Below are 227,546 nucleotides of genomic sequence, written 5' to 3'. Positions count from 1 at the left end.
TCGGCCTGCATGCCCAGCGAGCCAATCGCATCGCGAATCGGATCGACCGACGGCAAGTCGTGCCAAACGCCGAGCACACGGTTGATCAGGTTGAATTCCAGTTTCTGCACGCCAGCCAGCTTGCCGAGCTTGTTCTGGATCAGTGTCTGTTCGGTCGGGCAGTCCATGGCTTCGATACGAAAGCTGCTCAAGCGGCTACTCGATGACTCCGAATCCTCTAGCGTGACCACTGAAGGCAATGCCTTGCTGGAGCAACAGCCTTTGGCGGGCTCCGCATGCTCGTGCTGGTCATTGCGCAGCGCAGGATCGTGCGCGCCATGGCTGTGTTCGTCATGATCGTGCCCGGAATGGTCATGCGTTCCGTGATCGTGTGGCTTGGACGTTTTGATAATGGGGCCCATCGTTGTGCTCCTGGGTTCTGCCTGTTGCCAAGTGAACACCCTGTAGCCACTATAGGGTCAAGTCCTTAAACGAGGTCCATGCGATGAAGATCGGCGAACTGGCAAAACTGACCGACACTCAGGTCGAAACCGTGCGTTATTACGAACGCGAAAACCTGCTGCCAGCCCCGGCGCGCAGTGATGGCAATTACCGGCTCTACACGCAGGCACACGTTGAGCGGCTGTCTTTCATCCGTAATTGCCGCAGCCTCGACATGACGCTGGAAGAGATTCGCAGCCTGCTGAGGCTGCGCGACAGCCCGCAGGATCAGTGCGAAAGCGTCAACGCCCTGATCGACGAACACATCGAGCACGTCAACGCCCGCGTGGCCAGCCTGCAAGCGCTTCAACAACAGTTACTGGACCTGCGACAGCGCTGCGGCAGTGGTGCAGCGGACCATTGCGCGATTCTCGAACGGCTCGAAGTGACCGGTGCCGTGGCATCGCCCGAAGGCGAGCCGTCACATGTAGGGCGCAGCCACAGCCACTGATGGGCGCAGCCTTGTCGATTGATGGTATACAGGAGCGGTAACAGCGTGCGCTCAGGGCTTGGGCACGTCTTCGATACTCTGTTCGGACTCTGGCGCAGAAGGCTCGGCAGGCAGCTCCGGTGTCAGGTCGAGAAGATCTGGGCCGTCATCTTCGATATCTTCGCCGCCCTCTTCAGGGGCGACTTCAGGCTCGACCACCAAGGGTGCGAGCAGACTGGGGTCGGTGACGCCAGTCAGTTTTTTGCGCAGGCGTTGCAGATCACCCACACTCAACTTCAACAGCTTGGCCGACTTGGTCTTGATCAGCGCCGTTACGCTGTCTTCTTCGCCCAATTTGGCCATCTGACCTGCCAGATTCATCGCCAGCACTTCGCGGGTATAGATGCCGGTGTTGTACTGGTAGACCGCAGCAATCAGCTCTCGTAATTCGAGCGGCAGACGCCACCGTGTACGCAGTGCAGAGCCAAAGGCAGCGGAATACTGCTCCAGCGATTGAGCGATGGCCTCTTCGGTCAGTTCACCACCCGCCAACAACCACTCCTGCAGGCAACCCAACACCGCTAGATCACCCAACGACTGCAGCAGCCCGGCGCAGAAACAGCGCTCGACATCCAGCTCGAGCATACCGGCGAGGATTCGGGCGTAATCGGCAGTTCGCTGCGACAGGGTCCAGAATTGGGCAGCCTTGGCCAGCAACGCATCGCTGGTCAACACGGCCATACGCTTTTTCGCCAGACCCGTGGCGATATTGCCTGCCTGCACCGGCCCCAGAATCGCCAAAGCGCCCGCCAGAGTCTGCACCGGTTTGCCCAAGTGCTGGGCAGCGCTGTTGGCGCCCGCAATCAAAACCGCCGTGATATGCGGATCGTTGCGCAGTTCCTGTTCCAGCAACGTGATATCCAGGCCCGAGGCGGTCTGGCTGAGCTTGAGCGCGGTCTCGACATCGACAAACAGCGGAGCGCCATCGGCAGTCTCGCGACGCTTGTCGAGAAACTTGGGCAACGTCAGGCCCGGCGTAAGCGCCGGGACGTCGCCCGGTGTCGACGCACGACGCCCCAACAGCAGGCCTTCCAGGCGCTGGCGCAAACCTTCAGTGTTCAAGGGTTTGGTCAGGTAGGCCGTTGGCGCGAGCGGCAACACTTCGCGAACACTGGCTGCATCGCTACGGTTGCTGATCAATATGAAGGGTATGGGCGGTTGGCGACGCAGGCTGCGTACGCCACGCAGCAGGCTCAGGCCATCGATAGCGGGCAATTCTCTTGCCGCTATGACCAGGTCCGGCAATTGCTTCTTCATCCATTCGACTGCCTGACGGCCGTCGGTGCACATCTCCAGTTCGACATCCGCACGCACACTCAGGACCAGATCGCTGAGTGTTTCGCGAACCCACGGATCAGACTCAGCAATCAAGACGCGAGGAACCGCGGGTAAAACGACAGCTGTCATCAGCACTCTCCGACATCGATGCCCCCACCTTAGCCAATGCATTCGTCGGTATATAGCCAAAACATGCAAATACCCCCTTCCAGACGAAAAAAAACCCGCCGAAACGGGTTTTTTCTGTCTGTTTGGTCACAAATTAATCAATCTGCGACCTGGCCATTTTTCAGGCGATTTCAGCGAAACACTCTTCGAGAATGGCCAGACCTTTGGTCAGCAACTCATCTTCTGCAGTCAGCGGGACCAGCACGCGCAACACGTTGCCGTACGTGCCGCAAGACAGCAGGATCAAGCCCTTGTCGCGTGCCTTGGCCACGATCTGAGCGACGGCAGCGGCGTTCGGCTTGTGCGAGTCGCCTTCTTCGAACAGCTCCAGAGCGATCATCGCACCAAGGGCACGCACTTCACCGATCACCGGGTGCTTGGCCTGAATCGCCTTCAAACCTGTGACCAGGCGCTCGCCGACCGACTTGCAGCGCTCTAGCAGGTTCTCTTCTTCGAAGATATCCAGAACCGCCAGTGCCGCCGCGCACGCCACCGGGCTACCGGCATACGTGCCGCCCAGACCACCCGGAGCGATGGCGTCCATGTACTCAGCCTTGCCGCAGACGCCCGCCAGCGGGAAACCGCCCGCGATGGACTTGGCAAATGTGGTCAGGTCAGCTGCAACGCCCATCTGCTCCATCGCAAAGAAAGTGCCGGTACGGCCAGCGCCGGTCTGCACTTCGTCCGCGATCAGCAGAATGCCGTGCTTGTCGCACAGCTCGCGCAGACGCTGCATGAACGCCTTCGGTGCCACATAGAAACCGCCCTCGCCCTGCACCGGCTCGATGATGATCGCGGCGATGTCCTTGGGCTCGGCGTCGTTCTTGAAGATGCGCTCGATGCTGGCGATGGAATCGTCAACGCTCACGCCATGCAGCTCGCACGGATACAGCGCGCGGAAGATGCCGCCCGGCATCAGGCCCATGCCTGCGGAGTACGGCACGACCTTGCCGGTAAGGCCCAAGGTCATCATGGTACGACCGTGGTAAGCGCCGGTGAACGCGATAACGCCCGCACGGCCGGTAGCAGCGCGCGCAACCTTGACGGCGTTTTCGACCGCTTCGGAACCGGTGGTCACCAGCAGGGTTTTCTTGTCGAAATCGCCCGGCACCTTGGCGTTGATTTTCTCGCACAGCTCAACGTAAGGCTCGTACGCCAGCACCTGGAAGCAGGTGTGGGTCAGCTTGGTCAGTTGCTCTTGCACGGCTGCGACGATTTTCGGGTGCAAGTGACCGGTGTTGAGTACCGCGATACCGCCAGCGAAGTCGATGAATTCACGGCCTTCCACGTCGGTAACGGTCGCGTTCTTCGCCGAAGCGGCAAAGATCGGGTGGATCTGACCAACGCCACGTGGGACGGCAGCATGGCGGCGTTGCATCAAGGAGTCGTTTGTCTTGCTCATGTATTCCTCATTCGCCGCTCATCGGTCGGCGTGGTTCAAGGATCAAGCGGCCTGGGTCAACTGCGTCAGCATACGATGATCGACTGCACAGCCTTCAAGCCACCAAGAAGTCTCGGTTACAACAAAAGCCGGTGACGCGTCGCTCTCGCGCGCCACCGGCTGCAATACCCATGTGTCGTCCGAACGGGTCAGACCGACAAGCAGAGGTATTTGATTTCCAGATAATCTTCGATGCCGTACTTGGAGCCTTCACGGCCCAGGCCCGACGACTTGATGCCACCAAACGGCGCCAGTTCGTTGGAGATCAGGCCGGTGTTGATACCCACCATGCCGTATTCCAGCGCTTCGGCCACACGGAAGACGCGGCTCATGTTCTGAGCATAGAAGTAGGATGCCAGACCGAACTCGGTATCGTTGGCCAGTGCGATCACTTCGGCTTCGTCCTTGAAGCGGAACAGCGGTGCCAGAGGACCAAAGGTTTCTTCGCGGGCCACTGCCGCATCCTTCGAAACGTTGACCAGAATGGTCGGCTCGAAGAACGAGCCCTCCAGGCTGTTGCCGCCTGTCAGCACGGTTGCGCCCTTGCTGACCGCGTCGGCGATGTGTTCCTTGACCTTGGCCACGGCCTTGTCGTCGATCAGCGGGCCAGTGGTGATGCCTTCTTCCAGACCATTACCGATCTTCAGCTTGCTGACCGCCACCTTGAGCTTCTCGGCGAACGCGTCGTACACCGCGTCCTGCACATAGATGCGGTTGGCACAAACACAGGTCTGACCGTTGTTGCGGTACTTGGAGATGATCGCGCCTTCCACAGCCTTGTCGAGGTCAGCGTCGTCGAACACGATGAAGGGTGCGTTGCCGCCGAGCTCCAGCGAAACTTTCTTGATGTCTTTGGCGCACTCGGCCATCAACTGACGACCGATTTCGGTCGAGCCGGTGAAGGACAGTTTGCGCACGATCGGGTTACCAGTCAGCTCGCTGCCGATATCACCCGCGCTGCCGGTGACGACGCTGAACACACCCGCCGGGATGCCCGCACGCTCGGCCAGCTCAGCCAGCGCCAGTGCCGAGTACGGCGTCTGCGAGGCCGGTTTGAGCACCATGGTGCAGCCCGCAGCCAGCGCAGGGCCGGCTTTACGAGTGATCATCGCCGCAGGGAAGTTCCACGGGGTAATGGCGGCGGTCACGCCAATCGGCTGCTTGAGCACGATCAGGCGCTTGTCCGGTTGGTGGCCCGGAATCACATCGCCGTAGACGCGCTTGGCTTCTTCAGCGAACCACTCAATAAAGGAAGCTGCGTAAGCAATCTCACCCTTGGCCTCGGCCAACGGCTTGCCCTGCTCCAGCGTCATCAGCAGACCCAGGTCGTCCTGGTTCTCGATCATCAGCTCGTACCAGCGACGCAGCTTGTTGCCACGCTCCTTGGCGGTCAGCGCACGCCAGGCCGGCAGCGCCTTGTCAGCCGCTTCAATCGCACGACGCGTCTCGGCCGCACCCATCTTTGGCACAGTACCGAGGATTTCATTGGTAGCAGGGTTGTTGACCTTGATCGACTGACCACCGTCCGCATCCAGCCACTGGCCGTTGATATAGGCTTGCTGGCGGAACAGTTTGGAATCTTTGAGCTGCATGTCGGCCTCCTAAACAGCACCGCACAAGGGCGGAGCGAACAATTGAATATCGATGCACCCCGTTTGGAAGCCATCGCCAGGAAAACATTCCATCCATCGATCCCGACAATGCGCCCTTATAAAGGCGGAGAACCGAGCACGAGCGTTTGAAATCTCAAACGAATCCTAGGCACTAAGGGGTTAAAGGACAATAGCCTGTTCGAAAAAAAGAACGGCATGGCGCTGACGGACAAGATTTGAACCGAGGCTGGCGCGATCAGACAACCCCGCCGTGTGAAATCGACAACAGCGCTCACCAGCATGGACGCCCGACCCTCAGATGCGTATCATGGCGCCCGCGTTGCACCAGTAGCTCAGCTGGATAGAGTACTGCCCTCCGAAGGCAGGGGTCGTGGGTTCGAATCCCGCCTGGTGCACCATATATCAGTCTAGACCTGTCTCAGACAGTCTACGAAATACCCTAAGAAGCCCGCCCTGTGCGGGTTTCCTTGTTTCTTACTGTCCATATCTGTTTACCCCTATATCTTCCAGCCGTCTATGCCCCCGCCTATGCTTTCAAATTCCTATAACTGAAGGCATACAAGCGGTGAAGCGCACTGAAATCAAACGCCGCCCGTTGGCACACACCACGCTGGCAGGTCTGGAGCCATAGCCCGCAACGTACCGGGAGCAGGACGGTAACGGCTTGTACTTCCGAGTGAAACCTAACGGGCAAAAGTCTTGGGAGTTGCGTTACAAGAAACCGGACGGAATTTGTCTTGGCTAGGTTTGGGTGCATACCGACCGTGAGCTACGTGACGGCCCAAGAGGCTCGGCGAGATATCAGTCATTACCTGATGCATCGTTACAACTGGATTCGGCCACACCAGTTCAATGATGGATTGTCGCCAGCTCAGTACGAGAAAAACCTTAACATCGTGTCCGGGATCAGTTGACCACTACAACCACCACTGGTGCTCAAGCCAGAAAAGTACTGGAAGCGCTGTACAGGCGCGCCGAAAAGTTGAAGAGGGCACTCCAGCTTGGCATATGCTATCCCGTTCGCACTACCCGCCAATTACTGGATCAAGAATGACCAACCTTCTGTTCATTTGCAGCCGTAATCAATGGCGAAGTCCCACTGCGGAAAGCCTTTGGCGCCGCCGAGCGGGCTTCGAAACCCGCTCGGCAGGCACCAGCCCGAATGCACGCAGGCCGGTCGGCCCGTCGGATATACGCTGGGCTGATGTAATATTCGTCATGGAGCGTAAGCACCAGCAGCGTCTCCAGGCGGAGTATTCACGTTTGCTTGAACACAAGCGGCTGCACGTCCTGGATATTCCCGACGACTACCGCTACATGGATTCTGAACTGATCTCCATTCTGAAAGACACAGTGACGCCCCACCTCAAGGGCTAGCCTCAACACCCATGGAATGCCTCCTTGAGCACGGCCACAGGCATACTTGGGTGGCAGCGCAGTCGATGATAATGTCGCGCAACCCCAAGGAAGGATGTAATGGAAGTTAGCAAAACGCAGTTCGTTCTCCATAGCCTCATGCGCCTTCTGCAGATGTTTTTGGGGCTGGCGGGCTGGATGGGCGCGGGATTGATTTTGGGGTTGCACCTGCGCTCCGATTTACAACCGTTTTCGTCAATGATATTGGCGTCGGGGTTAGGTGTCATAGCCATAGTGGTGCATGAAGGCGGTCATTACATTGGCGCCAGGCTGCACCGCATGCCGGTCTTGATGATGCGCTTTGCCGCTGTCGAGGTTCAGGTGCGACGCCGGGATTGGAAGATTCGCTGGTCGCCACAGCTCAAGGGTCGTCGATTGGGCGGTTACGTAATGGCGGCGGTCAACCGGCAGCTTCCCCTGCGCAAGCAGATGCTGTGGCTGGTACTGATGGGGCCCTTGGCCAACTTGCTCACAGGCCTGATATCAGGGGGATTCGGCTGGCTCACCCAAGGGCTGATGTCAGCGTTCTTCCTCGCGTTTGCCGTGCTTAACCTGAGCATGGCATTTGCCAATCTGGTGCCGACCTCCCGCATTCTGCCTAGCGACGGTTCACTTCTCATTGCCTGGTGGCTTCATCGCGATGACCTGCGAGCAGAACTGGCTCCGATGCGCGTGATGGCGATGTCAGTTGCAGGAGTGCCCTGTGAGCAAGTGCCAGATGCCGATATCGCACAGTTGTCCCAAGGAGCGATGCCTCAACCGTTGATTGCCATAAGCTATCGGCTTAGCGCCTTGCTAAACCAAGGTAACTTCAAGGCGGCAATACAACTGGAGCGGGATCTGGAGGCGTTGTTGCAGGAGCATGCGCAGGCACTCGATGGTATGGGCACACAGATCACTCTATTGCGCGTTGAGTTCGCTTTCGTCCGGGCGTATCTGAATCAGGACGCAAAGCATTTGTGGGACGACTGGGCGAATAGCGATCTTGACTGGTATTGCCCTTGGCTGCGCCCACGCTGTTCGGCCCTGCGAGTGTTTTTGAATGGAGACCTGAACCTGGCTGAACATTATGTACAGCAGACACTGGCTGCTGCGAGTAACAGCGTGGTCGCTTCGACATACCGCAGCGAGGCACTTCTGGCGAACAGCATGCGAGCATTATCTGCAGTGGTACATAGCAAGGATCTCAAACTTGAGCTCGTACCATAAACACCTGGTAGGTTCGCCAGCATTGATACTTACAAGCTTTCACGAAGACTTTGTGGTGTTTGCAGACGCTTTTAGAGCCATACCGCGCTCAACAATTCGTCACCAGCGATCCCCTATTTATCAAAAACCCAATCTCGGTAAACCACTTTTTTGCAATGCATTTGACCGGTCGCTTGGAAGGACGATACTTGCTAGCGCGATGCAGCGAATGCTGCCCCAAAAGCTGGAATAAATCTGTGCACAAAGCCGTCCCAATCCCATTGAATTTCAGATCGGGCGAAAGGCAGATACTTGTTTCTACCATCGCGGCATAGGCTTTCTCAGTTTACTGATTATAGCGATTCAGCAGCCCACCCTAGATGAGGCCCATGATCGCCGCAGCGCGTTTTCCGCTTCGTAGCCCCTGCCGAATAGCCAGCTCCCGCGCCCAATCGCACGCGATCGACTCTGATTGCTGTGCCTACGCAAGCGCCAGTAACTGCCCGTCGGCGGGAATCAGCAATCGACTGACAGTACCTGCCTCAGCGGCTGCGCTCGCCAGCCCCACCCGGGTGACGGGACAGTGATTGATCGCTTCCAGATGGTTCGCAATGACAGTCCCGGCGCACAGGCGAGTGAATTCGAGCACATCGTTTACTCCCATGATGACGTCGCCACCCATGTCGAAGCGCGCCCCGCCAGCAGGAACCACGCTCACCTGCGGCTGATGTTTAAGCACGAAGTCACGTATGGCAGAGGTCAGAATTGTATCGCCGGACAGGTACAGACTCGGCTCACCAGGCAGCTCAATTAGATAGCCGACACCGTGTTCCATTAGTCGGCCAATCACTCCCTCACCATGTGTGCAGCGCACCGTGCGGATTGCTCCGCCCAGGAAAGGCTTCGGTTCCTGATGCCCCTCCGGTAAGGGCTGCACGTTCAAGCCGAGCCTGGCCAAGTGGGACGCATCATGTTGTGTACAGATAACTGGAATCTGCCGCTTTCTCAACCAACGCGTAGCCGCTCTGTCCAAGTGGTCGAAGTGGCCTTTTTGGCAATGAGTGATTAAACAATGGGTGACAGACTCCAGCACTTCGCGAGTTCCTATTGGCAGCTCGACGGTCGGATTTCTCTGCCTGCCCGTAAAGATCCTCAGCGAGGGCAAAGCTCCTTTGCTAGCTAGCATCGGGTCAACCAGCACACGGTATTCGCCGAACTCGAGAATGATCGTAGCATTGCGGATCTGCCGAATTTTCATCATGAACCTCCTCAGGTGATGGCCTATGGTGCCGAGATGAGGCATGGCCCATAATGGCAGGACATGACATAAAGAATTCATTTCCAGCCATGCCTGTCAAACTACGAATTGGTCTCCTGCTCTTCCCAGGCTGCATGCCCGCAGGTCTTCTAGCCTTCGTGGATATGCTCCACGCAGCGAACCGACGAACCGGAACCTCGCTATTCGAAACGTACTTCATCGCCGAGCAGAGCGGCTCGGTGAGTTGCGCTCATGACCTAGTGCTGACCGCCAACCACTGCATAACAGAGCTGGCACTGGATGCAGTGCTGATTCCCGGCTTCTGGGCAGAGTCAACACAGCAAGTGGAAGCGACCCTGGATAGTAATGCCTCGCTTTTGGCTATCCTGGCAAAGCTTGGCAAGCGCTGTCGTGTGTGGAGCTATTGCACTGGAGTCTGCCTGGCTGCCGCAAGTGGCCGCCTCGATGGACAGCCCGCGACAGCAACTTGGTGGCTAGCGGATGCTTTGCTTCAGCGCTATCCCAAGGTGCGCTGGCAGTACGAGCAGAACTGTGTGTTTACTGAGCGCACGGGCACTGCCAGTGGCGTAAACGGCTACTTGCCACTTGCTCAAGCGCTGATCGAGCGGTACTTGAGTGCAACGATCCTCCACGACCTCAACCGGCTAATGGTGCTTGCGCGTCCAACCCTGTCGCACGATGCCTTTCAGGCCCTCAGCCTGATCGAGCAGCCCAATCCACTGCTGCGCAGACTGCATACACTAGTGCAAGGATTGTCAGCTGAACGGATCACCGTCCGTGCCCTCGCGGATGAACTGGGAATGACCGAGCGAACACTGGCTCGCAGAGTCAGAGATCAAACAGGCACCTCAGTGGCTACATATGCGCGTCGCGTCAAGTTGAGCCAGGTTAGCGAACGCCTGACCTTAACCTCTGCCCCCATCAAAACTATTAGTGATGAGCTCGGCTTCAGCAGTGATTCAAACCTTCGAAGAATGTTCAAGGAGCTGACCGAGTTAACCCCTGCTCAGTATCGACAGCGGTTTGCTCGTTTCTAAAGCAATAACAATTGAGTTAGATAGCACTGATCGGAGTCCGCTATGGGTCGGTAACGGAAGTTCGACGTTCCGCATTTGCGAAAATGCTACGTGGATCTGGGCGGCTACAAGGCCACGCTTGAGCTGGGCGTAACCTCAATGGCCGGCGCCTCAGCCCCCTGTTGGCTGGCGTGGCGAATTGCCGAGAATGTACATTGCTCATAGATTGACGGCTGTCAGCGAATGATCGGATAGCCGGATGGCGCCGATATTGAAAAACGTTTCATACCGACGCCCGCACCCTTTCCACTGCCCAGACAACCCAGCGAACAGGGATCATCTGATCAGCCCAACAGATAAGCCGGATCGACGTCTGGCGCGACACCAACGAGCGCTACCTCGGTTTGAGCAAAAATCACGTTCCGTTCGTAAAAGCTCTCTCTCCAGTCACCGACCATGGCGACCTGAAACGAATAGCCTTGGCGTCTGCTTCCGAATTTGTCAGATACGTGCGGTTCAGTTTCTGGTTGTAGGCCCGCGCAATCGTGTGGCCGGTGCCATCTCCGAAACAGGTGTAGCCGAAGGCGGACACGTCGATCCTGTCGTCAACCGTGAAGCCTTCTATGAAGTCGGAAAAGCTCGTAGCGGAACCCGTCTGCGTTCAGGCGGATAACGGAATGGTTATGTTCATAGCCGTAGCTTTCATCGCCTGGCGCGCCGGGATAGCCCCAAGACAAGTAGTTGCTATAACCTCCAACCAGTATCTTGCCGTCCGGTTGCATAACGATGCTCTGGTTAGCTTCAGGTTGACCGGAAAGATCTGCGTGAACAGTGCCTGGGCCTGTTCTGACGATATGGGAAGCGGGTGTTGAACCCTCATGACTTATTCCCTTGAGTAATGCTGGAGCCGTTACTTCAGTAAAGTCCACACCGCCCTGCTGCTCTCACGGCGGACACTAGACGAGCGGCACTTTATTGAATTTTCGCTTGGACGACCTACGAAGTGGCTCATTATTTTCACTTTTAGCCATTTGCTAAGACTTTTGCCTTGATGCCTTTTAAAATCTTCCATGCTTCCCAAAAAAGATCTCTCCGGACCAGGTCCACACCAACAAAACGACTCATCGCCGAAATAGCGCTGAACTTGTACCCGGGTACATTCATCTTATAAGTACACAGCCATACATCAGGGAAACACCATGTCCAAACTCTCAGAATATCGTCAGCTGGAAAAGCACCTCGCCGAGCAGCTCAAAGCCCTGGAAACGATGAAGGGTGATGAGGGGCTGAAGAAAGAAATCGAATTCGAGACGAAGCTACGCAAGCTTCTTGAGCATTATGGTTTCAGCCTGAAGCACATCGTCAACATTCTGGACCCACAGACCTCAGCCCGACGCCAGGTGGCTGATAAGCCTGTGAGTACACGTAAACCACGTGATCTCAAGGTGTACAAAAACCCGCATACCGGTGAAGTCATCGAGACCAAAGGTGGCAATCACAAAGCCCTGAAGGAGTGGAAAGCAGAACACGGTGGCGACGTGGTTGAGAGTTGGTTGAACAAGTAACGCCGTTTCCCGTGATAAGAGCCCAGATGGGCTCTTTTTTGTTGGCAGCCTGCGTGGGGCTCATCAACCTCAGTGCCGGCTCAGCGCTCTCTGACAAGGCCTGGCAACATTCAACAGTTGGTCTGTCCAAGTGCGGACTGCAACTGCGTAGTAAGCATCAACCCCACCTATAACCGAAACGACTGTTGCATCGCACGCGCCAGCAGCTCCACGGCTTCATCCCCATGAGACGCAGCGCTGCGCACGAAGACGATGTCGTGGTCTGGAATGACTGGCAGCCCTTCGAGGATTTGCATGCGCTCGGTGACTTTGCCACGGTCGATCAGGCTGACGGCCAGCCCCGCCTCTACGCACGCTTTGACGGCTTGATTGGAAGCACTTTCAAGCACGATCCGCGAATGGCGGCCCGATGCTTTGAGCGATTCAATCATGGCCTCGCGGTAAGGGCACTGCAGGGCGTGAACGGCCAGTGGCAGCGGGTCATTGAGCCCCATGGCGGCGCTCGTGGGTCCGACCCAGACCGGCGTGGTCGAAGTCAGCAATTGGGTGTTGGGCCCCAACTCTCCCTTGGGCTGCGCTACTACTGCCGTCTGCAACTTGCCACGCTGGACCAGTTCTTTGAGTTCGACGCTCGGCCCGGTCTTGAGCTCCAGCACCACGTTCGGCCAGGCAGCGGTGAACGTTGGCAGGATGTCGCGGATGACGTGCCCTGCGTATTCGTCAGGAACCCCCAACGTGATGCGCCCGGCGAGGTGGGTGCCGTGCAGATCGGCCAGCGCCTGATCGTGGGTGCGCAACAGCTCGGCGGTCGAGACCAACAGGCGCTTGCCCAGGACGGTGAGAGAGATGGACTGGTTATCTCGATTCAACAGCCGACCGCCCGCCACCGCTTCAAGGCGCTGGATGTGAACGCTCACCGCAGCCGGGCTTTTATGCAACTGCTCGGCTGCCGCGCTGAATTTCCCGATACGCACCACGGCATGGAAGGTACGCAACAGGTCGATGTCGAGAATCGCGGGCATGATTCAATCCTGATGAACAACTGCTGCACAATATTTTGATTTATTAGACTACGCCACATCCGTAGCCTTTGGGAATGAGCCAGCCAATCCCGAACCGACACAACCAAACGACGCGCCGCAACTGGCGTCACACCCTGCCGCTGCCCTTGCTGGAGGCGGGCCTTTTGCTGGCATGGAGTTCAGGTTTTATTGGTGCGCGGTTTTCCATCGACTACGCCCCGGCATTGTTGGTGGTGTTCTGGCGCTGCGTGGTGGTTTCCCTTCTGCTGTTGCCTTTCGTGTACAAACCGTTGCTCAGGACGCCGTTTTCCGTGCTGCTGAAAAACGCGGGAATCGGGCTGCTCGCCATGGCGGGCTACCTGATCGGGGTGACGCGCGGCATTGAGCTTGGTGTCCCGGCCGGGCTCGCCGCGTTATGCGCAGACCTGCTGCCGCTGGGGATGGCACTGATCGCTGCGCTGGTCCTTGGCGAGCGATTGTCCCGGCAAGTGTGGCTGGGGCTGATCATCGGGCTGGCCGGGGTGCTATGGGTGACGGATGGCGCACTCGTGCTGGGCCAAGCGCCGCTGTGGGCCTACGGCTTGCCGGTGGCGGGCATGCTGTCACTGGCCGTCGCGACGTTGTGGCAGAAACGAGCCAGCACCTCTCAGTCGATGGGGCTGCTGCCCAACCTCTGGCTGCAATGTTTCGTATCCAGCTTTGCCATCGCCGCCATCGAAGGCAGTCAAAGCAGTCTGGCGCCAGTCGCCACGGCAGGTTTCGCCATAAGCGTCTTGTGGACCGTGGTGCTGTCGACGCTGGGCGGCTATGGGCTGTACTGGATCTGCCTGCGCCGCAGTACCGCAACCCGGGTTGCCAGCGTGCTGTACCTCAGCCCGCCGATTACCCTGCTGTGGGCATGGGCGATGTTCGATGAACCGCTGTCCTGGCAAATGGGGGGCGGTATGGCGATTTCTGCGATGGGCATATGGCTGGTGGTGCGCGCCGAGGCCCGGCAAGCGGAAGCAGCCTCACGCGACTCGGTTTCTGAGGCGCACCCGCTCAGATCGCCCGGCCATCAAGATGTCGCTCTTCCCGCCAGCGACCTGGGAACAGAAAAATGATCCGCCAGCGGCGTCAGGGAGTGATCATCTGCAACCGTGCCGACGTAGCGTCTACAGGTCGCGTGCAATCAGAATGGCTATTGATAAGTGTCTACATCCTCAGCCGGATAAAACTCGCCCTCCCGTCCCATCTTTTCCAGCCGCTCGCGCACCGTGACTTCTACGCTTGCCACCGCAGCCTGATCGTCTGGGTTGACCAACTGCAAGCACAGGCGATGCGCATTCTGATCGTGGGTGCCCTCGCTGAGCATGTCGTGGGTGACGACCTGCTCGCCACGCCACAGGCATAGCTGGGTGTGCGTGCCGCCGAGCCATATCTCGGTGATTGATTCAAGATCAGTGGTAGCCAGTTGGTCCACGGTAATCGTCTTGTCCATTACGCTGTCCTTTCAAGTGAGTCGATAAGGGTCAGACGTACAGGCGCAGCGGGACGTTCCCCGCTTCGTCTGCTCAGGCGCGCCAACGGTGTTGTGTTGATGCCTCAGAATCCAGGCACCTCAACACCTTCGTTATCTGTACCACTGTCAGGTTTACCGGCATGACAGGTGCGTTCGAGTCCGCACAGCAGACCAACCCTGAAGGTCAAAGCACCTTGAATCGACCGACCAGCCCTTGCTGATGCTCGGCCAGTCGAGCCAGTTCACGGCTGGTCACAGCTGTCTGCTCGGCACCGGCGCTGACCTGGATAACCAGTGCGTTGATGTCGTTGACGTTACGGTGAATCTCCTCGGCGACCAGGCTCTGCTCTTCAGCCGCTGAAGCAACCTGAATGTTGCGGTCGCTGATTGTCGCGATGCCTTCGGCGATTTCTTCCAGCAGCTCACCCGCTCGGACGACATTGCTCGCGCCCGCCTGGGCCTTGCCGAGAGTTTCCTGCATGGAAGAGGCGGCGCGGTCAGAGCCCGATTGCAGATTGGCAATCATCTTCTGGATGCTGACGGTGGAGTCCTGCGTCTTTTTCGCAAGATTTCGCACTTCGTCAGCAACTACTGCGAAACCACGGCCCTGCTCGCCTGCGCGAGCGGCTTCGATGGCTGCGTTCAGCGCCAGCAGGTTGGTCTGGTCGGCAACGCCGCGGATCACATCCAGAACCGAAGAGATGGAATCACTTTCGCCTTTCAATTCGTCAAGTATCCGCGCGGTCTGTTCGGCCTGGACTTCAAGCCCTTGAATCAGGCTGATGGTGTTCTCGATTTCGGCCTTGCCCTGCACGGTGCTGGCATTGACCCGCTGCGACATTTCGGCGGCGTCGGTGGTGCTGCGCGCGACGTCCTTGACCGTGGCGCTCATCTCGCTGATGGCGGTGACAACCTGATCGGTCCCCTGGCGCTGCTGCGCTACGTTGTTGCTGGTCTGTAGCGCCACGGCAGAAGACTGCTCGGCGGCGGTCGCGACCTGCGCCGTGGCGCTGCCGATCTCGCGGATCACCTCACTGATCTGCAGCGCCATGTTGTCCAGATTGCGCGAGATTTCGCCGAACTCGTCTTTGCCGGTGTAGGTGGTTCTGGCGGTGAGGTCACGGGTGGAGAGCGACACAAGGGTGCGGTTCACGTCGACCACGGCGATCTTGATATTACGAATGATCACTGACGCCAGCCAGAGCACAGCAATCAGCATCAGCACAACGGTGGTGATCGCCACATAGAGACTGCGCTGGGCATCGTCGCGCTCGACATTGGCCAGGCTCACGACCGTCTGACCCAATTCCGCCTCGACCTGAGCCATCAAGTCTATTCGGCTGGTGGAAAGGTTGAACCAGTCTTCAGGCTTGATATTGAGCGGATCGCCAAGTGGCGTGTTGAAACCGAGTTGTTGCAGGCGAGCCACTTCCAGTGATCCTGGTTGTTGCAGAACGGCGTCCAGCTTGTTTTTGAACGCCACAGGCGCCCAGCGCTGAAACGCTTCGAAGTACCCGGAGAACTCACCCATATTGCGACTGAAACGTGACAGCAACGGCGCATCGAAACGGTTCTGGTTGAAAGCCAGGCCCAGCAAGACTCGCTCGCGACCGGCGCGCTCCTTCATGTCGACGAACTGGTTGAGCGAACTCAGGGCACGCAGGATCGTCGGGTCATCAATGCTGGTTTCAAGCGAATAGGTGTAGCCGATCATGACCTTGATGAGATCAGTGAAACGGGTACCGGACTCGGTATTGTTGATCGCCAGCGAATCCACCTTCTGGCGAAGCTCAATGAGATCACTCAAGGCGCGAAGCACCTTGTCTGGCGGCGGGATATCTTCATTCGATTGCGCACGCATCTCGCTGACGGCTTTGTCGGTTTCCTGGCGAAAAGTCTTGAGCTTGTCCTGCATGGACTTGCCATTACTGCCCAGGAACACACCGCTGGCGCCGCGCTCGCGCTGGATGGTGGTCACCACATCGCTCAGTTTCTGTGCAGCGCTGGTGGCGGTCACTGCGCGGTTCATTGCGCCTAGCGTCCCGCTTTTGTCAGCGACAAAAATCCCCGCGAAGGCCAGAAAGCCCAGCAGGGGAAACATTAAAATAAGCAGTAATTTCGTACTCAAAGGGGCATTTCTAAGCATTGCAGACCTCATGACTTACAGACGTTTAGTTAGAGCTACCTCAGGCGAACGTTCTATAAGTCGACGTCTACAAAAGCCAAAGATGATCAGTACGGGCCTACCTTAGCCAGCGATTCCCTGATGCTGTTTCGGCCGCAAACCGGCAAGCTTTAAAGTGGGTCCTATTCAAAGAAAGATGATTGGCATCAAGTCAGTCAAATGCATGGAGTCATTAGCCTACTGGAATCGGTTTCATTCACTTACTTATTTGAAATTGCTTGAACCCTGCAGCGGAGGGCAATTTTGCAGGCTTACCCGATTCAGCCTTGATTTTCGGGCGTCACAGCCCAAACGCAGGACGCCGTGCCGCTCTTTCTGGATGGTTCTTTATACAGTTGCGGAAATAAACCCTGCGCAAAGAGGATCCAATTTTCGAGACATTTATAATCTACTTATTGTCATAAAAAATCGACGAACTCGCTTGATAGTGGATCCGCCAAGTTGCAGGCAGACGCCGATAATTCGGTGAGGCCGCTTTTAACGCCAAGTCGAGACGGCAACATCAACAAGTGGTCAATTGCGGTTAACTGTTTGAGTCGAACACTCTTTTGGATGGATACATTCGCCAGTTTGAGGAGCTTGGTAACATGACGACGTACACATTCCCTCTCATGCTGCTAAAAACTTCCCCCAGCGGCGTGTTTCGCTGTAAAGGCACAGGCTTGCCCTAACGTAGAAAGGGCGCAGGCGCACCCTCCATTCAGCCGTCTGGACACTCTACCTGACCCTGACAACCACCTTCCCTTTGGCCCTGCCCTGCGACAAATACGACAGCGCCGCTTGCGCCTGCTCGAAGGGGAATACCCTGTCAATCACGGGCGTTACATGCCCGGCCTCGAGCAGTTCGCTGATCTGGGTGAGCTGGCTGCCGTCGGGACGCAAGAAATGGAAGGCGTAGCTGACGCCGCGCTTTTTACCCAGGCCTTTGATCTTGCGACTCATGAGCCTGAAGATGAATTGCAGAATGACATTCAGCTTTCGGTCTTTGCCGAAGTTTTCGTCAAGCGGGCCCACCAGCGAGACGATCTTGCCGCCCGGCTTGAGGATCTGCAGCGACTCCTCAATGGAGTCGCCACGCACAGTGCCAAGTACGGCGTCGTAGCCGCTCAGTACGTTCTGGAACTTTGCCTGCGTGTAGTCAATGACGTTTTCCGCACCGAGGTTGCGCACCCACTCCACGTTGGATGTGCTGGTGGTGGTCGCTACTTTTGCGCCCATGTGCCTGGCCAGTTGAATGGCAAAGCTGCCAATGCCACCCGACCCTGCGGGAATGAAGATTTTCTGGCCAGCCGAGAGGTTCATACGCTCTTTGAGGGCCTGCCATGAGGTCAGGCCGACCATCGGGATAGACGCCGCCTGCACGAAGCTGAGGCTGGCGGGCTTGAACGCTGCAGCGCTCTGCGGCACCACCGCATACTCCGCAAGGGTGCCTGTACCGTGGTCGAATACGCTGGCGAAGATTTCGTCACCCACCTTGAATCGTGTCACTGCGCGGCCTGTCTTGACGACAATTCCTGCCACATCACTGCCCAACGTGGCAGGCAATGTGAAGCGCAGCACCGCTTTGAATGTTCCGGCAACGATCATGTTGTCCACTGGGTTCAGACCCGCTGCATACACTTCAACCAGCAAGTCGTCTGGCCCGATTGGGGGTTGAGGTATTTCAGAGAACTCGATTCCGGGCGTCTTGCCGTAGCGCTTGAAGGTCAGGGCTTTCATCTGTCGTTTCACCATTGTGAGCTGCGGGCTGCGGGCTGTCATTGAGCACGGCCACAATGATGATGATCGAACTCTTAATCGTCAAGCTTATTGATGTTGATCAACATCAATGTAAGACTCATCGCCAATCGTGACCTCACCTCGCGTTTCAGGCATGGGTCTCGCCCGATGCGCCAGAAGGCCCACAGCGCCTTGACCGCGCAGCCTTTCTATCTACGGAGTGTCTACAGCATGACCATGAAGTACACGACTTTCGGCGACACCGGGTTGCGTGTGTCGCAACTGGCTCTGGGCACCGGCAACTTCGGTACAGGCTGGGGTTACGGTGCAGAACCGGAGGTGGCGGGATCAATCTTCAATACGTACGTCGAGGCAGGTGGCAATTTCATCGACACGGCCGATGTCTACCAATTTGGTCAGTCGGAAGAAATCGTCGGCAATCTGCTGCATGGGCGACGCGAAGATTTTGTTCTGGCCACCAAGTTTTCCAATGGCGCGGCGCCGGACGCCAATCGGCTGGTCACTGGTAACAGTCGCAAGGCAATGGTAGCGTCGGTCGAGGCCAGCCTCAAACGCCTCAAAACTGACAGGATCGATATTTATTGGGTGCATCACCCGGATAACGTCACCCCCGCTGAAGAGCTTGTTCGGGGTCTGGATGATCTGGCCCGCGCGGGGAAAATCCTCTACGCAGGCCTCTCGAACTTCGCAGCCTGGCGCCTTGCCAGGATCGCGACAGTTGCCGAGCTCACACGTGCAGTACCCATCGCCGCCGCGCAATTCGAACACAGCCTGGTTCATCGTGAAGCAGAAGCCGACCTGTTTCCGGCGTCCCACGCGCTCGGCCTGGGTATCGTGACCTGGTCACCGTTGGGGGGCGGGATGCTTACCGGTAAATACCGCAGCGGTGAGCAAGGCCGCTCCGAAGGCTTCGGTGGACGAGTGTTCCAAGCGGAAAACTCCAGCCAGCGCACCGCAATCCTCGATACCGTCATCGCGATTGCCGATGAGCTGGGAGCCACCGCCAGTCAGGTGGCCATCGCATGGGCAGGCACGCACGGCGCGAACCCGATCATAGGCCCACGAAATGTCGCACAGCTGACCGACAACCTCGGTGCCATAAGCATTGACCTATCGCAAGAGCAACTGATGCGGCTCGACGCTGTGAGCCAACTGGAAGCACTTCCGCGGACAAGGGTTTCGATACCCTGGGAGCGCGAAGGAGCAACACGGATAGTCGCGTGACCGTAAACAGTTCAGTCCCATGAGCCTGTAACGGCGTCAGGGCATAGGCTGGAGACACCAGCGCATGCCCTGCATCGACTGAATACGCTCACTTCACCCCGGCGAAACGCCACCGCCTTCATCTGCCACGATATCCGGATCATCGGAATACACTTCCGGCTCGTCGTCTTCGTACGCTTCTTCATGCTCGGTGCGCTCATGCACCTCGTCGCCCTTCTCCGAACCTGCGCCAGGCGTGTTCGAATTCATCACCAGAACCGGGTCCGCCTCGCGGTCGTACTGGCCCAGTGCAGGGCTGGTTGGGTCTTCTTTGGGAACGTTGTTCGCCACCCGGGAATCAGCTGTCATGTCGCCCACCTTTTGAGAATGCTAAAGAAAGTGGACGCGATTGGCCGCCAGGGGTTCGATCGGATTGACCGACGCGGCCTGGGCTGGCTGATAAAAAAGACATACAGCGGGCCCACCAGGCCAGTGAGCATATTGCGCTGAGCGGGGCGTGGTTCGAGCAAGATCTGACTTCACTGAAGCCATGGAAGACGAGATCTTCGCTGCCCCGCAACAGCCCTGCACTCAGGAACTGCTGCGCTCGTCCGGGCTGGTATTTGGTTGAGTCTATTTGTGAAAGGTCTGGCCAAGCGCTTCCAGGCGCATCGCCAGCGGCGGCAGTTGTTGGCTGCTGGAGGCAAGAATCCCGATGTTGGCAGCCGTGTGCTCGGCGATGCTTTGCACCGAGCGCAACTGATCGGCGATCTCGCGACTGGCAGTGGACTGCTGGTCCGTGGTTGCGGCAATCAAGCCGTTCAACTGCGTGATATGCCCGATGCCGTCACCTACCGCACGCAGGGATTGCGACGCTCGCTGGCTGTTTTCCACGCAACGGCCAACGCCCTGACGACTGTCCTGCATGGCGGTGGCGGCCTGACGACTGCCTTTTTGCAGCTCTTCGATGATGGTCTGGATTTCCTTGGTGGACGCCGCCGTGCGCTGGGCCAGATTGCGCACTTCGTCAGCCACGACTGCAAAGCCACGCCCCTGCTCACCCGCCCTCGCGGCTTCGATGGCAGCGTTGAGCGCCAGCAGATTGGTCTGCTCGGCAATGCTGCCGATCACATCCAGCACCTTGCCGATCTGCTCGGACTGGTTGGCGAGCGCCTGCACGGTTTCATCAGTGGTGTTGATGCGCGCAGCCAATTGGGTGATTTCACTCTGCGCCCGGTCAACGCTTTCCCGCCCATGAGCGACCTGCTCACTGGCATCGCCCGCGCGCTGCACGGCCTGCGTAACGTGGCCGGAGATATCGTTCATGGCGTCGCCCATGCGCTGCATCGCGCCCGTCATGCGAGCGATCTCGTTCAGTTGATGCTGCGCGCCGGTTTCCAGCGTGCCGCTGGCTTTGGCCAGGTCATGACCCAACTCGCCAAGGCCCTGGGTGTCGCGCACCACACCGTCCACCAGCCCGGTTATCTGCACCATGAACAGTTCGAAGCGCTGGGTCAGGGGCACATGCTTGCCGGAACCCTCATGAGCCTGGCTGTCGGCGCTGAACTGAGTGGTGGTCGCCAGCATCTTGTCGAGCATGTCCTGGTTTTCGACCGCTTCGGCCTGATTCTGTACAGCCAGGTAAATCAGGATGGCGGTTTCGACCACCACGTAAACCGCGTGTATGAAGACCATGCTCCAGCCACTGCCATGGTGCATGACGTAGACGGGAAAGCCCGAATGCTGCAGAACATGAAACAGGACGTGATGCACCGCAATGGTCGCTGCAGCCACCAGAATCGGCAGCCAGTCACGGTAGAAGGTCAGCACCGCGAGAAACACGAAGATGCCGAAATGTATTTCGATCAGGCCGTGCGCCTGATTGATGTGCAGCGCAGCCATGACCATCAGTTCGACGCCGACCAGGCAGCGCATCAATCGGGTGCCGCCGATCACGCGGTACAGCGCCGTCAGCACCAGTGCAGTGCCGCCACCGATCAAAATCGCCTGGGTAAATGTATCGAACCAGAACGCCAGCCCGAGCGAGTACACAAACAGCAGCCAGACAAGGCCGAGCATGATGCGGTCGGCCTTGCGGTAATGCTCGATGAAACGGGAAGCGGTGATCATCTGACACATCCTTTTGAAAATCCACAATGACGGGTAACACCCATCGCTTTTCAAATTTGGACGAGCAAAAGTCCGGCCAAAGTGCTGGCCAAATAGTAGCGCCTTGTCAGAAAGCAGGTCATCACTTGTTTTCAACCCGATGCCGAAAAATCAGGTTCATTGAACGCCACACCCGCGCGGCGCGCGCATAACTGAAAAGGGCGATACATCGTGGATGTACCGCCCTTCAATTGTTACTGCTTTGCCGTCAGACAGCCGGAGCCCGGCGTGGGTCCGGTTGCTTGTAGGTGTCGGCTGCGCTTTCTTCGATGGCTTGCTGAATGGCGCGCTTGCGGCGGTCTTCGGCGCGACGGCTGAAGAACCAGACCAGGAAGGTCGCCATCGACACCGCCAGCAGAATCAGGCTGGCGACCGCGTTGATCTCAGGCTTCACGCCCAGACGCACGGCCGAGAACACTTCCATCGGCAAGGTGGTCGAGCCGGGCCCGGACACGAAGCTGGCGAGCACCAGATCGTCCAGCGACAGGGCAAACGACATCATGCCGCCCGCCGCGAGCGATGGCGCAATCATCGGAATGGTGATCAGAAAGAACACCTTCCAGGGACGCGCACCCAGATCCATCGCAGCCTCTTCAATCGACAGGTCCAGCTCACGCAGACGCGCCGACACCACAACTGCCACGTAGGCGGCACAGAACGTGGTGTGCGCGATCCAGATGGTCACGATACCGCGCTCCTGTGGCCAACCGATCAATTGCGCCATGGCCACGAACAGCAGCAACAGCGACAGACCGGTGATCACTTCCGGCATCACCAACGGTGCCGTAACCAGCCCGCCAAAGAAGGTGCGGCCCTTGAAGCGCGGAATGCGGGTCAGCACAAACGCCGCCATGGTGCCCAGCGCGACCGCTGCAACCGCCGTGTAGCAGGCGATTTCCAGCGAGCGCATGACCGAGCCCATCAGTTGGGTGTTGTCCAGCAGGCCGACGTACCACTTCACCGACCAGCCGCCCCAGACTGTGACCAGCTGCGAGGCGTTGAACGAGTAGATGACCAGAATCACCATCGGCGCGTAGATGAACAGCAGACCGATGACCAGCATCAGGTTGGAGAATCGAAAGCGGTTCATGCTTTGCCCTCCAGCTCTTTGGCCTGGCTGCGGTTGAACAGAATGATGGGCACGATGAGCACCAGCAGCATGATGACCGCCAGCGCCGAAGCCACGGGCCAGTCACGGTTGTTGAAAAATTCCTGCCACAGCACACGGCCGATCATCAGGGTTTCCGGGCCACCCAGCAGTTCAGGGATGACGAACTCGCCCACTACGGGGATGAAGACCAGCATGCAGCCTGCAATCACACCGTTCTTGGACAGCGGCACGGTGATTTTCCAGAAGCTGTTGAAGGTGCTGGAGCCCAGGTCAGACGCGGCCTCCAGCAGGCTGGTGTCGTGCTTCACGAGGTTGGCGTACAGCGGCAGGATCATGAACGGCAGGTAGGAATAAACCACGCCGATATAAACCGCCAGGTTGGTGTTGAGGATCTGCAGCGGCTCGTTGATCAGCCCCAGCCACATCAGGAAAGCGTTGAGCAGACCGTTGTTGCTGAGAATACCCATCCAGGCATACACACGGATCAGGATCGCCGTCCAGGTCGGCATCATGATCAGCAGCAACAGCACTGTCTGAATGTCCTTGCGGGCATTGGCAATGGCGTAAGCCATCGGGTAGCCAATCAGCAGGCACAGCAAAGTGCTGATGAACGCCATTTTCAGCGAACCCAGGTACGCCGATATGTACAGATCATCGCCGCTCAGCAAGACGTAGTTGGCCAGGTTAAGCACCAACTGCAGTTTCTGTTCGGCGTAGCTGAAAATCTCGGTGTACGGCGGGATCGCGACGTCAGCCTCGGCGAAGCTGATCTTGAGAACGATCAGAAACGGCAGAGCGAAGAACAGGAACAGCCAGATGAACGGCACCCCGATGACCATCTGCCGGCCATTGGGTTTGATGCGCTCGAAGGCGCGCTTGATCTTGCGGATTTTCATGATCGCAGTACCACGCCGCTGTCGTCTTCCCACCAGACATAGACTTCATCGCCCCAGGTGGGACGTGCGCCCTGGCGCTCGGCGTTGGCGACAAACGACTGCACCTTCTTGCCGCCTGGCAGTTCGACGTGGAACACCGAATGGCCGCCCAGATAGGCAATATCGTGGACCTTGCCGCGCGACCAGTTGTATTCGAAGCTCGGCTGCTCAGTGGTAATCAGCAGCTTTTCCGGGCGCAGCGCGTAGGTGATGCGCTTGTCTTCCACCGAGGTGCTGACACCGTGACCGACGTAGATATTGCGCTCAAGCTCTGGACTGCGGATCAGCGCGTGGCCTTCCATGTCCTCGATCACTTCGCCATCGAACAGATTGACGCTGCCGATGAACTCGCAGACCAGTCGGCTGGTTGGCGTTTCGTAGATATCGATCGGGCTGCCGATCTGGGCGATCCAGCCCAGGTGCATGATCGCGATCCGCTCGGCCATGGTCATGGCTTCTTCCTGGTCGTGCGTCACCATTACGCAGGTCACGCCAACACGCTCGATGATCTCGACCAGCTCCAGTTGCATTTGCGAACGCAGCTTCTTGTCCAGCGCACCCATCGGCTCATCGAGCAGCAACAGCTTGGGCTTCTTGGCCAGCGAGCGGGCCAGGGCCACACGCTGACGCTGACCGCCAGAAAGCTGATGCGGCTTGCGCTTGGCGTACTGGGTCATCTGCACCAGCTTGAGCATCTCGGCCACTCGCGCATCGATTTCCGATTTGCTGAGTTTGTCCTGCTTGAGGCCGAAGGCGATGTTGTCTGCCACGGTCATGTGCGGGAACAGCGCGTAGGACTGGAACATCATGTTGATCGGACGTTCGTACGGCGGCATGTCGGTGATATCGACGCCGTCGAGGAAGATACGCCCTTCGGTAGGACGCTCGAAGCCGGCCAGCATGCGCAGCAGCGTTGATTTGCCGGAGCCCGAACCGCCGAGCAGGGCAAAGATTTCGCCCTTGTTGATTTGCAGGGACACATCATCCACAGCAATCGTCTCGTCGAACTTTTTCGTGACCCTGTCGATCTTGACCAGCACCTCTTTGGGTTGCTGACCGCCTTCTAGGGCTTTCTTGTAGGCGCCGGAGGCAACTGCCATGGATGAAACTCCCAACAGGTAGGCAACCCGACCAAGGCGGCCGGGTGCTGAATTTTTATTTGCCCGACTTGACTTTGGTCCAGCTGCGGGTCATCAAACGTTGCACTTTGGGTGGCAACTCACTGTTCACGTACAACCGGTCCAGTACTTCCTGCGATGGGTAAACCGCTTCATCGGTACGGATCTCCTGATCCATAAACTCGCCCGAGGCCGGATTAGGGTTGGCGTAGCCGACCTCATCGCTGACCTTGGCGATCACTTTGGGATCGAGCAGATAGTTGATGAACGCACTGGCTGCCTTGACGTTTTTCGAGTCAGCCGGGATCGCCAGCATGTCGAACCACAAGTTGCCGCCTTCCTTGGGAACCGTGTAGGCGATCTTCACGCCTTTGCCCGCTTCCTGAGCGCGGGATTTGGCTTGAAAAACATCGCCCGAGAAACCGGCAGCAACGCAAATGTTGCCGTTGGCCAGATCGGTGATGTATTTGGAGGAGTGGAAGTAGGTCACGTAAGGGCGAATCTTCATCAGCTTCGCTTCGGCCTTCTTGTAGTCCTCTTCCTTGGTGCTGTTGGGGTCGAGGCCCATGTAATTGAGCACCGCCGGGAGCATTTCGTCAGCCGAATCAAGGAAAGCGACGCCACAGCTGGAGAGCTTCTTGATGTTCTCGGGCTCGAACAGCATCGACCAGGAGTCGATCTTGTCGACACCCAGCGCTGCCTTGACCTTTTCCACGTTGTAACCAATGCCGTTGGTGCCCCACAGATAAGGCACGGCGTACTGGTTACCCGGGTCGTTCTTTTCCAGGCGCTTGAGCAACGCCGGGTCGAGGTTCTTGTAGTTGGGCAGCAGCGACTTGTCGAGCTTCTGGAATGCGCCCGCCTTGATCTGCTTGCCGAGGAAATGGTTGGACGGCACGACCACATCGTAGCCGGTGCGTCCGGCCAGCAATTTGGCTTCCAGGGTTTCGTTGGAATCGAACACGTCATACATCGGCTTGATGCCGGTGGTGGTTTCGAAGTCCGCCAGGGTGGTCTTGCCGATGTAGTCGGACCAGTTATAAATATGCACGGTGGATTCGGCATGTGCACTGATCGCCAGTGTCAGTCCGGCACTCGCCAGCACAGCTTTGGAAAAAATAGAAATAGACAAAGAATGAGTCCTTTTAACAGAGAGGCCTGATAACCGGAGGACGTCCGGATATCAAAACCGGCGCGCAACTTACCGTCTATGAGCCCAACCAGCAAAGTTTTCGGCAATATTCCTGTCTGTCGGAAACTGCGCGGCCAGGGGCTACGCAGCTTCCACAGGTTTTATGACACGCTTATTTACCGGATTTGATCTTGGTCCAGCTGCGGGTCATGATTCGTTGCGTGGCCGCCGGCAAGTCCGCAATGGCGTACAGTTTTGCCTGTACATCGGCTGGCGGGTAAACGCCCGGGTCACTGGTGATTTCCTTGTCGACCAATGCGGTCGCCGCCGCGTTGCCGTTCGGGAAGCGCACTGCGTTGGTGATTTCAGCCATGATTTCCGGCTTCATCAGGAAGGTCATGAACTTGTAGGCGCCGTCGACGTTTTCGGCATCCTTGGGAATGGCGACCATGTCGTAGAAGCTGCCAGCACCTTCCTTCGGAATGTTGTAGCTGACTTTGACTTTGCCGCCTGCTTCAGCAGCGCGCGACTTGGCCTGGTAGATGTCACCCGAGTAACCGACCGCTACGCAGATGTTGCCGTTGGCCAGGTCAGAGATGTACTTGGACGAGTGGAAGTAGCCAATCGACGGACGAATCTTCATGAACAGTGCTTCGGCCTCAGCCAGCTGCTTCTTGTCCTGAGAGTCGGTCGGGTAGCCCAGGTAATGCAGGGCAATCGGCAACATTTCGGTTGGCGAATCGAGGAAGCTGATGCCACAGGATTTCAGCTTCGCCGCGTTCTCGGGCTTGAACAGCAAGTCCCACGAATTGACCGGTGCGTCTGCACCCAATGCCGCCTTGACCTTGTCCGGGTTGATACCGATACCGATCGAACCCCACATGTACGGGAAGGCGTGCTTGTTGTCCGGGTCGCTGACCGACACGGCCTTGAGCAGCGATTCGTTCAGGTTCTTCCAGTTGGGCAGCTTCGACTTGTCCAGCTCCTGATAAACGCCCGCCTTGATCTGCTTGGCCAGGAAGTTGTTGGACGGCACGACGATGTCATAACCGGATTTACCGGCCAGCAATTTGGCTTCAAGCGTCTCGTTGCTGTCGAAAACGTCGTAGACCACCTTGATGCCGGACTCTTTCTCGAATTTGGCAACGGTGTCCGGCGCGATGTAATCGGACCAGTTGTAGACGTGCAGCACTTTGTCATCGGCCTGAGCAGCGGTGGCCACAACGCCCATCATGGACAGGGCGAGAAGGGTCTTGCCAAATTTTTTCATGCGTAGCTCCAAGGGTTATTATCACTGACTGTCAGTTAGCGGCTTGTAGCCATTAGTCTGGCAAGTTCCCGGGCAGGCTTTCAAGCCAACTCGTGTCAAACAACGCACAACATCCCGAATTCACGCCGCTACCTGTCCAGCCGGTGGGCAGCGCGCTTAATGGTCCTGCAATGCAGCCAGTGTCAGATCGAGACACTTGCGAGCCTTTTCCACCAACTCGTCGATCTGCGCAAAGCTGATGACCAGCGGCGGCGCGATGATCATGGTGTCACCTACGGCCCGCATGATCAGGCCATTGTCGAAGCAGAAGGTTCGACAGATCATGCCCGCGCCCTTGTCGGTATAGCGCGCACGCGTGGTCTTGTCTTTCACCAGTTCGATGGCACCCAGCAGCCCGACCCCGCGAACCTCGCCCACCAACGGGTGATCGCTCAGCTCACGCAAACGCTTTTGCAAATATGGTGCCGTTTCAGACTTGACCCGTTCGACGATGCCTTCTTCACGCAGGATGCGGATGTTCTCCAGCGCAACAGCTGCAGCAACCGGGTGGCCCGAATACGTGAAGCCGTGGTTGAAATCGCCGCCTTCGTTGAGTACTGCAACAATCTCGTCGCGTACAACCAGGCCGCCCATGGGCACGTAACCAGAGGTCAGCCCCTTGGCAATGGTCATCATGTCGGGCTTCAAACCATAGAAGTCGCTACCGAACCACTCACTGGTACGGCCGAAACCGCAGATCACTTCATCGGCCACGAACAGGATGTCGTAGCGCGCGAGGATCTCCTTGATCTTCGGCCAGTACGTGTCCGGCGGCACAATCACACCGCCGGCACCCTGGATCGGCTCGGCAATGAACGCGCCGACGTTTTCGACACCCAGCTCGAGAATCTTTTTCTCCAACTGCTCGGCAGCCCAGACACCGAATTCGTCAGGGCTCATGTCACCGCCTTCGCCAAACCAGTATGGCTGCGCAATGTGCGCGATACCCGGGATCGGCAAGTCGCCCTGCTCGTGCATATAGGTCATGCCGCCCAGGCTGGCGCCGGCCACCGTAGAGCCGTGATAACCATTGATGCGACTGATGATGGTCTTCTTGCCGGGTTTGCCCTTCAGCGCCCAGTAATGACGAACCATGCGCAGCATCGTGTCGTTGCCTTCAGAACCGGAGCCGGTAAAGAACACATGGTTCATGCCTGGCGGCGTGATGTCGGAAATGGCCTTGGCCAGTTCCAGTACCGGCGGGTGTGCGGTCTGGAAAAACAGGTTGTAGTACGGCAGTTCACGCATCTGTTTGCTGGCGGCATCGGCCAGCTCTTCGCGACCGTAGCCGATGGCTACACACCAGAGGCCCGACATGCCGTCGAGAATCTTGTTGCCTTCGCTGTCCCACAGATAAACGCCTTCGGCGCGAGTGATGATGCGCGGGCCTTTCTCTTTGAGTTGTTTGTAGTCGCTGAACGGTGCCAGGTGATGCTCGCTGCTCAGGGCTTGCCATTCGAGGGTTTGCGGGTTGTTGTTGGCACTCATGCAGCACACTTCCTTTAATCAGGTCAGTTGTCAGGACGCCACCGTCTCTGCAGTGGCGCCCTCCTGGATCAGACGGCGAAGAGCAGGAACTCACGTTCCCAGGAGCTGATCACTCGCTTGAAGTTTTCATGCTCGGCGCGCTTGACGGCGACATAACCGATGATGAATTTCTTGCCCAGGTACTTCTCGATGGTCTTGCTGTTTTCCATCCGCTCCAACGCATCTTCGATGGTCAGCGGCAGGCGCAGGTTGCGACGCTCGTAGCCACGACCGACTACGGGCGCACTCGGGTTGATGCCTTCGACCATGCCAATGAAGCCACACAGCAGACTGGCGGCAATTGCCAGATACGGGTTGGCGTCGGCGCCCGGCAGACGGTTCTCGACACGGCGGTTCTGCGGCCCGGCATCCGGCACACGCAGTCCGACGGTGCGGTTCTCCTCGCCCCACTCCACGTTCACCGGCGCGGAGGTGTCCGGCAGGAAGCGGCGGAAGGAGTTCACGTTGGGCGCAAACAGCGGCAGCAGCTCAGGGATGAACTTTTGCAGCCCGCCGACGTGGTTGAGGAACAGCTCGCTCATGGTCCCGTCTTCGTTGGAGAAGATGTTCAGGCCGGTCTTGATGTCGATGATGCTCTGGTGCAGGTGCATCGCACTGCCCGGCTCACCGGTCATCGGCTTGGCCATGAATGTAGCAGCAACGTCATGTTTGAGCGCGGCTTCGCGCATGGTGCGCTTGAACACCAGAATCTGGTCGGCCAGCGACAGTGCATCGCCGTGACGGAAGTTGATTTCCATCTGGGCCGTGCCGTCTTCATGGATCAGCGTGTCGAGGTCGAGGTTCTGCAGTTCGCACCAGTCGTAGACATCTTCGAACAGCGGGTCGAATTCGTTGGCGGCTTCTATAGAGAAGGACTGCCGACCGGTCTCAGGGCGGCCTGAGCGACCCACAGGCGGTTGCAACGGATAATCCGGGTCGTCGCTGCGCTTGGTGAGATAAAACTCCATCTCCGGCGCGACAATCGGCTGCCAGCCTTGATCGGCGTACAGCTTGAGGACTTTCTTCAATACGTTGCGCGGCGACAGCTCAATGGGGTTGCCCTGCTTGTCGTAGGTATCGTGGATCACCTGCGCAGTGGGCTCAATGGCCCAGGGCACCAGATACACCGCGTTCTGGTCGGGACGGCAGATCATGTCGATGTCTGCGGGATCGAGCAGCTCGTAGTAGATTTCGTCTTCTACATAGTCGCCGGTCACCGTTTGCAACAAAACACTTTCGGGCAGACGCATGCCCTTTTCAGCGATGAATTTGTTGGTCGGCGAGATCTTGCCGCGGGTGATCCCGGTGAGGTCGGACATCATGCATTCGACTTCGGTGATCTTGTGTTCTTTCAACCAATCGGTGAGCTGGTCGAGGTTGGTACTCATAAATACCTCAGGGTTTGGATGTCCTGATCGCAATCAGGCGTTTTTTCGACGCATCGGCGTCATGGTGTACAACTCGTTTCAGCAGGCGCCAATAAGGGGTAAGGTGACACACGAGGACCCGAAATCCAGGCAGCCGTCGTCACACTGGCGAGCCCGCTATAGTGGTAGTGTCCATCATTGAGAGTGAAGCAGGTCTGGTTCCAGGGCGGCGAGAATGTCGTCGGAATCAGCAGCAAGGCACCACGAGCACTGATATCACAGGCATGATGACTGTATTGCCGATTGAAACCCGTCGTGTCGCGCAAGGAAAGGCAACGCATTGAACCCTCGGTATTATTGGTCTATGGGTTGCAATCGAGCTTAGCCTTGTTCATTTTTTTATACAACAGCCCGTTAAAAATAAGAGACAGCCCACTCTAGCTAATATTTAACAACGGGCACAAACTGGCCATAACGCCCTAAATAGTCGCAAAAAAGACTGTTTTGCGCCCTTTCAGGGCACAACAAAGCTCTATTGACTTCATCATGGCTTTCGGATTGACTGAGACCCGCAATCATTGATGATTGATATTTTTAACAACAAAGGTGTTGCATCATGTCGGTACCCCCGCGTGCCGTTCAGCTTAATGAAGCGAACGCGTTCCTTAAGGAACATCCTGAGGTTCTGTACGTTGACCTTCTGATTGCAGATATGAATGGTGTGGTGCGTGGTAAACGCATCGAGCGCACCAGCCTCCATAAGGTTTACGAGAAAGGCATCAACCTGCCGGCCTCTCTATTTGCTCTGGATATCAATGGCTCTACGGTGGAAAGCACCGGCCTGGGCCTGGACATCGGTGATGCTGACCGAATCTGTTATCCCATCCCCGACACCCTGTGCAATGAGCCTTGGCAAAAGCGCCCTACCGCGCAACTGCTGATGACCATGCATGAACTGGAAGGCGATCCCTTCTTCGCCGACCCGCGCGAAGTGCTTCGCCAGGTGGTCGCCAAGTTCGATGAAATGGGCCTGACTATCTGTGCAGCCTTCGAGCTTGAGTTCTACCTGATCGATCAGGAGAACGTGAACGGCCGCCCGCAACCGCCACGCTCGCCGATCTCCGGCAAGCGCCCGCACTCGACACAGGTTTACCTGATCGACGACCTCGACGAATACGTCGACTGCCTCCAGGACATTCTGGAAGGTGCAAAAGAGCAAGGCATCCCTGCCGACGCCATCGTCAAGGAAAGTGCTCCGGCGCAGTTTGAAGTGAACCTGCACCACGTGGCCGACCCGATCAAGGCATGCGACTACGCGGTACTGCTCAAGCGCCTGATCAAGAACATCGCCTACGACCACGAAATGGACACGACCTTCATGGCCAAGCCCTATCCGGGTCAGGCTGGCAATGGTCTGCATGTCCACATCTCGATCCTTGATCGCGATGGCAAGAACATCTTCACCAGCGAGGATCCCGAGCAGAACGCCGCATTACGTCATGCGATCGGCGGTGTGCTCGAGACCCTGCCGGCGCAGATGGCGTTCCTGTGCCCGAACGTCAACTCGTACCGCCGGTTCGGTGCTCAGTTCTACGTACCCAACTCGCCGACCTGGGGCCTGGACAACCGCACGGTTGCCATCCGCGTCCCTACGGGCTCTGCAGACGCCGTACGCATCGAACACCGGGTTGCCGGTGCCGATGCCAACCCGTATCTGCTGATGGCTTCTGTGCTGGCGGGCGTGCATCACGGCCTGACCAACAAGATCGAGCCTGGCGCACCGGTGGAAGGCAACTCGTACGAACAGCATGAGCAAAGCCTGCCGAACAACCTGCGCGATGCACTGCGCGAGCTGGACGACAGTGCAGTGATGGCCAAGTACATCGACCCGAAATACATCGATATCTTCGTGGCCTGTAAAGAGAGTGAGCTGGAGGAGTTCGAACACTCCATCTCCGACCTTGAGTACAACTGGTACCTGCACACGGTCTGATCGGACCGGGCAACAAAAAACGCCGCAGGCCTTGAGCTTTGCGGCGTTTTTCGTTGTATCTCTCGCTGTACTTCGCGGCGTTGTCTTGCGGCCTTACAGACCGCCGACGTGGAACGCTTTCACTTCCAGGTATTCGTCCAGACCGTAGCTGGAGCCTTCACGGCCAAGACCGGACTGCTTGATGCCGCCAAACGGCGCGACTTCCATGGAAATGATCCCGGTGTTCAACCCCACCATGCCGAATTCCAGCGCCTCACCGAAACGCCACGAGCGACGCAAGTCCTGGGTGAAGTAATAGGCACCCAGGCCGTAAGGCGTCGCATTGGCCAGCGCCAGTGCCTGGGCTTCGTCAGTGAAACGCATCAGCGGCGCAACGGGGCCAAAGGTCTCTTCGCTGGCCAGCAACATCCCGGCATGAGTATCGCCAAGTACCGTCGGCTGGACGAACTGGGTGTCACCTTCTGGCATGCTGCCGTAAAGCAGTCTGGCGCCCTGGCTCAAGGCATCGCCGATGTGCCGGGCGACTTTGCTGACGGCTGCCGGGTTGATCAGCGGGCCAATGGTCACGCCGTCCTCCATGCCATTGCCGACTTTGAGCTTGGCCACTTCTTCCACCAGCCGTGCGGCGAAGCGGTCGTAGATGCCGTCCTGCACCAGAATGCGGTTGGCGCACACGCAAGTCTGCCCGGCGTTGCGAAATTTGCTGAGCATGATGCCTGCGACAGCCTGCTCCAGGTCCGCGTCATCGAACACGATAAAGGGTGCGTTACCACCCAGCTCCAGGCTCAGACGCTTGATGTGCTCGGCACTCTGGCGCATCAGCAGACGCCCCACGGCGGTCGAACCGGTGAACGAAATCTTGCGCACGACCGGGTTGCCGGTCAGCTCTTCGCCGATACCGGTCGGCATGCCCGTGATGACGTTGAAGACGCCAGCCGGGATCCCGACGCGCTCGGCCAGCACGGCCAACGCCAGGGCCGACAGGGGCGTGAGGTCAGAAGGTTTGACGATGATCGGGCAACCCGCCGCCAGCGCCGGAGCGCATTTGCGAGTGATCATGGCATTGGGGAAATTCCACGGCGTAATGGCCGCGCAGACACCGACTGGTTGCTTGATTGTCATCAGGCGACGGTCAGCGCTCGGCGTCGGAATGGTTTCACCGTACGAGCGACGCGCCTCTTCGGCGAACCATTTGACGAAGCTTGCGCCGTAGCGAATCTCGCCACGCGATTCGTTCAGTGGCTTGCCCTGCTCAAGGGTCATGATCAATGCGAGGTCTTCGACGTTGTCGAGCATCGCCTGATGCCAGCGCTCCAGCAAGGCCGCGCGTTCGGCAGCAGGGCGTGCGCGCCAGGCGGGCCAGGCGCGATCTGCAGCCTCAATGGCACGTCGGGTTTCAACGCCTTGCAAGGCCGGCACCTGCGCCAGGACTTCGCCGGTGGCCGGGTCGGTCACTGTCAGCGTCGCACCGTCGTCGGCACTGATCCATTGCCCATCGACGTAGGCACGTTCTACCAGCAGGCTGGGGTCTTTCAACTGATTCTTGAACATGGTCGAGTCCTGTTCCGGGATGACTGCCAGTCTAAGCAGCCACCACAGTCCAGGATGCTGAAAGCAGGATGTCGGCAGCGTCCGATGCTGAAATTCGCGCCCGGACGGCAGCGTCTACTGCTTCAGCGAACCCAGCAGACTCTGCAGAAAACGCTCACCGGCGTTCATCTGGCTTTCTTCGATAAACTCGTCCGGCTTGTGCGCCTGCTCGATGGAACCCGGCCCGCAGACCACCACCGGCACGTTGAGCCGCCCGGCGAAGAGACCGCCTTCGGTGCCATACGACACCTTGATGTGCTGGGTGCCCGGTTCGGCAAAGGCGTGCAGCATGCGCACCGCCTCGACCGTGGGATGGGTCTCCAGCGCCGGGTACTCGTTCATGATTTCGATCTCGATGGCCGCGACGCCCGACAACTGCCGGGCTTCGCGCACCAGCACCTCGGCGCGCTCGCGCAGTTGGGCGAGCAATTGATCGGGATCATCGCCCGGCAGGTTGCGGTACTCGAATTCCATGGTGCACAGGTTAGGCACGATATTCAGCGCCTTGCCGCCGTCGATACGGCCGATGTGCAGGGTGCTGTAAGGAATGTCGTAGCCCTCGTCACGCGGGCCCTGTTGCTCGATCTGCACCTGACTCTTGCGCAGTTCAGCAATGAAATCGCTGGCCAAATGAATGGCATTGACCGCGCGCGGTGCCAGTGAAGAATGCGCTTCCTGCCCACGGCAGAATGTGCGGTAGGAGCTCTTGCCTTTGTGGCCGACGGCAAACTGCATCAGGGTCGGCTCGCCCACCACGCACAGGAACGGTCGCGTCGGCGCCAGGTGCAGAACATCCAGCAAGCGCCGCACACCCACGCAGCCAATCTCTTCGTCATGTGACAAGGCCAGTTGCAGCGGGCGGATGAGGCTCATGTCTGCTGCGTCGAGCATGGCGTCGATCGCCAGCGCGATAAAACCTTTCATGTCACACGTACCGCGCCCATAGATACGTCCGTCGCGCAGCGTGGCCTCGAACGGCGGCAGGGTCCATGCCTGCCCGGCAGCAGGCACCACGTCGGTGTGCCCGGAGAGCAGCACACCCGGCTGATCACGCGGGCCAGTGCTGGCAAACAGATTGGCCTTCTTGCCCGTCTCGTCCTTGACGATCAGCGACTCGATGCCTTTGCTCGCCAACAGGTCGCGAACGTACTCGATCAGGGCCATGTTCGACTCCGACGAAACGGTGTTGAAGGCGATCAGACGTTTGAGAATTTCCAGTGCGCGGGGTGTCATGAGGCTTTACTCGCGTGTTCGGTGACAATGGCAAAACGGCGAATGTCGAAATCGCTGATTGAGGTGCTGGTACTGCCGGTGCTGATCAACTCAGCCATCACGTCGCCCACGCCAGGGCCAAGCTGAAAGCCGTGGCCGCAGAAGCCGAACGCATAGAACAGCCCGTCGACCTTGCCGCTGGAGCCGATCACGGGCAGCGAATCCGGCGTGTAGCTTTCGATACCGCTCCACACGCGGATGATATTCAAGTTGCCGATGCCGGGCAGCAGACGACGCATCTGCTGTATTTGATTGATGGTGCTGTGCGGGTCGACGTGGGCACGGCGGTTGATCATGTCGGGCTTGGTACGAACGCCTCCGCCAATCACGATGTTGCCGCGAGCGATCTGCCGGAAATAGATCACCTCGTGAGGGATTTTGGTGTACACCCCGATCACCGTCGGCAACGCATACGGTACGGGTTCGGTCACCGACATTTGCGGGCCAAACGTGTCGAGTGGCACCGGTTCACCAAACTGCGCCGACAGCTTTTGCGCCCACGCACCGGCGGTGATCAATAATTGATCAGCCGTGAAAATACGCCCATCGGTGGTGGTGACTTCAAATACATTGCCGACTTTTTCGACATTGGCGACTTCGGTACGCTCTTCAACCCGAGCACCGGCACGAATGGCCGCGCGTGCGAAGGCCGGGGCCGCCAGGCGTGGATTGGCATGACCGTCGTGGGGCGCATAGGAGCCGCCCTTCACGTCGGCACCCAAAAACGGGAAGCGTTGGTGCAGCTCTTTGCCTGCGTAGACTTTCAGGTCCAGTTCGCGGGCCTCGGGTGCCGCTGCATAGGCTTCAAGGTCAGGGATTTCATCTTCGCGATAACACACGCGCATGTGGCCGCTGGGCAGAAACTCCAGATCCTCGCCAATCAGCTCAGGCAAGCGCTTCCACAGCGCCCACGAGCGGTTGGACAGCTCCAGCTGGCCCAAGTGACGCCCTTGGCGACGCACGTTGCCGAAGTTCACGCCACTGGCGTACTGACCCACCACGTCGCGTTCCAGCAGCGTCACCGAGCGTCCACGCTGGCGCAGAAAGAACGCCGATGCCGAGCCCATGAACCCGCCACCGACAATCAGCACATCGACTTTCGGCTGCCTCATGACACCACCTCGTCTGTGTACATCGACAACGGTTTGACCGGGGCCTGGCCGCGTTGGCGGCCGACCTTTTCAACCGGCACACCTGACTCTGCAGCGATCACTTCAGCACCCGCCTGCGAACAGTAACGACCCTGGCAGCGACCCATGCCGACGCGACTGAACGCCTTGGCACGGTTGACTTCGCAGGCGCCTTTTTCACGCACCACGCCGCGCAACTCGCCCGCGCTGATCATCTCGCAGCGGCACACAATCGCGTCGTCCGGCAAAGCGGCTGCCTGCGCGGCGGGCCAAGGGAATGCCTCGGCCAGACCAACGCGGAAGCGGTCCATGACCACCAGACTCTTGCGCACATCATCCACCAACTGGCGGCTGACAGGTTTGCCAAGGTCTTCCAGCAATGCCAGCGCGGCCAGTCGGCCTGCCTGCTCAGCGGCATCGGCACCGCGAATCTTTGCCCCGTCGCCGGCCGCATAAACGCCTTTGACCGAAGTCCGACCTTCTTCATCGACGGCCAGCACCCATTGGCCCGACACCTCATCGAAACGCAGACCGCAACCGGCCAGATCAGCCAGCTGGGTTTCTGGCCGCAGGTGATACCCGAGCGCCAACGCATCACACGGCACCGTCAACGTGTTGCCATTGGCCAGTTGCACGCGCACCGCGCTCACACCTTCCTGCTCATCACCGAGAATTTCTTCGGGTTTCACGCCCAAGTGCACCGGCACCTTGGCGCGGTACAGCTGAGCCAGCAGTTTCATGCCGTTGAACAACAGGCCCGGACGCGCCAACAGGTTGGGCATCGCGCCAATACGCTTGCTGAACGGTGACGTGTCGAGCACTGCCGCCACATCGGCACCGGCTTTGACGTACTGGCTGGCAACCAGATACAGCAGCGGGCCGCTGCCCATGAACACCACGCGGCTACCGATGGAAACCGACTGCGACTTGAGCGCAATCTGCGAACCGCCCAGGCTATACGTACCCGCCAACTGCCAGCCCTTTATGGGCATCAGGCGGTCGGTCGCGCCGGCACACAGCATCAGCGCGTCGTAATCCACGACCGTATGCAGACCCTGGTTGACGCAGCACAACTGGCCTGCTGTGAGGTTCCACGCCAACGTATCAGGCCGGTAGTCGATCTGGCTACGCAGCCGGTCAAAACTTTCGTGAAGGTCGCGGGCCTTGGCTGCCTCGGTTCCATACAACGCAGAATAGTCGCGCTTGAAACCTTCTGGCTGACGGCGGTAGATCTGTCCGCCATCACGGCGGTTTTCATCGATCAGAATCGGTTTGATGCCTGCAGCCAGCAGCGTTTCGGCGCAGCGAGTGCCTGCTGGACCGGCGCCCACGATGACCACTCGAGGGCTGTCTGACTGACTGACAGTTAACCGTGAAGAAGTGGCCATTTCGCCTCCGGCTGTGTGGTGACGATGTCCAGCCCGTTGCGGACTTCGTTGGAGCAGGCACGCAGGCGCTCACCGCTGCGGGTCCAGACCCAGCAGTCCTGGCAGGCACCCATCAGGCAGAAACCGGCACGGCGCCCCGAATCGAACTCGGACTGGCGCAAGGCAGCTTTTCGGGTCAGCAGCGCCACCATCAGGGTGTCGCCCTGCAAGGCTTCAACGGGGGCACCGTCGACGATCAGGTTGACGACCGGACGATCACGCTCGCCCAGCCTTACAAAACGGCCGCTCATGCGTAGGCTCCCACGGTCATCGAGTTCAGGGTTTTCTGACGGGCCTGCAATTCATCGCTGTCACGGTGGCAAAGAATTTCGCTGCCGCCTGCAATGACGCGGCGAGTCGGTGCGGTCTTGTTGCACAGGCCTTCGACGCGAGCCGGGCAGCGGTTGAGAAAGGTGCACAGCTCAGGCGAGCGCGAAGGTGCCGTGATCGGTGGCAGCTTGCCGGTGTTGTTGACGGCACAGGTTTCCAGCCAACCCTGACGCAGTTCCGGCACCGAGTTCACCAACAGGTCGGTGTACGGGTGGAAAGGCGCCTGATTGAACGCGTCGCGGCTGCCCTCTTCGACCTTGTGACCGCTGTACATCACGACGATGTCGTCGCACAGCGCTCGCACGGTGGAGATGTCATGGCTGATGAAAAGATAGGAAACACCCAGCTTGCGGCGCAGATCACCCAACAGTTCAAGGATGCACGCCCCGACCACCGTATCCAGCGCCGAGGTCACTTCATCACAAAGGATCAGATCCGGCTTGGCCGCCAGCGCACGGGCCAGGTTGACACGTTGCTTCTAGCCGCCCGACAGCTCGCTGGGCCGACGCTCGGCCAGCTCCAGCGGCAGACGCACCAGGTCCATCAGTTCATGGATACGATCCAGCAAGGCTCTGCCTTTGAGGCCGAAATACATTTTCAGTGGCCGAGCCAGAATCGCCATGACGCTGTGCATCGGGTTGAGTGCCGTGTCGGCATTCTGGAACACCATCTGGATGCGCCTGAACTGGTCTGGCGTGCGGCCCGCCAAGGTGCCGGACAGCTCGTCACCGTCGAACGTCAGGTTGCCTTTGGCCGGGTCCAGCAGACCTGCCACCACGCGGGCCAGGGTTGATTTGCCCGAGCCTGACTCTCCGATCACGCCGATGGCCTGGCCGCGGCGTATGGTCAGGTCGATGTCTTCCAGTACCCGAATCATCGGCAGGCCTTGCAGGTCCTTCTTGCCGTAGCCTGCGGTCAGGCCTTTGATGGTCAGCAGCGTGCTGTCCTTGACCATGTCGCTGGCCGGGGACATTTTTGAATCAGGACGTGCGGCGGCCAGCAGCGTGCGGGTGTATTCCTCCTGCGCACCGTCCAGCAGTGACTGGGTGCTGCTCTGCTCGATGATCTTGCCGCCATTGAGCACGACGATCTGGTCCGCCATCTGCGCAACCACCGCCAGGTCGTGGGAAACGTAAACCGCTGTTGCGCCGCGATCGCTCACCACACGCTTGAATGCGCGCAGCACGTCGATCTGCGTAGTGACGTCGAGGGCAGTGGTCGGCTCGTCGAGGATCACCAGCAAGGGGTCGCTGATCAGCGCCATCGCTGCCATGACCCGCTGCAACTGACCGCCCGACACCTGGTGCGGATAGCGCTGGCCGATGCTGTCCGGGTTGGGCAAGGCCAGGTCCCGGAACAGCTCGACTGCCTTGGCCTCCAGCTCCGAGCGGCTGCCCAGCCCGTGAATCAGGGCACCCTCGATCACTTGATCGATCAATTTCTTCGCCGGGTTGAACGCCGCAGCCGCGCTTTGTGCAATGTAGGAAACGCGATTGCCGCGCAGGCCCTGCAGCTGTTCTTCCGGCAGGCTGAGCATATCGTGCTCACCTATCTGAACCACGCCACCGGCCAGCTTGCAGCCACGCCGGGCGTAGCCCAGCAGCGCCAGCGCAATGGTGGTCTTGCCGGAACCTGATTCACCGATCAGCGCCAGCACTTCGCCTTTTTCCAGAGAAAAGCTGACTCCTTTGACGATCTCCAGATCGCCGTGCTCGGTCTCGGCAACGACGCGCAAGTCTTGCACACGAATCAATTGGCTCATCTCAACGCCCTCCCGCACGGCGGCCACGGCGCGAGGCCAGCCGGTCGATAAACAGATTGACGCCGATGGTCAACGAGCCGATAGCCAGCGCCGGAATCACGATGGCTGCCGCGCCCTGATTGAGCCCGCCAATGTTTTCGCGCACCAGCGAACCCAGGTCTGCGTCTGGCGGCTGCACGCCCAGGCCCAGAAAGCTCATGCCGCTGAGCAACAACACAATGAAGCCGAAGCGCAGACCCAGGTCAGTCAGGACCGGGTTGAGCATGTTCGGCAGGATTTCCTTGCACGCTATGTAGATCCGGCCTTCGCCACGGGTACGCGCAACCTGTACGTATTCCAGTGCTTCAATGTTCACAGCCAGGCTGCGCGCGATGCGGAATGCACCGGGCGTATAGCTCAGCACTGCCGTGCACACCAGCAGCACTTCGGAGGAGCCGAATGCAGACACCATGATCAACGCGAGCATTTTGCTGGGGATCGAAATGAACGCATCCATCAGGCGACTGATGATTTCATCCAGCCATTTGGGCGCGACAACCGACAACAGCGCGCAGAGTGTGCCCAGTCCACTGGCCAATACCGCAGACACCAGCGCGAGCCCCACGGTAAAGCGTGCACCGATCAGCACCCGACTGAGCATGTCGCGGCCCAGATAATCGGTGCCGAACGGGTAAACCGCGCTGATGGTGTCAAACACGTTGTCAGACACCACCTCACCCACCGGATGCGGCGCAATCCATGAGCCGAACAACGCGACCATCAGCCAGAGGAAGCAGATCGATGCACCCACCAGACCCAGCCACGGCGTTTTACGAGGCAGCTTGGCAGGCGGGATGACAGGCGCGGGCGCTATCGAATTCTCAATCGAAGGGTTCATTGGGTTCTCAGCCTCGGATTGGAAAGAATTGCACACAGGTCAGCCATCAGCACCAACCCAAGGTACGCGGAGCAGAACAGCATGGTGCAGCCCTGAACCAGCGCCATGTCGCGGTTGGTCACGGCATCGACCATGAGACTGGCGATGCCGGGATAGTTGAAGATGGTTTCAACGATGACCACACCGCCCAGCAGATAGGAAAGACTCAAGGCAACGGCGTTGACGATGGGGCCGACTGCATTCGGTAGCGCGTGGCGCAACACGATACGCACCGGGCTGACGCCCTTGAGGCGAGCCATTTCGACATAAGCGCTGTCGAGCTGATCGATCACGGCCGCGCGAGTCATGCGTGCCATCTGGGCGACGATGACGCAGCTCAGGGTCATCACGGGCAAGGCGTAGGTGCGCATGAACTGCCATGGTGAGCTTGCATCGCCGCCATAGGACAACGCCGACAACCAGCCCAGTTTGACGGCGAAGATCAGTACCGCGAGCGTCGCCACCAGAAATTCGGGCACTGCCACCAGCGCCAGGGTAATCAGGCTGAGTGCACCGTCGATGCGCCCGCCACGAAACATTGCCGAACCAATACCCAGCGTCAGTGCAACGGGCACCGACACCAGCGCGGTGGTCGCCGCCAGCATCAGGGTATTGGGGAAGCGACCAGCAATCAGATCGGAAACCGGCATCGCGTTGGATACCGACTCACCGAAATTGCCACCGATCAGGTTCATCAACCAATGCAGATAACGCACCACCCCTGGCTGGTCCAGACCCAGCTTGATGCGCAATGCCGCGACCTGTTCAGGGGTCGCGAATTGCCCAAGTGCCTGTTGCGCCGCGTCTCCCGGCAGCACCGCCGTGATGGCGAAAACCACCATGGAAACGATCAACAACGTCACGATCGCTGCGCCGAAGCGCTGAACGATCAACCAGAGTGTGTTGCTATTCATCTGCATCCTCCCGCTTGGTTTACAACCGCATTACGCGTCCAGCCAGACCTGCTCACTGAACATGTAGCCCATGAAGCCGCCCAGCGGGTTGCTGGAGTAGCCCTGGATACGCTTGTCCACACCGTCAATGTTGCTGATGAACACCGGGATGCCAATGCCGCAGTTCTGGCTGACCAGGGTCTGCATGTCGCCATACATCCTGGCGCGCTTGTCGTCGTCGGTTTCGCCGCGAGCCAGCATCAGCAGTTGGTCGAACTGATCGTTCTTCCAGCCCGACTCGTTCCAGGGTGCGGTCGACTGGAAGAACTGCGAGAAGATCACGTCGGCATTCGGGCGCGGGTTGATGTTGCCGAAGCTCAGCGGATGCTTCATCCAGTGGTTGGACCAGTAGCCATCGCTTGGCAGGCGGTTGACGTTGAGGGTCAGCCCGGCCTGTTTGGCAGACTGCTGCAGCAGCACGGCGATGTCGACCGAACCGGTGGCGGCGGGCGAAGCGGCGACTGCCATGGTGATCTTTTCCATCCCTGCCTTCTTGAGCAGGAACTTGGCCTTTTCAGGGTCATAGGCACGTTGCGGCAGGTCGGCATTGAAGTAGCGAGAACCAGGAGAAATCGGGTGGTCATTGCCCACACGGGCATAACCACGGAATACGGCCGATTTTATCTGTTCACGGTCCAGCAGGCACTTCATGGCCTCAGTGAATTCCGGGCTCTTGCCAGGCATCTGGTCCTGACGAATGATCAGGTCAGTGTAGTTGCCCGACGGAGCATCTATCACCCGGTGCCCTTTACTGGCCGCGACGCGAGTGGTCGAGCGCGGATTAATCGCGTTGACCATGTGCACCTCGCCTGACAACAGGGCGTTGACCCGCGACGGCTCATCGGCGATGGCGATGAATTCGATCTCGTCCAGATACGGCAGGCCCGGCTTCCAGTAGTTCGGGTTGCGCGCACTGATCGAGCGTACGCCCGGGGTGAATTCCTTGACCGTGAACGGACCGGTGCCGATGCCTTTGCTGAAGTCGGTGGTGCCTTCGGGCACGATCAGCAGGTGCGAAACCGCCAGAATCGAAGGCAGCTCGGCATTTGGAGCGCTCAGGGTAATCTGCACTTCGAGCGGACCGGTGGCCTTGATCTCCGCGAACTGAGTCATCAGTGGCAGGACTTTCGAGCCGGTGGCCGGGTCCTTGTGACGCGACAGCGAGAACACTACGTCAGCAGCGGAAAGCGCTTTGCCATTGTGGAAGGTCACGCCGTTGCGCAACGTGACAGTCCATACGGTGGCGTCGCTGCTTTCGATCTTCTCCGCCAGTTCCATGTGCGGAACCAGGCGGTTGTCGAAACGCGTCAGGCCGTTGTAGAACATGAAATGGCGAACGTAATCGGTAAATAGGGCACCACGGGCCGGGTCAAGAGTATCGCTAGTGGAGGTTGAGATACCCGCCACACGGATACGACCACCGGGTTTGCCTTTGACAGGGGCCGCAGCGTCATCGGCAAATACCTTGCCCGCTGCGCCGAACAGGCTGGTGGAGCCGGCAGCGACTACGCCAGCGACACCCAGCATCCGCAGCGCATCGCGGCGCGACAGACCACGATTGAGTCCCTCAAAAACCCGCAGGCTGTCTTCGCCTGTGATCAACTGGGAATCGGTTTTCTTATCAGCCATATCAGTTCTACCTGTCGAAAAGGGGGAAATCCCGAATTGCTCCCGGTTATCCGGAGCGTCCTTCAAACACACACGACGACGGTTAAACACATACTCAATGACGACTGTCCTGGTAGCGGTAGTAAGCGCCAACCAGAGGCAGGAACCAAGGCTTGCCGAAATGGCCGGGGATGGCTGGCCAGTTCAGGTTTCTCCAGGGATTCGCCTGCGCCTTGCCTTCCATGACCTGCGCCATGACTTGCCCCATATGCACCGACATCTGCACACCATGGCCGCTGTAGCCCATGGAGTAGAAGACACCGTCATGCTCGCCTGCACGCGGCAGACGGTCGGACGTCATGTCCACCAGGCCACCCCAGCAGTAATCGACCTTCACGTGGGCCAGTTGCGGAAACATCTGGACCATGGCCGCCTGCAGCACCTTGCCACTCTTGGCATCGGAGCTGCTGTTGGACATCGCGAAGCGTGCCCGTCCGCCGAACAGCAACCGGTTGTCCGGCGTCAGCCGGAAGTAGTTGCCGATCAAGCGACTGGTCACGTAAGCACGCTGATTGGGGAACAACTGATCGATCAGCGCTTGCGGCAACACCTCGGTCGCGATCACGAAGCTGCCGACCGGGACGATGCGTCGGCTATACCAGCCCAGGCCGCCGTGCTGACACGCACCCGTTGCCAGAAAAACCTGACCTGCCTGAATGGAACCCTTCGAGGTATTGACCAGAAAGCCGTTGCGGTTAGCTTTCCAGTCCTTGACCGTGGCGTCTTCATACACCTTGGCACCGTGGCGTACGGCGGCTTCAGCCAGGCCGACGCCAAAGCGTCCGACATGAATCTGCACACCGTTGCGCTGCAGCAAACCGCCGTGAAACTCGTTCGAACCGATTTCGGCGCGTACATCCTGCGCCGAAAGCAGTTCGACGTCGGCATCGACCTCACGCCGGATCAGCTCGCAGGTGCGGGCGATGCCTTCGTAATGGCCTGGCTTGGCTGCCAGCTTGAGCTTGCCATTGCGTTTCATGTCACAGGCAATGCTTTCCTGCTCGATCACGCTGACAACGCTCTGCACAGCGCTTTCGTAAGCCTTGTAATATTCGCGGGCCTGTTCGGCTCCAAGGCTGGCGCTCAACGACGCATAGTCCTGAGCAACACCAGTATTGCACTGCCCGCCATTGCGGCCGGACGCTTCACCGATCACTCGGCCTGCATCAACGACCACCACACTGGCACCTTTCAAAGCCAGGGCACGCGCTGCCGACAGGCCAGTGAAACCACCGCCCACCACGACCACATCGGCCTGCCCCTCGACCGCGCCAGCTTGCGCGCCGGTAAAGTCTGGAGCCGTATCGAGCCAGTAAGACTCACTGCGCATTCTGTTCCCCTTGTCACTCATGGAAGAGCACCTTGAAAAATGCCGGTGTTACCGAGTCGATCCGCTTACAGACCGACCAGACCCGCCAGACCGCCGATGTCCGGGATCTGGTGGTAGCTGTAGGACGCATGAGCTGGCTGCTCATGGCCGCGCGCTACGAATGCCTTGTTCTTGATCTTCATATCGTGGGCCGAGAACAGGTCGTAACGGAAGCTGGACGACACATGCAAGATGTCCTCCGGACCGCAGCCGAGGTTGTCGAGCATGAACTCGAAAGCTGCCAGGCGGGGCTTGTAGACCTTGGCCTGATCCGCGGTGAACACCTTGTGGAACGGCGCGCCCAGCTTTTCGACGTTGGACATGATCTGACTGTCGCTGGCGTTGGAGAAAATCACCAACGGGATCTTGTCGGCAATTTTCGACAGACCGGCCGGGACGTCAGCGTGCGGACCCCAGGTAGGAACGGCGTCGTAATAAAGCTGACCTTCTTCACGGTACTCAACGTTCCAGCGCTTGCAGGTACGTGACAGAGCAACCTTCAGGATTTCGTCGTAAGGCATCCAGTCACCCATGACCTGGTCCAGACGATACGCCGAGAAGTCCTTCACGAACTGGTCCATCTGCTCGGCGGGAACCCGATCTGCGAAGAGCTCGCGGGTCATGGTGCCCATATGAAAATTGGTCAACGTGCCGTAGCAGTCGAACGTAATGAATTTTGGTCGAAGAAAGCTCATTGTGTGCGGTCCTGAAAGTTCGTTGGGGTCATGGCATGACGAGCAGATTGCCCTGTTGTCAGGGCCGCGATGCACGCTGCAGCACACCGTCATTACAACACCGTGAAATCAGCAGATGGCGTTAAAAGCGATGGCAACTTGATAGAAACCACCGTTTTGAGGTGCGCGCTCAGCAGACTTTGCGGGGCGCTCCAGCCTTGGGCAGAGCCCGGTTTCCGGTGCCTTTTTGACCCTTTTGAGGGCGTTCAGGCTCAAGAACAGGGGTTTGCACCGCAGAACCTGCGCTTTTCGATAACTCTGCAAGGCATGTGCACTGGGCACCGTATGCGGCACGATCCACGGCCTGACAGACACGCCATTTGTTGCAGCTATATAAGGCTGGCCAACGGCAGAAAACCCTCAAGCATTTGCTGCCGGTGTATCGCGCGATTTAAGCAGTAACTGTGGTCTGGCAAGCTGCCTTTTGAGGAATCTGCCGAATGCTTGAAACCCTCTTGTCACCCCTGCCAACAGATGGGATACAGCAAGCCTGCCGCATCCTTTTTATCGCCTGAACATCCTTTATGGAGGGAGACACCTCATGCTCGCTCAACAGCGCGTGGACCTTGAATACCGCCCCATGACCGAGGCCGATGTCGGCAACGCCCATGAGCTTTCCGTCGCCTTGAAGTGGCCGCACAGATTCGAAGACTGGGCCATGCTGCAACGCGTCGCCCAGGGTTTCGTCGCCCTGCACAACGGCCGCCTGGTCGGCAGCGCCTTTGCTTGCCATCAGGGCGAGTTCTCCACGATTGGTCTGGTAATCGTCAGTGATGATTATCAAGGCAAGGGCATTGGCCGCAAGTTGATGGAGATGGCCGTGGGTTGCATACCGCCGCGTACCGCAGTCCTCAACGCCACCGTGGCAGGCGCCCCGCTATACGCCAAGATGGGCTTCGTCAGCTTCGGCGCAGTCTCGCAATTCCAGGGCCAGGCACAACAGCCAGCACCGACTGACCTGAAAGCAGGTGAAACCTGCCGCGCATTGAGCGAAGCGGATCACGCCCGCGTTGTGGAACTGGCCAGTGCGGGCACGGGCATGGACCGCAGCGTCACGCTGGGCGATGTGCTCAACGACATCGAACACGCGGTCGGTATCGAGCGCGACGGCACGCTTCGGGCGTTTGCCACGCTGCGTGCATTTGGCCGCGGCCTGAGCATCGGACCGGTTGTCGCCGAGAACGAAGATCAAGCAAAACACATGATCGAACAGTTACTGGCCAAAGTGCCTTACGCCTTTGTGCGCATCGACATCCCGAGCGACTGTAATCTGGCTGATTGGCTGGAAGACGCTGGCCTGAAACGCGTCGATACGGTCACGTCCATGAGCATGGGCAAGATCCCTACACCTTCCCAGGGCGTGCGTCAGTTCGCACTGATTACCCAGGCCATCGGCTGATCGCCCAGAGACCCACACCATGACTCATCCATCTGTCCTGCTGCTGGCCAGTGCTGATAACAGCCCGGTCGCTACCGAGTTCACCACTGGCCCTGTCGACGCCAACGACCCTTTCAGCGAAGGCCGCCGCACGGCCTTCATCGACGATCAGGGCATCGCCGCCGGTGTCGTTCATTTCGGGGCCACGCTGTCGGTAGACGCGTATCCCTACACTGAGATGCTGGTCGTGCATCGCGGCAGCGTCACCCTACGTTCAGGTGAAGAGAGCTTCACTTTCGGTACTGGCGACAGCGCCGTGATCGGCCGTGGCACTCAGGTCCATATCGACGCCCAGCCTGACAGCCTCTGGGCGTTCTGCGTGGCCACGCAGGCCACCGGGCCGGACAAGCCGGGCGTCACACCGCTCGACCGCCTCGCCACGCTCACGCCGTCATCGCCGCCGGACCCGGCGATCATGATCAGCGCGCTGCCACAGTGCCGCAGCAACAATATCTTCGAGGACACGGCCAGCAGCTTGCGCATCGGCGTCTGGGATTCGACCCCTTATGAGCGCATCTCACGTCCGCACAGGATTCACGAGCTCATGAACCTGATCGAAGGCAGCGTGACGCTGGATGTCGAAGGCGGCACCGCTGTCGTCGTCCAGCCGGGCGACACCGTCTTCGTGGCGCAGGGCGCGCCTTGCAAATGGACCAGCACCCACTACGTGCGCAAGTTCTACGCAGTGACCTGATGCCAGAGCCGCGCTCTTCAATCCCCTTGAAGGGCGCGGCAGTTGCCGACTACTTTCGGCCGCGCAGTTAATCGGTTTGTCTGCTGTCAGGCAAGTATAAAATCTTTATTTCAGCCCTGCTTAATCAATACATTGATAAGTGCTTGCCTTGCTTTGAATTTCTGATAAAACAGAGCCACGACCAAAAACAGTAACGACTTTTATCCACTAATGATTCACGCTTCCTACAGCGTGAATTTAATTTTCCTACACACTCAAACCGGACATTCGCTATCTGACCTGCGCGAGCCTTTCGCGAACTTGAATACCCCCTCCTTTTATCTTTAACGGGACGATATACATCGGCCGCGGATAACCGTTGCTGAAATTCGTCTTCAGCTTGATTGATTAAAAAAACATGAAGTTAATCGTTTAATCCAAGGAGCTTTATCCATGAAATCTTCCAAACTTTTGTCAGCAACTATTGCTGCCGCTACTCTTTGCGTCTCCGCCGCAGCCTACGCAGGCCCACCGGTTGCGGTAACGTTTAAAAACCTCAGCGGCGAAGCCGCGGAGTACATAGCGGTTACCCGAAATGAAATGTCTACGCAGATGAATGCGAAAACCCCGATTGCACTTGAGGTCAAAGCGGGTGGTACAAACACGTATACCGTGCAAAGTACGATCTCTCCTGATACAAGTTACGCCAGTGTCCGCTACGTGATCGGTTCCAAAGTCTGTGTATTCTCGACGACCTTTATCAAAAGTTCCGGTGCAGGTGGAGTGAGGGTACCTAAATGGACCCGGACAGCGACGCCTGGCGGTGGGGCCATTTGTACGGCAACTTCCAGAGTGAGCAACCTGTCCACTTCTGCTTGGGCGGCAGAATTCACCATGAAGTAAGCGCAACAATGCGTACGCATCAAACGTTGATGTGTACGCACATGAACCCGGTTCAAGCTTGGTCAGAACAGGCCGATACAATGTGGAAGTTAACGCCATGGACCCGGCGCACACTGCGAGGACGCAGGCATGCTTGATACCCCTATACTCTCAAACGTCAGCACCTATCCCTTAGCCAGTGCTACTGTAGAAAAGGCTTCTGCAGTCAACATAGCTACCGCCCCTGAAAGTGCTCTTATCACCACCGCACACTTGGACAGGGCCACACTCTCCACCGTGGCGCGCCAAATCAGTGATAGTGTCGTACGCGCAGAAATCCGTGACACGCGTCTCAGCTTCAAAGAGCTGGGCGCCTTGGCAAAAGACATCATCGACAAGATTGCGGGCCCCCACTATTACGCCAACCGTGCGAAGAACGATGCGGAGATTCCGGATACGGATGATCCTGTGCGTCTGGAGCGGGCGAGACAGGCCACTCGGTTTGAACATGGAGCAGGACACAATCCATTCGCCGGCCTGTCTCAGGATCAACTGAGGTTGATCATGTACGACGAAGGAGGCGCTTTTACGATCAATGAAAGAAGCGCAGCCTTTTCAGAAAACCACGCACAACAGGAAATCTGGAACAAAGCCATCAGCAAACGGTACATAGATGAATACAACGAAACGGGCAAAAGCACCCAGACGCTACTCATGATTCTGGCTCATTACAACGAGCTGCCACCGATAGAAAAAGCCCGGTATCCGGCAAACTATGTTGCCAATTTGACTTCAGGTGACAACTCAGCCCTTCAGATCTTCAATAGTCGGAGTAACCGGAATAACCCCGACATCTCGTCAGGAGGCATCGGCACGCAGCATGACGGACAGACCTGACCGATACGAAAACCTGAGTGCTGACGAGGACGATGTATCGTTTCGTGTCGGACGACGCAAGCCACGGCTGATCTCTACGCTTCAGCGTAATCTACTGGTTACTCTGGTGCTGATGGGGCTGGGGGGCTACGGCGTGTTTCATTACACCCATACGCCCGAACGAATCGTCGCCGACACGCCAACGCCTCATGCGCCGTCAGCGCTACCCGTGGCGGCCGAACAACTGGCACCCGCTGAAACGCTGCCGCGACCTCAGCCGCTTGCCGATTGCCTGGGCCCTGACAGACTGATCGATGACGCGGTCATCGCCTGCCGGTTTGGGCAACGCCCGCAAGTGGCTCATGATCCAGATGCACAAGGCATGGTCTCGGCCCAGTACCTGGGCCAGTATCAGGCTGATCGGCGCACTTCTGCGCAACGGGCCGTGAAACAGTCGGCGCCTGATTCAGCTGTCGTGTGGCAATGGGATAGAAAGCGTACTTACGTGGCCGCCTGGACCGTTACCGACAATCGCATCGATGGCAGCAGTGTCTGCGGCAATCTGCGCAGGGGTTCGATTGACTATCGGGAGTGCCGCAAAGGCGCCAAGGTGTATTTCAAAGAGCAGTGCAGAACCAGGTCTGACTCGGTTGCGCGTCAGCGCTACTGCAGTGCTGCGAACGGGTTCAGTCCGCTGGGCTGAACCCGCATTTGGCGAAATCAGGCTGTCAGGCTCAGCCTGTAGAACTTGCTGTCCACTGCCATGAGCGGAAAGCTTTCAGGCAGGTTTTCCTTGGCCACTTCGCTGAAGCCGTGCTTCTCATAAAAGCGATGCGCGGCGAGGAATTTGTCAGTGGTGCCCAGCAAGACATCACTGATGCCTTTGGCTATGGCGTCTTCGATCAGGCGATTCAGCAGTTTTGCCGCCACTCCGTGCTCCCGCCCCCTGAACGGCGCAGCAACGAACATCTTGCGCAGCGCGGCCTGGCCCGCCCCGATGTCCTTGAGCCCGACAGTGCCGATGACCCTGTCGCCAAGGCTGGCTACCCAGAAATCACCCATCCCGCTTTGGTAAAACAACGGAATCGCTTTCAGGTCCGGCTGGTCCGCCGCCGTTATGGCGATCCCGAACTCCTCACTCTGGATTGGCAGAATGACGTCCAGCACACCCTGCTGGTCATTCGGCTCAAAGCGTCTTATCTGAATCCCGGTCTCATTCACCGCACCGCTCCTTGTCATCATTTGATACAGGAAACAGTATCGCGGACAAGCAAACGCCCCGACAAGTCGAGGCGTTTGCTGAAGCATTTTCAAGCGCTGCGCCAGGACGCAGCCTCAAAGATGTTTAATTACAACTTCGGGCCGGCAGCCTTGATGGCCTCGCTCACTTCGAACTTCTTGAAGTTCTCGATGAACAGACTTGCCAATGCTTTGGCAGCTTCATCGTAAGCGGCCTTGTCAGCCCAGGTGTTGCGTGGGTTGAGCAGGTTGGTGTCAACGCCTGGTACCGACTTCGGTACGTCGAGGTTGATGGTATCCAGGTGCTCGGTTTCAGCACCGATCAACGCGCCGCTCTGAATGGCTGCAATAACGCCACGAGTGGTCGGGATGTTGAAGCGCTTGCCAACGCCATAGCCGCCACCGGTCCAGCCAGTATTGACCAGGTAGACCTTGGAGCCGAAGCCACGGATGCGCTTGATCAGCAGGTCCGCGTAAACGCCAGCCGGACGTGGGAAGAACGGCGCGCCGAAGCAGGTGGAGAAGGTGGACTTGATACCCGAACCCGAGCCCATCTCAGTCGAACCGACCAGCGCGGTGTAACCCGACAGGAAGTGGTATGCAGCCTGCTCTTCACTGAGGATCGACACAGGCGGCAGAACGCCGGTCAGGTCGCAGGTCAGGAAAATCACGGCATTTGGCTCGCCGCCGAGGTTTTTCTCGGCACGTTTTTCGATCAGCTCACGCGGGTAGGCCGCACGGCTGTTCTGGGTCAGGCTGCTGTCTGCGTAATCAGCTTTCTTGTTGGCGTCCAGAACGACGTTTTCCAGAACGGCGCCGTGCTGAATGGCTTTCCAGATCACCGGCTCGTTCTTCTCGGACAAGTCGATGCACTTCGCGTAGCAGCCGCCTTCGATGTTGAAGACAACATTTTCGCCCCAGCCGTGCTCGTCGTCGCCGATCAGGTAACGGCTCTCGTCGGCTGACAGGGTGGTCTTGCCGGTGCCGGACAGGCCGAAGAACAACGTCACGTCGCCCTCTTCACCCATGTTGGCCGCGCAGTGCATCGGCAGAACGTCAACTGCTGGCAGCAGGAAGTTCTGAACCGAGAACATGGCCTTCTTCATTTCGCCGGCATAACGCATGCCTGCGATCAGCACCTTGCGGGCTTCGAAGTTGATGATGACGGTGCCGTCGGAGTTGGTGCCGTCACGCTCCGGGTCGCAAACGAACCAGGGGGCGTTCTGGATTTCCCACTCATCCTTGCCTGCCGGGTTGTACTGTTCAGGGTTGATGAACAGGCAACGACCGAACAGGTTGTGCCAGGCAGTCTCGGTGGTCATCTTGACCGGCAGGTAGTGCGCCGGATCTGAGCCTACATGAACGTGGGAAACGAAGCGCTCGCGCTCGGCCAGGTAAGCGCCGACACGGTTCCACAAGGCGTCGAATTTCTCGGACGGAAACTTGCGGTTGATCGGACCCCAGGCGATTGCATCCTGAGTGCCAGGCTCTTCAACGATGAAACGATCGACCGGCGAACGGCCAGTACGATGGCCTGTCTGCACAACCAGTGCGCCAGTGTCGGAAAGTTCGCCTTCGTTACGGGCAAGGGCTTCCTTGACCAGTTCGTCGGTGCTCAGATCGGTGTACACAGCGTTGTTGGTTTGCGTCATGAGGTTCCCCGTCGGCCGGTGGCCGAGTGCTCCAAACGGTTTTGTAGTAAAAAAACAACCACTACTACAGCGTAAAAGTGGGCCGGATTATGCCAGAAATGCCCAGAAATGGTAGGACCCTCCTGTCAGAACAGCATTACAGGGGCCCACACCGTGTTCTGGGGCTGTTTCTGTCCCGATTAATGACGCGTGTCAGATGGCGAATCGACACCGCCGCCAGCAAACAGCTGGGCGACGTCAGTGGCATCGAACAGGTAACGCTCGTTGCAGAACTGGCAATCGATCTCGATTGTGCCGTTATGCTCGATCACCAGTTGCTGCGCGTCCTCCAGCCCAAGACTGACCAGCGCGTTGGCAGAGCGTTCACGTGAGCAACTGCAGCGGAAGCAGATGGGCTGTACGTCAAACAGACGCACAGGGTCTTCGTGATACAGGCGATGCAGGATGGTTGCATTGTCAAGGCTGAGCATTTCCTCAGCGGAGAGCGTGCTGGCCAAGGTCACCACATGCTCCCAACTGGCGTCGCGCTCTTCGGGATCCGGGATCTGCGCCGCTGGCAGCTGTTGCAACAGCAGGCCACGGGCGCGCTGACCATCGGCCTTGAGCCAAAAGCGTGTGCCCAACTGCTCGGACATCACGAAATAGCTCGACAGGCTTTCGGAAAGATCGACGCCGTCCAGCGCCACGATGCCCTGATAACGCTTGCCCTGGCGCGGATCAATGGTCAGCGTCAGCGAACCTTCGGGCATCAGGTCTTGCAGGCCCGCATCAGGCGTGATCAGCGACTCTTCGTAGCGGGCAATGCCGCGAAGTTCGCGTTCGCTGGAGCACTCGACCATCAATAGCGGTACTGCACCACTGGAGCGCGCCTGAAGAATCAGCAAGCCTTCGAACTTGAGGGTGCCCACCAGCAGAGCCGCGGCCGCCATCAGCTCGCCGAGCAACTGAGCGACAGGTTCAGGGTAGGTATGTTTGGCAAGCACTTCGGCATAGCTGCGCTCAAGTACTACCAGCTCTCCGCGAACGTCGCTTTCATCGAACATGAAGCGCTGGGTGAAATCGTTTTCTGATAAATCATGCATAAGAAGAGGGTATCTGAAGTGATGACAATGGATGGCGGCGGCGCATACAGCGCCGCCCGAAGCTGGAACAGGGTGAGTGCCATGTCGTTTGACAGGCATTTTAGGAGCTATCCCGCACTCTTCCAAGCCGGGCGGCGTTTCGCCTTGCTCAGGACAACGGCGACAAGTTGTCTTGCAGGCGCATCATTCGCTGTGCTGACCGCCGCGAAAATCGAATAATTGGCGGCGTTGTTTCTTGGTCGGACGTCCATCTGTGGTGACGCCGAGGTTGCCTGCCTTGCGCTGAGCAGCCGCATTTTCACGCTTGACGATGCTTTCCGGCGTTTCACGGTAAAGGGTCTGCGCCTCTGGCGCACCGCGCCGAACTATCGACAACGCCTCGACCACAACAGTACGTTCGTCGAACCCCATGCGAATCTGAAACTCATCGCCGACACGCGGTTCCTTGCCGGGCTTGCAACGTTCGCCGCGGCAGTGCACCTTGCCACTTTCTATTGCCGCCTTGGCCAAAGCGCGCGTCTTGAAAAAGCGTGCAGCCCAAAGCCATTTGTCCAAACGGACCTTGTCGTCTTCCTCTGGCTTTTGAGCCATATGAATTCCTCATTAGTGTGACAGTCAGAACTTTACTAGGCTCGACGCGAAAAGCGACTGCCCCCGGTCGCCAATTTTTGCCTGCCTCCACAAACATGAAGTAACCGATCCGTGCTTGTCAAAATCAGCCATCACCCGTTTAAAAGCTCTCACCTCATATGGAGTGCGATGTGACAGAATTTCCAGCTTCATTAACCGCACCCAGAAAAGGGTGCGAGGGTTGTGTCGGCAGTCCGCCGCTCAGCTTCTCGTTCGACTACGCGTACCAGCCTATCGTCAATCTGCGCGACCAGACGGTTTTCGCTCACGAAGCGCTCGTGCGCGGCCCGAACGGTGAAGGCGCCCATTCCGTGCTCAGCCAGGTCACCGACCATAACCGTTACCGCTTCGATCAGGCGTGCCGTACCACGGCCATTGCCGGTGCTGCGCGGCTGGGCATGAACGAACGCTTATCCATCAATTTTTTACCCAACGCCGTTTATCGCCCCGAGCTGTGTATCCGCAGCACGCTGGAGGCTGCCAAAGAGCATAACTTTCCGATTGATCGATTGATTTTCGAGACCATAGAAAGCGAACATGTCGATAACCACGGGCATTTGAGCAATATCCTGCGTGAATACCGTGAGTTCGGCTTCATGACCGCCATCGATGACTTCGGGGCGGGCTATTCGGGCCTGAGCCTGCTGGCCGACTTCCAACCCGACCTGATAAAACTCGACATGAATCTTATCCGTGATATCCATCGTGATCGCGCGCGTCAGGCTATTGTTCGTGCTGTTGTCACAATGTGTTCGGACTTGGAGATTAAAGTCATCGCTGAAGGCATAGAACACAGCGAGGAACGTGATTTTCTCGCCGATTGCGGCATTTTCCTGATGCAGGGCTACTGGTTCGCCAAGCCTGCATTCAAGGCCTTGGCTCAGGTCAGCCCTGACGCCTGGCAGTAGTCCTTAGAAGTACGGAATCGCATTGAAGACATTCGATCATCTGACAGTTATCGGCCTGCGCGAGTGGGTGGCGCTGCCCGACTTGGGGGTGGCAGGCCTACGGGCAAAGATCGACACCGGTGCGAGCACGTCCAGCCTGCACGCCACCGAGATCGAGCCTTTTGAACGAGACGGCCAGAAGTGGGTCCGTTTCAACGCACACCTGGGGACTGTAGTCCAACTGCGGCATCGTCGATGCGAGGCACAACTGGTAGCGATGAAGACCATCAAAAGCTCCAACGGACAGGCACAGGTGCGCTACGTTATTCGCACCACGCTGGCCCTGGGTGATCGTATCTGGCCAGTCGAGTTCACGCTGGCCTGCCGCAAATCGATGCGTTATCGGTTGCTGCTGGGTTCAAACGCCTTGATTGACGGCCAATTGGTGGTTAATCCGGGCATAACTTATGTACAAGACAAGCCGGTGTTCCCGGCCTCTACTTCCTCAGGTGCTGCATGAAGATCGCTGTGCTCTCGCGTAATCCGCGTTTGTATTCCACCCGTCGTCTGGTCGAAGCTGGTATCGAGCGTGGCCATGAGATGGTGGTGATCGACACCCTGCGCGCCTATATGAACATCGCAAGTCATAAGCCGCAGATCCATTATCGCGGCAAGCCGCTGGAAGGCTTCGATGCGGTGATCCCTCGCATCGGTGCTTCAGTGACGTTCTATGGCTGTGCGGTGTTGCGCCAGTTTGAAATGATGGGCGTATTTCCGCTCAACGAATCTGTTGCCATTGCGCGCTCGCGGGACAAGCTGCGCTCGCTGCAGTTGCTGTCGCGACGCGGGATAGGGCTGCCGGTCACGGGCTTTGCCCACTCGCCGGACGACATCCCTGACCTGATCCAGATGGTCAATGGCGCACCGCTGGTCATCAAGGTGCTGGAAGGTACTCAGGGGATCGGGGTGGTGCTGTGCGAGACCGCCACGGCGGCCGAGTCAGTGATTGAAGCCTTTATGGGCCTTAAGCAGGACATCATGGTTCAGGAGTACATCAAAGAGGCCGGAGGCGCTGATATTCGCTGTTTCGTGGTCGGCGACAAGGTCATCGCATCCATGAAGCGTCAGGCCAAGCCGGGCGAGTTCCGCTCCAACCTGCACCGGGGCGGCAGTGCGAGCCTGATCAAGATCACCCCGGAGGAACGCATGACCGCGTTGCGTGCAGCCAAGGTCATGGGGCTGAGCGTGGCCGGTGTAGACATCCTGCGCTCCAACCATGGTCCACTGGTGATGGAGGTCAACTCGTCGCCAGGCCTGGAAGGTATCGAAGTCACCACCAGCAAAGACGTCGCTGGCATGATCATCGAATACCTCGAAAAAAACAGCGGCCCGCACATGACTCGCACCAAAGGCAAAGGCTGACATCCACAAGAGCCGGCTTACTGACGAAGAGGCCGGCATATCCGCTGTAAATACGCTTCCTGAAGACAAGCTTCGCCAGCAAGGCAGCATGCAGTTGCTCGCAGTTGCCCCTCAGGAAGCACCGCTACACCGCGTCCCTCGGCAGCATCAGCCCCAACGGCAAGCGCACTCGCGCCTCCAGACCACCACCCGAACGATTCCTCAGCTCCACATTACCGCCGTGCATGGCGGCGATGCGTTTGACGATGGCCAGCCCCAGACCAGTCCCCTTGCCGCTACGGGCACGATCCCCACGAATGAACGGGTTGAAGATGGTGTCCAGCTCCGAAGGATCGATACCGGCGCCACGGTCCAGCACACTCAACACCACATAGGGCGCGTTCCGGTCGCCCGATACGTAAGCTGCCACTTCGACGCCGTTGCCCGCGTGATGCTTTGCATTGCCGATCAGGTTGGTCAAAAGACGCTTCATCGAAACCCGTCGCAACGGAAACGGCGGGATAGGTTCCAGACACAACCGGATCGTGTCTTCAGCGCTGTTGAAGGGCTCGACGACGTCACGTACCAGATCGCCGAGGTCCACTTCTTCTATCTCTTCATCACGACCGTCACGGATGAACGCCAGGAACTGGTCGAGAATCGCATCCATGTCCTCGATGTCACGCACCATACCTTCGGTGAATTCGTTGTCGCTCATCAGCTCCAGTGACAGCCGCAAACGCGTCAGCGGCGTTCGCAGATCGTGTGACACGCCCGCCAGCATCAATTCGCGCTCCTGACCCGCTTGTTCCACGTCTTCGGCCATCTGGTTGAAGGCCCGGTACACCTCGGTCATCTCGCTGGGTGTATCACTGACCGGCAGACGCACACTGCGCCCCTGCCCCAACTGGCGCGCAGCGAACACCAGGCGCTTGAGCGGCTGGTTCAACTGACGCACGAAGATCCAGGCGGAAGCAGTGGACAGCAAGCCGATAGCCAGGAACCAGCCGAGCACACTCCAGATTTTCTGGCCCCGCAGTGGGTGCGGGTAGAGCGGCACTTTCAGCCAGCCGTCGCCCAGGCTTGGCGCACGCACCCACAAGGCAGGCGGTGCATGAACACGCAGGCGCACCTCCGTGTCGGCACCCAGTTCGGCCTGCATCTGACGCTGATAAATTTCGCTGTAGGGCCAATGCTGTTCGCCCTCCGGCACACCGCCGCCAACTACCCGGATCAGACCCGCAGCTTCGGCAATGGCTTCGCGATCATTCTCATCGGCGGCCCAATAAGCACGCAGGGTCAGGGCAACCCCATGGCTGTACTGCCTGTCGACCAGTACGTCTTCGTTCATCAACAGGTAAACCAGCGTCAGAGCCTTGGAAAACAGCACGACGATGAGCACCAGCCAAAGGGTGCGGGAGAAAAAACTTTGCGGAAACCAGAGCGGAGTCTTCATAACTGCAGCCATATACTATGCAGGGCGAGCCAGGCTCGCAAGATTGCCGAACGCAGGCCGGAGCCAAGGGGCGAACGCAAAAAACCGGTACGTCGATAGCCTTCAGGAAGGTTATCGACGTACCGGGAGGAATTACTGTGTTCTGTTCTGACAGGCGATCTGTCAGCGGCTTCCTGCACCATCAGGAACGAACACATAGCCTACGCCCCAGACAGTCTGGATATAGCGGGGTTTGGACGGGTCCGGTTCGATCAGGCGACGCAGACGGGAAATCTGTACGTCGATGGATCGTTCCAGCGCATCCCATTCCCGACCACGGGCCAGATTCATCAGCTTGTCGCGGGTCAGTGGCTCACGCGCATGCATGACCAGCGCCTTGAGCACTGCGAATTCGCCAGTGGTCAGCATGTGCACTTCGTCGCCGCGCTTGAGTTCGCGGGTCGCCAGAGAAAGCACGTAATCCCCGAAACTCACTGACTCATCTTCGCTGCCAGGCGCGCCCGGCACCGGAGCGGCCTGACGACGCAACACCGCCTTGACGCGGGCCATCAGCTCGTCCGGGTTGAACGGCTTGGCAAGATAGTCGTCAGCGCCCAGTTCAAGGCCCTTGATGCGGCTCAGCTCATCACCCTTGGCGGTGAGCATGATGATCGGCACCTGATTGTTGGCGGCGCGCAGACGTCGGCATGCGGAAAGGCCGTCTTCCCCAGGCAGCATCAAGTCCAGTACCACAAGGTTGAATACCTCGCGGGACAACAGTCGGTCCATTTGCTCCACGTTCGCCACGGCACGGGCACGGTAGCCTTTGCTGGTGAAGAAACGTTCCAGGAGGCTGCTCAGTCCCGGATCGTCATCAACGATCAGAATTTTTTCGCCTTCAGCATTTTGTGCAGTGCTGCTCATCGGATGCTCCTTTGATCTCGGGGCGCATTATGGCGTAGCTGCGGTGATGCGCACCGTGTGCATTGTTAGCAGATTTTACTGGGGGCCACACCGCGTGTATTCGAAGCCAATTCAAGCGTACCTGACGGTCAATCCCCTAATCGGGTTCCGCTGGGTATAATGCGCCGCCCCCAAAGTCAGGCAACGCATGACTTATGGCAGTTCGCCAGCCCAGAAAATAAACATTGCGAACCGGGATCAGGCAAGGCAAGCGCCTATAGCCCAGTTTTTTGCTCACAACTCCAGGTGGTCTTATGGACAGCATCAACAGCCGCATCGCCGAAGAACTCGGCGTACGCCCACAACAGGTCGCAGCGGCCGTCGCACTACTGGATGAAGGCTCGACAGTGCCTTTCATTTCCCGTTATCGCAAGGAAGTGACCGGTAGCCTCGATGACACGCAACTGCGCCATCTGGAAGAGCGCCTGCGCTACCTGCGCGAACTGGACGATCGCCGTGTCAGCATTCTTGCCAGCATCGAAGAGCAAGGCAAGCTGACCCCGGAACTGGCCCGCGATATCAAACTGGCCGATACCAAGACCCGTCTTGAAGACCTTTACCTGCCCTATAAGCAGAAGCGCCGTACCAAAGGCCAGATCGCCCTTGAAGCTGGCCTTGGCGAACTGGCTGATGGTCTTTTCAACGACCCGGGCCTGAGCCCTGAAGCCGAAGCGGCACGCTTTGTCGATGCTGAAAAAGGTGTGGCTGACGTCAAGGCGGCGCTGGAAGGCGCCAAGTACATTCTGATGGAGCGTTTTGCCGAAGACGCGTCCCTGCTGGACAAGCTGCGTGGTTTCCTCAAGCAGGAGGCAGTGATCAGCGCACGCGTCGTCCCCGGCAAGGAAGAGGAAGGCGCCAAGTTTCGCGACTATTTCGAACACGACGAGCCGCTCAAGAGCATGCCGTCACACCGCGCACTGGCCATTTTCCGCGGCCGTAACGAAGGTTTCCTCAGTTCGGCCCTGAAAGTCGGCGAAGAACTGCCGGGCAGCATGCATCCGTGCGAGCTGATGATCGGCGAGCGCTTCGGCATCCAGAACCAGAGCCGCCCTGCCGACAAATGGCTGGCCGAAGTGGTGCGCTGGACCTGGAAGGTCAAGCTCTACAGCCACCTCGAAACCGATCTGCTGGGTGAGCTGCGCGATGGCGCAGAAACCGAAGCCATCAATGTGTTCGCCCACAACCTGCACGACCTGCTGCTGGCCGCACCGGCTGGACAGCGCGCAACACTGGGTCTGGACCCTGGCTTGCGCACCGGCTGCAAGGTCGCTGTGGTCGACGCTACTGGCAAACTGCTCGACTACGCGACTGTTTACCCACACGTACCCAAGAACCAGTGGGACCAGACCATCGCCGTGCTGGCTGCGTTGTGCGCCAAGCACTCGGTCGACCTGATCGCCATCGGTAACGGCACGGCCAGCCGTGAGACCGACAAACTGGCGGCTGAGCTGATCAAAAAATATCCAGGTCTGAAAATGACCAAGGTCATGGTTTCCGAGGCGGGCGCTTCGGTGTACTCGGCTTCCGAATTGGCGGCCAAGGAATTCCCGGATCTGGACGTCTCGATCCGTGGTGCGGTGTCCATTGCCCGTCGCTTGCAGGACCCGCTGGCCGAACTGGTAAAAATCGATCCGAAATCCATCGGTGTCGGTCAGTACCAGCATGACGTGTCGCAGCTGAAGCTGGCGCGCGGCCTGGACGCGGTGGTCGAAGACTGTGTGAACGCCGTGGGCGTCGACGTCAACACCGCCTCGGTCGCTCTGCTGGCGCGTATTTCCGGCCTGAACACCACACTGGCCCAGAATATCGTGGCTCATCGCGACGAAAACGGTGCCTTCAAGACCCGTGCATCGCTGAAGAAAGTCAGCCGTCTGGGCGAAAAAACCTTCGAACAGGCCGCAGGTTTCCTGCGTGTCATGAATGGCGACAACCCGCTGGACTCCTCAGCCGTTCACCCGGAAGCCTACCCGCTGGTGCAGCGCATTGCGGCGGAAACCGACCGTGATATCCGTTCGCTGATCGGTGACGCCAGCTTTCTCAAGCGTCTGGACCCGAAAAAATTCACTGACGAAACCTTTGGTTTGCCGACCGTGACCGACATTCTGCAGGAGCTTGAAAAACCGGGCCGCGATCCGCGTCCAGAATTCAAGACCGCTGAATTCCAGGACGGCGTCGAAGACCTCAAGGACCTGCAACTGGGGATGATCCTCGAAGGCGTCGTGACCAACGTCACCAACTTCGGTGCGTTCGTCGACATCGGCGTGCATCAGGACGGTCTGGTGCACATTTCGGCACTGTCCGAGAAGTTCATCAAGGACCCGCGTGAAGCCGTGAAAGCAGGCGATGTGGTGAAAGTGAAAGTCATGGAAGTCGACATTCCGCGCAAGCGCGTGGGCCTGTCGATGCGCATGAGTGACACGCCCGGAGAGAAAATCGACGGCGCTCGCGGTGCACGTCCAGGTTCGGCACCGCGCCAGCAGAACAGTGCCCCGCGCAAGGAAACCACTGCGCCAGCCCCGGCCAACAACGCCATGGCTTCGCTGTTCGCCAATGCCAAACAACTGAAGAAGCGCTGATGGATATTCCTGACGACCTGATCCACAGTGCCTATTTCAAGATGCTGGGCTGCGAGCTGCGTCGCCTGGACACGGGCGTTGCCGAAGTTGCATTGCCGCTGGAGGCGCATTTGCGCAACCGCGGCAACGTGATGCATGGCGGGGCAATATTCAGTCTGGTCGATATCAGCATGGGGCTGGCCTGTTCCAGCTCCCACGGCTTTGATCAGCGCAGCGTCACCATCGAGTGCAAAATCAACTATGTGCGCGGTGTTTCCGAAGGCGAAGTGTTGTGCATCGCCAAGGTGCTGCACGCAGGACGCAGAACACTGGTCGTCGAGGCGGAAGTCGTTCAGGGCGACAAGCTCGTCGCCAAGGCTCAGGGCACTTTCGCCGTCCTCTAGACGGCGGCGAGCGTGAACAAGAGCAATCGCTGTGAACGGAACCTAGCTGTACGGGCCTGATTTGGGTTAATTTCGGCACCATTAGCGTGGTGCCGAGTCCATTTGGGTGGTACGACGAAGAGCAGTGATCGTGAACCGGCGTTAAAGACCCCAACCAGGCGACAACGCCAGTTCCTTTCTTCACCCTTGTAGACCGTCATGTCCACCCCCATATCGGGGCGACCGATGCGTGAAGGATTCCACCTTGAGCGAACTTTTAAACCGTCGTCTGGCTTTGCTGGGCGAGCGCAACAACCTCTCTCTGCTGGAGCAGTGCCTGCACGGTATCGAGCGCGAATGCCTGCGCGTCACCGAGCAGGCGCAACTGGCACAGACCCCTCATCCCTACGCTCTCGGCGCAGCGCTGACCAATGGCCTGATCACCACCGATTATTCCGAATCGCTGCTGGAGTTCATCACTCCGGCATTGAAGGACCCTGCCGAGACCCTCGACAGCCTCGACAGGATTCACCGCTTTGCCTACAGCAAACTGGACGGCGAACTGCTGTGGAGCCCGTCGATGCCTTGCCCGCTGCCGGACGAAGAACATATTCCGATCGCGTATTACGGCACCTCGAACATCGGCAAACTCAAGTACGTGTACCGCAAGGGTCTGGCGCTGCGCTACGGCAAGACCATGCAGTGCATTGCCGGCATTCACTACAACTTCTCGTTGCCTGAGGATGCCTGGGCCCTTCTCAAGCAGACCGAGGATTTTGCCGGTGATGCACGGGATTACCAGTCGCACTCCTACATCGCGCTGATCCGCAACTTCCGCCGCTACAGCTGGCTGCTGATGTACCTGTTTGGTGCCTCGCCAGCACTGGATGCGGGCTTCCTGCGAGGTCGTGCGCACACGCTCGAACAGTTTGATGCCGACACGCTGTATCTGCCCTACGCCACAAGCCTGCGCATGAGCGACCTGGGCTACCAGAGCAATGCCCAGGCCGATCTGACGCCGTGCTACAACGACCTGATCAGTTACACCGACAGCCTGCGCAAGGCGGTGGCGACGCCGTACGCGCCTTACGTCAACGTCGGCACGCATGACCAGAATGGTGAGTGGGTGCAGCTCAACACCAACGTGCTGCAGATCGAAAACGAGTACTACTCCAATATTCGTCCCAAGCGCGTTACCTACACCGGCGAGCGGCCTATTCAGGCACTGATGTCGCGCGGCGTGCAGTACGTTGAAGTCCGCTGTCTGGACATCAACCCGTTCCTGCCGACCGGCATCAGCCTGGAGCAGTCGCGCTTCATCGACGCCTTCGTGCTGTATTGCGCGCTGGAAGAAAGCCAGCAACTGGCCGGACACGAGTGCTCCAATGCAGGCTCGAATTTCCTGACCGTGGTCAAGGAAGGACGTCGTCCAGGGCTGGATCTGCTGCGCAACGACGCGCCGATTTCCCTCAAGGCCTGGGCAACCGAGCTGCTGGAAAAGATCGCACCCATTGCGCGATTGCTTGATCAGGCCCAAGGCATCGACGAACACGTCAAATCGATTGCCGCGCAACAGGCCAAGGTCGACGATACGTCGCTGACGCCGTCTGCGCAGGTATTGGCCAGCATGAACGAACACGGCGAAGGCTTTACTGCATTCTCTTTGCGCCAGAGCCATGTGCATGCCGAGTATTTCCGCAGCAACCCGCTGAGCGCTGCCGATCAGGCGCATTTCGAAGAACTGGCGAAAAACTCGATCGCAGAACAGGCCGAGCTGGAAGCTACCGAGGAAATAGTCGACTTCGATACGTTTGTCGGGTCGTATCAGGCCAGCATTCTGTCGATCAGTAACTGATCAGCATGCCTGGCGTAGACGTTCAACTCCTGTCGCTGAACGTCCCTCTCTGAGCACCCCTGAACGGGAGCGAGCACGCTTGCTCCCGCGGGGTCACCCCTTACGCAGATCAGATCGACTTTTCGAAAATCTTCGAATTGCGCTGGTAGTTATATAACGACGCGCGCGCGCTCGGCAGCCGGTCTACGCTGCTCGGCTCGAAACCGCGCTCGCGGAACCAGTGCGCGGTGCGTGTGGTGAGGACGAACAGGGTCTTGAGGCCCAGCGCCCGGGCACGGTTTTCAATGCGCTCCAACAGCTCGTCACCTCGTCCGCCATGGCGATATTCTGGATTGACCGCCAGACACGCCAGCTCACCGGCCTGTGAATCCGCTATCGGGTACAGGGCGGCGCAGGCAATGATCAGGCCTTCACGCTCGACCACGCTGAACTGAGTGATTTCGCGCTCCAGCACCTCGCGGGAACGACGCACCAGAATGCCTTGCTCTTCGAGCGGCGTGATCAGGTCCATCAGGCCGCCCACATCTTCGATGGCTGCTTCACGGACCAGCTCGAATTGCTCTTGCGCCACCAGCGTACCGCCGCCGTCACGGGTGAACAGCTCGGTCAGCAGCGCGCCATCTTCGGCGTAGCTGACGATATGGCTGCGGCCCACACCACCACGGCAGGCCTCGGCGGCCGCGTCCAGCAGTTCCGCCTGATAGTTGCTGCCCAGTCGCTGCAAGTGCGCTGGCACCTGCTGCGGACGCAACTCACGCACCAGTCGGCCCTGCTCGTCCAGCAAGCCGGTCTCAGCGCCGAACAGCAGCAGTTTGTCTGCGGCCAGATCGATGGCGGCACGGGTCGCCACGTCTTCACACGCCAGGTTGAAAATCTCGCCGGTCGGCGAATAACCCAACGGCGACAGCAGCACGATATGCCGCTCGTCCAGCAAGCGGTTGATACCCTTGCGGTCGACCCGCCGCACTTCGCCGGTGTGCTGATAATCAACGCCTTCAAGCACGCCGATAGGGCGGGCGGTCACCACGTTGCCGCTGGTCACGCGCAGACGCGAGCCCTGCATGGGCGATGCCGCCATGTCCATCGACAGCCGCGCTTCGATGGCGATGCGCAACTGGCCAACAGCGTCGATCACGCACTCGAGGGTTTCGGTGTCAGTGATACGCATGTCGCGATGGAAGCGCGGAGTGATGCCACGCTGCACCAGACGGCTTTCGATCTGCGGGCGCGAACCGTGGACCAGCACCAGCCGAACACCAAGACTGTGCAGCAGCACCAGGTCGTGGACGATATTGCCGAAGTTGGGGTGCGCAACGCCGTCACCAGGCAGCATGACCACGAAGGTGCAGTCACGGTGGGCATTGATATAAGGAGACGCATGGCGAAGCCAGTTGACGTATTCGGGCATGACAACAAGAGCCTGTAGAAAAAATGGACGAAGGACAGAAACACGCACGACCTTGTGGTGGTTATCGTCGTAACAGGCTTGGCAACACGCGCAATCTCCTTGTATTCGGGATGTTCTCGTCCTGACTCACTGCGGTGTCAGGCAATAATGTTCGATCAGTTGGCGTAACAGACGCACTGTAGGGTCAAGACGTGACATTTCGAGGTATTCCCCCGGCTGATGCGCGCAGGCAATGTCGCCTGGGCCCAGCACCAGCGTCTCGCAGCCAAGGCGCTGAAGATAAGGCGCTTCGGTACCAAATGCTACTGCCGCCGCCGTATGACCGGTCAGACGCTCTGCAACCCGCACAAGTTCAGCGTCGGCGCTCTGTTCGAACGGGGCGCACTCGGGGAACAGCGGTGCGTAATCGATCTGCACCTGATGCAGTTCGGCCAGCGGCTGCAGCTTCTGGCGGATGGCTGAGCGCAGCACGTCCGGGTCCATGCCAGGCAGAGGCCGCAGGTCGAACTCCAGTGAGCACTGGCCGCAGATCCGGTTGGGGTTGTCACCACCATGAATGCACCCCAGGTTCAGCGTCGGCTGTGGCACGGTGAATTGCGGGTTGCGGTACTCCAACTGCCATTGCTTGCGCAGGCCCTTGAGCTCGCTGATCGCATCATGCATCGCTTCCAGCGCGCTATGGCCCAGGCTTGGGTCGGAAGAATGGCCGCTGCGCCCGAGAATATCGATGCGCTCCATCATCACGCCTTTGTGCATGCGAATCGGCTTGAGCCCGGTCGGCTCGCCGATTACCGCAGCACGGCCCAACGGCCGACCTGCTTCTGCCAGCGCACGGGCGCCCGCCATCGAGCTTTCTTCATCGCAGGTGGCGAGGATCAGCAGCGGTTGCTTGAACGGCTGCCCGATCAGCCCGCGTACCGCTTCGATGATCAACGCAAAGAATCCTTTCATGTCGCAGCTGCCCAGCCCGACCCACCGGCCGTCGACTTCAGTCAGTTTCAGAGGGTCGGTTTTCCACAGCGCTTCATCGAAGGGCACCGTGTCGCTGTGACCCGCCAGCACCAGCCCGCCGGGACCTGTGCCAAACGTCGCCAGCAAATTGAACTTGCCGGGCGATATTTGCTGGATATCACAGGCAAAGCCCAGATCGCCGAGCCAAGTCGCCAAAAGGTCGATGACTGGACGATTGGTCTGATCAAGGGAAGGTTGGGTGCAGCTTACCGACGGCGCAGCGATCAAGGCTGCAAACTGGTCTTTCATGGACGGCAAGGGCATGGACGCTTCCTGTAATAGGCTCGATACACGACCCATCATAGGGCCATAGCGACTCAGGAATAAACCGTTACGGGCCATGTCCTGTACACTGCCGACCTCAGCAGCCGTTCAATCATTGGCTGCGCTCCCGTTATCAGTAACAGCGTTTGGATTCCCCCGGCCATGCAAAAAGAAACAGAAATCAAACTCCGCGTCAGCCGCGAGACCCTCGCTGCACTGCGCGAACACCCTTTGCTGAAGAAGCGCAACAAGAGTGGCTGGGAGCGCCTTGAGCTGTCGAACCAGTACTTCGATACCCCTGAGCGGGAACTGGCCTACGCCAAGGTTGCCCTGCGCATCCGCCGCGACGGTGACCAGATCATCCAGACCCTGAAAACCCGCGGCCAAAGCGTGGCCGGTCTGTCCGAGCGCAACGAGTACAACTGGGACTTGCCCAAGGCCAAGCTGGACTTAAAGAAGCTCGAAGGCGATTGCTGGCCCGAGCAACTGGCCGAGCTGGACAAGAAAACCATCAAGCCGCTGTTCACCACCGATTTCGTCCGCGAAAAGGCCGAAATCGCCTGGGGCCGTGGCAAGACCAAGGTCGTGATCGAAGCCGCACTGGACCTGGGCCACGTCGTGGTCGGCAAGCAGAAAGAAGAAATCTGCGAGCTCGAGCTGGAATTGCGCGAAGGCGACCCGGCTGCGCTGCTGGAACTGGCCGCTGAACTGGCCGCAACCCTGCCGTTGATGCCCTGCGATATCAGCAAGGCGGAGCGCGGCTACCGCCTGTTCGATGCCAACAGCTACTCGCTGAGCCTGAGCGCGCCCGAACTGACCGGAGAGACACCGCTGGACGACGCCTACTCGGCGCTGGCCTGGCACCTGTTGGGCAGCAGCCAGCGTCTGGCCGAGCAATACCGTTTCAACGGTCACTGGCGCCTGCTGCAGGATTGGGTCGAAATGCTCGCCGAGCTGCGCGCACTGACCAGCAGCCTGGGGCAAGCTGCACCGCGCTCGTCTACTGCACAGTTGCGTACCGCTCTGGATGCTTTACTGGAAGACTGGCGTCCGCTGGTTCAGGCCGGCCAGGAAGATGCTGATGTCCGTGGCGCGGCCCATGAACAGTTCCTTGAAGAGCTGCTGGACACGCGCTGGGGCGAGTTCTCGCTGAACACCTCGCGCTGGCTGCTGGCGCGCAGTTGGACCGCAGAGCGCAACACCCGTGGCAATCGTCAGGGCGCAGCCCTGCTGGCGAGCTGGCTGCCACGTCTGCTGGCCGAAGAAGCGACAGCCCTGCAACTTGGCCGCTATCAGCAGCAGCCCGAAGACCTTGCCGAGCAATTGCCACGCATCGAGCGTATCCAGGCCTGGCTGCATTGGGCACGCGGCGCGCTGGACCTGCCGGAACTGGATCGCCTGTATGGCGAGCTGAGGAAGCTGGAAGAACTGGCCCACCTGGACATCAGCGACGAAGTGCTGGATGCCCGGGTGCAGCAGGCGCTGACCGTGTTTCAGAGCCGCGCCTGGAAAACCCTGCTGCGTCTGTAAACCGTCAGGTCATTACATCAGGTAATAAAAAGCGCCCCAGAGGCTGGAGATCAATCCAGCGTCTGGGGCGCAGTTCGTTATCGGTATCGGTGTCGCCAGCAGCGTCAGGACCTGGCAGGCGTCAGAACGATACTCGCCTTTTCGTTACGCTCGATCTGGCGGCGCAGCTCCAGCTCGAAATCCGGATTGATCTTCACCACACGCTTGGTTAACAACGTCGCCAGCCACGGATAATCATCGGTGCGCGGAACCGACAGCAGCACTTCACAGTTGAATGCGACAGTATCAGCGGCGATGTCGTCCAGTTGCTTACGCAGCTTGGGCATGTCGCCGATTTTCAACTCGATAGTGGTGCTCGGCGCGGACGGATCGACAAGCTTGGCCACACGGCGCGCCTCGGCTTCACGCAGCTCGGCTTCGGCCTTTTCAAGCTCTGCCTTGCGTGCGTGGGCTATTGCACCGTTTACGCCACTGGTCAGCGCGGGCGCCTTGGGCATCAACGCGCGGGCACGGGTCAGTGCCGTGGCCGCCGCGTTCATGTCGCCTTTTTGCAGGCCAATCTGGCTGCGGCTCAGGTAAGCCTCTGCCAGTCGACGCTGGAAAGACTCCAGACGAATGTCGGTCGGCGCTGCCGCTTGCAGCGTGGCCAACTGATCTTCGGCTGTGGCCAGTTCGTTGCTGTTGATGCTTTGATCAAGCTGGGCGAATCCGCTTGGCTGGACTTCGGCCGCGGGCGCTTCAACAGTCGGCGCACTCTGGCAGGCACCCAACAGGATGGAACATGCGACAAGTAGCAGATAGCGTGGGGCGAACGGCTTCATTCCTGCGATTCTCTAGTTTGCGCAAAAAACGAGCAAGTCTACACCGCTCGCCTGGGGAGAACAAAGCTGAGCAAGAACAGCGCCGCAGCGGATACCACTATAGACGGTCCTGCCGGGGTGTCCTTGAACCATGATAACGATAGCCCAATACACACGGCAGTCACGCCCAGCAGGCTCGCGCCCAGTGCCATTTGCTCAGGCGAGCGGGCGTGACGCTGTGCCGCAGCTGCCGGGATGATCAACAGCGAGGTAATCAGCAGAACACCCACGATTTTCATCGCCACGGCGATGACCACGGCGATCAGCAGCATCAATGCCATGCGCAACGCAGCGACTGGCAGCCCTTCGACTTTGGCCAGCTCTTCATGCACCGTCACGGCCAGCAGAGGGCGCCACAGGGCAACGATCAGCACCAGCACCAGCGCGCTGCCGCCCAGAATCCAGGCAAGGTCCGTGGGGCTGATCGCCAACAGGTCACCGAACAGATAAGCCATCAGATCGATACGCACTTCATGCATGAAGCTGAGCACTACCAGCCCGAGCGATAGCGTACTGGGCGCGAGAATCCCCAGCAGGGTGTCGGAGGCCAGCGGCTGACGCTGTTGCAGCGTGACCAGCAGAACGGCGAGCAGTAGACACCCGAAGGTCACTGCAATGGTCGGGCTGATGTCCAGCAAAAAGCCCAGCGCAACGCCGAGTAGTGCCGCGTGAGAAAGCGTGTCGCCAAAATAAGCCATGCGCCGCCAGACCACGAAGGACCCCAGCGGACCGGCCACTACGGCCAGGGCAACGCCTGCGAGCAAGGCATACAGTAGAAAATCAGCCATGCTTGCAGCTGTCTCCGTGAACATGAGTGTGAGTGTGAGTGTGAGGCGTGGCCGACGGTGCGTCAGTCACCACTTCGCCATGCAGATCGTGGGCGTGATCATGATGGTGGTGATAAATCGCCAGGCTCTGCGCGTTCTTGCCAAAAAGTTCGACAAACGCTGGATCATGACTGACCTGTTCCGGATGCCCGGAGCAGCAGACGTGGCGATTGAGGCACACCACCTGATCAGTGGTGCTCATCACCAGATGCAGGTCATGCGACACCATCAACACACCGCAGTGGTGGCGGTCGCGCAAACGTGTGATCAAGCTGTACAGCTCGGCCTGTCCTGCGACATCCACGCCCTGCACCGGCTCGTCGAGCACCAGCAGTTCAGGTTCACGCAACAAGGCACGCGCCAACAGGACGCGTTGCATCTCGCCACCGGAAATACCTTGCAGGGGGCTGTCGATGACTTTCTCGGCGCCCACTTCTTCCAGCGCAGCCTGCGCTGCAACACGATCAACACCGGGAACCAGACGCAGAAAGCGCAAAACCGACAGTGGCAAGGTCTGATCGACATGCAGCTTTTGCGGCATGTAGCCGACCCGCAGCTTCGGTTTGCGCCAGACCGTGCCGGAATCAGGCTTGAGCAGCCCGAGCACCGCACGCACCAGCGTCGTCTTGCCCGCACCATTAGGGCCGATCAGGGTCACGATCTCGCCAGGCTGGACGCTGAGATGAATGTTGTCGAGTACGTTTTGCCCGGACAAGGTGACGGCAACCTGCTCCAGGCGGATCAGCGCATTACTCATCAGGCCGCCTTGCAGCCAGCACACACGCCAACGATCTCGACGGTCTGGCCCTCGACGGTAAAGCCGACTTCCACGGCCGCGTTGACCACTGCGTTACTGATAGCAGGGTGTTGCAGTTCAATGGCCGCATGACATTCGCGGCAAATCAGGAACTGCCCCTGATGCGCGTGGGTCGGGTGGTTGCAGCCCGTGAAGGCGTTGAGCGAAGCGATCCGGTGCACGAGGCCGTTTTCCAGAAGAAAGTCCAGCGCACGGTAAACGGTAGGCGGGGCAGCGCGGCGCCCGTCCTCCTCACTCAGCACCGCAAGGATGTCGTAGGCACCCAGCGGTTTGTGACTTTGCCAGACCAGTTCCAGCACGCGACGGCGCAATGCCGTCAGACGCAAGCCCTGCTTCGCGCACAAGGCATCAGCCTCGGCGAGCGCAGAATGGACGCAATGAGAGTGGTCATGGGGGCGACTGGCCAGTGGTGTATTGGGCATGAGCAGCGACGATATTGGCTGGAGACGTTATTATGTTACCTGTTCCTGCCAGACATGAGTGATTTGCGTGCGCCGTCTTCTTAACCTTTTTATCGTAATGTGTGCCAGTTTGCTGGCAGTCTCGCCGGTTCAGGCCGAGGTCAAAGTGCTTGCCAGCATCAAACCGTTGCAGCTGATTGCCGCGGCGGTACAGGATGGCGTCGGCACTCCAGAGGTGCTGTTGCCGCCCGGCGCGTCGCCGCACAATTATGCGCTGCGCCCGTCCGACGTACGGCGCGTCAGGGACGTCGATTTGCTCTACTGGATCGGCCCGGACATGGAAACCTTCCTGCCCCGCGTCCTTCAGGCCCGTAAATTACCAGCGGTAGCGGTGCAGACGTTGCCAGGCATGCACTTGCGTCACTTTGCGGCAGACAACGCCTCGCACGACGATGATCATGACCACGAGCACGAATCCGACGAGCACGATCATGATCACAGACCCGGCAGTCTGGATTCCCATCTGTGGCTGTCGACCGTCAATGCCCGGGTCATCGCACGGAAAATGGCGACCGACCTGAGCGCCGCCGATCCGGCCAATGCGGCTCGCTACCAGAGCAACACCGACGCTTTCGTCAAACGCCTCGACGTGCTGGATACGCGCATCAAGGACCGGCTGAGTGCGGTGGCCAACAAGCCTTACTTCGTGTTCCACGAAGCCTTTGATTACTTCGAGGAAGCTTACGGGCTCAAGCACACCGGCGTGTTCGCCATCGCGGCCGAAATTCAGCCAGGTGCCCAGCACGTGGCGGCGATGCGTGAGCGATTGAAAGCGGCGGGCAAGACCTGTGTATTCAGCGAACCACCATTACGACCGCGCCTGGCCGAAACCCTGAGCGCAGGGCTGCCGGTCAAGCTGGCGGAGCTGGATGCGCTGGGCGGCTACACCCCAGCCACTGCGCAGGGTTACGAGCAGGTCCTGCAGAAACTGGCGGATGACCTGACCAGTTGCCTGTCCAGTCTCTGATCAAGGCGAGCGCAGGTTTCTCGGCCCGCGCCGAGCGCACGGGCTGGGCCGTTCATCGATTCAGAGTGCAAACGGCAGCGGGACATGGATTTCCTGACGCTGCGCCAGACGCTGTTCAAACTCCACCGGATCGTGGATCAACACGTCCTGACCGGCGAAGGTTTCCGCTGCAATCAGACGTGACAGCCAGAAACGCACGCAGCCAATGCGCAACAGCGTCGCCCAGAGCTTTGACTCCGCCGCATTGAATGGGCGCAGGCCCGCATAGGCGCCCAGCAAGGCACGCGCGCGAACCGGGTCAATCTGGCCATCGGGGCGCGAACACCAGTCGTTGAGCGCAATCGCCAGGTCATAGAGCATCGGGCCCGAGCAGGCATTGTAGAAATCGATCAGCCCGGTCAGGTGCGTGCCTTCGAACAGCACGTTGTCGCGAAACAGGTCCGCATGCAGGTTGGCGCGTGGCAGCGCCATGATCTGCGGCTTGAGGTCTTCGATTTCCTGTAGAGACTTTTCAAGCAGCGCGCGCTGCTCATCGCCCAGATGCGAAAGAAAGTTGCGACCCTCACTCAGCATCCAGTCCAGGCCACGGTCGGTCTTGCGTTCCAGCACATGATCACGAGTCGCCAGATGCAGATTCGCCAACAACTCGCCGATCTGCACGCAGTGCTGGGTGTTCGGCTCGCTGATGTGCTTGCCCGGCAAGCGTGGCTGCAACAGCGCCGGTTTGCCCGCCAGTTCGCGAAGCGCCTGGCCGTCAGTGGTGCGCAGGGCGTACGGCACTGGAAGATCGGCGTCGTGCAGCACGTCGAGCAGCTCGATGAAAAACGGCATTTCCTGCACCGGGCCACGTTCGACCAGGGTCAGGACGAACTCGCCCTTTTCCAGACTGACGAAATAGTTGGTGTTTTCACTACCAGCGGCAATGCCCTGAAAGTCACGCAAGCGGCCGAGCCCGTAAGGGGCGAGAAATGTTTCCAGCTCGGGCCGAGCCAGTGGGGTAAAGACGGACATATCAGGGCTGCCAACAAATTAAGGTGAATGTAGGTGTTACCAGCTGAATATTTCCCATTGGGGAATCAGCATGTCCGGTTGATCCGAACGGATGAAATTGGGGCTGGTACCATCGGCGCGCACCAGGAAATAGGGCTTGCCATGTTTCGGCGTGATCTTCACGGCATACAGGAAGCCGTTCTGTCGGTATTCCTGAATGACCTTGTCCCCGTCGGTGCGGATAGTAACGTCCGGCGCTGCCGAGGGTGGATCTTCTGCTGCGAACGCGATCAGCGGGCACAGTGCCAATAGGCCGGTCAGGAACAGTCGATTTGCCGTACGCATGATAACCTTGTCCCTTTGTCGTCAATGGTCCTCGCATTCTAGCGCCGACCCCGCCGAAAAGGTTGATTCTGCTCATGACCCAAGCGCCCCTCGTCCTGGTGGACGGTTCTTCTTACCTCTATCGTGCGTTTCATGCACTGCCGCCACTTGCCACGTCCAAGGGCCTGCCGACAGGCGCCGTGAAGGGCGTGCTCAACATGCTCAAAAGCCTGCGCCGCCAATATCCGGAAAGCCCGTTCGCAGTGGTGTTCGATGCCAAGGGCGGCACGTTCCGGGACGCGCTGTACACCGAGTACAAAGCCAATCGCCCGAGCATGCCGGATGACCTGCGTGTGCAGGTCGATCTGCTCCATGCGTGCGTAAAGGGTCTGGGCTACCCGCTGCTGTGCGTAGAAGGCGTGGAAGCGGACGATGTGATCGGCACGCTGGCACGCAGCAGCGCTGCGGCGGACCGCCCGGTGATCATTTCCACGGGCGACAAGGACATGGCGCAACTGGTCGACGGTCACATTACGCTGGTCAACACCATGACCGGCAGTGTGCTGGACGTGGCTGGCGTGAAAGAGAAGTTCGGCGTCGGTCCTGAGCACATCATCGACTACCTGGCACTGATGGGCGACAAGGTCGACAACATTCCGGGCGTACCAGGCGTGGGCGAAAAAACTGCGGTCGGCCTGCTGGTTGGTGTCGGCGGCGGCCTGAAAGAGCTTTATGACAACCTGGAAGCGGTGGCCACCCTGCCGATTCGCGGTGCCAAGACCCTGGCGGTCAAGCTCGAAGAGCACCGCGCCATGGCGTTTCTTTCCTACGAACTGGCCACCATCAAGATCGACGTGCCGCTGGACATCGAACTCGACCAGTTGCATTGCGGCGAGCCGGACCGTGACACGCTGATGGACCTGTACGCCGAGCTGGAATTCAAGAGCTGGATCGAAGACCTGCAACGCGACGCCAAGCGCGCCGGACAGGAACTGGTGGTCGAAGAGCCCGTGGTCATGAAAGAGGCCGCCTACGAAGTCATTCTCGATCAGGCCCAGTTCGACGCCTGGCTGAAGAAGCTCGATGCCGCGCCCCTGTTCGCATTTGTCGCCCAGAGCAACGGCACTGACGCGCAACGTGCGCAGCTGGTCGGCCTGTCGTTTGCCATCCAGACGCACGAAGCGGCGTATATTCCGCTGACCCACTCCTACATGGGTGTGCCACAGCAACTCGATCGCGATACCGTGCTCAAGGCACTCAAGCCGTTGCTGGAAAACCCTGAGAAGATCAAGGTCGGTCAGCACGCGAAATTCGCCATCAACCTGCTCGCCAACTGCGCCATTGGCGGCGATCAGAGCCAAGGCATCGATCTGCAAGGCGTCCGGTTCGACACCATTCTGGAGTCCTACGTACTGGACTCCACCGCCACCCGCCACGACCGCGACAGCCTGGTAGCAAAATACCTGACCCACACGCCGATCAATTTCCAGGACATCGCCGGCAAAGGCGCCAAACAGCTGACCTTTGATCAAATCGCGCTGGAGCAGGCCGGTCTTTACGCCGCCGAAGAAGCGGACCTGACGCTGCGCCTGCACGAAGTCTTCGACGCGCGACTGGCGGCCATTCCGACCTTGCAGCCGGTACTCAACGACATTGAAATGCCGCTCGTGCCAGTGCTCGCGCGTATCGAGCGTCAGGGCGCCTTGGTCGATGCCAATCTGCTGGGCATCCAGAGTGTTGAACTGGGCGACAAGATGACGGCGCTCGAGCGCGAAGCGTTCGCCATCGCTGGCGAAGAGTTCAACCTCGGTTCGCCAAAGCAGCTGGGCGTGATTCTGTATGAAAAGCTCGGCATGCCGATTCTGAGCAAAACCGCGACCGGCCAGCCGTCCACCGCCGAAGCGGTGCTCGCCGAACTGGCCGAGCAGGACTTCCCGCTGCCCAAAGTATTGATGCAGTACCGCTCGATGAGCAAGCTCAAGAGTACCTACACCGATCGCCTGCCCGAGCAGATCAACCCACGCACCGGGCGCATCCACACGTCTTACCATCAGGCTGTGGCGGTCACTGGACGCTTGTCCTCCAGCGACCCTAACCTGCAGAACATTCCGATTCGTACCGCCGAAGGTCGACGTATTCGTCAGGCGTTCGTGGCGCCCAAGGGCTACAAGCTGCTTGCGGCCGACTATTCGCAGATCGAACTGCGGATCATGGCGCATCTGGCGCAGGACGAAGGGCTGCTGCACGCCTTCCGCAACGACCTGGACGTGCACCGGGCGACCGCTGCCGAGGTATTCGGTGTCGAGCTGGAAGGCGTCACCACCGACATGCGCCGCAACGCCAAGGCGATCAACTTCGGCCTGATCTACGGCATGAGCGCATTTGGTCTGGCCAAACAGATCGGCGTGGACCGCAAGCAGTCACAGGCTTACGTGGACCGTTACTTCGCACGCTACCCCGGCGTACTCGCCTACATGGAGCGCACCCGCGCTCAGGCGGCTGAGCAAGGCTTTGTCGAGACCATTTTCGGCCGCCGCCTCTACCTGCCCGACATCAACGCCAAGAACCCCTCACTGCGCAAAGGCGCCGAACGCATGGCGATCAACGCGCCGATGCAAGGGACCGCCGCCGACATCATCAAAAAAGCCATGGTTGCGGTGAACGGCTGGCTGGGTGAGTCGGGTCTGGACGCCCGCGTGATCCTTCAGGTGCACGATGAACTGGTACTGGAAGTCCGCGAAGATCTGGTCGACCAGATCAGCGAGCAGATCCGTCCACACATGAGCGGCGCAGCCGAGCTGGCGGTACCGTTACTGGTGGAAGTCGGCGTCGGCAACAACTGGGACGAGGCACATTGAGTGCTTTTTGGGCGAACCGGTAATACGGTTCGCCAAAAGCTGTAGGAAAGATGAACTTTTCTTCATTGCTGGAACTTAACCGCTCAGACAGGAGTCAGATTTCCCGATTGGTCGAGAAGCCAGTCAGCTCTTGTTGTGTTAAGTGTTGGCAGATTATCCGGACCCCACCCTAAGGTCTGGACCTTGAGCCCCGGAACTTCCCCCTCCCCATATGAAGTCCGGGGTTTTTTTTGCCTGCGATTTACCCCGCGGGTTATTCGGCAGGTGCTTTGTCTTCCAGCTCCATCCAGCCAGCCAGCACGGTATAGGCGTCTTCGAGCCCCATGCGCTTGGGCGCGGAGAACAGCTGAATGGTGACCGCTTCGCCCCAACCCTTGCGGATCTCCGCCTGAACCTTGAGCAGCGTGTTCTTGGCGGCGCCATAGGTCAGCTTGTCGGCCTTGGTCAGCAGGATATGCATCGGCATGCCGCTTGCCACAGCCCAATCCAGCATGAGCAGGTCGAAGTCCGTCATCGGGTGACGGATGTCCATCATCAGAATCAGACCCTTCAGGCTTTCCCGGCTGCCCAGATAGGCTTCCAGGTGGCGCTGCCAGTGCTGCTTGAGCGGGATCGGCACTTTGGCGTAGCCATAACCCGGCAGGTCGACCAAACGACGCTCTTCGTCCAGACCGAAGAAGTTCAGCAACTGGGTGCGCCCCGGAGTCTTGGAGGTTCGCGCCAGGCTGGCGTGGGTCAGAGTGTTCAGCGCGCTGGACTTGCCAGCGTTCGAGCGACCGGCGAAAGCGACTTCAAAACCCTCGTCATCGGGGCATTGGTCGACCTTGGCGGCGCTGAGCATGAACGTGGCCTGTTGGCACAGACCGAGGATGGGGTTCTTGAGTTGCATGTGATTTCCGGTGAGGGCTCTGCCTGCAAGGCGTGCGGCAAGAGGTGTCGTTTCCGTTTGAGTAGCGCAAGTATATAATGCCGCAACTTTTGTGTGTGCTTTCGCCTCCCAAAGGGAGCAGGCACAGCAAAGCGAGAATCAATGTGCGCATTAGAACGCAGTCCGCTTTCAACCTGAAAAGTTTTTTGCTGACTCATCAGACTTTGACTCGACGCGTTGCCGCCAAGAGAGCCATGCTGAACACTGAAAGCCACAGCCGCAGCCAGCCTCGGTGTGTATGAACAGACGCATGCCCTGCCCAGGATGTCCCCATGAACACACGACTGCCGAGCCTGCTGCTGGCGCTGATTGTCTGCACCGCCAGCCAGGCGGCTGACAAAGCAGGCAACACAGCTGCTGGTCAGACAAAGACAGCGGTATGCGGCGCCTGCCACGGCCCAGATGGCAACAGCGTGGTACCCGCCTTTCCAAAGCTGGCCGGTCAGGGCGAACGTTATCTGCTCAAACAGCTGCGCGAGATAAAGGACGGCAAGCGCGTCGTCCCCGAGATGGCCGGGCAGCTCGACCACTTCAATGACGAGGACCTTGCAGATATTGCGGCCTTTTATGCTGCCCAGAAAGGCAGCGTCGGCACTGTGTCCGCTGACCTGGCCGCCCAGGGTGAAGCGCTGTTTCGCGGCGGCAGGCTGGAGCAGGGACTGCCCGCTTGCATCGGGTGTCACTCACCCAATGGCAGCGGTAATGCCCAGGCAGGGTTTCCGCATCTGAGTGGCCAGCATGCCGAGTACACGCGCAAACAACTGACCGCATTTGCTGAAGGCGAACGCGTCAATGATGGCGATACTCTGGTCATGCGGTCGATTGCAGCCAGGCTCAGCAAAAAGGATATCGAGGCTCTGGCCCAGTATATTCAGGGGCTTCGCTGACCCTCGCCCGTAAAGGCCAGTCGTGTAGCCATACATTTACAGCTGACGTGTTCACAGGCTGCGCAAAAAGGACAAAGGCGACGGCGCTTTTTTCGGGTCGCGGGCGTTACACTAACGAACTCGAGCTTTCGCGATTGGTCGAAAACCACGTCGCTTGAAGGCGATTCAATCTGCCCAGGAGTAATGCATGCGTAATCTGATCATCAGCGCCGCACTGGTTGCCGCCAGTCTGTTCGGTATGTCCGCCCAAGCTGCCGAGCCGGTTCAGGCTGGCAAGCAATATGTCGAACTGAGCAGCGCTGTGCCTGTTGCAGTACCAGGCAAGATCGAAGTGGTCGAATTGTTCTGGTATGGCTGCCCGCATTGCTACGCCTTCGAACCCACCATCAACCCATGGATTGAAAAGCTTCCAGCCGACGTCAACTTCGTACGCATACCTGCCATGTTCGGCGGCCCTTGGGACGCTCATGGCCAGCTGTTCATCACGCTGGACACCATGGGTGTAGAGCACAAGGTTCACGCAGCAGTCTTTGAAGCGATCCAGAAAGGCGGCAAGCGTCTGACCGACAAGAATGACATGGCCGACTTCCTGGCCACTCAGGGCGTCAACAAGGACGACTTCCTCAAGACCTTTGACTCGTTCGCCGTGAAAGGCAAGATCGCGCAGTACAAGGAGCTGGCCAAGAAGTATGAAGTCACTGGCGTACCGACCATGATCGTCAACGGCAAGTACCGCTTTGACCTCGGCTCAGCCGGTGGCCCTGAAGCCACGCTGCAAGTGGCCGATCAGCTGATCGCCAAAGAGCGAGCGGCTGCCAAAGCCGCCAAGTAAGCGCCTGTCATGCGCCGCTGGGGCAAGGGCATAGAGCGCGTCGTTGGCCTGCACGATCCGCGGGTCAACGAGCATCATCTGACGCAAAACGGTTTGCCGGACGACGGTCGCCTGCGATTGCTCAGTTTCAATATTCAGGTCGGTATCAGTACAGAGCGTTACCGGCACTACCTGACGCGCAGCTGGCAGCATTTGCTGCCGCACGTCGGGCGAGCGGGCAATCTGCAGAAGATCGGCGACCTGCTCAACGACTTCGATCTGGTAGCTCTGCAGGAAGTCGACGGCGGCAGCATGCGCTCCGGCTTCGTCAATCAGGTCGAGCACCTGGCGCATCTGGGTGCTTTCCCGTACTGGTATCAGCAACTCAATCGCAACCTGGGACGCTTTGCCCAGCACAGCAACGGCGTGCTGAGTCGCTTGCGGCCTACCAAGATCGAAGACCACCCGTTGCCCGGGCCTGCCGGACGCGGAGCGATTCTGGTTCGCTTCGGTGAAGGCGAAGATGCGCTGGTTGTGGTCATGATGCACCTGGCGTTGGGCACGCGTACCCGAACGCGGCAGTTGGCTTACATCCGCGAATTGATCGGCGGCTATCGTCATCAGGTGCTGATGGGCGACATGAACACCCACGCCAATGATCTGCTGGAACATTCGCCGCTGCGGGATCTGGGCCTTCTGGCTCCGCAAATCGAAGCGACGTTCCCCAGCTGGCGGCCGCAACGCTGTCTTGATCATATTCTGCTCAGCCCGACCCTGACGCTGGAACGCGTTCAGGTGCTGGCTCAACCCATTTCCGATCACCTGCCGGTTGCTGTCGAGATTCGCCTGCCCGATTCGCTGCGCGGTGACTCGCTGCCTGTGCCCACTGGTGGAAACCTTGCATGAGCGACGACGCCGAGCGCTGGAGAGAGAAATACCTCAAAGGCATCGAGCAGCAGGATAAGCTCGAAAAGCGCTGGGATGCGCGGCTCGACTTGTTGCGGCGCGGGCTGGTACGCAGCAGTCTGGCTGCCGAGGGCTCGGACAGCGCCGTCGATGCATGCATGAAGGAAATGCGCGAGATCGTGCGCAGGGACGACATGGACGCCGGGTTGGCAGCTTTGATTCCCAAGCTTGAAAAAGCGGTGCTGGATTCCGAGCATCGCCGTGAATTGCGCGTAGGCCAGATTGGCACAGCGCTGGCGGCACTGGTTGCGCAATTGCAGGCATTGCCTTTGCCGCGCGAGGTGCGCAAACCGCTCAAACGCTTTGCCAAGGAGCTGGAAGAGCGCGCTTCCCAGGCACGCGAGCTGCCCTTGTTGCTGAGCGAGCTGAGCGGCCTGCAGGGCAAGGCGCTGACCATGCTGGAGCCTTCCGACGACTCGCCGCGGCCCGGCCTGCTGCAACGCCTGTTCGGCACACGCGATGAGCACAGCGCAGAGCACCCGCATGATGCGACGCAGGCAGACACCGGTGCTCACGCGCCGGATGATGCAGTCGAACGGCCTGCAGAGAATCCTGTGGAACAGGTCGTTGATCACGCACCTCAACAACTTTCGGAACCGCCATTGCAAAAGCCGCTGGCCGAAGCCGAAACGACGCCGACCGCGCACATAACACCTCTTGTGATACCGGCTGACGCTGTCGTGCTTGAACCCGTCGTGATGAGCACCGCTGCCAACGAGCCCTTGATCGCGGCAGCACACACCAGCCCGGAGCTTCAAGTTGCATTGCCGGAGTCCTCGCCACGGCGGCTGGACGCGCATGACACCGTGCAACTGGCGCACGCCCTGACCATGCCTGAGGCAGAGCAGCCTCGACCGCTGTTCATTGCCATGGACATCGAGACGCTGGTCACGCCAACGCCTACAGTGCCCTATCAGGAGCGTCCGGCGGTTGTGAGCCTGATCACCGAGCCGGAACAGGATCAGGACGTTGAAAGCGTCGATGGCGAGGAAGCATTCGCCCTGCCCTCCGCGCCTGAACCCAGCTACAGCTCGGTGGCGACGCATATCGAGGAAACGCTTCTGGGGCTGCTCGCCGATCTGACACTGTCCGAACATTACCGGCCGCAGGTCGAGGCCATGCAGCTGCGCCTGAAACATGGCCTCAACTGGTACGAACTGCTGCCGATCCTCGACGATCTGGCCGTGCTGATGCTGGCGATCAACAACGGCGGCCAGCAGGAATTCAGCACCTACCTCAAACAGCTCAACGAACGACTCGAATCCTTTCAGAGCCATTTGCAGGCAGCCAGTGAAGACCACGCCGAGAATCGCTCCACTGCGCGCGATCTGAGCGAGCAATTGCGCGAGCAGGTCGGTGGGTTGCAGAGCAGTGTGCAGGATGCCTCCGACCTGCCCAGCCTGAAACAGGTGCTGGATAATCGCCTGGAAGGCTTGCTCAGCACCATGGACAACTATCAGAACAAGCGCGATGAACGCGAGCAGGAAGTCGCCTCCCGCTTGCAGAGCCTGGCGGCACGCGTAGCGAGCATGGAGCAGGAAGCGCTGGGGTTCCGGACCAATCTGGAAGAGCAGCGTCAGAAAGCCCTGATCGATCCATTGACCACGCTGCCCAATCGCGCGGCATGGAGCGAGCGACTGGAATACGAAATGGTCCAGTGGCAGGAGAAGAAGAACACCCTGCTGGTGGGCATACTGGACCTCGATCATTTCAAGCGCATCAACGACGGTTATGGGCACCTGGCGGGCGACAAGGTGTTGAAGATCGTGGCCAGCGTCCTGAAAAAACGTCTGCGCCCAACCGACTTCCTGGCCCGTTTTGGTGGAGAAGAGTTCGTGGTGTTGCTGCCAGCGACCGCTGTCACGACAGGCCTGACGTTTCTGGACCAGCTTCGCGAAGCAGTGGAGCAGTGTCCTTTCCACTTCAAAGGTGAGCGGGTCACGATTACGGTTTCGATGGGCGTGACGGCATTTCGCACAGGGGAACGCAGCGATGTCGCGATCAAGCGAGCCGATCAGGCGCTGTACCGAGCCAAGGAAAACGGGCGGAACCGGATCGAGCAGGGCTGACAGAAACATCTGGACCAGAAGAGAGAGGTGGGTGCCGAAGCTATTTGGCCGCACTTTGTTATGATGTTGCATTTCCCGCGTACGTAGCCCGATCATCATGAAGCTGTATTTCTCCCTGTTTCTCCTGCTTGTCCTGACGGCGTGCTCTCGTGGCCCCAAGCTGGATACCCATCATCCTTCGGTCAACTTCGACGAACGCATTCAATACGTCATACTGCACTACACCTCGACGTCTCTGGAGGAGTCGCTGGCACTGCTGACGCACGGCGAGGTCAGCAGCCACTACCTGATCGGCGACGACAACCCGGCCACCATCTACAAGCTGGTCGATGAAAACGCCCGGGCATGGCATGCAGGCGAGAGCGAGTGGGAAGGTCGTACCTGGCTTAACTCCAGCTCCATCGGCATCGAGATCGTCAACGCAGGCTATCGTGATACGCCGACCGGACGCGTCTGGTATCCGTACACCGAAGCCCAGTACCAATCGATAGCGGCCCTGCTCAAGGACATCGTCACACGCCACAAGATCGAACCCCGCCATATCATCGGACACAGCGACATCGCCCCCCTGCGCAAACTCGATCCGGGCCCGCTGTTCCCATGGAAACGTCTGGCTGCCGAAGGGCTGGGGGTCTGGCCCGATGAACGGCTGGTAGCTTTGCACCAGGCGTCACTGCTGGAAAACCCACCGAGCATCATCTGGTTTCAGCAGCAATTGGCTCGCCTGGGTTACACAACACCGCAGACCGGTATGATGGATGCGGAAACACGCCAGGTGTTGGCGGCTTTCCAGATGCATTTCCGGCCCGAGCGGTTCGATGGGGAGCCAGATGCGCAGAGCGCGGCGATCCTGCAGGTGCTGAACGGCTCGAACTGACGGACACGCGGCGTGGCTTTCCGCAGGCCGGTTTGCGCGCTTGTTGCTATACCTGAGGGTATTCAAACGGATACCTTCAGATGCTCATCACGGCAACGCGCGTGCGCGCATTCCTTTCCCACCCCTGGGCCCTTGCGCTGCTGGCGTTCTGGCTGAGTGCTGCAGTACTGTCTGGCGCCAGTTTCGCCCTGGCCTTACAGCAGACGTGGCAAAGCGAACGCCTTCAAATGAATGCCCAGGGCGAGCGCTTCCTTGTCCGGCTTGAGCAGATGTTCAGCCAGTTGCGGGCAGGCCTGGATCAACTCGAACAACAACCCTTGCGGCGCTGCAGCCCGGAAATGGTATCGCGTTTGCGCGCGATCATTTCCGGTAACCGTTTCATCTACGAAGCTGCCTACGTCAGCGAAACAGGTCGGTGTTCAAGCCGGGACCGGGAAAAGACATGGGGCGAGGCCCGCCAGCCCGATATCCGCGGCCCGACCTACGATTACTGGCTGAACACCTCAGCCCAGCCAGACGATAATCTGGCAGCGCTGGTGCTGGGCCGTGGTGATTTTCGGGTATCGACCTCACGCGGCCATCTGACCGATGTCGTCGATCTGCCACCAGGCGGCAGCCTTTTAGTGGTGCTGGAGGATGGCAGCAGAGCACTATCGGTTCTCGGCCCGGCACAGAACTGGCCCGCGCCGGCCGGCATGTCAGCCAGCCAGGAGCGGCTGACCACCACATCGGATCGCCTGATCTACATCATGCCGACACAAAGCCCCGACTATCAGCTGGTATTGGTGGCCCCGCGAAGCGCTATGCCCAAAATCGCCAGCGCCTGGTGGTTGCTGGCGCCGGTCAGCCTGTTCGTTTCGCTGTGCACAGGCGCCCTGACCTTCACGCTTTTGCACCGCAGCAGATCGTTGAGCGCAGAGCTGACACGTGCGCTGCACCGAGGCGAAATGAGGGTCCTTTATCAACCGATCTTCAACATCGATACCCGGCTGTGTGTCGGAGCCGAAGCCTTGGTGCGCTGGCGCAGACAGGACGGCACCCTGACCAGCCCCGAGCTGTTCATACCACTGGCCGAAAACACCGGACAGATCCGCCAGATCACCGACTTCGTACTTCAGCGTCTGCTGGATGAGCTGGGACCCTTGCTGCGTTCCAATCCGCATTTGTACGTCTCGGTCAATCTGGCCGCCTGTGACGTGATGTCTGCGCGCATCGGGCGCGTATCAGCCCGATTGCTGAAGCAGCACAAGGTGGCTGCCAGTCAGATAGCGTTCGAGGTCACCGAGCGAGGCCTGGTCGATGTGATGGCAGCACGCAATCACCTGCAAACATTGCGAGATATGGGTCATCAAATATTGATCGACGATTTTGGCACGGGTTATTGCAGCCTGGCCTACTTGCAAACGTTACCCGTGGATTGCCTGAAGATAGACAAGGCCTTTGTCGATGCCTTGGGCTACGACGCCGCCAGCAGTGGCGTGGCCCCGCACATCATTCGCATGGCGCATGCGCTGCATCTGAAGGTGATTGCCGAGGGCATCGAATTGGAATCCCAGGCAGCCCTGCTCAAGAGCGAGGGCGTGATGTATGGCCAGGGCTGGCTGTTCGCGCGCCCGCTGACGGCCAAGCGCTTTTCAGAGCTGATTACCGGCGGGCGCCGCCACGTCGTGCGGCGCAAGGACGACGTGGCCTGAAACCGACCTTTTAACACTCAGAATGGCAACGCCATATAGAACTGAGTTCCCTGGCCAGGCCTTGAATACACCCCCATGCGCCCGCCATGCAGCTGGACAATCTCCTTGCACAACGCCAACCCGAGGCCTGCGCCGCCCTTCTTGCGCCCGACCTGAACAAACGGCTCGAAGATCCTGCCCTGCTGCCCGTAGGCAATGCCCTCACCATTATCTTCAACACTGATGATCGCCCGCTCGCCATGCCGTTTCGCCTGCAAGCGAATCAGACCGCTCTCTGGTGTATGGCGCAGCGCGTTGTCCAGCAGGTTGTCGAGCACCCGTTCCAACTGCGCCTGATCGGCATGCAGGCGCGGCAGCGGCTCCTGAATGTCCAGAATCAGAGCAATACCCTGCTCCTGAGCCTGAGCATCGAACCTCGCCTTGGCCTCTTCCAGCAGCGTTTCTATGGAGCAAGGTGCCAACTTGAGCTTTTGCAGACCGTTCTGATAACGAGAGAAATTCAGCAGGTCATTGATCAGTTGCATCAGGCGCTGCATTTCTTCGGTGACCGTATTGAGCAGGTCGGCTTCGCGCGTCTCAGGTGCGAAGTGCAGTCGCTCCTGCAACAGACCGAATGCCATGTGCATACCCGTAACCGGCGTGCGCAATTCGTGCGAAGCACGCAGTACAAATTCACTGCGCACCCGTTCGAATGCGCGCTGCTCGGTCACGTCGTGCAGCACCATCACAGCACCCAGAATGTGCCCCTTGGTGTGGCTTACCGGGGTCATGCTGTAGGTGAGCAAGCGTGATTCGTTGTCGATCTCGATAGACAGGTCTTCTGGCGCGCGCTCCAGACTTCCACCGCGCAGGATCAGATGCAGCTGCTCGTCAAGCTCTGGAAGCCCGAGCGCTTCGCCGAGGGTCTGACCAAGGCGACTTTCATCCCAACCGAGCTGACGCTGGGCCACCGGGTTCAAGTGCTCCAGACGCCCTTGTCTGTCGATCATCAGCAAGCCGTCATCAATGCTGTCGAGCACCGCTTGCAGACGTTGCTGGCCAGCCAGCAACTCATCGATGTTGGTGGCCTGATGCTGCCGTAGCGCTTCGGCCATGATGCCAAAACGTCGCGTCAGAAGATTCATTTCGGCAGCCGAAGAAATCGGCAGCGTGACTTCGTAATTACCCTGCCCGATGCGATCGGCAGCCTTGGCCAGAGCCTCGATGGGTGCGCCGAAACGACGGGCAATACCATGGGCTGTCACGAAACCGATGCCCAATACCGCCAGCCCGACAAGGCCCAGCAGACCGGCGATCCACAGCGCACGCTCCCGGGAATTGATCTCGGCGGCGCTGATGTTCTCCAGCGCTCTGCGGTGCACGTCCAGCAAGCCGTTTCGCAGGGTATCGAAAGCGCTGCTCAGCTCCTGGTTGCCACGAATGCCTCGCTCGTCATCGCCAAGCCGCTTCCACGTGTCGATGAACCGCTGGTAGTCGTCTTTGGTTCGCTCGAAACCGTTGCGCACATTCTGCTGATTGTCCTCGAGGGTCCCCTGATCAAGCAGCTCCTGAAACTGAACCTGAGCCCTGTCGAGCGCGCTCTGGTTGTGCTCGGAGCCGGTCATCAATACCAATTGATCGCCAAGGTTCTGACGAAGCTTCAGCCCCAGATCCAGAATGGAGAAGTTGTGTTGGATCAATGACTCCTGGGTTCTGGCCATCTGCATCACGCTGACGAGCCCCAGCAGCAGCCCGAGCAGCGCCACAGTGATAAGCGCTGAGATACTCAGAAAAAGGCGAGTGCGCAGCTTCATGGCCAGTTTCATGTGAGGTTATTCATAGGTTGTACTGTTTACGTTTTCGATACAGCGTCGAAGCGTCGATACCCAGAGTCTTCGCTGCCGCATCGAGCGTATCGCTGGTCGCCAGAACAGCCCCGATGTGAGCCTTCTCGAGCTCATCCAGACTGAGAGCCGCCCCGACTCTTGGCGCGTTGTTGGCAGGTTGCTCGGCCATCCCGAGGTGGCTGACTTCAACTCGCTCCTGCGGGCAGATAATACTGGCTCGCTCGATGACGTTACGCAGCTCGCGGATGTTGCCCGGCCAGCGATAGTTGAGCAGCGCTGCGCGCGCTTCTTCGCTGAAACCTCGAGCCGGGCGCGCGTATTCCTTGACGAAGCGGGCCAGAAAGCGATCAGCCAACGTCAGAATGTCTTCACTGCGCTCGCGCAATGCCGGCAGATTCAAAGTAATAACGTTCAATCGATACAGCAAATCTTCACGGAAGCGCCCGCTGCGCACCATGTCTTCCAGGTTCAGGTTGGTGGCCGCCAGGATGCGCACGTCTGCGCGACGTGTGACCGGATCACCGACGCGCTCGTACTCCTTGTCCTGAATGAAACGCAGCAGCTTGGGTTGCAACGTGAGCGGAAAATCGCCGATCTCGTCGAGAAAAAGCGTGCCGCCGTCGGCCTGATTGACCCGACCCAGTGTGCTCTCGCTGGCACCGGTAAACGCGCCGCGACTGTGACCAAACAGCTCACTTTCCATCAGCTCTGCGGTCAGCGACGGACAGTTGATCGTCACGCAGGATTTCTTTGCCCGCTTGCTCCAACCATGAATGGCCCGTGCCAGCTCGCCTTTACCGGTACCTGACTCACCCAGAATCAAAATGTTGGCATCTGTTACGGCAACCTGGCGGGCTGTTTCGAGGATGGCCATCATCGATGGGCTGTGCGAATCCAGACCGTCCTTGGGTTTGCGTATCTCACCTTCCAGTGCCTCAAGGCGCGCAGACAGCTGCCGGACCTCCAACTGTTTGGCAGTGGCCAGTCTGAGCTGGTCAGGGCTGCAGGGTTTGACCAGGTAATCAGCGGCCCCGGCCTGAATGGCATCCACAGCGGTATCAACCGCCGAATGCGCGGTCACGATAACGACGCGCATCCACGGCGCTTGAATACGCATTTGTGCCAGAACGTCCAGACCGTTGTCTTCGCCAAGGCGCAAATCCAGAAAGCACAGGTCAAAGACCTGACGCTGCATCAACGTGTCGGCCTGAGCTGCGCTGTTGGCAGTGGCGACACTGTATCCCTCGTCTTCCAGACAGTACCGGAAGGTGCGGAGGATGGCGGACTCATCGTCCACAAGCAGAATACGGCCCTGATTCTCAGTGGCTGCTTCCATTTTTCCTACGCTCCTTAGTGAATTGTCTTGGTTAGTCTCGGAATCATCGGGCAAGTTGCATGGTCAATTCTGATTGATTCTGCGATGTGAATGTTATCTATCTGGCCTCGTTCTGGCTAACAGCCCGATTAAAACGTGTTTATGTCGCTAACACCGTTCATCTGGAGGCTAAAAGCCCACCTCAACAGGAAAATTCTTATGCACCCACTGAAAAAGATCGCCCTCATTACCGCGACCGCAACCTTCCTTGGCACTGGCCCTTCACTCGCACTGGCAGCGCAAGACGACTTGCCGACTCAGCTCGCCGAAGCCCGACAAGAGGGTTCGATCTGGACTGCCTTTGCACTCAACAGGCATTTGAGCCCTTTCAAAATCGACGTTGACGTCGAGCAAGGCACCGCCATTCTGAAAGGCAAGGTCGAGACCGATGTGGATCGTGAGCTGGCCGAACGCATCGCACTGGATGTTGCGGGGATCAACAAAGTCGACAACCAGCTGGAAGTGGATGCATCAGTTGCCAGCGACCCGGCCACGAAAACCGGTATGGCTCAACGCTTTGAAGACGCCACGCTGGTAGCAACGGTGAAGTCCAAGTTGCTGTGGAGCAGCGTCACCGAGGGCCTGACCATAGATGTGAGCAGCAATGAAGGCGTAGTGACCTTGAAGGGACGAGCGCAGAGCCCTGAAGCCAAGGAGCTTGCAGGCCGCCTGGCGACCAATACGGACGGCGTGGTCAGTGTCAATAACCTGCTCAGCCTCAGCGCCGCCGATTCTATAGCCGCCAAGGCGCAGCCGCAGACGCTCACAGCGACAGAGGAAATGAGCGACGCGTGGATCACCAGCAAGGTGAAGGCCAGCCTGATCTACAGCCGCAGCTTGGATGGCTTGAACATGAAGGTCGACACCAAAGGCGGTGTGGTCACCCTGAACGGCGTAGTCGCCAACTTTGCGGAGAAGGAACTGGCGATTGAAATCGCACGAAACATTCGTGGTGTAAAAGGCGTGAACGGCGACGCCTTGAAAGTCATGGCGCGCAGCGCAGGCTGACAGACCAGACAAATAAAGCCATACGACTCGTGCAGAACGCACGATTACAAAGGTGTAATCGTGCAGCTTGCGTGTAAGGCAACTCCGAAAAACTTTATAACTCGTTGATTTTATTGAATTTAATTTCAATGCAAAAGCTGGCACGCAGTCTGCAATATCCCACTCAACGAAGGTCGGCAACACACGACCATAACGAATGAATGCCCACTCATGTGGAGGGAGCTAGCGGATGAACAGTCAGCGTATTGCACAGTTGCGGATCTCCCCCCTCCATGTGCAGCAAGGCCTTTTTCTGCTCCTTGCCTTGCTGGTCACGCTGATCGCCATTCAGCAGTTTCAGCGTTGGAATCAAGCCAACGAAGCGACCCATATCCAACAGCAAATCATCCACAGCAGCATTTCATACCGCAGCGTCAGCTCGCCGATGGCTCAAGACACCGCCTTGAGCATTCGCCCAGTTGACGGTGTGGTTGCTGTAGATGAAGTAGCGCCGCAGCAAAAATGGGTTTTCTGACCCGATCTGAAATACATGCACTACCCGGAATCTGAAAATTAACGGCTTTAAAAAGGAGTATCACCATGTTGAGTTGGGCTATCACGTTTCTGATCATCGCCATTGTTGCTGCAGTACTTGGCTTCGGTGGTATTGCGGGCACAGCTACAGGCATCGCCAAGATCCTGTTCGTTGTCTTCCTCGTGATGTTCGTTGTGTCGTTCTTCTTCGGTCGTCGCGGTCGAGGCTGATGATGCATACGTCACTGCGTAGTCTGGCGGCCGCCCTGTTGATGGGCGGTAGTGCCATGGCAGTAGCTGCCAATGATGGACAAGCCCGCGTGAATGAGCTCTTGAGCTCATCACCCGAGTACCGTCAGACCTGGATGAAGGTCGTCAAGAAAGAAGAACGGTTGCCCGAATGGGTGCTCAATCTTTCAGGTACCTCCGACCAGATGACGGCAGTGACGGAGGACGGTGACCCGTATCTGGTGGGTCCGCTCTGCGAGACCGCCGATACGTGCAAGAGCAAGCGCCTGATCGTGTCGTTCAGTCTCGACAAGGAAGATGCTTACGCAATGTTGGTGGAGGTGCCTGCTGGTCTGCCAGCGGATAAATCCCCGACACTTCATGCGACTTACAGGTTTTTGGGCAAGCCCGACGAGGGTATGCAGCAGCTGCTGAAAGAGCAGTTACGCAAAGACCCGAACTGGTATTGATCCAGAGCGGAGAGAGAGATGTCCTCCGGGACGACTTTTTCCGGTTGCGCGGCCCGAAGAGGGTACGCGCATGACCAGGGGGCCGGGATGTGCTGATCGAAAGGATCGGCGTGACCTAGGGGTACAGGGAGTACCTCCGATGAGGGCCGGGTCAGGCAAGCTGCCGTGCAAGTCAACGATTTCATGACTCGTTCGTCGGGTCTGAACAGGACACTTGCACGGCGCTTTACATTCCAGGCGCGCCATAGGCCTTCGGATTTTTACCGTACATCCAGAAAAGTGCTGCCAGCACACCCTCCTGCAGTGCCAAGCACTGACTGCAACAGCCTTCGATATTTCGCTATCCCCCTTCACGCAAGCGACGTTTTAGCCGCTTTGACGTAAAAACGCCCTCTTCCAATCTGTCGCAAATCAACGCTTTCGGTCGTTTTTGTATGCCGATATTGCATGAGGTAGTCGTTTACGGCATTAGACGTCGGTGGCTGCGGTGAGAATAGTTGCGCCTTTTTTCGCCTGCTACAGAGCTGGGATGCTCGCCTGCGGTGACCTTCTCTGGACGACGCCAAAAGTCATCCGTGCTTCGAGAATGCTGTGGAAAAGCAGTCTCATCGTGTCGGTTTTGGACTAGCCCACCCCACTTGAAATAAGGGTATGAACATGAGGAAGGCAAAGCTGAGTCTGGCCTGGCAGATTCTTATAGGGCTGGCACTGGGTATTCTGTTCGGTGCGCTGCTGAACCACTTCAGTGCGGAAAAGGCCTGGTGGATCAGCAATATTCTGCAGCCTGCAGGTGACATCTTCATCCGCCTGATCAAGATGATCGTCATCCCGATCGTCGTGGCTTCGCTGGTCGTGGGTATTGCCGGTGTGGGCGATGCCAAGAAACTCGGGCGAATCGGCCTCAAATCCATCCTTTATTTCGAAGTCGTCACGACCATTGCGATTCTGGTCGGCCTGATTCTGGCCAATGTGTTCCATCCGGGCACCGGCATCGACATGAGTACGCTGGGCACTGTTGATATTTCCAAGTATCAACAGACTACTGCCGAGGTTCAGCATGATCATGCCTTTATCGCTACCATTCTCAACCTGATCCCGTCCAATATCTTTGCCGCCATGGCCCGTGGCGAGATGCTGCCGATCATCTTCTTCTCGGTGCTGTTCGGGCTGGGGCTTTCAAGCCTTCAGGCCGAAGTCCGCGACCCGCTGGTCAAACTGTTCCAGGGCGTCTCGGAAACCATGTTCAAGGTCACTCACATGATCATGAACTACGCACCCATCGGCGTGTTCGCGCTCATTTCGGTGACCGTCGCCAACTTCGGGTTCGCATCGCTGCTGCCATTGGCCAAGCTGGTGCTGCTGGTGTACTTCGCCATCGCCTTCTTCGCCTTTATGGTACTGGGCGCGATCGCACGCCTGTTCGGCTTCTCGGTCATCAAGCTGATGCGCATCTTCAAGGACGAGCTGATCCTCGCCTACTCCACCGCCAGCTCCGAAACCGTGCTGCCGCGTGTGATCCAGAAGATGGAAGCCTATGGTGCACCCAAAGCGATCTGCAGCTTCGTGGTACCGACCGGGTACTCGTTCAACCTCGATGGCTCGACGTTGTACCAAAGCATCGCTGCAATCTTCATCGCTCAGTTGTACGGCATCGACCTGTCGATCGGCGCGCAGCTGATGCTGGTGCTGACACTGATGGTTACCTCCAAAGGCATCGCGGGCGTTCCGGGTGTCTCGTTCGTAGTGCTGCTGGCGACTCTGGGCAGCGCGGGTATCCCGCTGGAAGGCCTGGCGTTCATCGCTGGCGTTGATCGGATCATGGACATGGCACGCACCGCCCTGAACGTGATCGGCAATGCGCTGGCCGTCCTCGTCATCTCACGCTGGGAAGGCATGTATGACGACGTGAAGGGCCAGGCCTACTGGGAATCCTTGCCGCACTGGCGCAGCAAGTCGTTGGTGCCGCCAGGCAAGCCTACTGCCGACTGATCGTCACACCGTTACGCAGACAAACCCCGCACTGGCGGGGTTTGTCGTTTCCGGGGCCAGGGAACTCAACTGCGCATCCGCGCACCGATTTCCCTCCAGCGCACCCCGCCGTTATCATCCCCGCATCTTGTGAGGGACTTATCCGATGCTCAATGGCCTGTGGCTTGGTTTTTTTGTCGTGGCGGCCATCTCCGCGCTGGCACAGTGGCTGATTGGCGGTAACGCGGGCATTTTTGCCGCCATGGTCGAGAGCATCTTCGCCATGGCCAAGCTGTCAGTCGAGGTCATGGTGCTGCTGTTCGGTACCCTGACGCTGTGGCTGGGCTTTTTGCGCATCGCCGAAAAGGCCGGCATCGTCGATTGGCTGGCCAAGGTACTCGGGCCTCTGTTTCTGCGCCTGATGCCGGAAGTCCCGCCGGGCCACCCCGCGCTGGGCCTGATCACTCTCAACTTCGCCGCCAATGCACTGGGGCTGGACAACGCCGCTACGCCGATCGGCCTGAAGGCCATGCGTTCTTTGCAAGAGCTCAACCCCAGCAAGACCACGGCCAGCAACGCACAGATTCTGTTTCTGGTGCTGAACGCCTCGTCGCTCACCCTGCTGCCCGTGACGATCTTCATGTACCGCGCCCAGCAAGGTGCGCCCGATCCTACCCTGGTCTTTTTGCCCATTCTGCTGGCCACCAGCGCCTCAACCTTCGTCGGCCTGCTGTCGGTGGCGTTCATGCAGCGCCTGCGCCTCTGGGACCCAGTGGTGCTCGCTTATCTGATCCCGGGCGCGCTGTTGCTCGGGGGTTTCATGGCGTTTCTGGCGACGCTCTCGGCGGCTGCGCTGGCGGGGCTTTCCTCCATTCTGGGCAACCTCACGCTGTTCGGCCTGATCATGATGTTTTTGATCATTGGTTCGTTGCGCAAGGTGCAGGTCTACGAGGCCTTTGTCGAAGGGGCGAAGGAAGGTTTCGATGTTGCCAAAAGCCTGCTGCCGTACCTGGTTGCCATGCTCTGTGCAGTCGGCGTGCTAAGGGCATCGGGGGCGCTGGACTTCGGCCTGGAAGGCATTCGTCATCTGGTGGAATGGCTGGGCATGGACACGCGCTTCGTCGACGCGCTGCCGACCGCGATGGTCAAACCCTTCTCGGGCAGCGCCGCCCGGGCCTTGCTGATCGAAACCATGCAGACCCAGGGCGTGGACAGCTTCGCAGCGCTGGCAGCGGCAACGATTCAGGGCAGTACCGAAACCACCTTCTACGTGCTGGCGGTGTATTTTGGCGCCGTCGGTATCCAGCGAGCCCGCCACGCAGTCGGCTGCGCACTGCTGGCCGAGTTTTGCGGCGTAGTCGCGGCAATCTACGTCTGCTACTGGTTCTTCGGCGCCACTGCGAGCTGAGGCCCTACTGAGCAGGTGCCTCAGGTGGCGTTTCGGCTGAGGGGCTTTCTCGTTTCGGCTCACTGGCTGGGGGCTTTTCCGGAGCCGCGTCAGATTTGCGCTCTGACCCGGCTTCAGGTTCGGCCTGTTCAGACTGATCGCCGCCAGGCTTGAGCTTGATCAATCGACCAGCAGGTTTGGTGACAGTCGGTTGATCGGTATCGGTCACCACAAAACGCAGCACACCGATCATCTGCCCGTCCTCCGTCAACACCCTCACCTGCCAGCGACCGACCACGTCCTGAGGAAAGTTCTGTTTGTGAGTCCAGGCGCGATAGCCTTCCTTGCGACCGCCATGGATGTCCAGCGCGATACGATCCACTTCTTTACCGTCGTGGCGCCATACGTGATAAATCCGCTCTTCCAGACCCCGCGGCGCGTTGATGGCGGTGTAGGCATACAACCCGCTGCTGCGCAGCTGACTGGCACTGATCTCGGAAATGCTGTCGCCAGGAGTACGGCTCTTGTTATCGAAGTCCGGGCTCACCGCCACCTCGGTCAACCACAACGTCGCAGGCGGCACCCAGGAGCGCAGCATCCAGCCAGCGCCGCCTATCGCCACGATCATTGCCACTACCGTCACTGCACGTCGCCAGTTATTGAGCGGGAAGCTGGACGCCAGGCTAGGGAACGACAGCAACAACGCTACACCCAGCGCCAGCTTGTAACTCTCGGCGGTGGTCAGGTGCAGGATGATGGGCAACGCGGTAAGCAAGGCTGCAAACAGAGTAAGCGTGTGCAGAGCCATGAACAGCCAGCGACGCGGCGCCAGCCATTTGTAATACAGCGGATCAATGATCGAGATCAGGCCGGCGGCGCCAAGAAACGCTGTGAAAATTGCCTGTCCGCTGTTCCAGGTGGTGGTGATGAAAAAGAACGGCAGTACAAAAAACAGGCTTTCCTGGTGGATCATCTGCGTGCCGTAGCGCAACAAGCCTTGAGGGATCTCACGCCCGATGGCCTTGTTCAGCAGGCCGACCATGGTGTTCTCGACCATCAGCCATAGCCAGCTGATGAGCATGACCACCGCAATCCAGGTCGCCAGACCCGCCTGGCGGTCGACCAGAATGAAGCTGGCAATACCCGACACAAAACCAAAAGCCGCGATAAGCCCGGGGTAACGCTTCATCAATTCAAGCACGGGTGTGACGTAGCGGTTCAGGTCAGGCATTTCAACGATTCACTCGGGTCAGTTCAATCAAAAAACCCGCGCAGCATAGCAATGCCGCGCGGGTTCTTGCATACAGGCAGAAGGCGCAGCGCCTAGCGCCCGCGCATACGGCGGCGCCAGATGGCCAACGATACTGCCAACACTACAATCAGGCCCAGCACCGCCGCGCCGATCCAGTACAGACCGTCATAACCGAGCAACGGTTTTTCAATTCTCATGTAGCCCGGCTGTGCCAACAGCTGACGCATGGCACGATTGGCCGTCTCGATACTCACAGCCCCGGTCCGTTTGGCAGGGTCCTCAAAGCGGCCCTTGTCGTAATCGTTCAGGGCACCCCAGTAGTAATCAGCCAACGCGCTATTGCCCTGCACCGCCCAGGCCTGTCGAGCAATGGCAGCGGCTTTCAGACGTGCAAACGTGGCCGGCTGCATGCCTTCCTTTTGCAGACGCTCGACCAGCGCACGTATTTCCTGCTCGGCCTGGTCAGCATCCTCGCGTTGAACATCGGCGTTCAAGCTCAAAAACCCGACATCGCCAAACACTTCGCGATCCGCCGAGGGCCCGTAGGACAAACCATGCTTCAGACGCAGCTCCGTATAGAGCGACCAGTCAAGATACGATTCGACAAGGTCCCAGGTCTCGTCATGCTGCTCGTCCAGTTGCGGCTCAGTGTAGATCAAGTGCAGCTTGACGCTCTCGCCCAGTCCACCCCGTTCGAGCTCGCGCCTTGGCTGCGCAGTACCCGTGCTCTCAGCAAGCGGCGGATGGTCGATAGGATCGGTCGGGACAAGCTTGCCGTAAGTTCGCTCCAGGTAGGCAGGCAACAGCTTGTCCAGTTCGCCCACCACGATCAGCGTCATGTTGTTGGGGGCATACCAGTTGGCCAGCACTTCTTCGAGATGCTCAAGCGAGACGGCTTCGACTTCAGGGCGTTCAGCGCATTTCAAGCCCAGCTCGATGGCCAGTTGGGTGCTCGCACCATGGCTGGAATCGCGGCGATCAAGCAGGCGTTGCAGATGCGAGGCATGCCCACCATCCTCGCGCTCGACAACACGTTTGACGTTGTCCAGACGCGGCTGATCCAGCTCGGTTCTGGTCAGCACTTCGAGCAACAGATCCAGCACCTTGCGCTGGTTTCGGGCAGGCGCCTCAATCACGAATGTTGTGTCGGTGTTGCTGGTGAACGCGTTCCACTCACCACCCAGTGCCTGCATGCGCTCCTCAAGCCCACCTTCGCCGCTGGCATCGACGCCACTGAACAACAGGTGCTCAAGCAGATGAGGCAGCTCTTTATCCTGACAGGCAAAGTCGTCAAAACCGATGCCAACCACCAGACGGATCGCGACGTGCCCTTTGTCGTAGCCCGGTTTCAGCAGGACCTGCAAACCATTGGGCAGCAGGTAGCCCTCGACCTGAAGTCGATCAAGGGCAAATGAGGGGAGTGAACCGAGAAGCAGACAAGCAAACAGCAGGCAACGCATAAAGCAGCTTTCCTTGCGGGCCGGTATGTTTAACAGACTTCGTCTGCCTGCTTACGTTCATAGCGATTGCTCGGTCGCGCCCTCGCTGGACAAGGCACCGGTGTCGGCCGTTTCCAGAACCGCATAGGCACTGCTGCAGAACAGCGAATTCAGGCGTTTCATGTCGGCAATCAGCTCAAGGTGCAGCGAACTGGTTTCGATGCTCTGCACCACCTTGCGTTGCAAACGGCTCACGTGAGCATGGGCCAAGCGCCGTTCCTGAGCCCGGAATCGGCGTTTTTCACGCAGCAGCTGACGCGCACTTTCTTCGTCACCGCTGAGAAACACCGACAGACCCAGACGCAGATTGGACTGCAACTGAATGTGCAGATCCGCCAGCTCCTCGAGCCCGACCTCCGAGAAGGAACGGCGCTGCGAAGTTTTCTGCTGCTGAATCTTGCGCAGCATGCGTTCGATCAGCCCGCTGGCCAGTTCCAGGTTGATGGTCAGTTCGATGATTTCTGCCCAGCGGCGATTATCATGCTCGCCCAGTTCTTCCCGTGGCATCTGCGCCAGATACAGCTTGATGGCGCTATAAAGCGCTTCAACATCGTCATTGAGACGGCGCACTTCCTGGGTGACTGCGGTCTGCGTGCCACGTAGCACCGCCAGCATCGAACCCAGCATGCTCTCGATCAGGTCACCCATGCGCAGGGTTTCCCGCACTGCATTGGCCAGCGCAAGACTTGGCGTCGCCAGCGCGGTCAGGTCCAGATGGCGAGGTTTGGCCAACCCTCCGGCTTCGTTCTGTTGCGGCAGCAGTGCAGCGCACAGCCGCGCCATGGGTCCGACCGTCGGCAACATGATCAGGCAGCGCGTGGTGTTGTAGATCAGGTGGAAGCCGATGACCAGTTCCTGTGGACGGAAGCCCAGCGTGTCGATCCACGTCACCAGCGGATCAAGCACCGGGATGATCAGCAGCAGGCCCAGCAGTTTGTACAACAGGCTGCCCAGCGCAACTTGCCGACCTGCGACGTTCTGCATGCTGGTGCTGAGGAAGGCGAGCAACCCACTGCCGATATTGGCACCGATCACCAACCCGATAGCCACTGGCAAACCGATGATTTCCGCGCCTGCCAGGGTCGCGGTCAGCAGCACCGCAGCCAGGCTGGAATAAGAGATAAGCGCAAACATCGCGCCCACCAGTGCATCGAGCAGCAGATCACCCGTCAGCGAAGCGAAGAGTACTTTGACGCCTGTCGCCTGAGTGATCGGCGCTGCGGCTGCGACAATCAGTTGCAACGCTAGCACAATCAGCCCGAGACCAATACCCACGCGCCCCAACTGACCGGCACGGGTCTGTTTGCGTGACAAAAAGAACACCACGCCGAGAAAAATCAGCAGCGGTGACAGCCACGACAGGTCGAAGGTCAGCACCCGCGACATCAGCGCAGTACCCACATCGGCACCCAGCATGATGACCAGCGCAGGCGTCAGGGTCATCAGCCCCTGACCCACGAAGGAGGTGACAAGCATGGCGGTGGCATTACTGCTCTGCACCATGGCGGTGACCAGAATACCGGCGACGAATGCCAGCGGACGCCTGGACATGTTCTGGCTGAGCAGACGTCGTAGTTGCGCGCCGTAAACACGCAGGATGCCGGTACGCACAATGTGCGTGCCCCAGATCAGCAGCGCCACGGCGGATAGCAAATCGAGCAGGGTCAGCATAGTGAGGCCCCCTGAGGTGTGCCCAATAAGGCAGTGTGAATTGAAAGTGAGGCGAGTCGCGAGCGGGGAGGTGTTGTGTAACGCTCCACTAAAGCTTTAGTCGGCCTTTGGCATGGACGCCAGCATCGCACAGGCCCGGTTTCATTGAAATAAAACTGTCACAAATGACAGCATCGATGTCGGTATCAGGACATCGTCCCGGTTTTATGGGGATTGCGCGGCGCTGCTGCCTGTACCACGCCCTGCTCGGGACGCGATAAAGACGGCTGCTTCATCGAGGGTAAGTCCGCGTCTACCGCAAAAGGTTTCATCCTTTTGGGTAAACGCGAACTGCTTGTGGCCAGGTCTGGCAGGTGTCAGGCAGCGGACTGAAGCCGACGTTTTTCTGCCAGACGGCTGCGGCCGTATAGCACCGCGATGGCGATCAACGCGATGGCCTGTGCAGACAACGAATACGCATCGGCATGAATCCCCAGCCAATCGAACTCGAAGAACGGCACCGGCCGCGTACCGAATATGCCGGCTTCCTGAAGTGCCTTGACGCCATGACCGGCAAACACTACCGACAACGCGCACAGCAACGCGGCGTTGACGCCGAAGAACAGCGACAGCGGCAGCTTTGCCGAACCGCGCAGAATGATCCACGCCAACCCGATCAACAGCACCAGTGCTGTGGCACCACCCGCCAGTACCGCGTTATGGCCTGCTGGCCCTGCCTGCAACCACAGGGTTTCGTAGAACAGGATGACTTCGAACAGTTCTCGATAGACCGAGAAAAACGCCAGCACCGCGAAGCCGAAACGCCCACCGCCGCCCACCAGACTGCTTTTCACATAGTCCTGCCACGCGGCTGCGTGACGGCGATCATGCATCCAGACACCCAGCCAGAGCACCATGACGCTGGCAAACAGCGCAGTAGCGCCTTCGAGCAATTCCCGTTGCGCACCGCTGACGTCAATCACGTACGCTGCCAGCGCCCAGGTCCCCAACCCCGCCAGCAGCGCGAGCGCCCAGCCCACGTTGACACTGCGCACGGCCGATTGCTGCCCGGTGTTACGCAAAAACGCCAGAATGGCCGCCAGCACCAGAATCGCTTCCAGCCCTTCACGCAGCAGAATCAGCAGGCCCGAAACGTAGCTCAACGACAGACTCAGACCGTCGCTGCCGAGCAGGCCAGCCGACTCCTTGAGTTTGAGCTTTGCGGCTTCAAGTTTTTGCGCGGCCTGAGCGACTGGGAGACCATCCTGCAAGGACTGTCGATAAGCCATCAGGCTTTTTTCGGTGTCCTTGCGCACGTTGGCATCAACGTTATCCAGCGAACTTTCAACCAGCTCGAAGCCTTCCAGGTACGCCGCCACGGACAAATCGTAGGCCTGCTCGCGATCACCCGACCGATAGGCCGCAAGGCTCTTGTCGAGCGTTGCGCTGGTGTAATCAAGCAATTGCGCCGGGCCTCGCTGCACCTGCGGTGGCTGGGCACGCTGCGCTCTGAACGTTGCAGCGGCGTCCGGGCCTTCGGCCGCCTGAACTTCCGCGGGCGTTTGCCGGGCGAGGTCAGCCAGATTGAAGGTCTTGGTCGCTGTCGCTACCGGTTGCGCGCTGAAACTGGCGATGTAGGTCGCAATGTCCCAGCGTTGACGATCATCCAGTTGGTCTGCGAAGGCCGGCATGTCGGTGCCTGCAATACCCTGACCCAGTGTGTTGTAAAGGCCGTAGAGGCTGAGACGGTCCAGTCGCCCAGCATCGCGCAGATTGCCTGGTGGAGGTTCCAGCCCGATCCCGGCTGGCCCGTCACCGGTGCCGGTGTCGCCATGGCACACCGAACAATGCTGAGCATACAAGGGCGCACCACGGGCAGGGTCCGGAGTGATGGCCGGGGCCTGGCTGACCTCGTAGGCAAGTGCCAGCTTCGCACCCAATTGCCGCGCCTGACGAGCAACCTGTGCGCCGTCCTGACGCGTGACAACCGCTTGCTTCAGGTCAGTGACGCCCTGTGCAATTTCGACGCGTTCTTTACGCTCGGGTAGCCCGACCACCAGAGTTTGCAGTGCGCTCAATGAGTCTATCTGCCCTTGATAAGCGGAGGTTTGCACCACTTTGCCTTCCGACACGGTGGCAGGATAGTCAGCGCTCAGGTAATCCAGTGCATGCAATGCCTGCGCGGCACCTTCGACAGGATCGGCCAGCAGACTGAAACTGCACAGCGCCAACGTCGGGGCCACAAGCCAGGCAAGAAATCGGGAACAGGAGAGCATGCAGAATCTCAATAAGAATGCGATGCGTTGCATTGTTCACGTCAACGAGGCGCTACTCAATACTCCAACCGTTTTTTTGTTACAGCATTTTGCAAGAGAGTCGCACGTCTCCGTGCTGCACAAACCTGCTTCATAGTTCAATGCAATATCAGGGGAAAGTGTGCAGCAGGTCTCGGTTATGACGTAAGAATCATCCGAAATGGCTGTAGGCCGGCAAAAAGCCATTGTCATCCCCACGTCCAGCCCTATAATTCCGCGCCCGCACCCCTGTACCTACTCGGCGATGCGGCTCTCGAACCCGAACAGCGTCGCTGTTTGGCCAAATGGACTTGAACAGCTGGCGCCCTTCGCCACGACTGTCATCTAAGGGAATGGAACGCCATGTCCTCTCGTGCCTTGACCGCGCTCGCGCTGATTTCAGCTGTGCAACTGGCCGGCTGCTCCGCCTTTCGAAGCTACGACACAGAACTGCAGGAAACCAACCAGCAGTTGGTCAGCGGCAATGTCGATGCGGCACTGGGCACCCTTGAAAAGAACAACAAGGGTGAAGACAAGGACATTCTCTACTACTTCGAGAAAGGCGAGCTGCTGCGCGCCAAGGGCGACTTTACCGGCAGCCAGACCGCCTGGCGTGCCGCAGACCTGGTGGTGTTCAAGTGGGAAGAGTCGGTCAAGCTGGACACCGACAAGTACCTGGCGCAGTTCGGCAGTTTCCTGGTCAACGACAAGGTCCGCCGCTACGAAGGTTATGACTACGAAAAGGTCATGCTGACCACCCAAATGGCGCTTAACCTGCTCGCCAGCAACAACTTCGACGGCGCCCGTACCGAGATCAAAAAAACCCACGAACGCGAAGCGGTCATCGCCGAGCTGCGTGACAAGGAATACCTCAAGAGCGAGCAGGAAGCCGAAAACCGTGGCGTGAAGACCGAGTTCAAGGACTTGCAAGGCTACCCGGTTGCCTCGCTCAACGCCCCCGAAGTCGTGAGCCTGAAGAACAGCTACCAGAGTGCGTTCAGTCACTACCTGTCAGGCTTTGTCTACGAGGCACTGGGTGAAAAAGGCCTCGCTGCACCAGGCTATCGCAAGGCAGCCGAACTGCGCCCGAATACGCCGCTGCTGGAGCAGGCCCTCAAGGACCTTGACGCCTCCGCCAGCAAGGATGGCAACAGCGAAGTCCTGATCGTCGTACAAAGCGGCTTCGCACCTGCGCGTGATTCAGTGCGGATTCCGCTGCCATTGCCCATCAGCGGCAATCTGGTGATTACCCCGCTGTCTTTCCCGGTCATCAAGCCAGACACCACCACGCCTGCCTTCAACCAGATCGTCCTGGACGGCAAGCCGCTCAACCTGACGCTGCTCAACAGCACCACCGACATGTCGCGTCGCGCACTGCGTGATGACATGCCCGGCATCATTCTGCGTACCACCGTTCGCGCAATCACTCGCGGTGTGGCGCAAAAACAACTCAACGACGTCAACCCGCTGGCAGGCCTGGCAGTCGGTATCGCCTCTGCAGTTACCGAAGGCGCTGATACCCGCACCTGGCGCACATTGCCGGATAACACGCTGGTCGCGCGTCTGCGCCTGACTCAGGGCGAGCACCAGATCATTCTGCCGAATGCACTGGGCGGCTCGCACGTGCAGGTCAAGGTCGATCAGCGCTACCAGGTGATTCCGCTGCGCGCGCTGGGCAACCAGGTCTATGCCGGCAGTCTGGCGGCTCAGGTCATGTCGTCGAACGTGCCGCAAGCCGTCGCCACCGCCAAACAACCCTGATCGGAGACTTTCCATGCGTATGAAGATTGTTGGCGCGCTCATGCTCGCCCTGTTGGCGGGCTGTGCAACTCCGCCGCCACCGGCACCCGGCAGCGCGGCCAGCAAGGTCGTGTCGATGGGTGATACCAAAAACATCGAAGTGGGCGCCATGCGTGTAGCACGTGAAAACGGCTTTCTGACCGTCAAGGCTCAGCTGACCAACACCAGCAGTCGCAACAGGATGATGTACTACCGCTTTGCCTGGTTGGGCAATGACGGTTTTCCTGTGGCCGATGAAGAAAGCTGGAAAAGCATGACGCTGTATGGCTCGCAGAGCACTGTCCTGCCTGCCATCGCGCCGGTCCCGCGTGCCACTGATTTCCGCATCGAAATCAACACGCCTTGATCCGCTCAACCCTTTGCCCAGTTCCGGAGAAACTACCCATGCTGTCCACCCGCCTCTGCTCCATCGCCGCTATTGCTCTGCTGGTCACCGGTTGCGCCAACAACTCCCCGAGTCTTGGCAGCAAGAACATCAGCTACGGCGACACCAAGGCCGTTGAAACGGTTACCAACGAATTCGGCTCAACCGACCTGCAGATGATCGCAGAGAGCATGACTCGCTCTCTCGCCCAGTCCGGCACCCTGCAGGGTCGCCCGGTTGTGCAGGTCTACGACGTCAAGAACAAGACCAGCGAGTACATCGACACGCGCGAAATCACCAACTCCATCAAGACTCAATTGATGAAAACGGGCACCGCGCGCTTCGCAAGCGACGACAACCAGATGCAGAACCAGGTTGACCAGCTCAAGCTGCAAAACCAGAGCGGTCTGTACAAGAAGACCACTGTGGCCAAGACCGGCAACATGGTCGCCGCCAAATACCGCCTGGAAGGCTCGATCAGCTCCATCGTCAAGCGCAGCAGCGATTACAAGGACGTCTTCTACAAATTCAGCCTGCAATTGATCGACGTTGAAAGCGGCCTGGCAGAGTGGATGGACGAAAAAGAAATTCGCAAAACCACGGAGCGTTGATCACATGCGCACATGGATTGGCATTATCGGCATGGTTTGCGCGTTCGCAGCGAACGCAGCGCCGAAGATCGCAGTGACAGACATGGCCTTTCAGGAACGTGTGGAGCAGTACATCCACACCGTTTCGGCACGGACCAACATCCAGGCCAACCGCTACAGCGCCAGCGGCTCGTCGAGCTATGACGAGTATGAAGCGCGCAGCAGTTACATCGAGCAGGGTGAACTGCGCAAATTCAGTGGCGACATCAAGGGCGAGATTCTCAAGTCCGGCATGTTCCAGCTGGTCCAAGGCACGCCCTACACTGCCAGTTCCAAAGAAGACGTTTACGACGTCATCAAGCGCATCAAGAACGGCAACTTCAAGGGCGCGGACTACGTGCTGTTCGGCACCGTGTCGGACATCGACTTCCAGCAGGATGTGGGCGAGATTGCCAATACCGACACCCACTCCGCCATTCTGGGTCTGACACTGGTGGCTGATTTCAGCCTGATCAACACCCGTACCTACGAAGTCACCTCGGCCTTTACCGCCATGGGTGAAGGGCAGGACACCAAACTGGTCAACGGTCGCGACATCAAGGTCTCGCTCAACCGTGGTCGGGTGATTCGTGATGTCTCGAAGTCGATCGGTGAAGACGTAGCGCGTCAGTTGCGCGAGCAACTGCGTGGTGAAGTGGAATACACCGGCCAGGGTCAAATCCAGAACAACCTGCCGAGAGACGAAGCTCCGCGCATCCTGCGCTGAGCCATGCAGAACTTCTGTCAGACGCATTCATGAGCCTGCCCACCGGTATTTTGGGCGGCAGGCTCATGATACGTTGATCAGGCGGTGCCGCGATGCAAGGTCGCGAGAAAGCCAGCCGCGCCTACAAACAGACTGGCAAAAGTGCGATTCAAACGACGCTGCTGACTCGGCGTCTTGAGCAGTCGCAACACTTTGGACGCCAGCCCGGTATAACCCGCCATCACGATCAGATCCACCGCCACCATAGTCGCCGCAATAATTGCGTATTGCGTCAGCAACGGTGCGGCTGGGTCGATGAACTGGGGCAGGATCGCCAGCATGAACACCAGGGCCTTGGGGTTGCTGATGTTCACCAGAAAACCCCGGAAAACCAGGGTCATCGGTTTGCCGACCGGACGAACCGCCGATTCATCGGCAAGATCGCTGGGCAGCGCACGCCATTGCTTGATACCCAGGTAAACCAGATACGCCACACCGAACCATTTGATCAGCGTGAAGGCCAGCTCAGAGGCTGCCAGCACAGCGCCAAGCCCTGCGGCGACGATTGCAATCTGCGCAACCAGCGCAATTTGCAGTCCCAGCGCATTCCAGTAGCCGCGCCAGAAACCGTATTGCAGGCCGCAGGACATTGAGGCGATCGCGCCCGCCCCAGGAGAAAGACTGATAATCCAGCAGGCTGCAAAAAAGCCCAGCCACGTTTCAAGCGCCATTACGCACCTCAAGCAGAGTCGAATGTCCGCTAAATTAGTGCGTAAAACGCGCCGTGACTAACTATTTTTAATCCTGCTCATCCAGTTGCCGGGCGATGGCCACCTGAGGCACCAGATCGCTGCCGCGCCAGCGACGCACAGACTTCTGGAAGAACTGGCTGTTGGGCACCTGAACCAGCGCGCCGCCCGCTTCTGGCGGCTCGATCAGCGTGGTGAACATCAGGTTGATGTCGATCACTCGGCCTTTGACGCCGGGCTTGTCCAGCGTGTCGACCAGCTCGACCATGTCGCCGATACGGAACGGGCCGATGGTGAAGATCAGGATCGCGCACAGCAGGTTCGACAGTACGCTCCACATGGCAAAGAACGCCACCGCAGCGACCGCCACGAAACCGGACAACGCCGTCCACAACACCGTGGCAGAAACCCCCAGGCGGCCCAAGACAAAGACGAACGCGCTGCCCATGATCAGCCAGCGCAGCACCCCGCGCAACGGCACCAGAAGCTCTGGGGGCAGTGGGTAACGCTCACCCAGACCGGTCAGAAAACGCGCCACAATGCGTTGCAGAACATAACCGGCCAACAGGATCAGCAAGATCTGCACGCCGACCAGAATCGGCTCGATCCAATAGGCCGATACTGGCATTCCCAATACTTCCATCAAACTCTTGCCCCACTCACGACAATGCCTCCAGCTCGGCCTGCATGGACTCCAGCAATTCCAGCGCCTGCATCCACGCATCCTCCAGTTCGGACTCGCGTACTTTCAACTTCGCCTGTTCAGCGAGCAGATCGCGCAGCTTGTCCTTGTTGGCAGCTTCGTAATTGGCGCTGTCTGCCAATGCCTCTTCAACCCTGGCGAGCTTTTCATGCAGCGTGCCCAGATCGCGCTCAAGCTTGTCGGCTTCGCGCTTGTGCGGCGCAAGTTGCTGACGCAACGCTGCGGCCTGCTGACGCTGGGCCTTTTTGTCAGTCTTGTCCGCATTGACCGGCGTATTACTGACCGGGGCGTTACGCAACCGGTAGTCCGCCAGCCAGCGGGTGTAATCGTCCAGATCGCCGTCAAATTCCTGTACACGGCCGTCGGCGACCAACAGGAAGTCATCGGTCGTGCTTTTCAGCAAGTGTCGATCGTGGGAGACCACCAGCACCGCACCCCCAAACTCCTGCAAGGCCATGGTCAGCGCCAGGCGCATCTCGAGGTCGAGGTGGTTGGTTGGTTCATCGAGCAGCAGCAGGTTGGGCTTTTCCCAGGCAATCAGGGCCAGGGCCAGCCGCGCTTTTTCGCCACCGGAGAAGTTCAGCACTGGCTCATCCAGTCGCGCCCCACGGAAGTCGAAACCGCCGAGAAAATCGCGCAACGTCTGCTCACGCTCGGTCGGTGCCAGCCGCTGCAAGTGCAGCAGCGGATTGGCCTTGGCATCCAGCGAGTCCAGCTGATGCTGGGCAAAATAGCCCACGGTCAGGTTTTCACCACGCACCAGATGGCCGCTTTGCGGTGACAGCTCACCGGCAAGGTTCTTGATCAGCGTCGACTTGCCTGCGCCGTTCGGGCCCAGCAGCCCTATGCGGGCGCCCGGAGTCAGCTGCAGTTTGACCTTCTCCAGGATGGTCTTGTCGCCATACCCCAGACGCGCGTCGGACAAATCCAGCAGAGGGCTGGAAATCTTGTCGGACTCGCGGAAAACAAAATTGAAAGGCGAGTCCACGTGCGCGGCGGACAGCTCTTCCATGCGCTCCAGCGCCTTGATGCGGCTCTGGGCCTGACGCGCCTTGGTGGCCTGGGCCTTGAAGCGCGCGATGTATTTTTCCATGTGTGCACGCTGCACCTGCTGCTTCTCGTAGGCCTGCTGTTGCTGGGCCAGACGTTCGGCACGGGCACGCTCGAAGGCGCTGTAGCCACCGCGATAGAGGGTGATCTTGCGCTGCTCGACATGCGCGATGTGATCAACCACTGCATCCAGAAAATCCCGGTCGTGGGAAATCAGCAACAAGGTGCCGGGGTAGCTCTTGAGCCAGTCTTCGAGCCACAGAATGGCGTCGAGGTCCAAGTGGTTTGTCGGTTCGTCGAGCAGCAACAGGTCGGATGGGCACATCAAGGCCTGCGCCAGGTTGAGGCGCATGCGCCAGCCCCCGGAAAAGCTGCCGACTTCGCGTTCCATCTGCTCGTTGGTGAACCCCAGCCCCGCCAGCAACTTGCGTGCACGCGCATCGGCGGTATAACCGTCGGCGCTGTCGAGCTCGGCATGCAGGCGCGCCTGAGCGGCACCGTCCTGCGCCGCTTCGGCTTCGGCCAGCAAGCGCTGAACCTCACGCAGACGCACGTCGCCATCGAGCACGTAGTCCACGCCCAGCCGTTCAAGCGTCTCGATCTCTTGACGCATATGGGCAATACGCCAGTCAGCAGGCAGCAGGCAGTCACCGGCGTCGGGTGTCAACTCACCCCGCAGCAAGGCAAACAGACTGGATTTACCGGCGCCATTGGCACCGATCAGACCGGCTTTATGGCCGGCGTGCAGGGTCAGCTCGGCGTCTTCTAGCAGACGTTGCGGACCACGCTGTAAGGTAAGGCTTTGAAGTCGAATCATAATGGCGGCGGAGTCTACCAGCTTCGTCCCGGACAGGTTGATCACTATGCCTACAGAGCTTTGGAGTTTCACCCTCGATTTCTATGCCCGACCAGGTGTGGAGCAGGCATGCCTGTCGCTGCAAGCCAATGGGGCCAACGTGTGCATGGTGCTTTGTGGCGTATGGCTGGGCCTGCGTGGCGTGACGTGCAATCAGCAGCGATTGTTGGAAATCGGACAGTTGGCGACACCCTGGCACCAGGACGTCGTGCGTCCCCTTCGTGAATTGCGCACTCAATGGCGCAATGCGGCGCTTCACGATACGACGCTGGACCTGTTTCGAGCCCGCGTAAAAACATTGGAACTGGAAGCCGAACAGCATTTGCTGGCCCGCCTTGAGACGTTGACCGAAAGCTGGCCGACCGGAGAAGCACTGGATTTGAGCGAGTGGCTGGAGGGGTTGAGCGAAGGCGATGGCGAGAACAGCCGTGATGCGCTGCAGGTGCTGCGCATCACGGCCGACTCTGTTACCAACCGGCGTTAAGAGGCGCTGGTAGTGGCAGGTGCTGCGCCGTTGGCCGCTGCAGGAGCAGGGGTGGCCGAAGGGGTGGCAGCCGGAGCTGGCGTGGCGGCCGGTTTGGCTGCGGCGGGTGTTGCAGGCTTGGCGGCAGCTGGCTTGGCAGCCGCTTTTGCCGGCGCTTTGGCAGGAGCCCTGGCGGCGGGTTTGGCAGCACTGCTTGCAGCAGGTTTAGCCGCAGGTGCCTTGGTCGCCGCAGGCTTGGCAGCAGGTTTCGCTGGAGCTTTTGCAGCAGTAGGCTTCGCTGGAGCTTTAGCGGCGGCTGGTTTCGCAGCAGCGGTTTTCGACGCTGCAGGTGCTTTGGCAGCAGCTGGTGCCTTGGCAGCAGGCTTGGCGGCAGCTTTCACAGGCGCTTTGGCGGCAGGCTTGGCAGCGGCGGCTTTAGGCGCGGGCTTGGCGACGGTTTTTACTGGCGGCTTGGCAGCGGGCGCCTTGCCGGCAGGTGCTTTAACAGCGGCCTTGGTGGCAACCGGCTTTTCAGCGCGCGTGGTCAGGATCTTGCCAACGGCTTCCTTGACGCGACCAATGCCCTGAGCAAGCTTCAGACTTTCCTGAGCATCACGCTTGAGGTGCAGGATGTAGGTGCGGGTTTCGGTCTGGCGCTCTTTCAGCGCATCGAGCAATTCTTCGAGTTCAGCTACGGCACCTTTGGCCTTGGTCTGCGCCTTGTTTTTTCCGGCGGAGGCGGCGTCCTGCAGCTTGGTACGGGAGTTATGCAGTTTTTCCTGCGCCTTGCCCCGTTGTTTTTCAAGCTTGGCGAGCAGTTTCTCGGCATCAGCCAAAGCTTGGGAACAGGCGTCTTCCAGATGTTCAAGCAAGCTGCCCGATAATTGTTGGAGCAAATGCAACGGAGTATTTACTGGCTTCTTTTTGGCCGACATGACTTACCTCCTGGGTGACGAAATTGCGGCTCATACTAGGCTTCTGCCCGCATCTCCGCTAGGGCATCTTGACACCATCGAAAGCGCCCTGTTGCATACTGCAAAAAATGATTACCACGCCAGACACGGGCGCATGACGAAATTCAATTCGCAAGAGCCATCACCACAGGTGCTTGCACTGGCATAATCGTGCCTTCCCAGGCCGGAGAACATCCATGTCGCGCTACCTGTTAACGTCGTTGTTCCTCTTGCTACCCTTGGCTCAGGCCGCTGAAACACCGCCCAACAACGACTCCCGCGATCTCGCATACAGCCTGGGAGCCAGTCTTGGCGAGCGCTTGCACCAGGAAGTCCCGGACCTTGATCTCAAGGCGCTGGTCGATGGTTTGAAACAGGCCTACCAGGGTAAACCGCTGGCGCTCAAGCAAGAGCGCATCGACCAAATCCTGCGCGAGCATGACGCGGCAATGGCGCAAGCAGAAACCACAGGCACCGACGCGCCCACCGAAGCAGCTTTGGGTGCGGAGCGAAAGTTCATGGAGAGCGAAAAAGCCAAGCCGGGCGTCAAGACGCTGGCTGACGGTATTCTGATGACCGAGCTGACGCCGGGCACAGGTCCAAAGCCTGATGCCACCGGCAGAGTCGAGGTGCGTTATGTGGGTCGCCTGCCAGATGGCACCATTTTCGATCAGAGCACTCAGCCGCAGTGGTTCAGACTCGACAGCGTGATCAGTGGCTGGACCAGCGCATTACAAGGCATGCCGGTTGGCGCGAAGTGGCGGTTGGTGATCCCTTCGGATCAGGCTTATGGCGCAGAGGGTGCTGGCGACCTTATCGATCCGTTCACGCCGCTGGTATTCGAAATCGAGTTGATCGCTGTCTCTCAGTGATCAACTCCTGAGCGGCTATCACGCGCCACCCATCCTGCGCAAAAATGAAAAAGGGTGCAAAAGCACCCTTGGTAATCGCAACACCGGTCCGAGCTGTCAGACCTGAGCGGCGACTTCTTCCTTATGGGAGTTGTGCAGCACCTCAATCAGGCAGTCTTCCAGCTCGAAGCGCTCGTGCAGCAAGCCACCCAGTTGATTGAATTCCTTGGCCACTACAGTGCAGTCCGAGCAATCGCCTTTGTCGCAGCGATCGTTGAATGTCAGCGCGAACTTGGTAATGACGTCGAGACGCGGATAGATAGTGTCCGCAAGCTCCAGCCCACGTTCGTCATTGAACGCCTTGGCTTCATTGCTCAGCTGTTCGTAGACCTCAAAATGGCCAGCCGACACGTAATCGACCAGGATTTCGCAGAAATTCTGCAGCGCTACACGATCCGCAGCCAACGCTTCAGGCGTGTCGCCCAGCGCGTCATAGGCCTTGATCAATTCATGACGGTCCTGCAACCAGCGATCGATCAGCAGATTGACCCCGCCCCAGCGTTCCTGAGCATTCTGACAACTTTCCAACATGATGTTCTCTCTTCCCTTCAGGGGCATGCGGTCCTGTGCCGGCCTTGGCGATCTGCGAGGGCGCGGCCTGTGTAAGGCGTCAGGACAGCATACTTCCAATGACGCGTGCGGCCCAGATTATGCCCGCTCGACAAGGCCATCAAGGTACCCAGACGATAAAGTTCATACAAGCGTTTAATACCGCGTCCGACTTTCGGCTGATACCCACGGGTTCAGATCGCTGAAAAGCAGATATACAGGCATCAGTGCCAGCCCCACAAATGCCAGCAGACTCCACTCGGGAAGACTGAGGCCAAACAGTGACCAGGTGACGACGGCACAAATGTCCGCGAGGCCCCGTAGACCACTACTGCCTGTGGAAAGCGACATCACATCGAGTCCTGACTCAAGCAACGCGACGACAGGCACCACATCAACGCCTGGAGCGGTTTGCAGCCAGATCTGAGTACCCGCCACCGTCGCTCCCACAAGGATGATGAGCAACATCCCGACACAGTATCGCCGCCAACCCTTCACGCCAGGGGCGTGCACTGCAGCCACCAGCGTCAACACAGCGCAGGCGATGATGGCCGCTCGCTGGAAATGACAAAGGATGCACGGTTCAAGACCGAAGTTGTGCTGAAGATAGACGACGGCACCAATGATCAATGCACATATCAGGGATGCCATGAAAAACAAGGAGCGCGTGCGAGCCAGATGCATGGCGAATCCGTAACAAAAGACGAGGCGATAACGGTAGAGGAAACGGCACGAGGCTTACAAGGCAACGCCGTACAGATAAGTCGCCGTTCAGCAAAGGAACAGGAGACTCAAAGACCTGGCTTATTCGCGGCGCAGTGTAGGAATACTCGTAAGCGGGGCACAAGAGCTGCAATAACTGATCGCTCTCGCCACGAGAGCCCTGAGACGGGCTCCCGTGACTGGCGTCTTAAACGGCAGTCAATGCTGGCAACGGACGCGCCAGAAAACGCTCATCCAGCAAACCCAGACCTTCCTGGAACAGCTGATTGCTACGGTCGGTCTCGCCCATCTGCGCCAGCAGGCGAGCCAGCTCCGCACACGTCTCAGGATTACGCTCCAGGCGCAGGCTGCTTTCAAGATAGTCACGTGCCTTGCCCCAAAGCCGACTTTGCAGACAGATGCGCCCCAGGGTGAGCAGCAGGCTGGGATCGCTGGGGTGATGCTTGAGCCAGCCTTCCGCCGTCTGCAACTGCTTGGCCGGATCACTGCCCCGAACCAATCCGTACAAACGCGCCAGGTGACTGTGGTAGTCGCGCTTGAGTGCGGCCCTCAGCACCTCTTCTGCCTGTGCGTCAGCGCCCAGACGGCGCAGTTGATCGGCATACGCCAGCACCAGCGGTGGCTCCTGGCGTTGTGCCGAGGACAAGCCTTGCCAGGCTTTTTCAAGTGAAGGAAGGCCGGTCAGCGTACCCTCTCCCTCTCCCTCTTCACGATAAGCGGCCAACGACAGGTTTTCACCCCATGCACGCCGTTCCAGCTCGGCAAGCTCTCGCGGTGGCAGAACCTTGTCCTTGCGCAACTCGGGCATCAGACGGATCAGCTCGGGCCAATCTCCGCGCTGCTGATAAAGACGCTGCAACTGACGCAACACCTGAGGGTTATGCGGATGGCGCTCCTGCATGGCCTGCAAGGTCACCAGTGCACCATCGGTATCACCTCGATCCTGCTGCAATTGGGCATGGTTCAGGGCAATGGCCAGCTCGGCCTGAGGCTGACGCTCCAGGGCGCGCTCCAACAAACCGTCGCTCTCTTCATAGCGGCCCAGCTCATTGGCCGCACGTGCCGCGCCGATGTAATACAACAGCGGATGAGCATCGGCTTCGGCGGCACGGTGCAGGTGACGCTGTGCGCTCGCCCAGCGGCCTTCTGCAAGGTCCATCTGGCCATGCTCGATAGCCAGTTGCAAACGGCGACGACGATTGCGGCGTGACCATGGATTGACCAGACCACCCGAGGTCGTCAACAGGCGAATCAGCAACCGGACCAGCAGAACCAGCAGCAACGCGGCGATCAGCAATGCCAGCGTTGCCCACAGGCTCGATTCATATCGGAAGTTCTGATAGGCGATCAGCACGTAGCCGGAATGTTCAGCAATGGCAACGCCAATCAATGCTGCCGCTGCGATGGCGACAAACAGAAAGACATAGAAGCGCTTCATGGACTTTTCCCCTGCTGCGCCTCAGCTGGCTGGCTGGAAGCATTACGGCGCGCCAGATAAGCTTGCACCGCACTCAGACTCTGCGTCAGATCAGGCGTCTTGACTGCGACCGGCTGACCGGACAAAGCCCCGATGCCTTCGCTGAGCACTTTGCTCTGCGGGTCATCCTGACTGAAATTGGCCTGAAGCACGCTCTTGGCCTCGGCCAGTGCCTTCGCATAGACCTCTGGCTCGCCATTGAGCGCGGCCCACTGCGCCTGCTCAAGGGTCAGGCTCAGCGCCAGCCGTACTTGCGACAGGCTTTGTCCTGCCAGAACCGGGCGAATGTCCTTGTCGGCATTGAAGTCAACGCGGAAATAATGGGAAATCTGATTCCACCAGCGCGACCACACACTGTCCTGCTGCTCGTCCGTCAAGCCAGGCAGCACGTCACCCTTGTCTTCGTATTCAGGCGCCAGCTTGTTGAGCTGCACAGCCTGGTCACGCAAGGCGCCGATCTGCAAAAAAAGGCCGGTACGGTCTGGTTGCTCGACGCTGCGCAGCGCAGCCAGGCTCTTGGCCAATTGCTCGCGGGCAGCGAATGAACCGGGATCATCCTGTTCGCGCAAAATTTCGTCAGCGCCCTGAACCAGCGCCTGAGCACTGTTGATGTCCTGCAGCGCAGAAAGACGCAGACTGGCCAGGCGCAGCAGATGCTCGGCCTCGGCCAGACGCCAGTCCTTGCGGCTGGCACCCAGGACGGTTTCAAGCCGCTGGCTCAGACGCTGCTGATCGCCTTGCAGTTGCGCCACCAGCCGGCGGCTGTCTTCCAGTTGATCGGCTGGCGGAAACTGCGCAAGACGCGCCGTCAGCTGCTGATCATTCTGGGCGAGCGCCAGCGTCTGTACGGCAATATCCTGGACCTCGCCGCGCTGCTGCTGATGTCCGGCCTGCAACATACGCAGTTGCCACACACCCCAACCTGCGACGGCAATGCCAGCGATACCCAGCAACAACGCCAGGATCACGAGACCGCCATTGCGGTTACCCGGGCGTTCCGGGCGCACGGGGTCGGGCGTGGATGCCGGCGTTTTCAGCACCGATTCTTCGTCTTTAGGCAAGGCAGTTTCGCTCACGTATCCCATCCTTTGCATTTTGGCGTAATAGCGTAAACGACATGATGTCGATCAATACGCCTAAACGGCAGGCTGAGGCTGACCCCGCAACGCTGCCAGCAATGCCGCGGCGTTCGCGCCACGGCAATCAACAACTTTCAGTGCCCCTGCCGCACGAGCAATATCAGCGACCCTGGGGCTTGGTACAAACAGTGGCAACCCGGCCAGATCCTGCCACGAATCGCCGGCCAGCTGGAGCAGATGTTCAAAACCCTGCCCACTGCTGACCACCAGCCCGTTCAAGCGTTCCAACCTGACACGCTGCACAAGTGCCGAGGACGGATACTCTGGCAGATAACGACGATACAGCGGCAGGTACTCGACCGCGACGTTACGCTCGCGCAAGCGCTCTGCCAACAGTTCTCGCCCCTCATCACCACGCATGATCAACACGCGGCTACCGGGCACAGCAATCGCGGCCTGCAGCTGCGGCAAGTCCAGCAGCGCTTCGCTGTCATCGCCCTGCTCGGGCCAACTGGCGTCAAGCCCGTAGTCCTTCAGTATCTGTCCGGTAGCCGCACCCACGCTGAACCAGGGTTGCTGAGGAGGTTGCGGCCATACTTCGTCGATCAACTCGACAGCCAGGCGCGCGGCAGGTTTGCTGACGACGACGACCGCACAATAGCTGAGCAGCTCGAAAATGATCGAGCGCTGCGCGGGATTCAGAGGCAGGGGTTCGGTTTCCAACAGGGGCATGCTGCTGCTGACGATACCGGCATCAGCCAGCACCTGCGCCAGGGCTGCCGACTCCTCGGCAGGGCGTGTCAGCAGCAGACGCCACTGGCTCATTCGTCGTCGGCCTCACCGTAGACGGCTTTCAGGATGCGCGCTGCACCCTGCGCCAGCAGCGCCTCGGCAACCTGCACACCAAGTGCTTGAGCCGCCGTCTGCGAGTCACGGGCTTCAGCGCGCAGCAGCAGGCTGCCTGATGGATCACCCACTAGACCCCGCAGCCACATCTGATCGCCTTCCAGTACGGCGTAGCAGGCAATAGGCACTTGGCAGCCACCGTTGAGGTGCTTGTTCAGCGAGCGTTCGGCAATGACACGCACAGCCGTGGCTTCGTGATGCAGGGGAGCGAGCAGCGCGTGAATTTCCGCATCGACGCTGCGGCACTCGATACCCACCGCACCCTGCCCACCCGCTGGCAGGCTGTCTTCGACGCTGATCGCCGAGGTGATACGGTCTTCGAAGCCCAGACGGATAAGCCCGGCAGCGGCGAGAATGATCGCGTCGTACTCACCTGCATCCAGCTTGGCCAGGCGGGTATTGACGTTGCCACGCAGGAACTGGATTTTCAGATCAGGGCGACGCGCCAACAACTGGGCCTGACGACGCAGACTCGAAGTACCAACAACACTCCCCGCCGGCAACGCTTCGAGGCTTGCGAAAGTATTGGATATAAAGGCGTCCCGCGGGTCCTCGCGCTCGCAGATGCAGAACAGCCCAAGCCCCTGAGGGAAGTCCATCGGCACGTCTTTCATGGAATGCACGGCGATGTCGGCCTGATTCTCCAGCAGCGCTGTTTCCAGCTCTTTGACGAACAGACCCTTGCCACCGATCTTTGAAAGTGGGGAGTCCAGCAGCTTGTCGCCACGACTCACCATGGGTACCAGCGTGACGATCAAGCCTGGATGAGCCTGTTCGAGTCGCGCCTTGACGTATTCGGCCTGCCAGAGGGCAAGCGCACTCTTGCGAGTAGCGATGCGGATTTCGCGAGAAGACATTGAACAATCCGTACGGAGTAGATGCGTCGGATAATAACAGCTCAGCCGGAACGACTTCAGGATTGACCGATAAGTCGCTGAGGCAAATTGACTCGGGTCAGGAATCAGTCGGGCCGAGAATCACAGGAAACGCCTGTTCGCAAAGAAACCGGACAACTCACGGATCTGGCGCTAGCCAGTGCTGAGACTCGGTCTTCGCGAGCAAACTTTCCTTCGGGGCAATGGCCCGCCCTACAGTTGCTGCATCATTTTGCGAACGCCCGCCACGTGACGGCGGCTGACGATCAATGCATCGCCATTGAGACCCCTGAGGAACAACTGAAAATGCCCCAGTGGTGTGCGTTGCAAACGCTCGATACGATCACGGGCAACCAGCGCATTGCGGTGGATCCGCACAAACCGGTCTCCGAATTCGTCTTCCAGTGCCTTGAGTGGTTCGTCCAAAAGAACTTCACCGCCCTCGTGCCGCAGGGTGACGTACTTGTGGTCAGCGATAAAAAAGATCACCTGATCCAAAGGGATCAACTCGATGCCTTTTCGAGTGCGCGCACTGATGTGACTGCGCGGCCCGCTACCACTTTCGGCGGCCGGACGGGTCATCGCAGCCAACTGGACACGATTGGGACGCTCGGCCTTTCTCAAGGCTTCGACAAGGTGTTCAGGACGCACCGGTTTGACCAGGTAGCCGACAGCACTGACCTGAAACGCATCCAGGGCGAACTCGTCATGCGCCGTGCAGAAGACCACTGCAGGAGGTGCCTCGCGTTCGCACAGCCAGGCGGCCACTTGCAGACCATCCATGCCTGGCATGCGGATATCAAGCAGCACAACATCTGGCTTGAGGTTTTCAATCAGCGCCAAAGCTTCTTCACCATTTGCGGCGCTGGGTTCAAGTACCCGGTAACCCTCGATTTCGCTGACCAATCGGCTCAGTCGCTCGCGGGCCAGGGGTTCGTCATCAACGATCAGGACATTCATATAGCTCTGGCTTCCTGCGTGAGTCTCGCACAAGGATAGCGTAGACAGGTGTAGTGACGACCGTCACGGCGCTCCACGCTCAGACTGGCATATGGGCCAAAAAGTGCCGTAATACGCGCACCGATATTCGTCAGGGCCTGTTGAGTACCGTTGGAAGTCTGCCGATTGGCAACTTCTTCATAGGGATTGCTGACAGACAATATGAACTCTCCCCCTCTATAGTCTGCTTCGACTGTGACGACGCCCCCTTCGATGCGAGGGGCGATGCCATAAATCAAGGCGTTTTCCAGTAATGGCTGCAAGGTTAGCTGGGGAATCGGCAAGTCATCGGGAATCGTGCTCACCCTCCAGTCCAACTGTAGACGCTCGCCGAGACGATATTGCTCAATCGATAAATATCGTTTTGCCAAAGCCAGCTCTTCACTCCAGCTCACCAGCGTGCCTGGCTTGGCCAGACTGGCGCGAAAAAGATCTGACAGATCCAGCACAGCCTGCTCGGCCTTGAACGGATTGCTGACCACCAGACTTGCAATGCTGTTGAGCGTGTTGAACAGGAAATGTGGCCGGATCCGTGCCTGCAACGATTCGATCCTGGCGCGCAGCTCGCCCTGCTGCTGTTTGCGCCACTGCGCCTGAAGGTAGAAATAGCGCAGCATCAGGGCGGACATGATCAGCGCAATCGTCGAGTAACGCAGGTAGCGCTCCACCATCCCGGTGACCGAAATCCTGCCGGTCAACTGACAAACGTCTGTGACGGCGGTGCACAAGAGCGTCAGGCCGACCACCAGCAGACAACTCAAACACCCGGCAAGCCCCGGCGAAAGGCGCGCCAGCCAAGGCCGCATCCCGCACAGCAGGGCCGCCGACAGCAGAACGATCCACTGCACGAACAGCGACATCAGGGCCAGGCGCACCCAGTCGAAGCCCGAGCGCATCGGCTCGACCAGCACCAGCACGATCACCAGAAGCTCGGCCAGCACCACGAGCACGAGCAATGCCTGCGGCAGGCACAGTTCAGGCAGAAAAAAGTCTTTGCCGGGAGCGGGCCCGGCACCACGTTTCAATCGGTCATCTCGCATAGCCCAGTCTCGGCTCTGGCTTCGTCAGCGGCAAGCCATCCGGAAATAAAAAAGCATCAACCCTGTTATCATCGCAACCGCCCTTGTGCCACGTATCGGGCACGCCACTTTCCGTAGAGCAACGAGCGAATCCATGAGCACCGACAAGACCAACCAGTCCTGGGGCGGCCGCTTCAGTGAACCCGTCGACGCGTTCGTCGCACGCTTCACTGCCTCCGTCACCTTCGATCAACGCCTGTATCGCCACGACATCATGGGCTCCATCGCCCACGCCACGATGCTGGCCAAGGTCGGCGTACTGACCGATGCCGAGCGCGACACGATCATCGACGGCCTCAACACCATTCAGGCCGAGATCGAAGCGGGCAGTTTCGAGTGGCGCGTCGATCTTGAAGATGTGCACATGAACATCGAAGCACGCCTGACCGATCGCATCGGCATCACCGGCAAGAAGCTGCACACCGGTCGCAGCCGCAACGATCAGGTGGCCACCGACATTCGCCTGTGGCTGCGTGACGAGATCGATCTGATCCTGAGTGAAATCACCCGTCTGCAAAAAGGTTTGCTGGAACAGGCCGAGCGCGAAGCCGATACCATCATGCCTGGCTTCACGCACTTGCAGACGGCGCAACCGGTGACGTTCGGCCATCACATGCTGGCCTGGTTCGAAATGCTCAGCCGCGACTACGAGCGCCTCGTCGACTGCCGCAAGCGTCTGAACCGCATGCCGCTGGGCAGCGCAGCACTGGCAGGCACCACTTACCCGATCGACCGCGAACTGACCTGCAAACTGCTGGGCTTCGATGCAGTAGGCGGCAATTCGCTGGATGGCGTCTCGGATCGCGACTTCGCCATCGAATTCTGCGCAGCGGCGTCGGTGGCAATGATGCACCTGTCGCGCTTCTCTGAAGAACTGGTGCTCTGGACCAGTGCTCAGTTCCAGTTCATTGATCTGCCTGATCGCTTCTGCACCGGCAGTTCGATCATGCCGCAGAAAAAGAACCCGGATGTACCCGAGCTGGTACGCGGCAAGAGCGGCCGTGTGTTCGGTGCCCTGATGGGCCTGTTGACCCTCATGAAAGGTCAGCCGCTGGCCTACAACAAGGACAACCAGGAAGACAAGGAGCCGCTGTTCGACGCTGCCGACACACTTCGCGATTCATTGCGTGCCTTTGCCGACATGATCCCGGCGATCAAGCCGAAACACTCGATCATGCGTGAAGCCGCATTGCGTGGCTTCTCGACCGCGACCGACCTGGCAGACTATCTGGTACGCCGTGGCTTGCCCTTCCGTGACTGCCATGAAATCGTCGGCCATGCTGTGAAATACGGCGTCGAAACCGGCAAGGACCTGGCTGAAATGAGCCTGGAAGAACTGCGCCGGTTCAGCGATCAGATCGAACAGGATGTGTTTGCAGTATTGACTCTGGAAGGCTCGGTCAATGCACGAAACCACATCGGTGGTACTGCGCCTGATCAGGTGCGCGCTGCCGGGGTTCGCGGTCAGGCCCTGCTGGCAGAGCGTTAAGCCCAGCGTCGCATCCGGTGAACGCCTGCAGTTGGAATCCGTTTCAACTGCAGGCGCCTGCCGGAACAAGCGATCTTCTCTTCAGCGCTCACCTGCTCTGCGTAAAACGCTTCAGATTCTCCTACCCCGTAGCCCTGCCCACCGCCTGAACCCTGGCCATGAACAACGGCCAGTCCGCTTCCCTGTCAGCAGCCACACGCTGTACGTTGGGATTGCGGGCCAAGCGATCCAGTAACACTTGCGCCCTCGGCATCTCGCCCAGCAAGTCCAGACCAAACAGCGCTTCGCCCACTTGCTGCGCCAGGTTGATGCTGTACAAAAAGTACAGATCCGCCACGGTGAACTGCTCGCCTGCCACGTAAGGTGCAAAATGCGCACGCTGTGCCAGCGCTGCGACGCCTTTGATCAGGTCCCTACGAGCCTTGGCCTTGAGGTCATTCGGAGTGGGACGCCCCCCAAAAATGACTTCGGCATAGCAAAGCCGTGCGGGCAGCTCGATGTACAGCTCGATTTCCTTGGCGATGGTCCAGACCTGAGCACGTGAAAACGGGTCGTGAGGCAGCAACGGATGTGCCGGATGGATGTCTTCGAGATAGCGCAGAATCACGTCGGTTTCACTGATGAAGCCCTGCTCCGTTCCCAGGACGGGCACTTTGCCGCGCGCACTGACCGCCAATACCTCAGGATTCTGGCATCCGTGCAGCGGGACAACCTCGAAAGGCAACTGCTTCTCCAGCAACGCGAGCTTGACCATATTGAAATAATTGCTTGCCGCAAATCCATAAAGCTTCAGCATGATGACCTCCTTGGTCGCATTCATTACGCACCAATAACTGGCCTTCGAACCTTATCAATTTACCGATACACATCAATTAGTTAGGTCAATCTCTCGATATTTAGAGAGCTTTCCTACAACGACCCATCTCATATCTGGCAACTGTCTCGACCCTGGAATCCGGTTAGACTGCAGGCATTAATTGAGGGAATACCCATGACTGACGCAATCGACAACGACGAAGAAGAATTCGCAGCTTCGACTCTGGCCCAAGCCATCGAGAACCAGATCGAGACCGACAATCCACCTGCTGCCAAAGCGGTGTTCAACAAACTCACGCTGGTCGGTTACGAACGTGATGACATCCTTGAAATGATGGCGCACGTGCTGGCTGTCGAGATCGATGCGCTGCTTGATCAGGACCGCGCGTTCGACACGCAGTGGTACGAAACCGCCCTGCGCGCCTTGCCTGAGCTGCCGCCTGAAAAATAATTCGCCCGCCGGGTTTCGGCGGATCAGATATATGCTGCAAAGACTTCAGACGCTGACTACACTGCAGAAGCCCCGCTGCCGCAGCATCCTCCGGGGCTATAACGCCAAGCCGGCTTTAGCGGTCATCCAGAACCGACGAGCGCAGAACGGACACGTCGTTTCCAGATCTCACCCGCAGCCTGCGAGGTCGTACCATTACAAAAAGTCTGGAGCACCTATGTCGTATACCCCTGAGTTGGTTGCCGAACTGGAAATCCTTGCACTGTTCAATCTGGGCAATACCCAGGAAGGCCTCAAAGTCCACCATGTGGCCGCCCCCACAGCCATTGCAGCTGCGAAAAGACTCTTTGAAAAAGGCCTGACGAATCAGGTCGACGGCGGTTACCTGACCAGCCTCGGACTTGAGGCCGCCCAACACGCCCAATCCTTACTGACCATTCTGAACGTCTCCAAAGAAGCTGCCTGAGTGCCCTCCGGGCCTGTTTACAAAATAATGTGACAGGCCCTTCATTATTTTGAACGTCAGTCGATACAAGACATTGGCGCCAGAATAACAATCCGACCGAACCCGTATTTGCTCGGCTGTGTATCTTCGCCATCTTGCTCAGCAATTCCACGCCTGCCCGGGCCAGATGCCTTGAGTTGTGATGACGCGTAATCATGAAATCCGACCCGACCTGGACGAGGGCATTGACCGCAAGGTTCTCAGCCAGCTGCGTAACCGCTTCCTGACTCTCAATGACGGGCGATATGCTCGTGCGATGGAAGGAATGTCGACACGCCAGCAGAGCGTGCTGACACTGTTACCGCTGTTCTTCCACGTCAACCACCCGTTATTGCCTGGCTACGTGTCGAGCAATACCCCTGCGGGCGTTTCCCACTACGAACCCGATTCGCTGGCCCTCGCTGAAGCTCAGCGAATGACGCGCTCGTTTTCCTACAAGGCCCGCCGTGGCAACCCACCTCAGCCCATCCACGCGCTGTTTCTGATGGGCAGCCTCGGCACGCTGGCGCAGGCCGAGCAAAGCGACATGGATGTGTGGGTCTGCCACGACAGCGCACTGCCAGAAGATGCCATCGCTGAGCTGCGCAAGAAATGCCAGGCACTCGAAGCCTGGGCCGCCACGATGGGCGCGGAAGCGCATTTCTTTCTGATCGATCCTCAGCGCTTCAAAACCGGAGAGCGCGATACGCAGCTCAGCTCGGACGACTGCGGTACAACTCAGCATTACCTGTTACTGGACGAGTTCTACCGCACTGCCATCTGGCTGGCGGGACGCACGCCCATGTGGTGGCTGGTGCCGGTCTACGAAGAACAGGGTTACGAGGCCTACACTCACACCCTGCTCTCCAAACGTTTCATTCGCGCCGACGAAGTCATCGATCTGGGTCCGATGTCCGAAATCCCGCCGGCAGAGTTTGTCAGTGCCGGGCTCTGGCAATTGTTCAAAGGCATCGGCTCGCCCTACAAGTCTGTGCTCAAGTTGCTGCTGATCGAGGTGTACTCAAGCGAGCATCCCAACGTTCAATGCCTCAGCATGCGCTTCAAGCAAGCCGTGTTTGCCAATCGGCTGGACCTGGACGAGCTGGATCCCTACATCGTTGTTTACCGACGCATCGAAGAGCATCTGCAGGCGCGCAAGGAAGTCGAACGCCTTGAGCTGGTAAGGCGCAGCCTTTACCTGAAGGTCAACAAGAAGCTGACTGGCGCTGCTCGTCAACGCAACAGCAGCTGGCAACGCCTGTTGCTGGAGCGCCTGACCAAAGAGTGGAACTGGGACGAGCGCCAGCTGACGCTGCTGGATAGCCGTAGCCAATGGAAAGTTCGCCAAGTGGCACAAGAGCGACGCGCGCTGGTCAACGAGCTGAACTACAGCTACCGGTTCCAGACCCAGTTCGCCAGAACGCGCAGCACAGCCGACGCACTGAACACGCGAGATCTGACTATCCTCGGCCGTCGTCTGTACGCAGCGTTCGAACGCAAGGCTGGCAAGGTCGAATTCATCAACCCGGGCATTGCTCCAGATCTGGCCGAGGACACCCTGACCCTGGTGCACTCGCCCAACAGGCGCGAGCCAGGAAAAACCCAGTGGACGTTGTACAACGGCAATCTGAGCGTTCACGAATGCGCCAACTTCTCGCCGATCAAACGCAGTCGCGAGTTGCTTGAGCTGCTGACGTGGTGCCATCGCAACAACGTGATCGATACCACCACGCGTATGGCGTTGCACCCTGGCACCAGCGACCTGAGCGAGTTCGAGCTGTTCAACGTTCTGGGCGCCTTGCAGCAAACCATCGCCCTGCCGTTGGCGGATGTCAGCGATGAGGCACTGCTCCAACCCAGCGTTGCGCATGAAATCCTGTTGCTGATCAACGTCGGTGTCGACCCGCTCAGCCATCACCGCGAACGCAATATTCTGATGACGACGGAGCGCACCGACTCGCTCAGTTATGCGGGCGTGCGGGATAATCTGGTGCTGACGCTGGACCAGATCACGCTCAACACCTGGAATGAAACACTGGTCAGTCGCTACGACGGTCCTCATGCCTTGCTCGACTGCATGAGCGAGCTGCTCAGTAGCCTGCCGGAAGGCGCCAGTCAGCCAAACATTCGTGTGCAGTGCTTCTGCCACAACCGCGCGCCAGCCATCGCGCAGCGGGTCGAAGAGCTGATCAGTACCGCGAGGCTGTTGCTGGGACGAAAACTGAACCACCGTTACCTGATTCAAGTGCAGCAGCAATACCACGTGCTGGAAATGATGACAGGCCAGGTCAGCCATATTGTGGTCAACAGCCTGCCGGGTCTGTTCAAGTACCTGGGCGAAGAACTGCCGCGATACAGCCCTCTGCACCTCGATCCTCATGCGCTGGATGGCACCGACCTGGCGCTGATTCTGCCTTTCGGGCAACCGGAATGCATTCAGGTGTTTTATCGAATCAATGAGGCCGAAGCCGACCTGTACGTGCTGGATGAACACAACTCGCTCTGGCACCAGCGCCTGCCTTATCACGACGAACAGAGCCTGCTGATGCCGCTGCAGCGTTTCTTTCACTCACTGGTCTATCGCCGTGGCGCGTCGCTGCCACTGGACCAGCCCGACGAGCCGGTTTCGCTGGAAGCGCTTTACTATCAGGTCCTGCCTTCCGGATCCGGTCGTGCCCGGCGCATCGAGCAGCGTCTGGCGCCGACAGCAGCCGACAAGCCGTTCTATGACGTGCAAGCCATTATCGAGGAGGTGGCACCAAGCCAGGTGAACGTCACGCTGTACTGTGACAACAGCGAGTTTTCCGAGCTGGAGTACGGCGATCAGCTGTATGACGCGGTCGCCCAGCAAATCCTCGAAAAACGCCTGGAGCCGAGCCGCTATCGCTGCTATATCACCGATCTGGATCTGTCAGGCCTGCTGGATGACGGGCACGGGCAAAGCATTCTGTTCCTGCGCCACAAGGCCGCGCTGGAAGCGCGACTCAATGACGCGATGGAGCAGGCGTGATCAAGGCGCAGTCGATTACTGGTATTCGCCTGCCGCTTCCGGCTGATACTCAACTGCCAGCAAAGTGAGCTTGAGCGTTTTGCCGCCCGGTGCTGGCCAGTCGATGTGCTGCCCTACCTGCAAACCCAGCAACGCAGAGCCGATGGGCGCCAGAACCGAGACAGTCCCGTCACCGCCAGCGTCCTTTGGATAGACCAGTTTGAGGTGGTAGTCCTTGCCGCTGACTTCTTCTCGGCAGTGCACACGCGAATTCATGGTCACCACGCCGTCGGGCACTTCATCGTGGCCAACTACTTCTTCTGCACGGTCCAGTTCGGCCTGCAGTGCCTGAACGCCAGGCGTGGTGTCGTCCAGGCTGTCAATCAGCTGCTCAAGGCGCTGTACATCGAGCCGGGTAAGAATGATCGAGGGTGGGTTGTTCATGGCAGGGCAGCCTCCTTTTTCTGCGCAATATAAAAGCAAAACCCCGCCGGACCGGGCGGGGTTTTGATGGGCCTCTCGCTCTGGAGAAGCAGGGTCTGACACTAACACAGCGGATTAAATACACAACCCGATGGACCGTCAGCCGATCGACGGATTGAGCTGAGCATGCGCCTGGCGCTGATCGGCGTCGCGACGGATCTGCCGACGCCGGTCGTCATCGGCCGAACGCCATTCACGGATATCTTCAACGTGGCGAAAACACCCGAGACAGACTTTTTGCTCGTCGAGCCGACACAGACTGACACAAGGCGATTTCACTGCCGGGCTGACGTTGCTGAACAGCGGCTTGGGCGGCTTGACGGTGGCAGTCGGGATGCTCTGGCTCATGATCAGATCTCGTCGAAATCCAGCTCGACGCCAGCCTGATCAAGGGTGATGCGTTTGAGCATCTCGCTGAGCAACTCATCACTGGTGTCACAGGCCCAACGGCTGTTTTCTTCGTCGTAGTCGAAGTGAAAACCGCCCGACCTGGCAGCGAGCCACAACTGGCGGAGCGGTTCCTGACGGCTGAAAATCAACTGGGAGCCATTTTCGAATTTGACCGTCAGTACACCGGCAGAATTTTCCAGATCCACATCCAGATCACTCTCGTCGAAAACATCTTCCAGATTCTGCTGGGTTACATCGACAAGGTCGTGAAAGCGGGCTTCGGTCAAACTCATTACGGGAACCTCGAAAAAAGACTACTGATAGCGCAGTGGAGGCAAGATACGGACGCAGCCAGCCAAATGCAAAGCATACCCGCCATTGGCACGGCATAGACGAAAGAATCCGACGTAACGGTATTATTGGCCAACAATCGCATAAGGCCCGCCAGACGGGAGGGCCGTCGCATAGGCAAGGTGCCGGGTGGTCGGTATACTCGGGCGCAATTAATGCTTTTCAAAGGATTTCGCCATGAAGCGCCTGATCTCTTCGCTTGCTGCGCTTGTCGCGGTCGCTTGTCTTGTTACGGCCTGCGGTCAAAAGGGCCCGTTGTATCTGCCGGACGACACCAAGTCCCCTGACGAACAAGCCAAATCGCAATCGCACAAGCATCTTTAAGGGAATCCCATGGACGCCTTCAACTACCGCGACGGTGAGCTGTTCGCGGAAGGAGTAGCTTTGTCTGCCATTGCCGATCGCTTCGGTACGCCGACCTATGTCTACTCACGCGCTCATATCGAAGCGCAATACCGTGCCTATGCCGACGCACTGAGCGGCATGCCACATCTGGTGTGCTTCGCTGTCAAAGCCAACTCCAATCTGGGTGTACTCAATGTCCTGGCACGCCTCGGCGCCGGTTTCGACATCGTTTCACGCGGCGAGCTGGAGCGAGTACTGGCCGCTGGCGGCAAGCCGGAAAGAATCGTGTTTTCCGGCGTCGGCAAGACCCGTGAAGACATGCGCCGCGCCCTGGAAGTGGGCGTGCACTGCTTCAACGTCGAGTCCACCGATGAGCTTGAGCGTTTGCAAACAGTAGCCGCCGAACTCAACGTACGCGCGCCGATCTCGTTGCGGGTCAATCCCGACGTGGACGCGGGCACTCACCCGTATATCTCCACGGGCCTCAAGGAAAACAAGTTCGGCATTGCCATTGCTGACGCCGAAGACGTTTACGTGCGCGCCTCGCAATTGCCCAATCTGGAAGTGATCGGCGTCGACTGCCACATCGGTTCACAGTTGACCACCCTTGAGCCGTTCATTGATGCGCTGGATCGCTTGCTGGCTCTGGTCGATCGCCTGGGCGATTGCGGCATCCATCTGCACCATATCGATCTGGGTGGCGGACTGGGCGTGCGTTATCGCGATGAAGAGCCGCCATTGGCTGGCGAATACATCAATGCGGTGCGGGAACGTCTCGAAGGCCGCGACCTGGGCCTGGTGTTTGAACCCGGCCGCTTCATCGTGGCCAACGCCGGTGTACTACTGACCAAAGTCGAGTACCTCAAGCACACCGAGCACAAGGACTTCGCCATCGTCGATGCGGCCATGAACGACCTGATCCGCCCGGCGCTTTACCAAGCCTGGATGGACGTCACAGCGGTCCGCCCGCGTGACACCGCGTCGCGCCCCTATGACATCGTAGGGCCGATCTGCGAAACAGGTGACTTTCTGGCCAAGGGCCGAGAGCTCGCACTGGCCGAAGATGACTTGCTGGCTGTGCATTCCGCTGGCGCCTACGGCTTTGTAATGAGCTCGAACTACAACACACGTGGCCGCGCCGCCGAAGTACTGGTAGACGGTTCGCAGGTCTTTGAAGTGCGTCGTCGCGAAACCGTGGCCGAGCTGTTTGCTGGCGAAAGCCTGCTGCCGGAGTAACCCCATGCTGCTGCGTTTTACCAAAATGCACGGGCTGGGTAACGACTTCATGGTCCTGGACCTGGTGAGTCAGCACGCGCATATTCTGCCCAAGCACGCCAAACAATGGGGCGACAGACACACCGGTGTCGGCTTCGATCAGCTGTTGCTGGTCGAGGCGCCGAACAATCCGGACGTGGACTTTCGCTATCGCATCTTCAACTCGGACGGTTCCGAAGTCGAACAGTGCGGCAATGGTGCGCGCTGCTTCGCCCGCTTCGTACTCGACAAGCGCCTGACTGCCAAAAAACAGATTCGCGTCGAAACCAAGAGCGGCATCATCGAGCTGGATATCCGTAACGACGGACAAATCAGCGTCAACATGGGGCCGCCACGCCTGGTTCCCGATGAAATTCCGTTTCAGGCTGCGGCTCAGGCCACCAGCTACACCGTCGATGTAGATGGGCAGAATGTCGAATTGGCCGCTGTCTCCATGGGCAACCCCCACGCGGTGCTGCGAGTGGATGACATCAACAACGCCCCGGTGCATGAACTGGGCCCGAAAATCGAACATCACCCGCGCTTTCCGGCTCGGGTCAATGTGGGATTCCTTCATGTTGTGGACCGCCAGCGTGCTCAGTTGCGCGTCTGGGAGCGTGGTGCAGGCGAGACTCAGGCCTGCGGCACAGGTGCCTGCGCAGCCGCCGTTGCCGCCATCAGCCAGGGCTGGATGATGTCGCCTTTGCTGATCGACCTGCCGGGTGGACGACTGTCCATCGAGTGGGCAGGTCCGGGGCACCCCGTCATGATGACCGGCCCGGCCGTCAGGGTTTATGAAGGCCAAGTTCGTCTTTAAGTGAGCAAATGCGATGACCGATCAGCCTCCTACTTCAACCGGTACACCCAGCGAATCGACTGTCGATAGCGCAGCGCCAAACCTTGAAGCGGAAGCGGTCATCGCTTTCCTGCTTCAGCACCCCGACTTCTTCGCCGAGCATGACGAGTTGTTGGTCTCGATGCGTATCCCTCATCAGCGCGGCGATACCGTCTCGCTGGTCGAGCGCCAGCTCAAGCTGCTGCGCGAACGTAACATCGAGATGCGCCACCGTCTTTCACAGCTGATGGACGTCGCACGGGACAACGACAGGTTGTTCGAAAAAACCCGCCGCCTGAACCTCGCGCTGATGGACGCCACCAGCCTGGAAGAGATCGTGGTCGCCGTGGAAGACAGCCTGCGCCAGGATTTCCAGGTGCCCTTTGTCAGCCTGATTCTGTTCAGCGACAGCTCAATGCCGGTGGGACGCTGGGTGAGCACGGCCGAAGCCCAGAAAAGCATCGGCGGCCTGATCGGCGACAAGGTCGTGTGTGGTGCATTGCGCGAACACGAGCTGACCTTCCTGTTTGGCGACGCGCAAAGCAAGGAAGTAGGCTCGACTGCTATCGCAAGCCTCGAGCATCTGGGGCTTCATGGCGTGCTGGCAATCGGCAGTCGTGACCCACAGCACTACAAAAGCTCGGTCGGCACCTTGTTTCTCAGCTACATCGCTGACGTTCTGAGCCGCCTGCTGCCGCGCTTCGCCCATTCGTTACGGTCGGTCCGCTAGGCATGGAACAGCATCTGGACGCCTACTGCATGCACCTGCGCAGTGAGCGTCAGGTGTCACCGCACACGCTGGAAGCCTACCGGCGCGATCTGGACAAGGTTCTGGCGTTCTGCCAGAAAGCCCGGCTGTCGAGCTGGACAGACCTGGACATCCAGCACCTGCGCAACTTCACCGCCCGCCAGCATCAGCAAGGCCAGTCATCACGCAGCCTGGCGCGAATGCTGTCTGCGGTGCGCGGCCTGTACAAATACCTGAACCGCGAAGGCATCTGCGAGCATGACCCCGCCAACGGTCTGTCTCCGCCCAAAGGCGAACGTCGCCTGCCCAAGACGCTGGACACTGACCGGACTTCGCAATTGCTGGATGGCGGGGTCGAAGATGACTTTCTGGCTCGCCGCGATCAGGCCATTCTGGAGCTGCTGTATTCCTCCGGGCTGCGTCTGTCCGAACTGACAGGGCTGAACCTCGATCAGTTGGACCTGCGCGAGGGGCTGGTGCAGGTACTTGGCAAGGGCAGCAAAAGCCGCGTTTTGCCGGTCGGCAGCAAGGCGCGTCAGGCGCTTGAGCACTGGCTGCCCCTGCGAGCCCTGACCAACCCGCAGGATGATGCGGTGTTTGTCAGCCAGCACGGCAAACGGCTGGGCGCACGTGCGGTCCAGAACCGGGTCAAGGCCTTCGGCGAGCGCGAGTTGGGGCAAAACCTGCATCCGCACATGCTGCGTCATTCGTTTGCCAGCCACCTGCTCGAGTCGTCACAGGACCTGCGTGCCGTGCAAGAGCTGCTGGGCCATGCTGATATCAAGACCACGCAGATTTATACACACCTGGACTTTCAGCATTTGGCTACTGTCTATGACAGTGCACACCCCCGCGCCAAACGTAAAGGATCTGCAGATGATTAAGCTGGTGACATTCGATCTTGACGATACGCTGTGGGATACGGCACCGGCCATCGTCGGCGCCGAAGCCACGCTGCGCGACTGGCTTGCGGAGCATGCACCAAAGCTGGGACCGATCCCGGTGGAACACCTTTGGGAAATCCGCTCACGCCTGGTCGAGGCAGATCCGTCTTTCAAGCACCGCATCAGTGCACTGCGCAAACGGGTACTGTTTCATGCGCTGGAAGATGCTGGCTACGACCCTGAAGAGGCGCAGGACCTGGCCGACCAGAGCTTTGAGGTGTTCTTGCAGGGTCGTCATCAGGTGCAGATCTTCCCTGACGTTCAGCCTACCCTGGAGATCCTCGCCAAAACCTTCACGCTGGGCGTTATCACCAACGGCAATGCCGATGTACGGCGCCTGGGGCTCGCAGACTACTTTTCCTTCGCGCTGTGCGCCGAAGACCTGGGAATCGGCAAACCCGACCCGGCACCGTTCCTCGAAGCGCTCAGACGCGGCAATGTCGATGCAAGCAATGCCGTGCATGTTGGCGATCATCCCAATGACGATATCGCGGGCGCACAACGCGCTGGCATGCGCGCCATCTGGTATAACCCGCAAGGCAAGGTCTGGCAGGAAGACCGTCTGCCTGATGCAGAGATCCATAACCTCTCACAGCTGCCGGAAGTCCTCGCACGCTGGGCATGATGCCCTGTAGCGACGGCGCATCGCCCAAGAAAAAGCCCGCAGCGACGGCGGGCTTTGTCTCATACGACGTGTACGGCCTCAGATAGGCCGACTGCCATATTTGTTATCCGGCTTTTTGGGCGGATCGGCGACCACGTTGGCCTCCACTTCCTGCACCTTGCCACCACGCGCGAGGAATTCCTCCATGGCACGGGCCAGAGCATCACGCTCTTTGTTCTTGGCTTCTACGCTGGGCAGTTCATCGACCGAAACCGCAGCCTTGGCCTTGCCCTTGGCAGGTGTCGCCGATACTTCGGCTTCATCCACCTCAGCAGCGTCGTCCTCGGGAGCAGCTGCAAGCTCCTCACCATCGTCCTCGCCTTCGAGGTCGTCCTGCAGATCGTCGTTGTCGTCGTCGCTCATGTTCTACCTCATGACTTGCGAAAGCACATTAGTTATAGCCCAACAGCCCCAGGAGTCTAAGGCTGTCGGAAAAAATTCAATAACCGCTGACCCCAGCGGTTATATCCATTCACCCTGAAGGGTGGCCAGGACGTTACGAGAACCACCTGCATCTCGATGTTCGCCCAGATAAACACCTTGCCAGGTGCCCAGCGCAAGCCGCCCCGCCGTTACCGGCAGAAGCAGCTGGCAGCCCAGCAAACTGGCCTTGAAGTGCGCAGGCAAGTCATCAGGGCCTTCGTCGTCATGTTCATGGCCGTCCACGCCCTGGGGCACCAGACGGTTGAAAAAACGCTCGAAGTCACGACGTACCGCCGGGTCGGCATTCTCATTGACGGTCAATGAGGCCGAGGTATGTTGCAGCCACAACTGTAGCAGCCCGACTCGACAATCCCGCAGCTCAGGCAAGCCTGCGAGGATCTCGTCAGTGACCAGATGAAAACCACGAGGCCTTGCTCGCAGGGTAATTCTGGATTGATGCCACATACCGTTCTCCGCACCTTCGGCGCGCATTCTAACTCGACTGAGAAAAAAGCAAAGCGCGCAATAAACCGGCTTCCCTGCGAGTAATCGAAGACCATCGTGACAACGTTACAAGCTCTGCGTCATGGTGCCGAAATCATTGACGCGGGCAAAGTCAGTGACAACAGAAATGCGGGGTATATCCCTAAATCTCAGACAAAAAAATGCCCGGAACCCGGGCATTTTTTCTGACGATGCGGCGTATTACAAGTTGTAGCCGCGCTCGTTGTGTTGCGCAAGGTCCAGACCGACAGACTCTTCCTCTTCAGTCACACGCAGACCCATGACGGCGTCCAGCACTTTGAGGATGATGAAGGTAACGATTGCGGTGTAGATAACCGTGAACGCGACGCCTTTGAACTGGATCCAGACCTGGGCACCGATGTCGGTGACAGTGCCGAAGCCGCCCAGGGCAGGTGCGGCAAACACACCCGTCAGGATCGCGCCGACAATACCACCGATACCGTGAACACCGAAGGCGTCCAAGGAGTCGTCGTAGCCCAGTTTGCGTTTCAGGCTTGTGGCACAGAAGAAGCAGATGACGCCAGCCGCCAGACCAATGATCAGAGCGCCCATCGGACCAACCGTACCGGCTGCCGGAGTGATGGCAACCAGACCGGCAACCACACCCGAGGCGATGCCCAGAGCGCTTGGCTTGCCGTGGGTCAGCCACTCGGCGAACATCCAGCCCAGTGCAGCCGCTGCGGTTGCGATCTGGGTGACCAGCATCGCCATACCGGCAGTACCGTTTGCAGCCGCCGCCGAACCTGCGTTGAAGCCGAACCAGCCAACCCACAGCATTGCAGCGCCAATCAGGGTGTAACCCAGGTTGTGCGGAGCCATCGGAGTGGTCGGGAAGCCTTTACGCTTGCCCAGTACCAGACAGGCCACCAGGCCTGCTACACCGGCGTTGATGTGAACAACGGTGCCGCCTGCGAAGTCCAGAACGCCCCAGTCCCACATCAGGCCACCGACGCCGCCCCAGACCATGTGAGCGATTGGCGCATAAACCAGCGTGAACCAGATGCCCATGAAGATGAGCATTGCGGAGAACTTCATGCGTTCTGCGAAAGCACCGACGATCAGCGCGGGGGTGATGATTGCAAAGGTCATCTGGAAGGTGACGAACACCGCCTCAGGGAACAATGCCGCAGCGCCGGTAATGCTCGAAGGCGTGATACCCGCCAGGAACGCTTTACCCATGCCACCAAAGAAAGAGTTGAAGTTGACGACGCCAGCTTCCATACCGGTGGTGTCAAACGCGATGCTGTAGCCGTACACGACCCACAGGATGCTGATCAGGCCCGTGATTGCAAAACACTGCATCATCACCGACAGAATGTTTTTCGAGCGAACCATGCCGCCGTAGAACAGGGCGAGGCCTGGGATGGTCATGAACAGAACCAGAGCGGTCGCGGTGAGCATCCACGCGGTGTCGCCGGAATTCAGAACAGGCTCGGCCACCGGGTCAGCCGCCAGGGCCAAACCAGGTAATGCAAGGGACAGCAGGGCTCCTAGCCCTGCGAATTGACGCAGAGTCATATTGTTTTCTCCTGGGGCGTTGGGGTTTGGCGGCTTAAATTGCGTCGGTATCGGTTTCGCCGGTACGGATGCGGATGGCCTGTTCCAGATTGACCACAAAAATCTTGCCATCACCGATCTTGCCGGTGTTGGCGGCTTTGGTTATTGCTTCGATGACGCGATCCAGATCCTTGTCATCGATGGCGACATCGATCTTCACTTTGGGAAGGAAGTCGACTACGTATTCAGCACCACGATACAGCTCGGTGTGACCTTTCTGACGACCGAAGCCTTTGACTTCAGTAACAGTGATGCCCTGCACGCCGATTTCAGACAACGACTCGCGCACGTCATCCAATTTGAACGGCTTGATGATTGCAGTGACTAGCTTCATGAAAACTTTCTCCCGAATTGGTGGACTTGCCCCAGGAAAACAAACCCGACTCAAGTCTAAGCGCAGTGCCTGGCTTTGTAACGCGTCGGTCGCCGATCAGGCCGGACCAACTCCAGAAAACCGCTTCTGACGAAACACTTCCCCGCTCCGCCTGCCGCACTGCATTCGTCACAGCGACTGCATCAGTGCATGGGTCATAAGCCACTAAGCAGAAAGCTTGCCATCTCAACAATATCTATCAAATACAGGCCCTTGAGCCCCGTTACAGCCTTCCCAACGCCCCATTGGTGTCAGTAACGCACAAGCATGGTGCGAGCGTGCACGCAGTAGCGCTCCATAACCGTGCGCCTGTTGCCACCGGAAATGACTATAGACGCTGCGTGCTACACTGCCGCGTATCTGATTCTGGAAAACCAACATGATCGCGCCCAAAGCTTTCCTAGACGCCCTCAGCGGCCACGCCTCGCGCCTGTTCAACGGCGAAACGCCCGTGCCGCGCAGCGAGTTCGAAACCCAGTTCAAGGCCCTGCTGCAAAGCGGCTTCAGCAAACTCGATCTGGTCAGCCGTGAAGAGTTCGACAGCCAGATGACCGTCCTCGCACGCACCCGCGCCCGCCTGGAAGCACTCGAAGCCAAAATGGCTGAACTGGAAGAAAAGCTCGGGTCGGCTGAAAAGCCTGAGTGAGTAGGAAGGACAGATTGCATTCCATCGTTGGTGATTGCGACACACTGATGGATCGACGGTTTCTGCATCCTCGTGACAGTTTCTGCCCAGACGAAGCAAAACCGAACTGGGCATTGATGCGTTGGGTGTATTGACCTCTATGATCGCCTCCAGGCATTTCAATGCCGGCCTCGAACATCGCAGTGGTTGTCAATGGCGAACAGGGCCAGCTTCGACAACCACAGATGCCCCACGATAGCCCGCTCCCCAACCATAATGCTCAGGCGAAAAGGTAGTCCTTGGCTTACTTCTCGCAAAATCGCCGCGAATCACAGCACCAGGGAAAAAGCGGGATGAGCAGCAACGTACGCAGACTGATGCAGATCCAGCAGTCGCTGCCCAGATTCAGCAGTGAATCGCTGAAATAAACGACTGCTGAGCACAAAGCGGTGTTGCTTGAGCAAACCGGATTGCGCATGTCGGGCGCTTGGTTAAAGGCCCCGAAGGCGCGTTAGTTGCATCGAAGGCACTGAACGCATCATATCGATAAGACATGGCTGGTTGTAACCAGATGAGTCTGCTAGTTGCGCCTTCGCCAAGTAGCAGCATCCCGGCTAGTCAGTGCTCTCATTCACAGTATGAAAGCGCATTACTGTGCGTCAATCGTTTGAGAGCTGATTCAGAAATCTGTAATCTGCACCTGATCAGAGCAATGCCAGTTGCTACCCGACATGTAACAGTCGCAGTCTCGATATCAGGATGATCCAGCATGGCAGTACAGAACATATTCATTGCAGGCTTCCAGAAGTGCGGGACGACTGCGCTCGCGGACTGGATGCTGACCAACGGTCTGGTGGAGGATCGTGTTCCCAACGTAAAAGAACCTTTTTTGTACGCCAACGATGACGCTCATCCGGTTCGGATCCGAACCTCGGATCTGCCGCTTCTCGATGCAAGCGTTGGCTATGCGCAAGACCCAGGCTGTGTCGCGCGACTTCCGGAGCACGACACCCATGTCGTTATTTGCGTAAGGAACCAGTTCGAACGGCTTTGGAGTGCGTACAAAATGCACAAAGTCCTTCGTAGCAATACTGAGACCGCTGGTGACTATTTAAGAGCTACTTCACCAGGGATCAAGGTCCAGCAATTGGCAGGACTGACGTGAAGGGCGACACTAGACTATTCAGAATTATCAAAGACGTCTACAAGCGGTATTTTCCACGACGCTCGCATACCATCGTCGAAGGTTACTTGAATCGGGAGCTGGACCGTATCGAACACGGCAGCTTTGCCAGCCGTATCGAATATGAGTTGGGGTTTTATCTTTCCAGAAGACAGTTTCCTTTTGCATCAATCCTGCATAACAGTTTTTATTACAACGCCATCCGTACCGTTCAGCAGAAATATTTGCCTGCAGATATTTCACTGATATCAGTCAGTCAACTGGCCAGTACCGAATCACGGCATGCGTTCGTTGAGGGCGTATTTGGGAAGTCAGTAGAGACGTGCGAGATACCCCGCACCTTCAGCAGTGCCGAGCTGGAGATTGACGAGCCAAAACCTGATTTCAATGACCCTCAGTTCGACCTGCTGCGTTCCTGCTTTCGCTACGATCTCGCTCAGGTTCGCGAGCTCGTCCCCCAGACGTGCTTTGGCGATCGCTTTCTAAACCATGCTGATCTGGACCGCTACCTGCTGGTTCGCCCGGCATGAGCCATGGAGGAAAACGAATGAGCAATGGACTGCTGGAAGCAACACCGGCGAGCAACAACACTATTTTCTGGCAGGGCCAGTCGGTCAGCGTCCAGGCTCGCCAGAAGCTCAACGGCCACCCACCTGCTGTTTTATGGTTTACCGGGCTATCCGGTTCGGGCAAATCGACGCTGTCAGCTGCAGTCTCCCTGCGTCTGCATGGGCTGGGCTACCACACCTTCGTGCTGGACGGCGACAACCTGCGCCATGGGCTGTGCAGCGACCTGGGGTTTTCCAGCGAAGATCGCCATGAAAACATCCGGCGCGTCGGCGAGGTGGCGTCGCTGTTCGTGCAGGCCGGCAGCATCGTGCTGACTGCCTTTATCTCACCGTTTATCGAAGATCGTCAGCGGGCCAGGGCGATGGTGCCCGAGGGACATTTTTTCGAAATTTACTGCAATGCCGATGTAGCTGCCTGCGAAAAGCGTGACGTCAAAGGCCTGTATCAGCGAGCCAGAAGCGGTGAGGTGAAGGATTTTAGCGGAATTTCTTCGCCTTACGAAGCGCCCACTGAAGCAGACCTGGTGCTGCATACGGCGCGCGACAGCATTGAAAGCTGTATCGAAGCGGTGGTCGAGCTTTTTAATCGACGCTTGAAAAGAATGGTGCTGATCGGCAAGTAGAACAAAATCACCTAAATTTCGACTTTTGGTGCCCCATTACGGCAAGTCGCAATCACCAGAGACGGCGGCGCTGATCTGTCAGGCTGGGAGGTTGATCTCCTACCGCCCTGAAACCCAGAAGACTTCAAGGAATGATCATGTCGCTGGCCGTTGTCCATATGCAGTCAAACTACAGGTCCTGAATCCGACAGCACGCCAGCTGCTGGCATGCCGTTGCCAACAAGCGTGCGCGCGACGAAATACGCCTTTGTGCACCTTTGGAGACTGGGTTGTGGTGCAGATCGCTGCTCCTCAAAGTAAGCAGGGGGATCCGCGATTCGAGATCAGCGCCATCAACCGTACAAAACGCAACAGGTCGCGGAGACAATACCCGCAAAAGCGGCGGACATTGCAGGCGGGTCAGGATTGACAGGGTTGTCCTCTATTTTTGGACAGAAGCCCTGCACCCGTTTTGCCTGAGCCTGTTGGAGAGGACCTTTTCTCGACCGTATTGACGCAAAAAGCCCGATCAGATCAAAAAATCCCACTGATTCTGCTGCAGGTAAGCGCCTGCCAATCATTGGAAGTGACGAAGCCCTGCGCGACTTGCTCCAGGGTCTGGTGGCCCTGATCAATCTGCGCGCTCCAGTAAGCCTTGCCGATCGCCCCGGCTCACGTCTTCGAACCTGACTGGCGTCATCCCCGACCGTAAAATAACCATTGGTTGCCACAGCCACAGTGCCAGCGCCCAATACAACGGTGGAGCCCACGGCCATAAGGCTCGCATTGATCACCTGGGCATCATGGGCGGGCTTAGCGCCAATGGACAGTCGCCCGACCGGAGCGAATGCGTCGGTAATTGGCGTAATGGTCTGAACCTGCACGTAATCCGAGACTGACAAGGTGAGAGGACTTTTGCGTGTAGTTGCTCAGGTAGGCGCTTTCGGCCTTGCTGTGGGCGATGGGCACCGCGTCGACGGCAGCCTTGATCGCTGCGGCGCTGGCGGACAACGGTTTGCTTTCGCCGGTAGTGGACACCACTCCGAAGCCGATGGGCAGTCCGACATGATTCTTGCCCAACTGGATATCGACCGTGGCCGGGTCACCGAAGGTATCGACCCGCGCGGACGTGACGATGGGAACCGAAACCCGGAGCGCACTTTCGCTATTGGCCAAGGGCTCGCTGGTACGCGTAACCAAACACCATCTTCAAGCGTCGTGCCGTCTGCCAAATGACCTCCATGTCTGTCATTGTGGTTTTTAAGAATTTCAGAGTGTCTGACGATAATATTTTTTCGTCACAAAAAATTGTCAATCTTGTTAAAGGTTAATCATATTTGTAGCTCCCGTGCTTAATGTCTTTATGTTAACTAACTGAATGCTTAGCACTCGACAAACCGCCAGGTCATGTGCATTTCTACAGAGAAAGCAAAAACTATTTAAAACAATAGTCCTTCGTATCGCCAGCTTCCCTTTCCATCCATCCATCCATCCATCCATCCATCCATCCATCCATCCGATCAAAGCTGAGCAGATCCTGCTGGCTCCAATAACCCAGCCATTCACACCCTGTATCCATTCCCCACCTGCCCTGCGCTCTTGAATGAAGCACGATGACGGCCCCGTCGCTATATCAAGGAATGATTCATGTCGCTGGCCATCGTCCATAGCCGTGCCCAGGTTGGGGTAGAAGCCCCTGCTGTGACTGTCGAAGCGCATCTGGCCAACGGCCTGCCCACTTTGACGCTGGTGGGTTTGCCCGAAGGCGCGGTCAAGGAGAGCAAAGACCGGGTGCGCAGTGCCATCCTCAATTCCGGGCTGGAGTTTCCGGCAAGGCGCATCACGCTCAATCTCGCCCCGGCAGACTTGCCCAAGGATGGCGGCCGGTTCGATCTGGCCATTGCGCTGGGCTTGCTGGCCGCGAGCGGGCAAGTGCCGTTGGTGGCGTTGCAGGATGTGGAGTGCCTGGGCGAGCTGGCGCTGTCTGGCGCCATTCGGCCAATCCAAGGCGTGCTGCCTGCTGCGCTGGCGGCTCGTGCAGCAGAGCGCACGCTGATCGTGCCTGCGGTGAACGCTGAAGAGGCCTGCCTGGCGTCAGGTTTACGAGTAATTGCGGTCAATCACCTGCTGGAGCTGGTTGCGCATTTCAACGGCCGCACGCCGATAGCACCTTATCAATCGAGCGGGCTGTTGCACCAACCCAAGCCATATCCCGACCTCAGCGAAGTACAGGGCCAGACCGCCGCCAAGCGCGCCTTGGTAGTGGCAGCGGCTGGCGCGCACAACCTGCTGTTCAGCGGCCCGCCCGGCACTGGCAAGACCCTGCTCGCCAGCCGCTTGCCCGGTCTGCTGCCGCCGCTGGACGAGCATGAAGCGCTGGAGGTTGCCGCCATTCAGTCGGTCGCCAGCCAGGTGCCGCTGACCAGTTGGCCGCAGCGGCCCTTCCGACAACCGCATCACTCGGCGTCAGGTCCTGCGTTGGTGGGTGGTGGCAGTCGTCCGCAACCGGGGGAAATTACCCTCGCCCACCACGGCGTTTTGTTTCTGGATGAATTGCCAGAGTTCGACCGCCGAGTGCTGGAAGTCCTGCGTGAACCCTTGGAGTCCGGCCACATCGTCATCGCCCGCGCGCGGGATCGGGTACGCTTCCCGGCGCGCTTCCAGTTGGTCGCCGCGATGAACCCTTGCCCGTGCGGCTACCTGGGCGAACCCACTGGCCGTTGTCGCTGTTCCACCGAACAGGTCCAGCGCTACCGCAACAAATTATCCGGCCCGCTGCTGGACCGCATCGATCTGCACCTGACCGTCGCCCGGGAAGCCACCGCACTGAACCCCAGCCCACAAACCGAGGAAAACACCGCCAGCGCCGCCGCAATTGTCGCCCAGGCCCGAGCGCGCCAGCAGCAGCGTCAAGGCTGCGCCAATGCCTTTCTCGACCTGCCAGGCTTGCGCGAGCACTGCGCACTCTCTGCCGTCGAAGAGCGCTGGCTGGAAACTGCCTGCGAACGCCTGACCCTTTCCCTGCGCTCAGCACACCGCCTGCTGAAAGTAGCCCGTACGCTGGCCGATCTGGAGCAGATAGACGCGATCACCCGTAGCCACCTGGCCGAGGCGTTGCAATATCGGCCTTCCACTCAGTGAGGTGAAAAAGAAGTCGCAGCTCGCTACTTGCTCTGAACCACCTCAAAGCCCAATGCGAACGCCGAGTGCGCGACCAGCACTAACCAAACCAGACCTCTTCATGCAGAAAGGCCCTTATCGGGCCTTTCTGCTGTTTCGCTTGTGCGGGTGAAACCAACCACTCAACGGAAGCGATCAACCTCGGTGCGCAGGTCTGCTGCCAGGGAGTTGAGCTCTTCTGCCGTGATGGCCAGATTGGAGACCACTTCGCGTTGTTCGCTGTTGGCCATGGCGATACTTTGCAGGTTGCTGCTGAGCATGGTCGCGGTGCTGCTCTGCTCTTGAGTGGCAGTGGTGATGGCGGCGAATTGATGACCGGCGGAGCGGCTTTGTTCATCGATTTGCGCCAGCGCTGAGGCGACTTTGGCGTTCAGCTGCAAGCCTTCCTGCATCAGGGTGTTGCCCTGCTGCATGGTGCTGATGGCGTTGCCGGTTTCCTGTTGGATGCTGGCGATCATGCCGGAGATTTCATCGGTAGCCTGGCGGGTACGCGAAGCCAGGCTGCGAACCTCATCGGCGACCACGGCAAAGCCACGACCTTGCTCACCGGCCCGTGCAGCCTCAATGGCGGCGTTGAGCGCCAGCAGGTTTGTCTGGTCGGCGATCGAGGTGATGACGCCGACGATGCTGCCGATTTCCTGAGAACGCTGACCCAGGGTATCGATGACGGTCGCGGTGCTGCTCAGCGACGTCGCGATCTGTTGCAGGGACGACGAGGCTTCTTCCATGGAGGTACGACCGATGCGGGTCTGCTGCGCGTTTTCCTGCGCCAGTCGCTCGGTGTTGCCCATGTTGTCGGCGATGTTCATCGAGGTAGCGCTGAACTCTTCAACGGCACCGGCCATGCTGGTGATTTCACCAGACTGTTGCTCCATGCCTTCGTAAGCGCCGCCGGACAGACCGGACAAGGCGTGAGCGCGAGTGCTCACTTCCTGAGCCGCAGTACGGATGTGAGCAACCATCGAGGAAAGCGCTTCGCTCATCTTGTTGAAACTGCCCGACAACTGACCGATTTCGTCGTTGCTGGTGATGTTCAAACGCACGCTCAAGTTACCGGCACCCAACGCATCTGCCTGACGAACCAGTTCGGACAGAGGACGCAGCTTGCTGCGCAGCAGCCAGATGGCGCTGATGACCGCGATCAGCATGGCCAGCAGACTACCGATGGCCAGTTGCGTACCGACGTCCCAGGTCACTGCCCTGATTTCGTCGCTCGGCATCGAGGCCACTACCGTCCAGGGACCACCAGCGAACGGCTGACCGACGCTGTAAAAGTCATCGCTGCCATCGTTCCAGAACTGGGCCTTGCCCGGCTTGCTGGCGATTTCGGCGACAGACTTTGCAGCGCTTTCCGGCGATTTGATGCCCGCTGGAGGAACCAGCCACGTACCCTTTTCGTCCAGCAAAGCCAACGAACCGGTGGAGCCGATGCGGAAGTTCTTCAGATCGTCGAACTGGGTTTTCTGAGCATCGGTGTAATCGAAGCCTACGAACAGGGCCGCGATGATCTTGCCGCTGCTGTCACGAACCGGGCTGTACTGCGTCATGTAGTAGCGGTCAAACAGCAGCGCTTTACCCACATAACTCTGGCCACCCATAAGGCGCTCATAAGCCGGGCCTTTGCGATCAAGTACCGTGCCGATAGCGCGCGAGCCGTCCTGCTTGCTCAGCGATGTGCTGATACGGATGAAGTCATCCCCGCTACGCACGAAAATAGTCGCCACGCCGGCGGTCATCTGGCGGAACTCGTCAACTTCGGCGAAGTCATTATTCAGCGCGGTGTCACGCAGCATCAGACTCGGCGTCTGGGTGCCAGCGACGGTCACTTGCTTATCGGTTTGCAGACTCAGGCCGCCTGCAAAGCGTTTCTCGAACAAGCCGCTAAGGCGCTGAGTGCTGTCACGCAAGGTGCTGTGAAAGGTGTTGAGCTGATCGGCGAGCAGTCTGGCCTCGCTCGACATGTGTTCTTCGCGAATGACCAGGTTCGATGCATCCAGTGAACGCAACGCGAACAAGGTACTGCCGCTGATGACGACGGCCAGAATCACAGCCAGGGCAATACCGAGTTGCGTAGCGATCCGGGTTCGGGGCTTGGACATAGGGGCTCCACGCCGAATGAAGGTCGCCAGATCCGTGGCTTAGCATTCAGCAAGTCTAGTTAGGTTTTAATACCGCCTTGTAAGCGGTTCTTAGGCAGTGCTTCGGCCAGCAGACGGGATACTTGAGCAATACACCCGGTCATTGGTAACAGAGTGTGTTTCCCTCTAAGCCAACCCCGTTAGTTAAGTACTTCAACTAACGGCAGCTCCATCGCCTGAACTTCTGATTTGAGAAAGTCGCTGAGGCGTCGCAAGCGCTCTGCACCGGGCCTTGTACGTGGCCAGACCAGATAATAATTTTCTCCACTGAACACCGCTGTACGCCAAGGGAGGCTCAACCGGCCTTGCGCGACGTCTTCGGCAACCATCAGCAAATCGCCCATCGATACGCCATAACCTCGTGCGGCAGCAATCATCCCCAGCTCAAGCGTGTCGAAAACCTGGCCACCCTTGAGCGAGATCTTGTCGGCCAACCCCATCCGATTCAACCACATACGCCAGTCGCGACGATCAGGCGTGGGGTGCAACAGCTCCGCTGTGGCCAGCCGGTCCGCGTTCCAGGGCGGGTCCTGTAGCAGCGCGGGCGCCCCCACGGGGATCAACCATTCCGGGAACAGCAGGGTCGCTTCCCAGTCCACCGGAAAATGCCCCTGGCTGAGCAAAATGGCGCAGTCGAAAGGCTCCAGCGCGAAATCCACAGCGTCGATATCCATCCACGCGCTGGTCAGCTGGACTTCGTTGCCGATCTGCAAATGACGAAAGCGACTGAGGCGCGCCAATAGCCAGCGCATCGTCAGGGTGGATGGGGCTTTCATTCGCAGGATGCCGTCTTCGGCTTGCAACGTGCTGCATGCCCGCTCCAGCGCAAGAAAGCCGTCTCTCACACCTGGCAGCAAGGCACGCGCCGATTCGGTCAGCTGCAGATTACGGCCGTTGCGCTGAAACAATCGACAGGCAAAGTGCTCTTCCAGCGTGCGGATATGACGACTGACTGCACTCTGGGTGATCGAAAGTTCTTCAGCCGCCCGCGTGAACGAAGTATGTCTGGCCGCAGCTTCGAATGCGCGCAAAGCATAAAGAGGAGGAAGACTACGTGGCATGTGACGCTTTCCTGCGTGCGTTGAGCAGCTAATCTACCGTAAAACCGTTCGCATGAGTTTTAGTCATGCTGAGCATCGCATTTATCGTTTTGTGCCTGTGCGGTTAAATGCTGACAATAAGCGGCTCACCAGTCCACCTGCCTAGAGCATCACGATCATGCAACAGCCCGCCTTCAAAGAACTCTGGATCATCCTGCGCCTGGCCGGACCGTTGATCGCGTCGCAAATGGCGCACATGTTGATGGTGTTCACTGACACCGTAATGATGGGCAAGATCGGTCCCGAAGCCTTGGCTGGCGGTGGCCTGGGGGCTGCGACATACAGTTTTGTCTCGTTCTTCTGCGTGGGTGTGATGGCGGCGGTCGGTACGCTGGTGTCGATTCGTCACGGCGCGGGAGATACCGAAGGCGCGACACGGCTGACTCAAGCCGGTTTGTGGCTGGCCTGGGGCATGGCTCTGGTCGCAGCATTGCTGCTGTGGAACCTTGAACCGATCCTGCTGCAATTTGGTCAGGCTGAAGCCAACGTGCACATGGCTGCTCAATTTCTGATCACATTGCCATTCGCCCTGCCGGGTCTGCTCAGCTTCATGGCATTACGCGGCTTCACCAGCGCGCTAGGACGCGCCGGCCCGGTGATGACGATCAGCCTCGCAGGCGCAGTTGCCAACTTCGTCCTCAATTATGCCCTGATCCATCAATGGTTCGGCCTGCCCAATCTAGGCTTGATGGGGATCGGCCTGGTAACCGCAGTGGTGACCAATTGCATGGCGCTTGCCCTTGCACTGCATATACGGCGGCACCCCGCTTACGCGGCCTATCCGATCAGCAAAGGGCTTTCAAAACTGTCGCGCAGCCACTTGAGTGAACTGTGGCGTCTGGGCCTGCCGATTGGCGGAACCTACGCTGTGGAGGTGGGGCTGTTCACGTTCGCAGCGTTTTGCATGGGCGCGATGGGCAGCACACAGATGGCGGCACACCAGATCGCGCTGCAGACGGTTTCGATGGCGTTCATGATCCCGGTCGGGATTTCCTATGCGGTGACCATGCGCATCGGCCAGCACTACGGGGCGGGCAATATGCTGATGGCGCGCCTGGCTGGCCGGCTGGGCATCGGCTTCGGCGGCACGGTCATGCTGCTGTTCGGACTTTTGTTCTGGCTGGCCCCGCACCAGATCATTGGTTTGTTCCTCGACATCAACGACCCGGCATTTGCTGAAATCGTCGTCATGGCGGTGAAGTTGCTGGCCATTGCCGCGTGGTTCGAGTTTTTTGACGGCACGCAAACCATCGCCATGGGCGCGATTCGCGGCCTCAAGGACGCGCGGACCACCTTTCTGATCGGGCTGGCCTGCTACTGGCTGGTCGCCGCGCCCGCCGCCTGGCTGCTGGGCTTTTACGCCGACGCTGGCGCTCCGGGTGTCTGGTGGGGCCTGGCGCTGGGGCTGTTCTGCTCAGCGGGCGCGCTGACGTATGCGTTCGAATGGAAAACCGCCCGGCTATTGCGCAAGGAGAACCCAGGCGTTGCCGTTGCCGGGTAATCGCTGCGCAAAGCAAGGCGGCTTACCCTGAGATCGAAACGTCGTACTGACCGGCACCCGACGTCAGGTACGCCACCAGGTCGGCCATCGGCAGCGGCCGGCTGATCAGGTATCCCTGCACTTGATCACACTTGAAACTGCGCAGCAGCGCGAGCTGTTCGGCGGTTTCCACCCCCTCGGCCACGACGTGCAGATTCAGGTTGTGGGCGAGGTTGATCATGGCGTGGACCAGTTTGCGGTTCTCCACGCGCGATTCCATCTCGCCGACAAAGCTTTTGTCGATCTTGAGCAACGTGATCGGCAGGCTGTTGAGGTGCATGAACGATGAATACCCGGTGCCGAAGTCGTCCAGTGAAAAGCGTACGCCCAACCTTCCCAGTGCATCCATGGTCTGGCGGACCTGTTCGCTGCGACGCATGACTGCGGTCTCGGTCAACTCGAACTCAAGCCAGCGCGCGTCGACGTGGTGCTCATCTATCAGGCGGTTCAAGGTCGCCAACAACTGACTGTCCTGGAACTGTCGGAACGACAGGTTGATCGCCATGTGCAAAGGCTCGAAGCCTTGCTCGCGCAATGCCTGCATGTCACGCAGGGCACGGTAGATAACCCAGTAGCCCAACGGCACAATCAGGCCACTCTGCTCGGCCAGCGGCACAAATTCGCTCGGCGCCAGCAGCCCGCGTTCTGGATGACGCCAGCGTACCAGCGCTTCCAGGCCGAGGATGCGCCCGCTGCTCAGGCACAGACGTGGCTGATAATGCAGCTCCATCTCGTCGCGACGCAGGCCACGGCGCAGCTCGCCTTCCAGGTCCGCCAGGCTGCGAGCGTTACGATTGATGCTGTCGTCGAATAGATGGAAGGTACAGCCTTGAATACTTTTCGCCTGGCGCATGGCGATATGGGCATGCCACATCAGCGGGTCGGGGCCAGCCTGGGCTTGCGTATGGGCCACGCCAAGGCTACACCCCAGCAACAGGCTTTCACCGTCAATCCAGTAGGGTTCGGACAATGCGTCGGTGATGCGCTCCGCCAACTGCGCTGCACGCTCTGCACCGCACCGAGTGTCGATCAACAACGCAAATTCATCGCCGCCCAGTCGGGCAATCTGATCGCCAGCCCCGAGTTCGTTCTTCAAACGCGCGACGACTTGCAGAATGAGACGGTCGCCAGCCTGATGGCCAAGCGAGTCATTGGCGCGCCGGAAGTTGTCCAGGTCCAGATGCCCCAGGGCCATTCCGATGCCACTGTCCAGACGAGCCGCCAGCAGCGCCTGAAAACCCTGGCGGTTGGCGATACCGGTCAACGGATCCTGCCCAGCGAGCCGCCGCAGGGTTTCTTCCAGCAGACTGCGCTCATGAACGTAACGCAGGCAACGGCGCAGCCCGTCGCTGGTGAGCGTACCGCGCACCAGCCAGTCGTTGACGCCAACGGGCCCAACGAGGGGCTCTTCTTCCAGCAACACCACCATGGGCAGCACGCAACTGCCGGTGAGCGGCTGCAGGCTAGGGGTCGTCAACAGCACCGTGTTGCGCTCATTGGCGTACTGGTCGCTCAACGCACCCCAGTGAGTGGCGTGCACCAGCGTTATGGGGCTGCCCGGATCGGTCAGGCAGTCGCTCAACAGCGACTGCCAGGATGGCTCTTGTGCCAGCAGCAACAACCGCAAGGGCTCGACAGGCGTAGGCAATCTAACTTCCTAAGATCAAAGGAAAAACCGGAGGCAGCACTTTCGAGATAGCACAACCGTACACATATCGTCTCGTCGGGGCGCAAATGTAACAAAAACAGAAAAATTAGATAGCCGTCACTGCATTTCTACGATGATCGCTGCATAAACGTGTGGGCCTGTTAAAATGCCCGACCTTTTCGCAAGCGACCCTCTATACGTCATGTCCCGACTCAATCCCCGGCAACAGGAAGCCGTGAACTACGTCGGCGGCCCTCTTTTGGTGCTCGCCGGCGCGGGTTCCGGCAAGACCAGCGTGATCACCCGCAAGATCGCGCACCTGATCCAGAACTGCGGTATTCGCGCCCAGTACATCGTCGCCATGACCTTCACCAACAAGGCCGCGCGGGAGATGAAGGAGCGGGTCGGCACTCTGCTCAAGGGCAGCGAAGGGCGCGGCCTGACGGTATCGACGTTCCACAATCTGGGCCTCAACATCATCCGCAAGGAACACACGCGGCTGGGCTACAAGCCGGGTTTCTCGATTTTTGACGAGACCGATGTCAAGGCTCTGATGACCGACATCATGCAGAAAGAGTACTCGGGCGAGGACGGCGTCGACGAAATCAAGAACATGATCGGCTCCTGGAAAAACGATCTGATCCTACCCCCCGAGGCGCTGGAGAACGCACGCAATCCCAAGGAGCAGACCGCAGCCATCGTCTACACCCATTATCAGCGCACGCTCAAAGCCTATAACGCGGTGGACTTCGACGACCTGATCCTGCTGCCGGTCAAGCTGTTCCAGGAACACGCCGACATTCTCGAAAAGTGGCAGAACAAGGTTCGCTATCTGCTGGTCGACGAATATCAGGACACCAACGCCAGCCAGTACCTGCTGGTGAAGCTGCTGATCGGCTCGCGCCACCAGTTCACGGTAGTGGGCGACGACGATCAATCGATCTACGCCTGGCGCGGTGCGCGGCCTGAAAACCTGATGCTGCTCAAGGATGATTACCCGTCGTTGAAGGTGGTCATGCTGGAGCAGAACTACCGTTCCACCAGCCGCATCCTGCGTTGCGCCAACGTGCTGATCTCCAACAACCCGCACGCGTTCGAAAAGCAGCTGTGGTCAGAAATGGGCCACGGTGACGAGATTCGGGTCATTCGTTGTCGTAATGAAGACGCCGAGGCCGAGCGGGTTGCCATGGAAATCCTGACGCTGCACCTGCGTACCGATCGGCCTTACAGCGACTTCGCTATCCTGTATCGCGGTAACTATCAGGCCAAGCTGATCGAGCTGAAACTGCAGCACCATCAGGTTCCGTATCGTCTGTCAGGCGGCAACAGCTTCTTTGGCCGTCAGGAAGTGAAAGACCTGATGGCTTACTTCCGCCTGCTGGTGAACCCGGACGACGACAACGCCTTCCTGCGTGTGATCAACGTTCCACGTAGGGAAATAGGCTCCACCACACTGGAAAAACTCGGTAACTACGCCACCGAGCGCAAGGTGTCGATGTACGCCGCCACCGAAGAAATCGGCCTTGGCGAGCATCTGGACAGCCGTTATACCGACCGCTTGCAGCGCTTCAAACGCTGGATGGATGGCGTACGCCAGCAATGCGCACAGAACGACCCCATCGCCGCGCTGCGCAGCATGGTTATGGACATCGACTACGAGAACTGGCTGCGCCAGAACAGCTCCAGCGAAAAAGCCGCCGACTACCGCATGAACAACGTCTGGTTCCTGATCGAAGCGTTGAAGAACACGCTGGAGAAGGACGAAGAAGGTGGCATGACCATCGAAGAAGCCATCGGCAAGCTGGTGCTACGTGACATGCTCGAACGTCAGCAAGAAGAGGAAGACGGCGCCGAGGGCGTGCAGATGATGACTCTGCATGCGTCCAAGGGCCTGGAATTTCCCTACGTATTCATCATGGGCATGGAAGAAGAAATCCTGCCGCACCGTTCCAGCATCGAGGCCGACACCATCGAAGAAGAGCGTCGTCTGGCCTATGTCGGCATCACCCGGGCACGTCAGACATTGGCGTTCACCTTCGCCGCCAAGCGCAAGCAGTACGGCGAGATCATCGACTGTGCGCCCAGCCGTTTTCTGGATGAATTGCCTCCGGACGATCTGGCCTGGGAAGGTAACGACGACACGCCGACGGAAGTCAAAGCCGTGCGTGGCAACACTGCTCTGGCCGATATTCGCGCCATGCTGAAACGCTAACCAGCCTCAATATTGATCATTTATTGCGCAATGGCGCACCCAAGGAATTGAAGTGGAAGCACTGCACAAAAAAATTCGCGAAGAGGGCATCGTACTGTCCGATCAGGTATTGAAGGTCGATGCGTTTCTCAATCATCAGATCGATCCTGCGTTGATGAAAGCCATCGGCGACGAATTCGCCAGGTTGTTTGCCGACTCGGGCATTACCAAGATCGTTACCATCGAAGCCTCGGGCATCGCGCCGGCAATCATGGCAGGCCTGAACCTGGGCGTGCCGGTCATTTTTGCGCGCAAGCATCAGTCACTGACGCTGACCGAAAACCTGCTGTCGGCCACGGTGTATTCCTTCACCAAACAAGTGGAAAGCACCGTTGCGATTTCGCCGCGTCACCTGAGCAGCGACGACCACGTGCTGATCATTGATGACTTTCTGGCCAACGGCAAAGCCTCGCAGGCGCTGATTTCGATCATCAAGCAGGCCGGCGCAACCGTCGCCGGGCTGGGCATTGTGATTGAGAAGTCGTTCCAGGGTGGCCGCGCCGAACTCGACGCGCAGGGCTATCGCGTTGAATCGCTGGCGCGCGTCGAATCCCTGGCCAATGGTGTGGTGACTTTCAAGTAAACATCGGCCGTGCAAGCACCGATGCCCTGTCAGTAACCGAGCGCCCGCAAACGCCTATACAAGGTGCGCTCGCTGAGCCCCAGCTCCTTCGCCAACTCGCTGCGCGAGCCTTTGAAGACACTCAGCGCGTGGGCCAGTTGCTCCAGACCGTCATCCTGACGACGCGGCGCCGCACGACTGGCTTCACTGTGCCCGCGCACTTCGGCGGGCAAATCCTGCGCACGGATCACGCCGTCATCGGTAAACAGCCGTGCGCGCTCAAGGATATTGCGCAGCTCACGAATGTTGCCTGGATAGTTGTAAAAGCTCAGCAGCTTCATTGCCTCGGCATCAACCCGCGTTGTGCTGCCCTGAGACGTGCGCTGCAGCAGGCTGTCGATCAGCAGCGGCAGGTCTTGAGCACGTTCGCGCAACGCAGGCAGGCGGATCGGAAAGGCGTTGATGCGATAGAACAGGTCTTGGCGAAAACTGCCATCGGCCACCATCTCCTTGAGCGGCTTATGGGTCGCGGCCACCAGACGAAAATCCGAGTGCACCGTACGCAGGCTGCCTACGGGTCGAAAGCTGCCGGACTCGATCAGCCTCAACAGTTTGACCTGCATGGCCAAAGGCACTTCGCCAATTTCATCCAGAAACAGCGTGCCGCCATGTGCCGCCTCGGCCAACCCCGTCTTGCGTTGTAAAGCTCCGGTGAACGCACCTTTCTCATAGCCGAACAGCTCGCTCTCCAGCAGCGACTCCGTCAGCCCGGTGCAATCGACCACCACCAACGGCCCGTCGGCTCGCGAGCTGCTGGCGTGCAGGGCGCGCGCAAACAATTCCTTGCCGGTGCCGGACTCACCTTGCAGCAGCACCGGTATCTGCGCGGGCGCCGCACGCTGCAGCGCGCCCAGCACCGCCTTGAACGCAGTTGAACGACCTACCAGCCCGTGCTGCTGTGGCTGAACTGAAGCAACAGCCACCGAGCTCAGCCGTTCGACATAGGCGATCACTTCGCCCTGATCACCCAGAATAGGCCTCAGCTCCACATCGACATGTTCAGGCCCACGGGGCGTATGGTGAATATGCAGCAAGCGCTCGGGCAGCTTCGTCTCGTGGGCCTTGCGCATGGGGCAGTGCTCGCCCGCCTGATCACAGGGCACCGCAAACTGATGCGACACGCGATAGCACTTTTCGCCCACGTGCGGCGAGCCTTCCACACCGAACTGCCGCTGATAGGCAGTGTTGGCCGCAATGATGTTGTAGTCGGTATCCAGAACAATGGTCGGTCTGCCGTCGTGTTCGAGATACGACACCAGGGACTGCATGCGGCTGCCGGGAAAGTCGGTGGCGATAACGGACATGGTCGCTCCTGTCGGGTTCGGCGCAGCTTACCGCATATGCCTGCCAAACTCTGCCATGGACTGCCAACTGACTGCCAGAAAGTGGCAGTCGTTCTGTTCGAGAGAGTGCTCGGCTTAGCATCCAAGGCAACATAAACCCCAGCATTTACTGGGCTTCAGGTACATCAAGCTGCATTGGCACGCTTATTGAGACGCTATTGGCAAAGGCTGCCAACCGCCCTGCCTGTCAGAACGGGCATTCAAGCGATTAACAGCGATGGGGATTCATACATGATCATCGGTGAAAAACTCTACGTCGAGGCGCTCTTCGACCACGCCACCTGGACCATCAGCTACCTGGTTCTGGATCTTGCCACCAGGCAATGCGCACTGATCGACAGCGTGCTCGATTACGACCCTAAATCCGGACGCACCCGCACCGAGTCGGCTGACCGGATGATCGAACGAGTTCGCGATCTGCAGGCTTCGGTACAGTGGATTCTGGAAACGCATGTGCATGCCGACCATATGTCGGCAGCGGCTTACCTGAAACGCAAACTGGGCGGCCGGATCGCGATAGGCAGCCACATCAGGGATGTGCAGGAGACGTTCGGCAAACTGTTCAATGCACCGGCTGACTTTGCCCGCAACGGCAGCCAGTTCGACGTGCTGCTGGAAGACGATGCTTCGTTCAACATTGGCACGCTTCAGGCAAAAGCGCTGCATACGCCCGGGCACACACCTGCGTGCATGAGCTATGTGATCGAGCTTGGCGAGGAACAGGTGGCGTTCGTGGGCGACACGTTGTTCATGCCCGACTACGGCACGGCACGCTGCGATTTTCCCGGCGCCGATGCGCGCACGCTGTATCGCTCCATTCACAGACTCCTGGCCCTGCCACCCCAGACACTGCTGTTCATGTGTCACGACTATCTGCCTGACGGGCGGGAGCTGAAGTACATGACCACGGTCGCCGAACAGCGGGCCGACAATATCCATGTGCATGACGGGATCAGCGAAGCCGCCTTCGTCGAGATGCGCGAAGCCCGCGACGCCACGCTGGAAATGCCGGTGCTGATGCTGCCCTCGGTGCAGGTCAACATGCGCTGCGGCCACTTTCCGGAGCCTGAAGAAGATGGCGTCAGTTACCTGAAAATCCCGCTCAACGTCCTTTGAAGCCATTTGCTTTCGGAACCTGAAATGAAACCACCAAGCCTTGCCTGCCAGATCCTGATTGTCGGCGGTGGTGCTGCCGGCATCGCGACCGCCGCCAGCCTGCTCGCCCGCGATTCGTCACTGAGCATTACGCTCGTTGACCCCGCCGACACTCATTACTATCAGCCAGGCTGGACGATGGTCGGTGCGGGGATGTTCGAGCCACAGTCGACCGCACGCAGCATGGCCTCGTTGATCCCCAGGGGCGTGACCTGGATCAAGGACGCCGTCGCGACCTTCGAGCCGCAAAACAACATCGTAACGCTGGCGGACGGGCGCGCACTCGGCTATCAGCAACTGGTGGTCTGCCCCGGCCTGAAGCTGGATTGGGCAGCCATCGACGGTCTGCCAGAAACGCTGGGTTCCAACGGCGTTACCTCCAACTACCGCTATGACCTGGCAGCCTATACCTGGGAGCTGGTGCAGGGCCTCAAGCAGGGACGTGCCCTGTTCACCCAGCCGCCAATGCCGATCAAGTGCGCCGGCGCGCCACAGAAGGCGATGTACCTGTCCTGTGACCACTGGCTGAAAACCGGTCGGCTGGGGCAGATCAATACTCAGTTCTATAACGCAGGCGGGGTATTGTTCGGGGTCGCGGACTACGTGCCTGCGCTGATGAAGTATGTCGAGCGTTACGCAATCGACCTCCAGTTCAACCAACGGCTGGTAGCCGTTGACGGGCCTGCGAAGCGCGCCACGTTCATCCGCACCCTGCCGGACGGCAGCAGCGAAACCGTGGAGCAAGGCTTTGACATGCTCCATGTCGTACCGCCACAGACCGCTCCCGACTTTATCCGCAACAGCCCGCTGGCCGATGCGGCTGGCTGGGTGGATGTCGACCCTGCAACCTTGCGCCATCGTCAGTTCGCCAACGTTCACGGCCTGGGCGACGCGACCAATACCACCAACGCAAAAACCGCAGCGGCAGCCCGCAAACAGGCGCCCGTAGTGGCCAGCAATGTGCTGATCGCGCTGGGCCGCAAAGGGCAACCGGCGGTCTATGACGGCTACGGCTCGTGCCCGCTGACGGTCGAGAAAGGCAAGATTGTCCTCGCCGAATTCACCTACGGCGGCAAGGTCGCGCCCAGCTTTCCGCTCTGGCTGTTCGACGGACGCCAACCCACACGGCTGGCCTGGTGGCTGAAAGAGCGCGTACTGCCGCCGCTCTATTGGCATGGCATGCTCAAAGGGCGTGAATGGCTGGCCAAACCCAAAAGAGCAGCCGCCAAGCATGGATGAGCATCAACTGCTGGGGGCAGGACTGGGCGCGGTCATTGGCGCCGTGCTGGCCCTGACCGGTGCAGGTGGCGGTATTCTGGCCGTTCCGTTGCTGGTGTTCGGTCTGGGCCTGTCGATCGTCGAGGCCGCGCCCGTTGCGCTGCTCGCTGTGGGTCTGGCCGCTGGGGTAGGCGCCGTACTGGGACTGCGTCAGGGGATCGTTCGTTATCGCGCAGCGGGTTATATCGCGGGTATCGGCGTGGTTGTGGCGCCACTGGGCTTGTGGCTTGCCCACCGGCTGCCGAACACACCACTTGCGCTGTTGTTTTCCCTGGTGTTGGTATACGCCTGCAGCCGAATCCTGATCAAGGCCAGTCGCGAACTGCGCGAGGGTGCTCCGCCGCCCCGCTCGGCGATACTGCCTTGCGTGCTCAACCCGCTACAAGGCCGCTTGCGCTGGACCATGCCGTGCCTGCGCGCGCTGACGTTTACCGGCGCTGCGTCAGGGCTGCTGTCCGGGCTGCTGGGCGTAGGCGGTGGCTTTGTAATCATTCCGGCGCTGACGCGCTACAGCGACCTCGACATCAAAAGCGTCATGGCCACTTCGCTGGCCGTGATTGCCCTGGTGTCGACAGGCAGTGTGATCACTGCCTCGCTCGGCGGCGTGATGCATTGGTCAGTCGGGGTGCCGTTTGCGCTGGGCGCGATTGCAGGGCTGGCAGCTGGCAGGCGGGTCGCCTGCTACCTTGCTGGCCCTCGGCTGCGGCAACTGTTCGCCGTGTGCGGAATCGTGGCGGCTTTCATGCTGGCGTATGCCGTGGTTTGAACGCTCGACAGAGCGCTCAGCTGGCCAGCCCTGTCGTGCTGTGCAAACCGGCAAGCAGCAACCGCTGATACAATTCTTCGCGCAAGCCATGCGGCTGATCAAGCTGCATGCGCTGCAAGTGCTCGGGATACAGCTCCGGCTCTGGCGCATCGAGCGTGGCTTTGCCCAACTCGATAATGTCGGTGAGCTTGAGTTTGCTTTTCAGCCAGTTCAGCGCGCGCAATAAATCCCGCTCCTGCGGGCTGAAATCACTGCCCAGCGGGTATTCGGTAAACAGCGACGGATGGCGAGCGGCGATGCCCTGCAAACGCTCGGCGCTGTTCTCGGTGAAGCGCGGGTCCAGGCGGAAGTTTTTCGGCAGCTTGCCAGCCTTCTGCGCCTGCTCGACAAGGCCGGGCTGAAAGCGCGAGTCGCTGATGTTGAGCATCCGCTCGATCACCGTCGCGTCGGTCTGACCACGAAGGTCTGCAATACCGTATTCGGTGACCACAATGTCACGCAGATGCCGGGGAATGGTCGTATGGCCGTATTCCCAGACGATATTGGAGCTGACCTCGCCACCCGACTCGCGCCAACTGCGCAGCATCAGAATCGAGCGAGCGCCTTCAAGTGCGTGAGCCTGAGCCACGAAGTTGTATTGGCCACCGACGCCGCTGAGCACCCGACCGTCCTCCAGTTGGTCAGCGACTGCCGCCCCCATCAGGGTCACGGTGAATGCGCTGTTGATGAAACGCGCATCACGGCGCTGCAAGCGCTTAAGTTCTTCATTGCCGTACAGCTCGTTGATGTAGCTGATGGCGGTCATGTTGAACTGCGCCAGTCGCTCGGCAGGCAGCTCGCGCAGCCGCTGGTAGAAACTGAGCGGGCCGAGAAAGAAGCCGCCATGCACCACGACACCGCCGGGATGGGCCTCCTCGTCCAGCGTGCCCATGTCGGCCAACCGTTGCAGCCCGGCATCGGCGTAGACCTTGCGGCGCACAATGCCTGCATCTGCGAGCACCAGCAGGCCATTGACGAACATTTCACTGCAACCATAAAGCCCGCTGGCGAAGGGCTGAACACCGCCTTCCCGGTCGATCAGCGTCTGCCAGTTGCTCATGTTCAGTTCGGCCAGCAGGCTGCGCCAGGTTTCGTTATCGGCCTGGCGGGCCAGCAACGCACCGGTCAGCGCGTCGCCCATCGAACCGATGCCGATCTGCAGCGTACCGCCGTCGCGTACCAGGGTGCTGGCGTGCAGACCGATCAGATGGTCCTGATAGCCCACCGGCATGTTCGGTGTAGAAAACAGCGTGCTCCGCTCTTCTTCGTCCAGCAGCAGGTCGAACGCGTCCATTTGCAGCTCCGAGTCGCCCGGCATGTACGGCAGCTCGGCGTGCACCTGACCGAGAATCAGAATGGTCTCGCCCGCTGCCCGACGCTTGTCGATCATCGGCAGCAGGTCGAGCGTCACGTCGGGGTTACAGCTCAGGCTCAGCTTGCCAGGGCGCTGGTCGTCCCGCGCCACCAGTTGGGCGACCAGATTCAGGCCACTGGCATTGATGTCCCGCGCTGCGTGGCTGTAATTGCTGCTGACATAGTCTTGCTGGGCAGATGCACTGTTGAGCAGGCTGCCCGGCTGCATGAAAAACTGTTGAACACGGATGTTGGCAGGCAACGAGTCGCGACGCAGCGCGCCCAGAAACTCGAGCTCAGGGTAATCACCAAAGATGCGCTCCAGAAAAGGCTCCAGAAAACGCGCCTGCAAACCTTCACCCGGCGTTGGCCTCCCCAGGCTCAGTGCGGTGTAGATCGTCAGCCGTCGCTCAGGTAACTGGCTGATACGTTCGTACAGCGCATTGACGAACCGGTTGGGCTTGCCCAGCCCCAGCGGCATGCCCAGATGGATGTGCTCGGGCAACTGTTCCAGCACGTGATCGATGGCTTGCTCAATGGAACAGGACTGCGGCATCCGAGCTCTCCTGGCGGGTTATTGAATGCAGCTTGGACCGGTGTGCACATGAAAGTGTTGCATGCCCTGGCGTGAGCAGCGGGATTTACTTCAAACCCGACATTTTCTGAATCGCCGCCCTCAAGTCCTCATCCGTGCAGTCGCCACACGTGCCTTTGGGCGGCATGGCGTTGACTCCGGAAATGGCTTTGGCCAGCAACCCGTCGAGCCCGCCTTCTTTCTGGGCGCGCTCAGCCCAGGCTGCGGTGTCACCTATTTTTGGGGCGTTGGGTATGACGGTATGACAAACCGTGCAGTGACTGGCAATCACGTCGTCTATGGAACGGCCGCTGCTACTCACAGGTACAGCAGCGGTGGGCGTGCCTGTACAGTCAGCGCCCTGGACACATACCTGGCCGACGGGCTCGATGCGTTTGGCGACGTCGTCAGCCGTCTGCGCCCGAGCAGTGATTACCCAGCATGCCAGGACAGCGGCGACAGTCAGAAGCTTGTTCATACGATGCACGCGTGACACCTTCGGGTTGGGTCTGACCATTCACCCGTCGACCGGCACCGCAATCGACAGCCAAATGCTCACGATTCAGAAATTGGCGGGTGTCGCTGCGCTGATCAGTCGCGCGGGCACATCGAACGGGTTGCGGAAGCGATGCGGTCGGGTGCTTTCGAAGTAATAGCTGTCGCCTGCTTCGAGCACATAAGTGTCCAGCCCCACCACCAGCTCGAGGCGCCCTTCGACAAGGATTCCGGTTTCTTCGCCTTCGTGGACCAGCATCTCTTCGCCGGTATCAGCGCCGGGCGGATAGGTTTCGGTGAGAAACGCAATCGCGCGGCCCTGGTGCGACTTGCCCACCAGCTTCATGGTCACCGCGCCGTCCGAGATATCGATCAACTCGCTGGCCTTGTACACCACCTGAGTCGGGTTTTCGGGTTCGACTTCTTCGGAAAAGAACTCGACCATGGACATGGGAATACCGCCCAGCACCTTGCGCAGCGAGCTTATCGAAGGGCTGACGCTGTTTTTCTCGATCATGGAGATGGTGCTGTTGGTCACGCCTGCCCGCTTGGCGAGTTCACGTTGGGACAGGCCCTTGAGCTTGCGGATCGATTGCAGCCGTTCACCCACGTCCAATGCGATATTCCCCCAGATTCAGTCAGGTCAAGATGAGCGCCATGATGGCAACAGCGTTCAATATTTACAACACTTCGACTGACAGCCGGACTTACCGGAGGATTGGTGGCAACAGGCGGGTTCAGCCTTCGGAATAGACGCGTGGCACGCGGCGCAGATTGCAGAAAAGCTGATAAGGAATGGTATCCGCATGGGCGGCCACATCACTGGCCAGCACGTTCTTGCCCCACAATTCGACCCGACTGCCCAACCCCGCATTCGGCAGGTCCGTAAGGTCAACGCAGAGCATGTCCATGGATACGCGGCCGAGCAGCCTGCCAGGCGCTCCGTCGATACAGACCGGGGTGCCGGTCGGCGCATGCCGTGGATAGCCATCGGCATACCCGAGGGCCACGACACCGATGCGCGCGGGACGATCGGTGATAAAGCGTGCGCCATAGCCCACTGGCTCATTCACGCCCAGTTCGCGCACGCTGATGATTTTCGATTCAAGTGTCATCACGGGCTGCAACCGGTCAGCCAGCGGCTGCGATTGATCAAAGGGCGTAGCGCCATACAGCATGATGCCGGGCCTTACCCAATCGCTCGCAATATTTGGCCAACCCAGCACGGCCGGGGAGTTTTTCAGACTGGTTTCAGCGTTCAGGCCCTGGCGCGCCGCGTTGAATACCGCAACCTGCTCAGTACTGGCAGCACTGTCCAGCTCGTCCGCACGGGCGAAATGGCTCATCAGAACAACTTTGGTCACTTTGCCGGTCGCCAGCAAACGCTGATAGGCAATGCGGTAGTCCTGCGGATGCAGGCCGACCCGGTGCATACCGGTATCGAGCTTCAACCAGACGGTCACCGGTTTGGCCATGGCGGCTTTTTCAAGGGCCTCCAGTTGCCACATCGAATGCACCACGAACCAGAAGTCGTGCTCGGCAATCAAGGCCAGTTCGTCGGCCTCGAAAAAACCCTCAAGCAACAGAATTGGCGCATTGATACCCGCAGCGCGCAGTTCAAGCGCCTCTTCAATACAGGCCACCGCAAAACCGTCCGTCTGTGCCTCAAGCGCTTGAGCAACTCGCACCGCACCGTGGCCATACGCATCGGCCTTGATGACTGCGAGTGCCTTGGCGCCTGTGCTTTCGCGGGCCAGCTGGAAGTTATGGCGCAAGGCCTGAAGATCGATAAGGGCGCGGGCTGGACGCATGAGGATGCTTCTTGCTTGAGGTGTTGAAGGGGTTAAAAAGGCCCGACGGCGAGGGTGCGTCGCCGGACCAGAAACAAAGCGTTACGGCAATGCAGCAACAACCGACAGCTCGACCAGGATTTCCGGCTCGCACAGTTTGGCTTCGACCGTGGCTCGCGCAGGGGCAACGCCTTTTGGCAGCCATTTGTCCCAGACGCTGTTCATGCCCGCAAAGTGAGCATCAATGTCTTTCAGGTAGATCGTGACCGACAGGATGCGGCTTTTGTCGGTGCCCGCAAGATCGAGCAAACGCTCAATGCTGTTCAGCGTCTCTTGGGTCTGTTGCTCGACACCGGCAGCCATGTCATCTCCCACTTGGCCCGACAGGTAGACGGTGCCGTTGTGGACGACGATCTGGCTCATGCGCTCATTGGTGAGCTGGCGCTGAATGGACATGCTTTGCGTTCTCCTGGGTACTGCCATAACGAGAAATATCAAGCCCTTCGGCGCTGATCTGAGGTGTCTTGCGGGCCATGAGGTCGGCCAGCAAGCGGCCTGAACCGCAAGCCATCGTCCAGCCCAACGTACCGTGACCGGTGTTGAGGAACAGATTGCGGAACGCCGTAGCCCCCACGATAGGTGTGCCGTCGGGTGTCGTCGGACGCAGCCCGGTCCAGAAACTGGCCTGGGTCAGGTCGCCGCCCTGAGGATAGAGGTCGCCAACGATCATCTCCAGCGTTTCACGTCGGCGCGGATTCAACGAGAGATCAAAACCGGCAATTTCGGCCATGCCCCCGACCCGAATACGGTTATCGAAGCGGGTAATGGCGACCTTGTAGGTCTCGTCCAGAATAGTCGACGTTGGGGCCATCGCCGCGTTGGTGATCGGTATGGTGAGCGAGTAACCCTTGAGCGGGTAAACTGGCGCCTTGATGCCCAGCGGCTTGAGCAGCTTTGGAGAATAGCTGCCCAGCGCCAGCACGTAGCGGTCAGCGGTTTCCAGCTTGCCGTCGATCCATACGCCATTGATGCGGTCGCCCGCAAAATCGAGGCGCTCGATGTTCTGGCCATAACGGAACTCGACACCCAGCTCCTCGGCCATCTCTGCCAGACGCGTGGTGAACAGCTGGCAATCGCCAGTCTGGTCATTGGGCAGGCGCAGCGCGCCGCTCAGAATACCGGTCACGCCCGCCAGCGCCGGTTCAACCCGCGCGATGCCTGCACGATCAAGCAACTCGTAGGGCACGCCGGACTGTTCCAGCACAGCGATATCCTTGGCGGCGTTGTCCAGCTGCGCCTGGGTACGGAACAACTGAGTGGTCCCCAGACTGCGGCCTTCATAAGCGATACCGGTTTCAAGACGCAGCTCGTCGAGGCAGTCGCGGCTGTACTCGGACAGACGCACCATGCGCTCTTTGTTCACGGCATAACGGCTGGCCGTGCAGTTACGCAGCATTTGCGCCATCCACAGGTACTGATCGATGTCGGCCGTGGCCTTGATTGCCAGAGGAGCATGGCGTTGCAGCAGCCACTTCATCGCCTTGAGCGGCACACCCGGCGCGGCCCACGGCGAGGCATAACCCGGCGACACCTGGCCGGCATTGGCGAAACTGGTTTCCATGGCTGCGGCAGGCTGACGATCCACCACTGTCACCTGGAACCCCGAACGGGCCAGATAGTAGGCGCTGGTAATACCGATCACACCACTTCCAAGGACCAGAACACGCATGTTGATGACCTCATCGCGGATATCCGCTGACGTTTTGAAGTTTTAAGCAAGAATGTGGCTAGTATATTGAGCAGCGAGCAGTGCTTTTCACTCTTTAATTACTTATATTCGGGCCTAATCCACGGCAAAGAACGCTTTCGTAGAGGGGACACCACCTGTGCGTACCGAACACCAGTCAAAACGTGAACTCGACAAGATCGACCGCAGCATCCTGCGCATTCTTCAGGCAGATGGACGCATCTCGTTCACCGAGCTGGGCGAGCGGGTCGGGCTGTCTACCACGCCTTGTACCGAGCGGGTTCGTCGACTCGAGCGTGAAGGCATCATCATGGGTTACAACGCGCGCCTGAATCCGCAAAGCCTCAAGGCCAGCTTGCTGGTGTTTGTCGAGATCAGCCTCGATTACAAGTCCGGCGACACGTTTGAGGAGTTTCGTCGGGCCGTGCTCAAATTGCCGCACGTGCTGGAATGCCATTTGGTGTCGGGCGACTTCGACTATCTGGTCAAGGCTCGTATTTCAGAGATGGCGTCCTACCGAAAACTGCTCGGCGACATCCTCCTGAAGCTGCCCCACGTGCGCGAGTCCAAGAGCTACATCGTGATGGAAGAGGTGAAAGAGAGCCTGAGCCTGCCGATCGCAGACTGACGGCGTCTTTTAGACCAGCACCTGACGCGTCGAGGCGATGTATTCGTGCACCTGCTTCTCGACGCGCGGGTGGATCAGCTCGACAGGGCGACGACCATTGGGGCATGGCAGGGTCTGGGTGGTGCCGAACAGCCGGCAGATCAACGGGCGCTCTTCGTACACCGTGCAGCCTTGCGGCCCCAGATGTACGCAGTTCAGCTCGGTCAGCGCTGCTTCCTGCTCGGCGCGGGTCTTGCGCGGCAGACGCGACATTTCCTCAGAAGACGTGGTTACCGGCCCGCAGCAATCGTGACAGCCAGGCACGCACTCGAACGAGGGGATCTGACGCCGTAAATCACGGATTTTTTCACGGTTGCAGCTCATTGCAGGCATTACCCCAAATACAGTGGGGGAATTTTGCCTCAGTTGGCAGGCGCATGACAGCAGCATATGCTCCGGACACATTCAGCCACCGTCAAAAGGACCTCCCCATGAACGCCCGCGTTCAGCATCCCGCCCGTCAGGACCAGCACGCCGCCTCCTATTACGCAGCCAGCAGCCATCCGCAGCCGGACCATCCTGCGTTGCAAGGCATGCTTGAAGTCGACGTGTGCGTGGTGGGTGGCGGGTTCTCCGGGCTCAACACGGCCATTGAGCTGGCCGAGCGCGGGCTGAGCGTTGCCCTGCTCGAGTCACGCAAGATCGGCTGGGGTGCCAGCGGCCGTAACGGCGGCCAATTGATTCGTGGCGTGGGTCATGGCGTCGAGCAGTTCGCCAACGTGATTGGCAACGAGGGCGTGCGTCAGCTCAAACTGCTGGGCCTTGAGGCCGTGGAAATCGTGCGCCAGCGCGTCGAGCGCCACGGCATCGACTGCGACCTGAAATGGGGCTACTGCGACCTCGCCAACAAGCCACGCGACCTCGCCAGCCTGGCCGAGGACGCAGACGAATTGCGCAGCCTGGGTTATCGCCACGAACTGCAACTGCTGCAATCCGCACAGATGCACAGCGTGGTGGGTTCGAATCGCTACGTCGGCGGCCTGATCGACATGGGCTCGGGGCATTTGCATCCCTTGAACCTGGCACTGGGTGAAGCGGCTGTCGCGCGATCACTGGGGGTGCAGATATTCGAACACTCGGCGGCGACGCGGATCGACTACGGCCCGCAAGTCACTGTGCACACCGCTCAAGGCGAAGTGAAGGCAAAAACACTGGTGCTGGGCTGCAATGCCTACCTGAATGACCTCAATCCGGAAATCAGCGGCAAGGTGCTGCCCGCTGGCAGCTATATCATTGCGACCGAACCCTTGAGCGAGGCGCAAGCCGCTGAGCTGCTGCCCAGAGACATGGCGGTCTGCGACCAGCGCGTGACGGTGGACTATTATCGGCTGTCGGCTGATCGCCGTTTGCTGTTCGGCGGCGCCTGCCACTATTCGGGGCGCGACCCGCAGGACATTGCCGCCTACATGCGGCCCAAGATGCTGGAAGTGTTTCCGCAACTGGGCAGCGTAAAAATCGATTATCAATGGGGTGGGATGATCGGCATCGGCGCCAATCGGTTGCCGCAGATCGGTCGTCTCAAGAGTCATCCGAACGTGTTCTACGCCCAGGCCTACTCAGGCCATGGTTTGAATGCCACGCACCTGGCGGGCCGTCTGCTGGCAGAAGCCATCGCTGGCCAACACAGCGACGGCTTCGACCTGTTCGCTAAAGTCCCGCACATTACCTTCCCGGGCGGCAAGCATTTGCGCTCGCCGCTGTTGGCACTGGGCATGCTCTGGCATCGGTTGAAAGAACTGCGCTGAACCGCCCGGATATCAACGCCAGAACGGCTTCAATGCCTCGGCCCGCGCTTGCAGCGGGTCGAGCCCGATGTCGCGCAGCTCATCGCTGGTCAGCTGCAAAAGGCTGCGGCGGGTTGCCCAGCGATGCGCATACAACGCCCAACGATTCATGCCTGCTGGCAGCTCAGCCTTGCGCGCATGGATCGTATTGGCTGCCTTCGAGCCTGATTCATCCAATTCTTGTGTGTGAAGCGCCAGACGCACATCGCTGAACCCGTTCATCGTCAGGTTCCTCCATCAGGGTGGGTGTGGTTCCATGATGAAGCGAACGGCAAAAGCATTACAGATCCAAACAAACGATAAATAAAACATACAGATCGTGGAAAACCGGGCCTGAATGCTATATTTTCAGCCTATCTGTATTGCCCGGCCTCCCCGGGCCCTTCCTCCGAGTACCCCATGACCCTCTATGTCAACCTCGCCGAGCTGCTCGGCTCGCGCATTGAAAACGGCTTCTACCGACCCGGCGACCGACTGCCGTCGGTGCGGGCGTTGAGTGTCGAACATGGCGTCAGCCTGAGCACGGTGCAGCAGGCATACCGGGTGCTGGAAGACAACGGGATGGCTATGCCCAAGCCCAAGTCCGGCTATTTTGTGTCTGCCAGCCGCCAGGCTCCGGCCTTGCCGGCCGTGGGTCGTCCGGCTCAGCGGCCTGTGGATATCTCGCAGTGGGATCAGGTTCTGGACCTGATCCGGGTAGCGCCTCGCGAGGCCGTCACGCAACTGGGCCGAGGGATGCCGGACCTGACCAGCCCAACGCTCAAACCGTTGATGCGCTCCTTGAGCCAACTGAGCCGCCATCAAGACATGCCGGGGCTGTATTACGACAATATCTATGGTGTCCATACACTTCGCCAACAAATTGCCCGCCTGATGCTGGATTCAGGCTGCAACCTGACCGCCAATGACCTGATCATCACCACTGGCTGTCACGAAGCGTTGTCAGCCAGCGTCCGCGCCATCTGCTCACCGGGCGATATTGTCGCAGTGGATTCGCCAAGCTTTTTCGGTGCCATGCAGACCCTGAAAGGGCTGGGCATGAAAGCGCTGGAGATCCCTACCGACCCGTTGACCGGCATCAGCCTCGAAGCGCTGGAGCTGGCGCTGGAACAATGGCCGATCAAGATCATTCAGCTGACACCCAGCTGCAACAACCCGCTGGGTTATGTGATGCCGGAGGCTCGCAAACGCGCCCTGCTGACCCTGGCGCAACGCTTTGACGTCGCGATCATCGAAGACGATGTGTATGGCGATCTGGCCTACACCTACCCTCGCCCGCGCACCATCAAGTCTTTCGACGAAGACGGTCGTGTGCTGCTGTGCAGTTCGTTTTCCAAGACACTGGCGCCCGGCTTGCGCATCGGTTGGGTTGCCCCAGGGCGTTACCTCGAACGCGTCCTGCACATGAAGTACATCGTCACAGGCTCTACAGCGCCACAGCCGCAGCTGGCAATTGCCGACTTTATCGAAGGCGGCCACTACGAGCCGCACTTGCGCCGCATGCGCACGCAATACCAGCGCAGTCGCGACCAGATGATCGACTGGGTCATGCGTTATTTCCCCGAAGGTACGCGCGCAAGTCGTCCGCAAGGCGGCTTCATGCTGTGGGTGGAGCTGGCGGAAGACTTCGACACCTTGCGCCTGAACCGGGCGCTGCTCGACAAAAACGTACAGATCGCGGTGGGCAGTATTTTCTCGGCGTCGGGCAAGTACCGTAACTGCCTGCGAATGAACTACGCTGCCAAGCCAACCCGCCAGATCGAGGAAGCTGTGCGTACTGTCGGCGAGACCATTGCGCAGTTGATTGCGCAAACTGACTGACGCTGGCAAATTTTTCCCGCTTTTGCAGGTCCTATCGGCAAGTCGAGCCATGCCCCGTCGCGGATGATCAATGTGAAGAACTCCTGGACTCTGTCCTTTTGCTTGCTGGTTGCGCTGTGCGTCAGCGGTTGCGCACACCAAGGCCGCTTCAGCGAGCCGAGCCAGGCCATGCCACCTTCGGACTCGGCGTTCGGCCGCTCGATTCAAGCCATGGCCATGCCTCACGAAGGGCGCTCGGGCTTTCGTCTGCTGCCCGATAGCAGCGATGCGTTCAAGGCCCGGGCCGAACTGATCCGCAACGCAAAAAGCAGTCTGGACCTTCAGTACTATATCGTCCACGACGGCCTGAGCACGCGCGCGCTGATCGATGAACTGTTGAAAGCGGCCGACCGTGGCGTGCGCGTACGCGTTCTGCTGGACGACACCACCAGCGACGGCCTGGACCAGGCCATTGCCACCCTCGCCGCGCACCCGAACATTCAGATCCGGCTGTTCAACCCGCAAAATCTGGGGCGCGAAACCGGTGTGACACGCAGCCTGGGGCGGCTGATGAACCTTTCGCGCCAGCATCGGCGCATGCACAACAAACTGTGGCTGGCCGACAGTAGCGTGGCCATCGTCGGCGGACGCAATCTGGGCGATGAATATTTCGATGCCGAGCCCAACCTGAATTTCACCGACATCGACATGCTGAGTGTCGGGCCGGTTGCCGAACAGCTCGGGCACAGCTTCGATCAGTACTGGAACAGCACGCTGAGCAAGCCAATCGATGATTTCATGTACTTTCTGCCAGACAGACATGACCTCGCCAAGGCCCGCAAAAAACTGGAAACGTCGCTGGAACAGGCTCATCAGCAACACAAGGCTCTGTATGAGCGGATGATGGCCTACAAGACCGAGCCCCGCATGAAAACCTGGCTCAACGAGCTGGTGTGGGCGCACAACCAGGCATTGTGGGACGCTCCCACCAAAGTCCTTGCGCGCGGTGAGCCTGATCCACACTTGCTGCTGACCACACAATTGGCACCCGAGCTGCTGAATACCCGCAAAGAGCTGATGTTGATTTCGGCGTATTTTGTGCCCGGACCAGAAGGCCTGCTGTACCTGACCGGCCGCGCCGACGCAGGCGTCGATGTCAGCTTGCTGACCAACTCGCTGGAAGCGACCGATGTGCCCGCTGTACATGGCGGCTACGCGCCTTATCGCAAAGCGCTGCTGGAACACGGCGTCAAGCTGTTCGAGCTGCGCAGACAACCGGGCGATGCCGAAACCACGCGCGGCAGCGGACCGCACCTGTTCAAGAAAAGTCAGTCGCTGGGCAGCTCCGAATCCAGCCTGCACAGCAAGGCCATGATCTTTGATCGACAGAAAGTGTTTGTCGGCTCTTTCAACTTCGACCCACGCTCAGTGCTGTGGAACACCGAAGTCGGCGTGCTGGTCGACAGCCCGCAACTGGCCGAAGAACTGCGCGAGCTGACCCTGCAAGGCATGGCGCCGTCACTGACCTACGAGGCGCGACTGGAAGACGGCAAGGTCGTCTGGGTCACCGAGGACGATGGCCAGATCCACACGCTGCACACCGAGCCAGGTGACTGGTGGCGGCGCCTCAACGCATGGATGAGTCGGGCCATAGGCCTGGAGCGGATGCTCTAGGCCCGCACGGGCTGCGCACCGAACGCACCGCGTTTCATCGACAGGATCACCAACCCGAAAGCGCCCGCCGCCATCAGCAGCGGCAGCGCATCGCCGCTGACCCACTGACTGCCTGCACCCGCCACCAGCGGACCGATCAGGCAGCCAATCCCCCAGAGCTGAGCCACATGGGCGTTGGCGCGCACCAGCGAGTCGTCGCGATAACGCTCACCGATCAGGATCAGAGACAAGGTAAACAGCCCACCGGCGCTGGCACCAAACGTCACCCACAATTGCCAGATCAGTACGGTGTGGACCAGCAACGGTATCAGCAGGCTGGAAACCAGCAGCGTCGCAGCACAACCGGTGAACAGCGTACGGCGTGACATGCGATCGGCCAGCAAGCCGATCGGCAACTGCAGCAATGCATCGCCAACCACCACCACGCTGACCATGACCAGCGCGATCTCGGGCGTGAATCCATGGCGCAGGCAGTAGATCGGCAGCAGGGTCAGGATCAGCGCTTCGAACGCGGCAAACAATGCGACTGCCCAGGCGATAGCAGGCATGCCACGGCAGAAGCCCGCCAGATCGGCAAAGGTCACATGGCAGGACTCGGTCGAAGGTGCGCCGGTTCGACCGAGCAACAGAAAGGGTGCACCCACCAGCAACAGCACGCCGATCCAGAAACCGTAGTCGGCAGCGGTGCCAATGATCCCAAGCAGCAAGGGACCAGCCAACTGGCTCAGCGCATAGGCACTGCCGTACAACGCGACCAGCCGCCCACGCAGCTGCTCGGTCACCAGTTGATTGATCCAGCTTTCACCCAGAATGAATACGATGGTAAGAATGACCCCCAGCATCAGGCGCAGGACGAGCCAGACCGGGTAATACGGCAACAGCGCCAGTGCACCGACTGAAATCGCCCCGCCCCACAGGCACAGACGCATCAGGTTGACGGTGCCCCACCGCGCTGCCAGTCGGCTGGCAACGCCAGCCCCGACCAGCACGCCAAACGCAGGCATCGCCGCCATGATGCCGATGGCAAACGAGCCGTAGCCCCAGTTCTCCAGCCGCAACGACACCAGCGGCATGCTGACGCCCATCGCCAGGCCAACGCTCAATACCGAGGCCAACACGGCGAAATAAGTACCCCAACGCATGTCCATGCTCCTGCGGGTCGTAAAGTGTCAACGCCCAAAAACACAACACCGACGGCGGGCGTCGGTGTATGTGTTTGTCAGATCTCGTCCCCACGCGGTGCGGGGACGGATGAGGACGGGCCGCTTAGAGCTTGATCCAGGTGGACTTCAGCTCGGTGTACTTGTCGAACGCATGCAGCGACTTGTCACGGCCGTTACCCGACTGCTTGAAGCCACCGAACGGTGCGGTCATGTCGCCGCCGTCATACTGGTTGACCCATACACTGCCCGCACGCAACGCCTTGGCCGTCAGGTGCGCCCTGGAGATGTTGGACGTCCAGACCGCAGCCGCAAGGCCGTACTGCGTGTCGTTGGCGATCTGAATGGCTTCTTCGGCAGTGTCGAAGGTCAACACCGACAGCACTGGACCGAAGATTTCTTCCTGGGCGATTTTCATCGCGTTGTTCACGCCGTCAAAAATCGTCGGCTCGACGTACGTGCCGCCGGTTTCTTCAAGGATGCGCTTGCCGCCAACCACCAGTTTGGCGCCCTCGGTGTGACCAGCTTCGATGTACGACAGCACGTTGTTCATCTGCTGGGTATCGACCAGCGCGCCCACCGTAGTGGACGGGTCGAGCGGATTACCCGGCTTCCAGGCTTTCAGCGCCTCAATAACCAACGGCAAAAACTGGTCCTTGATGGAACGTTCCACCAACAGACGCGAGCCTGCTGTACAGACCTCACCCTGGTTGAAAGCAATCGCGCTGGCTGCGGCTTCGGCAGCTGCCTGCAGATCAGGCGCATCGGCGAAAACAATGTTCGGGCTCTTGCCGCCAGCTTCCAGCCACACGCGCTTCATGTTCGATTCGCCGGCGTAAATCATCAGCTGCTTGGCGATTTTGGTCGAACCGGTGAACACCACGGTGTCGACATCCATGTGCAACGCCAGCGCCTTGCCAACGGTGTGACCGAAGCCCGGCAACACGTTGAGTACGCCTGCAGGAATACCGGCCTCGATGGCCAATTGCGCGATGCGAATGGCAGTGAGCGGAGACTTTTCGGAAGGCTTGAGCACCACCGAGTTGCCGGTGGACAACGCAGGACCCAGTTTCCAGCAGGCCATCATCAGCGGAAAATTCCATGGCACGATAGCGGCCACAACGCCAACCGGCTCGCGAGTCACCAGGCCCAACTGGTCGTGCGGCGTAGCGGCGACTTCGTCATACAGCTTGTCGATCGCCTCGCCGCTCCAGCTCAAGGCTCCAGCAGCGCCGGGCACGTCGATGCCAAACGAATCACTGATAGGCTTGCCCATGTCCAGGGTTTCGAGCAGGGCAAGCTCTTCGGAATTTTGCTTGAGCAGGCCGGCAAAACGGATCATCGTTGCCTTGCGCTTGGCCGGAGCCAGACGCGACCATGCGCCGGAATTGAATACGCTGCGTGCGTCGTCAACGGCTCGCTGGGCATCGGCGGCATCGCAGCTGGCAACCTTGGCGAGCAGTCGGCCATCGACCGGGCTCACACAGTCAAAGGTCTCGCCAGAAGCGGCGGCGGTGTATTCGCCATGAATGAAGGCGCGGCCTTCGATCTTCAAATTCTGGGCACGTTGTTCCCAGTCAGCACGAGTCAGGGTGGTCATGTGCATAGCCTCCTCTTGTTGAGTGTCGATGTGTCAGAGTTGATTAAAGACACTATCTGAAGTTTTTCAGGACAGGGCGATACCCTAAACCAGCCGCTTGCCAAAACCAATATATTTGACACAAATAGCGATTAAGGCGCGTTTTTGTTGATTTTATTAAACGCCCGCCATCAGCAACTCGGGCACTATTGCATCAGGCATTCGTCCAATCACCTGCACATTCACGATCAGGGGCCAGTATGAGTATCGCAAGTATCGTCGACTTCAGCGAAGCCAGCACCGCAGCCGAGCACTACAGCCCGGCACCAGAAAAGGTGTTCAAGGGCGACCCGGCGCAAACGCTCTACAACCACTACAACAGCCCGTGCGGCCATATGAGCGCGGGGGTGTGGATCGGAGAGCCAGGACAGTGGCTGGTCAACTACACCGAGCATGAATACTGCGAGATCGTGCAGGGCGTCAGCGTTCTGCGCGACGAGCAGGGCAACGCCAAGACGCTGCGGGCAGGCGACAGGTTCGTGATTCCAGCAGGCTTCAAAGGGACCTGGGAGGTGCTGGAAACATGTCGCAAGATTTATGTGGTGTACGAAGCGCACCAGAGTAAATAGCTACCGCACAGGGCAGCGCCTGACAGGGGATCCTGAGTGCGTCCAGTGAGGACACTCACTCAACCATAAAGGATTATGGAAATGACCAACGACGAAGTCACCCAAGCGCTGCAACACCTTGTCGGCACTCGCTACGAGCCATCCATCAAGGCGACCATTACCGAACTGACCGGCCGTACACGCGTGATCGGCCCAACCGATTTTTCCAGCCGTGAAATGGATCGCAACCGAATCCACGTGAAGGTCGATCAAGCTGGCAACATCACGGAATTCAAGTTCGGCTGATCGCTTGAATAGCTGCTTTTCAAACAAACGCCCGACGCAGTGCGCCGGGCGTTTTTTTGTCTGTTCTGCAAGACTGCAAGATAATGAAGGTCGGATTCAAAACCGGGCAGGCACAAAAAAGCCCGCTGCAAAGCGGGCTTCCTTGTAGGAGACAGAATCAATTACTTGATTTTGCCTTCTTTGTAGATCACGTGCTTGCGTACAACCGGATCGAATTTTTTGATTTCGATTTTATCCGGGGTAGTACGTTTGTTCTTGTCGGTGGTGTAGAAATGGCCTGTACCAGCGCTCGACACCAAACGGATCAATTCACGCATGATTCTCTCCCTTAAATTTTGCCGTCGCGACGCAGTTCAGCGAGCACAACTTCAATGCCACGCTTGTCGATAATACGCATGCCTTTAGCAGATACGCGCAGACGAACAAAACGCTTCTCGCCTTCAACCCAGAAGCGGTGATGCTGCAGGTTTGGCAGGAAACGACGACGGGTTTTGTTGTTTGCGTGGGAAATGTTATTCCCGGTTACCGGACCCTTACCGGTAACTTGACATACTCTCGACATGCCTCAGCCCTCTAAAACCACATGCCCAACCCGGCATGGGTTGGCCGCTTAATCTCTCAGTCATTTGGCGCCAGGCGCCGCGTTTCTTTAAGGGTCTTACCGGCTACACCTACAGTGAAGGAACCGGGCCCCTAGAAAAGAGCGCTGCTTTATACCAGAAACACTCAAAAGCAACAACAGGCAAAGCTCTTTAGGTCAAATGAACGCTGCCTGCCTGACAGCCGGATCAAGCGCCACGGGGGCGCGGCCAAATCGACCGCTCGTCGCACCGTAGCGATTGTTCTACGCCAGCACATGGTCTAGGGTAAGTCCCTCACCAGACTGCACCGGCAGATGGGGCCCTTTCTGAACAGGAATTTCGCCATGCGCCTTGCTGCACTTCCCTTTTTGCTCGTTCCCTTGCTGCTCCCGATTGCTGCTCAGGCTGCAAGCCTGGCGGTCTGTACAGAAGCCAGCCCTGAAGGTTTCGATGTCGTGCAGTATAACTCCCTGACGACCACCAATGCGTCGGCCGATGTGCTTATGAATCGCCTGGTGGACTTCGACACCCGGAGCGGCAAGCTGGTGCCGAGCCTGGCCGAAAGCTGGAGCGTCTCCGAGGACGGCCTGACGTACAGCTTCAAACTGCGTTCCGGCGTGAAATTTCACACCACCGATTATTTCACGCCGACCCGCGAGCTGAACGCAGACGATGTCGTGTTCAGCTTCAAGCGCATGCTTGATCCGCAGAATCCTTGGCACAAGATTGCCCAGAGCGGCTTCCCGCATGCGCAGTCGATGCAGTTGCCTGCACTGATCAAGGCCATTGACGCACCCGATGCCCACACCGTGAAATTTACGCTCAGCCATGCGGACTCGACTTTCCTCGCCACCCTGAGCATGGGTTTTGCCTCGATCTACTCGGCCGAGTACACCGCGCAACTCCTGAAAGCGGGCACGCCGGAAAAACTCAACAGCCAGCCGATCGGCACCGGACCTTTCGTGTTCAAGCGCTTCCAGAAAGACGCCTTCGTACGCTACGAGGCGTTCAAGGACTACTTCGCGGGCAAATCGGATATTGACACGCTGGTATACGCGATCACTCCCGACGCCAACGTGCGCTTGCAGAAGATCCGCCAGAACGAATGCCAGATTGCCCTCTCGCCCAAGCCGCTGGATATCCAGGCGGCCAGCAAGGACACCTCCATCAAGGTCGAGAAAACCGAAGCCTTCATGACCGCGTTCGTGGCGATCAACAGCCAGCACCCGCCGTTCGACAAACCTGAAGTTCGGCAGGCGATCAATCTGGCATTCGACAAGGCCAACTACCTGAAAGCCGTTTTTGAAGGCACTGCCGAAACGGCAAACGGTATTTACCCGCCCAACACCTGGAGCTACGCAAAGGACCTGCCCGGCTACCCTCGTGATATCGAAAAAGCCAAGGCATTACTGGCCAAGGCCGGTGTGAAGGAAGGCTTCAAGACAACCATTTGGACACGCCCTTCAGGCAGCCTGCTGAACCCCAACCCGAGTCTGGGCGCGCAGTTGTTGCAGGTTGACCTCAAGCAGATCGGCATTGATGCAGAGATCAAGGTCATCGAATGGGGCGAGCTGATTCGCCGCGCCAAGGCGGGTGAGCACGACTTGTTGTTCATGGGCTGGGCAGGCGATAACGGCGATCCGGATAACTTTCTGACGCCGCAGTTCTCCTGCGCCGCAGTGCAATCAGGCACCAACTTCGCCCGCTATTGCGACAAGACCCTGGACAAACTGATCGCCGATGGCAAAGCCACCAGCAATCAGGCCGAGCGCAGCAAGCTCTACCATGCAGCTCAGGCACAGATCCAGCAACAGGCACTGTGGATCCCCCTCGCCCACCCGACCGCTGCAACTCTGGTACGCAAGGACGTGACGGGGTATCAGGTCAGCCCGTTTGGCCGGCAGGACTTCTACAAAGTGCAGGTCAAGTAGCCCGAAACATGCCCGATTCGCAAGCTCACTCCCACAGAGGTGTGAAACGAGGTTCTTTCGTGGGAGTGAGCTTGCTCACGAAGAGGCTGATAAACCCGCTGGAGATGCACCAGCCGCCGATCCATCTCACGAGCACGCTTGCGCTGACGCGCGCTACATCAGGCCGCGCTCTGCCATTGACAGCGGCTCGCCGTCGCCGATGATCACGTGGTCCAGCACCTGAACATCGACCAGCAGCAACGCCTCCTTGAGACGCTTGGTCAGGTCGATGTCAGAGCGGCTGGGGTCTGTAATCCCCGAAGGATGGTTGTGGCAAAGGATCAGGCTTGCGGCATTGTGGAACATGGCGCGCTTGACCACCTGGCGGGCATGCACGTAGGCCGCATTGATCGTGCCGTGAAACAGTATCTCGAAGGTCAGGACTCGATGCTTGGTGTCCAGAAACAGACAGCCAAACACCTCGTGCGGCTCATGGCGCAGCAGTGCCTTGAGGTAGCTGCGTACCTGCGCCGGGTTTTCAAGGACCGAGTCGCGGCGCAGAGACTCCGCCATGTGCCGCCGTGCCATCTCCATTACTGCCTGCAATTGGGCGAACTTTGCAGGGCCAAGTCCCAGCTCCGACGTGAACATAGCCAGGTCAGCATCCAGTAACGGTCTGAGCCCGCCGAATTGATTCAGGAGATGACGCGAGAGGTCTACAGCACTTTTTCCAGCCACTCCGGTGCGTAAAAAGATGGCCAGCAACTCGGCATCCGAAAGGCTTTGCGCACCCAACTCCAACAAACGTTCACGCGGGCGTTCCGCCGCGGGCCAACTGCGAATACTCATAGCACCTCCATGTGTTTTGGCGCCGCTGTTCCAGTGCGGTCGCTGTGCTATCTTAGCCCATCTTTTTTGCGCGGCGATCTGGCCTGGGGAGGCGTCATCGCCGTCGCGTATCCATTTTGACCAAAAGGCAGGCCTATGCAGCGGCTGTATCGAAAACGCATCGTTCTGGGCGTCGGCGGCGGCATCGCGGCCTACAAGAGCGCCGAACTTGTTCGTCGTTTGCGCGACCAAGGGGCGGAAGTGCGTGTCGTCATGACCCGTGGCGGTGCTGAGTTCATCACCCCCCTGACCATGCAAGCGCTCTCCGGCCACCCTGTGCACCTGGACCTTCTGGATCCGGCTGCCGAGGCGGCGATGGGTCATATCGAACTGGCCAAATGGGCCGACCTGATCCTGATCGCGCCTGCGACAGCTGACCTCATCGCACGTCTGGCCCAAGGTATTGCAAACGACCTGCTGACCACCATCGTGCTAGCCACCGACGCCACCGTAGCCATCGCGCCAGCCATGAATCAGGCGATGTGGCGCGATGCTTCTGTGCAAGCCAACACGCGCTTGCTGGAAGACCGCGACTTCAGGGTCTTTGGCCCGGCATCCGGCAGCCAGGCCTGTGGCGACGTGGGCTTTGGGCGCATGCTGGAACCCAATGATCTGGTCCAGTGCGCTGCGGACTGCTTTCAGCGCCTGAGCCTGACCGGCAAACACGTGTTGATTACCGCAGGCCCGACCCAGGAAAACATTGACCCGGTTCGCTACATCACCAACCACAGCTCGGGCAAGATGGGCTTTGCCCTCGCCGAAGCAGCTGTGGAGGCTGGTGCCCGCGTCACGCTGATTACCGGCCCGGTCAACCTGCAGACGCCTGATCGCGTCTCGCGCATCGACGTTGTCAGTGCCCGCGACATGCTTGCTGCCTGTGAAGCGGCCATTCCGTGCGACCTGTTCATCGCGTCTGCCGCAGTCGCCGACTACCGCCCAGAAGTCATCGCACCACACAAACTCAAGAAAGATCCCACCAACGGTGACGGTCTGCTGCTGCAGATGGTCCGCAACCCAGACATTCTGGCGACGATTTCCACTCGCCCGGACCGCCCTTTCAGTGTCGGCTTTGCCGCCGAGACCGAACATCTTCTCGACTATGCTGCACGCAAGCTCAAGGACAAGAACCTCGACCTGATCGTCGCCAACGATGTGGCCAACCCCAGCATCGGTTTCAACAGCGAAGAAAACGCTTGCAGCGTGATCGACCGGGCGTTGCATGCAACGCTCTTTGCCCAGACCAGCAAGGCCAAGATTGCCCGCCAGCTGATCACCTTTATCGCCGACCGTATGAATCAGGTTTAATCACGAATGCACGCTCTACAAGCCAAGATCCTCGACCCTCGCATTGGCAACGAATTTCCGCTCCCGGCGTACGCCACCGTCGGCTCGGCGGGGCTTGACCTGCGCGCCATGCTCAAGGAAGACACTGTTCTTGAGCCCGGTCAGACACTGCTGATCCCCACCGGCCTGTCGATCTACATCGGCGACCCGGGGCTTGCCGCGATGATCCTGCCACGCTCCGGCCTGGGCCATAAGCACGGCATAGTGCTGGGCAATCTGGTGGGCCTGATCGATTCGGATTACCAGGGCGAGCTGATGGTGTCGTGCTGGAACCGTGGCCAGACTGCGTTCAAGATCGCCGTCGGTGAACGCATTGCTCAATTGGTACTGGTGCCTGTGGTACAGGCGCATTTCGAACTGGTTGACGAGTTCGACGAGAGCCAGCGTGGCACGGGCGGTTTTGGTCACTCCGGCAGCCATTGATCACTGGCGGGCGCTGACGTTGATTCGGGGCATATCGTGGGGAGAGGTCGTTGAAAGGCAGTCATCACACCGTGTCAACACAGGCATTGGCCGCTGCATACCCAATGCCGGTCGCAAGCTTGAAGGCGATTTCCCCCGGTCTTGTTCCAGCAGCGCTGGGCCTGCTGGCCGCTGCGGCCGTGGTCTGGTTCAGCTTGTCGAATGGCCCTCATCAGCAGGACAGACTGATTCAGGCATGGGGTAACAGCCAGGCGTCAGCGGTCAATCTGGCGCTGAAACAGATCAGCGCGGACACCCAGGCGGCCGCCTCGAATCCGCTGTTGGTGCAGGCGCTGCAAGGCAACGACCCGTCTGCCCTTGGCGCCGCTCAAGGCCGCCTGACCCGCTGGGACAGCCTGGCGGGCGCGCGACTGAACCCAGTCGGTATTGCCAGCGTCGACCCGCAAGGTTCATTGCCGATCACGTTCGCCACGTTGGACATGCTCAACAAGGCAGCACAGGGTGAGGCCGTCGCCCCGGAAGCCCGCAAGACCGGTGAGCGCTGGCTGATCTACAGTGCAGCACCGGTTCGCGCGGCGCCCGATCAACCGGTTATCGGTACTTTGCTGCTGGCCTTCGAGCCGCAGCGCCTGCTCAACGCCCTGCCGGCCATGCCCGCGGAAAACGGCCGGATCGTCTTGAGCCAGCAGTTCGGGACCGGACCGGAACAGGTCTTTCTCCAACGCGGAGAGGCCGCAAGCACTACCCCTTATCTATTCGACACTGGTTATCCCGCCTGGAAACTCGCATTTACGCCCGGAGCTGGCGCCAAGGGGCCGTCTTTGGTCCTGTTTTTCCTGCTCGCCGCAGTCATCGCTGCAGCAGGTGTCTTGATAGGTCTATACCGTAATGAGAGGGCCTTGCAGCGTCGCGTTTGTGCCGACGCTCGTCAGCTGGATCAGCTGCTGCAAGAACTCTCGGGCGGAAAAGCCGTCAAACCCTTTGGTTTGAGCCTTCCAGTCCTTGGCAGTCTGGCTCAGGCCCTCGCCCGCGTTTCGCTCCGTAGCCAACAGCAGGTAGTACCTGCAGTGGCTGCGAGCAAGGAAACCGGTGCAACCATGACAACGGGCAGCGCTTCTTCCTCCATCGCTGCACCTCGCACCGATTGGACAGATCCGCTGTTTCAAGATACCGACATTCTCGATATCGACCTTCTCGACGAAAACCAGGATTTCCTGAGATCGGAGCATCCCACCGCTATGAACAGCCCAGCACACTTGGCACCGCAACTCCCTGACACCATCTTCCGCGCTTACGACATCCGCGGCGTCGTCGGGGACACCCTCAACGCTGAGACCGCTTACTGGATCGGCCGTGCCGTTGGTTCAGAAAGCCTGGCGCAGAACGAACCCAACGTCAGCGTTGGCCGGGATGGCCGTCTTTCCGGCCCAGAGCTGGTAGAACAATTGATTCAAGGCCTGCACGACAGCGGCTGTCACGTCAGCGATGTCGGCCTGGTACCGACACCTGCGCTGTATTACGCAGCGAACGTGCTGGCGGGCAAGACCGGCGTGATGCTGACCGGCAGCCACAACCCCAAGGACTACAACGGATTCAAGATCGTGATCGCTGGCGATACACTCGCCAACGAGCAGATCCAGGCACTGCATGAGCGGATCAAGACCAACAACCTGACCTCGCAAAAAGGCAGCATCACCAAGGTCAACATCCTCGATCGCTACTTCAAGCAGATCAAGGACGACATCGTCATGGCCCGCAAACTCAAGGTCGTGGTCGACTGCGGCAACGGCGCGGCAGGCGTGATTGCCCCGCAACTGATCGAAGCCCTGGGCTGTGAAGTGATTTCGCTGTTCGCTGAAGTGGACGGCAACTTCCCGAACCACCACCCGGATCCGGGCAAGCTCGAAAACCTGCAGGACCTGATCGCCAAGGTCAACGAAACCGGCGCTGATCTGGGCCTGGCGTTCGACGGCGACGGCGACCGTGTCGGTGTCGTGACCAACAAGGGTAACGTGGTCTACCCGGACCGCCTGCTGATGCTGTTCGCGCTGGACGTGCTCAAGCGCAACCCTGGCGCCGATATCATCTTCGACGTGAAGTGCACCCGTCGCCTGACGCCGCTGATCAGCGAGCACGGCGGTCGCCCTGTAATGTGGAAGACCGGCCACTCTCTGATCAAGAAAGAAATGAAGAAAAGCGGCGCCCTGCTGGCTGGCGAAATGAGCGGCCACATCTTCTTCAAAGAGCGCTGGTTCGGCTTTGACGACGGCATTTACAGCGCTGCGCGCCTGCTGGAAATCCTCAGCCAGGAATCACAGAGCGCCGAAGACCTGTTCGAGACCTTCCCGAACGATATTTCGACGCCGGAAATCAACATCAAGGTGACGGATGTCACCAAGTTCAGCATCATCGAAGCCCTTGAAAAAGACGCCCAGTGGGGCGACGCCAAGCTGACCAGCATCGACGGCGTCCGTGTGGACTATCCGAAGGGTTGGGGCCTGGTGCGTGCTTCCAATACAACACCGGTACTGGTACTACGCTTCGAGGCCGAAACCGAGGCCGAGTTGCAGCGTATCAAAGACGTGTTCCACACCGAGCTCAAGAAAGTTGCGCCGGATCTCGACCTTCCGTTTTGATTGTTTTCCCTTTTGACTGGAGCCATGAATGACCCTCGAACGTGATGCCGCCTCTAATGTAGCCAAGGTTCTTTCCGAAGCGCTGCCTTACATTCGCCGCTTTGTCGGCAAGACGCTGGTTATCAAGTACGGCGGCAACGCCATGGAGAGCGAAGAGCTGAAAACCGGCTTCGCTCGCGACATCGTGTTGATGAAAGCTGTCGGCATCAACCCGGTGGTGGTGCACGGCGGGGGTCCCCAGATCGGTGATCTGCTCAAGCGCCTTTCCATCGAAAGCCACTTTATCGATGGCATGCGCGTCACCGATGCCCAGACCATGGACGTCGTGGAGATGGTTCTGGGTGGCCAGGTCAACAAGGACATCGTCAATCTGATCAACCGTCATGGCGGCAGCGCCATCGGCCTGACCGGCAAGGACGCAGAGCTGATTCGTGCGAAACAGCTCACAGTCACGCGTCAGACGCCGGAAATGACCAAGCCTGAAATCATCGACATCGGCCATGTCGGCGAAGTGGTCGGGATCAACACTGACCTGCTGAACATGTTGGTGAAGGGTGACTTCATCCCGGTCATCGCGCCAATCGGCGTGGGCGCCGACGGTGAGTCTTACAACATCAACGCCGACCTGGTTGCAGGCAAAGTGGCTGAAGCACTCAAGGCTGAAAAGCTGATGCTGCTGACCAATATCGCAGGCCTGATGGACAAGCAGGGTCAGGTACTGACCGGCCTGACCACCGAGCAGGTGAACGGCCTGATTGCCGACGGCACCATCTACGGTGGCATGCTGCCGAAGATCAAATGCGCGCTGGAGGCCGTGCAAGGTGGTGTAACCACCTCGCACATCATCGACGGTCGCGTGCCAAACGCAGTACTGCTGGAAATCTTCACTGACACCGGCGTTGGTACACTGATCAGTAATCGCAAGCGCCACTGATCACGCGCAACAGCTGCGCGTGATGCATAAAGGCCCCACCAGCCAAAGCTCGTGGGGCCTTTTTATGCACTACCGAAAACACCGCAGCAGGACCATCCTGTCTCAGCTGCAGCCGGCTACTGGGCCATCAAACGCTGCACCCTGGCCCGATCAACCGCAAAGCCGGCCTCGGCTTTCGTACGCGCAGCCTGGTAGCCAGCAATGTCGCCCTGAAGCCTCTGCTGCTGATCTTGCAAGTCGCTGAGCTGGTCAATAATCGCCTGGGGCACCGGACGGCCTGCCCGCTCCTGATCCGCAGCCTGGCCCTGCAAGCTGCGCTGTTGCGCCGCAAGACCCTGGATGTTGCCTTGGGCAACGCCAATCAGCGTATCCAGCTCGCCCAGCTTGCGGGCTTTGACACGGTCGACTTCGTCCACGCTGCTGTAAAGGCTCATCAATTGCGCATTGGCAGCCGCCTGTGCCTTGTCGGCTTCGGCCTGACGAACCTGATCCGCAGTCGGCGCAGGAGGTACGACTTGCACCACCCGGCCTCGCGCGTTCAACACCTCATAGCCCTTGGCAACGTATTCGGGCGGCACGCCCTGGCGATCCAGCACGGTCACGCCGCGGTTGTCGATATAGCGATAAAGCTGCATTTGCGGTACGTCGGCGGCCTGAACAGCAAAAGGCAACAATGCCTCCAGCGACAGACACAGCCCCAGAAGGCTTAGCGCACGCATGAGCGTCTGCGCATTGCAGGATGTGCAACCAGCGACGCACCACGCAGCGTGCCCACTTTAAATGCCGTATTGAGCGCGATAAGCCTCGACCGCAGGCAGATGCTGTTTAAGCTGAGGATCGTCAGCAAGAAACTCCAGCACTTGATTGAGCGACACGATGCTGACTACCGGAATCCCGAAATCGCGCTCGACTTCCTGGATCGCCGACAGCTCACCATTGCCGCGCTCCTGGCGATTGAGCGCAATCAGCACGCCCGCAGCCGTCGCACTCTGGTCCTTGATGATCTGCATGACTTCGCGAATCGCGGTGCCCGCGGTGATCACGTCGTCGATGATCAGCACATTGCCGGTCAAGGGCGCGCCCACCAGGCTGCCACCTTCGCCATGCGCCTTGGCTTCCTTGCGATTGAAGCACCAAGGCAGATCCAGGTCATGATGCTCGGCCAATGCCACGGCAGTCGCGGCTGCCAAAGGGATACCCTTGTAAGCGGGGCCGAACAGAACATCGAAGGAAATACCGCTCTCGACGACTGCAGCCGCGTAGAAACGGCCCAGCTGCGCCAAAGCCGAACCACTGTTGAACAGCCCGGCATTGAAGAAGTACGGGCTGGTGCGCCCGGACTTGAGCGTGAACTCACCGAAGCGCAGTACACCGCGGTCGATGGCAAAACGGATGAAATCGCGTTGATACGCTTGCATGAAAAAAGCCCCGAATACCACGGATTTAGCTAATTAGGTAGAGCTCGGGTATCATACACGCACGTGATTTTTGGGGCCATTTATGCGGATCATCAGTGTGAACGTGAATGGCATTCAGGCTGCGGTCGAGCGTGGGTTGCTCAGCTGGCTGCAAGCTCAGAATGCCGACGTCATCTGCTTACAGGACACCCGCGCCTCCACCTTTGAACTGGATGATCCAGCCTTTCAGCTGGATGGCTACTTCCTCTATGCCTGCGAAGCTGAAGTACCCGCCCAGGGTGGCGTGGCGCTTTATTCGCGGTTGCAGCCGAAGGCGGTAATCAGCGGCCTCGGCTTCGAGACAGCCGACCGCTACGGGCGTTACCTGCAAGCAGATTTCGACAAAGTCAGTATTGCCACCCTGCTTTTCCCTTCCGGGATGAACGGGGATGAAGACTTGAATCAAAAATTCAAGCTCATGGACGATTTCGGCAAATACATGGACAAGCAACGCCGCAAGCGTCGCGAGTACATCTATTGCGGATCGCTCTACGTGGCACAACAGAAGCTCGACATCAAGAACTGGCGTGACAGCCAGCAGTCCCCAGGCTTCCTCGCACCCGAGCGCGCCTGGATGGACGAGATCGTCGGCACCATGGGTTACGTCGATGCCCTGCGTGAAGTGAGCCGTGAAGGTGATCAGTACAGCTGGTGGCCGGACAGCGAACAGGCCGAGATGCTGAATCTGGGCTGGCGCTTCGATTATCAGATCCTGACGCCAGGCCTGCGCCGCTTCGTGCGTAGCGCCCGCTTGCCGCGCCAGCCGCGCTTCTCGCAACACGCGCCATTGATCGTGGACTACGACTGGACCCTGACTATCTGATAGTCATGCACCCAGCGCACACGAAAAAGCCGACTTCATGTCGGCTTTTTGCGTTGCCCGGGCGTTGCCTTACTTCAGCAGACGCCAGGTGAACGGATACCGATAATCCAGTCCGTCGTTGGCTTTTACGCCGGCGATGATGGTCAGCACCAAAGCACCGATACCCACCAGCATCAACAGCGCGAAGCCGATGACAACCACCATCAACAGCATGCTGACGGTGGCGGCGATCGCGACCGTAATCTGAAAATTCAGCGCTTCCTTGCCTTGCGAGTCAATAAAGGGATCGGCTTCTTTCTTCATCTGCCAGAGAATCAACGGCCCCAGCAGGTTGCCGAAAGGGAAGATAAGCCCGAAGAATGCAGACAAGTGACAGAACATCGCCCATTGCCGAGCGCTTTGAGCCGGTTTGTTCAACGGTTGCTGAAGATCATCACTCATCGTCCTTCCCCCTGAAGTATCAGTCGGCCAATGCGGCGCGCTGCAATTCGAACAGCTCAGTCATACCCTTCTGAGCCAACGCCAGCATCGCATTCAATTCTTCCGGCTGGAAGGGTGCGCCTTCAGCAGTGCCCTGGACTTCGATGAAACCGCCTGCGCTGGTCATCACCACGTTCAGGTCAGTCTCGGCGGCCGAGTCCTCCAGGTAGTCCAGATCAAGCACAGGCTCGCCTTGATACATGCCGACAGAAACCGCAGCAATCATCTGCTTGAGCGGGTCGCCACCTTTCAGGCCGCCACGTTTCTTGATCACTTTCAACGCATCCGCCAGCGCCACCATCGCACCCGTGATAGAAGCCGTACGCGTGCCGCCGTCAGCCTGGATAACATCGCAGTCGACATACAGCGTAACGTCGCCCAGCTTGGACATGTCCAGTGCGGCGCGTAGCGAACGGCCGATCAGGCGCTGGATCTCCAGCGTGCGACCACCCTGCTTGCCACGGCTGGCTTCACGCTGGTTACGCTCGCCAGTCGCGCGCGGCAGCATGCCGTACTCGGCGGTCAGCCAACCCTGGCCCTGGCCTTTCAGAAAACGGGGGACGCCGTTTTCGACGCTGACGGTGCAAATGACTTTCGTGTCACCGAACTCGACCAGCACAGAACCCTCGGCGTGTTTGGTGTAGTTGCGGGTGATGCGGATCGAGCGGAGCTGATCGGCGGCGCGACCACTTGGACGTTTCATCTGGGATACCTGTACTGAGACGGAAAACTGCCGGACATTATAGAGGCCATAGCCCAAGCTGGGCATCTCTAAAACTCATATGCACCGCCCCAACCTACTGCAACGGCTCTGGGCCGGGGCTTTACGACCTAGCACGCTCGAGCCAACGGTGCCTTGCATCGTTTGTCACATTGACGCATTGGGTGCCCGCGCTGCACTGCGCTACAATCCTGCGCCTTTGCAGCCAGTCGGCTTTCACGAGATCCATGACAGTCACCCGGCCGCGTTCATGGACTGAATCAAGAGGTACTCCCCATGGTGCACAGCATGACTGCCTTTGCCCGAGTCGAACGGGCTGGAGCTCAGGGCACACTGAGCTGGGAACTGCGTTCGGTCAATCACCGCTATCTTGAGCCGCACCTGCGTCTGCCGGAATCTTTCCGCGACCTGGAAGGCTCCATCCGCGAAGCACTGCGCCAGGGTCTTTCACGCGGAAAGGTCGAGTGCACGCTGCGCTTTGTCGAAGAAACCGCAGGCAAGCCTCTGCAGGTAGACCGCGAGCGTGCGGGCCAACTGATCGCGGCTGCCGAGTCGGTGGCCAGCCTGATCAAGCAACCGGCGCCGCTCAACCCGCTTGAAGTGCTCGCCTGGCCGGGCGTGCTGGTCGCTGACGCCAGCGACCCGCAGGTACTGAACACCGAGGCACTGACGCTGTTCAACGCGGCACTGGTCGAACTCAAGAACGGCCGAGGCCGCGAAGGCGCAGACCTGGCGAGACTTCTCGACGAACGGTTGACGTCCATTGATGAAGAAGTCGCCACGCTACGCACTCTGGTGCCACAGATGCTCGCCACGCAGCGTCAGAAAGTGCTGGATCGCTTCGCCGACATGAAGGCCGAGCTTGATCCGCAGCGCCTCGAACAGGAAATGGTACTGCTGGCCCAGAAAAGCGACGTCGCCGAGGAGCTGGACCGTTTGAGCACGCACGTCACGGAAGTACGCCGCGTTCTCAAGACCGGTGGCCAGGCTGGCCGTCGTCTGGACTTTCTGATGCAAGAACTGAATCGCGAAGCAAACACATTGGGCTCCAAAGCCTTCGACCCACGCAGCACACAGGCTGCCGTCAACTTGAAAGTGTTGATCGAGCAGATGCGTGAACAAGTGCAGAATATTGAGTAAGGCTGAACCTGACATGACCCACAGCACCGGCACCCTGTACATCATTTCCGCACCCTCCGGCGCAGGCAAGACCAGCCTGGTCAAAGCCCTGATCGATGCACAGCCGCAGATTCGCGTCTCTGTCTCGCACACTACTCGTGCCATGCGGCCCGGCGAAGTGGATGGCGTGAACTACAACTTCGTCGATCGTGCCGAGTTCGTGCGCATGATCGAACACGGCGACTTTCTCGAGCAGGCTGAAGTATTCGGCAACCTGTACGGCACGTCGCAAAGCCATCTGCAGCAAACGCTGGATGAAGGCCACGACCTGATTCTGGAAATCGACTGGCAAGGCGCCCAGCAGGTTCGCGAACAAATGCCGCACGCGCGCTCGATCTTCATCCTGCCGCCCAACCAGCAGGCATTGCGCCAGCGCCTGACCAATCGTGGCCAGGACAGTGACGAGATTATCGAGAACCGCATGCGCGAAGCGGTGAGCGAAATGAGTCACTACGTCGAATACGAATACATTCTGGTCAACGACGATTTCGCCAGCGCCCTTGAGGATCTCAAGGCGATTTTCCGCGCCAACCGACTGACCCAACAGCATCAGCAGGAACAATACAGCGAGCTTTTTCAAGAGTTGCTGGCTTGATTCAGCCATTTCAAAGCGGCACGCTGCACGTTAAAAGCATACCGTCGGTGGCTTGATGCTTGATGCATGTGGCTGTCCGCTTGTAAACTATCGAGTCCGCTCGCCCATCCGGGCATCGCGCATACGCATTTGCTACGAGGAATACCCATGGCCCGCGTGACCGTTGAAGACTGCCTAGAACACGTCGATAACCGCTTCGAGCTGGTCATGCTCGCTACCAAGCGCTCGCGTCAGCTCGCCACTGGCGGCAAAGAACCGAAGCTGGCATGGGAAAACGACAAGCCTACCGTTGTTGCCCTGCGTGAAATCGCAGCTGGCCTGATGGATTACGCTGTTATCGCAGAAGCCGAAATTGTCGAAGACGAACCTTTGTTCGCGGCGTTCGAGGACGAGTCCAACGAGGCCGTCTAAGCCTATGCCGGGTCGACGTAGTACGGCGCAGGTCAAAAGCCATTGGCAGGGAGTATCACCTTGCCAAGCATAGACGCCCTCGCCGAAAGACTGTCTGCCTATCTCGGCAAGGAACAGGTCAACCTGGTCCGCCGGGCGTATTTCTACGCCGAACAAGCGCACGACGGCCAACGCCGTCGCAGCGGTGAAGCTTACGTAACGCACCCACTCGCGGTTGCGAACATCCTCGCTGACATGCACATGGACCATCAAAGCCTGATGGCCGCGATGCTGCATGACGTCATCGAAGACACCGGTATTGCCAAAGAAGCGCTCAGCGCGCAATTTGGCGAAACCGTCGCGGAACTGGTCGACGGGGTCAGCAAACTGACCCAGATGAATTTCGAGACCAAGGCCGAAGCCCAGGCTGAGAACTTCCAGAAGATGGCCATGGCCATGGCACGTGATATTCGCGTGATCCTGGTCAAGCTCGCCGACCGCCTGCACAACATGCGTACGCTGGAAGTCCTGTCCGGCGAGAAACGCCGCAGAATTGCCAAGGAAACCCTCGAAATCTACGCCCCCATTGCCAATCGTCTTGGCATGCACAGTGTGCGTATCGAGTTCGAGGACCTGGGTTTCAAGGCGATGTACCCGATGCGTTCGTCGCGGATCAATCAGGCCGTCAAACGCGCCCGAGGCAACCGCAAGGAACTGGTCAACAAGATCGAGGAGTCGCTGAGTCATTGTCTGGCCGTCGATGGCATCGAAGGCGACGTCAGCGGGCGGCAGAAACACCTTTACGGCATCTACAAGAAGATGCGCGGCAAGCGCCGCGCCTTCAACGAGATCATGGACGTCTACGCGTTCCGCATCATCGTGGACAAGGTCGATACCTGTTACCGCGTGCTGGGCGCTGTGCATAACTTGTACAAACCGTTGCCGGGCCGCTTCAAGGATTACATCGCAATCCCCAAGGCCAACGGCTATCAGTCGCTGCACACCACATTGTTCGGCATGCATGGCGTGCCCATCGAAATCCAGATCCGCACGCGTGAAATGGAAGAGATGGCCAACAACGGGATTGCCGCGCACTGGCTCTACAAATCCAGCGATGACGAACAGCCGAAAGGTACTCATGCGCGGGCGCGCCAATGGGTCAAGGGCGTGCTGGAAATGCAGCAGCGTGCCGGCAACTCGCTGGAATTCATCGAAAGCGTCAAGATCGACCTGTTCCCGGACGAGGTCTACGTCTTTACGCCCAAAGGCCGGATCATGGAGCTGCCCAAAGGCTCCACGGCGGTGGACTTCGCCTACGCGGTGCACACCGACGTTGGCAACAGCTGCATCGCTTGCCGGATCAACCGCCGTCTGGCACCGCTTTCGGAGCCGCTGCAAAGTGGTTCGACCGTCGAAATTGTCAGCGCCCCCGGCGCACGCCCGAACCCGGCATGGCTGAACTTCGTTGTCACCGGCAAGGCACGTACGCACATTCGTCACGCTCTCAAGCTGCAACGTCGATCCGAATCCATCAGTCTGGGCGAACGCCTGCTGAACAAGGTGCTTAACGGCTTTGAAAGCAGTCTGGACAAGATTTCTGCCGAGCGCATTCAACTGGCCCTGAACGAATACAGGGCCGAAGTGCTGGAAGACCTGCTCGAAGACATCGGCCTGGGCAATCGCATGGCCTATGTGGTTGCGCGCCGCCTGCTGGGCGAAGGCGATCAACTGCCAAGCCCCGAAGGTCCGCTGGCCATTCGCGGCACCGAAGGTCTGGTACTCAGCTACGCCAAGTGTTGCACACCGATCCCGGGCGACCCGATTGTCGGCCACCTGTCCGCAGGCAAGGGCATGGTTGTGCACCTGGATAACTGCCGCAACATCAGCGAAATTCGCCACAATCCGGAAAAATGCATTCAGTTGTCCTGGGCCAAGGACGTCACAGGCGAATTCAATGTCGAGCTGCGTGTCGAACTGGAGCATCAGCGCGGCCTGATCGCCTTGCTGGCCAGCAGCGTGAATGCTGCCGATGGCAATATCGAAAAAATCAGTATGGATGAACGCGATGGTCGCATCAGCGTGGTCCAACTGGTGGTCAGCGTGCACGACCGCGTGCATCTGGCCCGCGTCATCAAAAAACTGCGCGCCTTGACCGGGGTCACTCGAATCACTCGCATGCGTGCGTAGGCAACCAACCTTCAGGAGTTCTTCATGACCAAGACTGTCATCACCAGCGATAAAGCCCCTGCGGCCATTGGCCCCTATTCCCAGGCCATCAAAGCTGGCAACACTGTCTACATGTCCGGGCAGATTCCGTTGAATCCAGCCACCATGGAACTGGTCGAAGGCATCGAGGCTCAGATCACTCAGGTGTTCGAGAACCTCAAGTCAGTGGCCGAAGCTGCAGGCGGCTCCTTCAAGGATATCGTCAAGCTGAACATCTTCCTGACTGATCTGGGCCATTTCGCCAAGGTCAACGAGATCATGGGCACCTACTTCGCCCAGCCTTACCCTGCGCGTGCTGCCATTGGCGTTGCTGCATTGCCACGCGGCGCCCAGGTCGAGATGGACGCGATCCTCGTCATCGAATAAATCCCCCGACGGAGCGTGTCGTGCGCTCCGTTCTCCCTGAAGGAAGGAATCTGTTATGCGCTCCGCGCTCGCCATTTCGCTGATCGCCTTAATACTGGGCGGCTGCGCCAGCCACGCCGACCGCAACCCGGACGGCACCTGGATCAACCAGACCGCTATCAACGCCGCGGTCAAACAAGGCAACCTGCGTCAGGCTCTGCTCGCCAATGGTCCGAACCTGGAATGGCAGATCAATTCGAAAGCCAACCAGGCCGTGTACTCGAACGGCTTCGAGCTGGGTGAAGGCAAAATTGTCAGCGCCGCCGAAGGCAAACTGCACGTCGATTTCTACGGCAATTTCTTTGAAGACCTGAGCGTCAAAGGTGACGAGCTTGTTCAGTCCGCCAGCGAGTCAGGCCCTGAGCAGCATTTCGAAAAACCGGAGAACCCGGCCGCCGAAGGCGCACAGCCAGGTACAAGCTTCGAAAAAGCACTCTATAGCGCCTATATGGGCGGCAAATGGACCATCGTCGAAGGTGACGGCCAGGGCAGCACCGTGCAGTTCATGCCTGACGGTAGCGTGCAGGGTCTCCCGGAAAACGATCGTTACGCGCTTTGCCTTGCAGGCGACTGCGCGGCCATGAGCGGCGAATACGACAGCATGTGGCTGGAGAAGGCCGAGCAGGGCAATCCATGGATCTTTGCCCGTAAAGGCAAGCAGCTCGAAATCTTCCAGGCAGTGAACAACGCCGGGACTGATCAGATGCCAGAGCTACGTCCAGGCCCACGCCGTTGGTTGCTGCAACAGCAATAAGCGGTTACGGTCAACCGTTGGCAGCGTCCGCTCTCCGGAGCGTCTGCTGCCAACATGCCCCGTCCTTACTCGGTCTTTAACCGAGCAACGCCGCGTAACCAGCCCGGTAATCCGGATACATCGGTGCCCAGCCCAACGCACGCGCTCTGGCATTTCTGCATCGCTTGCTGCCCACGCGCTGCACGCTGACCTCATCAGACCATTCGGTCACGCCCAGATACTCTCGAATCCACGCCACCACGTCTGCCAGCGCGGCAGGATCGTCGTCGACGCCCAGATAACAACTCTCAAGTGCCACACCTCGAGAATCTGCCTCAAGCAGATGCGCCAGCAGGCTCGCAGCATCGTCGGCATGAATGCGGTTGGCATACACCGGCGGGTCGATACGGACGCTGTGCCCTTGACGCACCCGATTGGAAAGATCGCTGCGGCCAGGGCCGTAAATGCCCGTCAGGCGCACTGCCGTGGCAGGCAGACCGCTGTTCAGCGCCAGTTGCTCGGCTTCAAGCATTACCGTGCCCGAGAAACCCACAGGCTCGGTAGCAGACGTTTCATCGACCCATTCCCCGTTCTGCTGGCCGTAAACGCCGCTGCTGGAGACAAAAAGCACTCTTCTGGGCTGTTGACCTGATTGCTCCAGCCAACCCAGTACATGACGCAAGCCTTCTACGTAAGCCATCCGGTAGCCCGCTTCATCGCGTTGGGAGGGCGTTGCGCAATAGACCAGATAATCGACCTGGCCGGCAGGCCAACTGGCGGGCTTCTGTGCATCGAACAGATCAGCCTGAATGCCGATCACGCCCTGAGGCAATTCACTAACCGTGCGCCGTAGCCCATGGACCACCCAGTCATGAGTCAGCAAACGGGTGGCGAGTCGAGAGCCTATGTCGCCGCAGCCAGCGATAAGGACAGAAGGAGCGGTCATGGTTATCTCCATATAGCGGCGGTCTGACACCGTCAAAGTCATCGAAAAGATCAGGCGCTCAGACCAAAAATGTAAAAAAGTTACTGTATTACTTTTGTTAACAAGAATGATTTGCAATAATGGCTGCCCATTTGTCCACCATGAACGTCGAACGCAGTGCACGGCGACCGGGACATCACCCCTTTTTTCTTTCAGGCCAGGCCAGCATGACACGTATTCAATCAATCGCTTCGCCCACCAAGCCATTCAGCCTGCCCCGCGCATGGCGCGGTATCGCTGCCCTCGTCCTGAGCCTGATGTTCGTACCCGTTGCGCTCGCCGACCAATCGGCACCAACGACACCGCCTGCCGCGTCTGCGCCTGCTGCCAACCAGACGGCTGCGCCTCAGCAACCTCAGGCCGGCGCACCGGTTGAAGCGCTGGAGCCCGCAGTTGAAGACAACAGCCTGGGCATGGCCCATGACCTATCGCCATGGGGCATGTATCAGAACGCCGACGTGGTAGTTAAGGCGGTCATGATCGGGCTGGCCATTGCCTCGATCATCACGTGGACCATCTGGATTGCCAAGGGTTTCGAGTTGCTGGGCGCCAAGCGTCGTCTGCGTGTCGAAATCGCCAACCTGAAGAAAGCCCGCACCCTCGCTGAGGCGGGCGAAACCGCTGCGAAAGAAGGTACGCTGGCAAACCTGCTGGTTCACGACGCGATGGAAGAAATGCGCCTGTCGACCAACAGCCGTGAACGCGAAGGCATCAAGGAACGTGTCAGCTTCCGTCTGGAGCGACTCGTCGCCGCCTGCGGCCGTAACATGAGCTCCGGCACCGGCGTACTGGCGACCATTGGTTCGACGGCCCCGTTCGTGGGCTTGTTCGGTACCGTCTGGGGCATCATGAACAGCTTCATCGGTATCGCCAAAACCCAGACCACCAACCTGGCCGTCGTTGCACCCGGCATCGCCGAAGCCTTGCTGGCAACAGCGCTGGGTCTGGTTGCAGCGATTCCTGCGGTGGTCATCTATAACGTCTTCGCTCGCTCCATCGCCGGTTACAAGGCACAGGTAGCGGACGCGTCGGCCCAGGTGCTGCTGCTGGTCAGCCGCGATCTGGACCATCAGCCAGTCGTCGACCGCACTCAGTCGCCGCACATGGTCAAGGTGGGCTGAACCTTGGGCATGCATCTGAAAGAAGGCGACGACGATCTCGCCGAAAACCACGAAATCAATGTGACGCCATTCATCGACGTCATGCTGGTCCTGCTGATCATCTTCATGGTTGCCGCGCCGCTGGCCACGGTGGACATCAAGGTAGACCTGCCTGCGTCCACAGCAACCCCGCAACCGCGGCCCGAAAAGCCGATCTTTCTGAGCGTCAAGACCGACAAAAGCCTGTACCTGGGTGAAGAGAAAGTTGCGCGTGAGCAGATCGGCCAGGTGCTGGATGCCCGTACCAAAGGCAAGAAAGACACCACGATTTTCTTCCAGGCCGACAAGGGCGTGGACTACGGCGATCTGATGGAAGTCATGAACACGCTTCGGGGCGCTGGTTACCTGAAAGTCGGTCTGGTAGGCCTTGAGACGGTTGGTAAGAAATGATCAATACGCGCCAAAAACTGACGCGCTATAGCGGTAGTCTGTTGTTGGTGCTGGCCGTGCACGCTGTTGCGATCATCATCGCCCTTCGATGGCCTGCCTCTCAAGCTATCGAACTGCCTCCGGCAGCCATGATGGTCGAGCTCGCGCCTTTGCCCGAGCCCGCGCCGCCACCTCCGCCACAGGTCGTTCAACCGCCTCAGCCGCCCGCTCCGGAAGAACAGGTACCCGTGCCCGACGTTGTAGAGGCACCGAAGCCTGAGATCGTCGTGCCTAAAAAAGTGGAAAAGCCCAAGCCAAAACCGCAGCCGCCAAAGCCGCAGAAGAAGCCTGAGCCGCCACAGGAAAAGCCTGCCGAAGAAAAGCCGGTGGACACACCACCAACGACGGCCAAGCCAGAAAAATCAGCAGCACCAGCGCCAGCGGCACCACCTTCACCACCGAGCACGGCATTGCCGACCTGGCAGGGTGATTTGCTGAGGCACTTGAGCAAGTACAAGAAATACCCCGAGGATGCCCGTCGCAGAGGCATGCAAGGCGTCGCGCGCTTGCGCTTTGTCGTAGACAAGGAAGGCAACGTCCTGTCTTACGCAATCGCCAGCAGTTCAGGCAGCCCGGCACTGGATCGAGCGACGATGGAAATGATCCGTCGTGCTCAACCATTGCCAAAGCCGCCAGACGAAATCCTCAACAACGGCTCCATTGAAATCCTCGCACCGTTCGTTTATTCGCTGGATAAACGCTGAATCGCACTTTTGTTACTCTTGAGTGCTTCTGATAACGTGCGTCTATCGATTGCACCCGCTATGCTGGGTTCGCAACTTCATGGACGCACGTTATGACCCTTACAGAATTGCGCTACATCGTTACGCTTGCCCAGGAACAGCACTTCGGCCATGCCGCTGAACGCTGTCACGTCAGTCAGCCTACGCTGTCGGTGGGTGTCAAAAAACTTGAAGACGAACTGGGTGTGCTGATTTTCGAGCGCAGCAAGAGTGCCGTTCGCCTGACGCCCGTGGGTGAGGGTATTGTTGCCCAGGCCCAGAAGGTGCTCGAGCAGGCTCAGGGTATCCGTGAGTTGGCCCAGGCGGGTAAAAACCAGCTGACGGCGCCGCTCAAGGTCGGTGCGATTTATACAGTTGGCCCGTACCTGTTCCCTCATCTGATTCCACAGCTGCATCGCGTCGCACCGCAGATGCCTTTGTACATCGAAGAAAACTTCACCCACGTCCTGCGCGACAAGCTGCGCAATGGCGAGCTGGACGCGATCATCATCGCACTGCCGTTCAATGAAGCCGATGTACTGACCATGCCGCTCTACGACGAACCGTTCTCGGTCCTGATGCCTGCCGGCCATCCATGGACTCAGAAAGCGACCATTGATGCTTCGGCGCTCAACGACAAAAGCCTGCTGTTGCTCGGTGAAGGCCATTGTTTCAGGGATCAGGTTCTTGAAGCGTGCCCTACGCTGACCAAGGGCAGTGAAGGTGCGAAGCATACGACCGTGGAATCCAGCTCGCTGGAGACCATTCGCCACATGGTCGCCTCGGGTCTGGGCATTTCGATCCTGCCGCTGTCGGCGGTCGACAGCCATCACTACGCCCCTGGTGTCATCGAAGTGCGTCCACTCACGCCGCCTGTGCCGTTCCGCACAGTCGCCATTGCATGGCGTGCGAGCTTCCCTCGGCCCAAGGCTATCGAGATTCTGGCTGACTCCGCGCGCCTGTGTTCGGTGGCTCGCCCCAAAACAGAAGCGGCCCAGGCATAAGTAATGAGCGAGCTTTCCAAAGTCTCGGTCACAGCGCTCAAGGGCGTCGGCGAGGCCATGGCAGAAAAGCTGGCCAAGGTCGGTCTGGAAAACCTTCAGGATGTGCTGTTCCACCTGCCTTTGCGCTATCAGGACCGGACTCGCATCGTGCCTATCGGCGCACTGCGACCCGGCCAGGATGCGGTCATCGAAGGCGTCGTCAGCGGCGCTGATGTAGTAATGGGCAAACGCCGCAGCCTGCTGGTCAGGCTGGGGGATGGTACCGGCGTCGTCAGCCTGCGCTTCTACCACTTCAGCAACGCCCAGAAAGAAGGCATGAAGCGCGGCACGCATCTGCGCTGCTTTGGTGAAGCACGCCCAGGCGCGTCCGGCCTGGAAATCTATCACCCGGAATACCGCGCGATCACGGGCGACGAGCCAGTCCCCGTCGAACAGACGCTTACCCCGATTTACCCCACGACCGAAGGCCTGACCCAACAGCGTCTGCGTCAACTCTGCCAGCAAAGCCTTGCCATGCTCGGCCCCAAGAGCTTGCCGGACTGGCTACCTGAAGAACTCGCCCGTGATTACCAACTGGCGCCGCTCGACGATGCGATTCGCTACCTGCATCACCCACCAGCCGATGCCGACGTAGATGAGCTGGCGCTCGGTCACCACTGGGCTCAGCACCGGCTGGCGTTCGAAGAACTGTTGACGCACCAGCTCTCTCAGCAGCGACTGCGTGAAAGCCTGCGCTCGCAACGCGCCCCGGCCTTGCCACTGGCGAAGAAGTTGCCCAAACAGTTTCTGGCCAACCTGGGCTTCCCCCCGACCGGTGCCCAACAGCGTGTCGGTAACGAGGTCGCCTATGATCTAAGCCAGCCCGAACCCATGCTGCGCCTGATTCAGGGCGATGTCGGTGCCGGCAAGACGGTGGTTGCCGCCCTCGCTGCGTTGCAGGCACTGGAAGCGGGCTATCAGGTGGCCTTGATGGCACCAACCGAGATTCTTGCCGAGCAGCACTACATCAATTTTCAGCGCTGGCTCGAGCCGCTCGGAATTGGCGTCGCCTGGCTTGCAGGCAAGCTCAAGGGCAAGGCACGCGTGACCTCACTTGAACAGATCGCCACCGGCACGCCCATGGTCGTCGGCACCCACGCATTGTTTCAGGATGAGGTGAAGTTCAAGAACCTCGCGCTGGTGATCATCGATGAACAACACCGGTTTGGCGTTCAGCAACGCCTGGCCCTGCGCAAGAAAGGCGTTGGCGGGTTGATGTGCCCGCATCAGTTGATCATGACCGCTACGCCCATTCCACGCACCCTGGCCATGAGTGCGTACGCGGATCTGGACACCTCGATTCTCGACGAACTGCCTCCCGGTCGAACTCCAGTCAATACCGTGCTGGTGGCCGACAGCCGACGCATCGAAGTCATCGAACGCGTACGCGCCGCCTGTGCGGAAGGTCGTCAGGCGTACTGGGTCTGCACGCTGATCGAAGAGTCGGAGGAGCTGACCTGCAAGGCCGCCGAAACGTCGTATGAGGAGCTGACCAGCGCGTTGGGCGAAGTGCGTGTAGGGCTGATCCACGGGCGCATGAAGCCTGCCGAGAAAGCCGCGATCATGGCCGAGTTCAAGCAGGGTGCGCTGCAATTGCTGGTGGCAACCACCGTCATTGAAGTCGGCGTGGACGTACCGAACTCCAGCCTCATGATCATCGAGAACCCCGAGCGACTCGGACTGGCTCAGCTTCACCAGCTGCGCGGACGTGTCGGACGCGGCAGCGCTGCCAGTCATTGCGTGCTGCTTTATCATCCGCCGCTTTCACAGATCGGTCGTCAGCGGCTGGGCATCATGCGTGAAACCAATGACGGTTTTGTCATCGCCGAAAAGGATCTGGAGCTGCGCGGTCCAGGCGAAATGCTGGGAACCCGACAAACGGGCCTGCTGCAATTCAAGGTCGCCGATCTGATGCGTGATGCCGATTTGCTACCTGCGGTTCGGGACGCAGCCCAGGCGCTGCTTGAGCGCTGGCCTCAGCATGTCAGTCCGCTGCTGGAACGCTGGCTGCGGCACGGCCAACAGTACGGCCAGGTGTGATGCAGGCAACGCTTTGGAGTCGCACGCGACCCAAATTCGCATAAGGTGGTTATACTTCTGCGATTGTAGGAATTTGGACATAGACCATGACAGAAGTTGCTCACGTCAATGATTCGCACCAAGCCCCTTCCGTAATCCGGCAGTTGCTTGAAAAATTGGCCATCAGCTACACCGAAGTCATGGAGGACAAACACCTTCAACCCTCCAGGAAGGTCCAGGCGGTTCTGGTCGAGGACGCTGTTGGCGCCCTTCTGATTCTGTTTCCCCAGAGCCAGCTGCTGGATCTCAATCGGATCACGGAACTGACCGGGCGTAAATTGACCGCTGTGCCTCATCAGCGGCTGACGCGCATGCTCAGCAAGCACAACCTTCAAGAGTTGCCCGGGCTTCCGGTTCTGACCAGTTCGCCTTGCCTTTACGATGACCGTCTGCTGCAGGAGCCCGTCCTTCTGGTGGGTTCAGGCGAACCGGGTCTGCTGCTGGAAATCAGCAGCAACGATTTCAAGAGCATGCTCAGCAAAGCCAGTGCGGCTCATTTTGGCCAGCCGGTCGATGAGATTCATCCCAACCTGGATCGCCCTGCCGACGACCGCACCGAAATCACCAAGGCTGTGCAGGCATTCACTGCACGCCGCATTCAGCAGCGCCTGGAAGCGACTCTGGAAATCCCCCCGCTGGCAGGCACCGCACAAAAAATCATCAAGTTGCGCGTCGACCCTGACGCAACCACTGACGACATCACGGGCGTCGTGGAAACCGACCCCGCACTGGCGGCTCAGGTTGTGAGTTGGGCAGCTTCGCCGTATTACGCTTCGACCGGCAAGATTCGCTCGGTGGAAGACGCGATCGTTCGGGTACTGGGTTTCGATCTGGTGATCAATCTGGCACTGGGCCTGGCACTGGGCAAGACCCTGAGCCTGCCCAAGGATCAACCTCAGCAGACCACGCCGTACTGGCAACAATCTATTTACACGGCGGCGGTCATCGAAGGACTGACCCGTGCGATTCCGCGAGCACAGCGTCCTGAAGGCGGCCTGACCTATCTGGCAGGTCTGCTGCACAACTTCGGCTATCTGCTGCTGGCTCATGTGTTTCCACCGCATTTCACGCTGATCTGCCGCCAACTGGAAGTCAATCCGCACTTGCACCACAGCTTTATCGAGCATCATCTGCTGGGCATCAGCCGTGAGCAGATCGGTGGTTGGCTGATGCGTTACTGGGACATGCCGGAAGAGCTTTCCACCGCATTGCGCTTCCAGCACGACCCGCATTACGCAGGCGAGCACTACAAGTACGCCAATCTGGTGTATCTGGCTGTGCGACTGCTGCGCAACAACGGCATCGGCTCAGGCCCTGAGCAGGAAATTCCCGATGAGCTGTTCAAACGTCTGGACTTGCCGCGTGAAAAAGCAGAAGAGACGGTGAAAAAGGTTCTGGAAGCCGAAATGCTGCTGCGTGAGCTGGCATCGCAGTTCAGCACCAACAAGTAACATCCCACACAACTCCCGCTGGCTGACGACAGTTCACAGCGGGAGCAGGTCGAGCGGCGTCCTGTTCGCTCGCGCCTGTGCCTGAGCAACCCGCCCATATTTCAAGCCCTACGACTCTTCGCCTTCGCGACCCGGCAGTTGCTCGTCCAGATGCAACCAGGGCAGGCGGTTTTCTATCCAGATATGACGTGACGGTGCCGCCAGCTCAGCGTGGTCAAGCGTTGCGATGGTGACGTCCATGTACTGCGGGCTGTTGCGCGTGAACAGCACCATGTGGGCGCCGCAGTTCGAACAGAAGTAACGCACACAGGTCGGCCCTGAGTCGTACGCGGTCGGACTGCCCGCCATCCACTGAAACGATGCCACGGGCACGCTTATCCAGGTCATGACAGTTCCACCGGACGTACGACGACAGATCGTGCAGTGACAATGGGCAATGTCGTGCAACGGCGCATCGAACTGATAACGCAGGCTGCCGCAGTGGCAGCCACCGGTGTGAAGCTGGCTCATGAGGTTTCTCCCGTTTGCATGTCGATAGCACCTTTGACAATAAATTCAAGCAAACACTGAATGAAAGGTCGGTGAAAGCTTGTGCTATTAGCATCGCCTCACTTCCGGCACAAAGACCGGCTAGCCAGGGTGTTCACTCCGCGTGATCGCCCGGCCCAATTAACAACAATAATGGTGATTCCGATGCTTGCTGATTTCCCGATGTACACCCTCCTTGCGCCCAACCTCCACGTACCGCTCCTGCTGAGCTGATTCGCTCACTTCCTCGTTCTGTAGCCGTATTACGTCTGGAGTATCCCTATGCTGACTTTCCTTGGCTTTGCCATGGTCATTGCGTTCATGTACCTGATCATGAGCAAGCGCATGACCGCGCTGATCGCCCTGATTCTGGTCCCAATCATTTTCGCTCTGTTTGGTGGCTTTGCCGCGCAGATAGGCCCGATGATGCTCGCAGGCATCACCAAGCTGGCGCCTACCGGCGTCATGCTGATGTTCGCCATTCTCTACTTTGCCCTGATGATCGACTCCGGCCTGTTCGACCCGGCCGTGCGCAAGATCCTGAAGATGGTGAAGGGCGACCCGATGCGCATTTCGGTCGGTACCGCAGTACTTGCGCTGGTGGTTTCGCTGGACGGTGACGGTGCAACCACTTACATGATCTGCGTGGCCGCGATGCTGCCACTGTACAGCCGCGTCGGCATGAGCCCGCGGATCATGGCAGGCCTGATCATTCTGGCAGGCGGCGTGATGAACATGACCCCATGGGGCGGACCTACTGCTCGTGCCGCCAGTGCCTTGCACGTTGATGCGTCGGACATTTTCGTCCCGATGATTCCGGCGATGCTGGCGGGCGTTGTCGCGATTCTGGCGATTGCCTACTTTTACGGCAAACGCGAACGTGCTCGCCTGGGTGAGCTGCACCTGCAGGGTGATGAAGTCGATCACAGCGAAATCAGCGTTTCACAGTTCCCGGATGCACGTCGCCCTAAACTGATCTGGTTCAACGGCGGCCTGACCCTGGTATTGATGGTTGCACTGATCATGGGCCTGCTGCCTCTGCCTGTGCTGTTCATGATCGCCTTCAGTATCGCGATGATCATCAACTACCCGAACCTGCAGGATCAGAAAGATCGTGTTTCGGCCCACGCCGGTAGTGTATTGGCAGTGGTCGGCCTGATCTTCGCAGCAGGCATCTTCACTGGCATTCTGACCGGCACCGGCATGGTCGATGCCATGTCGAAAAGCCTGTTGGCCGTGATCCCGGACGCACTGGGCCCTTACCTGGCGGTCATCACCGCTCTGGTGAGCATGCCGTTTACCTTCTTCATGTCCAACGATGCGTTCTACTACGGCGTATTGCCGGTGCTGTCAGAAGCAGCTGCCCACTACGGCATCACGCCAGTGGAAATGGCACGCGCTTCGATCGTCGGTCAGCCCGTGCACTTGCTCAGCCCGTTGGTGCCTTCAACCTACCTGCTGGTGGCTCTGGCCGGTATCGAGTTTGGTGATCATCAGCGCTTCACGCTGAAATGGGCGATCCTGGTGTGCATGTGCATTCTGGTCGCTGCACTGCTGATGGGGATCTTCCCGCTGTATAGCAGCATGTAACTCCGCAAAGCCAAAAAAGCTCGCCGTCGACGGAAACGTTGACGGCGAGCTTTTTTCGTTCAGGGCAGCAGGGGCAAAAGCCGACCGCTTATAACGAGCCGCCTCAGAACAGCTCAGAGGCCTTCTCAGGCATCCTGCTCATGCGTCAGCTCCAGCACCCGGTCAACCAGCTTGTTGATGCCTGATGCGGCCTCACCGATGCTTTTAGCGACCATGTATGCCGGCGTGCTGACCAGCTTCCTCGCGCTGTCTTCCACAATGTCATCCACATTGCAGTCTTCGTGGATCCCGCACATTTTTGTGATGGTTGCCGCCGTCTCCGCATCGTTGCCAATCGTACAGGTCACGCCAGGGCCGTAGATTTTCGCCGCCAGCGCCGGAGTGATACAGATAAGACCCACCGGCTTGCCCGCTTCGGCAAACGCCTCAGCCAACGCCAGCAGACCGGCCTCCACTCTGCATTCAGCGCCTTGCAGCGCAAGATCGGAAAGGTTTTTCGCCGAGCCGAAGCCGCCCGGAATGATCAGCGCATCAAACTCTTCGACACTCGCCTCGCGTATGTCCTTCACCTCGCCACGGGCGATACGTGCCGACTCGATCAGCACATTGCGCTTCTCGGGCATTTCTTCGCCGGTCAGGTGATTGACGACATGATGCTGATCAATGTCCGGCGCAAAACACTGGACCTGTGCACCGCGCTGATCCAGACGCAGCAGAGTCAGGACGCTTTCGTGGATTTCGGCACCATCGTAGACACCGCAGCCTGACAGGATCACCGCCACTTTCTTTTGCATAACCTCGACTCCTTGACTTGAGCGACCCTGGGTCGAGCCGCGTTTTCTCATGACGCGTCTACCAATGGATCGCATTGTCCGCCGTCTGTTCAGTATCAGTCGAGTCGAGGCGTCAATCAGGGCGGGCAGGAAGGGCAGGGACACAAGACATCAAGAGGGCAGGCCACGACAGTGCGCGGCCACCGAGCGAGGCCGTAGGCCTGCGCTCGGGGGTATTGCTCGACGCTGCAATCAGTCGTCGGTTTTTTTCGTCAGGTCGACAGGGACCTCAGCAGGCGTGTCGAGATCCGACGCTGCCGCCGAACCGCAGTAACGCTTTTCTTCGCGTGCGATGCGGGCATTCTTGATGCGCCGACGCAGCCAGAGGCCCAGACCCAGCAGCACCAGTGCGCCCAGCACCCAAAGCTCGTATTTTTTGACGTTGCCCAGCAAACCTTCGAGAACGGCGCCAAAGTGGTAAGCCGCCGAACCCAACGCTGCTGCCCAGACCGCAGCACCAATGCCGTTGAGCAACAGATAGCGCCCAGGTGGGTAGCCAGACAGACCGATGGCCACCGGCATGACCGTTCGCAGGCCATAGACAAAACGAAAACTCAGCACCCAGATGTCCGGGTGCTTGCGCACCAGTCTGAGCGCCTTGTCACCCATGAGCTGCCAGCGGGGCTTGCGTGCAAGCAGTTTGCGGCCGTGTTTGCGCCCCATGAAATACCACAACTGATCGCCCGCGTAACTTCCGCAGAAGGCCACCATAATCACGATATTAAGGTCCATGTATCCACGGAACGCCAGGAATCCGGCAAGAACCAAAATGGTCTCGCCTTCAAAGAAGGTGCCTAGGAAGAGGGCAAAGTAGCCGAATTCATTCAAGAAATTCTGGAGCATTGTCTGGATGCTGGCGAAATGAACGCGCAGCCTAACTCGCCCAAGGCAAGGATGAAAGTGTCGATATGTGTCTCGACGTTAAAGATTCTTGCAACCACAATGACCGATCCTTACAGGTCGCATGGCTGCGGCCTGCAGTCGCAGGTCGAACCATGACTGTCACACATTGGTCATAATGACGGCTTATAACTGTCGCGCTTGCCCGCGTATGCGGGCTCAGGAGTCTCGCCGTGAGCTTTACCCCCGCTAACCGCCTGTTTCCTCTCACTCGTCTGCGTCGCAATCGCCGCGACGAATTTTCTCGTCGTCTGGTACGTGAAAACGTAGTCACCGTCGATGATCTGATTCTTCCCGTATTCGTGCTCGATGGTGAAAACCGTCGTGAAACCATCGCCTCGATGCCTGGCGTCGAGCGTCTGACCATTGATTTGCTGCTCAAGGAAGCCGAGAGCTGGGTCGCACTGGGTATTCCGGCGCTGGCGCTGTTCCCGGTCACGCCGCCCGAGAAGAAAACCCTCGATGGCGCCGAAGCCTGGAACCCTGAAGGTATTGCCCAGCGTGCAACCCGTGCGTTGCGTGACCGCTTCCCGGAACTGGGCGTCATCACTGATGTGGCGCTGGATCCGTTCACGACCCATGGTCAGGACGGCATCCTTGATGAAGAAGGCTACGTACAGAACGACATAACGGTCGATGCGCTGGTCAAGCAGGCGCTGTCGCATGCCGACGCCGGTGCTCAGGTCGTCGCCCCGTCCGACATGATGGACGGTCGCATTCAGGCCATCCGTGAAGCACTGGAACTGGCAGGGCATGTCAATGTGCGCATCATGGCCTACTCGGCCAAGTACGCCAGCGCTTATTACGGTCCGTTCCGCGATGCGGTAGGTTCTTCACTCAATCTGGGCAAGGCCAACAAGGCCTCCTATCAGATGGACCCGGGCAACAGCAACGAAGCGCTGCATGAAGTGGCTGCCGATCTTGCTGAAGGCGCGGACATGGTCATGGTCAAGCCCGGCATGCCTTATCTGGACATCCTTCATCGGGTCAAGGATGAGTTCAAGGTGCCGACTTTTGTTTATCAGGTCAGCGGCGAGTACGCGATGCACATGGCCGCGATCCAGAATGGCTGGCTGAGTGAAGGGGTGATCCTTGAATCCCTCACCGCCTTCAAACGCGCAGGTGCTGACGGCATTCTGACTTACTTTGCCGTACGCGCTGCCCAACTGCTGAAAGGGCAATAGCCTCACAGGATCATTCATGAATACCGAAGGAATCATCGAAGCCGCTGTTGAAGTCGATGTTCAGGAGGCAACGCCCATGGTTGAGCCCGAGATCGAAGTCATACCGGCCGTCGAGGCACCTGTTGCCGCGGTGCCCGCTATCGTCGTTCCCAACCTGGACGACAGCAGCCTGTACATCCACCGTGAACTGTCTCAACTGCAGTTCAACATACGGGTACTGGAGCAGGCGCTCGATGAGTCCTATCCGCTGCTGGAGCGGCTGAAGTTCCTGCTGATTTTCTCCAGCAACCTGGATGAGTTCTTCGAGATTCGCGTGGCGGGTCTCAAGAAGCAGATCACCTTTGCCCGTGAACAGGCGGGTGCCGATGGCTTGCAGCCTCACCAGGCATTGGCCCGGATCAGCGAGCTGGTCCACGGTCATGTGGATCGTCAGTACGCGATCCTCAACGATATTCTGCTGCCTGAACTTGAAAAGCATCAGGTGCGCTTCATCCGCCGCCGTCACTGGACCACCAAACTCAAAACCTGGGTGCGTCGCTACTTCCGTGACGAGATCGCACCGATCATCACCCCGATCGGCCTGGACCCGACGCATCCGTTCCCGCTTTTGGTCAACAAGAGCCTGAACTTCATCGTCGAGCTTGAAGGTATTGATGCGTTCGGCCGTGACTCGGGCCTGGCGATCATTCCTGCGCCACGTCTGCTGCCACGCATCATCAAGGTGCCGGAAGATGTCTGCGGGCCGGGCGACAATTTCGTGTTCCTGTCATCCATGATCCATGCCCACGCCGACGACCTGTTCCAGGGCATGAAGGTCAAGGGCTGCTATCAATTCCGCCTGACCCGTAACGCCGACCTGGCGCTGGACTCTGAAGACGTGGAAGACCTTGCACGCGCGCTGCGCGGCGAGCTGTTCTCGCGTCGTTACGGCGATGCCGTACGCCTGGAAGTGGCAGACACATGTCCCAAGCATTTGTCTGACTACCTGCTCAAGCAATTCAACCTGAACGAGTCCGAGTTGTATCAGGTCAACGGCCCGGTCAACCTGACGCGCCTGTTCAGCATCACTGGGCTCGACAGCCATCCGGAACTGCAATACCTGCCGTTCACTCCGGCAATCCCCAAGCTGTTGCAGAACAGCGAGAACATCTTCAGCGTGGTCAGCAAGCAGGACATCCTCTTGCTGCACCCATTCGAATCTTTCACGCCGGTGGTCGATCTGCTGCGCCAGGCGGCAAAAGACCCGCACGTGCTGGCGGTGCGTCAGACGCTGTACCGCAGCGGCGCGAACTCGGAAATCGTCGACGCCCTTGTCGATGCCGCGCGCAACGGCAAGGAAGTAACCGCAGTCATTGAATTGCGTGCCCGCTTCGACGAAGAGTCCAACCTGCAACTGGCCAGTCGCTTGCAGGCAGCGGGCGCGGTCGTCATCTACGGTGTCGTCGGCTTCAAGACGCACGCCAAGATGATGCTGATCCTGCGCCGGGAAGCCGGTGAAATCGTGCGTTACGCGCATTTGGGCACCGGCAACTACCACGCAGGCAACGCCCGTCTGTATACCGACTACAGCCTGCTGACCTCTGACGATGCGTTATGCGAAGACGTCGGCAAACTGTTCAGCCAGTTGATCGGCATGGGCAAGACGCTGCGTATGAAGAAACTGCTGCACGCGCCGTTCACCCTGAAAAAAGGCATGCTCGACATGATTGCCCGTGAGACGCAATTTGCGCTCGACGGCAAGCCTGCGCACATCATCGCCAAGTTCAACTCGCTGACAGACCCGAAAATCATTCGGGCGCTGTACAAGGCCAGCCAGTCTGGCGTGCGTATCGATCTGGTAGTGCGCGGCATGTGCTGCTTGCGTCCGGGCATCGCCGGTGTCTCGCACAACATTCATGTGCGCTCGATCATCGGCCGCTTCCTGGAGCACACGCGGGTGTTCTACTTCCTCAACGGCGGCGACGAGCAGATGTTCCTGTCCAGCGCCGACTGGATGGAGCGCAACCTCGACAAGCGTGTCGAGACCTGCTTCCCGGTGGAAGGCAAGAAACTGATCCTGCGTGTGAAAAAGGAGCTGGAGAGCTACCTGACCGACAACACCCACAGCTGGCTGCTGCAGTCAGACGGGCGTTACGTGCGCAGCACGCCGACCGGCAACCAGAACGCTCGAAGCGCCCAGGCGACTCTGCTCGAGCGCCTGAGCAACCCGGTCCTCAGCGTACGCTGAAGACGATGCCGACTCGGGTCAGCCACTCCGCTTCAAGCGCGAAGTCGGCCTGAGTCAGCTGGTTGTTTTCCAGCCAGCCGTCCGGGAACTCTGCATCCAGGTTCGGACCGTCGGCACGCAACACCACGCGCGGCATCTCTTGGGTACCGCGGATGTGGTGGAACAGAATCGCAAAGCGCAGCAGCACGCACAGGCGAATCAGCTTGATGCCTTCATCGCCGAACTCGGCAAACTTGTCCTTGGGAATGTTACGGCGATGACCGCGCACCAGCAGCGCGAGCATTTGCTGGTCTTCGCGTGAAAAACCCGCCAGGTCGGAGTGTTCGATCAAGTAGGCGCCGTGCTTGTGGTAGTGATAGTGGGCAATATCCAGCCCGACTTCATGCACCTTGGCGGCCCAACTCAGCAGTTCGGCGTAACTCTCGTGCTGCAGTTCCCAGCTGACGGCGACCTGTTCCAGCGCATGCAGCGCCTTGCTTTCGACGCGAGCTGCCTGTTCCAGATCAACGTGATAGCGGTCCATCAGCGAGCTGAGCGTACGCTCACGCACATCTTCATGATGATGACGACCCATGAGGTCATACAGCACGCCCTCACGCAGAGCGCCTTCACAATGGTCCATACGTTTCAGGTCAAGCGCGTCGAAAATCGCTTCCAGAATGGCCAGACCGGCCGGGAAAATCGCCCGACGATCAGGCTTGATGCCGTCAAAATCGATCTTCTCGACGTCGCCCAGCTTGAACAGTTTGCGCTTGAGCCACGCCAGCCCTTCGGCGTTTACCTCACCGGCCCCGTAGCCGTTGGCCTTGAGTGCCAGGCCAATGGCGCGAATGGTGCCGGACGAGCCGATCGCTTCATCCCACTTCAGACGATGCAGCGCATGCTCGATACTCATGATCTCGAGACGCGCGGCGGTATAAGCCTGCGCATAACGTGCTGGTGTGACCTTGCCGTCGCGGAAATAGCGCTGGGTAAAGCTGACGCACCCCATCTGCAAGCTTTCGCGCAGCAGCGGCTCGAAGCGCTGACCGATGATGAATTCGGTACTACCGCCGCCGATGTCGGCAACCAGGCGCTTGCCTGGAGTATCGGCCAGCGTATGGGAAACGCCGAGATAGATCAGACGGGCTTCTTCACGGCCCGAGATGACTTCCACCGGATGGCCGAGGATTTCTTCGGCACGGTGAATGAAATCGTTGCGGTTGCGCGCTTCGCGCAATGCATTGGTACCCACGATACGGACCGCGCCAAGCGGCAGGCCGTTGATCAGTTGGGCAAAGCGCTTGAGGCAGTCAAGCCCGCGCTGCATGGATTCTTCGGTGAGTTGGCGCTCTTCATTGATGCCGGCGGCCAGCTGTACCTTCTCGCCCAGGCGCTCAAGAATGCGAATTTCGCCCTGATTGGCTTTTGCCACGACCATATGGAAGCTGTTGGAGCCCAGGTCGATAGCGGCGATCAGTGAAAGATTCTTGGGTTTTGATTGCGGCATGGTCAGGAAATCCCGTTCGATAACCGCGCCATCGTGCCACGAACCATGCCCGCCGCCAACGCGAAGCTGTCCGGGCGGGTCAAATACCCCAAGTTCTGGAACACACTCCGCAAGAACAGCGGCATTAAGGCGTCCACAGGACCCGGTACAGCACCGAACGGCATGGAATGATGCCCAAACGCCATGAATAGAAGCCTGAATTGCTACTCAAGGGCAATGAAGTACACCTGCCAGAGATGCGTCGCCTGACCCTCAGCCTTCGCGAGCAAGCTCACTCCCACAGCGATTGAAGCATTTGCGAGAGATGCGCCCTCTGAGGGTCAGCAAGTAAAGCGCAGGGCTGGATATCAGGCGTGCTCTACGCTGCCGATGAAGTTGGCCAGCTCTGGGGTTTTGGGGTTGGCGAACAGCTCTTTCGGATCGCCCACCTCATGCACCTTGCCCTGGTGCATGAACACCAGCTTGTCGCCCACTTCACGGGCGAAGCGCATTTCGTGGGTCACCATGATCAGCGTCATGCCATCGGCAGCCAGTTGGCGCACCACGCTGAGCACTTCACTGACCAGTTCCGGGTCAAGCGCCGAGGTGATTTCGTCGCACAGCAGTACCTTGGGCGACATGGCCAAAGCCCGGGCAATCGCCACACGCTGCTGCTGACCACCGGACAGACGATCCGGAAAGGCATCGAACTTTTCCCCCAGCCCGACACGCTCCAGCATCTTTCTTGCCAGAACAGCGGCGTCGGCCTTGGACACTTTCTGTACAACCTGAGGCGCGAGCATCACGTTTTCGCCCACGCTCAGGTGCGGAAAAAGGTTGAACTGCTGGAACACCATGCCGACCTTCTGACGCAGAGTGCGCAGATCGGCGCGCGCAGCGTCCAGGTACTCGCCATCCACTTCGATCACGCCGTCGTTGATCGACTCCAGCCCGTTCAGTGTGCGCAGCAGGGTACTTTTGCCCGAACCACTGCGACCGATGATCGCGACCACCTGGCCTTCTTCGACGGTCAGATCGATGCCTTTGAGTACGTGATGATCGCCGTAGTATTTATGCAGGGCGGAAATTCTAAGAAGAGGCATGCAGTCTCCTTTCCAGATGGCGCGCACACAGCGACAAGGGATAGCAAAGGATGAAATAGCCCAGGGCGACGAAGCCATAGACCATGAAAGGTTCGAACGTGGCATTGGCCAGCATGCTGCCGGTCTTGGTCAGCTCGGTGAAGCCGATGATCGAGGTCACCGCAGTGCCTTTGACGACCTGCACCGAAAAACCGACCGTGGGCGCAACGGCAATGCGCAGCGCCTGAGGCAGAATCACATAACGCATCTGTTCGAGCGGTGTCAGTGCCAGGCTGGCAGAAGCTTCCCACTGGCCTTTGGAGATCGACTCGACGCACCCACGCCATATTTCCGCCAGATAGGCGCTGGTGAACAGCGTCAATGCCAGCGCAGCCGCAGCCCACGGCGAAATATCCATGCCCATCAGGGCCACGCCGAAGAACACCAGAAACAGCTGCATCAACAGCGGGGTACCCTGGAACAGTTCTATATATAAGGTGGCGGCCACACGTGGGCCGGTTTTCTGCGATGTGCGCATGCCCATCACCAGCAGGCCGATAAGACCGCCGCCGATAAACGCGACCAGCGACAGGGCCACTGTCCATTGCAGGCCGGTCAGCAGGTTGCGCAGGATGTCCCAGAGGGTGAAGTCCATCAGCGGCTCCTCGAGATGTAACGACGCCCGATCCATGCCAGCAACTGGCGGATCAGCAGCGCCATGCACAGATAGATAAGCGTGGTCACAATGTAGGTCTCGAACGACCGGAAGTTGCGGGACTGAATGAAGTTGGCGAAAAAGCTCAGCTCCTCCGTCGCAATCTGCGAGCACACCGCTGAACCGAGCATGACGATGATGATCTGGCTGCTCAATGCCGGCCAGACCTTGCCCAGTGCCGGGACGAGCACCACATAGCGAAACGCCTCGTAGCGATTCATCGCCAGTGCTGCCGCGGCCTCCAGCTGACCTTTGGGAATCGCCTGAATGCCGGCCCGCACGATCTCCGTCGAGTAGGCACCCAGATTGATGACCATCGCCAATACGGCGGCCTGCCATTCCGAAATCTGCACGCCCAGCGACGGCAGACCGAAGAAGATGAAGAACAACTGGACCAGAAACGGCGTATTGCGGATCAGCTCTACGTACACCGCGAAGATCGTCGCAAAGGGCTGGATCTTCCAGGCCCGAACGACAGCGCCGACGATCCCCAGGCTGACGCCCAGCAACGTGCCAATGGCGGTCAGTTCCAGCGTGAACAAAGCCCCGCGCAGCAGCAGATCAATGCTCTGCAGGACCGGTGTAAAGTCGAAGTGATAAGCCATTGGCGGGTCCTGTGATCAGTAAACGTTGATCAGAGATCGCTTGGCAGAGGCTGCTTCAGCCAGGTCGTCGACGCTTTTTCCAGCGTGCCGTCAGCTTTTGCCGCATTAAGGATTTCGTTGACCTTGGCCAACAGCTCTGGCTGACCCTTGTTCACGCCAACATAGACAGGCGAGTCCTTGAGTTTCACTTTCAGCGCCGGAATACGCTTGGGGTTGCGTTCACTGATAGCGACCATGACCACGTTACCGCTGGCAATCAGGTCGGTCTGACCAGCCAGGTAGGCGGCGATGGTCGAGTTGTTATCTTCAAAGCGCTTGATGGTTGCGCCTTGAGGGGCAACGGCCGACAACTCGATGTCTTCGATGGCGCCACGGGTAACGCTGATGGTCTTGCCATTCAGATCAGCGATGTCTTTGATCGGCGCATCAGGTGGCCCGAACACCGCAAGATAGAAGGGTGCGTAAGCGCGGGAGAAGTCGATGACCTTCTCGCGATCCGGGTTTTTACCCAGGCTCGAGATCACCAGATCCACCTTGCCAGTCGTCAGAAACGGAATACGGTTGGTGCTGTTGACCGGCGTCAGCTCCAGCTTGACCTTCAACTTGTCTGCCAGCAGTTGTGCGGTGTCGATGTCCAGACCACGTGGCTTCATGTCAGGACCGACCGAGCCGAACGGCGGGAAATCCTGAGGCACTGCGACCTTCAGGGTGCCACGCGCTACAACATCGTCCAAGCCATTGGCATGGGCTGGGGTCTGGCTCAGCATCAGACTGGCAAACAATGCAGTAAGCAGGGCGCTGTAACGCTTGGTCATGAGAAATCTCCGGGCGGAACGAAAGATGTTGGCCAATACCCAGTGCACAGCCCATGCCATCGCGCATATTTCATCCTGTTTTCAAGGCTCTCAGCTCGTTTTTGGTCTTACTGGTCTGAACAGTTGCCACGCACTGCGCCCCGCTTTGGCGCGCCGCCAGACCACGTCGCCCCAGCGCTGGGCATCACTTGCCGAATGGGTCGGATGGCGATAAAAGGGATTTTTACTGGACTGACTGGCCTGAACAGTGATGCCGCAAAATTCGCTCGCAGTACCTGAATCAGCCCTCAGAGCAATCCGCAAATTGATTGCCGAGCAAGGCTACAAGCCGGGGGACAGCCTGCCGTCGCAGCGCGACCTGGCAGTTTTGCTGGGTGTCAGTCGTGCGTCCCTGCGCGAGGCGCTGTCGTCACTCAGCGCCCTGGGCGTGGTCAGCGTGCAGCCCGGCAAGGGCGTCTTCGTACAGTCAAATTCTGAACCAGAACAGCGCACGGGCGGATTTTCATGGCCTTTCGATGCTCAGGTTTCCCCGGCGGACACCTTTCAGTTGCGATACGCTCTTGAAGGTTTCGCTGCGGGGCTGGCTGCCGTGACACTGACCGCCGACGAACGGGACGTGCTCGAAGACAACGTCGAAACCATGCGTCTGGAACTGCGCGCCGGTGATTTCGAAGCCGCCGCCCGGCTGGATTTCGAGTTCCACAGGCATATTCTGGTGGCCAGCGGTAATCAGGCCATGCTGGGAATCGTCACGGCAGGTGCGGACATCTTCCTCGAAAGTCAGAAAATGCCTTTCATTCGGGCGTCCAGAGTCATGGAAACCTGGCAGGAGCACCGCAAGATTCTCAAGGCGCTCGCCCGTCACGCTTCGGGGTCATCGCAAAAAGCCATGCAGGAACATATAAGAGGCGCGGCGCTGCGCACTGGAATTGTCTTCGTCTCGCCTTCCAACTGAGGATGCGCTATACCCTGAGTAATGCGCGCCCATAGCCAGACTCAATGAACCTTCGCTTCCTGAATGGCATTAGGGTCGCTATGATGGACGTCATTTTTCACCTACGACCTCGGAGACTTCCATGAGTAGCGATAAGATCAAACACGTCACCGACGCCAGCTTTGAAGCCGATGTGCTCAAGGCTCAGGGTCCGGTTCTGGTTGACTATTGGGCCGAGTGGTGTGGCCCATGCAAGATGATTGCCCCGGTTCTGGACGAAATCGCCGGCACTTACGAAGGCAGACTGACCATAGCTAAGCTCAACATCGATGAGAATCAGGAAACCCCGGCCAAGCACGGCGTGCGCGGTATCCCGACATTGATGCTGTTCAAGAACGGCAATGTTGAAGCGACCAAAGTGGGCGCTCTGTCGAAATCGCAGCTGGCTGCGTTCCTCGACGCCAACATCTGAAGCGTTCCAAAGCCCCGCGATCTGCGGGGTTTTTTTGGGCACCGTACTAGACGCCTCAAAAATCAAGTGGTACATTCGGCCCCGCAACGGCTTCTCCGTTGCCCCCTGCTAGCTGTCGCCGACTCTCTCCTTTCGATTTAGTACGCGACCCTGTCGCCTTCTCTGCGGCGCGGCCTCATTAAGCCAAAAGCTTAATTTCCCCCTCCATACATGATTACGTCATCCCTATATGAACCTGACTGAACTCAAGCAAAAGCCGATTACCGATCTGCTCGAAATGGCCGAACAGATGGGCATAGAAAATATGGCCCGTTCGCGCAAGCAGGATGTGATTTTCTCCCTGCTCAAAAAGCACGCTAAAAGTGGCGAGGAAATTTCAGGTGATGGCGTGCTGGAGATCCTCCAGGACGGCTTCGGCTTCCTGCGCTCTGCAGACGCGTCCTACCTGGCCGGCCCAGACGATATCTACGTCTCCCCAAGCCAGATCCGCCGTTTCAACCTGCGTACCGGCGACACCATCGTTGGCAAGATCCGTCCTCCAAAAGAAGGTGAGCGTTATTTCGCTCTGCTCAAGGTCGACACGATCAACTACGACCGTCCGGAAAACGCCAAGAACAAGATTCTGTTCGAAAACCTGACGCCGCTGTTCCCGACCATACGCATGAAGATGGAAGCCGGTAACGGTTCCACAGAAGACCTCACCGGTCGCGTGATCGATCTGTGTGCACCTATCGGCAAAGGTCAGCGTGGTCTGATCGTTGCACCGCCGAAGGCGGGCAAGACCATCATGCTGCAGAACATTGCGTCGAACATCACGCGTAACAACCCGGAAGTGCATCTGATCGTCCTGCTGATCGATGAGCGTCCGGAAGAAGTAACCGAAATGCAGCGCACCGTGCGCGGCGAAGTGGTTGCCTCGACGTTCGACGAACCGCCAACCCGCCACGTGCAGGTTGCCGAAATGGTGATCGAGAAGGCCAAGCGCCTGGTCGAGCACAAGAAAGATGTCGTTATCCTGCTTGACTCCATTACTCGTCTGGCTCGCGCCTACAACACCGTCATTCCGAGCTCCGGCAAGGTACTGACCGGTGGTGTCGATGCTCACGCCCTCGAGAAGCCAAAGCGTTTCTTCGGTGCTGCGCGAAACATCGAAGAAGGCGGCTCGCTGACCATCATCGCTACCGCGCTGGTTGAAACCGGCTCGAAGATGGATGAAGTCATCTACGAAGAGTTCAAGGGTACCGGCAACATGGAGCTGCCTCTTGATCGCAAGATCGCTGAAAAGCGCGTGTTCCCGGCCATCAACATCAACCGCTCCGGCACACGCCGTGAAGAGCTGTTGACCGCTGATGACGAACTGCAGCGCATGTGGATCCTGCGTAAGCTGCTGCACCCGATGGACGAGGTAGCGGCTATCGAGTTCCTGATCGACAAGCTCAAGCAGACCAAGACCAACGACGAGTTCTTCCTGTCCATGAAACGCAAGTAACAGACAGGTAGATTCGAAAAAATGGCGTCCTTCGGGACGCCATTTTTTTTGCCTGCATGCCGGTGATTAGCTGCCTTGACGAGCTGGAGCAGGTAGGATGTGCGTCTATTTGGATAAGTGGCCGGGTTAATGAAATTCAAAGATCTAAGGGATTTCGTGCAGCAGCTTGAGCAGCGCGGAGAGTTGAGACGCATTCAGATGCCGATTTCGCCCGTGCTGGAAATGACCGAGATCTGCGACCGCACCCTGCGTGCAAAAGGCCCGGCCCTGTTATTCGAAAAACCGGTCGGCTTCGACATTCCGGTGCTCGGCAATCTGTTCGGAACGCCCGAGCGCGTGGCCATGGGCATGGGCGCCGAGGCTGTCAGCGAGCTTCGCGAGATAGGCAAGCTGCTGGCCTTCCTGAAAGAGCCCGAGCCACCCAAGGGTCTTAAAGACGCCTGGTCCAAGCTGCCTATTTTCAGAAAAGTCATTGCCATGGCGCCCAAGGTCGTCAAGGACGCACCTTGCCAGGAGATCGTCATCGAAGGTGATGACGTGGACCTCGGCATGCTGCCGGTCCAGACTTGCTGGCCAGGGGACGTCGCGCCGCTGATCACCTGGGGCCTGACCGTCACCAAAGGGCCGAACAAGGAGCGTCAGAACCTCGGTATCTATCGCCAGCAAGTGATTGGCCGCAACAAGATCATCATGCGCTGGTTGAGCCACCGTGGCGGCGCACTGGACTTCAGAGACTGGTGCGTCAAGCATCCCGGTGAGCCTTACCCGGTTGCCGTCGCGCTGGGTGCAGACCCGGCGACCATTCTTGGCGCTGTGACGCCTGTGCCGGACAGCCTGTCCGAATACGCGTTTGCCGGCCTGCTGCGCGGCTCGCGTACCGAACTGATCAAGTGCCGGGGCAGCAACCTGCAAGTGCCTGCCAGCGCCGAAATCGTGCTGGAAGGTGTGATCCATCCGGGCGAAATGGCGCCTGAAGGCCCTTATGGCGACCACACAGGCTATTACAACGAGGTCGACAGCTTCCCGGTGCTGACCGTCGAGCGCATCACACACCGCGTCAAACCTATCTACCACAGCACCTACACCGGCCGTCCGCCTGATGAGCCGGCCATTCTGGGTGTCGCCTTGAACGAAGTGTTCGTGCCGATCCTGCAAAAGCAGTTTCCGGAGATCGTTGATTTCTACCTGCCGCCCGAAGGCTGTTCGTATCGCATGGCCGTCGTGACCATCAAGAAGCAGTATCCCGGCCATGCCAAACGCGTGATGCTGGGCGTCTGGTCGTTCCTGCGGCAGTTCATGTACACCAAGTTTGTGATCGTGACCGACGACGACATCAACGCCCGTGACTGGAACGACGTGATCTGGGCCATCACAACACGCATGGACCCCAAGCGCGATACCGTGATGATCGACAATACGCCTATCGACTACCTGGACTTCGCCTCGCCGGTGTCCGGGCTGGGCTCGAAAATGGGGCTCGACGCCACCAACAAGTGGCCAGGGGAAACCACCCGGGAATGGGGCAGGGCAATCGTCAAGGACGAAGCCACCACACGCCGGGTTGATGAAATCTGGTCTCAGCTGGGTATAGATTGATGCGTGTAACCTTGCAGCCGTCAGGTGCGGTGCTGGAAACCTTGCCGGGCGAGCGAATTCTCGACGCAGCACAGCGTCTGGGCTATGAATGCCCGCATAGCTGCCGTAACGGTAACTGCCATGTCTGCTCGGCCTTGCTGGTCGAGGGACGGGTCCTGCAGTCCGGACAGGAACATAACCATGGTGAGGTTTACACCTGCCTGGCTGAGCCACTGGAAGACTGTGTGGTGCTATGGGATGGCGTGCTGGCCAAAGGCGAACTACCCGTGCGCAGCTTTGCCTGCCAGCTCAGCGAATGTGTCGAGATCGGCGGAGATGTCTGGCGTATCGGCCTGCGTGCACCCGCAGGCAAGGCGCCGCGCTACCACGCCGGGCAGTACCTCATGATCGAGCGTGAGAACGGCGAGAAGTCAGCGTTCTCCATCGCCTCAGCGCCTCATCAAGGCCGCGATATTGAGCTACACGTGCTGGTTCGAGAAGACAGCGCACGCAGTCTGATCGAGCAACTTCAGCGCAACCGGATGGCGCGTGTCGAGCTGCCCTTCGGCGACACCCATCTGGCCGAACTGCCCAACGGTCCGCTGGTGCTGATAGCTGCCGGAACCGGCATGGCGCAGATGAACAGCCTGATCGAGCACTGCCGTGCCAAAGGGTTCACTCACCCGGTTCATCTGTATTGGGGCGTGCGGCGGCCAGAGGATTTCTACGACGTCAGCCACTGGGATGAATGGACGAAGCTGCCCAACCTCTTCCTGCACAAGGTCGTCAGTGATTTGTGTGGCTGGGAAGGACGTTGCGGCATGCTGCATGAGGCGGTCTGCGATGACATGAAAGATCTGTCATCCGTTCATGTCTATGCCAGCGGCTCGCCTGCGATGATTTATGGCACACTCGACGCACTGGTCAGCGCCGGGATGGATGCTCATCAGATGCGCGCCGATGTGTTTGCTTATGCACCGCGCCCATAAAGCCTGACTAACGGCCATACAGCTGGATTGCAAATTGCTTCATCCGTTTAAAGCATATGGCGATGTCAAATCATCGCCGTATGGGCTTTGACAAGGCAGGCACTGGGTCTGCAGCAACAAAACCGCACCACGACACCCTGATGTCGCTCGCCCATGAGTGAGTCAGCAGGGCTCGGTAAAGACTGGCAGCCAAGCTGTCAGGGAGGCAAATGGAGAATCCAATCAACGAATTGGCCGCCGCTGTGCACGACGGTCTCGGCCTGACGTACCCGCCTGTTATTGATATGGGTCCGCAATTGACTCGCGAGCAACTGCTCGCATCCATGAAAGCCACCATGCTGCAGCACAAAGGCGGCCCGGTCTGGCTGTTCGCTTACGGATCACTGATCTGGCGCCCCGAATGCACCGCTGTCGAGCAACAGCGTGGGCGTGTGCATGGTTACCATCGCGGGCTTTATCTGTGGTCACACGAGCATCGCGGCACGCCAGAGGTGCCTGGGCTGGTATTCGGCCTGGACCGTGGCGGTTCGTGCACGGGTTTCGCCTACCGTCTGCCGGATGAATGCCTGGAAGAGTCGCTGCTGGCACTGTGGCAACGGGAAATGCCTTATCCCTCATATCGCCCACACTGGCTCAACTGCCGACTTGAAGATGGCAGACGTGTGCAAGCGTTGGGGTTTGTGCTGGAGCGGCATTTGCCGAGCTACGCAGGCAACCTGCCAGACAGCGTGCTGAGCCAGGTGCTGGCCAGCGCCAGCGGGCGGTACGGAACCACCCGCGAATACGTCGAACAGACGGCCCTGGCCCTGCGTAGCCACGCCATGCCAGACCTGAATCTGGAGGCGCGGCTCAAGCGCTGCTGGTCAGAAGCCGTCTGAGGTCAGGCTTCTGGTATCAGGCTTTGGTATCGCGTGATGTACTTGCGATCTGCTTGTGGCGCAACGTAGGTGCCAGAAACACCATCGCCAGGATACAAGCGCCGATCAGCAACACGAAGCCGCCGTCCCAGCCGAAGTGGTCCACGGTGTAACCCATCGCGGCACTGGCTGCGACCGAGCCACCCAGGTAACCGAACAGCCCTGTAAAGCCAGCTGCGGTACCAGCAGCCTTCTTCGGTGCCAGTTCCAGCGCCTGCAGACCGATCAGCATCACCGGGCCGTAGATCAGGAAGCCGATCGAGACCAGAGCGATCATATCGACCGTCGGGTTGCCTTCAGGGTTTAGCCAGTACACCAGCGTCGCGATGGTCACCAGAAACATGAACACCATGCCGGTCAGGCCACGGTTGCCCTTGAAGATCTTGTCCGACATCCAGCCGCACAGCAGCGTGCCCGGAATACCGGCCCACTCATACAGGAAGTAAGCCCACGAGGTCTTGTCGACCGTGAAATGTTTGGCTTCCTTCAGGTAAGTCGGTGCCCAGTCCAGCACGCCATAACGCAGCAGGTAGACAAACACGTTCGCCATCGCGATGTACCACAGGAATTTATTGCGCAGCACGTATTTGACGAAGATTTCCTTGGCGCTGAATTCGTCTTCGTGGCTGGCATCGTAGCCTTCCGGGTAATCGTTCTTGTAGTGCTCGATCGGCGGCAAGCCTACCGATTGCGGCGTGTCACGCATGGTTGCAAACGCAAACACGGCAACCAGCAAGGCAACGGCCGCCGGGACGTAGAATGCCGCGTGCCAGTCATTGGTCCAGCCCATGCCCAGCAGGAACAGTGGACCGATCAGGCCGCCACCGACGTTGTGCGCCACGTTCCACACCGACACCACACCGCCGCGTTCTTTCTGCGACCACCAGTGCACCATCGTCCGCCCGCTCGGCGGCCAGCCCATGCCTTGTGCCCAGCCATTGATGAACAGCAGCACGAACATGATCGTGACGCTGGACGTCGCCCACGGCGCAAAACCGAAGATGAACATGATCCCGGCCGACACCAGCAAACCGAACGGCAGGAAATAGCGCGGGTTGGAGCGGTCGGAGATGATCCCCATCAGGAATTTCGACAAGCCATACGCAATCGCAATAGCCGACATCGCCACGCCCAGCTGGCCGCGCGCGTAGCCCTCATCGATCAGGTAAGGCATCGCCAGCGAGAAGTTTTTACGCAGCAGGTAGTAACCGGCATAGCCGATAAAAATACCAGCGAAGATCTGCCAGCGCAGACGGCGATACGTGCTGTCGACCTTTTCTTCGGGAAGGGGTGCCTGGTGCCTGGCGGGGCGGAAAAACCCAAACATGGAGAAGCTCCTGGTTATTGTTTTTTTGCGAAAGTGAATATTACATTTTCATTACAGAAAAAAGCACTGCCTTTTGGCTGAAATACACCCCTAAACAGGCGGTCTCGCATGTTGTTTTACGAACGCACAGAAGGTTTAACGATTCAGCTGGTGAACAGGAGCGGTCCTACGGCCGTATAAGAAATCGTGTCCTTATATGTTTATAGAGGCCCCTTCTAGTATCGCGACATGGATGCCATGCGGGCAGTTACGTCGCGATGAGCAGGGGTTTTGATGAAGTGGATTGTGGTTATTCTGGTGGTTTCAATGGCGTTGATGGCGCTGCCGATTTACGCAGCAGAAGCGTTTCTGGTGCCGATGTACACGCCCCAGCCAGCGTTTCCCGTCGAACTGGTGAAAGCCCGCTACGCCGGAAAGGTGCGTGCTCAACTGGTGATCAAGTCCGACGGCTCAGTGCATGAAGCAAAGGCGTTTGAAAGTGGGCATCCGCTCATGACGTCGTCTGTGGAGCAAACGCTCAGGGAATGGCGCTATAAACCCTGGATCGGCACCGTCGGTGCGCCGCCGTTCACCAGCATTACCGTGCCGGTGATTTTTGGTTCCCACGGGTACCGACGTTTCAATACAGAGGTCAGTGTAGGGTTGGGCGACATTCGCTGCGGCTACCTCAATCACGAAGTGCAGTCCGTCCGGCAGGACTCCCCCGACGAATCATTGAGCAAAGTTGATGTGTTCTGGTACACCGGCCAAGTGCTGTTCAGCAGCCATGTTGCGCATCGCCATACAGAGCACGAGCGCAAGGCGTTGCTTGAGCAGTTGAGTGATTCGATCCCGATGATTGTCAGTCACTGTGAACACAACCCTGATCACCGCTACGGCGACTACCTGCCTGCATCGATCAAGGCGCTGTTGGTCGGGACGGCTGAGCCGGGCTTTTCCGTCGGGCTGACGCAGGAGGCTCGTTGAATGAGGCTCAAACTCCACGCGGCGTGGTTGCTGCTTAGTCTGGCCGGCGTCGCACACGGTCTGCCTTCCTATCTCGTCCCGCGTCATCTGCCTGATATTGAATACCCGCGCAGCCTGCGCCTTTCAGCAGTGACCGGCGTCGATGTCAGCGTACGGGTATTCATCAAGGCTAGCGGAGAAGTCCGGTTCCTTGAGGTTCTGAACACCACCAATCCAGCCATCAATGCTGCCGCCAAACACGTCGTCGAGCAGTGGCGCTTCGAGGCGTGGGAGCCTCCCGCTTCCCATCCCGAAGGCGAAAACGTGACCGTGACCTATCAGTTCGCTGAAGCGGTGCCTTCTCGTCCTCCGCTGAATGAAAACGCTGATCTCAGGAAGGTGATGTGCAGCCAGATCAATCGTGAGTCAAGGCAGAAAGACTCGCTTGGCACGCATGCGCCTTACGAGCTGGACGTGTTTCTCAGGACTGAGCGTTACCTGTCCAGCGGCCCCGTCGCACAACTGTTTCTGTCTCTGGACGAACGCGATGCCTTGGTGCGTGATTTGCTTCAGGCGGTGCCGACGGTAATCGCGAGTTGTCGGGATAATCCTGGGCGGCGATATGCGGACCATTTGCCGGAGCGTGTTCGGCAGTCATTTTAAAGGAAGCTGCTGGAACGTGACGCCAGTTCGGACGACGAAATCACGACCTGGCGTCTACGGCTGTCAGTTAGTCAAATACTTTCATTTTGCCCACGGCTTCAAAATGCTCAGCATTGGACACGCCTTGAGCACTCAGTGCGTTTGAGCATTCTGTAACCGCAAACTCAATGGCATTTTTGAGTGCGTTCAGGGCAACACCTATTTCCTTTATTGCCTCAGGCCCCAGCATCGCTTCCGCTGTACGTACTGATTCTGATGCCAGCCTTAGGGCCTCCTCGGCTTTTCCATGTGCAACTACGCGCGCTGCCTCTTCAATCTGGCGTTGTGCGAGTTGCAGTGCGGCCTCTCGGGCACGCTGCTGCGCGGCGTGTTCTTCTGCCATGCGCCGGGCAGCTTCTTCCGCCTGAATTCGCGCCCGAGCAGCATCTTCGGCTGCACGGCGTGCGGCTTCTTGAGCGACAAGCACGGCATGCTGGCGTTGCTGCTCTTTAAGCCTGCCGTGTAACGATTCGAGGCCTGCTTTGAACTCGTTTAGAAAGCGAATGCTCTGCAGATGAAAATCAGCATCGACCGTCATGGAGTATAAGTCGGTCTGGCCACCCCCCGGCAAGCTGCGTAACAAGGCTCTGTTTTCCATATCGACTTTCGCAGAGCGAACATCACCCCACATGAAATGTACGTTATCGATGTGCGCTTGCTGCAACGGTGCTCGCTTGCTGTTAATAAGATGAAAGGCTGTGTGTATGTATCGCTCGGTAATCCCTGTGTATTCAAGTCCGCTCAAGCTGCCAATGTGAGCGGCAAGTTCTGCCTGCAAAAAATTGGGTAGTTGTTGCAGGTGATGATTTAATTCTTCCATGGTTTAAATCCTTATAATCATCTTTGCTGAGGTGTAAGTAATTGGTATTGGTTGTAATAGATTCAGTGGGCTTTTTTGAATCCTGGCTTGCCGTTCTTGGCTCGCCATTTTTTGATGGTATTGAGGATGCCTTCAGGGCTATCCTCTTGATCGTTCTCAGGATAAAATATTACGTCAGTTTGTGCGGGGTGTTCTGTGATTTTTACAAAATGCTCAATTGAGCGATCCATATGCTTAATAAATTCTTCGCCACGAAGTTGGCTGTGTTCGGAGGAGAGCCCTTTCAGGAATTCTAGAAACTCTTCTTCGGTGTAATCTTCTATTCGGTCTTTAAAGATCATTTTTCTTGCTCCTGTGGTGATCAATATGTTGCTTTGGTGTCATGATAACTAGATTGTCGAAGTCGTATACTGCGCCTCCGTTTGCAACGTGGTTTTTATGATGGATTTCGAATTTCGTACGACCTCCGACTTGGTCGACCAATCTTGGATAAGGTGAGCCGCCATCACGCATTGCGTTAAGGTTATGCTGGGATAGCTGTTTGCTCAATTCGGAATCGTTAGCGATAGCGGTCCAAATTGCTTTCCTCAGAAGGTCAAAGTGAGCAAATCGTTTTCCGCGAAGTTGATCTGCGATATGTGAAGGAATTGAGGCGCCGTCCGCCCTCGTTTTTTCACCCAACCAAATCCCGACTATTGACTCCCCATACCCGCTCGCTACCCCAGGAATCGACCTCGGGTCCTTGAATAGCAGATAGGTGTCTGGCAGCCCTGAGTCAATCGGCGATACGAGAATGTAGTCATCAGGATCGTTTCGATCGATTGCCGGGTACGTCTCCAGCTCGGGAGCGACCGGAGACACGGTGCTGCCTGGATCAGCAGGCAGCGCTGGTGGATTCACGGGCGAGACAGTCGAGCTGTCAGCCGGTCGTGCTATTGGGGTCCAGATCAGTGCCGGTGTGGATTCACCATCTCGGATAAATTCATAGGTGTTGTTCTGGGCGTTGTAGGTGAATGTTCGTACACGAACCTTCGTGCCGAGTTTTACTCCATCGGTTGCCGTCCACTGCGCGAGCGTGCGTTCACCATTGATGGATTCGACCAGTCGATGAGGTACATCAATGGCACCGCCCACACTGGCGACGTAAGCCAGGTCCAGTGTTTCAGGCAAATTGAGCTGTGAAAGGGGCGTACCGACTACGGGCGAGGGTCGCTCGGCATCGCCCAGGGTCGGCGCATAAGCGGCTAGCGCGAGACCTGCATTGCGTGTGAATGCCTTTGAAGCGATTCGAACAAAATATTCCTTCGCCAGCTGGGCCGCCCTTGTCTGTACCGTATCGATCCCTGCAGTGGTTGCCGACAGCGCGGGAGGTGCTACGGCCTTCCAGAGAGTGTTGGCCTGTTTCGCAGAAACGGATTCCTCTATCTCTTTGGCCGTTCTGAAGGTGTACGATAACTCGGCATGCTGTGTGGAGAGTTGGGTAGATCGTTCTTCGAGTAATGCGATGGCTTGTGAAAGCAGCTGCGACTGTTGGGTCTGCGTATAGGCGTCTATCCAGCGTCGATGAAGCTGATGTGAAAGATTTGCATCACCGTTGCTATGGGTTTCAAGAAAATGTTTGTACTGGCCTGAATCTGGATTGCCTACGCCTGTACCACTTGCAGTAAGTGCATTATTTATTGCGTTTCGATCAGCGCTCTTCATGGCGATCAAGTAGTTGATCTGCGCTTTCTCTTGAAGGATGAGATCGAGTGCCTGCTGCCCGGTATGTGGAGCCCGTTGCGAATCAACCAGGCCAACTTCCTGCGCTATCGACTCGGATAAGCTCGCAGACTTCGTTGTGTAGTGTCGTGCTATATCCTGACTTTCAATTCGAAAAGAATCGGTCAGCAAGTTGATAGTGTGTCGGTATACTTGTTCTTTCTCGGCTTGGGCACGTGCAACAGCTTCTGCATGGGCTCTCGCTGTTTCTTCGGCTTTTACTCGTTCTTCACGTTCATGTTGCGCCCTTGCCAGGCTCTGCGCATGTTCCTGAGCTTGCCGCTCGGCCTGTGCGATGGCTTCGGCCTCAGCTATTGCTCGGGCAGCCTGCTGTGCGCGGGCATGCAATCGCCTGCGTCGTCTCTTACGGCTAGAGGAACCCGTATTGGTGAAACTGCTCCCGAAAAAGCCCGTATTCTGCGGTTTTGATGAGCTGCCGTGACTAATGTTTACAGTCCCGGTGGATGTGTCCTTTAATAAGTTGGTTTGTCTTTTGTTTCTGATAGCCATACAGTTCTCCTTTCTGTATGGCTATGTTGTTTGGTTTTTCATGCACTCCCGATGTATATAGATATTTTAAATTTGGTTTTTCACGCTTATCACCACCTTCCCCACAGCCCGCCTTCCCCCCAACAAATCAATCGCCTCGCCGCCCCGCTCCAGCGGATACACCTCCGACACAAGCGGCTTCAACTTCCCTTCCTCAAACCACGCAAACAGCTGCTTGAAGTTCGCGGCGTTATCCTGCGGTTGACGCTGTGCAAAGGAACCCCAGAACACCCCCACAACCGAAGCGCCTTTGAGCAAGGCCAGGTTGACCGGCAGTTCGGGGATGCGGCCGCTGGCGAAGCCGACGACCAGCAAGCGGCCGTTCCAGGCGATGGCGCGGATGGCCTGGTCGAAGAGGTCGCCGCCGACCGGGTCGTAGATCACATCGGCGCCGTTGCCGTTGGTGAGGCGTTTGATCTCGTCCTTGAGGTTGGTTTCGGTGTAGTTGATGAGTTCGTCGGCGCCCGCGCTTCTGGCGGTCTCGAGTTTTTCAGCGGTGCTGGCGGCGGCGATGACGCGGGCGCCCAGCGCTTTGCCGATCTCTACGGCCGCCAGACCAACACCGCCCGAGGCACCGAGCACCAGCAGGGTTTCGCCGGGTTGCAGGTTGGCGCGCTGCTTGAGGGCGTGCATGGACGTGCCGTAGGTCATGCTGAAAGCGGCAGCAGTGGTGAAGTCCATTTTTTCGGGGACGGGCAGGACGTTGTAATTCGGGACGGCGACCTGTTCGGCAAAGCTGCCCCAGCCGGTGAGGGCCATGACGCGGTCGCCGGGCTTGAGGTGGGTGACTTTTTCGCCGACCGCCGAGATAACCCCTGCAGCTTCGCCGCCCGGTGAAAACGGAAAGGGCGGTTTGAACTGGTATTTGCCTTCAATGATCAGGGTGTCGGGAAAGTTGACCCCGGCGGCATGAACGTCGAGCAGGATTTCGTTCTTTTTGATGATGGGCTCTGGCACTTCTTCGAGCACGAGCGTGTTGGCGGGACCAAAGGCTTTGCACAGCAGGGCTTTCATCGGGCTATTCCTTTTCCATTGATGGCCGATAAAGTCAGTTAAGCGGGTTTCGAGGTCAATGAGCATGACCCGTCCTGATAACTGCACATAAGCTGTAAGCTACGTGGCAAACCGTATTAAGGAGTGGACCGTGAAAGCGTGGATCGTGATGTTGCTGGCCTTGTCGCTGCCCGCACTGGCGCAAGCTGAAGAAGCCAAGGAAGAAGGTCCGCCGAAGGCGGCGTATGTTTCGCTGACGCCACCGTTTGTGGGCAATTACGCTCTGGATGGCGGCCCGAAACTACGGGTATACAAGGCAGATATCGCGTTGCGTGTGACCGGCGCTGATGCCGAAGCCGCCGTGAAGCGCAACGATGCGCTGATCCGCAACCAACTGGCGGCCTTGTTCACGCAGCAGACCGTCGACAGCATGAGCAGCGCCGAGGCGAAGGAAGCGATTCGTCAGGAAGCGCTCAAGCAGGTTCAGCGCGTCATGAACGATGAAGAAGGCAAGCCGGTTGTTGAAGACTTGCTCTTCAACAACTTCATCGTTCAGTAACGAGCGTTCAACGCAGCGCCAGGATGGCTGACCATTGGTCAGCCGTGACCGGCATTACCGAGAGCCGGCTGCCTTTCTGAACCAGAGGCAGTTGCTCCAGAGCAGTTTGCTGTTTCAGGCAGGCCAGTTCCAGCACCTTCGGAAAGCACTCCACAAACGCGACATCAATGGCACTCCAGGGGTTTTTATCCTCGGTGGCCTTGGCGTCATGATAGTGGCTCTTTGGGTCGAGAGCAGTCGGGTCGGCGTAGGCAGCTTTGCTGATTCTGGCGATACCTGCGATGCCGGGTTGAGGGCAACTGGAGTGGTAGAAGAAGAACTCGTCACCCACAGCCATGGCTCTGAGAAAGTTGCGGGCCTGATAGTTGCGAACGCCGTCCCAGCGGGCCTCGCTCACGCGTTGCAGGTCGCTGATCGAGAACTCATCCGGCTCGGACTTCATCAGCCAGTAGGCCATTACTCATACTCCACATACAAAAGTTCAGGGCAGTTTGATGACAAACCGACAGTCGGTTTGCGCCACTATTTGCGTACTGGTTCACGTTACCGCAAAATGCCGGCCTTTAAAGCTCCACGCTGCTGCACGGCTCACACAAAACCGATGCTGACATCGTATTGATTTGCCGAAGGAGGGCAGTCAATGAAACGCAAGCCAGATTTACTATGGATTTTGGTCATTTTGTTTGGCTTGGGTGTCGTGACAACGGGTTATGCACAGAGCCTGTGGTCCAGCAAGGTCGATGCACCGGTCGAGATCACTCAGCAACAGCAAAAAGTGCCCGGCAGGCACTGATCCATCCACTCTGCCACGTTACTCCCGCCACACCAGTGCTCTGATCACGGATGCTCGCGTAATGCGACTTCAACGATCAGAGCGTCTGCGCCAGATACCAGCGCGTGTCCGACACTGTAGCGTCAAGCGGCACATCCCAACTGGCTTGCGCCAATCGATCGACCTTCTGACATTCATGAGCCAGACCTAACAGCACCGGCGTATGCCATGTATTTCTGCGTGCGCGATAGGCCAGGCTGCGGTCGTAAAAGCCTCCGCCCATGCCGAGGCGCCCACCCTCGTCGTCGAAACCGACCAGCGGCATCAGAATCAGGTCGAGTGCCCAGATGCGGCGCTGCTTCGCCCGGTTTATACGGGGCTCAGGGATTCGAAAACGATTGGGAATGAATCTTTCGCCCGGACGCACGCGCTGAAACACCATGCGCGTGCGCGGCCATGCGTTGAGTACGGGCAGGTACGTTGCTTTGCCGCGACGCTGGGCCTCGCGCAACAACAGGCGTGGGTCGATTTCGCCGTCCATCGGCAAGTACAGCGAAACATGCTTCGCGCGCCGGAACAGTGGGTGTTGCGCCAGTTGTTGATACAGACCGCGAGCTGCCTTGCGTTGCTGCACGGGGCTCAGCGACCGGCGCGCCTGACGAAGCTGGCGACGCAGTTGCGGACGCGTAAGCGCTTGGGCGCTGATCATGAGCAGGAGGTCATGCAGGCTGATCCGTGAGGTTGAAACCGGTGCGGGATCGACATTGCCAGACAGCTGGGGCTGGCAATGGATTGAATATGGACTCCCCGACGAACCGCTGTCGGTTTAGCCCTTGAACCCGAAAGTTCAAGGTGGAGATTGCAGGAGGTTTTAAGGCTTTCCGTCGAGCGGACATGCACACCAACCCCAACGTGCAACCCCCGTGGTTGTGCGTATCGGCTCAGGGACATGACCGACTGGCAAGCACTCCAGGGAGCGGTGCAAGTATACAGAAATGCCCCGAAATAATCAGCCCCGAGTTGAATCAGGTGTGCCGGGCGTGTCTGTAGCCAGCACCAGATCGACCTTGTCGAGCAGGTCGCGGACCTGTTCACGCGTCGAGCCGCTGGCCTGCACGTCAGGCAAATCCTGCTTGTGCAACAGATCGTGGGTGATGTTCAAGGCCGCCATGACGGCGATACGGTCGGCGCCGATGACTTTGCCGCTGCTGCGGATTTCGCGCATCTTGCCGTCCAGGTAACGCGCTGCGCTGACCAGGTTGGTGCGCTCTTCCTGAGGGCAGATGATGGAGTATTCCTTGTCGAGGATTTGAACGGTCACGCTGTTGCCATTACTCATGAGTCTTGCTCCAAGGCCTTGAGGCGCGAAATCATTGACTCGACCTTCTGCCGGGCGATTTCGTTCTTTTCAATGAGGTGAGCGCGTTCCTCGCGCCATGACTTTTCCTGAGCTAATAGGAGTGCGTTTTGGGCTTTAAGTTGCTCAGCAAACTTGAGGAGCAACTCCACACGTTTCATCAGCGCTTGCAGGTCGGTGTCTTCCATTGTTTTCCACTGAGTACTTTCTGATGAATGGCAGGGGAGCGACGCACTTGCTCAAGCTCGAACCGCCGTATTGATGATCTTGTTGCGCGGATAGTCTAGGATACAAGGCCTTCATTCTAGACATTGCGCCGTTTGGCGACTAGCTACCCATGCCCATTCAGAATTCTCCGTACAAAGCATTCGCCACCCTGCTCAACGGCAGTGGCCACCAGGTATCTCCCGCCGAGCTGCATGGCCTGTTGTTGGGCCGCAGTTGCGCAGGTGCCGGTTTCGATAATGAAGCCTGGTTTGCCGATGCCTCCGTGCTGCTGGAAACCGAGCCTGAAGACAACGTTCGCCAGGCACTGATCGGCTTGCAGGAGATGGTCAAGGGCGAGCTCACCAGCGACGACATGACCGTCGTGCTGTTGTTACCGGGCGACGACGAGCCATTGGCCGAACGTGCCGCGGCACTGGGGCAATGGTGTCAGGGCTTTCTGTCAGGCTTCGGTCTGGCGGCGGGCGACAAGGTACTGAGCATCGAGGCGACCGAGGTCCTGCAGGATCTGGCAGCCATCGCACAGGTCCAGGATGCGCTGGAAGAGTCCGAAGACGGCGAAACCGACTACATGGAAGTCATGGAGTACCTGCGTGTTGCCCCGCTGTTGCTGTTCACCGAATGCAACAAGCCTGAAGTACCGCAGCCCAAGCCTTCGCTGCACTGATCGCCCATCATCGCGATACCGGTCAGGGCTGAAATAGCCAGGCCGGTACGCTCCATCAGGACTCCCGTTGCCAATGATGTCCATACCGAAGTCCGAATATGCCCGTCGACGCAAGGCGCTGATGGCGCAGATGGAGCCCAACAGCATCGCCATTCTGCCGGCGGCGGCTGTGGCGATCCGCAATCGTGATGTCGAGCACGTCTACCGTCAGGACAGCGACTTCCAGTACCTGAGTGGCTTTCCAGAGCCCGAAGCGGTGGTGGTGTTGATTCCGGGACGCGAATACGGCGAGTACGTATTGTTCTGCCGTGAACGCAACCCGGAGCGTGAGCTGTGGGATGGGCTGCGTGCCGGTCAGGAAGGGGCGATCCGGGATTTCGGTGCGAACGATGCATTCCCGATCAATGACATCGACGACATCCTGCCGGGGTTGATCGAGGGTCGTGACCGGGTTTATTCGGCGATGGGCAGCAATCCTGAATTCGATCGGCATCTGATGGAATGGATCAACGTGATCCGTTCCAAGGCGCATCTGGGCGCACAGCCGCCCAATGAATTCGTGGCACTGGATCACCTGCTGCATGACATGCGGCTGTATAAATCGGCTGCGGAGATCAAGGTCATGCGCGGTGCGGCGGAGATTTCTGCGCGCGCCCATGTGCGAGCCATGCAGGCATGCCGTGCAGGTCTGCACGAATTCAGCCTGGAAGCCGAACTGGATTACGAGTTCCGCAAGGGCGGCGCAAAGATGCCCGCCTATGGCTCCATCGTCGCCTCGGGTCGCAACGCCTGCATCCTGCATTACCAGCAGAACGACGCGACCCTCAAGGAGGGCGATCTGGTACTGATCGATGCTGGTTGCGAGATCGACTGCTACGCCAGCGATATCACACGCACATTTCCGGTCAGCGGGACATTTTCACCCGAGCAGAAAGCCATCTATGAGCTGGTGCTCAAGTCCCAGCAGGCAGCGTTTGACGCCATCGGCCCGGGCAAGCATTGGAACCAGGCCCATGAAGCCACGGTCCAGGTTATTACTGCGGGCCTTGTTGAACTGGGCCTGTTGCAGGGTGATGTCGACACGTTGATCGAGCAGGAAGCGTTCAAGGCGTTCTACATGCACCGCGCCGGACACTGGCTGGGCATGGATGTGCACGATGTCGGCGAATACAAGGTTGGCGGCGAATGGCGAGTACTGGAAGTCGGTATGGCGCTGACCGTCGAGCCGGGGGTTTATGTGGCCCCCGACAATCAGAATGTCGCAAAGAAATGGCGAGGTATTGGCGTGCGAATCGAGGATGACGTAGTTGTAACCAGGCAGGGCTGTGAAATCCTGTCCGGCGGTGTGCCCAAAACCGTTGCCGAGATCGAGGCCCTGATGGCCGCAGCAAAGGCACAGGCCGCATGAGCCGTTTCAATATCGCAATCGTCGGTGGCGGATTGGTCGGCGCCAGCCTTGCGCTCGCGTTGCAGGCTGGTGCCAAGGCGCGCGGTTGGAAAATTGTGCTGATCGAGCCTTTCGCGCCAGGTGAAATCTACCAGCCAAGTTACGATGCCCGCTCCTCGGCATTGTCGTTCGGTGCACGGCGCATTTACGAACATCTTGGTGCCTGGCAGCAGATTGCCCGGCGTGCCGAACCCATTTTGCAGATTCAGGTGTCAGACCGTGGTCGCTTCGGCGCGACTCGCTTGTCGGCCATCGAAGAGGGCGTTCCGGCGCTCGGTTACGTGGTCGAGAATGCGTGGCTCGGCCAGAGCCTGTGGGCAGCGCTGGACCGTGACGTCGTCAGTTGGCGCGTGCCGGCTGAGGTGAAGAAGATGCAGCCGTTGAGTGACGGTTATCGCCTGACCCTGGCCGATGAAACCGAACTGGAATGCGATCTGGCAGTACTTGCCGATGGTGGACGCTCAAGCCTGCGTGAACAGCTGGGCATTGGTGTGCGCCAGCAGCCTTATGACCAGAGCGCGCTGATCGCCAACATCACACCCGGCGAAGCGCATTGTGGGCAGGCCTTCGAGCGCTTCACCGATGATGGGCCGATGGCGTTGCTGCCACTACCGGAAAACCGCTGTGCGCTGGTCTGGACCCGACAGGGCAATGACACCCAGCGTCTTGCTGAACTGGATGACCGCAGCTTCCTTGAAGAGCTGCAGGGGGTGTTTGGCTACCGTCTGGGCACCCTTCGCCAGGTGGGCGCGCGGCACGTTTATCCGCTGGCGCTGGTTGAGGCCGAGGAACAGGTACGTTCGCACCTGGTGATTCTGGGTAACGCCGCGCATAGCCTCCACCCGATTGCCGGGCAGGGCTTCAACCTGTCTCTGCGTGATGCGGATGCGCTGGCGGAAACGTTGCTCGAAAGCGATGCTCCGCTGGGCGATCTGGCAACGTTGCTGGCCTATCGTGAGCGCCAGCGTCTGGACCAGCAGTTGACTGTGGGTTTCTCGGACAAGGTGACGCGCCTGTTCGGCAGTACTCAATCAGCCGTGACCACCGGGCGTAACCTGGGCCTGCTGGGACTTGATCTGTTACCGGCCGCCAAGCGCTGGTTTGCACGTCAGGCCATGGGCCTGGGGACTCGGTCCGATGTATGAGCCGCGGATTCTGACAATATGGCTTCGACCACAAGCGAGAACAGTGTGAGCATGGAAACGCGTGCAGATGTGCTGATTGTCGGTGCCGGAATGGTCGGCAGCGCCCTGGCTCTGGCCCTGCAAGGCAGCGGCCTGGATGTACTGGTGGTTGACGGTGGCCCGCTGAGCGTGAAGCCATTCGATGCCCAATCGACTTTCGAGCCGCGCGTCAGTGCCCTGTCGGCAGCCAGCCAGCGCATCCTGCAACGCCTTGGCGTGTGGGAGGGCATCGCCACCCGTCGTGTCAGCCCTTACGGGCACATGCAGGTCTGGGACGGCAGCGGCACCGGGCAGATTCACTTTTCAGCCTCCAGCGTGCACGCTGATGTGCTGGGCCATATTGTCGAAAATCGCGTCGTTCAGGACGCGTTGCTCGATCGCCTGCACGACAGCGATATCGGCTTGCTGGCCAACGCACGCCTCGAGCAAATGCGTCATTCCGGTGATGATTGGCTGCTGACGCTGGCTGACGGGCGTCAACTGCGCGCCCCTTTGGTCGTTGCCGCTGATGGCGCCAACTCCGCCGTCCGCCGCCTGACGGGCACGCCAACCCGCGAATGGGATTACCTGCACCACGCCATCGTCACCAGCGTGCGGACAACTGTCTCGCACAAGAAAACCGCCTGGCAGCGCTTTACGGATGACGGCCCGCTGGCCTTTCTGCCACTGGAGCGTGAAGGCGAGCACTGGTCATCTATCGTCTGGTCGGTGACGCCCACTGAAGCCGAGCGCCTGATGGCGCTTGAGGACGGGCTGTTCTGCCGTGAGCTGGAACAGGCATTCGAGGGTCGACTGGGCCAGGTGCTGGCCGCCGACGCTCGTCTGTGCGTGCCGCTGCGCCAGCGCCATGCCAAGCGTTACGTTGCCAAGGGCCTCGCGTTGATCGGCGATGCTGCGCACACCATCCACCCGCTGGCCGGGCAGGGCGTCAATCTGGGCTTTCTGGACGCCGCCGTGCTGGCAGAAGTGCTGACCCATGCCGCAGGACGAGGCGAGCTATTGTCGGACGTGCGCGTGCTCGGTCGCTACGAGCGACGCCGTATGCCGCACAACCTGGCCCTGATGGCCGCCATGGAAGGGTTCGAGCGTCTATTTCAGGCCAATCCGCTGCCGTTGCGGTGGCTGCGCAACACTGGCTTGAAAATGATCAATCAAATACCCGAAGCCAAAGCGCTGTTCGTTCGGGAGGCACTTGGTTTATCAGGCGATCTGCCGGAACTGGCACGGCTCTGAGCAGGCTCTGATAGCCACTTTCGCAGGCAGGCCAGTTGATCGGCTTGCCTCGTGTGGCTGGGCTGATGAGGGTTTCAGCACGCTCTGCAACATTCAGTAACGCCTCCAGCGCCTCTTCGATTGAGATAGCAAATGGGATTCACTACCATTTCGCCTCATTTGCAAACGCGAGATACCTCCATGCAGGCAAGCAAGCGTCTTCTGGCTGCTTTGACACTGACTTTTCTCGGCACCGCAGCGCAGGCCGCTGACGAAGTGGTGGTGTACTCTTCCCGAATCGATGAGCTGATCAAGCCCGTCTTCGATGCCTACACTGCAAAGACCGGCGTCAAGATCAAGTTCATCACCGACAAGGAAGCGCCGCTGATGCAGCGCATCAAGGCCGAGGGCAAGAACGCGACCGCCGACCTTCTGCTGACCGTTGATGCCGGCAACCTCTGGCAAGCCGAGCAGATGGGGATTCTGCAGCCCTTCACGTCACCGGTCATTGAAGCCAATATTCCTCCGCAGTACCGCTCGTCTACCCGGGGCTGGACGGGGCTGAGCCTGCGTGCGCGGACCATCGCCTACTCGACGGATCGCGTCAAACCCGTCGAGCTGACGACTTACGAGGCGCTGGCTGACAAAAATTGGGAAGGACGCCTTTGCCTGCGCACGGCCAAGAAAGTCTATAACCAGTCGCTCACTGCCACACTGATCGAAACCCACGGCGCAGAAGCGTCCGAGAAAATCCTCAAGGGCTGGGTAAACAACCTGTCCACCGATGTGTTTTCCGACGACATCGCCGTGCTTGAAGCTATCAACGCCGGGCAGTGCGACGTAGGTATCGTGAACAGCTACTACTACGGTCGCCTGCACAAGGAAAAACCGGATCTGGCGGTGAAGCTGTTCTGGCCAAACCAGTCTGATCGTGGTGTGCACGTCAATCTGTCCGGTATAGGCCTGACCCAATACGCCCCGCACCCTGAAGCGGCCAAGGCGCTGGTCGAGTGGATGACCGGTCCTGATGCGCAGAAGATCTTCTCCAGCGTCAATCAGGAATTCCCGGCCAACCCGAAAGTTGCTCCGTCAGAAGAAGTCGCGAGCTGGGGCGCATTCAAGGCCGATACCATTCCAGTGGAAGTGGCGGGCAAGCGCCAGGCCGAAGCGATTCGCATGATGGATCGTGCAGGCTGGAATTGATCCGGGCCAGTACAGCCAGTAGACACGCATCGCCTGGCAGCCAACCTTCGCAAGCAAGCTCGCTCCACGAGGTATCGCAGGAGTCAGCTTGCTGAGGCTCCCATGATCTGAGGTGAATCCGAGTCAGCTTGCTGGCGAAGAGGCCGGTACATCCACAGAGGATACATCGCTTCACAGCCAGCCTTTGCGCAGCCACTGGACGGGCTTCAGCGTATAAACTCTTCCCGCCCTCATCAGACATTAAGAGATTCTCTTGGCACATCCTGTCCAACGCCGCTGGTACTTCCTGGTTTTCGCCATTGCTGCGTTGGTATTGTTGCCACTGAGCGTTCTGCTGCTTTCGTGGGAGACCATTGATCATCAGATCTGGTCTCACCTGCTCGAAACCCAAATGACCCGCCTGCTGAGCAATACACTGATTCTGGTAGTCGGTGTCGGTGTTGGCGTTACGCTGCTGGGGGTGAGTCTGGCCTGGCTGACCAGCTTGTGTGAGTTCCCCGGTCGGCGCTGGCTGGATTGGGCATTGATGCTGCCCTTCGCGATCCCGGCGTACGTGCTGGCCTTTGTCTTCGTCGGGCTGCTGGACTTCTCCGGTCCGGTGCAAACCCTGATGCGTGAATGGTTCGGCAACGGCATGCGCCTGCCGCGTGTGCGATCCACGGGCGGCGTGATCATTGTGCTGGTGCTGGTCTTCTACCCCTACGTTTACCTGTTGGCCCGTAACGCGTTCCTCGCGCAAGGCAAAGGCCTGATGGAAGCGGCACGCGTGCTGGGGCAAACGCCTCTGCAAGCCTTCTGGCGAGTAGCGCTGCCCATGGCGCGGCCCGCCATTGGCGCCGGTGTGGCGCTGGCCTTGATGGAAACGCTGGCGGATTTCGGCGCCGTGTCAGTGTTCAACTTCGATACCTTCACCACGGCCATCTACAAGACCTGGTACGGGTTCTTCAGCCTCTCCAGCGCAGCACAACTGG

The 227,546-nt window shown here is 58.9% G+C and carries 213 protein-coding genes, 1 tRNA gene, 1 other RNA gene and 6 pseudogenes (2 of these 221 running past the window's edge); 107 read left to right on the top strand and 114 right to left on the bottom strand.

Going from position 1 to position 227,546, the window contains the following annotated elements; translation table 11 throughout:
• Nucleotides 1-401, bottom strand: partial view of a heavy metal translocating P-type ATPase gene (locus KDX37_RS01375; RefSeq protein WP_231650829.1) — the 5' end (the start) only. The gene continues 1,903 nt to the left of window position 1, outside the view; 401 of the gene's 2,304 nt are visible here — the first part of the coding sequence; it begins with the start codon at nt 399-401; the stop codon falls past the left edge of the window.
• Between the two features lie 83 nt (nt 402-484).
• Between KDX37_RS01375 and cadR the strand changes: the two genes are divergently transcribed.
• Nucleotides 485-931, top strand: a complete 447-nt coding sequence (gene cadR / locus KDX37_RS01370) for a Cd(II)/Pb(II)-responsive transcriptional regulator (protein WP_231650828.1) — start codon at nt 485-487, stop codon at nt 929-931.
• A gap of 51 nt (nt 932-982) precedes the next feature.
• Here cadR and KDX37_RS01365 read toward each other — a convergent pair whose 3' ends face one another.
• From KDX37_RS01365 to gabD, 3 genes are all read right to left on the bottom strand, one after another.
• Entirely contained in the window at nt 983-2,377 is a 1,395-nt protein-coding gene (locus KDX37_RS01365) for a response regulator (protein WP_231650827.1), read from the bottom strand.
• Nucleotides 2,378-2,537: 160 nt separating this feature from the next.
• Entirely contained in the window at nt 2,538-3,818 is a 1,281-nt protein-coding gene (gene gabT, locus KDX37_RS01360) for a 4-aminobutyrate--2-oxoglutarate transaminase (RefSeq protein WP_231650826.1), read from the bottom strand.
• Between the two features lie 188 nt (nt 3,819-4,006).
• Complete coding sequence (gene gabD, locus KDX37_RS01355) at nt 4,007-5,449, bottom strand: NADP-dependent succinate-semialdehyde dehydrogenase (RefSeq protein ID WP_231650825.1); 1,443 nt, start codon at nt 5,447-5,449, stop codon at nt 4,007-4,009.
• A gap of 342 nt (nt 5,450-5,791) precedes the next feature.
• On the opposite strand from gabD, the gene KDX37_RS01350 reads away from it, so the two are divergent.
• From KDX37_RS01350 to KDX37_RS01330, 5 genes and pseudogenes are all read left to right on the top strand, one after another.
• Nucleotides 5,792-5,868 (top strand) — tRNA-Arg (locus tag KDX37_RS01350).
• 167 nt (nt 5,869-6,035) lie between these two features.
• A pseudogene (locus KDX37_RS01345) lies at nt 6,036-6,229 on the top strand (Arm DNA-binding domain-containing protein); the annotation flags it as partial.
• A pseudogene (locus KDX37_RS01340) lies at nt 6,226-6,384 on the top strand (IS3 family transposase); the annotation flags it as partial. The pseudogenes KDX37_RS01345 and KDX37_RS01340, both read left to right, overlap by 4 nt.
• A 136-nt stretch (nt 6,385-6,520) precedes the next feature.
• A complete protein-coding gene (locus tag KDX37_RS01335; protein WP_231650824.1) occupies nt 6,521-6,847 on the top strand; it encodes a low molecular weight protein tyrosine phosphatase family protein in 327 nt (108 codons plus the stop codon).
• A 153-nt stretch (nt 6,848-7,000) separates the two neighbouring features.
• Nucleotides 7,001-8,095 (top strand): M50 family metallopeptidase, encoded by a 1,095-nt coding sequence (locus KDX37_RS01330; RefSeq protein ID WP_231650823.1) that lies wholly within the window; start codon nt 7,001-7,003, stop codon nt 8,093-8,095.
• A gap of 460 nt (nt 8,096-8,555) precedes the next feature.
• On the opposite strand, the gene KDX37_RS01325 is transcribed toward KDX37_RS01330, so the two are convergent.
• Entirely contained in the window at nt 8,556-9,332 is a 777-nt protein-coding gene (locus tag KDX37_RS01325) for an MBL fold metallo-hydrolase (protein ID WP_231650821.1), read from the bottom strand.
• Nucleotides 9,333-9,385: 53 nt separating this feature from the next.
• On the opposite strand from KDX37_RS01325, the gene KDX37_RS01320 reads away from it, so the two are divergent.
• On the top strand, nt 9,386-10,390 hold the full coding sequence (locus KDX37_RS01320; protein ID WP_231650819.1) for a GlxA family transcriptional regulator: 1,005 nt from the start codon (nt 9,386-9,388) through the stop codon (nt 10,388-10,390).
• 584 nt (nt 10,391-10,974) lie between these two features.
• On the opposite strand, the gene KDX37_RS29505 is transcribed toward KDX37_RS01320, so the two are convergent.
• The gene (locus KDX37_RS29505) at nt 10,975-11,298 is read right to left on the bottom strand and encodes an NHL repeat-containing protein (protein ID WP_231650817.1); all 324 of its coding nucleotides are present in this window, start codon (nt 11,296-11,298) and stop codon (nt 10,975-10,977) included.
• 270 nt (nt 11,299-11,568) lie between these two features.
• Here KDX37_RS29505 and KDX37_RS01310 point away from each other — a divergent pair, with 270 nt between their 5' ends.
• A complete protein-coding gene (locus KDX37_RS01310; protein ID WP_231650815.1) occupies nt 11,569-11,934 on the top strand; it encodes a histone-like nucleoid-structuring protein, MvaT/MvaU family in 366 nt (121 codons plus the stop codon).
• Nucleotides 11,935-12,101: 167 nt separating this feature from the next.
• On the opposite strand, the gene KDX37_RS01305 is transcribed toward KDX37_RS01310, so the two are convergent.
• Complete coding sequence (locus KDX37_RS01305) at nt 12,102-12,956, bottom strand: LysR family transcriptional regulator (protein ID WP_231650814.1); 855 nt, start codon at nt 12,954-12,956, stop codon at nt 12,102-12,104.
• Between the two features lie 74 nt (nt 12,957-13,030).
• Here KDX37_RS01305 and KDX37_RS01300 point away from each other — a divergent pair, with 74 nt between their 5' ends.
• A complete protein-coding gene (locus KDX37_RS01300; RefSeq protein WP_231650812.1) occupies nt 13,031-14,059 on the top strand; it encodes a DMT family transporter in 1,029 nt (342 codons plus the stop codon).
• Nucleotides 14,060-14,136: 77 nt separating this feature from the next.
• Here KDX37_RS01300 and KDX37_RS01295 read toward each other — a convergent pair whose 3' ends face one another.
• The 3 genes from KDX37_RS01295 to KDX37_RS01285 form a co-directional block, all read right to left on the bottom strand.
• Nucleotides 14,137-14,436: a hypothetical protein gene (locus tag KDX37_RS01295; protein ID WP_231650811.1), complete on the bottom strand. Its 300-nt coding sequence runs from the start codon at nt 14,434-14,436 to the stop codon at nt 14,137-14,139.
• Between the two features lie 205 nt (nt 14,437-14,641).
• The gene (locus KDX37_RS01290) at nt 14,642-16,558 is read right to left on the bottom strand and encodes a methyl-accepting chemotaxis protein (protein ID WP_231650810.1); all 1,917 of its coding nucleotides are present in this window, start codon (nt 16,556-16,558) and stop codon (nt 14,642-14,644) included.
• 801 nt (nt 16,559-17,359) lie between these two features.
• Entirely contained in the window at nt 17,360-18,361 is a 1,002-nt protein-coding gene (locus KDX37_RS01285) for an NADP-dependent oxidoreductase (protein ID WP_231650809.1), read from the bottom strand.
• A gap of 237 nt (nt 18,362-18,598) precedes the next feature.
• On the opposite strand from KDX37_RS01285, the gene KDX37_RS01280 reads away from it, so the two are divergent.
• On the top strand, nt 18,599-19,606 hold the full coding sequence (locus KDX37_RS01280) for an aldo/keto reductase (RefSeq protein WP_231651008.1): 1,008 nt from the start codon (nt 18,599-18,601) through the stop codon (nt 19,604-19,606).
• 93 nt (nt 19,607-19,699) lie between these two features.
• Here the strand turns inward: KDX37_RS01280 and KDX37_RS01275 are convergent, their stop codons facing one another.
• From KDX37_RS01275 to KDX37_RS01235, 9 genes are all read right to left on the bottom strand, one after another.
• Nucleotides 19,700-19,954, bottom strand: coding sequence for a hypothetical protein (locus tag KDX37_RS01275; RefSeq protein WP_231650808.1), 255 nt, complete (start codon nt 19,952-19,954; stop codon nt 19,700-19,702).
• A 264-nt stretch (nt 19,955-20,218) separates the two neighbouring features.
• Nucleotides 20,219-21,715 (bottom strand): methyl-accepting chemotaxis protein, encoded by a 1,497-nt coding sequence (locus tag KDX37_RS01270; protein WP_231650807.1) that lies wholly within the window; start codon nt 21,713-21,715, stop codon nt 20,219-20,221.
• Between the two features lie 247 nt (nt 21,716-21,962).
• Nucleotides 21,963-22,844: an ABC transporter permease subunit gene (locus KDX37_RS01265; RefSeq protein WP_231650806.1), complete on the bottom strand. Its 882-nt coding sequence runs from the start codon at nt 22,842-22,844 to the stop codon at nt 21,963-21,965.
• Nucleotides 22,841-23,761: an ABC transporter permease subunit gene (locus KDX37_RS01260; protein ID WP_231650805.1), complete on the bottom strand. Its 921-nt coding sequence runs from the start codon at nt 23,759-23,761 to the stop codon at nt 22,841-22,843. The genes KDX37_RS01265 and KDX37_RS01260 overlap by 4 nt, the downstream gene beginning before the upstream one ends.
• On the bottom strand, nt 23,758-24,900 hold the full coding sequence (potA, locus tag KDX37_RS01255; RefSeq protein ID WP_231650804.1) for a polyamine ABC transporter ATP-binding protein: 1,143 nt from the start codon (nt 24,898-24,900) through the stop codon (nt 23,758-23,760). The genes KDX37_RS01260 and potA overlap by 4 nt, the downstream gene beginning before the upstream one ends.
• Before the next feature lie 55 nt (nt 24,901-24,955).
• Nucleotides 24,956-26,050 carry a polyamine ABC transporter substrate-binding protein gene (locus tag KDX37_RS01250; protein WP_231650803.1) on the bottom strand — a complete coding sequence of 365 codons (1,095 nt, stop codon included), beginning with the start codon at nt 26,048-26,050 and terminating at the stop codon, nt 24,956-24,958.
• A 172-nt stretch (nt 26,051-26,222) separates the two neighbouring features.
• On the bottom strand, nt 26,223-27,320 hold the full coding sequence (locus KDX37_RS01245) for a polyamine ABC transporter substrate-binding protein (protein WP_231650801.1): 1,098 nt from the start codon (nt 27,318-27,320) through the stop codon (nt 26,223-26,225).
• Nucleotides 27,321-27,476: 156 nt separating this feature from the next.
• Nucleotides 27,477-28,847, bottom strand: a complete 1,371-nt coding sequence (locus KDX37_RS01240; protein WP_231650800.1) for an aspartate aminotransferase family protein — start codon at nt 28,845-28,847, stop codon at nt 27,477-27,479.
• Between the two features lie 68 nt (nt 28,848-28,915).
• Complete coding sequence (locus KDX37_RS01235; protein ID WP_231650799.1) at nt 28,916-30,274, bottom strand: glutamine synthetase family protein; 1,359 nt, start codon at nt 30,272-30,274, stop codon at nt 28,916-28,918.
• Nucleotides 30,275-30,869: 595 nt separating this feature from the next.
• Here KDX37_RS01235 and KDX37_RS01230 point away from each other — a divergent pair.
• On the top strand, nt 30,870-32,246 hold the full coding sequence (locus KDX37_RS01230) for a glutamine synthetase family protein (RefSeq protein ID WP_231650798.1): 1,377 nt from the start codon (nt 30,870-30,872) through the stop codon (nt 32,244-32,246).
• Between the two features lie 93 nt (nt 32,247-32,339).
• On the opposite strand, the gene KDX37_RS01225 is transcribed toward KDX37_RS01230, so the two are convergent.
• The 11 genes and pseudogenes from KDX37_RS01225 to KDX37_RS01175 all read right to left on the bottom strand — a co-directional run bounded on the left by KDX37_RS01225 (nt 32,340) and on the right by KDX37_RS01175 (nt 45,358).
• The gene (locus tag KDX37_RS01225; protein WP_231650797.1) at nt 32,340-33,797 is read right to left on the bottom strand and encodes an NAD-dependent succinate-semialdehyde dehydrogenase; all 1,458 of its coding nucleotides are present in this window, start codon (nt 33,795-33,797) and stop codon (nt 32,340-32,342) included.
• 114 nt (nt 33,798-33,911) lie between these two features.
• Complete coding sequence (argE, locus tag KDX37_RS01220) at nt 33,912-35,069, bottom strand: acetylornithine deacetylase (protein ID WP_231650796.1); 1,158 nt, start codon at nt 35,067-35,069, stop codon at nt 33,912-33,914.
• Nucleotides 35,066-36,220 carry an NAD(P)/FAD-dependent oxidoreductase gene (locus KDX37_RS01215; protein ID WP_231650795.1) on the bottom strand — a complete coding sequence of 385 codons (1,155 nt, stop codon included), beginning with the start codon at nt 36,218-36,220 and terminating at the stop codon, nt 35,066-35,068. The genes argE (KDX37_RS01220) and KDX37_RS01215 overlap by 4 nt, the downstream gene beginning before the upstream one ends.
• Nucleotides 36,217-37,626, bottom strand: a complete 1,410-nt coding sequence (locus KDX37_RS01210; RefSeq protein WP_231650794.1) for an FAD/NAD(P)-dependent oxidoreductase — start codon at nt 37,624-37,626, stop codon at nt 36,217-36,219. The genes KDX37_RS01215 and KDX37_RS01210 overlap by 4 nt, the downstream gene beginning before the upstream one ends.
• Nucleotides 37,605-37,916: a (2Fe-2S)-binding protein gene (locus KDX37_RS01205; protein WP_231650793.1), complete on the bottom strand. Its 312-nt coding sequence runs from the start codon at nt 37,914-37,916 to the stop codon at nt 37,605-37,607. The genes KDX37_RS01210 and KDX37_RS01205 overlap by 22 nt, the downstream gene beginning before the upstream one ends.
• Nucleotides 37,913-39,757, bottom strand: a pseudogene (locus KDX37_RS01200) (ABC transporter ATP-binding protein). The gene KDX37_RS01205 and the pseudogene KDX37_RS01200 overlap by 4 nt, the downstream one beginning before the upstream one ends.
• Nucleotide 39,758: 1 nt before the next feature.
• Nucleotides 39,759-40,634: an ABC transporter permease gene (locus KDX37_RS01195; protein ID WP_231650792.1), complete on the bottom strand. Its 876-nt coding sequence runs from the start codon at nt 40,632-40,634 to the stop codon at nt 39,759-39,761.
• A complete protein-coding gene (locus tag KDX37_RS01190; protein ID WP_231650791.1) occupies nt 40,631-41,587 on the bottom strand; it encodes an ABC transporter permease in 957 nt (318 codons plus the stop codon). Before KDX37_RS01190 ends, KDX37_RS01195 begins: the two co-directional genes overlap by 4 nt.
• Nucleotides 41,588-41,617: 30 nt before the next feature.
• Complete coding sequence (locus KDX37_RS01185) at nt 41,618-43,255, bottom strand: ABC transporter substrate-binding protein (protein WP_231650790.1); 1,638 nt, start codon at nt 43,253-43,255, stop codon at nt 41,618-41,620.
• Between the two features lie 94 nt (nt 43,256-43,349).
• Nucleotides 43,350-44,624 (bottom strand): NAD(P)/FAD-dependent oxidoreductase, encoded by a 1,275-nt coding sequence (locus KDX37_RS01180; RefSeq protein WP_231651006.1) that lies wholly within the window; start codon nt 44,622-44,624, stop codon nt 43,350-43,352.
• Between the two features lie 65 nt (nt 44,625-44,689).
• A complete protein-coding gene (locus KDX37_RS01175) occupies nt 44,690-45,358 on the bottom strand; it encodes a haloacid dehalogenase type II (protein ID WP_231650789.1) in 669 nt (222 codons plus the stop codon).
• 580 nt (nt 45,359-45,938) lie between these two features.
• On the opposite strand from KDX37_RS01175, the gene KDX37_RS01170 reads away from it, so the two are divergent.
• The 5 genes from KDX37_RS01170 to KDX37_RS01150 all read left to right on the top strand — a co-directional run bounded on the left by KDX37_RS01170 (nt 45,939) and on the right by KDX37_RS01150 (nt 49,969).
• Nucleotides 45,939-46,796 (top strand): GNAT family N-acetyltransferase, encoded by an 858-nt coding sequence (locus KDX37_RS01170; protein ID WP_231650788.1) that lies wholly within the window; start codon nt 45,939-45,941, stop codon nt 46,794-46,796.
• A gap of 19 nt (nt 46,797-46,815) precedes the next feature.
• Nucleotides 46,816-47,529: a cupin domain-containing protein gene (locus KDX37_RS01165; protein ID WP_231650787.1), complete on the top strand. Its 714-nt coding sequence runs from the start codon at nt 46,816-46,818 to the stop codon at nt 47,527-47,529.
• 432 nt (nt 47,530-47,961) lie between these two features.
• Nucleotides 47,962-48,411: a hypothetical protein gene (locus KDX37_RS01160; RefSeq protein ID WP_231650785.1), complete on the top strand. Its 450-nt coding sequence runs from the start codon at nt 47,962-47,964 to the stop codon at nt 48,409-48,411.
• A gap of 129 nt (nt 48,412-48,540) precedes the next feature.
• Nucleotides 48,541-49,287 carry a hypothetical protein gene (locus KDX37_RS01155; RefSeq protein WP_231650783.1) on the top strand — a complete coding sequence of 249 codons (747 nt, stop codon included), beginning with the start codon at nt 48,541-48,543 and terminating at the stop codon, nt 49,285-49,287.
• 70 nt (nt 49,288-49,357) lie between these two features.
• A complete protein-coding gene (locus tag KDX37_RS01150) occupies nt 49,358-49,969 on the top strand; it encodes a hypothetical protein (RefSeq protein WP_231651004.1) in 612 nt (203 codons plus the stop codon).
• A 17-nt stretch (nt 49,970-49,986) separates the two neighbouring features.
• On the opposite strand, the gene KDX37_RS01145 is transcribed toward KDX37_RS01150, so the two are convergent.
• The 4 genes from KDX37_RS01145 to KDX37_RS01130 form a co-directional block, all read right to left on the bottom strand.
• Nucleotides 49,987-50,487 carry a GNAT family N-acetyltransferase gene (locus KDX37_RS01145; RefSeq protein WP_231650781.1) on the bottom strand — a complete coding sequence of 167 codons (501 nt, stop codon included), beginning with the start codon at nt 50,485-50,487 and terminating at the stop codon, nt 49,987-49,989.
• A 128-nt stretch (nt 50,488-50,615) separates the two neighbouring features.
• A complete protein-coding gene (locus KDX37_RS01140; RefSeq protein ID WP_231650779.1) occupies nt 50,616-52,157 on the bottom strand; it encodes a phosphoenolpyruvate carboxykinase in 1,542 nt (513 codons plus the stop codon).
• A gap of 179 nt (nt 52,158-52,336) precedes the next feature.
• Complete coding sequence (hslO, locus tag KDX37_RS01135; protein WP_231650778.1) at nt 52,337-53,239, bottom strand: Hsp33 family molecular chaperone HslO; 903 nt, start codon at nt 53,237-53,239, stop codon at nt 52,337-52,339.
• A gap of 183 nt (nt 53,240-53,422) precedes the next feature.
• On the bottom strand, nt 53,423-53,830 hold the full coding sequence (locus tag KDX37_RS01130) for an RNA-binding S4 domain-containing protein (RefSeq protein ID WP_231650776.1): 408 nt from the start codon (nt 53,828-53,830) through the stop codon (nt 53,423-53,425).
• 170 nt (nt 53,831-54,000) lie between these two features.
• Here KDX37_RS01130 and rimA point away from each other — a divergent pair, with 170 nt between their 5' ends.
• The 3 genes from rimA to rimK are packed head-to-tail and all read left to right on the top strand — an operon-like array spanning nt 54,001 to nt 56,178.
• On the top strand, nt 54,001-54,777 hold the full coding sequence (gene rimA / locus KDX37_RS01125) for a S6 modification regulatory phosphodiesterase RimA (RefSeq protein ID WP_231650774.1): 777 nt from the start codon (nt 54,001-54,003) through the stop codon (nt 54,775-54,777).
• A gap of 22 nt (nt 54,778-54,799) precedes the next feature.
• The gene (rimB, locus tag KDX37_RS01120; RefSeq protein ID WP_024687266.1) at nt 54,800-55,276 is read left to right on the top strand and encodes a retropepsin-like aspartic endopeptidase RimB; all 477 of its coding nucleotides are present in this window, start codon (nt 54,800-54,802) and stop codon (nt 55,274-55,276) included.
• On the top strand, nt 55,273-56,178 hold the full coding sequence (rimK, locus tag KDX37_RS01115; protein ID WP_003318100.1) for a 30S ribosomal protein S6--L-glutamate ligase: 906 nt from the start codon (nt 55,273-55,275) through the stop codon (nt 56,176-56,178). The genes rimB and rimK overlap by 4 nt, the downstream gene beginning before the upstream one ends.
• Before the next feature lie 124 nt (nt 56,179-56,302).
• On the opposite strand, the gene KDX37_RS01110 is transcribed toward rimK, so the two are convergent.
• Nucleotides 56,303-57,613: an ATP-binding protein gene (locus KDX37_RS01110; RefSeq protein WP_231650772.1), complete on the bottom strand. Its 1,311-nt coding sequence runs from the start codon at nt 57,611-57,613 to the stop codon at nt 56,303-56,305.
• 162 nt (nt 57,614-57,775) lie between these two features.
• Nucleotides 57,776-58,516, bottom strand: a complete 741-nt coding sequence (gene ompR, locus KDX37_RS01105) for an osmolarity response regulator transcription factor OmpR (RefSeq protein WP_231650770.1) — start codon at nt 58,514-58,516, stop codon at nt 57,776-57,778.
• Nucleotides 58,517-58,809: 293 nt separating this feature from the next.
• Between ompR and KDX37_RS01100 the strand changes: the two genes are divergently transcribed.
• From KDX37_RS01100 to gshA, 3 genes are all read left to right on the top strand, one after another.
• Complete coding sequence (locus KDX37_RS01100) at nt 58,810-61,131, top strand: Tex family protein (protein WP_231650768.1); 2,322 nt, start codon at nt 58,810-58,812, stop codon at nt 61,129-61,131.
• Nucleotides 61,131-61,514: a PaaI family thioesterase gene (locus KDX37_RS01095; RefSeq protein WP_231650767.1), complete on the top strand. Its 384-nt coding sequence runs from the start codon at nt 61,131-61,133 to the stop codon at nt 61,512-61,514. Before KDX37_RS01100 ends, KDX37_RS01095 begins: the two co-directional genes overlap by 1 nt.
• Nucleotides 61,515-61,758: 244 nt before the next feature.
• Nucleotides 61,759-63,348, top strand: coding sequence for a glutamate--cysteine ligase (gene gshA / locus KDX37_RS01090; RefSeq protein WP_231650765.1), 1,590 nt, complete (start codon nt 61,759-61,761; stop codon nt 63,346-63,348).
• Between the two features lie 109 nt (nt 63,349-63,457).
• Here gshA and argA read toward each other — a convergent pair whose 3' ends face one another.
• Complete coding sequence (gene argA / locus KDX37_RS01085; RefSeq protein WP_231650763.1) at nt 63,458-64,756, bottom strand: amino-acid N-acetyltransferase; 1,299 nt, start codon at nt 64,754-64,756, stop codon at nt 63,458-63,460.
• A gap of 126 nt (nt 64,757-64,882) precedes the next feature.
• Nucleotides 64,883-66,031 carry an acetylornithine deacetylase gene (gene argE / locus KDX37_RS01080; protein WP_231650761.1) on the bottom strand — a complete coding sequence of 383 codons (1,149 nt, stop codon included), beginning with the start codon at nt 66,029-66,031 and terminating at the stop codon, nt 64,883-64,885.
• 162 nt (nt 66,032-66,193) lie between these two features.
• Here argE (KDX37_RS01080) and KDX37_RS01075 point away from each other — a divergent pair, with 162 nt between their 5' ends.
• Nucleotides 66,194-67,561, top strand: a complete 1,368-nt coding sequence (locus tag KDX37_RS01075) for a CYTH domain-containing protein (protein ID WP_231650759.1) — start codon at nt 66,194-66,196, stop codon at nt 67,559-67,561.
• A gap of 104 nt (nt 67,562-67,665) precedes the next feature.
• On the opposite strand, the gene KDX37_RS01070 is transcribed toward KDX37_RS01075, so the two are convergent.
• From KDX37_RS01070 to KDX37_RS01055, 4 genes are read right to left on the bottom strand one after another with little or no spacing between them, the layout of a single operon-like run.
• Nucleotides 67,666-68,382, bottom strand: coding sequence for a PA5502 family lipoprotein (locus KDX37_RS01070; RefSeq protein WP_231650757.1), 717 nt, complete (start codon nt 68,380-68,382; stop codon nt 67,666-67,668).
• Between the two features lie 38 nt (nt 68,383-68,420).
• Nucleotides 68,421-69,209 (bottom strand): zinc ABC transporter permease subunit ZnuB, encoded by a 789-nt coding sequence (gene znuB, locus KDX37_RS01065; protein WP_231650756.1) that lies wholly within the window; start codon nt 69,207-69,209, stop codon nt 68,421-68,423.
• Nucleotides 69,202-70,005: a zinc ABC transporter ATP-binding protein ZnuC gene (gene znuC, locus KDX37_RS01060; RefSeq protein WP_231650755.1), complete on the bottom strand. Its 804-nt coding sequence runs from the start codon at nt 70,003-70,005 to the stop codon at nt 69,202-69,204. Before znuC ends, znuB begins: the two co-directional genes overlap by 8 nt.
• Complete coding sequence (locus tag KDX37_RS01055) at nt 70,005-70,487, bottom strand: Fur family transcriptional regulator (protein ID WP_231650754.1); 483 nt, start codon at nt 70,485-70,487, stop codon at nt 70,005-70,007. The genes znuC and KDX37_RS01055 overlap by 1 nt, the downstream gene beginning before the upstream one ends.
• 97 nt (nt 70,488-70,584) lie before the next feature.
• On the opposite strand from KDX37_RS01055, the gene znuA reads away from it, so the two are divergent.
• Nucleotides 70,585-71,493, top strand: coding sequence for a zinc ABC transporter substrate-binding protein ZnuA (gene znuA, locus KDX37_RS01050; protein ID WP_264759096.1), 909 nt, complete (start codon nt 70,585-70,587; stop codon nt 71,491-71,493).
• A 60-nt stretch (nt 71,494-71,553) separates the two neighbouring features.
• On the opposite strand, the gene KDX37_RS01045 is transcribed toward znuA, so the two are convergent.
• Nucleotides 71,554-72,504 (bottom strand): homoserine kinase, encoded by a 951-nt coding sequence (locus tag KDX37_RS01045; protein ID WP_231650752.1) that lies wholly within the window; start codon nt 72,502-72,504, stop codon nt 71,554-71,556.
• 36 nt (nt 72,505-72,540) lie between these two features.
• Nucleotides 72,541-72,828, bottom strand: coding sequence for a DUF2782 domain-containing protein (locus tag KDX37_RS01040; RefSeq protein WP_231650751.1), 288 nt, complete (start codon nt 72,826-72,828; stop codon nt 72,541-72,543).
• Nucleotides 72,829-72,902: 74 nt separating this feature from the next.
• Between KDX37_RS01040 and polA the strand changes: the two genes are divergently transcribed.
• Nucleotides 72,903-75,665 carry a DNA polymerase I gene (polA, locus tag KDX37_RS01035; RefSeq protein WP_231650750.1) on the top strand — a complete coding sequence of 921 codons (2,763 nt, stop codon included), beginning with the start codon at nt 72,903-72,905 and terminating at the stop codon, nt 75,663-75,665.
• A gap of 253 nt (nt 75,666-75,918) precedes the next feature.
• Here polA and yihA read toward each other — a convergent pair whose 3' ends face one another.
• Entirely contained in the window at nt 75,919-76,554 is a 636-nt protein-coding gene (yihA, locus tag KDX37_RS01030) for a ribosome biogenesis GTP-binding protein YihA/YsxC (protein ID WP_231650749.1), read from the bottom strand.
• Between the two features lie 311 nt (nt 76,555-76,865).
• Here yihA and KDX37_RS01025 point away from each other — a divergent pair, with 311 nt between their 5' ends.
• The 6 genes from KDX37_RS01025 (at nt 76,866) to KDX37_RS01000 (ending at nt 83,897) form a co-directional block, all read left to right on the top strand.
• The gene (locus tag KDX37_RS01025; RefSeq protein ID WP_231650748.1) at nt 76,866-77,480 is read left to right on the top strand and encodes a c-type cytochrome; all 615 of its coding nucleotides are present in this window, start codon (nt 76,866-76,868) and stop codon (nt 77,478-77,480) included.
• 187 nt (nt 77,481-77,667) lie between these two features.
• On the top strand, nt 77,668-78,312 hold the full coding sequence (dsbA, locus tag KDX37_RS01020; RefSeq protein ID WP_231650747.1) for a thiol:disulfide interchange protein DsbA: 645 nt from the start codon (nt 77,668-77,670) through the stop codon (nt 78,310-78,312).
• Between the two features lie 9 nt (nt 78,313-78,321).
• The gene (locus KDX37_RS01015; protein WP_231650746.1) at nt 78,322-79,197 is read left to right on the top strand and encodes an endonuclease/exonuclease/phosphatase family protein; all 876 of its coding nucleotides are present in this window, start codon (nt 78,322-78,324) and stop codon (nt 79,195-79,197) included.
• Nucleotides 79,194-81,326: a GGDEF domain-containing protein gene (locus tag KDX37_RS01010; protein WP_231650745.1), complete on the top strand. Its 2,133-nt coding sequence runs from the start codon at nt 79,194-79,196 to the stop codon at nt 81,324-81,326. The genes KDX37_RS01015 and KDX37_RS01010 overlap by 4 nt, the downstream gene beginning before the upstream one ends.
• Before the next feature lie 97 nt (nt 81,327-81,423).
• A complete protein-coding gene (locus KDX37_RS01005) occupies nt 81,424-82,203 on the top strand; it encodes an N-acetylmuramoyl-L-alanine amidase (RefSeq protein ID WP_231650744.1) in 780 nt (259 codons plus the stop codon).
• Between the two features lie 80 nt (nt 82,204-82,283).
• Nucleotides 82,284-83,897, top strand: a complete 1,614-nt coding sequence (locus tag KDX37_RS01000; protein ID WP_231650743.1) for an EAL domain-containing protein — start codon at nt 82,284-82,286, stop codon at nt 83,895-83,897.
• 17 nt (nt 83,898-83,914) lie between these two features.
• Here KDX37_RS01000 and KDX37_RS00995 read toward each other — a convergent pair.
• The 3 genes and pseudogenes from KDX37_RS00995 to algB all read right to left on the bottom strand — a co-directional run.
• Nucleotides 83,915-85,291, bottom strand: a pseudogene (locus KDX37_RS00995) (sensor histidine kinase); the annotation flags it as partial.
• Nucleotides 85,286-85,597: pseudogene (locus KDX37_RS29635) on the bottom strand (KinB sensor domain-containing domain); the annotation flags it as partial. The pseudogenes KDX37_RS00995 and KDX37_RS29635, both read right to left, overlap by 6 nt.
• Before the next feature lie 115 nt (nt 85,598-85,712).
• Complete coding sequence (gene algB / locus KDX37_RS00990; protein WP_231650741.1) at nt 85,713-87,059, bottom strand: sigma-54-dependent response regulator transcription factor AlgB; 1,347 nt, start codon at nt 87,057-87,059, stop codon at nt 85,713-85,715.
• Nucleotides 87,060-87,257: 198 nt separating this feature from the next.
• Between algB and KDX37_RS00985 the strand changes: the two genes are divergently transcribed.
• The 6 genes from KDX37_RS00985 to KDX37_RS00960 all read left to right on the top strand — a co-directional run bounded on the left by KDX37_RS00985 (nt 87,258) and on the right by KDX37_RS00960 (nt 92,693).
• Nucleotides 87,258-88,106 (top strand): BON domain-containing protein, encoded by an 849-nt coding sequence (locus KDX37_RS00985; protein WP_231650740.1) that lies wholly within the window; start codon nt 87,258-87,260, stop codon nt 88,104-88,106.
• 229 nt (nt 88,107-88,335) lie between these two features.
• Nucleotides 88,336-88,620, top strand: coding sequence for a hypothetical protein (locus tag KDX37_RS00980; protein ID WP_231650739.1), 285 nt, complete (start codon nt 88,336-88,338; stop codon nt 88,618-88,620).
• 65 nt (nt 88,621-88,685) lie between these two features.
• On the top strand, nt 88,686-88,850 hold the full coding sequence (locus tag KDX37_RS00975; protein WP_002555679.1) for a DUF1328 domain-containing protein: 165 nt from the start codon (nt 88,686-88,688) through the stop codon (nt 88,848-88,850).
• A gap of 2 nt (nt 88,851-88,852) precedes the next feature.
• The gene (locus KDX37_RS00970) at nt 88,853-89,317 is read left to right on the top strand and encodes an inhibitor of vertebrate lysozyme family protein (RefSeq protein WP_231650738.1); all 465 of its coding nucleotides are present in this window, start codon (nt 88,853-88,855) and stop codon (nt 89,315-89,317) included.
• A gap of 657 nt (nt 89,318-89,974) precedes the next feature.
• The gene (gene gltP / locus KDX37_RS00965) at nt 89,975-91,306 is read left to right on the top strand and encodes a glutamate/aspartate:proton symporter GltP (RefSeq protein ID WP_231650737.1); all 1,332 of its coding nucleotides are present in this window, start codon (nt 89,975-89,977) and stop codon (nt 91,304-91,306) included.
• Between the two features lie 145 nt (nt 91,307-91,451).
• A complete protein-coding gene (locus KDX37_RS00960) occupies nt 91,452-92,693 on the top strand; it encodes a nucleoside recognition domain-containing protein (protein ID WP_231650736.1) in 1,242 nt (413 codons plus the stop codon).
• A gap of 4 nt (nt 92,694-92,697) precedes the next feature.
• Here KDX37_RS00960 and KDX37_RS00955 read toward each other — a convergent pair whose 3' ends face one another.
• The 4 genes from KDX37_RS00955 to KDX37_RS00940 form a co-directional block, all read right to left on the bottom strand.
• Nucleotides 92,698-93,903, bottom strand: a complete 1,206-nt coding sequence (locus KDX37_RS00955; RefSeq protein ID WP_231650735.1) for a DUF5924 family protein — start codon at nt 93,901-93,903, stop codon at nt 92,698-92,700.
• A gap of 92 nt (nt 93,904-93,995) precedes the next feature.
• Nucleotides 93,996-95,384: a M16 family metallopeptidase gene (locus tag KDX37_RS00950; RefSeq protein WP_231650734.1), complete on the bottom strand. Its 1,389-nt coding sequence runs from the start codon at nt 95,382-95,384 to the stop codon at nt 93,996-93,998.
• 57 nt (nt 95,385-95,441) lie between these two features.
• The gene (locus KDX37_RS00945; RefSeq protein ID WP_231650732.1) at nt 95,442-97,094 is read right to left on the bottom strand and encodes a Na/Pi cotransporter family protein; all 1,653 of its coding nucleotides are present in this window, start codon (nt 97,092-97,094) and stop codon (nt 95,442-95,444) included.
• 356 nt (nt 97,095-97,450) lie between these two features.
• Nucleotides 97,451-99,349 (bottom strand): cytochrome c/FTR1 family iron permease, encoded by a 1,899-nt coding sequence (locus tag KDX37_RS00940; protein WP_231650731.1) that lies wholly within the window; start codon nt 99,347-99,349, stop codon nt 97,451-97,453.
• 381 nt (nt 99,350-99,730) lie between these two features.
• On the opposite strand from KDX37_RS00940, the gene KDX37_RS00935 reads away from it, so the two are divergent.
• From KDX37_RS00935 to KDX37_RS00920, 4 genes are read left to right on the top strand one after another with little or no spacing between them, the layout of a single operon-like run.
• Complete coding sequence (locus KDX37_RS00935; RefSeq protein ID WP_231650729.1) at nt 99,731-101,128, top strand: COG3014 family protein; 1,398 nt, start codon at nt 99,731-99,733, stop codon at nt 101,126-101,128.
• A gap of 13 nt (nt 101,129-101,141) precedes the next feature.
• Nucleotides 101,142-101,513: a YcfL family protein gene (locus KDX37_RS00930; protein ID WP_231650727.1), complete on the top strand. Its 372-nt coding sequence runs from the start codon at nt 101,142-101,144 to the stop codon at nt 101,511-101,513.
• Nucleotides 101,514-101,554: 41 nt separating this feature from the next.
• Nucleotides 101,555-102,142, top strand: a complete 588-nt coding sequence (gene lpoB, locus KDX37_RS00925) for a penicillin-binding protein activator LpoB (protein ID WP_231651001.1) — start codon at nt 101,555-101,557, stop codon at nt 102,140-102,142.
• A 4-nt stretch (nt 102,143-102,146) separates the two neighbouring features.
• Nucleotides 102,147-102,887, top strand: a complete 741-nt coding sequence (locus tag KDX37_RS00920; protein ID WP_231650725.1) for a penicillin-binding protein activator LpoB — start codon at nt 102,147-102,149, stop codon at nt 102,885-102,887.
• 77 nt (nt 102,888-102,964) lie between these two features.
• Here KDX37_RS00920 and KDX37_RS00915 read toward each other — a convergent pair whose 3' ends face one another.
• From KDX37_RS00915 to KDX37_RS00905, 3 genes are all read right to left on the bottom strand, one after another.
• Nucleotides 102,965-103,597 (bottom strand): LysE family transporter, encoded by a 633-nt coding sequence (locus KDX37_RS00915; RefSeq protein ID WP_231650723.1) that lies wholly within the window; start codon nt 103,595-103,597, stop codon nt 102,965-102,967.
• A gap of 67 nt (nt 103,598-103,664) precedes the next feature.
• Complete coding sequence (locus KDX37_RS00910) at nt 103,665-104,258, bottom strand: mechanosensitive ion channel family protein (protein WP_231650721.1); 594 nt, start codon at nt 104,256-104,258, stop codon at nt 103,665-103,667.
• 16 nt (nt 104,259-104,274) lie between these two features.
• Nucleotides 104,275-106,185 (bottom strand): ATP-binding cassette domain-containing protein, encoded by a 1,911-nt coding sequence (locus KDX37_RS00905; RefSeq protein ID WP_231650719.1) that lies wholly within the window; start codon nt 106,183-106,185, stop codon nt 104,275-104,277.
• A gap of 46 nt (nt 106,186-106,231) precedes the next feature.
• Here KDX37_RS00905 and KDX37_RS00900 point away from each other — a divergent pair, with 46 nt between their 5' ends.
• The gene (locus KDX37_RS00900) at nt 106,232-106,708 is read left to right on the top strand and encodes a TIGR02444 family protein (RefSeq protein WP_231650717.1); all 477 of its coding nucleotides are present in this window, start codon (nt 106,232-106,234) and stop codon (nt 106,706-106,708) included.
• Here the strand turns inward: KDX37_RS00900 and KDX37_RS00895 are convergent.
• The gene (locus KDX37_RS00895; protein WP_231650715.1) at nt 106,705-107,622 is read right to left on the bottom strand and encodes an AlgP family protein; all 918 of its coding nucleotides are present in this window, start codon (nt 107,620-107,622) and stop codon (nt 106,705-106,707) included. The two genes, KDX37_RS00900 and KDX37_RS00895, sit on opposite strands and share 4 nt — an antisense overlap.
• Before the next feature lie 215 nt (nt 107,623-107,837).
• Between KDX37_RS00895 and KDX37_RS00890 the strand changes: the two genes are divergently transcribed.
• A complete protein-coding gene (locus KDX37_RS00890) occupies nt 107,838-108,512 on the top strand; it encodes an FKBP-type peptidyl-prolyl cis-trans isomerase (protein ID WP_231650713.1) in 675 nt (224 codons plus the stop codon).
• A 96-nt stretch (nt 108,513-108,608) separates the two neighbouring features.
• On the opposite strand, the gene rsd is transcribed toward KDX37_RS00890, so the two are convergent.
• The 8 genes from rsd to KDX37_RS00850 form a co-directional block, all read right to left on the bottom strand.
• Nucleotides 108,609-109,082, bottom strand: a complete 474-nt coding sequence (gene rsd, locus KDX37_RS00885) for a sigma D regulator (protein ID WP_231650711.1) — start codon at nt 109,080-109,082, stop codon at nt 108,609-108,611.
• Nucleotides 109,083-109,256: 174 nt separating this feature from the next.
• Nucleotides 109,257-109,784 (bottom strand): disulfide bond formation protein B, encoded by a 528-nt coding sequence (locus tag KDX37_RS00880; protein WP_231650709.1) that lies wholly within the window; start codon nt 109,782-109,784, stop codon nt 109,257-109,259.
• Between the two features lie 226 nt (nt 109,785-110,010).
• Nucleotides 110,011-111,261: a heme biosynthesis protein HemY gene (locus tag KDX37_RS00875; protein WP_231650707.1), complete on the bottom strand. Its 1,251-nt coding sequence runs from the start codon at nt 111,259-111,261 to the stop codon at nt 110,011-110,013.
• Nucleotides 111,258-112,376 (bottom strand): uroporphyrinogen-III C-methyltransferase, encoded by a 1,119-nt coding sequence (locus KDX37_RS00870; protein ID WP_231650705.1) that lies wholly within the window; start codon nt 112,374-112,376, stop codon nt 111,258-111,260. The genes KDX37_RS00875 and KDX37_RS00870 overlap by 4 nt, the downstream gene beginning before the upstream one ends.
• A 60-nt stretch (nt 112,377-112,436) precedes the next feature.
• The gene (locus KDX37_RS00865; protein ID WP_231650703.1) at nt 112,437-113,204 is read right to left on the bottom strand and encodes a uroporphyrinogen-III synthase; all 768 of its coding nucleotides are present in this window, start codon (nt 113,202-113,204) and stop codon (nt 112,437-112,439) included.
• Entirely contained in the window at nt 113,201-114,142 is a 942-nt protein-coding gene (gene hemC / locus KDX37_RS00860) for a hydroxymethylbilane synthase (RefSeq protein WP_231650701.1), read from the bottom strand. Before hemC ends, KDX37_RS00865 begins: the two co-directional genes overlap by 4 nt.
• A gap of 231 nt (nt 114,143-114,373) precedes the next feature.
• On the bottom strand, nt 114,374-115,120 hold the full coding sequence (locus KDX37_RS00855) for a LytR/AlgR family response regulator transcription factor (RefSeq protein ID WP_231650700.1): 747 nt from the start codon (nt 115,118-115,120) through the stop codon (nt 114,374-114,376).
• On the bottom strand, nt 115,117-116,199 hold the full coding sequence (locus tag KDX37_RS00850; RefSeq protein ID WP_231650699.1) for a sensor histidine kinase: 1,083 nt from the start codon (nt 116,197-116,199) through the stop codon (nt 115,117-115,119). The genes KDX37_RS00855 and KDX37_RS00850 overlap by 4 nt, the downstream gene beginning before the upstream one ends.
• Nucleotides 116,200-116,332: 133 nt before the next feature.
• Between KDX37_RS00850 and argH the strand changes: the two genes are divergently transcribed.
• The gene (gene argH / locus KDX37_RS00845) at nt 116,333-117,727 is read left to right on the top strand and encodes an argininosuccinate lyase (protein WP_231650698.1); all 1,395 of its coding nucleotides are present in this window, start codon (nt 116,333-116,335) and stop codon (nt 117,725-117,727) included.
• Nucleotides 117,728-117,848: 121 nt separating this feature from the next.
• On the opposite strand, the gene KDX37_RS00840 is transcribed toward argH, so the two are convergent.
• Nucleotides 117,849-118,523, bottom strand: coding sequence for a glutathione S-transferase family protein (locus tag KDX37_RS00840; protein WP_231650697.1), 675 nt, complete (start codon nt 118,521-118,523; stop codon nt 117,849-117,851).
• 195 nt (nt 118,524-118,718) lie between these two features.
• On the opposite strand from KDX37_RS00840, the gene KDX37_RS00835 reads away from it, so the two are divergent.
• The 3 genes from KDX37_RS00835 to KDX37_RS00825 all read left to right on the top strand — a co-directional run bounded on the left by KDX37_RS00835 (nt 118,719) and on the right by KDX37_RS00825 (nt 122,488).
• Complete coding sequence (locus KDX37_RS00835) at nt 118,719-118,994, top strand: hypothetical protein (protein ID WP_231650696.1); 276 nt, start codon at nt 118,719-118,721, stop codon at nt 118,992-118,994.
• 217 nt (nt 118,995-119,211) lie between these two features.
• Nucleotides 119,212-119,460: a TIGR02647 family protein gene (locus tag KDX37_RS00830; protein ID WP_231650695.1), complete on the top strand. Its 249-nt coding sequence runs from the start codon at nt 119,212-119,214 to the stop codon at nt 119,458-119,460.
• A gap of 181 nt (nt 119,461-119,641) precedes the next feature.
• Nucleotides 119,642-122,488 carry a class I adenylate cyclase gene (locus KDX37_RS00825; RefSeq protein ID WP_231650694.1) on the top strand — a complete coding sequence of 949 codons (2,847 nt, stop codon included), beginning with the start codon at nt 119,642-119,644 and terminating at the stop codon, nt 122,486-122,488.
• Nucleotides 122,489-122,503: 15 nt separating this feature from the next.
• On the opposite strand, the gene rnk is transcribed toward KDX37_RS00825, so the two are convergent.
• The 3 genes from rnk to cyaY all read right to left on the bottom strand — a co-directional run bounded on the left by rnk (nt 122,504) and on the right by cyaY (nt 123,633).
• Nucleotides 122,504-122,911 (bottom strand): nucleoside diphosphate kinase regulator, encoded by a 408-nt coding sequence (gene rnk / locus KDX37_RS00820; RefSeq protein ID WP_231650693.1) that lies wholly within the window; start codon nt 122,909-122,911, stop codon nt 122,504-122,506.
• Between the two features lie 138 nt (nt 122,912-123,049).
• A complete protein-coding gene (locus tag KDX37_RS00815; RefSeq protein ID WP_231650692.1) occupies nt 123,050-123,298 on the bottom strand; it encodes a DUF1289 domain-containing protein in 249 nt (82 codons plus the stop codon).
• A 2-nt stretch (nt 123,299-123,300) separates the two neighbouring features.
• Nucleotides 123,301-123,633 (bottom strand): iron donor protein CyaY, encoded by a 333-nt coding sequence (gene cyaY, locus KDX37_RS00810; RefSeq protein ID WP_231650690.1) that lies wholly within the window; start codon nt 123,631-123,633, stop codon nt 123,301-123,303.
• 235 nt (nt 123,634-123,868) lie between these two features.
• Between cyaY and lptM the strand changes: the two genes are divergently transcribed.
• The 6 genes from lptM to KDX37_RS00780 are packed head-to-tail and all read left to right on the top strand — an operon-like array spanning nt 123,869 to nt 128,442.
• Nucleotides 123,869-124,015: an LPS translocon maturation chaperone LptM gene (gene lptM, locus KDX37_RS00805; protein WP_032610549.1), complete on the top strand. Its 147-nt coding sequence runs from the start codon at nt 123,869-123,871 to the stop codon at nt 124,013-124,015.
• A gap of 9 nt (nt 124,016-124,024) precedes the next feature.
• Entirely contained in the window at nt 124,025-125,272 is a 1,248-nt protein-coding gene (gene lysA, locus KDX37_RS00800) for a diaminopimelate decarboxylase (protein ID WP_231650689.1), read from the top strand.
• Between the two features lie 4 nt (nt 125,273-125,276).
• Entirely contained in the window at nt 125,277-126,107 is an 831-nt protein-coding gene (gene dapF, locus KDX37_RS00795) for a diaminopimelate epimerase (RefSeq protein ID WP_231650687.1), read from the top strand.
• Nucleotides 126,108-126,120: 13 nt separating this feature from the next.
• On the top strand, nt 126,121-126,855 hold the full coding sequence (locus KDX37_RS00790) for a DUF484 family protein (protein WP_231650685.1): 735 nt from the start codon (nt 126,121-126,123) through the stop codon (nt 126,853-126,855).
• A gap of 2 nt (nt 126,856-126,857) precedes the next feature.
• Entirely contained in the window at nt 126,858-127,757 is a 900-nt protein-coding gene (gene xerC / locus KDX37_RS00785) for a tyrosine recombinase XerC (RefSeq protein WP_231650683.1), read from the top strand.
• Nucleotides 127,750-128,442, top strand: coding sequence for an HAD family hydrolase (locus tag KDX37_RS00780; protein ID WP_231650682.1), 693 nt, complete (start codon nt 127,750-127,752; stop codon nt 128,440-128,442). Before xerC ends, KDX37_RS00780 begins: the two co-directional genes overlap by 8 nt.
• 78 nt (nt 128,443-128,520) lie before the next feature.
• Here the strand turns inward: KDX37_RS00780 and sutA are convergent, their stop codons facing one another.
• From sutA to glnK, 4 genes are all read right to left on the bottom strand, one after another.
• Nucleotides 128,521-128,844: a transcriptional regulator SutA gene (gene sutA / locus KDX37_RS00775; RefSeq protein ID WP_231650680.1), complete on the bottom strand. Its 324-nt coding sequence runs from the start codon at nt 128,842-128,844 to the stop codon at nt 128,521-128,523.
• 99 nt (nt 128,845-128,943) lie between these two features.
• Nucleotides 128,944-129,369, bottom strand: coding sequence for a secondary thiamine-phosphate synthase enzyme YjbQ (locus tag KDX37_RS00770; RefSeq protein ID WP_231650679.1), 426 nt, complete (start codon nt 129,367-129,369; stop codon nt 128,944-128,946).
• A gap of 240 nt (nt 129,370-129,609) precedes the next feature.
• Complete coding sequence (locus KDX37_RS00765) at nt 129,610-130,947, bottom strand: ammonium transporter (protein WP_231650678.1); 1,338 nt, start codon at nt 130,945-130,947, stop codon at nt 129,610-129,612.
• Nucleotides 130,948-130,981: 34 nt separating this feature from the next.
• Nucleotides 130,982-131,320: a P-II family nitrogen regulator gene (glnK, locus tag KDX37_RS00760; RefSeq protein ID WP_002555808.1), complete on the bottom strand. Its 339-nt coding sequence runs from the start codon at nt 131,318-131,320 to the stop codon at nt 130,982-130,984.
• Between the two features lie 418 nt (nt 131,321-131,738).
• Between glnK and KDX37_RS00755 the strand changes: the two genes are divergently transcribed.
• The 4 genes from KDX37_RS00755 (at nt 131,739) to cysC (ending at nt 134,359) form a co-directional block, all read left to right on the top strand.
• Nucleotides 131,739-132,005, top strand: a complete 267-nt coding sequence (locus KDX37_RS00755) for an accessory factor UbiK family protein (RefSeq protein ID WP_231650677.1) — start codon at nt 131,739-131,741, stop codon at nt 132,003-132,005.
• Nucleotides 132,006-132,753: 748 nt separating this feature from the next.
• Nucleotides 132,754-133,149, top strand: a complete 396-nt coding sequence (locus KDX37_RS00750; RefSeq protein WP_231650676.1) for a hypothetical protein — start codon at nt 132,754-132,756, stop codon at nt 133,147-133,149.
• Entirely contained in the window at nt 133,146-133,697 is a 552-nt protein-coding gene (locus KDX37_RS00745; RefSeq protein ID WP_231650675.1) for a hypothetical protein, read from the top strand. The genes KDX37_RS00750 and KDX37_RS00745 overlap by 4 nt, the downstream gene beginning before the upstream one ends.
• Nucleotides 133,698-133,714: 17 nt before the next feature.
• A complete protein-coding gene (gene cysC, locus KDX37_RS00740; protein ID WP_231650674.1) occupies nt 133,715-134,359 on the top strand; it encodes an adenylyl-sulfate kinase in 645 nt (214 codons plus the stop codon).
• Nucleotides 134,360-135,151: 792 nt separating this feature from the next.
• Here cysC and KDX37_RS00735 read toward each other — a convergent pair.
• Nucleotides 135,152-135,538 carry a hypothetical protein gene (locus KDX37_RS00735; protein ID WP_231650673.1) on the bottom strand — a complete coding sequence of 129 codons (387 nt, stop codon included), beginning with the start codon at nt 135,536-135,538 and terminating at the stop codon, nt 135,152-135,154.
• A 447-nt stretch (nt 135,539-135,985) separates the two neighbouring features.
• Between KDX37_RS00735 and KDX37_RS00730 the strand changes: the two genes are divergently transcribed.
• Complete coding sequence (locus KDX37_RS00730) at nt 135,986-137,479, top strand: YifB family Mg chelatase-like AAA ATPase (RefSeq protein ID WP_231650672.1); 1,494 nt, start codon at nt 135,986-135,988, stop codon at nt 137,477-137,479.
• Nucleotides 137,480-137,640: 161 nt separating this feature from the next.
• On the opposite strand, the gene KDX37_RS29630 is transcribed toward KDX37_RS00730, so the two are convergent.
• The 3 genes and pseudogenes from KDX37_RS29630 to KDX37_RS00720 form a co-directional block, all read right to left on the bottom strand.
• Nucleotides 137,641-138,363, bottom strand: a complete 723-nt coding sequence (locus tag KDX37_RS29630) for a methyl-accepting chemotaxis protein (protein WP_406641094.1) — start codon at nt 138,361-138,363, stop codon at nt 137,641-137,643.
• A 132-nt stretch (nt 138,364-138,495) separates the two neighbouring features.
• Nucleotides 138,496-139,617, bottom strand: a pseudogene (locus KDX37_RS29625) (Cache 3/Cache 2 fusion domain-containing protein); the annotation flags it as partial.
• 179 nt (nt 139,618-139,796) lie between these two features.
• A complete protein-coding gene (locus tag KDX37_RS00720; protein ID WP_231650669.1) occupies nt 139,797-140,717 on the bottom strand; it encodes a LysR substrate-binding domain-containing protein in 921 nt (306 codons plus the stop codon).
• Between the two features lie 157 nt (nt 140,718-140,874).
• Here KDX37_RS00720 and KDX37_RS00715 point away from each other — a divergent pair, with 157 nt between their 5' ends.
• Nucleotides 140,875-142,257, top strand: coding sequence for a NorM family multidrug efflux MATE transporter (locus KDX37_RS00715; protein ID WP_231650668.1), 1,383 nt, complete (start codon nt 140,875-140,877; stop codon nt 142,255-142,257).
• A 22-nt stretch (nt 142,258-142,279) separates the two neighbouring features.
• Here the strand turns inward: KDX37_RS00715 and KDX37_RS00710 are convergent, their stop codons facing one another.
• Nucleotides 142,280-143,944, bottom strand: coding sequence for a putative bifunctional diguanylate cyclase/phosphodiesterase (locus tag KDX37_RS00710; protein WP_231650667.1), 1,665 nt, complete (start codon nt 143,942-143,944; stop codon nt 142,280-142,282).
• A 202-nt stretch (nt 143,945-144,146) separates the two neighbouring features.
• Between KDX37_RS00710 and rep the strand changes: the two genes are divergently transcribed.
• Together rep and KDX37_RS00700 are read left to right on the top strand one after the other, a co-directional pair.
• Complete coding sequence (rep, locus tag KDX37_RS00705) at nt 144,147-146,156, top strand: DNA helicase Rep (RefSeq protein WP_231651000.1); 2,010 nt, start codon at nt 144,147-144,149, stop codon at nt 146,154-146,156.
• Nucleotides 146,157-146,208: 52 nt separating this feature from the next.
• A complete protein-coding gene (locus KDX37_RS00700; RefSeq protein WP_231650666.1) occupies nt 146,209-146,778 on the top strand; it encodes a xanthine phosphoribosyltransferase in 570 nt (189 codons plus the stop codon).
• 29 nt (nt 146,779-146,807) lie between these two features.
• Here the strand turns inward: KDX37_RS00700 and KDX37_RS00695 are convergent, their stop codons facing one another.
• Nucleotides 146,808-148,121, bottom strand: coding sequence for a sigma-54 interaction domain-containing protein (locus KDX37_RS00695; protein ID WP_231650665.1), 1,314 nt, complete (start codon nt 148,119-148,121; stop codon nt 146,808-146,810).
• 270 nt (nt 148,122-148,391) lie between these two features.
• Between KDX37_RS00695 and KDX37_RS00690 the strand changes: the two genes are divergently transcribed.
• Genes KDX37_RS00690 through KDX37_RS00680 form a run of 3 tightly spaced genes read left to right on the top strand, consistent with a single transcriptional unit; the run spans nt 148,392 to nt 151,359 of the window.
• Complete coding sequence (locus KDX37_RS00690) at nt 148,392-149,276, top strand: MBL fold metallo-hydrolase (protein ID WP_231650664.1); 885 nt, start codon at nt 148,392-148,394, stop codon at nt 149,274-149,276.
• Between the two features lie 24 nt (nt 149,277-149,300).
• Nucleotides 149,301-150,554 carry an NAD(P)/FAD-dependent oxidoreductase gene (locus KDX37_RS00685; RefSeq protein ID WP_231650662.1) on the top strand — a complete coding sequence of 418 codons (1,254 nt, stop codon included), beginning with the start codon at nt 149,301-149,303 and terminating at the stop codon, nt 150,552-150,554.
• Nucleotides 150,547-151,359 carry a sulfite exporter TauE/SafE family protein gene (locus tag KDX37_RS00680; protein ID WP_231650661.1) on the top strand — a complete coding sequence of 271 codons (813 nt, stop codon included), beginning with the start codon at nt 150,547-150,549 and terminating at the stop codon, nt 151,357-151,359. The genes KDX37_RS00685 and KDX37_RS00680 overlap by 8 nt, the downstream gene beginning before the upstream one ends.
• A 16-nt stretch (nt 151,360-151,375) precedes the next feature.
• Here the strand turns inward: KDX37_RS00680 and KDX37_RS00675 are convergent, their stop codons facing one another.
• From KDX37_RS00675 to dadA, 6 genes are all read right to left on the bottom strand, one after another.
• Entirely contained in the window at nt 151,376-153,307 is a 1,932-nt protein-coding gene (locus KDX37_RS00675) for an acetyl-CoA hydrolase/transferase C-terminal domain-containing protein (RefSeq protein WP_231650659.1), read from the bottom strand.
• 85 nt (nt 153,308-153,392) lie between these two features.
• Nucleotides 153,393-153,812, bottom strand: coding sequence for a c-type cytochrome (locus tag KDX37_RS00670; protein ID WP_231650657.1), 420 nt, complete (start codon nt 153,810-153,812; stop codon nt 153,393-153,395).
• 75 nt (nt 153,813-153,887) lie between these two features.
• Nucleotides 153,888-154,436: a cupin domain-containing protein gene (locus KDX37_RS00665; RefSeq protein ID WP_231650656.1), complete on the bottom strand. Its 549-nt coding sequence runs from the start codon at nt 154,434-154,436 to the stop codon at nt 153,888-153,890.
• A gap of 121 nt (nt 154,437-154,557) precedes the next feature.
• The gene (gene alr, locus KDX37_RS00660) at nt 154,558-155,631 is read right to left on the bottom strand and encodes an alanine racemase (protein WP_231650655.1); all 1,074 of its coding nucleotides are present in this window, start codon (nt 155,629-155,631) and stop codon (nt 154,558-154,560) included.
• A gap of 81 nt (nt 155,632-155,712) precedes the next feature.
• The gene (locus tag KDX37_RS00655; RefSeq protein ID WP_231650654.1) at nt 155,713-156,066 is read right to left on the bottom strand and encodes a RidA family protein; all 354 of its coding nucleotides are present in this window, start codon (nt 156,064-156,066) and stop codon (nt 155,713-155,715) included.
• Nucleotides 156,038-157,339: a D-amino acid dehydrogenase gene (gene dadA, locus KDX37_RS00650; RefSeq protein ID WP_231650653.1), complete on the bottom strand. Its 1,302-nt coding sequence runs from the start codon at nt 157,337-157,339 to the stop codon at nt 156,038-156,040. The genes KDX37_RS00655 and dadA overlap by 29 nt, the downstream gene beginning before the upstream one ends.
• A 157-nt stretch (nt 157,340-157,496) precedes the next feature.
• On the opposite strand from dadA, the gene KDX37_RS00645 reads away from it, so the two are divergent.
• Complete coding sequence (locus KDX37_RS00645) at nt 157,497-157,985, top strand: Lrp/AsnC ligand binding domain-containing protein (protein ID WP_231650652.1); 489 nt, start codon at nt 157,497-157,499, stop codon at nt 157,983-157,985.
• Between the two features lie 9 nt (nt 157,986-157,994).
• Here KDX37_RS00645 and KDX37_RS00640 read toward each other — a convergent pair whose 3' ends face one another.
• A complete protein-coding gene (locus KDX37_RS00640; RefSeq protein ID WP_231650651.1) occupies nt 157,995-158,348 on the bottom strand; it encodes a YkgJ family cysteine cluster protein in 354 nt (117 codons plus the stop codon).
• Between the two features lie 107 nt (nt 158,349-158,455).
• Between KDX37_RS00640 and KDX37_RS00635 the strand changes: the two genes are divergently transcribed.
• Nucleotides 158,456-159,769, top strand: a complete 1,314-nt coding sequence (locus KDX37_RS00635) for an NAD(P)/FAD-dependent oxidoreductase (protein ID WP_231650650.1) — start codon at nt 158,456-158,458, stop codon at nt 159,767-159,769.
• Nucleotides 159,770-159,781: 12 nt separating this feature from the next.
• Here KDX37_RS00635 and KDX37_RS00630 read toward each other — a convergent pair whose 3' ends face one another.
• Complete coding sequence (locus KDX37_RS00630; RefSeq protein ID WP_231650649.1) at nt 159,782-160,030, bottom strand: DUF1127 domain-containing protein; 249 nt, start codon at nt 160,028-160,030, stop codon at nt 159,782-159,784.
• A 177-nt stretch (nt 160,031-160,207) separates the two neighbouring features.
• Here KDX37_RS00630 and KDX37_RS00625 point away from each other — a divergent pair, with 177 nt between their 5' ends.
• Nucleotides 160,208-161,629 (top strand): aminotransferase-like domain-containing protein, encoded by a 1,422-nt coding sequence (locus tag KDX37_RS00625; protein ID WP_231650648.1) that lies wholly within the window; start codon nt 160,208-160,210, stop codon nt 161,627-161,629.
• A gap of 72 nt (nt 161,630-161,701) precedes the next feature.
• Nucleotides 161,702-163,282, top strand: a complete 1,581-nt coding sequence (locus KDX37_RS00620) for a phospholipase D family protein (protein ID WP_231650647.1) — start codon at nt 161,702-161,704, stop codon at nt 163,280-163,282.
• Here the strand turns inward: KDX37_RS00620 and KDX37_RS00615 are convergent.
• Together KDX37_RS00615 and KDX37_RS00610 are read right to left on the bottom strand one after the other, a co-directional pair.
• Entirely contained in the window at nt 163,279-164,424 is a 1,146-nt protein-coding gene (locus KDX37_RS00615; RefSeq protein ID WP_231650646.1) for an MFS transporter, read from the bottom strand. The two genes, KDX37_RS00620 and KDX37_RS00615, sit on opposite strands and share 4 nt — an antisense overlap.
• Nucleotides 164,425-164,548: 124 nt before the next feature.
• Nucleotides 164,549-166,042 carry an aldehyde dehydrogenase gene (locus tag KDX37_RS00610; protein WP_231650645.1) on the bottom strand — a complete coding sequence of 498 codons (1,494 nt, stop codon included), beginning with the start codon at nt 166,040-166,042 and terminating at the stop codon, nt 164,549-164,551.
• 239 nt (nt 166,043-166,281) lie between these two features.
• Here KDX37_RS00610 and KDX37_RS00605 point away from each other — a divergent pair, with 239 nt between their 5' ends.
• Both KDX37_RS00605 and KDX37_RS00600 read left to right on the top strand, forming a co-directional pair.
• Nucleotides 166,282-166,650, top strand: coding sequence for a cupin domain-containing protein (locus tag KDX37_RS00605; RefSeq protein ID WP_231650644.1), 369 nt, complete (start codon nt 166,282-166,284; stop codon nt 166,648-166,650).
• 81 nt (nt 166,651-166,731) lie between these two features.
• A complete protein-coding gene (locus tag KDX37_RS00600; protein WP_231650642.1) occupies nt 166,732-166,935 on the top strand; it encodes a hypothetical protein in 204 nt (67 codons plus the stop codon).
• 161 nt (nt 166,936-167,096) lie between these two features.
• Here the strand turns inward: KDX37_RS00600 and rpmG are convergent, their stop codons facing one another.
• Both rpmG and rpmB read right to left on the bottom strand, forming a co-directional pair.
• The gene (gene rpmG / locus KDX37_RS00595) at nt 167,097-167,252 is read right to left on the bottom strand and encodes a 50S ribosomal protein L33 (protein ID WP_002551515.1); all 156 of its coding nucleotides are present in this window, start codon (nt 167,250-167,252) and stop codon (nt 167,097-167,099) included.
• 11 nt (nt 167,253-167,263) lie between these two features.
• Nucleotides 167,264-167,497, bottom strand: coding sequence for a 50S ribosomal protein L28 (rpmB, locus tag KDX37_RS00590; protein WP_002551514.1), 234 nt, complete (start codon nt 167,495-167,497; stop codon nt 167,264-167,266).
• A gap of 363 nt (nt 167,498-167,860) precedes the next feature.
• Here rpmB and KDX37_RS00585 point away from each other — a divergent pair, with 363 nt between their 5' ends.
• Complete coding sequence (locus KDX37_RS00585; protein ID WP_231650641.1) at nt 167,861-169,447, top strand: ABC transporter substrate-binding protein; 1,587 nt, start codon at nt 167,861-167,863, stop codon at nt 169,445-169,447.
• Nucleotides 169,448-169,600: 153 nt separating this feature from the next.
• Here KDX37_RS00585 and radC read toward each other — a convergent pair whose 3' ends face one another.
• A complete protein-coding gene (gene radC, locus KDX37_RS00580) occupies nt 169,601-170,275 on the bottom strand; it encodes a RadC family protein (RefSeq protein ID WP_231650640.1) in 675 nt (224 codons plus the stop codon).
• A 135-nt stretch (nt 170,276-170,410) separates the two neighbouring features.
• Here radC and coaBC point away from each other — a divergent pair, with 135 nt between their 5' ends.
• From coaBC to argB, 4 genes are all read left to right on the top strand, one after another.
• Nucleotides 170,411-171,619: a bifunctional phosphopantothenoylcysteine decarboxylase/phosphopantothenate--cysteine ligase CoaBC gene (coaBC, locus tag KDX37_RS00575; protein ID WP_231650639.1), complete on the top strand. Its 1,209-nt coding sequence runs from the start codon at nt 170,411-170,413 to the stop codon at nt 171,617-171,619.
• 6 nt (nt 171,620-171,625) lie between these two features.
• The gene (gene dut / locus KDX37_RS00570; RefSeq protein WP_231650638.1) at nt 171,626-172,081 is read left to right on the top strand and encodes a dUTP diphosphatase; all 456 of its coding nucleotides are present in this window, start codon (nt 171,626-171,628) and stop codon (nt 172,079-172,081) included.
• A 104-nt stretch (nt 172,082-172,185) separates the two neighbouring features.
• Complete coding sequence (locus tag KDX37_RS29500) at nt 172,186-174,717, top strand: phosphomannomutase/phosphoglucomutase (RefSeq protein ID WP_406640934.1); 2,532 nt, start codon at nt 172,186-172,188, stop codon at nt 174,715-174,717.
• A gap of 28 nt (nt 174,718-174,745) precedes the next feature.
• Complete coding sequence (gene argB, locus KDX37_RS00560; protein WP_231650637.1) at nt 174,746-175,651, top strand: acetylglutamate kinase; 906 nt, start codon at nt 174,746-174,748, stop codon at nt 175,649-175,651.
• Nucleotides 175,652-175,767: 116 nt separating this feature from the next.
• On the opposite strand, the gene KDX37_RS00555 is transcribed toward argB, so the two are convergent.
• Nucleotides 175,768-176,370, bottom strand: coding sequence for a DUF4124 domain-containing protein (locus KDX37_RS00555; RefSeq protein ID WP_231650636.1), 603 nt, complete (start codon nt 176,368-176,370; stop codon nt 175,768-175,770).
• Nucleotides 176,371-176,427: 57 nt separating this feature from the next.
• On the bottom strand, nt 176,428-177,069 hold the full coding sequence (gene pyrE, locus KDX37_RS00550; RefSeq protein WP_231650634.1) for an orotate phosphoribosyltransferase: 642 nt from the start codon (nt 177,067-177,069) through the stop codon (nt 176,428-176,430).
• A gap of 82 nt (nt 177,070-177,151) precedes the next feature.
• On the opposite strand from pyrE, the gene KDX37_RS00545 reads away from it, so the two are divergent.
• Nucleotides 177,152-177,931: an exodeoxyribonuclease III gene (locus KDX37_RS00545; RefSeq protein ID WP_024687405.1), complete on the top strand. Its 780-nt coding sequence runs from the start codon at nt 177,152-177,154 to the stop codon at nt 177,929-177,931.
• 69 nt (nt 177,932-178,000) lie between these two features.
• Here the strand turns inward: KDX37_RS00545 and KDX37_RS00540 are convergent, their stop codons facing one another.
• Both KDX37_RS00540 and rph read right to left on the bottom strand, forming a co-directional pair.
• The gene (locus tag KDX37_RS00540) at nt 178,001-178,372 is read right to left on the bottom strand and encodes a DUF4870 domain-containing protein (RefSeq protein WP_231650633.1); all 372 of its coding nucleotides are present in this window, start codon (nt 178,370-178,372) and stop codon (nt 178,001-178,003) included.
• A 19-nt stretch (nt 178,373-178,391) separates the two neighbouring features.
• Complete coding sequence (gene rph, locus KDX37_RS00535) at nt 178,392-179,114, bottom strand: ribonuclease PH (RefSeq protein ID WP_003313989.1); 723 nt, start codon at nt 179,112-179,114, stop codon at nt 178,392-178,394.
• 294 nt (nt 179,115-179,408) lie between these two features.
• On the opposite strand from rph, the gene KDX37_RS00530 reads away from it, so the two are divergent.
• From KDX37_RS00530 to KDX37_RS00505, 6 genes are all read left to right on the top strand, one after another.
• Nucleotides 179,409-180,272 (top strand): YicC/YloC family endoribonuclease, encoded by an 864-nt coding sequence (locus KDX37_RS00530; RefSeq protein WP_231650631.1) that lies wholly within the window; start codon nt 179,409-179,411, stop codon nt 180,270-180,272.
• 13 nt (nt 180,273-180,285) lie between these two features.
• Complete coding sequence (gmk, locus tag KDX37_RS00525) at nt 180,286-180,906, top strand: guanylate kinase (RefSeq protein WP_231650629.1); 621 nt, start codon at nt 180,286-180,288, stop codon at nt 180,904-180,906.
• A 147-nt stretch (nt 180,907-181,053) separates the two neighbouring features.
• A complete protein-coding gene (gene rpoZ / locus KDX37_RS00520; protein WP_004887180.1) occupies nt 181,054-181,317 on the top strand; it encodes a DNA-directed RNA polymerase subunit omega in 264 nt (87 codons plus the stop codon).
• Nucleotides 181,318-181,377: 60 nt separating this feature from the next.
• Nucleotides 181,378-183,483, top strand: a complete 2,106-nt coding sequence (gene spoT / locus KDX37_RS00515) for a bifunctional GTP diphosphokinase/guanosine-3',5'-bis pyrophosphate 3'-pyrophosphohydrolase (protein ID WP_231650628.1) — start codon at nt 181,378-181,380, stop codon at nt 183,481-183,483.
• Nucleotides 183,484-183,507: 24 nt separating this feature from the next.
• Nucleotides 183,508-183,888 carry a RidA family protein gene (locus tag KDX37_RS00510; protein WP_231650627.1) on the top strand — a complete coding sequence of 127 codons (381 nt, stop codon included), beginning with the start codon at nt 183,508-183,510 and terminating at the stop codon, nt 183,886-183,888.
• A 55-nt stretch (nt 183,889-183,943) separates the two neighbouring features.
• The gene (locus tag KDX37_RS00505) at nt 183,944-184,681 is read left to right on the top strand and encodes a hypothetical protein (RefSeq protein ID WP_231650626.1); all 738 of its coding nucleotides are present in this window, start codon (nt 183,944-183,946) and stop codon (nt 184,679-184,681) included.
• Between the two features lie 76 nt (nt 184,682-184,757).
• On the opposite strand, the gene KDX37_RS00500 is transcribed toward KDX37_RS00505, so the two are convergent.
• On the bottom strand, nt 184,758-185,606 hold the full coding sequence (locus KDX37_RS00500; protein WP_231650625.1) for an SDR family oxidoreductase: 849 nt from the start codon (nt 185,604-185,606) through the stop codon (nt 184,758-184,760).
• A gap of 206 nt (nt 185,607-185,812) precedes the next feature.
• Here KDX37_RS00500 and exbB point away from each other — a divergent pair, with 206 nt between their 5' ends.
• The 6 genes from exbB to KDX37_RS00470 all read left to right on the top strand — a co-directional run bounded on the left by exbB (nt 185,813) and on the right by KDX37_RS00470 (nt 192,529).
• Nucleotides 185,813-186,766 carry a tonB-system energizer ExbB gene (gene exbB, locus KDX37_RS00495; protein ID WP_231650624.1) on the top strand — a complete coding sequence of 318 codons (954 nt, stop codon included), beginning with the start codon at nt 185,813-185,815 and terminating at the stop codon, nt 186,764-186,766.
• A 3-nt stretch (nt 186,767-186,769) separates the two neighbouring features.
• Nucleotides 186,770-187,195: a TonB system transport protein ExbD gene (exbD, locus tag KDX37_RS00490; protein ID WP_231650623.1), complete on the top strand. Its 426-nt coding sequence runs from the start codon at nt 186,770-186,772 to the stop codon at nt 187,193-187,195.
• Nucleotides 187,192-187,938, top strand: a complete 747-nt coding sequence (locus tag KDX37_RS00485) for an energy transducer TonB (protein WP_231650622.1) — start codon at nt 187,192-187,194, stop codon at nt 187,936-187,938. Before exbD ends, KDX37_RS00485 begins: the two co-directional genes overlap by 4 nt.
• Before the next feature lie 92 nt (nt 187,939-188,030).
• Entirely contained in the window at nt 188,031-188,960 is a 930-nt protein-coding gene (locus tag KDX37_RS00480; RefSeq protein ID WP_231650620.1) for a hydrogen peroxide-inducible genes activator, read from the top strand.
• Nucleotides 188,961-188,963: 3 nt separating this feature from the next.
• Nucleotides 188,964-191,039: an ATP-dependent DNA helicase RecG gene (gene recG, locus KDX37_RS00475; RefSeq protein WP_231650618.1), complete on the top strand. Its 2,076-nt coding sequence runs from the start codon at nt 188,964-188,966 to the stop codon at nt 191,037-191,039.
• 86 nt (nt 191,040-191,125) lie between these two features.
• Nucleotides 191,126-192,529 (top strand): aminoacyl-tRNA deacylase and HDOD domain-containing protein, encoded by a 1,404-nt coding sequence (locus tag KDX37_RS00470; protein WP_231650617.1) that lies wholly within the window; start codon nt 191,126-191,128, stop codon nt 192,527-192,529.
• A 108-nt stretch (nt 192,530-192,637) separates the two neighbouring features.
• Here the strand turns inward: KDX37_RS00470 and KDX37_RS00465 are convergent, their stop codons facing one another.
• Nucleotides 192,638-193,039 (bottom strand): GFA family protein, encoded by a 402-nt coding sequence (locus tag KDX37_RS00465; protein WP_231650616.1) that lies wholly within the window; start codon nt 193,037-193,039, stop codon nt 192,638-192,640.
• 300 nt (nt 193,040-193,339) lie between these two features.
• Between KDX37_RS00465 and KDX37_RS00460 the strand changes: the two genes are divergently transcribed.
• Nucleotides 193,340-194,647 (top strand): CitMHS family transporter, encoded by a 1,308-nt coding sequence (locus tag KDX37_RS00460; RefSeq protein WP_231650615.1) that lies wholly within the window; start codon nt 193,340-193,342, stop codon nt 194,645-194,647.
• Between the two features lie 125 nt (nt 194,648-194,772).
• Here the strand turns inward: KDX37_RS00460 and elbB are convergent, their stop codons facing one another.
• Nucleotides 194,773-195,441 carry an isoprenoid biosynthesis glyoxalase ElbB gene (gene elbB / locus KDX37_RS00455; RefSeq protein WP_231650614.1) on the bottom strand — a complete coding sequence of 223 codons (669 nt, stop codon included), beginning with the start codon at nt 195,439-195,441 and terminating at the stop codon, nt 194,773-194,775.
• 231 nt (nt 195,442-195,672) lie between these two features.
• Nucleotides 195,673-196,323, bottom strand: a complete 651-nt coding sequence (locus KDX37_RS00450; RefSeq protein ID WP_231650613.1) for a DedA family protein — start codon at nt 196,321-196,323, stop codon at nt 195,673-195,675.
• Between the two features lie 230 nt (nt 196,324-196,553).
• On the opposite strand from KDX37_RS00450, the gene hemB reads away from it, so the two are divergent.
• Complete coding sequence (gene hemB / locus KDX37_RS00445; protein ID WP_231650612.1) at nt 196,554-197,564, top strand: porphobilinogen synthase; 1,011 nt, start codon at nt 196,554-196,556, stop codon at nt 197,562-197,564.
• Between the two features lie 76 nt (nt 197,565-197,640).
• Complete coding sequence (gene ppk1, locus KDX37_RS00440) at nt 197,641-199,791, top strand: polyphosphate kinase 1 (protein ID WP_231650998.1); 2,151 nt, start codon at nt 197,641-197,643, stop codon at nt 199,789-199,791.
• Here ppk1 and ppx read toward each other — a convergent pair.
• The 5 genes from ppx to KDX37_RS00415 form a co-directional block, all read right to left on the bottom strand.
• Nucleotides 199,778-201,280, bottom strand: coding sequence for an exopolyphosphatase (ppx, locus tag KDX37_RS00435; RefSeq protein WP_231650611.1), 1,503 nt, complete (start codon nt 201,278-201,280; stop codon nt 199,778-199,780). The genes ppk1 and ppx overlap by 14 nt on opposite strands.
• A 347-nt stretch (nt 201,281-201,627) precedes the next feature.
• Nucleotides 201,628-202,362, bottom strand: coding sequence for an amino acid ABC transporter ATP-binding protein (locus tag KDX37_RS00430; protein WP_231650610.1), 735 nt, complete (start codon nt 202,360-202,362; stop codon nt 201,628-201,630).
• Nucleotides 202,349-202,999: an amino acid ABC transporter permease gene (locus KDX37_RS00425; RefSeq protein ID WP_231650997.1), complete on the bottom strand. Its 651-nt coding sequence runs from the start codon at nt 202,997-202,999 to the stop codon at nt 202,349-202,351. Before KDX37_RS00425 ends, KDX37_RS00430 begins: the two co-directional genes overlap by 14 nt.
• Nucleotides 202,996-203,661 (bottom strand): amino acid ABC transporter permease, encoded by a 666-nt coding sequence (locus KDX37_RS00420; RefSeq protein ID WP_231650609.1) that lies wholly within the window; start codon nt 203,659-203,661, stop codon nt 202,996-202,998. The genes KDX37_RS00425 and KDX37_RS00420 overlap by 4 nt, the downstream gene beginning before the upstream one ends.
• 29 nt (nt 203,662-203,690) lie before the next feature.
• A complete protein-coding gene (locus tag KDX37_RS00415; protein WP_231650608.1) occupies nt 203,691-204,476 on the bottom strand; it encodes a transporter substrate-binding domain-containing protein in 786 nt (261 codons plus the stop codon).
• Nucleotides 204,477-204,726: 250 nt separating this feature from the next.
• Here KDX37_RS00415 and KDX37_RS00410 point away from each other — a divergent pair, with 250 nt between their 5' ends.
• From KDX37_RS00410 to KDX37_RS00385, 6 genes are all read left to right on the top strand, one after another.
• Complete coding sequence (locus KDX37_RS00410) at nt 204,727-205,431, top strand: FadR/GntR family transcriptional regulator (RefSeq protein ID WP_231650607.1); 705 nt, start codon at nt 204,727-204,729, stop codon at nt 205,429-205,431.
• 121 nt (nt 205,432-205,552) lie between these two features.
• The gene (gene trxA / locus KDX37_RS00405; RefSeq protein WP_231650606.1) at nt 205,553-205,882 is read left to right on the top strand and encodes a thioredoxin TrxA; all 330 of its coding nucleotides are present in this window, start codon (nt 205,553-205,555) and stop codon (nt 205,880-205,882) included.
• A gap of 229 nt (nt 205,883-206,111) precedes the next feature.
• Nucleotides 206,112-207,371 carry a transcription termination factor Rho gene (rho, locus tag KDX37_RS00400; protein WP_032625122.1) on the top strand — a complete coding sequence of 420 codons (1,260 nt, stop codon included), beginning with the start codon at nt 206,112-206,114 and terminating at the stop codon, nt 207,369-207,371.
• A gap of 129 nt (nt 207,372-207,500) precedes the next feature.
• Nucleotides 207,501-208,967: a 4-hydroxy-3-polyprenylbenzoate decarboxylase gene (gene ubiD, locus KDX37_RS00395; protein ID WP_231650605.1), complete on the top strand. Its 1,467-nt coding sequence runs from the start codon at nt 207,501-207,503 to the stop codon at nt 208,965-208,967.
• Nucleotides 208,967-209,935, top strand: coding sequence for a CDP-6-deoxy-delta-3,4-glucoseen reductase (locus KDX37_RS00390; RefSeq protein WP_231650604.1), 969 nt, complete (start codon nt 208,967-208,969; stop codon nt 209,933-209,935). Before ubiD ends, KDX37_RS00390 begins: the two co-directional genes overlap by 1 nt.
• A 209-nt stretch (nt 209,936-210,144) precedes the next feature.
• Nucleotides 210,145-210,813, top strand: a complete 669-nt coding sequence (locus KDX37_RS00385; RefSeq protein WP_231650603.1) for a gamma-glutamylcyclotransferase — start codon at nt 210,145-210,147, stop codon at nt 210,811-210,813.
• Nucleotides 210,814-210,829: 16 nt separating this feature from the next.
• On the opposite strand, the gene glpT is transcribed toward KDX37_RS00385, so the two are convergent.
• A complete protein-coding gene (gene glpT, locus KDX37_RS00380) occupies nt 210,830-212,179 on the bottom strand; it encodes a glycerol-3-phosphate transporter (RefSeq protein WP_231650601.1) in 1,350 nt (449 codons plus the stop codon).
• 273 nt (nt 212,180-212,452) lie between these two features.
• Between glpT and KDX37_RS00375 the strand changes: the two genes are divergently transcribed.
• Together KDX37_RS00375 and KDX37_RS00370 are read left to right on the top strand one after the other, a co-directional pair.
• Entirely contained in the window at nt 212,453-213,145 is a 693-nt protein-coding gene (locus KDX37_RS00375) for an energy transducer TonB (protein WP_231650599.1), read from the top strand.
• Nucleotides 213,146-213,787, top strand: coding sequence for a TonB family protein (locus KDX37_RS00370; RefSeq protein ID WP_231650597.1), 642 nt, complete (start codon nt 213,146-213,148; stop codon nt 213,785-213,787).
• A gap of 67 nt (nt 213,788-213,854) precedes the next feature.
• Here KDX37_RS00370 and KDX37_RS00365 read toward each other — a convergent pair whose 3' ends face one another.
• The 4 genes from KDX37_RS00365 to KDX37_RS00350 form a co-directional block, all read right to left on the bottom strand.
• The gene (locus KDX37_RS00365; protein ID WP_231650596.1) at nt 213,855-214,646 is read right to left on the bottom strand and encodes a hypothetical protein; all 792 of its coding nucleotides are present in this window, start codon (nt 214,644-214,646) and stop codon (nt 213,855-213,857) included.
• 62 nt (nt 214,647-214,708) lie between these two features.
• Nucleotides 214,709-214,987: a bacteriocin immunity protein gene (locus KDX37_RS00360; protein ID WP_231650594.1), complete on the bottom strand. Its 279-nt coding sequence runs from the start codon at nt 214,985-214,987 to the stop codon at nt 214,709-214,711.
• Nucleotides 214,977-216,917 (bottom strand): S-type pyocin domain-containing protein, encoded by a 1,941-nt coding sequence (locus KDX37_RS00355; RefSeq protein ID WP_231650592.1) that lies wholly within the window; start codon nt 216,915-216,917, stop codon nt 214,977-214,979. The genes KDX37_RS00360 and KDX37_RS00355 overlap by 11 nt, the downstream gene beginning before the upstream one ends.
• A gap of 66 nt (nt 216,918-216,983) precedes the next feature.
• The gene (locus KDX37_RS00350; protein WP_231650996.1) at nt 216,984-217,970 is read right to left on the bottom strand and encodes an NADPH:quinone oxidoreductase family protein; all 987 of its coding nucleotides are present in this window, start codon (nt 217,968-217,970) and stop codon (nt 216,984-216,986) included.
• Between the two features lie 130 nt (nt 217,971-218,100).
• Here KDX37_RS00350 and KDX37_RS00345 point away from each other — a divergent pair, with 130 nt between their 5' ends.
• Nucleotides 218,101-218,508: a flagellar basal body-associated protein FliL gene (locus KDX37_RS00345; protein ID WP_231650591.1), complete on the top strand. Its 408-nt coding sequence runs from the start codon at nt 218,101-218,103 to the stop codon at nt 218,506-218,508.
• 7 nt (nt 218,509-218,515) lie between these two features.
• On the opposite strand, the gene KDX37_RS00340 is transcribed toward KDX37_RS00345, so the two are convergent.
• Nucleotides 218,516-218,965 carry an EVE domain-containing protein gene (locus tag KDX37_RS00340; RefSeq protein ID WP_231650589.1) on the bottom strand — a complete coding sequence of 150 codons (450 nt, stop codon included), beginning with the start codon at nt 218,963-218,965 and terminating at the stop codon, nt 218,516-218,518.
• Nucleotides 218,966-219,148: 183 nt separating this feature from the next.
• Here KDX37_RS00340 and KDX37_RS00335 point away from each other — a divergent pair, with 183 nt between their 5' ends.
• A complete protein-coding gene (locus KDX37_RS00335; protein ID WP_231650587.1) occupies nt 219,149-219,301 on the top strand; it encodes a hypothetical protein in 153 nt (50 codons plus the stop codon).
• A 76-nt stretch (nt 219,302-219,377) separates the two neighbouring features.
• On the opposite strand, the gene KDX37_RS00330 is transcribed toward KDX37_RS00335, so the two are convergent.
• The 4 genes from KDX37_RS00330 to KDX37_RS00315 all read right to left on the bottom strand — a co-directional run bounded on the left by KDX37_RS00330 (nt 219,378) and on the right by KDX37_RS00315 (nt 220,825).
• The gene (locus KDX37_RS00330; protein ID WP_231650585.1) at nt 219,378-219,989 is read right to left on the bottom strand and encodes a 5-formyltetrahydrofolate cyclo-ligase; all 612 of its coding nucleotides are present in this window, start codon (nt 219,987-219,989) and stop codon (nt 219,378-219,380) included.
• A gap of 91 nt (nt 219,990-220,080) precedes the next feature.
• A non-coding RNA gene (gene ssrS, locus KDX37_RS00325) (6S RNA) lies at nt 220,081-220,259 on the bottom strand.
• Nucleotides 220,260-220,289: 30 nt separating this feature from the next.
• A complete protein-coding gene (locus KDX37_RS00320) occupies nt 220,290-220,619 on the bottom strand; it encodes a cell division protein ZapA (protein ID WP_004886792.1) in 330 nt (109 codons plus the stop codon).
• Nucleotides 220,616-220,825 carry a TIGR02449 family protein gene (locus KDX37_RS00315; protein WP_231650584.1) on the bottom strand — a complete coding sequence of 70 codons (210 nt, stop codon included), beginning with the start codon at nt 220,823-220,825 and terminating at the stop codon, nt 220,616-220,618. The genes KDX37_RS00320 and KDX37_RS00315 overlap by 4 nt, the downstream gene beginning before the upstream one ends.
• Before the next feature lie 149 nt (nt 220,826-220,974).
• On the opposite strand from KDX37_RS00315, the gene KDX37_RS00310 reads away from it, so the two are divergent.
• The 6 genes from KDX37_RS00310 to KDX37_RS00285 all read left to right on the top strand — a co-directional run.
• A complete protein-coding gene (locus KDX37_RS00310; protein ID WP_231650582.1) occupies nt 220,975-221,529 on the top strand; it encodes a YecA/YgfB family protein in 555 nt (184 codons plus the stop codon).
• A gap of 73 nt (nt 221,530-221,602) precedes the next feature.
• On the top strand, nt 221,603-222,937 hold the full coding sequence (gene pepP / locus KDX37_RS00305) for a Xaa-Pro aminopeptidase (protein WP_231650581.1): 1,335 nt from the start codon (nt 221,603-221,605) through the stop codon (nt 222,935-222,937).
• Nucleotides 222,934-224,121: a 2-octaprenyl-6-methoxyphenyl hydroxylase gene (gene ubiH / locus KDX37_RS00300; protein WP_231650580.1), complete on the top strand. Its 1,188-nt coding sequence runs from the start codon at nt 222,934-222,936 to the stop codon at nt 224,119-224,121. The genes pepP and ubiH overlap by 4 nt, the downstream gene beginning before the upstream one ends.
• A 51-nt stretch (nt 224,122-224,172) precedes the next feature.
• Complete coding sequence (locus KDX37_RS00295) at nt 224,173-225,393, top strand: 2-octaprenyl-3-methyl-6-methoxy-1,4-benzoquinol hydroxylase (RefSeq protein WP_231650995.1); 1,221 nt, start codon at nt 224,173-224,175, stop codon at nt 225,391-225,393.
• Nucleotides 225,394-225,573: 180 nt separating this feature from the next.
• Nucleotides 225,574-226,575 (top strand): extracellular solute-binding protein, encoded by a 1,002-nt coding sequence (locus KDX37_RS00290; protein ID WP_231650994.1) that lies wholly within the window; start codon nt 225,574-225,576, stop codon nt 226,573-226,575.
• Nucleotides 226,576-226,828: 253 nt separating this feature from the next.
• Nucleotides 226,829-227,546, top strand: the 5' portion of a protein-coding gene (locus tag KDX37_RS00285) for an ABC transporter permease (protein ID WP_231650579.1). The gene runs 899 nt beyond the window's last position; the window shows 718 of its 1,617 coding nt (coding positions 1-718); its start codon is at nt 226,829-226,831; its stop codon lies off the right edge, out of view.

Origin of the sequence: Pseudomonas californiensis (assembly GCF_021147775.1) — a bacterium.
GTDB classification, from domain to species: domain Bacteria; phylum Pseudomonadota; class Gammaproteobacteria; order Pseudomonadales; family Pseudomonadaceae; genus Aquipseudomonas; species Aquipseudomonas californiensis.
The sequence above is the reverse complement of the archived record's forward strand: the minus strand, read 5'-3'. Positions and strand labels throughout refer to the sequence as shown.

What these genes read in the sequence shown, in the direction of transcription:
- cadR (WP_231650828.1), top strand. Translation starts at nt 485, where the DNA reads ATGAAGATCGGCGAACTGGCAAAACTGACCGACACTCAGGTCGAAACC.
- KDX37_RS01365 (WP_231650827.1), bottom strand. Translation starts at nt 2,377, where the DNA reads ATGACAGCTGTCGTTTTACCCGCGGTTCCTCGCGTCTTGATTGCTGAG.
- gabT (WP_231650826.1), bottom strand. Translation starts at nt 3,818, where the DNA reads ATGAGCAAGACAAACGACTCCTTGATGCAACGCCGCCATGCTGCCGTC.
- gabD (WP_231650825.1), bottom strand. Translation starts at nt 5,449, where the DNA reads ATGCAGCTCAAAGATTCCAAACTGTTCCGCCAGCAAGCCTATATCAAC.
- KDX37_RS01335 (WP_231650824.1), top strand. Translation starts at nt 6,521, where the DNA reads ATGACCAACCTTCTGTTCATTTGCAGCCGTAATCAATGGCGAAGTCCC.
- KDX37_RS01330 (WP_231650823.1), top strand. Translation starts at nt 7,001, where the DNA reads ATGTTTTTGGGGCTGGCGGGCTGGATGGGCGCGGGATTGATTTTGGGG.
- KDX37_RS01325 (WP_231650821.1), bottom strand. Translation starts at nt 9,332, where the DNA reads ATGAAAATTCGGCAGATCCGCAATGCTACGATCATTCTCGAGTTCGGC.
- KDX37_RS01320 (WP_231650819.1), top strand. Translation starts at nt 9,386, where the DNA reads ATGGCAGGACATGACATAAAGAATTCATTTCCAGCCATGCCTGTCAAA.
- KDX37_RS01310 (WP_231650815.1), top strand. Translation starts at nt 11,569, where the DNA reads ATGTCCAAACTCTCAGAATATCGTCAGCTGGAAAAGCACCTCGCCGAG.
- KDX37_RS01305 (WP_231650814.1), bottom strand. Translation starts at nt 12,956, where the DNA reads ATGCCCGCGATTCTCGACATCGACCTGTTGCGTACCTTCCATGCCGTG.
- KDX37_RS01300 (WP_231650812.1), top strand. Translation starts at nt 13,031, where the DNA reads ATGAGCCAGCCAATCCCGAACCGACACAACCAAACGACGCGCCGCAAC.
- KDX37_RS01295 (WP_231650811.1), bottom strand. Translation starts at nt 14,436, where the DNA reads ATGGACAAGACGATTACCGTGGACCAACTGGCTACCACTGATCTTGAA.
- KDX37_RS01290 (WP_231650810.1), bottom strand. Translation starts at nt 16,558, where the DNA reads ATGTTTCCCCTGCTGGGCTTTCTGGCCTTCGCGGGGATTTTTGTCGCT.
- KDX37_RS01285 (WP_231650809.1), bottom strand. Translation starts at nt 18,361, where the DNA reads ATGAAAGCCCTGACCTTCAAGCGCTACGGCAAGACGCCCGGAATCGAG.
- KDX37_RS01280 (WP_231651008.1), top strand. Translation starts at nt 18,599, where the DNA reads ATGAAGTACACGACTTTCGGCGACACCGGGTTGCGTGTGTCGCAACTG.
- KDX37_RS01275 (WP_231650808.1), bottom strand. Translation starts at nt 19,954, where the DNA reads ATGACAGCTGATTCCCGGGTGGCGAACAACGTTCCCAAAGAAGACCCA.
- KDX37_RS01270 (WP_231650807.1), bottom strand. Translation starts at nt 21,715, where the DNA reads ATGATCACCGCTTCCCGTTTCATCGAGCATTACCGCAAGGCCGACCGC.
- KDX37_RS01265 (WP_231650806.1), bottom strand. Translation starts at nt 22,844, where the DNA reads ATGAACCGCTTTCGATTCTCCAACCTGATGCTGGTCATCGGTCTGCTG.
- KDX37_RS01260 (WP_231650805.1), bottom strand. Translation starts at nt 23,761, where the DNA reads ATGAAAATCCGCAAGATCAAGCGCGCCTTCGAGCGCATCAAACCCAAT.
- potA (WP_231650804.1), bottom strand. Translation starts at nt 24,900, where the DNA reads ATGGCAGTTGCCTCCGGCGCCTACAAGAAAGCCCTAGAAGGCGGTCAG.
- KDX37_RS01245 (WP_231650801.1), bottom strand. Translation starts at nt 27,320, where the DNA reads ATGAAAAAATTTGGCAAGACCCTTCTCGCCCTGTCCATGATGGGCGTT.
- KDX37_RS01240 (WP_231650800.1), bottom strand. Translation starts at nt 28,847, where the DNA reads ATGAGTGCCAACAACAACCCGCAAACCCTCGAATGGCAAGCCCTGAGC.
- KDX37_RS01235 (WP_231650799.1), bottom strand. Translation starts at nt 30,274, where the DNA reads ATGAGTACCAACCTCGACCAGCTCACCGATTGGTTGAAAGAACACAAG.
- KDX37_RS01230 (WP_231650798.1), top strand. Translation starts at nt 30,870, where the DNA reads ATGTCGGTACCCCCGCGTGCCGTTCAGCTTAATGAAGCGAACGCGTTC.
- KDX37_RS01225 (WP_231650797.1), bottom strand. Translation starts at nt 33,797, where the DNA reads ATGTTCAAGAATCAGTTGAAAGACCCCAGCCTGCTGGTAGAACGTGCC.
- argE (WP_231650796.1), bottom strand. Translation starts at nt 35,069, where the DNA reads ATGACACCCCGCGCACTGGAAATTCTCAAACGTCTGATCGCCTTCAAC.
- KDX37_RS01215 (WP_231650795.1), bottom strand. Translation starts at nt 36,220, where the DNA reads ATGAGGCAGCCGAAAGTCGATGTGCTGATTGTCGGTGGCGGGTTCATG.
- KDX37_RS01210 (WP_231650794.1), bottom strand. Translation starts at nt 37,626, where the DNA reads ATGGCCACTTCTTCACGGTTAACTGTCAGTCAGTCAGACAGCCCTCGA.
- KDX37_RS01205 (WP_231650793.1), bottom strand. Translation starts at nt 37,916, where the DNA reads ATGAGCGGCCGTTTTGTAAGGCTGGGCGAGCGTGATCGTCCGGTCGTC.
- KDX37_RS01195 (WP_231650792.1), bottom strand. Translation starts at nt 40,634, where the DNA reads ATGAACCCTTCGATTGAGAATTCGATAGCGCCCGCGCCTGTCATCCCG.
- KDX37_RS01190 (WP_231650791.1), bottom strand. Translation starts at nt 41,587, where the DNA reads ATGAATAGCAACACACTCTGGTTGATCGTTCAGCGCTTCGGCGCAGCG.
- KDX37_RS01185 (WP_231650790.1), bottom strand. Translation starts at nt 43,255, where the DNA reads ATGGCTGATAAGAAAACCGATTCCCAGTTGATCACAGGCGAAGACAGC.
- KDX37_RS01180 (WP_231651006.1), bottom strand. Translation starts at nt 44,624, where the DNA reads ATGCGCAGTGAGTCTTACTGGCTCGATACGGCTCCAGACTTTACCGGC.
- KDX37_RS01175 (WP_231650789.1), bottom strand. Translation starts at nt 45,358, where the DNA reads ATGAGCTTTCTTCGACCAAAATTCATTACGTTCGACTGCTACGGCACG.
- KDX37_RS01170 (WP_231650788.1), top strand. Translation starts at nt 45,939, where the DNA reads ATGCTCGCTCAACAGCGCGTGGACCTTGAATACCGCCCCATGACCGAG.
- KDX37_RS01165 (WP_231650787.1), top strand. Translation starts at nt 46,816, where the DNA reads ATGACTCATCCATCTGTCCTGCTGCTGGCCAGTGCTGATAACAGCCCG.
- KDX37_RS01160 (WP_231650785.1), top strand. Translation starts at nt 47,962, where the DNA reads ATGAAATCTTCCAAACTTTTGTCAGCAACTATTGCTGCCGCTACTCTT.
- KDX37_RS01155 (WP_231650783.1), top strand. Translation starts at nt 48,541, where the DNA reads ATGCTTGATACCCCTATACTCTCAAACGTCAGCACCTATCCCTTAGCC.
- KDX37_RS01140 (WP_231650779.1), bottom strand. Translation starts at nt 52,157, where the DNA reads ATGACGCAAACCAACAACGCTGTGTACACCGATCTGAGCACCGACGAA.
- hslO (WP_231650778.1), bottom strand. Translation starts at nt 53,239, where the DNA reads ATGCATGATTTATCAGAAAACGATTTCACCCAGCGCTTCATGTTCGAT.
- KDX37_RS01130 (WP_231650776.1), bottom strand. Translation starts at nt 53,830, where the DNA reads ATGGCTCAAAAGCCAGAGGAAGACGACAAGGTCCGTTTGGACAAATGG.
- rimK (WP_003318100.1), top strand. Translation starts at nt 55,273, where the DNA reads ATGAAGATCGCTGTGCTCTCGCGTAATCCGCGTTTGTATTCCACCCGT.
- KDX37_RS01110 (WP_231650772.1), bottom strand. Translation starts at nt 57,613, where the DNA reads ATGAAGACTCCGCTCTGGTTTCCGCAAAGTTTTTTCTCCCGCACCCTT.
- ompR (WP_231650770.1), bottom strand. Translation starts at nt 58,516, where the DNA reads ATGAGCAGCACTGCACAAAATGCTGAAGGCGAAAAAATTCTGATCGTT.
- KDX37_RS01100 (WP_231650768.1), top strand. Translation starts at nt 58,810, where the DNA reads ATGGACAGCATCAACAGCCGCATCGCCGAAGAACTCGGCGTACGCCCA.
- KDX37_RS01095 (WP_231650767.1), top strand. Translation starts at nt 61,131, where the DNA reads ATGGATATTCCTGACGACCTGATCCACAGTGCCTATTTCAAGATGCTG.
- argA (WP_231650763.1), bottom strand. Translation starts at nt 64,756, where the DNA reads ATGCCCGAATACGTCAACTGGCTTCGCCATGCGTCTCCTTATATCAAT.
- argE (WP_231650761.1), bottom strand. Translation starts at nt 66,031, where the DNA reads ATGCCCTTGCCGTCCATGAAAGACCAGTTTGCAGCCTTGATCGCTGCG.
- KDX37_RS01075 (WP_231650759.1), top strand. Translation starts at nt 66,194, where the DNA reads ATGCAAAAAGAAACAGAAATCAAACTCCGCGTCAGCCGCGAGACCCTC.
- KDX37_RS01070 (WP_231650757.1), bottom strand. Translation starts at nt 68,382, where the DNA reads ATGAAGCCGTTCGCCCCACGCTATCTGCTACTTGTCGCATGTTCCATC.
- znuB (WP_231650756.1), bottom strand. Translation starts at nt 69,209, where the DNA reads ATGGCTGATTTTCTACTGTATGCCTTGCTCGCAGGCGTTGCCCTGGCC.
- znuC (WP_231650755.1), bottom strand. Translation starts at nt 70,005, where the DNA reads ATGAGTAATGCGCTGATCCGCCTGGAGCAGGTTGCCGTCACCTTGTCC.
- KDX37_RS01055 (WP_231650754.1), bottom strand. Translation starts at nt 70,487, where the DNA reads ATGCCCAATACACCACTGGCCAGTCGCCCCCATGACCACTCTCATTGC.
- znuA (WP_264759096.1), top strand. Translation starts at nt 70,585, where the DNA reads ATGTGTGCCAGTTTGCTGGCAGTCTCGCCGGTTCAGGCCGAGGTCAAA.
- KDX37_RS01045 (WP_231650752.1), bottom strand. Translation starts at nt 72,504, where the DNA reads ATGTCCGTCTTTACCCCACTGGCTCGGCCCGAGCTGGAAACATTTCTC.
- KDX37_RS01040 (WP_231650751.1), bottom strand. Translation starts at nt 72,828, where the DNA reads ATGCGTACGGCAAATCGACTGTTCCTGACCGGCCTATTGGCACTGTGC.
- polA (WP_231650750.1), top strand. Translation starts at nt 72,903, where the DNA reads ATGACCCAAGCGCCCCTCGTCCTGGTGGACGGTTCTTCTTACCTCTAT.
- yihA (WP_231650749.1), bottom strand. Translation starts at nt 76,554, where the DNA reads ATGCAACTCAAGAACCCCATCCTCGGTCTGTGCCAACAGGCCACGTTC.
- KDX37_RS01025 (WP_231650748.1), top strand. Translation starts at nt 76,866, where the DNA reads ATGAACACACGACTGCCGAGCCTGCTGCTGGCGCTGATTGTCTGCACC.
- dsbA (WP_231650747.1), top strand. Translation starts at nt 77,668, where the DNA reads ATGCGTAATCTGATCATCAGCGCCGCACTGGTTGCCGCCAGTCTGTTC.
- KDX37_RS01015 (WP_231650746.1), top strand. Translation starts at nt 78,322, where the DNA reads ATGCGCCGCTGGGGCAAGGGCATAGAGCGCGTCGTTGGCCTGCACGAT.
- KDX37_RS01010 (WP_231650745.1), top strand. Translation starts at nt 79,194, where the DNA reads ATGAGCGACGACGCCGAGCGCTGGAGAGAGAAATACCTCAAAGGCATC.
- KDX37_RS01005 (WP_231650744.1), top strand. Translation starts at nt 81,424, where the DNA reads ATGAAGCTGTATTTCTCCCTGTTTCTCCTGCTTGTCCTGACGGCGTGC.
- KDX37_RS01000 (WP_231650743.1), top strand. Translation starts at nt 82,284, where the DNA reads ATGCTCATCACGGCAACGCGCGTGCGCGCATTCCTTTCCCACCCCTGG.
- algB (WP_231650741.1), bottom strand. Translation starts at nt 87,059, where the DNA reads ATGGAAGCAGCCACTGAGAATCAGGGCCGTATTCTGCTTGTGGACGAT.
- KDX37_RS00985 (WP_231650740.1), top strand. Translation starts at nt 87,258, where the DNA reads ATGCACCCACTGAAAAAGATCGCCCTCATTACCGCGACCGCAACCTTC.
- KDX37_RS00980 (WP_231650739.1), top strand. Translation starts at nt 88,336, where the DNA reads ATGAACAGTCAGCGTATTGCACAGTTGCGGATCTCCCCCCTCCATGTG.
- KDX37_RS00975 (WP_002555679.1), top strand. Translation starts at nt 88,686, where the DNA reads ATGTTGAGTTGGGCTATCACGTTTCTGATCATCGCCATTGTTGCTGCA.
- KDX37_RS00970 (WP_231650738.1), top strand. Translation starts at nt 88,853, where the DNA reads ATGCATACGTCACTGCGTAGTCTGGCGGCCGCCCTGTTGATGGGCGGT.
- gltP (WP_231650737.1), top strand. Translation starts at nt 89,975, where the DNA reads ATGAGGAAGGCAAAGCTGAGTCTGGCCTGGCAGATTCTTATAGGGCTG.
- KDX37_RS00960 (WP_231650736.1), top strand. Translation starts at nt 91,452, where the DNA reads ATGCTCAATGGCCTGTGGCTTGGTTTTTTTGTCGTGGCGGCCATCTCC.
- KDX37_RS00955 (WP_231650735.1), bottom strand. Translation starts at nt 93,903, where the DNA reads ATGCCTGACCTGAACCGCTACGTCACACCCGTGCTTGAATTGATGAAG.
- KDX37_RS00950 (WP_231650734.1), bottom strand. Translation starts at nt 95,384, where the DNA reads ATGCGTTGCCTGCTGTTTGCTTGTCTGCTTCTCGGTTCACTCCCCTCA.
- KDX37_RS00945 (WP_231650732.1), bottom strand. Translation starts at nt 97,094, where the DNA reads ATGCTGACCCTGCTCGATTTGCTATCCGCCGTGGCGCTGCTGATCTGG.
- KDX37_RS00940 (WP_231650731.1), bottom strand. Translation starts at nt 99,349, where the DNA reads ATGCTCTCCTGTTCCCGATTTCTTGCCTGGCTTGTGGCCCCGACGTTG.
- KDX37_RS00935 (WP_231650729.1), top strand. Translation starts at nt 99,731, where the DNA reads ATGTCCTCTCGTGCCTTGACCGCGCTCGCGCTGATTTCAGCTGTGCAA.
- KDX37_RS00930 (WP_231650727.1), top strand. Translation starts at nt 101,142, where the DNA reads ATGCGTATGAAGATTGTTGGCGCGCTCATGCTCGCCCTGTTGGCGGGC.
- KDX37_RS00920 (WP_231650725.1), top strand. Translation starts at nt 102,147, where the DNA reads ATGCGCACATGGATTGGCATTATCGGCATGGTTTGCGCGTTCGCAGCG.
- KDX37_RS00915 (WP_231650723.1), bottom strand. Translation starts at nt 103,597, where the DNA reads ATGGCGCTTGAAACGTGGCTGGGCTTTTTTGCAGCCTGCTGGATTATC.
- KDX37_RS00910 (WP_231650721.1), bottom strand. Translation starts at nt 104,258, where the DNA reads ATGGAAGTATTGGGAATGCCAGTATCGGCCTATTGGATCGAGCCGATT.
- KDX37_RS00905 (WP_231650719.1), bottom strand. Translation starts at nt 106,185, where the DNA reads ATGATTCGACTTCAAAGCCTTACCTTACAGCGTGGTCCGCAACGTCTG.
- KDX37_RS00900 (WP_231650717.1), top strand. Translation starts at nt 106,232, where the DNA reads ATGCCTACAGAGCTTTGGAGTTTCACCCTCGATTTCTATGCCCGACCA.
- KDX37_RS00895 (WP_231650715.1), bottom strand. Translation starts at nt 107,622, where the DNA reads ATGTCGGCCAAAAAGAAGCCAGTAAATACTCCGTTGCATTTGCTCCAA.
- KDX37_RS00890 (WP_231650713.1), top strand. Translation starts at nt 107,838, where the DNA reads ATGTCGCGCTACCTGTTAACGTCGTTGTTCCTCTTGCTACCCTTGGCT.
- rsd (WP_231650711.1), bottom strand. Translation starts at nt 109,082, where the DNA reads ATGTTGGAAAGTTGTCAGAATGCTCAGGAACGCTGGGGCGGGGTCAAT.
- KDX37_RS00880 (WP_231650709.1), bottom strand. Translation starts at nt 109,784, where the DNA reads ATGCATCTGGCTCGCACGCGCTCCTTGTTTTTCATGGCATCCCTGATA.
- KDX37_RS00875 (WP_231650707.1), bottom strand. Translation starts at nt 111,261, where the DNA reads ATGAAGCGCTTCTATGTCTTTCTGTTTGTCGCCATCGCAGCGGCAGCA.
- KDX37_RS00865 (WP_231650703.1), bottom strand. Translation starts at nt 113,204, where the DNA reads ATGAGCCAGTGGCGTCTGCTGCTGACACGCCCTGCCGAGGAGTCGGCA.
- hemC (WP_231650701.1), bottom strand. Translation starts at nt 114,142, where the DNA reads ATGTCTTCTCGCGAAATCCGCATCGCTACTCGCAAGAGTGCGCTTGCC.
- KDX37_RS00855 (WP_231650700.1), bottom strand. Translation starts at nt 115,120, where the DNA reads ATGAATGTCCTGATCGTTGATGACGAACCCCTGGCCCGCGAGCGACTG.
- KDX37_RS00850 (WP_231650699.1), bottom strand. Translation starts at nt 116,199, where the DNA reads ATGCGAGATGACCGATTGAAACGTGGTGCCGGGCCCGCTCCCGGCAAA.
- argH (WP_231650698.1), top strand. Translation starts at nt 116,333, where the DNA reads ATGAGCACCGACAAGACCAACCAGTCCTGGGGCGGCCGCTTCAGTGAA.
- KDX37_RS00840 (WP_231650697.1), bottom strand. Translation starts at nt 118,523, where the DNA reads ATGCTGAAGCTTTATGGATTTGCGGCAAGCAATTATTTCAATATGGTC.
- KDX37_RS00835 (WP_231650696.1), top strand. Translation starts at nt 118,719, where the DNA reads ATGACTGACGCAATCGACAACGACGAAGAAGAATTCGCAGCTTCGACT.
- KDX37_RS00830 (WP_231650695.1), top strand. Translation starts at nt 119,212, where the DNA reads ATGTCGTATACCCCTGAGTTGGTTGCCGAACTGGAAATCCTTGCACTG.
- KDX37_RS00825 (WP_231650694.1), top strand. Translation starts at nt 119,642, where the DNA reads ATGACGCGTAATCATGAAATCCGACCCGACCTGGACGAGGGCATTGAC.
- rnk (WP_231650693.1), bottom strand. Translation starts at nt 122,911, where the DNA reads ATGAACAACCCACCCTCGATCATTCTTACCCGGCTCGATGTACAGCGC.
- KDX37_RS00815 (WP_231650692.1), bottom strand. Translation starts at nt 123,298, where the DNA reads ATGAGCCAGAGCATCCCGACTGCCACCGTCAAGCCGCCCAAGCCGCTG.
- cyaY (WP_231650690.1), bottom strand. Translation starts at nt 123,633, where the DNA reads ATGAGTTTGACCGAAGCCCGCTTTCACGACCTTGTCGATGTAACCCAG.
- lptM (WP_032610549.1), top strand. Translation starts at nt 123,869, where the DNA reads ATGAAGCGCCTGATCTCTTCGCTTGCTGCGCTTGTCGCGGTCGCTTGT.
- lysA (WP_231650689.1), top strand. Translation starts at nt 124,025, where the DNA reads ATGGACGCCTTCAACTACCGCGACGGTGAGCTGTTCGCGGAAGGAGTA.
- dapF (WP_231650687.1), top strand. Translation starts at nt 125,277, where the DNA reads ATGCTGCTGCGTTTTACCAAAATGCACGGGCTGGGTAACGACTTCATG.
- KDX37_RS00790 (WP_231650685.1), top strand. Translation starts at nt 126,121, where the DNA reads ATGACCGATCAGCCTCCTACTTCAACCGGTACACCCAGCGAATCGACT.
- xerC (WP_231650683.1), top strand. Translation starts at nt 126,858, where the DNA reads ATGGAACAGCATCTGGACGCCTACTGCATGCACCTGCGCAGTGAGCGT.
- KDX37_RS00780 (WP_231650682.1), top strand. Translation starts at nt 127,750, where the DNA reads ATGATTAAGCTGGTGACATTCGATCTTGACGATACGCTGTGGGATACG.
- sutA (WP_231650680.1), bottom strand. Translation starts at nt 128,844, where the DNA reads ATGAGCGACGACGACAACGACGATCTGCAGGACGACCTCGAAGGCGAG.
- KDX37_RS00770 (WP_231650679.1), bottom strand. Translation starts at nt 129,369, where the DNA reads ATGTGGCATCAATCCAGAATTACCCTGCGAGCAAGGCCTCGTGGTTTT.
- KDX37_RS00765 (WP_231650678.1), bottom strand. Translation starts at nt 130,947, where the DNA reads ATGACTCTGCGTCAATTCGCAGGGCTAGGAGCCCTGCTGTCCCTTGCA.
- glnK (WP_002555808.1), bottom strand. Translation starts at nt 131,320, where the DNA reads ATGAAGCTAGTCACTGCAATCATCAAGCCGTTCAAATTGGATGACGTG.
- KDX37_RS00755 (WP_231650677.1), top strand. Translation starts at nt 131,739, where the DNA reads ATGATCGCGCCCAAAGCTTTCCTAGACGCCCTCAGCGGCCACGCCTCG.
- KDX37_RS00750 (WP_231650676.1), top strand. Translation starts at nt 132,754, where the DNA reads ATGGCAGTACAGAACATATTCATTGCAGGCTTCCAGAAGTGCGGGACG.
- cysC (WP_231650674.1), top strand. Translation starts at nt 133,715, where the DNA reads ATGAGCAATGGACTGCTGGAAGCAACACCGGCGAGCAACAACACTATT.
- KDX37_RS00730 (WP_231650672.1), top strand. Translation starts at nt 135,986, where the DNA reads ATGTCGCTGGCCATCGTCCATAGCCGTGCCCAGGTTGGGGTAGAAGCC.
- KDX37_RS29630 (WP_406641094.1), bottom strand. Translation starts at nt 138,363, where the DNA reads ATGGCCGGTGCCGTTGAAGAGTTCAGCGCTACCTCGATGAACATCGCC.
- KDX37_RS00720 (WP_231650669.1), bottom strand. Translation starts at nt 140,717, where the DNA reads ATGCCACGTAGTCTTCCTCCTCTTTATGCTTTGCGCGCATTCGAAGCT.
- KDX37_RS00715 (WP_231650668.1), top strand. Translation starts at nt 140,875, where the DNA reads ATGCAACAGCCCGCCTTCAAAGAACTCTGGATCATCCTGCGCCTGGCC.
- rep (WP_231651000.1), top strand. Translation starts at nt 144,147, where the DNA reads ATGTCCCGACTCAATCCCCGGCAACAGGAAGCCGTGAACTACGTCGGC.
- KDX37_RS00695 (WP_231650665.1), bottom strand. Translation starts at nt 148,121, where the DNA reads ATGTCCGTTATCGCCACCGACTTTCCCGGCAGCCGCATGCAGTCCCTG.
- KDX37_RS00690 (WP_231650664.1), top strand. Translation starts at nt 148,392, where the DNA reads ATGATCATCGGTGAAAAACTCTACGTCGAGGCGCTCTTCGACCACGCC.
- KDX37_RS00685 (WP_231650662.1), top strand. Translation starts at nt 149,301, where the DNA reads ATGAAACCACCAAGCCTTGCCTGCCAGATCCTGATTGTCGGCGGTGGT.
- KDX37_RS00680 (WP_231650661.1), top strand. Translation starts at nt 150,547, where the DNA reads ATGGATGAGCATCAACTGCTGGGGGCAGGACTGGGCGCGGTCATTGGC.
- KDX37_RS00675 (WP_231650659.1), bottom strand. Translation starts at nt 153,307, where the DNA reads ATGCCGCAGTCCTGTTCCATTGAGCAAGCCATCGATCACGTGCTGGAA.
- alr (WP_231650655.1), bottom strand. Translation starts at nt 155,631, where the DNA reads ATGCGTCCAGCCCGCGCCCTTATCGATCTTCAGGCCTTGCGCCATAAC.
- KDX37_RS00655 (WP_231650654.1), bottom strand. Translation starts at nt 156,066, where the DNA reads ATGTCCATTCAGCGCCAGCTCACCAATGAGCGCATGAGCCAGATCGTC.
- dadA (WP_231650653.1), bottom strand. Translation starts at nt 157,339, where the DNA reads ATGCGTGTTCTGGTCCTTGGAAGTGGTGTGATCGGTATTACCAGCGCC.
- KDX37_RS00640 (WP_231650651.1), bottom strand. Translation starts at nt 158,348, where the DNA reads ATGAGCTGCAACCGTGAAAAAATCCGTGATTTACGGCGTCAGATCCCC.
- KDX37_RS00635 (WP_231650650.1), top strand. Translation starts at nt 158,456, where the DNA reads ATGAACGCCCGCGTTCAGCATCCCGCCCGTCAGGACCAGCACGCCGCC.
- KDX37_RS00630 (WP_231650649.1), bottom strand. Translation starts at nt 160,030, where the DNA reads ATGAACGGGTTCAGCGATGTGCGTCTGGCGCTTCACACACAAGAATTG.
- KDX37_RS00625 (WP_231650648.1), top strand. Translation starts at nt 160,208, where the DNA reads ATGACCCTCTATGTCAACCTCGCCGAGCTGCTCGGCTCGCGCATTGAA.
- KDX37_RS00615 (WP_231650646.1), bottom strand. Translation starts at nt 164,424, where the DNA reads ATGCGTTGGGGTACTTATTTCGCCGTGTTGGCCTCGGTATTGAGCGTT.
- KDX37_RS00610 (WP_231650645.1), bottom strand. Translation starts at nt 166,042, where the DNA reads ATGACCACCCTGACTCGTGCTGACTGGGAACAACGTGCCCAGAATTTG.
- KDX37_RS00605 (WP_231650644.1), top strand. Translation starts at nt 166,282, where the DNA reads ATGAGTATCGCAAGTATCGTCGACTTCAGCGAAGCCAGCACCGCAGCC.
- KDX37_RS00600 (WP_231650642.1), top strand. Translation starts at nt 166,732, where the DNA reads ATGACCAACGACGAAGTCACCCAAGCGCTGCAACACCTTGTCGGCACT.
- rpmG (WP_002551515.1), bottom strand. Translation starts at nt 167,252, where the DNA reads ATGCGTGAATTGATCCGTTTGGTGTCGAGCGCTGGTACAGGCCATTTC.
- rpmB (WP_002551514.1), bottom strand. Translation starts at nt 167,497, where the DNA reads ATGTCGAGAGTATGTCAAGTTACCGGTAAGGGTCCGGTAACCGGGAAT.
- KDX37_RS00585 (WP_231650641.1), top strand. Translation starts at nt 167,861, where the DNA reads ATGCGCCTTGCTGCACTTCCCTTTTTGCTCGTTCCCTTGCTGCTCCCG.
- radC (WP_231650640.1), bottom strand. Translation starts at nt 170,275, where the DNA reads ATGAGTATTCGCAGTTGGCCCGCGGCGGAACGCCCGCGTGAACGTTTG.
- coaBC (WP_231650639.1), top strand. Translation starts at nt 170,411, where the DNA reads ATGCAGCGGCTGTATCGAAAACGCATCGTTCTGGGCGTCGGCGGCGGC.
- dut (WP_231650638.1), top strand. Translation starts at nt 171,626, where the DNA reads ATGCACGCTCTACAAGCCAAGATCCTCGACCCTCGCATTGGCAACGAA.
- KDX37_RS29500 (WP_406640934.1), top strand. Translation starts at nt 172,186, where the DNA reads ATGCCGGTCGCAAGCTTGAAGGCGATTTCCCCCGGTCTTGTTCCAGCA.
- argB (WP_231650637.1), top strand. Translation starts at nt 174,746, where the DNA reads ATGACCCTCGAACGTGATGCCGCCTCTAATGTAGCCAAGGTTCTTTCC.
- KDX37_RS00555 (WP_231650636.1), bottom strand. Translation starts at nt 176,370, where the DNA reads ATGCGTGCGCTAAGCCTTCTGGGGCTGTGTCTGTCGCTGGAGGCATTG.
- pyrE (WP_231650634.1), bottom strand. Translation starts at nt 177,069, where the DNA reads ATGCAAGCGTATCAACGCGATTTCATCCGTTTTGCCATCGACCGCGGT.
- KDX37_RS00545 (WP_024687405.1), top strand. Translation starts at nt 177,152, where the DNA reads ATGCGGATCATCAGTGTGAACGTGAATGGCATTCAGGCTGCGGTCGAG.
- KDX37_RS00540 (WP_231650633.1), bottom strand. Translation starts at nt 178,372, where the DNA reads ATGAGTGATGATCTTCAGCAACCGTTGAACAAACCGGCTCAAAGCGCT.
- rph (WP_003313989.1), bottom strand. Translation starts at nt 179,114, where the DNA reads ATGAAACGTCCAAGTGGTCGCGCCGCCGATCAGCTCCGCTCGATCCGC.
- KDX37_RS00530 (WP_231650631.1), top strand. Translation starts at nt 179,409, where the DNA reads ATGGTGCACAGCATGACTGCCTTTGCCCGAGTCGAACGGGCTGGAGCT.
- gmk (WP_231650629.1), top strand. Translation starts at nt 180,286, where the DNA reads ATGACCCACAGCACCGGCACCCTGTACATCATTTCCGCACCCTCCGGC.
- rpoZ (WP_004887180.1), top strand. Translation starts at nt 181,054, where the DNA reads ATGGCCCGCGTGACCGTTGAAGACTGCCTAGAACACGTCGATAACCGC.
- KDX37_RS00510 (WP_231650627.1), top strand. Translation starts at nt 183,508, where the DNA reads ATGACCAAGACTGTCATCACCAGCGATAAAGCCCCTGCGGCCATTGGC.
- KDX37_RS00505 (WP_231650626.1), top strand. Translation starts at nt 183,944, where the DNA reads ATGCGCTCCGCGCTCGCCATTTCGCTGATCGCCTTAATACTGGGCGGC.
- KDX37_RS00500 (WP_231650625.1), bottom strand. Translation starts at nt 185,606, where the DNA reads ATGACCGCTCCTTCTGTCCTTATCGCTGGCTGCGGCGACATAGGCTCT.
- exbB (WP_231650624.1), top strand. Translation starts at nt 185,813, where the DNA reads ATGACACGTATTCAATCAATCGCTTCGCCCACCAAGCCATTCAGCCTG.
- KDX37_RS00485 (WP_231650622.1), top strand. Translation starts at nt 187,192, where the DNA reads ATGATCAATACGCGCCAAAAACTGACGCGCTATAGCGGTAGTCTGTTG.
- KDX37_RS00480 (WP_231650620.1), top strand. Translation starts at nt 188,031, where the DNA reads ATGACCCTTACAGAATTGCGCTACATCGTTACGCTTGCCCAGGAACAG.
- recG (WP_231650618.1), top strand. Translation starts at nt 188,964, where the DNA reads ATGAGCGAGCTTTCCAAAGTCTCGGTCACAGCGCTCAAGGGCGTCGGC.
- KDX37_RS00470 (WP_231650617.1), top strand. Translation starts at nt 191,126, where the DNA reads ATGACAGAAGTTGCTCACGTCAATGATTCGCACCAAGCCCCTTCCGTA.
- KDX37_RS00465 (WP_231650616.1), bottom strand. Translation starts at nt 193,039, where the DNA reads ATGAGCCAGCTTCACACCGGTGGCTGCCACTGCGGCAGCCTGCGTTAT.
- KDX37_RS00460 (WP_231650615.1), top strand. Translation starts at nt 193,340, where the DNA reads ATGCTGACTTTCCTTGGCTTTGCCATGGTCATTGCGTTCATGTACCTG.
- elbB (WP_231650614.1), bottom strand. Translation starts at nt 195,441, where the DNA reads ATGCAAAAGAAAGTGGCGGTGATCCTGTCAGGCTGCGGTGTCTACGAT.
- KDX37_RS00450 (WP_231650613.1), bottom strand. Translation starts at nt 196,323, where the DNA reads ATGCTCCAGAATTTCTTGAATGAATTCGGCTACTTTGCCCTCTTCCTA.
- ppk1 (WP_231650998.1), top strand. Translation starts at nt 197,641, where the DNA reads ATGGTTGAGCCCGAGATCGAAGTCATACCGGCCGTCGAGGCACCTGTT.
- ppx (WP_231650611.1), bottom strand. Translation starts at nt 201,280, where the DNA reads ATGCCGCAATCAAAACCCAAGAATCTTTCACTGATCGCCGCTATCGAC.
- KDX37_RS00430 (WP_231650610.1), bottom strand. Translation starts at nt 202,362, where the DNA reads ATGCCTCTTCTTAGAATTTCCGCCCTGCATAAATACTACGGCGATCAT.
- KDX37_RS00420 (WP_231650609.1), bottom strand. Translation starts at nt 203,661, where the DNA reads ATGGCTTATCACTTCGACTTTACACCGGTCCTGCAGAGCATTGATCTG.
- KDX37_RS00415 (WP_231650608.1), bottom strand. Translation starts at nt 204,476, where the DNA reads ATGACCAAGCGTTACAGCGCCCTGCTTACTGCATTGTTTGCCAGTCTG.
- KDX37_RS00410 (WP_231650607.1), top strand. Translation starts at nt 204,727, where the DNA reads ATGCCGCAAAATTCGCTCGCAGTACCTGAATCAGCCCTCAGAGCAATC.
- trxA (WP_231650606.1), top strand. Translation starts at nt 205,553, where the DNA reads ATGAGTAGCGATAAGATCAAACACGTCACCGACGCCAGCTTTGAAGCC.
- rho (WP_032625122.1), top strand. Translation starts at nt 206,112, where the DNA reads ATGAACCTGACTGAACTCAAGCAAAAGCCGATTACCGATCTGCTCGAA.
- ubiD (WP_231650605.1), top strand. Translation starts at nt 207,501, where the DNA reads ATGAAATTCAAAGATCTAAGGGATTTCGTGCAGCAGCTTGAGCAGCGC.
- KDX37_RS00390 (WP_231650604.1), top strand. Translation starts at nt 208,967, where the DNA reads ATGCGTGTAACCTTGCAGCCGTCAGGTGCGGTGCTGGAAACCTTGCCG.
- KDX37_RS00385 (WP_231650603.1), top strand. Translation starts at nt 210,145, where the DNA reads ATGGAGAATCCAATCAACGAATTGGCCGCCGCTGTGCACGACGGTCTC.
- glpT (WP_231650601.1), bottom strand. Translation starts at nt 212,179, where the DNA reads ATGTTTGGGTTTTTCCGCCCCGCCAGGCACCAGGCACCCCTTCCCGAA.
- KDX37_RS00375 (WP_231650599.1), top strand. Translation starts at nt 212,453, where the DNA reads ATGAAGTGGATTGTGGTTATTCTGGTGGTTTCAATGGCGTTGATGGCG.
- KDX37_RS00370 (WP_231650597.1), top strand. Translation starts at nt 213,146, where the DNA reads ATGAGGCTCAAACTCCACGCGGCGTGGTTGCTGCTTAGTCTGGCCGGC.
- KDX37_RS00365 (WP_231650596.1), bottom strand. Translation starts at nt 214,646, where the DNA reads ATGGAAGAATTAAATCATCACCTGCAACAACTACCCAATTTTTTGCAG.
- KDX37_RS00360 (WP_231650594.1), bottom strand. Translation starts at nt 214,987, where the DNA reads ATGATCTTTAAAGACCGAATAGAAGATTACACCGAAGAAGAGTTTCTA.
- KDX37_RS00355 (WP_231650592.1), bottom strand. Translation starts at nt 216,917, where the DNA reads ATGGCTATCAGAAACAAAAGACAAACCAACTTATTAAAGGACACATCC.
- KDX37_RS00350 (WP_231650996.1), bottom strand. Translation starts at nt 217,970, where the DNA reads ATGAAAGCCCTGCTGTGCAAAGCCTTTGGTCCCGCCAACACGCTCGTG.
- KDX37_RS00340 (WP_231650589.1), bottom strand. Translation starts at nt 218,965, where the DNA reads ATGGCCTACTGGCTGATGAAGTCCGAGCCGGATGAGTTCTCGATCAGC.
- KDX37_RS00335 (WP_231650587.1), top strand. Translation starts at nt 219,149, where the DNA reads ATGAAACGCAAGCCAGATTTACTATGGATTTTGGTCATTTTGTTTGGC.
- KDX37_RS00330 (WP_231650585.1), bottom strand. Translation starts at nt 219,989, where the DNA reads ATGATCAGCGCCCAAGCGCTTACGCGTCCGCAACTGCGTCGCCAGCTT.
- KDX37_RS00320 (WP_004886792.1), bottom strand. Translation starts at nt 220,619, where the DNA reads ATGAGTAATGGCAACAGCGTGACCGTTCAAATCCTCGACAAGGAATAC.
- KDX37_RS00315 (WP_231650584.1), bottom strand. Translation starts at nt 220,825, where the DNA reads ATGGAAGACACCGACCTGCAAGCGCTGATGAAACGTGTGGAGTTGCTC.
- KDX37_RS00310 (WP_231650582.1), top strand. Translation starts at nt 220,975, where the DNA reads ATGCCCATTCAGAATTCTCCGTACAAAGCATTCGCCACCCTGCTCAAC.
- pepP (WP_231650581.1), top strand. Translation starts at nt 221,603, where the DNA reads ATGATGTCCATACCGAAGTCCGAATATGCCCGTCGACGCAAGGCGCTG.
- ubiH (WP_231650580.1), top strand. Translation starts at nt 222,934, where the DNA reads ATGAGCCGTTTCAATATCGCAATCGTCGGTGGCGGATTGGTCGGCGCC.
- KDX37_RS00295 (WP_231650995.1), top strand. Translation starts at nt 224,173, where the DNA reads ATGGAAACGCGTGCAGATGTGCTGATTGTCGGTGCCGGAATGGTCGGC.
- KDX37_RS00290 (WP_231650994.1), top strand. Translation starts at nt 225,574, where the DNA reads ATGCAGGCAAGCAAGCGTCTTCTGGCTGCTTTGACACTGACTTTTCTC.